The 230,686-nt window shown below is 47.1% G+C and carries 225 protein-coding genes and 2 riboswitches (2 of these 227 cut by a window edge); of the genes, 66 read left to right on the forward strand and 159 right to left on the reverse strand.

All coding sequences use genetic code 11. The annotated features are described in order from the left end of the window. Together ACY2IG_RS13800 and ACY2IG_RS13805 are read right to left on the reverse strand one after the other, a co-directional pair. A protein-coding gene (locus ACY2IG_RS13800) for a HAMP domain-containing sensor histidine kinase (protein WP_462618044.1) crosses the window boundary here: on the reverse strand, positions 1-169 show its 5' end (the start). The gene continues 1,097 nt to the left of window position 1, outside the view; 169 of the gene's 1,266 nt are visible here — the first part of the coding sequence; it begins with the start codon at positions 167-169; the stop codon falls past the left edge of the window. Continuing rightward, the gene (locus ACY2IG_RS13805) at positions 166-822 is read right to left on the reverse strand and encodes a response regulator transcription factor (RefSeq protein WP_462618045.1); all 657 of its coding nucleotides are present in this window, start codon (positions 820-822) and stop codon (positions 166-168) included. The genes ACY2IG_RS13800 and ACY2IG_RS13805 overlap by 4 nt, the downstream gene beginning before the upstream one ends. 130 nt (positions 823-952) lie before the next feature. Between ACY2IG_RS13805 and ACY2IG_RS13810 the strand changes: the two genes are divergently transcribed. The 5 genes from ACY2IG_RS13810 to ACY2IG_RS13830 all read left to right on the forward strand — a co-directional run bounded on the left by ACY2IG_RS13810 (position 953) and on the right by ACY2IG_RS13830 (position 7,201). After that, entirely contained in the window at positions 953-2,107 is a 1,155-nt protein-coding gene (locus ACY2IG_RS13810) for a hypothetical protein (RefSeq protein WP_462618046.1), read from the forward strand. A gap of 197 nt (positions 2,108-2,304) precedes the next feature. Further along, the gene (locus ACY2IG_RS13815; protein WP_462618047.1) at positions 2,305-5,130 is read left to right on the forward strand and encodes a sensor domain-containing protein; all 2,826 of its coding nucleotides are present in this window, start codon (positions 2,305-2,307) and stop codon (positions 5,128-5,130) included. 86 nt (positions 5,131-5,216) lie between these two features. Continuing rightward, positions 5,217-6,098, forward strand: a complete 882-nt coding sequence (locus ACY2IG_RS13820) for a YitT family protein (RefSeq protein ID WP_462618048.1) — start codon at positions 5,217-5,219, stop codon at positions 6,096-6,098. A 23-nt stretch (positions 6,099-6,121) separates the two neighbouring features. Then, positions 6,122-7,018 (forward strand): alpha/beta hydrolase, encoded by an 897-nt coding sequence (locus ACY2IG_RS13825; protein WP_462618049.1) that lies wholly within the window; start codon positions 6,122-6,124, stop codon positions 7,016-7,018. A gap of 15 nt (positions 7,019-7,033) precedes the next feature. After that, positions 7,034-7,201, forward strand: a complete 168-nt coding sequence (locus tag ACY2IG_RS13830) for a hypothetical protein (RefSeq protein ID WP_462618050.1) — start codon at positions 7,034-7,036, stop codon at positions 7,199-7,201. Between the two features lie 49 nt (positions 7,202-7,250). Here ACY2IG_RS13830 and ACY2IG_RS13835 read toward each other — a convergent pair whose 3' ends face one another. From ACY2IG_RS13835 to ACY2IG_RS13900, 14 genes are all read right to left on the reverse strand, one after another. Then, positions 7,251-8,075, reverse strand: coding sequence for a squalene/phytoene synthase family protein (locus tag ACY2IG_RS13835; protein ID WP_035410098.1), 825 nt, complete (start codon positions 8,073-8,075; stop codon positions 7,251-7,253). 194 nt (positions 8,076-8,269) lie between these two features. Continuing rightward, on the reverse strand, positions 8,270-8,494 hold the full coding sequence (gene csrA, locus ACY2IG_RS13840) for a carbon storage regulator CsrA (RefSeq protein WP_035410102.1): 225 nt from the start codon (positions 8,492-8,494) through the stop codon (positions 8,270-8,272). Continuing rightward, positions 8,494-8,934, reverse strand: coding sequence for a flagellar assembly protein FliW (gene fliW, locus ACY2IG_RS13845; protein ID WP_312193579.1), 441 nt, complete (start codon positions 8,932-8,934; stop codon positions 8,494-8,496). Before fliW ends, csrA begins: the two co-directional genes overlap by 1 nt. Positions 8,935-8,938: 4 nt before the next feature. Next, the gene (locus tag ACY2IG_RS13850) at positions 8,939-9,517 is read right to left on the reverse strand and encodes a DUF6470 family protein (RefSeq protein WP_312193578.1); all 579 of its coding nucleotides are present in this window, start codon (positions 9,515-9,517) and stop codon (positions 8,939-8,941) included. A 13-nt stretch (positions 9,518-9,530) separates the two neighbouring features. Then, positions 9,531-10,469: a flagellar hook-associated protein FlgL gene (gene flgL / locus ACY2IG_RS13855; protein ID WP_312193577.1), complete on the reverse strand. Its 939-nt coding sequence runs from the start codon at positions 10,467-10,469 to the stop codon at positions 9,531-9,533. A gap of 7 nt (positions 10,470-10,476) precedes the next feature. Next, the gene (flgK, locus tag ACY2IG_RS13860; RefSeq protein ID WP_312193576.1) at positions 10,477-12,003 is read right to left on the reverse strand and encodes a flagellar hook-associated protein FlgK; all 1,527 of its coding nucleotides are present in this window, start codon (positions 12,001-12,003) and stop codon (positions 10,477-10,479) included. A gap of 12 nt (positions 12,004-12,015) precedes the next feature. After that, the gene (locus ACY2IG_RS13865; RefSeq protein ID WP_462618051.1) at positions 12,016-12,423 is read right to left on the reverse strand and encodes a flagellar protein FlgN; all 408 of its coding nucleotides are present in this window, start codon (positions 12,421-12,423) and stop codon (positions 12,016-12,018) included. A gap of 97 nt (positions 12,424-12,520) precedes the next feature. Further along, positions 12,521-12,769, reverse strand: a complete 249-nt coding sequence (flgM, locus tag ACY2IG_RS13870; protein WP_035410118.1) for a flagellar biosynthesis anti-sigma factor FlgM — start codon at positions 12,767-12,769, stop codon at positions 12,521-12,523. Between the two features lie 36 nt (positions 12,770-12,805). Further along, the gene (locus tag ACY2IG_RS13875; protein WP_155960182.1) at positions 12,806-13,084 is read right to left on the reverse strand and encodes a hypothetical protein; all 279 of its coding nucleotides are present in this window, start codon (positions 13,082-13,084) and stop codon (positions 12,806-12,808) included. Positions 13,085-13,228: 144 nt separating this feature from the next. Continuing rightward, the gene (locus tag ACY2IG_RS13880; protein ID WP_231496900.1) at positions 13,229-13,633 is read right to left on the reverse strand and encodes a ComF family protein; all 405 of its coding nucleotides are present in this window, start codon (positions 13,631-13,633) and stop codon (positions 13,229-13,231) included. A gap of 233 nt (positions 13,634-13,866) precedes the next feature. Next, positions 13,867-15,078, reverse strand: coding sequence for a helicase-related protein (locus tag ACY2IG_RS13885; protein WP_462618052.1), 1,212 nt, complete (start codon positions 15,076-15,078; stop codon positions 13,867-13,869). Between the two features lie 243 nt (positions 15,079-15,321). Then, complete coding sequence (locus ACY2IG_RS13890; protein WP_290752500.1) at positions 15,322-16,170, reverse strand: DegV family protein; 849 nt, start codon at positions 16,168-16,170, stop codon at positions 15,322-15,324. A gap of 134 nt (positions 16,171-16,304) precedes the next feature. Beyond that, entirely contained in the window at positions 16,305-16,997 is a 693-nt protein-coding gene (locus tag ACY2IG_RS13895; protein WP_029342537.1) for a response regulator, read from the reverse strand. Next, positions 16,994-18,166, reverse strand: a complete 1,173-nt coding sequence (locus ACY2IG_RS13900; RefSeq protein ID WP_035410131.1) for a sensor histidine kinase — start codon at positions 18,164-18,166, stop codon at positions 16,994-16,996. The genes ACY2IG_RS13895 and ACY2IG_RS13900 overlap by 4 nt, the downstream gene beginning before the upstream one ends. Positions 18,167-18,265: 99 nt before the next feature. On the opposite strand from ACY2IG_RS13900, the gene ACY2IG_RS13905 reads away from it, so the two are divergent. The 3 genes from ACY2IG_RS13905 (at position 18,266) to ACY2IG_RS13915 (ending at position 20,399) form a co-directional block, all read left to right on the forward strand. Beyond that, positions 18,266-18,907, forward strand: coding sequence for a YigZ family protein (locus ACY2IG_RS13905; RefSeq protein ID WP_462618053.1), 642 nt, complete (start codon positions 18,266-18,268; stop codon positions 18,905-18,907). A gap of 135 nt (positions 18,908-19,042) precedes the next feature. After that, on the forward strand, positions 19,043-20,008 hold the full coding sequence (locus ACY2IG_RS13910) for an LCP family protein (protein ID WP_462618054.1): 966 nt from the start codon (positions 19,043-19,045) through the stop codon (positions 20,006-20,008). Beyond that, entirely contained in the window at positions 19,983-20,399 is a 417-nt protein-coding gene (locus ACY2IG_RS13915; protein ID WP_462618055.1) for a GNAT family N-acetyltransferase, read from the forward strand. The genes ACY2IG_RS13910 and ACY2IG_RS13915 overlap by 26 nt, the downstream gene beginning before the upstream one ends. 49 nt (positions 20,400-20,448) lie before the next feature. Here ACY2IG_RS13915 and chrA read toward each other — a convergent pair whose 3' ends face one another. From chrA to ACY2IG_RS13935, 4 genes are read right to left on the reverse strand one after another with little or no spacing between them, the layout of a single operon-like run. After that, positions 20,449-21,600: a chromate efflux transporter gene (gene chrA, locus ACY2IG_RS13920; RefSeq protein ID WP_426272316.1), complete on the reverse strand. Its 1,152-nt coding sequence runs from the start codon at positions 21,598-21,600 to the stop codon at positions 20,449-20,451. A gap of 52 nt (positions 21,601-21,652) precedes the next feature. Then, positions 21,653-22,756, reverse strand: a complete 1,104-nt coding sequence (locus ACY2IG_RS13925; protein WP_462618056.1) for a DUF418 domain-containing protein — start codon at positions 22,754-22,756, stop codon at positions 21,653-21,655. A 58-nt stretch (positions 22,757-22,814) separates the two neighbouring features. Next, a complete protein-coding gene (locus tag ACY2IG_RS13930) occupies positions 22,815-23,858 on the reverse strand; it encodes a glycosyltransferase family 4 protein (RefSeq protein WP_035410148.1) in 1,044 nt (347 codons plus the stop codon). A gap of 59 nt (positions 23,859-23,917) precedes the next feature. Then, a complete protein-coding gene (locus ACY2IG_RS13935) occupies positions 23,918-24,319 on the reverse strand; it encodes a Rok-like winged helix domain-containing protein (RefSeq protein WP_035410150.1) in 402 nt (133 codons plus the stop codon). A gap of 293 nt (positions 24,320-24,612) precedes the next feature. Here ACY2IG_RS13935 and ACY2IG_RS13940 point away from each other — a divergent pair, with 293 nt between their 5' ends. Then, the gene (locus ACY2IG_RS13940; RefSeq protein WP_312067635.1) at positions 24,613-26,097 is read left to right on the forward strand and encodes an N-acetylmuramoyl-L-alanine amidase; all 1,485 of its coding nucleotides are present in this window, start codon (positions 24,613-24,615) and stop codon (positions 26,095-26,097) included. Positions 26,098-26,188: 91 nt separating this feature from the next. On the opposite strand, the gene pgmB is transcribed toward ACY2IG_RS13940, so the two are convergent. Further along, on the reverse strand, positions 26,189-26,860 hold the full coding sequence (gene pgmB, locus ACY2IG_RS13945; protein ID WP_035410155.1) for a beta-phosphoglucomutase: 672 nt from the start codon (positions 26,858-26,860) through the stop codon (positions 26,189-26,191). Positions 26,861-27,138: 278 nt separating this feature from the next. Between pgmB and secA2 the strand changes: the two genes are divergently transcribed. Both secA2 and ACY2IG_RS13955 read left to right on the forward strand, forming a co-directional pair. Next, positions 27,139-29,502, forward strand: coding sequence for an accessory Sec system translocase SecA2 (gene secA2 / locus ACY2IG_RS13950; RefSeq protein WP_462618057.1), 2,364 nt, complete (start codon positions 27,139-27,141; stop codon positions 29,500-29,502). Beyond that, positions 29,486-30,247, forward strand: coding sequence for an SLAP domain-containing protein (locus tag ACY2IG_RS13955; protein ID WP_035410161.1), 762 nt, complete (start codon positions 29,486-29,488; stop codon positions 30,245-30,247). The genes secA2 and ACY2IG_RS13955 overlap by 17 nt, the downstream gene beginning before the upstream one ends. Positions 30,248-30,285: 38 nt before the next feature. Here ACY2IG_RS13955 and ACY2IG_RS13960 read toward each other — a convergent pair whose 3' ends face one another. Continuing rightward, complete coding sequence (locus ACY2IG_RS13960) at positions 30,286-30,618, reverse strand: Asp23/Gls24 family envelope stress response protein (protein WP_029342549.1); 333 nt, start codon at positions 30,616-30,618, stop codon at positions 30,286-30,288. Between the two features lie 56 nt (positions 30,619-30,674). Further along, positions 30,675-31,736 (reverse strand): acyltransferase family protein, encoded by a 1,062-nt coding sequence (locus ACY2IG_RS13965; protein WP_035410164.1) that lies wholly within the window; start codon positions 31,734-31,736, stop codon positions 30,675-30,677. Positions 31,737-31,778: 42 nt separating this feature from the next. Between ACY2IG_RS13965 and ACY2IG_RS13970 the strand changes: the two genes are divergently transcribed. Continuing rightward, positions 31,779-32,519: an SGNH/GDSL hydrolase family protein gene (locus tag ACY2IG_RS13970; protein WP_462618058.1), complete on the forward strand. Its 741-nt coding sequence runs from the start codon at positions 31,779-31,781 to the stop codon at positions 32,517-32,519. Between the two features lie 343 nt (positions 32,520-32,862). Then, on the forward strand, positions 32,863-33,330 hold the full coding sequence (locus ACY2IG_RS13975) for a hypothetical protein (RefSeq protein WP_035410169.1): 468 nt from the start codon (positions 32,863-32,865) through the stop codon (positions 33,328-33,330). A 59-nt stretch (positions 33,331-33,389) separates the two neighbouring features. Here the strand turns inward: ACY2IG_RS13975 and ACY2IG_RS13980 are convergent, their stop codons facing one another. Then, on the reverse strand, positions 33,390-33,986 hold the full coding sequence (locus ACY2IG_RS13980) for an alpha/beta hydrolase (RefSeq protein WP_426272324.1): 597 nt from the start codon (positions 33,984-33,986) through the stop codon (positions 33,390-33,392). Beyond that, the gene (locus ACY2IG_RS13985) at positions 33,983-34,921 is read right to left on the reverse strand and encodes a VOC family protein (protein ID WP_462618059.1); all 939 of its coding nucleotides are present in this window, start codon (positions 34,919-34,921) and stop codon (positions 33,983-33,985) included. The genes ACY2IG_RS13980 and ACY2IG_RS13985 overlap by 4 nt, the downstream gene beginning before the upstream one ends. 179 nt (positions 34,922-35,100) lie before the next feature. On the opposite strand from ACY2IG_RS13985, the gene ACY2IG_RS13990 reads away from it, so the two are divergent. From ACY2IG_RS13990 to ACY2IG_RS14000, 3 genes are all read left to right on the forward strand, one after another. Continuing rightward, positions 35,101-35,994, forward strand: coding sequence for an ABC transporter ATP-binding protein (locus ACY2IG_RS13990; protein ID WP_035410178.1), 894 nt, complete (start codon positions 35,101-35,103; stop codon positions 35,992-35,994). After that, the gene (locus ACY2IG_RS13995) at positions 35,984-37,183 is read left to right on the forward strand and encodes an ABC transporter permease (protein WP_035410182.1); all 1,200 of its coding nucleotides are present in this window, start codon (positions 35,984-35,986) and stop codon (positions 37,181-37,183) included. Before ACY2IG_RS13990 ends, ACY2IG_RS13995 begins: the two co-directional genes overlap by 11 nt. A gap of 66 nt (positions 37,184-37,249) precedes the next feature. After that, positions 37,250-37,681 carry a hypothetical protein gene (locus ACY2IG_RS14000; protein ID WP_035410184.1) on the forward strand — a complete coding sequence of 144 codons (432 nt, stop codon included), beginning with the start codon at positions 37,250-37,252 and terminating at the stop codon, positions 37,679-37,681. 47 nt (positions 37,682-37,728) lie between these two features. Here the strand turns inward: ACY2IG_RS14000 and ACY2IG_RS14005 are convergent, their stop codons facing one another. From ACY2IG_RS14005 to ACY2IG_RS14040, 8 genes are all read right to left on the reverse strand, one after another. Then, the gene (locus ACY2IG_RS14005; RefSeq protein ID WP_462618060.1) at positions 37,729-38,358 is read right to left on the reverse strand and encodes a helix-turn-helix domain-containing protein; all 630 of its coding nucleotides are present in this window, start codon (positions 38,356-38,358) and stop codon (positions 37,729-37,731) included. Between the two features lie 30 nt (positions 38,359-38,388). Next, entirely contained in the window at positions 38,389-40,320 is a 1,932-nt protein-coding gene (locus ACY2IG_RS14010; RefSeq protein ID WP_462618061.1) for an FtsX-like permease family protein, read from the reverse strand. Then, entirely contained in the window at positions 40,286-41,050 is a 765-nt protein-coding gene (locus ACY2IG_RS14015; protein ID WP_035410192.1) for an ABC transporter ATP-binding protein, read from the reverse strand. The genes ACY2IG_RS14010 and ACY2IG_RS14015 overlap by 35 nt, the downstream gene beginning before the upstream one ends. After that, entirely contained in the window at positions 41,043-42,035 is a 993-nt protein-coding gene (locus ACY2IG_RS14020) for a sensor histidine kinase (RefSeq protein ID WP_462618062.1), read from the reverse strand. The genes ACY2IG_RS14015 and ACY2IG_RS14020 overlap by 8 nt, the downstream gene beginning before the upstream one ends. Beyond that, entirely contained in the window at positions 42,032-42,718 is a 687-nt protein-coding gene (locus ACY2IG_RS14025) for a response regulator transcription factor (protein WP_290773087.1), read from the reverse strand. The genes ACY2IG_RS14020 and ACY2IG_RS14025 overlap by 4 nt, the downstream gene beginning before the upstream one ends. 94 nt (positions 42,719-42,812) lie before the next feature. Continuing rightward, positions 42,813-44,732: an ABC transporter permease gene (locus ACY2IG_RS14030; RefSeq protein ID WP_462618063.1), complete on the reverse strand. Its 1,920-nt coding sequence runs from the start codon at positions 44,730-44,732 to the stop codon at positions 42,813-42,815. Next, positions 44,719-45,480, reverse strand: a complete 762-nt coding sequence (locus ACY2IG_RS14035) for an ABC transporter ATP-binding protein (RefSeq protein WP_290773093.1) — start codon at positions 45,478-45,480, stop codon at positions 44,719-44,721. Before ACY2IG_RS14035 ends, ACY2IG_RS14030 begins: the two co-directional genes overlap by 14 nt. A 157-nt stretch (positions 45,481-45,637) precedes the next feature. Continuing rightward, the gene (locus ACY2IG_RS14040) at positions 45,638-46,141 is read right to left on the reverse strand and encodes a PTS sugar transporter subunit IIA (RefSeq protein WP_035410206.1); all 504 of its coding nucleotides are present in this window, start codon (positions 46,139-46,141) and stop codon (positions 45,638-45,640) included. Between the two features lie 178 nt (positions 46,142-46,319). Here ACY2IG_RS14040 and ACY2IG_RS14045 point away from each other — a divergent pair, with 178 nt between their 5' ends. Continuing rightward, a complete protein-coding gene (locus ACY2IG_RS14045; RefSeq protein ID WP_439954266.1) occupies positions 46,320-48,023 on the forward strand; it encodes a M3 family oligoendopeptidase in 1,704 nt (567 codons plus the stop codon). Between the two features lie 290 nt (positions 48,024-48,313). Here ACY2IG_RS14045 and ACY2IG_RS14050 read toward each other — a convergent pair whose 3' ends face one another. Continuing rightward, positions 48,314-51,100 carry a putative bifunctional diguanylate cyclase/phosphodiesterase gene (locus ACY2IG_RS14050; RefSeq protein ID WP_462618064.1) on the reverse strand — a complete coding sequence of 929 codons (2,787 nt, stop codon included), beginning with the start codon at positions 51,098-51,100 and terminating at the stop codon, positions 48,314-48,316. A 138-nt stretch (positions 51,101-51,238) separates the two neighbouring features. After that, positions 51,239-51,661, reverse strand: coding sequence for a CBS domain-containing protein (locus ACY2IG_RS14055; protein ID WP_035410212.1), 423 nt, complete (start codon positions 51,659-51,661; stop codon positions 51,239-51,241). 171 nt (positions 51,662-51,832) lie between these two features. Between ACY2IG_RS14055 and ACY2IG_RS14060 the strand changes: the two genes are divergently transcribed. The 3 genes from ACY2IG_RS14060 to ACY2IG_RS14070 all read left to right on the forward strand — a co-directional run bounded on the left by ACY2IG_RS14060 (position 51,833) and on the right by ACY2IG_RS14070 (position 57,557). Then, positions 51,833-54,040 carry a methyl-accepting chemotaxis protein gene (locus ACY2IG_RS14060; RefSeq protein ID WP_462618065.1) on the forward strand — a complete coding sequence of 736 codons (2,208 nt, stop codon included), beginning with the start codon at positions 51,833-51,835 and terminating at the stop codon, positions 54,038-54,040. Positions 54,041-54,155: 115 nt separating this feature from the next. Then, entirely contained in the window at positions 54,156-55,313 is a 1,158-nt protein-coding gene (locus tag ACY2IG_RS14065) for a helix-turn-helix domain-containing protein (RefSeq protein ID WP_035410218.1), read from the forward strand. Positions 55,314-55,415: 102 nt separating this feature from the next. Further along, positions 55,416-57,557 carry a bifunctional glycosyltransferase/CDP-glycerol:glycerophosphate glycerophosphotransferase gene (locus tag ACY2IG_RS14070; RefSeq protein ID WP_462618066.1) on the forward strand — a complete coding sequence of 714 codons (2,142 nt, stop codon included), beginning with the start codon at positions 55,416-55,418 and terminating at the stop codon, positions 57,555-57,557. A gap of 123 nt (positions 57,558-57,680) precedes the next feature. Here the strand turns inward: ACY2IG_RS14070 and rlmD are convergent, their stop codons facing one another. From rlmD to ACY2IG_RS14115, 9 genes are all read right to left on the reverse strand, one after another. Next, on the reverse strand, positions 57,681-59,039 hold the full coding sequence (gene rlmD, locus ACY2IG_RS14075) for a 23S rRNA (uracil(1939)-C(5))-methyltransferase RlmD (protein ID WP_462618067.1): 1,359 nt from the start codon (positions 59,037-59,039) through the stop codon (positions 57,681-57,683). 25 nt (positions 59,040-59,064) lie between these two features. Beyond that, the gene (locus ACY2IG_RS14080; RefSeq protein WP_035410224.1) at positions 59,065-60,027 is read right to left on the reverse strand and encodes a diacylglycerol kinase; all 963 of its coding nucleotides are present in this window, start codon (positions 60,025-60,027) and stop codon (positions 59,065-59,067) included. 147 nt (positions 60,028-60,174) lie between these two features. Continuing rightward, positions 60,175-61,608, reverse strand: a complete 1,434-nt coding sequence (gatB, locus tag ACY2IG_RS14085; protein ID WP_035410227.1) for an Asp-tRNA(Asn)/Glu-tRNA(Gln) amidotransferase subunit GatB — start codon at positions 61,606-61,608, stop codon at positions 60,175-60,177. A gap of 14 nt (positions 61,609-61,622) precedes the next feature. After that, positions 61,623-63,065, reverse strand: a complete 1,443-nt coding sequence (gene gatA, locus ACY2IG_RS14090; protein ID WP_462618068.1) for an Asp-tRNA(Asn)/Glu-tRNA(Gln) amidotransferase subunit GatA — start codon at positions 63,063-63,065, stop codon at positions 61,623-61,625. A gap of 15 nt (positions 63,066-63,080) precedes the next feature. After that, positions 63,081-63,371: an Asp-tRNA(Asn)/Glu-tRNA(Gln) amidotransferase subunit GatC gene (gene gatC / locus ACY2IG_RS14095; protein ID WP_023469336.1), complete on the reverse strand. Its 291-nt coding sequence runs from the start codon at positions 63,369-63,371 to the stop codon at positions 63,081-63,083. A gap of 200 nt (positions 63,372-63,571) precedes the next feature. Then, complete coding sequence (locus tag ACY2IG_RS14100) at positions 63,572-64,789, reverse strand: Nramp family divalent metal transporter (protein WP_462618069.1); 1,218 nt, start codon at positions 64,787-64,789, stop codon at positions 63,572-63,574. Positions 64,790-64,929: 140 nt separating this feature from the next. Next, on the reverse strand, positions 64,930-66,441 hold the full coding sequence (putP, locus tag ACY2IG_RS14105) for a sodium/proline symporter PutP (protein ID WP_462618070.1): 1,512 nt from the start codon (positions 66,439-66,441) through the stop codon (positions 64,930-64,932). 78 nt (positions 66,442-66,519) lie between these two features. Then, complete coding sequence (gene pruA / locus ACY2IG_RS14110; RefSeq protein ID WP_029342578.1) at positions 66,520-68,064, reverse strand: L-glutamate gamma-semialdehyde dehydrogenase; 1,545 nt, start codon at positions 68,062-68,064, stop codon at positions 66,520-66,522. A gap of 130 nt (positions 68,065-68,194) precedes the next feature. Then, positions 68,195-68,482, reverse strand: coding sequence for a HesB/YadR/YfhF family protein (locus ACY2IG_RS14115; protein ID WP_035410238.1), 288 nt, complete (start codon positions 68,480-68,482; stop codon positions 68,195-68,197). A 121-nt stretch (positions 68,483-68,603) separates the two neighbouring features. Between ACY2IG_RS14115 and ACY2IG_RS14120 the strand changes: the two genes are divergently transcribed. From ACY2IG_RS14120 to ACY2IG_RS14135, 4 genes are all read left to right on the forward strand, one after another. Then, positions 68,604-69,443, forward strand: coding sequence for a hypothetical protein (locus ACY2IG_RS14120; RefSeq protein WP_462618071.1), 840 nt, complete (start codon positions 68,604-68,606; stop codon positions 69,441-69,443). Between the two features lie 13 nt (positions 69,444-69,456). Then, entirely contained in the window at positions 69,457-69,906 is a 450-nt protein-coding gene (gene bcp / locus ACY2IG_RS14125; protein WP_329469129.1) for a thioredoxin-dependent thiol peroxidase, read from the forward strand. A 330-nt stretch (positions 69,907-70,236) separates the two neighbouring features. Further along, a complete protein-coding gene (locus ACY2IG_RS14130) occupies positions 70,237-71,886 on the forward strand; it encodes a peptide ABC transporter substrate-binding protein (protein ID WP_056063166.1) in 1,650 nt (549 codons plus the stop codon). Between the two features lie 269 nt (positions 71,887-72,155). Further along, the gene (locus tag ACY2IG_RS14135) at positions 72,156-72,806 is read left to right on the forward strand and encodes a homing endonuclease associated repeat-containing protein (protein WP_035410251.1); all 651 of its coding nucleotides are present in this window, start codon (positions 72,156-72,158) and stop codon (positions 72,804-72,806) included. Positions 72,807-72,903: 97 nt separating this feature from the next. On the opposite strand, the gene ACY2IG_RS14140 is transcribed toward ACY2IG_RS14135, so the two are convergent. Continuing rightward, positions 72,904-74,601, reverse strand: coding sequence for a GGDEF domain-containing protein (locus tag ACY2IG_RS14140; RefSeq protein WP_035410254.1), 1,698 nt, complete (start codon positions 74,599-74,601; stop codon positions 72,904-72,906). 134 nt (positions 74,602-74,735) lie between these two features. Between ACY2IG_RS14140 and ACY2IG_RS14145 the strand changes: the two genes are divergently transcribed. Continuing rightward, entirely contained in the window at positions 74,736-75,344 is a 609-nt protein-coding gene (locus ACY2IG_RS14145) for a YktB family protein (RefSeq protein WP_462618072.1), read from the forward strand. A 31-nt stretch (positions 75,345-75,375) separates the two neighbouring features. Here the strand turns inward: ACY2IG_RS14145 and ACY2IG_RS14150 are convergent, their stop codons facing one another. From ACY2IG_RS14150 to ACY2IG_RS14175, 6 genes are all read right to left on the reverse strand, one after another. Further along, positions 75,376-75,888 carry a hypothetical protein gene (locus ACY2IG_RS14150; RefSeq protein WP_035410262.1) on the reverse strand — a complete coding sequence of 171 codons (513 nt, stop codon included), beginning with the start codon at positions 75,886-75,888 and terminating at the stop codon, positions 75,376-75,378. 163 nt (positions 75,889-76,051) lie between these two features. Continuing rightward, on the reverse strand, positions 76,052-77,122 hold the full coding sequence (locus ACY2IG_RS14155; RefSeq protein WP_056063175.1) for an ABC transporter substrate-binding protein: 1,071 nt from the start codon (positions 77,120-77,122) through the stop codon (positions 76,052-76,054). A 3-nt stretch (positions 77,123-77,125) separates the two neighbouring features. Next, on the reverse strand, positions 77,126-77,926 hold the full coding sequence (locus tag ACY2IG_RS14160; RefSeq protein WP_035410268.1) for an ABC transporter permease: 801 nt from the start codon (positions 77,924-77,926) through the stop codon (positions 77,126-77,128). Then, a complete protein-coding gene (locus ACY2IG_RS14165; protein WP_081780411.1) occupies positions 77,926-78,732 on the reverse strand; it encodes an ABC transporter permease in 807 nt (268 codons plus the stop codon). The genes ACY2IG_RS14160 and ACY2IG_RS14165 overlap by 1 nt, the downstream gene beginning before the upstream one ends. Then, positions 78,732-79,826 (reverse strand): ABC transporter ATP-binding protein, encoded by a 1,095-nt coding sequence (locus tag ACY2IG_RS14170; protein WP_035410273.1) that lies wholly within the window; start codon positions 79,824-79,826, stop codon positions 78,732-78,734. Before ACY2IG_RS14170 ends, ACY2IG_RS14165 begins: the two co-directional genes overlap by 1 nt. A gap of 13 nt (positions 79,827-79,839) precedes the next feature. Continuing rightward, positions 79,840-80,385 (reverse strand): helix-turn-helix domain-containing protein, encoded by a 546-nt coding sequence (locus tag ACY2IG_RS14175; RefSeq protein ID WP_081780412.1) that lies wholly within the window; start codon positions 80,383-80,385, stop codon positions 79,840-79,842. A gap of 187 nt (positions 80,386-80,572) precedes the next feature. Between ACY2IG_RS14175 and ACY2IG_RS14180 the strand changes: the two genes are divergently transcribed. Genes ACY2IG_RS14180 through ACY2IG_RS14190 form a run of 3 tightly spaced genes read left to right on the forward strand, consistent with a single transcriptional unit; the run spans position 80,573 to position 82,605 of the window. Next, positions 80,573-81,418, forward strand: a complete 846-nt coding sequence (locus ACY2IG_RS14180) for a DegV family protein (RefSeq protein ID WP_368914521.1) — start codon at positions 80,573-80,575, stop codon at positions 81,416-81,418. A gap of 59 nt (positions 81,419-81,477) precedes the next feature. Continuing rightward, entirely contained in the window at positions 81,478-82,206 is a 729-nt protein-coding gene (locus tag ACY2IG_RS14185; RefSeq protein WP_214852355.1) for a tryptophan-rich sensory protein, read from the forward strand. 51 nt (positions 82,207-82,257) lie between these two features. Then, a complete protein-coding gene (locus tag ACY2IG_RS14190; protein ID WP_368914520.1) occupies positions 82,258-82,605 on the forward strand; it encodes an iron-sulfur cluster biosynthesis family protein in 348 nt (115 codons plus the stop codon). 233 nt (positions 82,606-82,838) lie between these two features. On the opposite strand, the gene ACY2IG_RS14195 is transcribed toward ACY2IG_RS14190, so the two are convergent. The 3 genes from ACY2IG_RS14195 to ACY2IG_RS14205 form a co-directional block, all read right to left on the reverse strand. Continuing rightward, positions 82,839-84,881, reverse strand: coding sequence for a bifunctional diguanylate cyclase/phosphodiesterase (locus ACY2IG_RS14195; protein ID WP_035410285.1), 2,043 nt, complete (start codon positions 84,879-84,881; stop codon positions 82,839-82,841). A gap of 180 nt (positions 84,882-85,061) precedes the next feature. Beyond that, positions 85,062-85,799 carry an anti-sigma factor gene (locus ACY2IG_RS14200; protein WP_035410288.1) on the reverse strand — a complete coding sequence of 246 codons (738 nt, stop codon included), beginning with the start codon at positions 85,797-85,799 and terminating at the stop codon, positions 85,062-85,064. Continuing rightward, positions 85,780-86,343 carry an RNA polymerase sigma factor gene (locus tag ACY2IG_RS14205; protein WP_029342596.1) on the reverse strand — a complete coding sequence of 188 codons (564 nt, stop codon included), beginning with the start codon at positions 86,341-86,343 and terminating at the stop codon, positions 85,780-85,782. The genes ACY2IG_RS14200 and ACY2IG_RS14205 overlap by 20 nt, the downstream gene beginning before the upstream one ends. Before the next feature lie 226 nt (positions 86,344-86,569). Between ACY2IG_RS14205 and ACY2IG_RS14210 the strand changes: the two genes are divergently transcribed. The 3 genes from ACY2IG_RS14210 to ACY2IG_RS14220 all read left to right on the forward strand — a co-directional run bounded on the left by ACY2IG_RS14210 (position 86,570) and on the right by ACY2IG_RS14220 (position 88,673). Continuing rightward, positions 86,570-86,833 carry a metal-sensitive transcriptional regulator gene (locus tag ACY2IG_RS14210; RefSeq protein WP_035410294.1) on the forward strand — a complete coding sequence of 88 codons (264 nt, stop codon included), beginning with the start codon at positions 86,570-86,572 and terminating at the stop codon, positions 86,831-86,833. A gap of 178 nt (positions 86,834-87,011) precedes the next feature. After that, positions 87,012-87,818, forward strand: coding sequence for an SMP-30/gluconolactonase/LRE family protein (locus ACY2IG_RS14215; RefSeq protein ID WP_056063188.1), 807 nt, complete (start codon positions 87,012-87,014; stop codon positions 87,816-87,818). Between the two features lie 126 nt (positions 87,819-87,944). Then, positions 87,945-88,673, forward strand: a complete 729-nt coding sequence (locus ACY2IG_RS14220) for an MBL fold metallo-hydrolase (RefSeq protein ID WP_035410300.1) — start codon at positions 87,945-87,947, stop codon at positions 88,671-88,673. 62 nt (positions 88,674-88,735) lie between these two features. Here ACY2IG_RS14220 and ACY2IG_RS14225 read toward each other — a convergent pair whose 3' ends face one another. After that, the gene (locus ACY2IG_RS14225) at positions 88,736-90,346 is read right to left on the reverse strand and encodes an alpha-glucosidase (protein ID WP_290752642.1); all 1,611 of its coding nucleotides are present in this window, start codon (positions 90,344-90,346) and stop codon (positions 88,736-88,738) included. A gap of 148 nt (positions 90,347-90,494) precedes the next feature. On the opposite strand from ACY2IG_RS14225, the gene ACY2IG_RS14230 reads away from it, so the two are divergent. From ACY2IG_RS14230 to ACY2IG_RS14245, 4 genes are all read left to right on the forward strand, one after another. Beyond that, a complete protein-coding gene (locus tag ACY2IG_RS14230) occupies positions 90,495-91,682 on the forward strand; it encodes an aminotransferase class I/II-fold pyridoxal phosphate-dependent enzyme (RefSeq protein WP_462618073.1) in 1,188 nt (395 codons plus the stop codon). A 62-nt stretch (positions 91,683-91,744) separates the two neighbouring features. Further along, positions 91,745-91,849, forward strand: a riboswitch (SAM riboswitch). 84 nt (positions 91,850-91,933) lie between these two features. Then, positions 91,934-92,947, forward strand: a complete 1,014-nt coding sequence (locus tag ACY2IG_RS14235; protein ID WP_035410309.1) for a methionine ABC transporter ATP-binding protein — start codon at positions 91,934-91,936, stop codon at positions 92,945-92,947. Continuing rightward, positions 92,937-93,602, forward strand: a complete 666-nt coding sequence (locus ACY2IG_RS14240; protein WP_056063199.1) for a methionine ABC transporter permease — start codon at positions 92,937-92,939, stop codon at positions 93,600-93,602. Before ACY2IG_RS14235 ends, ACY2IG_RS14240 begins: the two co-directional genes overlap by 11 nt. A gap of 27 nt (positions 93,603-93,629) precedes the next feature. Then, entirely contained in the window at positions 93,630-94,445 is an 816-nt protein-coding gene (locus ACY2IG_RS14245) for a MetQ/NlpA family ABC transporter substrate-binding protein (RefSeq protein ID WP_056063203.1), read from the forward strand. Positions 94,446-94,505: 60 nt separating this feature from the next. Here the strand turns inward: ACY2IG_RS14245 and ACY2IG_RS14250 are convergent, their stop codons facing one another. Next, on the reverse strand, positions 94,506-95,003 hold the full coding sequence (locus tag ACY2IG_RS14250; RefSeq protein ID WP_056063206.1) for a GNAT family N-acetyltransferase: 498 nt from the start codon (positions 95,001-95,003) through the stop codon (positions 94,506-94,508). An 88-nt stretch (positions 95,004-95,091) separates the two neighbouring features. Further along, complete coding sequence (locus tag ACY2IG_RS14255) at positions 95,092-95,970, reverse strand: CAP domain-containing protein (RefSeq protein ID WP_290785723.1); 879 nt, start codon at positions 95,968-95,970, stop codon at positions 95,092-95,094. A 350-nt stretch (positions 95,971-96,320) separates the two neighbouring features. Between ACY2IG_RS14255 and ACY2IG_RS14260 the strand changes: the two genes are divergently transcribed. After that, positions 96,321-96,677 carry a hypothetical protein gene (locus tag ACY2IG_RS14260; RefSeq protein ID WP_035410328.1) on the forward strand — a complete coding sequence of 119 codons (357 nt, stop codon included), beginning with the start codon at positions 96,321-96,323 and terminating at the stop codon, positions 96,675-96,677. 18 nt (positions 96,678-96,695) lie between these two features. On the opposite strand, the gene ACY2IG_RS14265 is transcribed toward ACY2IG_RS14260, so the two are convergent. Together ACY2IG_RS14265 and ACY2IG_RS14270 are read right to left on the reverse strand one after the other, a co-directional pair. Continuing rightward, a complete protein-coding gene (locus ACY2IG_RS14265) occupies positions 96,696-99,446 on the reverse strand; it encodes an FN3 associated domain-containing protein (protein ID WP_462618074.1) in 2,751 nt (916 codons plus the stop codon). Between the two features lie 129 nt (positions 99,447-99,575). After that, positions 99,576-99,755, reverse strand: a complete 180-nt coding sequence (locus ACY2IG_RS14270; RefSeq protein ID WP_035410333.1) for a DUF2188 domain-containing protein — start codon at positions 99,753-99,755, stop codon at positions 99,576-99,578. A gap of 600 nt (positions 99,756-100,355) precedes the next feature. On the opposite strand from ACY2IG_RS14270, the gene ACY2IG_RS14275 reads away from it, so the two are divergent. Together ACY2IG_RS14275 and ACY2IG_RS14280 are read left to right on the forward strand one after the other, a co-directional pair. Beyond that, a complete protein-coding gene (locus ACY2IG_RS14275; RefSeq protein WP_462618075.1) occupies positions 100,356-102,386 on the forward strand; it encodes a thioredoxin domain-containing protein in 2,031 nt (676 codons plus the stop codon). A 201-nt stretch (positions 102,387-102,587) separates the two neighbouring features. After that, complete coding sequence (locus tag ACY2IG_RS14280; RefSeq protein ID WP_462618076.1) at positions 102,588-106,184, forward strand: SH3 domain-containing protein; 3,597 nt, start codon at positions 102,588-102,590, stop codon at positions 106,182-106,184. A gap of 331 nt (positions 106,185-106,515) precedes the next feature. On the opposite strand, the gene ACY2IG_RS14285 is transcribed toward ACY2IG_RS14280, so the two are convergent. The 6 genes from ACY2IG_RS14285 to ACY2IG_RS14310 form a co-directional block, all read right to left on the reverse strand. After that, a complete protein-coding gene (locus tag ACY2IG_RS14285) occupies positions 106,516-107,604 on the reverse strand; it encodes a universal stress protein (protein WP_056063215.1) in 1,089 nt (362 codons plus the stop codon). After that, a complete protein-coding gene (kdpC, locus tag ACY2IG_RS14290; protein WP_462618077.1) occupies positions 107,601-108,122 on the reverse strand; it encodes a K(+)-transporting ATPase subunit C in 522 nt (173 codons plus the stop codon). The genes ACY2IG_RS14285 and kdpC overlap by 4 nt, the downstream gene beginning before the upstream one ends. Positions 108,123-108,136: 14 nt before the next feature. Continuing rightward, a complete protein-coding gene (kdpB, locus tag ACY2IG_RS14295; protein ID WP_462618724.1) occupies positions 108,137-110,203 on the reverse strand; it encodes a potassium-transporting ATPase subunit KdpB in 2,067 nt (688 codons plus the stop codon). 20 nt (positions 110,204-110,223) lie between these two features. Continuing rightward, positions 110,224-111,864 carry a potassium-transporting ATPase subunit KdpA gene (gene kdpA / locus ACY2IG_RS14300; RefSeq protein WP_462618078.1) on the reverse strand — a complete coding sequence of 547 codons (1,641 nt, stop codon included), beginning with the start codon at positions 111,862-111,864 and terminating at the stop codon, positions 110,224-110,226. Positions 111,865-111,887: 23 nt separating this feature from the next. Next, on the reverse strand, positions 111,888-111,968 hold the full coding sequence (locus ACY2IG_RS14305) for a potassium-transporting ATPase subunit F (RefSeq protein WP_081780413.1): 81 nt from the start codon (positions 111,966-111,968) through the stop codon (positions 111,888-111,890). A 221-nt stretch (positions 111,969-112,189) separates the two neighbouring features. After that, positions 112,190-112,343, reverse strand: a riboswitch (cyclic di-AMP (ydaO/yuaA leader). A 241-nt stretch (positions 112,344-112,584) separates the two neighbouring features. Next, positions 112,585-112,779, reverse strand: a complete 195-nt coding sequence (locus ACY2IG_RS14310; protein ID WP_023469379.1) for a hypothetical protein — start codon at positions 112,777-112,779, stop codon at positions 112,585-112,587. A gap of 170 nt (positions 112,780-112,949) precedes the next feature. On the opposite strand from ACY2IG_RS14310, the gene ACY2IG_RS14315 reads away from it, so the two are divergent. After that, entirely contained in the window at positions 112,950-113,429 is a 480-nt protein-coding gene (locus ACY2IG_RS14315) for a glutathione peroxidase (RefSeq protein WP_035410348.1), read from the forward strand. 46 nt (positions 113,430-113,475) lie between these two features. Here ACY2IG_RS14315 and ACY2IG_RS14320 read toward each other — a convergent pair whose 3' ends face one another. Together ACY2IG_RS14320 and ACY2IG_RS14325 are read right to left on the reverse strand one after the other, a co-directional pair. Then, positions 113,476-114,045 (reverse strand): hypothetical protein, encoded by a 570-nt coding sequence (locus ACY2IG_RS14320; protein WP_462618079.1) that lies wholly within the window; start codon positions 114,043-114,045, stop codon positions 113,476-113,478. 63 nt (positions 114,046-114,108) lie between these two features. Continuing rightward, entirely contained in the window at positions 114,109-115,182 is a 1,074-nt protein-coding gene (locus ACY2IG_RS14325) for a glycerate kinase (protein ID WP_462618080.1), read from the reverse strand. A 133-nt stretch (positions 115,183-115,315) separates the two neighbouring features. On the opposite strand from ACY2IG_RS14325, the gene ACY2IG_RS14330 reads away from it, so the two are divergent. Both ACY2IG_RS14330 and ACY2IG_RS14335 read left to right on the forward strand, forming a co-directional pair. Beyond that, positions 115,316-116,005 (forward strand): hypothetical protein, encoded by a 690-nt coding sequence (locus tag ACY2IG_RS14330; RefSeq protein WP_462618081.1) that lies wholly within the window; start codon positions 115,316-115,318, stop codon positions 116,003-116,005. Continuing rightward, positions 116,002-116,622 carry a hypothetical protein gene (locus ACY2IG_RS14335; protein ID WP_290752690.1) on the forward strand — a complete coding sequence of 207 codons (621 nt, stop codon included), beginning with the start codon at positions 116,002-116,004 and terminating at the stop codon, positions 116,620-116,622. Before ACY2IG_RS14330 ends, ACY2IG_RS14335 begins: the two co-directional genes overlap by 4 nt. A gap of 66 nt (positions 116,623-116,688) precedes the next feature. Here the strand turns inward: ACY2IG_RS14335 and ACY2IG_RS14340 are convergent, their stop codons facing one another. Next, positions 116,689-117,600, reverse strand: a complete 912-nt coding sequence (locus tag ACY2IG_RS14340) for a Gfo/Idh/MocA family protein (RefSeq protein WP_462618082.1) — start codon at positions 117,598-117,600, stop codon at positions 116,689-116,691. A 172-nt stretch (positions 117,601-117,772) separates the two neighbouring features. Between ACY2IG_RS14340 and ACY2IG_RS14345 the strand changes: the two genes are divergently transcribed. Together ACY2IG_RS14345 and ACY2IG_RS14350 are read left to right on the forward strand one after the other, a co-directional pair. Continuing rightward, positions 117,773-119,026: an SH3 domain-containing protein gene (locus ACY2IG_RS14345; RefSeq protein WP_329469177.1), complete on the forward strand. Its 1,254-nt coding sequence runs from the start codon at positions 117,773-117,775 to the stop codon at positions 119,024-119,026. Positions 119,027-119,171: 145 nt separating this feature from the next. Further along, positions 119,172-119,777, forward strand: coding sequence for an AmiS/UreI family transporter (locus tag ACY2IG_RS14350; protein ID WP_290752698.1), 606 nt, complete (start codon positions 119,172-119,174; stop codon positions 119,775-119,777). 275 nt (positions 119,778-120,052) lie between these two features. On the opposite strand, the gene ACY2IG_RS14355 is transcribed toward ACY2IG_RS14350, so the two are convergent. The 13 genes from ACY2IG_RS14355 to ACY2IG_RS14415 are packed head-to-tail and all read right to left on the reverse strand — an operon-like array spanning position 120,053 to position 134,488. Continuing rightward, positions 120,053-120,943 (reverse strand): LCP family glycopolymer transferase, encoded by an 891-nt coding sequence (locus ACY2IG_RS14355; RefSeq protein ID WP_462618083.1) that lies wholly within the window; start codon positions 120,941-120,943, stop codon positions 120,053-120,055. A gap of 29 nt (positions 120,944-120,972) precedes the next feature. Next, positions 120,973-121,743, reverse strand: a complete 771-nt coding sequence (locus tag ACY2IG_RS14360) for a hypothetical protein (RefSeq protein WP_462618084.1) — start codon at positions 121,741-121,743, stop codon at positions 120,973-120,975. Continuing rightward, positions 121,740-122,891 (reverse strand): aminotransferase class I/II-fold pyridoxal phosphate-dependent enzyme, encoded by a 1,152-nt coding sequence (locus tag ACY2IG_RS14365; protein ID WP_462618085.1) that lies wholly within the window; start codon positions 122,889-122,891, stop codon positions 121,740-121,742. The genes ACY2IG_RS14360 and ACY2IG_RS14365 overlap by 4 nt, the downstream gene beginning before the upstream one ends. Then, the gene (locus ACY2IG_RS14370; protein ID WP_462618086.1) at positions 122,888-123,958 is read right to left on the reverse strand and encodes a lipid II:glycine glycyltransferase FemX; all 1,071 of its coding nucleotides are present in this window, start codon (positions 123,956-123,958) and stop codon (positions 122,888-122,890) included. Before ACY2IG_RS14370 ends, ACY2IG_RS14365 begins: the two co-directional genes overlap by 4 nt. Beyond that, on the reverse strand, positions 123,939-124,559 hold the full coding sequence (locus ACY2IG_RS14375; RefSeq protein ID WP_462618087.1) for a sugar transferase: 621 nt from the start codon (positions 124,557-124,559) through the stop codon (positions 123,939-123,941). The genes ACY2IG_RS14370 and ACY2IG_RS14375 overlap by 20 nt, the downstream gene beginning before the upstream one ends. Before the next feature lie 15 nt (positions 124,560-124,574). Continuing rightward, a complete protein-coding gene (locus tag ACY2IG_RS14380) occupies positions 124,575-125,684 on the reverse strand; it encodes a glycosyltransferase family 4 protein (RefSeq protein WP_035410382.1) in 1,110 nt (369 codons plus the stop codon). After that, positions 125,672-127,015 (reverse strand): nucleotide sugar dehydrogenase, encoded by a 1,344-nt coding sequence (locus ACY2IG_RS14385; RefSeq protein ID WP_462618088.1) that lies wholly within the window; start codon positions 127,013-127,015, stop codon positions 125,672-125,674. The genes ACY2IG_RS14380 and ACY2IG_RS14385 overlap by 13 nt, the downstream gene beginning before the upstream one ends. A gap of 12 nt (positions 127,016-127,027) precedes the next feature. Beyond that, positions 127,028-128,377: a phenylacetate--CoA ligase family protein gene (locus ACY2IG_RS14390; protein ID WP_462618089.1), complete on the reverse strand. Its 1,350-nt coding sequence runs from the start codon at positions 128,375-128,377 to the stop codon at positions 127,028-127,030. Further along, positions 128,367-129,401, reverse strand: a complete 1,035-nt coding sequence (locus tag ACY2IG_RS14395; RefSeq protein WP_035410391.1) for an NAD-dependent epimerase — start codon at positions 129,399-129,401, stop codon at positions 128,367-128,369. Before ACY2IG_RS14395 ends, ACY2IG_RS14390 begins: the two co-directional genes overlap by 11 nt. Further along, positions 129,391-130,677, reverse strand: a complete 1,287-nt coding sequence (locus ACY2IG_RS14400) for a hypothetical protein (RefSeq protein WP_462618090.1) — start codon at positions 130,675-130,677, stop codon at positions 129,391-129,393. Before ACY2IG_RS14400 ends, ACY2IG_RS14395 begins: the two co-directional genes overlap by 11 nt. 12 nt (positions 130,678-130,689) lie before the next feature. Then, on the reverse strand, positions 130,690-131,949 hold the full coding sequence (locus tag ACY2IG_RS14405; RefSeq protein WP_462618091.1) for an oligosaccharide flippase family protein: 1,260 nt from the start codon (positions 131,947-131,949) through the stop codon (positions 130,690-130,692). Positions 131,950-131,965: 16 nt separating this feature from the next. Continuing rightward, positions 131,966-133,831, reverse strand: a complete 1,866-nt coding sequence (locus ACY2IG_RS14410) for a polysaccharide biosynthesis protein (protein WP_035410399.1) — start codon at positions 133,829-133,831, stop codon at positions 131,966-131,968. 21 nt (positions 133,832-133,852) lie between these two features. After that, positions 133,853-134,488 (reverse strand): YveK family protein, encoded by a 636-nt coding sequence (locus tag ACY2IG_RS14415; RefSeq protein WP_231496901.1) that lies wholly within the window; start codon positions 134,486-134,488, stop codon positions 133,853-133,855. Positions 134,489-134,826: 338 nt separating this feature from the next. Between ACY2IG_RS14415 and ACY2IG_RS14420 the strand changes: the two genes are divergently transcribed. Next, positions 134,827-136,095 (forward strand): O-antigen ligase family protein, encoded by a 1,269-nt coding sequence (locus ACY2IG_RS14420; RefSeq protein ID WP_329469195.1) that lies wholly within the window; start codon positions 134,827-134,829, stop codon positions 136,093-136,095. A gap of 29 nt (positions 136,096-136,124) precedes the next feature. Then, a complete protein-coding gene (locus ACY2IG_RS14425) occupies positions 136,125-136,883 on the forward strand; it encodes a homing endonuclease associated repeat-containing protein (RefSeq protein ID WP_290752739.1) in 759 nt (252 codons plus the stop codon). A 65-nt stretch (positions 136,884-136,948) separates the two neighbouring features. Here ACY2IG_RS14425 and ACY2IG_RS14430 read toward each other — a convergent pair whose 3' ends face one another. Next, complete coding sequence (locus ACY2IG_RS14430; protein WP_462618092.1) at positions 136,949-137,944, reverse strand: ATP-grasp domain-containing protein; 996 nt, start codon at positions 137,942-137,944, stop codon at positions 136,949-136,951. A 17-nt stretch (positions 137,945-137,961) separates the two neighbouring features. Beyond that, positions 137,962-138,486 (reverse strand): VanZ family protein, encoded by a 525-nt coding sequence (locus ACY2IG_RS14435; RefSeq protein WP_056063286.1) that lies wholly within the window; start codon positions 138,484-138,486, stop codon positions 137,962-137,964. Between the two features lie 207 nt (positions 138,487-138,693). Here ACY2IG_RS14435 and ACY2IG_RS14440 point away from each other — a divergent pair, with 207 nt between their 5' ends. Then, positions 138,694-139,113 (forward strand): helix-turn-helix domain-containing protein, encoded by a 420-nt coding sequence (locus ACY2IG_RS14440; protein WP_035410414.1) that lies wholly within the window; start codon positions 138,694-138,696, stop codon positions 139,111-139,113. A 37-nt stretch (positions 139,114-139,150) separates the two neighbouring features. Here the strand turns inward: ACY2IG_RS14440 and ACY2IG_RS14445 are convergent, their stop codons facing one another. The 4 genes from ACY2IG_RS14445 to ACY2IG_RS14460 form a co-directional block, all read right to left on the reverse strand. Further along, the gene (locus ACY2IG_RS14445) at positions 139,151-139,462 is read right to left on the reverse strand and encodes a hypothetical protein (protein WP_290752749.1); all 312 of its coding nucleotides are present in this window, start codon (positions 139,460-139,462) and stop codon (positions 139,151-139,153) included. A 141-nt stretch (positions 139,463-139,603) separates the two neighbouring features. Then, positions 139,604-140,341, reverse strand: coding sequence for a hypothetical protein (locus tag ACY2IG_RS14450; RefSeq protein WP_462618093.1), 738 nt, complete (start codon positions 140,339-140,341; stop codon positions 139,604-139,606). Next, on the reverse strand, positions 140,334-141,539 hold the full coding sequence (locus tag ACY2IG_RS14455) for a hypothetical protein (protein WP_462618094.1): 1,206 nt from the start codon (positions 141,537-141,539) through the stop codon (positions 140,334-140,336). Before ACY2IG_RS14455 ends, ACY2IG_RS14450 begins: the two co-directional genes overlap by 8 nt. Positions 141,540-141,618: 79 nt before the next feature. Then, entirely contained in the window at positions 141,619-141,765 is a 147-nt protein-coding gene (locus ACY2IG_RS14460) for a hypothetical protein (protein ID WP_368914487.1), read from the reverse strand. A gap of 147 nt (positions 141,766-141,912) precedes the next feature. Here ACY2IG_RS14460 and ACY2IG_RS14465 point away from each other — a divergent pair, with 147 nt between their 5' ends. Beyond that, complete coding sequence (locus tag ACY2IG_RS14465) at positions 141,913-142,776, forward strand: helix-turn-helix domain-containing protein (RefSeq protein ID WP_308101986.1); 864 nt, start codon at positions 141,913-141,915, stop codon at positions 142,774-142,776. A gap of 17 nt (positions 142,777-142,793) precedes the next feature. On the opposite strand, the gene ACY2IG_RS14470 is transcribed toward ACY2IG_RS14465, so the two are convergent. Together ACY2IG_RS14470 and ACY2IG_RS14475 are read right to left on the reverse strand one after the other, a co-directional pair. Next, the gene (locus ACY2IG_RS14470) at positions 142,794-143,144 is read right to left on the reverse strand and encodes a hypothetical protein (RefSeq protein WP_308101988.1); all 351 of its coding nucleotides are present in this window, start codon (positions 143,142-143,144) and stop codon (positions 142,794-142,796) included. 292 nt (positions 143,145-143,436) lie between these two features. After that, the gene (locus ACY2IG_RS14475; RefSeq protein ID WP_023469413.1) at positions 143,437-143,610 is read right to left on the reverse strand and encodes a hypothetical protein; all 174 of its coding nucleotides are present in this window, start codon (positions 143,608-143,610) and stop codon (positions 143,437-143,439) included. 78 nt (positions 143,611-143,688) lie between these two features. Between ACY2IG_RS14475 and ACY2IG_RS14480 the strand changes: the two genes are divergently transcribed. Continuing rightward, positions 143,689-144,270 (forward strand): LOG family protein, encoded by a 582-nt coding sequence (locus ACY2IG_RS14480; RefSeq protein WP_462618095.1) that lies wholly within the window; start codon positions 143,689-143,691, stop codon positions 144,268-144,270. A gap of 153 nt (positions 144,271-144,423) precedes the next feature. On the opposite strand, the gene ACY2IG_RS14485 is transcribed toward ACY2IG_RS14480, so the two are convergent. The 3 genes from ACY2IG_RS14485 to ACY2IG_RS14495 all read right to left on the reverse strand — a co-directional run bounded on the left by ACY2IG_RS14485 (position 144,424) and on the right by ACY2IG_RS14495 (position 146,647). Further along, positions 144,424-145,377, reverse strand: a complete 954-nt coding sequence (locus tag ACY2IG_RS14485; RefSeq protein ID WP_035410435.1) for an ABC transporter ATP-binding protein — start codon at positions 145,375-145,377, stop codon at positions 144,424-144,426. Between the two features lie 15 nt (positions 145,378-145,392). Next, positions 145,393-146,190, reverse strand: a complete 798-nt coding sequence (locus tag ACY2IG_RS14490; RefSeq protein ID WP_308101990.1) for an ABC transporter permease — start codon at positions 146,188-146,190, stop codon at positions 145,393-145,395. 334 nt (positions 146,191-146,524) lie between these two features. Beyond that, positions 146,525-146,647, reverse strand: a complete 123-nt coding sequence (locus ACY2IG_RS14495) for a hypothetical protein (protein WP_290752773.1) — start codon at positions 146,645-146,647, stop codon at positions 146,525-146,527. A 299-nt stretch (positions 146,648-146,946) separates the two neighbouring features. On the opposite strand from ACY2IG_RS14495, the gene ACY2IG_RS14500 reads away from it, so the two are divergent. Further along, the gene (locus ACY2IG_RS14500) at positions 146,947-148,632 is read left to right on the forward strand and encodes a bifunctional metallophosphatase/5'-nucleotidase (RefSeq protein ID WP_462618096.1); all 1,686 of its coding nucleotides are present in this window, start codon (positions 146,947-146,949) and stop codon (positions 148,630-148,632) included. A 256-nt stretch (positions 148,633-148,888) separates the two neighbouring features. Here ACY2IG_RS14500 and ACY2IG_RS14505 read toward each other — a convergent pair whose 3' ends face one another. Beyond that, the gene (locus ACY2IG_RS14505; protein WP_462618097.1) at positions 148,889-150,322 is read right to left on the reverse strand and encodes an ankyrin repeat domain-containing protein; all 1,434 of its coding nucleotides are present in this window, start codon (positions 150,320-150,322) and stop codon (positions 148,889-148,891) included. A 389-nt stretch (positions 150,323-150,711) separates the two neighbouring features. Between ACY2IG_RS14505 and ACY2IG_RS14510 the strand changes: the two genes are divergently transcribed. After that, complete coding sequence (locus ACY2IG_RS14510) at positions 150,712-150,846, forward strand: hypothetical protein (protein ID WP_462618098.1); 135 nt, start codon at positions 150,712-150,714, stop codon at positions 150,844-150,846. Positions 150,847-150,959: 113 nt separating this feature from the next. Here ACY2IG_RS14510 and ACY2IG_RS14515 read toward each other — a convergent pair whose 3' ends face one another. The 3 genes from ACY2IG_RS14515 to ACY2IG_RS14525 all read right to left on the reverse strand — a co-directional run bounded on the left by ACY2IG_RS14515 (position 150,960) and on the right by ACY2IG_RS14525 (position 154,408). Next, entirely contained in the window at positions 150,960-151,472 is a 513-nt protein-coding gene (locus ACY2IG_RS14515) for a VanZ family protein (RefSeq protein ID WP_462618099.1), read from the reverse strand. A gap of 155 nt (positions 151,473-151,627) precedes the next feature. Further along, entirely contained in the window at positions 151,628-152,647 is a 1,020-nt protein-coding gene (gene desA, locus ACY2IG_RS14520) for a Delta(5) desaturase DesA (protein ID WP_290784567.1), read from the reverse strand. A gap of 234 nt (positions 152,648-152,881) precedes the next feature. Beyond that, positions 152,882-154,408, reverse strand: a complete 1,527-nt coding sequence (locus tag ACY2IG_RS14525) for an FAD-dependent oxidoreductase (RefSeq protein WP_462618100.1) — start codon at positions 154,406-154,408, stop codon at positions 152,882-152,884. Between the two features lie 431 nt (positions 154,409-154,839). Here ACY2IG_RS14525 and ACY2IG_RS14530 point away from each other — a divergent pair, with 431 nt between their 5' ends. Together ACY2IG_RS14530 and ACY2IG_RS14535 are read left to right on the forward strand one after the other, a co-directional pair. Beyond that, positions 154,840-155,274: a sigma factor gene (locus ACY2IG_RS14530; RefSeq protein ID WP_462618101.1), complete on the forward strand. Its 435-nt coding sequence runs from the start codon at positions 154,840-154,842 to the stop codon at positions 155,272-155,274. Then, positions 155,274-156,104: a tyrosine-type recombinase/integrase gene (locus tag ACY2IG_RS14535; protein ID WP_462618102.1), complete on the forward strand. Its 831-nt coding sequence runs from the start codon at positions 155,274-155,276 to the stop codon at positions 156,102-156,104. The genes ACY2IG_RS14530 and ACY2IG_RS14535 overlap by 1 nt, the downstream gene beginning before the upstream one ends. Here the strand turns inward: ACY2IG_RS14535 and ACY2IG_RS14540 are convergent. Continuing rightward, entirely contained in the window at positions 156,085-156,903 is an 819-nt protein-coding gene (locus ACY2IG_RS14540; protein WP_462618103.1) for a tyrosine-type recombinase/integrase, read from the reverse strand. The genes ACY2IG_RS14535 and ACY2IG_RS14540 overlap by 20 nt on opposite strands. Before the next feature lie 240 nt (positions 156,904-157,143). Here ACY2IG_RS14540 and ACY2IG_RS14545 point away from each other — a divergent pair, with 240 nt between their 5' ends. From ACY2IG_RS14545 to ACY2IG_RS14555, 3 genes are all read left to right on the forward strand, one after another. After that, positions 157,144-157,587 (forward strand): hypothetical protein, encoded by a 444-nt coding sequence (locus ACY2IG_RS14545; RefSeq protein WP_462618104.1) that lies wholly within the window; start codon positions 157,144-157,146, stop codon positions 157,585-157,587. A 136-nt stretch (positions 157,588-157,723) separates the two neighbouring features. Beyond that, positions 157,724-159,997 (forward strand): bifunctional diguanylate cyclase/phosphodiesterase, encoded by a 2,274-nt coding sequence (locus tag ACY2IG_RS14550; protein ID WP_462618105.1) that lies wholly within the window; start codon positions 157,724-157,726, stop codon positions 159,995-159,997. A 432-nt stretch (positions 159,998-160,429) separates the two neighbouring features. Beyond that, the gene (locus ACY2IG_RS14555) at positions 160,430-161,368 is read left to right on the forward strand and encodes an IS30 family transposase (protein WP_462618106.1); all 939 of its coding nucleotides are present in this window, start codon (positions 160,430-160,432) and stop codon (positions 161,366-161,368) included. A gap of 308 nt (positions 161,369-161,676) precedes the next feature. Here ACY2IG_RS14555 and ACY2IG_RS14560 read toward each other — a convergent pair whose 3' ends face one another. Next, positions 161,677-162,522, reverse strand: coding sequence for a DUF4352 domain-containing protein (locus ACY2IG_RS14560; RefSeq protein ID WP_462618107.1), 846 nt, complete (start codon positions 162,520-162,522; stop codon positions 161,677-161,679). 378 nt (positions 162,523-162,900) lie between these two features. Between ACY2IG_RS14560 and ACY2IG_RS14565 the strand changes: the two genes are divergently transcribed. Further along, positions 162,901-164,265, forward strand: a complete 1,365-nt coding sequence (locus tag ACY2IG_RS14565) for a flagellin N-terminal helical domain-containing protein (protein ID WP_462618108.1) — start codon at positions 162,901-162,903, stop codon at positions 164,263-164,265. Positions 164,266-164,783: 518 nt separating this feature from the next. Here ACY2IG_RS14565 and galE read toward each other — a convergent pair. From galE to ACY2IG_RS14635, 14 genes are all read right to left on the reverse strand, one after another. Next, on the reverse strand, positions 164,784-165,770 hold the full coding sequence (gene galE, locus ACY2IG_RS14570; RefSeq protein ID WP_462618109.1) for a UDP-glucose 4-epimerase GalE: 987 nt from the start codon (positions 165,768-165,770) through the stop codon (positions 164,784-164,786). A 17-nt stretch (positions 165,771-165,787) separates the two neighbouring features. Beyond that, positions 165,788-166,492, reverse strand: a complete 705-nt coding sequence (locus ACY2IG_RS14575) for an acylneuraminate cytidylyltransferase family protein (RefSeq protein WP_462618110.1) — start codon at positions 166,490-166,492, stop codon at positions 165,788-165,790. 14 nt (positions 166,493-166,506) lie between these two features. Continuing rightward, positions 166,507-167,637, reverse strand: a complete 1,131-nt coding sequence (gene neuC, locus ACY2IG_RS14580) for a UDP-N-acetylglucosamine 2-epimerase (RefSeq protein ID WP_462618111.1) — start codon at positions 167,635-167,637, stop codon at positions 166,507-166,509. Continuing rightward, positions 167,634-169,025 (reverse strand): lipopolysaccharide biosynthesis protein, encoded by a 1,392-nt coding sequence (locus tag ACY2IG_RS14585; protein ID WP_462618112.1) that lies wholly within the window; start codon positions 169,023-169,025, stop codon positions 167,634-167,636. The genes neuC and ACY2IG_RS14585 overlap by 4 nt, the downstream gene beginning before the upstream one ends. Beyond that, entirely contained in the window at positions 169,025-170,065 is a 1,041-nt protein-coding gene (gene neuB, locus ACY2IG_RS14590) for an N-acetylneuraminate synthase (protein WP_462618113.1), read from the reverse strand. The genes ACY2IG_RS14585 and neuB overlap by 1 nt, the downstream gene beginning before the upstream one ends. 14 nt (positions 170,066-170,079) lie before the next feature. Beyond that, positions 170,080-171,063 (reverse strand): polysialyltransferase family glycosyltransferase, encoded by a 984-nt coding sequence (locus tag ACY2IG_RS14595; RefSeq protein ID WP_462618114.1) that lies wholly within the window; start codon positions 171,061-171,063, stop codon positions 170,080-170,082. Further along, the gene (locus tag ACY2IG_RS14600) at positions 171,056-172,435 is read right to left on the reverse strand and encodes a DUF6418 domain-containing protein (protein WP_462618115.1); all 1,380 of its coding nucleotides are present in this window, start codon (positions 172,433-172,435) and stop codon (positions 171,056-171,058) included. The genes ACY2IG_RS14595 and ACY2IG_RS14600 overlap by 8 nt, the downstream gene beginning before the upstream one ends. Positions 172,436-172,448: 13 nt before the next feature. Then, positions 172,449-173,195 (reverse strand): DUF4422 domain-containing protein, encoded by a 747-nt coding sequence (locus ACY2IG_RS14605; RefSeq protein ID WP_462618116.1) that lies wholly within the window; start codon positions 173,193-173,195, stop codon positions 172,449-172,451. A gap of 4 nt (positions 173,196-173,199) precedes the next feature. Beyond that, positions 173,200-174,324 (reverse strand): UDP-galactopyranose mutase, encoded by a 1,125-nt coding sequence (gene glf / locus ACY2IG_RS14610; RefSeq protein WP_462618117.1) that lies wholly within the window; start codon positions 174,322-174,324, stop codon positions 173,200-173,202. Positions 174,325-174,326: 2 nt separating this feature from the next. Beyond that, positions 174,327-174,995, reverse strand: coding sequence for a sugar transferase (locus ACY2IG_RS14615; RefSeq protein WP_462618725.1), 669 nt, complete (start codon positions 174,993-174,995; stop codon positions 174,327-174,329). Positions 174,996-175,052: 57 nt separating this feature from the next. Further along, complete coding sequence (gene galU, locus ACY2IG_RS14620) at positions 175,053-175,937, reverse strand: UTP--glucose-1-phosphate uridylyltransferase GalU (RefSeq protein WP_214853179.1); 885 nt, start codon at positions 175,935-175,937, stop codon at positions 175,053-175,055. 194 nt (positions 175,938-176,131) lie between these two features. Continuing rightward, positions 176,132-176,896 (reverse strand): tyrosine-protein phosphatase, encoded by a 765-nt coding sequence (locus tag ACY2IG_RS14625; protein WP_462618118.1) that lies wholly within the window; start codon positions 176,894-176,896, stop codon positions 176,132-176,134. Positions 176,897-176,907: 11 nt separating this feature from the next. Further along, entirely contained in the window at positions 176,908-177,606 is a 699-nt protein-coding gene (locus tag ACY2IG_RS14630; protein WP_214852170.1) for a CpsD/CapB family tyrosine-protein kinase, read from the reverse strand. Further along, positions 177,599-178,333 carry a YveK family protein gene (locus ACY2IG_RS14635; RefSeq protein ID WP_462618119.1) on the reverse strand — a complete coding sequence of 245 codons (735 nt, stop codon included), beginning with the start codon at positions 178,331-178,333 and terminating at the stop codon, positions 177,599-177,601. Before ACY2IG_RS14635 ends, ACY2IG_RS14630 begins: the two co-directional genes overlap by 8 nt. A gap of 196 nt (positions 178,334-178,529) precedes the next feature. Here ACY2IG_RS14635 and ACY2IG_RS14640 point away from each other — a divergent pair, with 196 nt between their 5' ends. After that, entirely contained in the window at positions 178,530-179,684 is a 1,155-nt protein-coding gene (locus ACY2IG_RS14640) for a hypothetical protein (RefSeq protein ID WP_462618120.1), read from the forward strand. A gap of 42 nt (positions 179,685-179,726) precedes the next feature. Here the strand turns inward: ACY2IG_RS14640 and ACY2IG_RS14645 are convergent, their stop codons facing one another. From ACY2IG_RS14645 to ACY2IG_RS14685, 9 genes are all read right to left on the reverse strand, one after another. Further along, positions 179,727-180,626 (reverse strand): LCP family glycopolymer transferase, encoded by a 900-nt coding sequence (locus ACY2IG_RS14645; RefSeq protein ID WP_462618121.1) that lies wholly within the window; start codon positions 180,624-180,626, stop codon positions 179,727-179,729. 183 nt (positions 180,627-180,809) lie between these two features. Then, positions 180,810-181,430 (reverse strand): hypothetical protein, encoded by a 621-nt coding sequence (locus ACY2IG_RS14650; RefSeq protein ID WP_462618122.1) that lies wholly within the window; start codon positions 181,428-181,430, stop codon positions 180,810-180,812. A gap of 76 nt (positions 181,431-181,506) precedes the next feature. Continuing rightward, the gene (locus ACY2IG_RS14655) at positions 181,507-182,199 is read right to left on the reverse strand and encodes a hypothetical protein (RefSeq protein WP_462618123.1); all 693 of its coding nucleotides are present in this window, start codon (positions 182,197-182,199) and stop codon (positions 181,507-181,509) included. Between the two features lie 30 nt (positions 182,200-182,229). Then, complete coding sequence (locus ACY2IG_RS14660; RefSeq protein ID WP_462618124.1) at positions 182,230-182,928, reverse strand: hypothetical protein; 699 nt, start codon at positions 182,926-182,928, stop codon at positions 182,230-182,232. A 44-nt stretch (positions 182,929-182,972) separates the two neighbouring features. Further along, positions 182,973-183,656 carry a hypothetical protein gene (locus tag ACY2IG_RS14665; RefSeq protein ID WP_462618125.1) on the reverse strand — a complete coding sequence of 228 codons (684 nt, stop codon included), beginning with the start codon at positions 183,654-183,656 and terminating at the stop codon, positions 182,973-182,975. Positions 183,657-183,673: 17 nt separating this feature from the next. Next, on the reverse strand, positions 183,674-185,233 hold the full coding sequence (locus ACY2IG_RS14670; RefSeq protein ID WP_462618126.1) for a S8 family peptidase: 1,560 nt from the start codon (positions 185,231-185,233) through the stop codon (positions 183,674-183,676). Between the two features lie 137 nt (positions 185,234-185,370). Beyond that, complete coding sequence (locus tag ACY2IG_RS14675; RefSeq protein WP_462618127.1) at positions 185,371-186,945, reverse strand: S8 family peptidase; 1,575 nt, start codon at positions 186,943-186,945, stop codon at positions 185,371-185,373. Positions 186,946-187,045: 100 nt separating this feature from the next. Continuing rightward, positions 187,046-187,456, reverse strand: a complete 411-nt coding sequence (locus ACY2IG_RS14680; protein ID WP_462618128.1) for a hypothetical protein — start codon at positions 187,454-187,456, stop codon at positions 187,046-187,048. Positions 187,457-187,519: 63 nt separating this feature from the next. Next, complete coding sequence (locus tag ACY2IG_RS14685) at positions 187,520-188,761, reverse strand: UDP-glucose dehydrogenase family protein (RefSeq protein WP_462618129.1); 1,242 nt, start codon at positions 188,759-188,761, stop codon at positions 187,520-187,522. Positions 188,762-188,872: 111 nt separating this feature from the next. Between ACY2IG_RS14685 and ACY2IG_RS14690 the strand changes: the two genes are divergently transcribed. Further along, the gene (locus ACY2IG_RS14690; protein WP_251137776.1) at positions 188,873-189,124 is read left to right on the forward strand and encodes a hypothetical protein; all 252 of its coding nucleotides are present in this window, start codon (positions 188,873-188,875) and stop codon (positions 189,122-189,124) included. Between the two features lie 68 nt (positions 189,125-189,192). Here the strand turns inward: ACY2IG_RS14690 and ACY2IG_RS14695 are convergent, their stop codons facing one another. From ACY2IG_RS14695 to ACY2IG_RS14720, 6 genes are all read right to left on the reverse strand, one after another. Continuing rightward, positions 189,193-189,618: a helix-turn-helix domain-containing protein gene (locus ACY2IG_RS14695; protein WP_462618130.1), complete on the reverse strand. Its 426-nt coding sequence runs from the start codon at positions 189,616-189,618 to the stop codon at positions 189,193-189,195. Positions 189,619-189,733: 115 nt separating this feature from the next. After that, positions 189,734-191,314: an SdrD B-like domain-containing protein gene (locus ACY2IG_RS14700; protein WP_462618131.1), complete on the reverse strand. Its 1,581-nt coding sequence runs from the start codon at positions 191,312-191,314 to the stop codon at positions 189,734-189,736. A gap of 354 nt (positions 191,315-191,668) precedes the next feature. Then, entirely contained in the window at positions 191,669-191,983 is a 315-nt protein-coding gene (locus ACY2IG_RS14705) for a four-helix bundle copper-binding protein (protein ID WP_462618132.1), read from the reverse strand. Positions 191,984-192,079: 96 nt separating this feature from the next. Continuing rightward, positions 192,080-192,502, reverse strand: a complete 423-nt coding sequence (locus tag ACY2IG_RS14710) for a hypothetical protein (RefSeq protein WP_035410579.1) — start codon at positions 192,500-192,502, stop codon at positions 192,080-192,082. A gap of 7 nt (positions 192,503-192,509) precedes the next feature. Then, the gene (gene fabZ / locus ACY2IG_RS14715; protein ID WP_029342716.1) at positions 192,510-192,932 is read right to left on the reverse strand and encodes a 3-hydroxyacyl-ACP dehydratase FabZ; all 423 of its coding nucleotides are present in this window, start codon (positions 192,930-192,932) and stop codon (positions 192,510-192,512) included. A gap of 28 nt (positions 192,933-192,960) precedes the next feature. Continuing rightward, positions 192,961-193,254, reverse strand: a complete 294-nt coding sequence (locus tag ACY2IG_RS14720; protein ID WP_462618133.1) for a DNA-directed RNA polymerase subunit beta — start codon at positions 193,252-193,254, stop codon at positions 192,961-192,963. 405 nt (positions 193,255-193,659) lie between these two features. Between ACY2IG_RS14720 and ACY2IG_RS14725 the strand changes: the two genes are divergently transcribed. From ACY2IG_RS14725 to ACY2IG_RS14735, 3 genes are all read left to right on the forward strand, one after another. Beyond that, positions 193,660-195,030, forward strand: coding sequence for a copper amine oxidase (locus ACY2IG_RS14725; protein WP_290788647.1), 1,371 nt, complete (start codon positions 193,660-193,662; stop codon positions 195,028-195,030). Between the two features lie 93 nt (positions 195,031-195,123). After that, positions 195,124-196,056: a class F sortase gene (locus tag ACY2IG_RS14730; protein ID WP_462618134.1), complete on the forward strand. Its 933-nt coding sequence runs from the start codon at positions 195,124-195,126 to the stop codon at positions 196,054-196,056. Further along, positions 196,053-196,175 carry a hypothetical protein gene (locus tag ACY2IG_RS14735; RefSeq protein WP_462618135.1) on the forward strand — a complete coding sequence of 41 codons (123 nt, stop codon included), beginning with the start codon at positions 196,053-196,055 and terminating at the stop codon, positions 196,173-196,175. The genes ACY2IG_RS14730 and ACY2IG_RS14735 overlap by 4 nt, the downstream gene beginning before the upstream one ends. Before the next feature lie 100 nt (positions 196,176-196,275). On the opposite strand, the gene ACY2IG_RS14740 is transcribed toward ACY2IG_RS14735, so the two are convergent. Then, complete coding sequence (locus tag ACY2IG_RS14740; RefSeq protein WP_035410591.1) at positions 196,276-196,599, reverse strand: winged helix-turn-helix transcriptional regulator; 324 nt, start codon at positions 196,597-196,599, stop codon at positions 196,276-196,278. 66 nt (positions 196,600-196,665) lie between these two features. Then, on the reverse strand, positions 196,666-197,823 hold the full coding sequence (locus ACY2IG_RS14745; protein ID WP_312450846.1) for an AI-2E family transporter: 1,158 nt from the start codon (positions 197,821-197,823) through the stop codon (positions 196,666-196,668). Positions 197,824-198,073: 250 nt separating this feature from the next. Between ACY2IG_RS14745 and ACY2IG_RS14750 the strand changes: the two genes are divergently transcribed. Next, on the forward strand, positions 198,074-200,614 hold the full coding sequence (locus tag ACY2IG_RS14750) for an ATP-binding protein (protein ID WP_462618136.1): 2,541 nt from the start codon (positions 198,074-198,076) through the stop codon (positions 200,612-200,614). A 99-nt stretch (positions 200,615-200,713) separates the two neighbouring features. After that, positions 200,714-201,562: an NAD(P)-dependent oxidoreductase gene (locus ACY2IG_RS14755; RefSeq protein WP_462618137.1), complete on the forward strand. Its 849-nt coding sequence runs from the start codon at positions 200,714-200,716 to the stop codon at positions 201,560-201,562. Between the two features lie 50 nt (positions 201,563-201,612). On the opposite strand, the gene ACY2IG_RS14760 is transcribed toward ACY2IG_RS14755, so the two are convergent. From ACY2IG_RS14760 to ACY2IG_RS14770, 3 genes are all read right to left on the reverse strand, one after another. Then, a complete protein-coding gene (locus ACY2IG_RS14760) occupies positions 201,613-202,395 on the reverse strand; it encodes a flagellar hook-basal body protein (RefSeq protein ID WP_462618138.1) in 783 nt (260 codons plus the stop codon). A 12-nt stretch (positions 202,396-202,407) separates the two neighbouring features. Next, complete coding sequence (locus ACY2IG_RS14765) at positions 202,408-203,196, reverse strand: flagellar hook-basal body protein (protein ID WP_214852125.1); 789 nt, start codon at positions 203,194-203,196, stop codon at positions 202,408-202,410. Positions 203,197-203,474: 278 nt separating this feature from the next. Continuing rightward, positions 203,475-204,674, reverse strand: coding sequence for a multidrug efflux MFS transporter (locus ACY2IG_RS14770; RefSeq protein ID WP_290752944.1), 1,200 nt, complete (start codon positions 204,672-204,674; stop codon positions 203,475-203,477). Positions 204,675-204,854: 180 nt separating this feature from the next. Between ACY2IG_RS14770 and ACY2IG_RS14775 the strand changes: the two genes are divergently transcribed. After that, positions 204,855-205,724, forward strand: a complete 870-nt coding sequence (locus ACY2IG_RS14775; protein WP_462618139.1) for a hypothetical protein — start codon at positions 204,855-204,857, stop codon at positions 205,722-205,724. Positions 205,725-206,141: 417 nt separating this feature from the next. On the opposite strand, the gene mreB is transcribed toward ACY2IG_RS14775, so the two are convergent. From mreB to prfA, 27 genes are all read right to left on the reverse strand, one after another. After that, the gene (mreB, locus tag ACY2IG_RS14780; protein ID WP_050676945.1) at positions 206,142-207,122 is read right to left on the reverse strand and encodes a rod shape-determining protein MreB; all 981 of its coding nucleotides are present in this window, start codon (positions 207,120-207,122) and stop codon (positions 206,142-206,144) included. Between the two features lie 217 nt (positions 207,123-207,339). Further along, positions 207,340-208,644, reverse strand: a complete 1,305-nt coding sequence (murA, locus tag ACY2IG_RS14785; RefSeq protein WP_290752951.1) for a UDP-N-acetylglucosamine 1-carboxyvinyltransferase — start codon at positions 208,642-208,644, stop codon at positions 207,340-207,342. Positions 208,645-208,895: 251 nt separating this feature from the next. After that, the gene (locus tag ACY2IG_RS14790; RefSeq protein WP_029342736.1) at positions 208,896-209,129 is read right to left on the reverse strand and encodes a DUF1146 domain-containing protein; all 234 of its coding nucleotides are present in this window, start codon (positions 209,127-209,129) and stop codon (positions 208,896-208,898) included. Between the two features lie 318 nt (positions 209,130-209,447). Continuing rightward, positions 209,448-209,861: a F0F1 ATP synthase subunit epsilon gene (locus ACY2IG_RS14795; RefSeq protein WP_023469493.1), complete on the reverse strand. Its 414-nt coding sequence runs from the start codon at positions 209,859-209,861 to the stop codon at positions 209,448-209,450. A 26-nt stretch (positions 209,862-209,887) separates the two neighbouring features. Beyond that, positions 209,888-211,306, reverse strand: coding sequence for a F0F1 ATP synthase subunit beta (gene atpD / locus ACY2IG_RS14800; RefSeq protein WP_023469494.1), 1,419 nt, complete (start codon positions 211,304-211,306; stop codon positions 209,888-209,890). 36 nt (positions 211,307-211,342) lie between these two features. Beyond that, positions 211,343-212,194, reverse strand: a complete 852-nt coding sequence (gene atpG, locus ACY2IG_RS14805) for an ATP synthase F1 subunit gamma (RefSeq protein ID WP_035410620.1) — start codon at positions 212,192-212,194, stop codon at positions 211,343-211,345. 42 nt (positions 212,195-212,236) lie between these two features. Beyond that, positions 212,237-213,745 carry a F0F1 ATP synthase subunit alpha gene (gene atpA, locus ACY2IG_RS14810; RefSeq protein ID WP_023469496.1) on the reverse strand — a complete coding sequence of 503 codons (1,509 nt, stop codon included), beginning with the start codon at positions 213,743-213,745 and terminating at the stop codon, positions 212,237-212,239. Between the two features lie 19 nt (positions 213,746-213,764). Continuing rightward, a complete protein-coding gene (locus ACY2IG_RS14815) occupies positions 213,765-214,298 on the reverse strand; it encodes a F0F1 ATP synthase subunit delta (protein ID WP_023469497.1) in 534 nt (177 codons plus the stop codon). After that, positions 214,298-214,831, reverse strand: coding sequence for a F0F1 ATP synthase subunit B (atpF, locus tag ACY2IG_RS14820; RefSeq protein WP_035410626.1), 534 nt, complete (start codon positions 214,829-214,831; stop codon positions 214,298-214,300). Before atpF ends, ACY2IG_RS14815 begins: the two co-directional genes overlap by 1 nt. Positions 214,832-214,958: 127 nt before the next feature. Continuing rightward, positions 214,959-215,171, reverse strand: coding sequence for a F0F1 ATP synthase subunit C (gene atpE / locus ACY2IG_RS14825; protein WP_023469499.1), 213 nt, complete (start codon positions 215,169-215,171; stop codon positions 214,959-214,961). Between the two features lie 75 nt (positions 215,172-215,246). Next, positions 215,247-215,990, reverse strand: coding sequence for a F0F1 ATP synthase subunit A (gene atpB, locus ACY2IG_RS14830; protein WP_035410629.1), 744 nt, complete (start codon positions 215,988-215,990; stop codon positions 215,247-215,249). A gap of 8 nt (positions 215,991-215,998) precedes the next feature. Continuing rightward, positions 215,999-216,385, reverse strand: a complete 387-nt coding sequence (locus ACY2IG_RS14835) for an ATP synthase subunit I (RefSeq protein WP_035410631.1) — start codon at positions 216,383-216,385, stop codon at positions 215,999-216,001. Further along, entirely contained in the window at positions 216,382-216,600 is a 219-nt protein-coding gene (locus tag ACY2IG_RS14840; RefSeq protein ID WP_023469502.1) for an AtpZ/AtpI family protein, read from the reverse strand. Before ACY2IG_RS14840 ends, ACY2IG_RS14835 begins: the two co-directional genes overlap by 4 nt. Positions 216,601-217,373: 773 nt before the next feature. Next, a complete protein-coding gene (wecB, locus tag ACY2IG_RS14845) occupies positions 217,374-218,507 on the reverse strand; it encodes a non-hydrolyzing UDP-N-acetylglucosamine 2-epimerase (protein ID WP_290752969.1) in 1,134 nt (377 codons plus the stop codon). A 125-nt stretch (positions 218,508-218,632) separates the two neighbouring features. Further along, positions 218,633-219,262, reverse strand: coding sequence for a uracil phosphoribosyltransferase (gene upp / locus ACY2IG_RS14850; protein WP_023469504.1), 630 nt, complete (start codon positions 219,260-219,262; stop codon positions 218,633-218,635). A gap of 72 nt (positions 219,263-219,334) precedes the next feature. Then, positions 219,335-220,291: a hypothetical protein gene (locus ACY2IG_RS14855; RefSeq protein WP_462618140.1), complete on the reverse strand. Its 957-nt coding sequence runs from the start codon at positions 220,289-220,291 to the stop codon at positions 219,335-219,337. A 155-nt stretch (positions 220,292-220,446) separates the two neighbouring features. Further along, complete coding sequence (locus tag ACY2IG_RS14860) at positions 220,447-221,115, reverse strand: ABC transporter ATP-binding protein (protein WP_462618141.1); 669 nt, start codon at positions 221,113-221,115, stop codon at positions 220,447-220,449. Continuing rightward, positions 221,112-222,140 carry an ABC transporter permease gene (locus ACY2IG_RS14865; RefSeq protein ID WP_329469337.1) on the reverse strand — a complete coding sequence of 343 codons (1,029 nt, stop codon included), beginning with the start codon at positions 222,138-222,140 and terminating at the stop codon, positions 221,112-221,114. The genes ACY2IG_RS14860 and ACY2IG_RS14865 overlap by 4 nt, the downstream gene beginning before the upstream one ends. Before the next feature lie 75 nt (positions 222,141-222,215). Continuing rightward, a complete protein-coding gene (locus ACY2IG_RS14870; RefSeq protein ID WP_462618142.1) occupies positions 222,216-223,571 on the reverse strand; it encodes a HAMP domain-containing sensor histidine kinase in 1,356 nt (451 codons plus the stop codon). Continuing rightward, positions 223,568-224,236 (reverse strand): response regulator transcription factor, encoded by a 669-nt coding sequence (locus ACY2IG_RS14875; protein WP_462618143.1) that lies wholly within the window; start codon positions 224,234-224,236, stop codon positions 223,568-223,570. The genes ACY2IG_RS14870 and ACY2IG_RS14875 overlap by 4 nt, the downstream gene beginning before the upstream one ends. A gap of 77 nt (positions 224,237-224,313) precedes the next feature. After that, positions 224,314-225,573 carry a serine hydroxymethyltransferase gene (gene glyA / locus ACY2IG_RS14880; RefSeq protein ID WP_035410645.1) on the reverse strand — a complete coding sequence of 420 codons (1,260 nt, stop codon included), beginning with the start codon at positions 225,571-225,573 and terminating at the stop codon, positions 224,314-224,316. A 111-nt stretch (positions 225,574-225,684) separates the two neighbouring features. Continuing rightward, entirely contained in the window at positions 225,685-226,224 is a 540-nt protein-coding gene (locus ACY2IG_RS14885) for a TIGR01440 family protein (RefSeq protein WP_035410650.1), read from the reverse strand. Continuing rightward, a complete protein-coding gene (gene rpiB / locus ACY2IG_RS14890; RefSeq protein ID WP_035410653.1) occupies positions 226,224-226,664 on the reverse strand; it encodes a ribose 5-phosphate isomerase B in 441 nt (146 codons plus the stop codon). The genes ACY2IG_RS14885 and rpiB overlap by 1 nt, the downstream gene beginning before the upstream one ends. A 5-nt stretch (positions 226,665-226,669) precedes the next feature. Continuing rightward, the gene (locus ACY2IG_RS14895; RefSeq protein WP_035410655.1) at positions 226,670-227,185 is read right to left on the reverse strand and encodes a low molecular weight protein arginine phosphatase; all 516 of its coding nucleotides are present in this window, start codon (positions 227,183-227,185) and stop codon (positions 226,670-226,672) included. 17 nt (positions 227,186-227,202) lie between these two features. Next, positions 227,203-228,201, reverse strand: a complete 999-nt coding sequence (locus ACY2IG_RS14900) for an L-threonylcarbamoyladenylate synthase (protein WP_462618144.1) — start codon at positions 228,199-228,201, stop codon at positions 227,203-227,205. Continuing rightward, positions 228,198-229,046: a peptide chain release factor N(5)-glutamine methyltransferase gene (gene prmC / locus ACY2IG_RS14905; RefSeq protein WP_290772839.1), complete on the reverse strand. Its 849-nt coding sequence runs from the start codon at positions 229,044-229,046 to the stop codon at positions 228,198-228,200. Before prmC ends, ACY2IG_RS14900 begins: the two co-directional genes overlap by 4 nt. Next, complete coding sequence (gene prfA / locus ACY2IG_RS14910; protein ID WP_056064179.1) at positions 229,046-230,104, reverse strand: peptide chain release factor 1; 1,059 nt, start codon at positions 230,102-230,104, stop codon at positions 229,046-229,048. Before prfA ends, prmC begins: the two co-directional genes overlap by 1 nt. Positions 230,105-230,260: 156 nt before the next feature. On the opposite strand from prfA, the gene ACY2IG_RS14915 reads away from it, so the two are divergent. Both ACY2IG_RS14915 and ACY2IG_RS14920 read left to right on the forward strand, forming a co-directional pair. After that, the gene (locus ACY2IG_RS14915) at positions 230,261-230,629 is read left to right on the forward strand and encodes a GntR family transcriptional regulator (RefSeq protein WP_035410669.1); all 369 of its coding nucleotides are present in this window, start codon (positions 230,261-230,263) and stop codon (positions 230,627-230,629) included. Next, a protein-coding gene (locus tag ACY2IG_RS14920; RefSeq protein WP_290772834.1) for an ABC transporter ATP-binding protein crosses the window boundary here: on the forward strand, positions 230,623-230,686 show its 5' end (the start). 803 nt of this gene lie beyond the right edge of the window; the window shows 64 of its 867 coding nt (coding positions 1-64); it begins with the start codon at positions 230,623-230,625; the stop codon falls past the right edge of the window. The genes ACY2IG_RS14915 and ACY2IG_RS14920 overlap by 7 nt, the downstream gene beginning before the upstream one ends.

A 230,686-nucleotide genomic window follows, 5' to 3' on the forward strand; every position in this document is an offset into this window, starting at 1 on the left:
CAAGCGCTTGTTTGATGATGTTCGCTTCCCGCGCGAGTTGATCGTACCGTTCGCCTTCTGCAAACCGATTGACAAGGAACGCCGTCAAGACGAAACTGAGGACCCCCATCACGAGCAGCGGACCGACGACAGCGTATAAGAACTTACGCATCAAAGGACGTCGTTTCATTCAATCGCCTCCAATCGATAGCCGACCCGGTGCACCGTCTTCAATTGTTGTCTAATGACGGGTAGCTTATCGCGCAATTGTTTGACGTGCGTGTCGACCGTCCGGGTATCGCCTCCAAATGCGTAACCCCAGACGTCGTCAAGAATCTGATCCCGGCTCAGTGCCTCCCCGAGATGTTCGATGAAGTAGAGCAACAGTTCGAATTCCATCTTTGCGAGACTGACTGCCTGTTCTCCCAATTTGACTTGGCGTCCCTTCTCATCGATCGTCAATTCACCGAACGCATGGCGGGCGACCGGCCGGACTTTCAATGCCCGTTCGAGCCGGATCGTCAGCTCCTTCAGGACGACCGGTTTGACGAGATAATCATCGGCACCGAGTTCGAGTCCGAAGACACGATCATCTGCCTCCCCACGCGAGGTCATCATGAAGACGACCGGCGGCTGAACTTGTGATTTGATACTTGGCACGAGCGACCAACCGTCACCGTCCGGCAAGCGGACGTCGATTAAGACAGCGTCAAACGTTGTCGTTAAGCACTGTTTCGCCTCTGCTAACGAACCAGCAATCGTTACCTCATACGCATGGTGACGGAGGAAACGTGCCGTCACCTGCGCTAATTTTTGTTCATCTTCAATCAATAGTACGTTCATGGCCATCCCTCCACTACTAGTGTAGCGTCTTTTTGCCCGCATTTGCCTTTCTTCGCAGTTTCTTTGCAACTTCCTCACAACTTCTCTTTCGTGACCCTCTACCATAAAAGGTGAAAGGAGTGATCATCCCATGACATTTAAAAAACAATGGATCACTGCATTGACAATTAGCGCATTAACCGTCGGAGGCGCATCAGCATATGCTGCGACGAACGACGACTCGAGCACGACAAAACAAGCGAAACACGGGCACCACTTCGAAGGTATGAAAAAACACGACATGACGTTACTCTTGAAAAAATTGAACCTGACACAAACTGAGGCAGATGCTGCCCGGGAGAAAGGACAATCAATCGCCGATCTCGCAAAAGCAAAAGGCATCTCGTTCGCTGATTATAAAAAGGCAGAACTCGCAGCAGCGAAGGAACAGCTCACTAGTCTCGTTAAATCCGGTGACTTAACACAAACGCAAGCAGACGACATGTTGAAGCGCCAAACGGAACGCTTCAGTGGCGTTAAAAGCTATGATGAGTTAAAAGAGAGGATGCCGATCGGTCGTCACGGTGGACCTAGTTTCTTCAACGAATCGTTGATTGCTGACGTCCTGAAAGCACTCGGACTGAGTCAGTCGAAATTCGATGCAGCGAATCAATCGCTCGCTGCTTATGCGAAGGCACAATCGATCAAGTTCGCTGACTACAAAAAAGCGTTGCTTGCAGCGCAGACGAGTGAACTCAATCAACTCGTCAAAGACGGGAAGATGACGAAAAAACAAGCAACAGAAATCAAGTCTCGTCTGACAGAGGAATACAAGGACGCGAAGAGCTATGATGATCTTCCGGATCGCGGTGAACACGATAAGCGCGGTGACCATGGACCAGGTGGTGTCTTCGGCGACGCGACATCAGCGATTCTAAAAGCACTCGGACTCGATGAGGCGAAATTCAAAGCAGCGGATCAATCATTGCCTGAATTTGCGGAAGCGAACAAGATTGCTTACGCCGATTTCGAGAAAGCCGTCCTGACAGCACAAACTGCTGCGATTGATCAACAAGTCAAAGATGGCAAGCTGACAGACAAACAAGCGAAACAAATCAAGGAACACATCCAGTCGCGCGCAGATGCGGTCTCAAGCTACGCTGATCTCAAGAAAGGACCAGCACGCGATGGTGGTCATGGTCGAGGACACGGACCTGGACCGGATGGTGACATGCCTGGCGCACCGGATCAAGGACCGGATGCGGATCCGAATGCGAGTGCTACATCCGTCGATTTAGCGATTTAAAGATTAGACCGAGGCTCTTTCATCAGAGCTTCGGCTTTTTTTGTTCACTTTAGGACAATTGTCTTTTAATCATGAATTTCATATACTGGTTCACTTTTTTGAAAAATAAGTCTATTCCTTGAACGAATGTTGCAATTTCCATTTCCTACACCCGATACTAGTAGAGAGAACGTTAGTATCGTAAGGAGGTGACGTGGATGGCTTTTCATGAAGCGATGAATCGGATTCGTCAATCCGACACAGCCCCACTCTATATCGGTGGACTTGAAGTATCCCGTCCGGAAACGGCGGAAGCCTTCTTTCAACAACAGACAGATGCAATTTTTTTATTTGATGCCTCTGGAACAATCATCTATTTCAACGAACAATTGCCGGACATGCTCGGCTATTCCGCTGAGACGCTCTATGAACACTTTGCCGTCTTCAATCCACCTGATCAAGTCGAAGCGGTGACATCCTTTTTCAATCGTGCGCTACATGGTGAGACCGTTCATTATACGGCACAAGGACTTCATGCCGATCAACACCGGGTTACCTTAAAAATTACGAACATGCCGATCGAACAAGACGAACAAGTCATCGGCGTTTACGGGATCGCACGTGATATCACACGTGAGAAACAACTCGAAGAAGATGTCTCGTCCATTCGCTCCCAACTTGAACTGACGGAACAGATTCCTGAACTCGTCATCTTCCACTTTGATATCCACACACAAATGATCGAGTTTTCTCCCGCTTTGTTGCATTTTTTAGGTCTTTCAGAAGTCGACGCGACGACGCTTGATCAAGAACAGTTATTTAGTCGGATTCATCCACGTGACTTCGATCCGCTCCGGTTCGAGATGGAACGTTTGATTGCGGGTGAAAAAGAACGTTTTGAAATGGAAGTCTCCCTGCTGACGGCTGACGATAACTATCAACTGTTACGCTTGAAGGCCTTTCATCGTCCGCATCATCCAAATCATCTGTCGGTCGTCCTCTATGACTTATCAGAAGTCGACGAGGCGCGGCGTCAACTCGTCACGGAACGGGCACAGGCACGTGAAATCTACGAAGCCGTCAATGCCGCGATCTCACAAATCGACTTGTTCTCGGGACGAATCCTGTTTCACTCACAAGGATTTCTGCATATCTTCGAAGAATTGCCAGAGAATTTAATCCTTAGTCGCGAGTGGTTGTACGAACGACTAGACGCGCGCGATCATGTTGCAATGAAACAATTCATCGGACGATTGGTGGACGGTCAGGCTGATACGATCCAGTACCGCCTTCACTTCCCGGATGGTCGCGTCAAATGGATTGAGGATCAACAGATCCCTGTCTTCCAACTGGACGGTACGATTGCCTATACGAATAGCATCATGCATGATATCACGCTTCAAAAAGCGTACGAGGAACGATTGCGGCAGCTCGCTTTGCGTGACGCTGTGACGCATCTGCCGAACCGGCAAGCGCTGATCGGGACAATCGACGCATGGCAAGAGAAGGACCAACCGTTCTTCGTCCTGACCGTCTCCTTCAACCGCATCGCTGAGATCAATAATGCCTTCGGACACGGCTCCGGTGATCAGTGGCTACAAGGAACGGCTGCCTTATTACAACAAACAAAGTCAGATGGAACGTTCCTCGGACATCTTGGTGGTGATGAGTATGCCCTGCTCGTACCGACAAGCGATAAACAGGATGTGACGGCATGCGCCGAGGCACTACTCGATCTATCGGAAACACCGATCTCGATCGAACCATATGCCTTGTTCGCTCGTATTTCCGTTGGGGTCAGTCGCTATCCGGAAGACAGTACGGACGCCGTCGAATTGTTAAAGCATTCCTATACCGCCTTACGACGATCGCGTCGTGAAAATCACAGTACGATACACCACTACGCATCGAATCTCGATATCGATTATTACCGGCGCTACCGGCTCGAGCAGGACTTACATTACGCGATCGAACATGATCAACTGTTCCTCGAATATCAACCGAAAGTCGACAGCTGGACAGGAAAGATTGTCGGTTTAGAAGCGTTGATTCGCTGGCAACACCCGGAATGGGGACGAATTCCACCGAACGATTTCATTCCGCTTGCCGAAGAGAGTGCCTTACATGTCGCAATCGGAGACTGGGTCGTCGAGACGGCGTGTCGTTCGATGCAAGACTGGAAGGCGACCGGAGCAGATCTTGTTCCAATTTCCGTCAACGTCTCACCGAAACGATTCTTGATCCCCGGCTTCGAACACCATATAGAGCGGATGCTGTCGACGTACGATCTCGCGCCTGAGTTACTCGAACTTGAAATCACGGAAGCGGCTTTAATCATGGATGATCCGATGACGAGTCGGACACTCGAATACGTCAGCCGGATGGGTGTTCGGATCGCACTCGACGACTTCGGGAAAGGCTATTCCTCAATGGTCTACCTGCAAAGGTATCCGATCGACGTCATCAAGATCGATCGGCAGTTCGCGACCCACATCACGGATGACGCTAAAGCCCAAGCAATCGTCAAAAGCATTCTCTATATGGCAGGTGAGTTCAATCTGACCGTCGTCGCAGAAGGCATCGAGACGCTCCGTCAGCTCGATACGTTCCGGACGCTCAATTGTCCGAGTATCCAAGGCTATCTATTCAGTCGCCCGGTTCCAGCGGACGTCCTGGAATTGTTCCTCCTGCGGGAGATTTTGTATCCGATCGAAGCCTGTTCCTTGTCGAGCGATACCATTCCCCGTTTTTCCGTTTCTGGGAAAGTTCGCATGCTGACACATCATGCCCAGTCGTTCGAACTGCCCTTCTCAGACATTGAAGCGCATCAAACGAGTACGCGGGCACTCTATTTTTCGTCAAAGACGTTGTTACCGTTGTCGGACGCAACGTTTGAGATTCGCTTGAGTGAAGGAGTTCAACTCGTCTCCTGTACGGTGACGATCACCGGACAACAAGATCATCAATACATCGGTGAATATACGAATCCGATCGAAGCAGAACAGATCATGCGTTTCTTCCAGTCGTTACGTTATCGCCCTTGACCTCTCCACGAAGACGTTCACACACGTCTTCGTGCTTTTTTGTTATAGTAATCCTAAAGCGTTTTACTATAGAAGGGAGGAATGGCATGCAGTCACCATTACCTACGAAACATCATCGTCGCTCTACGAAAGGTCAGCTTTTTCGACGATTACTGATGCTAACAATCGGTGCCATCATCTTCGCACTTGGACTGAAAGGATTCCTTGTTCCAAATAACATCATCGATGGCGGGATCGTCGGAATCTCGATCATCGGCTCAAAGCTGACAGATACGACGCTCGCTTTGTGGCTGTTCTTCTTGAACATCCCGTTCATCTTTTTCGGCTATAAGCAGATCGGAAAGACGTTTGCCCTGTCGACGTTATATGCGATCTTCGTCATGGCCATCGCAACGAAACTCCTCGAACACATCGGTCCCTTGACGAGCATTGATCTGCTCGCGACCGTTTTCGGTGGCTTAATTCTCGGAATCGGCGTCGGGATCGTCATCCGTTCGAGTGGATCACTCGACGGAACTGAGATTCTTGCTGTCTCTTTCAGCCGCTCGACACCGTTTTCAGTCGGTGAGATCGTCATGTTCTTCAACGTCTTCATTCTCGGTGCTGCTGGATTTGTTTTCGGTTGGGACCGAGCGATGTACTCGTTGATCACCTATTTCGTCGCCTTCAAGACGATTGACGTCGTCATCGACGGACTCGATCAATCGAAGAGTGTCTGGATCATTTCGGAGAATTACGAAGAGATCGGTCTTGCGATCATGGACCGACTTGGTCGAAGCATGACGTACTTAAACGGGGAAGGTGCCTTTACCGGTGACGGCAAAAAAGTCATTTTTTGTGTCATCAGTCGGCTCGAAGAATCTAAACTGAAGGACATCGTTCGTGACTTCGATGAACAAGCCTTTATTGCGATCGGCAACATCCATGATGTCCATGGCGGTCGCTTTAAGAAAAAAGATATCCATTAACCGAACGAAGGGAAGGAACGCGGGTGTGGAAAAAACATCGTAAGAAAATCATCGGCGGCGTGATCGTCATCGTGACGCTCGCTGTCATCGTTGTCATCGGGATTTCCGGTTATGTCGGATCATCGTTGACGCAACCGGAACGCGAAGCCTTGACGACGACACCCAAAAAAGCAGAAGGACTTGACTATGAAGATGTCACCTTCCGTTCTTATAAAGACCGGACACGTTTGTCTGGCTGGTGGATGCCAAGCGAAGATGCGAAGTTGACGATCGTTTTCGCTCACGGCTATGGCAAGAACCGGGAACAAGATGATGTTCCTGTCTTCTCGCTATTTAAGAAGTTTCACGATGCCGGATACAACGTCTTGACGTTCGATTTCCGAGGATCGGGTGAATCGGACGGGAAACGCGTTACGGTTGGTGCCAAGGAACAAGATGATCTACTGACAGCTGTTCGTTACGCGAAGTCACGTTCTTCAAAACCGGTCGTCCTCTATGGTATCTCGATGGGCGCAGCGACATCACTCGTAACGGCACCGAAAGCGGATGTCGTCGGTGTTATCGCCGACAGCCCGTTCAGCGATCTCGAGAATTATCTCGCAACGAACCTGCCCGTCTGGAGCGGGTTACCGAACTTCCCGTTCACACCGATCATCCTTGAAATCACGCCACCGTTGACAGGTCTTAATCCAGAACGAGTCAAACCGGTCGAAGCGGTCCGGCGCATCGAGTACCCGATTCTGTTGATTCACGGGAAGGATGATGATGCGATTCCCGTCACGGAAAGCATGAAGATCCAAAAAGCTGCTCCGCGCTCGGAACTCTACGTGACGGAAAACGGCGGACACGTCCAGTCATACGCGCATGACCGGAAGGCGTATGAAGATAAAGTGTTGACCTATCTGTCTGACTTGCATTGATGGAAGGAGAGACACATGCAACAGCTATCTGTGTTCTTGACCTGGTTTGTCGCGTTGACGGTGATGACGATCGGACTACTCGTCTCCCGTCGCGTCGGTTATCGTTTTCCCTATGGACGGACGGTCGCTTTGATTTGGACGGGTTCTGCCTTGATTGGACTCGCTTTTTATCTATTACGTTAAAAACAGCCGCCCACTTCCTTGATGGAAACGGGCGGCTGTTCGTTTGTGCTTATCGTTTTAGTACGGCGGCGCCGACGATCTTCAAGACTTCCGGACGACTCAGTTTTTCTTTCCCTTTTGCAAGGGCATCCAGCGTTCCATGTGCGAGTGCAAGTGGAATGTGACAGAATTCATAAATCGTCGTCTCCTTCGGAATGGACGCAAGGTACGCATCGGCTTCTGCAAGGTTCTCACGCGCATAGGCGAACATCGTATCCGTCGTCCAACCAGGTGGGAAGTAGCCGACACCACGCTCCGCATCTTCCTGTTGGTTACGAAGGATGTTGACGGCTTGCAAACCACGACCGAATCCGATCGCTTGCTGTTTATCGGTGACGATACCAGCCTTCCAGTACCAGATGTCGGATAACATGACACCGACGAGTCCAGCGACATAATACGTGTACTCATCGAGATCCGCTTCCGTCTCGACCGTCCAGTCACGCTCAGCCCAGACCGCCATGCCTTCTGCCATCTCAGCCGTCGAATCGAGCACTTTCGGACGAATCGCAGCCGGACAATAGGCGATCCACTCCGGTAAACGGAGCGTCACTTCTGGTAGATGTGCCGTATACGGCGCAATCAATTCAAGATAGGCGGTAGCAGAAAATGTGCCCCGCATCAACAATGCCGTCTCCCGGAGCAACATCGTCTTGACGTCCGTCGCCAAGTCTTCATGATCTTCAATCTCATCGATGGCGCGCATGCATAGATAAGCAGCACCGACCGCTTCCTGTAAGTCTTGCGATAGTCGACTAATCGGGATATAGAAGGTGCGACTCGTCGCTTTCAATACTCGGTTCGCGTCTTTTTTCAGCTGCTTCGTCTCATTCATTCCTGACAACTCCCTCTTTGGCTCAAAAGGTTTCTTTTCTCTCCATTACTATACACGATTCAACGCGTTTCAGCATTCGTTTCATGATAAGAAAGACTCCCTTTGCGATAGATTCAGGCAAAGGGAGTCTTTTCATCCTCGTTTGAAGCGTATCGTTCACAAGAAAAATACGTTCCGATGACATTCAAATGGAATCATTTTTCCTGTTGTTTCAAAAGTTGTCCGATCAACCCTGTGCTACGGGAGGCTTCCGTGTTCTCTTCTTGGATCGACAAGTAGACTTCCTTCCGGTGGATGTCGACCTGTCGCGGTGCCTTGATACCGAGCTTGATTTGATCGCCTTCAATCGCAAGAATTGTCAGTTCAATGTCGTCACCAATTTGAATCGCTTCTCCCGTCTTTCGTTTGAGTACGAGCATCAGCGACCACCTACTTCCGTCAGGCTGCCGATCAGATGACGATTCGTATAGGTATCGTCTAAGATGATTTGTTTCGCGAGTCGTTGTTTCGTCTCCATGACGAAGGGTGCCCGTAAGTTCGTCGTCGACGCCGTGAACGGATCTCGTAACGTGACCGTCGTATAGACAGCGACTTGCGCCGTATCCTCAATCCCGAGCTGTTCTTTTGCTGCGTCCGGTAACTCGAAGACGTATTCCGGATCAATCCAGAACGGGTTCGTCACGACGAACGCACACTCCGGCTGATCAATCGATTGAAACGACCAGAACGGTACGCCCTCTCCGAACGGGAGCAGGATGAAGCGCTTCGCGTCCGGAAAACCCGGTAATTCGGACGCGAAAGTAATGATTTCCGTCTCGTCAATCGTGATAGTTCCAAAAAAATCGGTTTCGATTTGCATGTCGTTATCCTTCCCCGTCGAATATGCCACCAACCGGCCACATATTCAATTGATTTTGTTCTTGTAAGAAAATCTCGACCTGTCCGTCTTTTACGGTCAGCTCCGGTTGATGCGTTTCGACATCGATCTTCGGACGATTCGCGGTGTAGCTCAATCGGACTTCCGCTGGTGTAAAAGTCGTCTTGACCCGATCAAGACTCCGCGGGATGAATCCGAGTGTCGTCACTTCGGCAGGCGGTGTGTCGTTAGTTTTTGCAATCCGCGCGACCGTTCCCCCACCTTGCTCGATCCGCATCAGTTGATCCCCTTCCGATGCTCTCTGCGCGACCGCTTCCTGTCCCTTTTGTCGACCGTAGGCAGCGTACTGCCGAACGGACTCGAGCGCAGGAACACGCCCCATCTCGATCCAGGCTTGTGTCGAATCGATCTCAAGACGTGCCGCGACGGTTTCAATCGACAGTTCCCCGCGGGGCTGTTCAATCGAAAGGGAGGCAGGTGTCTGCTTCTGCTCGATTTGCGGACGTGTGATATTCATCCCGATTCGTGCTGCCGTCTGACGCATTTCAAGATGTGGAAGATTCATCTGCCTTCACCCCTTATCGTAGAAAATCGAGTAACGTCGGTTGAATGATTCGTGCTCCGGCGCTTAGAGCCGCTCGGTGTAACGTTTCGTACGACTTCAGTTCCATGATGACTTTTTCCGCCTCGATGTCTTCGTTATCCGACATGACCGTCTTTGCGATGATTTCCTGATCCTCGAGCCGTGATGTGTTCAAATCCATCCGGTTAACCCGTGCCCCGAGATCCGCACGCGTCTCGACCGTGCCGTTCACCATCTCATCGATATCCTTCAACATACCGGATAAAGCAGCTCCATTATTGTCAGCATTCGTCCCTAGGGCATCGTAGACTTTTTTCAATGTCTGGAACGTTCCCGGTCCAAAGACGCTAAGTGGCGAGATGTTGACTTGGACTTCGATACCGGAAGAGATTTCATATTGAATTGATTCCGTCTCCTTGCCCGTCGGATCCCCATCCGTGAAGACACCGTCAACAGGACCTGAAGCACTTGCTAAGTAATCACGCAATCCGTCCATCGAGACGAATTCCGTATCCGTCTTCGTCCCGTTGAAGATCCCTTTTTCATTGTATTTCGTATTCGCGAGCGTCCCGATGTGTTCGATCAATTGACCGACCTCGCTCTGGATCGCTTTACGCTGTGTCGCATCATACGTATCCGTCGCCGCCTGTGTCGTCAACTCACGAATCCGGCTCATCGCCGACGTGACTTCGTTAAGGGCCGAATCCGTCAAGTCCATCCAGCCCGTTGCTTCACTGGCATTTTTCTTGAACTGTTCGACTTCTCGTACTTCCGTCCGGTAACGCACGCCCTGCATCGCGACGACCGGATCATCGGATGGACGCTGAATTTTCTTCCCGCTGATCAATTGCTCTTGAAGCGTGCTCAAGCGCTGATAGCTAGAGGATAAGTGCCCGATATTCGTTTTCGTCAACATCGTTTGTGTTACTCTCATCTATTCATCACCGTCCTACGAGTCCCATACCGTTGATGATTTTATCGAGCATCTCATCGACGGTCGTAATATTTCGTGCTGCCGCATTATAAGCGTGTTGATACTGAATCATCATCGTCATCTCTTCATCGATCGAGACGGCAGACATCGACATACGGCGTTGATCCGCACTCTCCATCAAGACAGCGGCACTCTTCCCGAGGCGCGCGACTTGTTCGGTCGAAACTGCCATGTTGCCGATGACGTTTTGATAGAACGAGCCGATCGTCGTCGTCGTGTCCGACTTCGTAAACGTAATGCTTGCCGTCTTCATTTTCGCTAGTTTCAGCGCTCCTTGACTGTCCCCGATGTTTCCATCCGTCGACGTCGCAATGTTATCGAGACTCGCTTTGATCTCCTTACCGACAGAAATCGTTGCTGCCGTGATGTCGCCACTTGTCGAAGCAAAGAACGCATTCGATCCCGCTGTCCCGTCTTTTTTCAAGTTCGTCGCGTGCGCGGCGTTGAACGCATCGGCGAAGGTCTTCGCCATCTCATCAAGTTGACTCTCCATCTTGACGTATTCCCCGACAGCTTGACCGTTTCGTTCTTGCCCGTACATCTCGATCAATCCTGTCAAACGACCTGTTGAGAAACCGCCTAGCTGATCGAACGTGTAGGTTTGTGTCTCCGATTTGAAGCCTGTGTATAGTCCTTGATCGTTCGTCGTGAAGGTTAGTGTCCCTGCTTTCGGTAAGTCGGAGTCGACCGCAAGCAGCTTGTCCCCATTCGGAAACTTGATGTTGACGTCAATACGTCCTTCTGCATTGCGTAACGCATTCCCCATCTTCCCTGTTTCGATCGCCTGAGCGTCTACCGTCACTTTTTCGAAATCGACATATTGAGCAAGTTCATCAAAGTAGCGATCACGTTCATCATAGAGCGCGTTCGGCAAGGTACCGAGCGGTTCGACGACATGGATTTCCGTATTGATGTTATGGATTTTTTGCAAGAGATCATTGACTTTTTTCGTCGAGACATCGATTTCACTTTTTAAGTCTGATTTGACCTGATTGATTGCCTTCGACATGTAATTGAAGGTCTGTGCGAGCGTCTCTGCTTTTTGCCGGACGACACTGCGCGCACCCGAGTCCTGCGGATTCGTCGACAAAGTCTGAAGTGATTCCCAGAATCCGTCGAATGCCTTCGCAAGACCCGTATCCGACGGTTCATTGATGATATCTTCCATCCGTCCGAAAGCCGCTTCCTTCGTGCCGTAATAGGAAACTTTCGTCACTTCATCCCGGTATTGCTTATCGAGCATGATGTCACGAATCCGCTCGATCATTTCTCCGCGGACACCCGTTCCGACTTGACCATTTCGGCCAGATCCAAGCGATATCGAAAGCTGTTCTGTTGTTCCCATGACGAGACGCTGACGAGAGAATCCTTCCGTACCGGCGTTCGCAATGTTATTTCCAGTCGATTGCAGGGCCCACTGGTTCGTCGTTAATGCCCGACGTCCTGTCTCAAGCCCCATGAAAGTCGATCCCATCCGTATTCCTCCTTACGCGTTTCGGTTAAAGTGTGTCTGGTTCAGTGCGGACTGACCATATGTGAAGTCGTCTGCTTCTGGAATCAAGAGTTGGAGATGCCAATCCAAATAGTGCAACGATTGCTCGAGCAGCTCTGCGTTCTGTGCATTCAGCTGCCGCAACTGACCGATCGTCTGCAACAATGTCCGGAGTGAGTCGATATCTTCCGGATGCGTCGCGATCCATTCCGTCATCGTCACGCTCCCCATCAGTGCAAGTCGCTCTTGCTCTAATGCTTCAATCCGCTTGATATGTACCGGTTCTTCTTTAACGATTTCAGACAAACGACGCATGTCGTTTGCAATCAAGACGTGCTTCTTTTCTTCTGCGAGCGCAAGTAAATGAGCATGCGCCTCGTTGAGTTGATTGATGAGTTGCATTCGGTTTCTCCTTCCGAATTAAAAAAGGTTCTATTCATATAAAAAACGACCCGCGCATCCGTGCCCCGAGTCGCCTCCATTTTCTACGATGTTCCGCTTACAGGTTCAAGAAACGTTCCGCGATTTTTTTCGCGTCCGGTTTATAGGTTCCATCCTGGATCGCCTGCTTGAGGGATTCAATCTTTTCAGTCCGTGACGTCTGTGTCTCATTAAAACGCGCGCGCGCTTCTGTTGAGATACTGACTTCGTCCGGACGGTTCGTGCGTTGGTTTTTTGTTCCTTCTACTGATTGAGTTCTTTCGTACGTTTTGGGCATGTTCACCCATTTCGTAGAATCAATTCGCATGTGAACACCTGCTTTCTAGACTACAAGATTCTTAGTTCAAGTCCGATACGTCCTTGGTTTCGAAGAGTCAGAAGAGTCAAGCATCGCCTGGGCGAGGTCACGTCGTAAACGATCACGACATGCGGCACAAATCGTGCCTTCACGGGAGGGCTTCCCGCAATTCTCACACATGATTTCCATTTGGGAAATCTCGGAGATCAATAAGCGCCCTTCCTTGATGTAACGGAAGACGGTATCTCGACTGACACCCGTTCCGATCTCGACATCTTTAGGTGAAGTCCGGATTTTTCGTCGTTCTCGCAGAAATTCGCGCACCTTCTCAAAATCCGTATGATCCTTTCGTATGCAATCAATACACAGTTCTGAAGATTGACGCACGACTAACTTTCCGCAAGATTTACAATTGATGACATCCATTTCTTTCACCTCATATAGAGTATCGGCAGGATTGTCGCTTTCTTAAACACTTCGAAATAAAGTTACAGCAGAAATTTCTTTTGCGCCTGCCTCCTTCAGTCGAAACATTGCCTGCCGAAGAGTCACACCTGTCGTGTAGACGTCATCGACGAGCACAATGTTCTTCCCTTTGACGTCATTTGTCACGCAAAACGGATTACTTCGCGCAAGCCGAGCCTGTCGTCCTGCCTTACTTTGGGCAGGACCCTCCAAACGACTCAAATACGGCGCGATCTTCCCACGCATCTGGCGTGCGATCAACTCCGCTTGATTGAAACGACGGTCTGCGAGACGCTCGGTGCTTAACGGTATCGGAACAAGAACAGCTTGTTTGATTTTTACCTTCTTCAAGTCATCGGTAAACATCTCAAGCAACGCAGTATCTCCGAGAAACTTGAACCGACGCATGAATTCCTTGGCTGCATCATTGTACAGATAAAGAGGTGTCGTCTGGAGGGGCAGCCCTTGCTGCCGCCACGCCGTACAATCTGAACAGCATGGCGAACCCGGCTTTCCACAATCGACGCATTCCCCTCTTTTTACAAACTTTATTTTACAGGTCGGACAGGTCACTTGCCTAGTCCAGAGATTTCCGAGTTCCCAACTAGGTAGATAGACCTCTTGACAGAATAAACATCGATTCATGGTTGCACGGCATTCGCTTTTTTAATGTGATGGATCGCTTCATACATCGCATCACTTCGGTCATTGGCGCAAAATAAAATGTCACCATCCGGATACGCCGACGATCGTCCGACACGTCCGCTGATTTGAATCAAGGCTGCCGTACTGAATCCTTGATCGGCATCAAGAATCGCAACCTGGACGTTTTCGATCGTCACACCCCGCTCTAGAATCGTCGTTGTCAGTAAGATTCCTGTCGACTGTCGAAAGTGTCGGACCTTCTCGACTCGTTCTGAATCCGCGGCATGGACCGTCTCGACGGTATAGCCTGCATCTGCGAATCGGCTCTGCCATCGCTCAAGCTCCGCAATACGCGAGACGAACACGAGCCGTGGTACAGCAGCATGACGCGCCAACCAATCGAATACGATCTGTTCGGTATAAGGTACGACGAGCTTTGGTACCGGTAACGGATACCCGTGATAGCGCCGCATCAGTCGGACTATCGGAAAGCGTCGATGCCAAAACGAAGGGGTGGCGCTTAATAAAATCAAGGCAGCGTCTTTCGTCATCGCTCGTTTGACGTACCGGTGCAACGTCCGGTCCATCCGGTAAGGGAAGGCATCGACCTCATCCAAGAAGACGACATCGAAACAATGCCGGTAATGAATCAATTGGTGTGTCGTACTGACCGTGATGTCACCTAACTCGAGACGCTCCGACGAACCACCGTATAAAGAGACAATGGACGTATTTGCGAATGCTCGCTTCAAATGCCCTGTCAATTCCCGGACGACATCTGCCCGAGGTGCTGCGACAAGAACACGTCGTCCGTTTGTAAGGGCGTCGGCGATTCCTGGAAAGAGCATCGGCGTTTTTCCGGCACCACACACGGCATGGACAAGAAGTCGTTTCGGACGCAAGACGGTCTGCTGGATTGCTTGTGCGATGCGCAGTTGCGCCGGCGTCAACAACAATGGTCCGTGTTGCGACGGGATCACTGGATCAAGCGCCTCCAAATCCGTCACGAGCCTCCCGCAGCTTCGCAATTTGCCATAAGCGAGACATTTTCGACAATAATAACAGGCTGTTCCACATGTACAGGCACCTCGTACTGGTAGTGCGCCACACCGTTGACAACGCCATGTCACGGCTGGCATGTATCGATATGTTTCGTTTGGTGTATCTATCCATTCAGCAGGTACGAGTCGTCCTCGAAGATCCATCATCATGACCTCTCCTTTCTGTGACGTTCCTTTCTCGCATATGCCTGGTATCTCCTTGTCCGCATACGTTCCTGCTCCATCGCTTTTTTCCTCAGTCAATTTAAGAGAATAGCGTACATTATGCCTCTAAAAGTCCTCGTAAGTAGAATCATTCATGAAAATCGAGGATTTTGACAAAACAAAAGCAACAGGTATTCTCAATGTAAGAGAATTCCTGTTGCTCATCTGTTTTATCGGTTATGTTGTTCATTCCGCTGCATGATACCACGTGATCCCAATTGCACCAGGTCCGAGGTGTGTCCCGATGACGGGTCCGAAGAAGCTCATCTCGATGCGCGCCTGCGGGAAAAGTGCCGTTAGTTCGGCAATTTCTGCTTCTGCTTTCATAGAATCCTCCGCATGGATGACACCGATGACATATCCTGCTCCGTCCCCTTTGATGTCTTCCTTCATCATTTCCTCGATTCGATTGACCGCTCGCTTGAACGTCCGGATTTTTTCGAACGGAACGATTTTCCCGTCGATGAAGTGAAGGACCGGTTTTATCTTCAGAAACGAGCCGACGAATGCCTGTGTGACACTCAAACGTCCACCACGCTGAAGGTGGGCTAGATCGTCGACGACGAAGTAGGCTCGAATCTGTTTTTTTAATGTCTCCAGACGATTAACGATCGTCTCTGCCGTCGCTCCTGCATCTCGCAAACGAACGGCTTCTTGGACGAGAAACGCTTGCGGCATACAGGAAATACGTGAATCGATTGGATGAACGTTGACATGCTCCACCATCATGTTGATCGTATGTAACGCTTGATACGTTCCACTGATCCCACTCGATAGTGTGATACCGATGATATCCGTTCCTTCCGGCAATTGCTCGAACGACGCAACGAGATCACCGATGTTCGGTTGTGATGTCGTCGGGAGGCTGCCCGTCTGGATGCGTTTATAAAATTCAGCTACTGAGATGTCAAACCCTTCTCGATAGGCGTCACCGTCGAAGATGACACTAAGTGGTGCGACGTGCACTTGATGTTCTTCACAATAGGTAGTTGGCAGATAGGCTGTGCTATCCGTTAAGATCACAATCTGGCTCATCCGTGAATTTCCTCGCTTTTATAGTTCCGTCGTGACGCTGCCGAATGTGACACGCCACAATCGTTTTTAAGTGTAGCATTTTTCCTTGGATAAAAAAAGAAAGACGGGAGCCCCGGCTCCTGTCTTTCGAGATGTTAGACGACGACCCATCCACGGCGGATTGATTCGACGACGGCACCAGTACGGTCCGGTACATTCATCTTCCGAAGGATCGATGAGACGTGGTTCTTAACCGTCTTTTCACTGATGTATAATGTATCGCTGATCGCGCGGTTTGAGAAGCCGTCCGCCAGTAACTGTAAGACTTCGCATTCGCGACGTGTTAGAACGTGGAGCGGTGCTTCCGCGACTCGTTTTTCAACAGGCTGTGATGCCATCGTTTGTTTCATCTTCATCAAACGACGATATTCCTGTAACAAGTTCGGTGTGACCTTCGGATGGACGTAGCCACCTTCGCGGTATACGGAACGAATCGCATTGACGAGCTCATCGGTTGCCATTTCTTTTAAGAGATAACCGACCGCGCCTGCACCAAGTGCATGCATGACATATGTCTCATCATCATGAATCGATAAGATGATGACACGGACGTCCGGATAGACTTCCATCAGACGTTTTGTTGCTTCGACACCATTGACTTGCGGCATGTTGATATCCATTAAGACGATATCCGGTTGGTGGGTTTCGACGAGCGAGATGACTTCCGCTCCACTTTCCCCCTCCGCTACGACGACGAACTCTTCTTCGAAATCAAGAATTCGTTTAACGCCTTCGCGGAATAACTGATGATCGTCGACGATGACTACTTTCACTTGCTCGTTGTTCACAGTGTTTCCCCTCTCGCTTCGGATTCCTCGATCGGAATCTTTACCTTGATGACCGTACCTTTTCCGGGTTGCGTCTCGATTTCGAATTCACCATCGATCAATTCGATCCGTTCACGCATACCGACGAGTCCGAATGACTCGTCACACGACGCGACGATGGAATCAAAATCAAATCCAACGCCATTATCCTTTACATGGATTCGTACGGAATGTTGATATTGTTCTATGATAATACGAATGTCACTCGCTTTGGAATGCTTAACTGCATTTTGAACGGCTTCTTGCACGATCCGGAAAACGGCGACTTCATACGTCGAATCGATTCGTTCACCGCCTCCGAGATAGTTAAAGTGAACCGGAATATTCGAAATTTCTTGAATATGACGAAGATAGCGTTCGAGCGTCGGAACGAATCCGAGATCGTCAAGCGTCATCGGACGTAAATCATAAATGATACGACGGATATCAGCAAGCCCATCCCGAATCAACGTCCGTAAACGGTGAATCTCTTCAAAAGCTGCCTCTGCCCCATTGTGCTGGTGAATCTTTTCAATCAAATCTGCCCGGATCAAGACATGGGCAAGCGTCTGTGCCGGACCATCATGCATATCGCGCGACAGCCGGCGGCGTTCATTTTCGGCGGACTGGAAGACTTTTAGACCCATCTCCTGCTTTTGCATCGCCTTTTCATATTTTTCATTCATCATCTGCATATCGTCCGTCAAGAAGTTCAAGACGACCGAGACACGTCCAATCAATTGATCTGCTCGTTCTATCGTCTCATCGAGCTGAATCAGTCGGCGCTCGAGCTCATCACGTCGTTTTCGGCAATTCATCTCGTCTCGTTGATTGATGAACGATTCGAGCTGCAACGCGTTTGCAGTCTCATAGGCCGACCGGACATCCTGTTCCGAGTAGCTGTCGAAGTTCTTACTGACGACGACGAGTCGCGCCTTCGCATCCTTGATGTGCCGTTCAAGTCGTTCTGCTTCTTTTATATAGTCGTGCACCCGAATCTTCAGGTCGCGTAGTTCTTGCTGAATTTCGGCATACTGTTCGCGAGAACTTTCCGTAATCCGGACGATTTCTTCCCGACTCTCTTCTACGACGCCGATGATGTTCTGTACGATATCATTCAAGGATAGCCGCTCCCTCATCTCATTCGTCATGGTACTCCCTCCATTCCTTGCCAGTCGTCTACGGTTGTCTCTCTCTTGGAACGTCGTTATGCTAGAAAGAACTAGTTAACGAGGAGGACATTTTTGATTATGACATTATCTAATTATTATACAGTAAAAGAAAACGGTTTCCACGAAATCATTATCCAAAAGTCACGATTCATTACCTATTTAGCGCGTGCAACGACGGAAGAACAAGCCCAGGCGTTCATTTCCGAGCTGAAAAAAAAACACCACGATGCGAACCATAATTGTTCCGCCTACGTCATCGGTGAACGCAATGAGATCCAAAAAGCGAATGATGACGGTGAACCGAGCGGAACGGCCGGTGTTCCAATGCTTGAAGTATTGAAAAAGCGAGACTTACGCGATACGGTCGTTGTCGTGACACGATATTTCGGCGGTATCAAGCTGGGTGGCGGTGGATTGATCCGCGCTTATGGTTCGAGCGTTTCTGAAGCACTGAACGCAGTCGGCGTCGTCGAACGGATCGAACATACTGTCGTCTCCGTCACCGTCGATTATACATGGCTTGGAAAACTCGAGAACGAACTGCGGGCAAGCGTCCATCCAATTGATCAGATCCATTACCTCGATCAAGTCCAGATCGACGTCCTCGTCAAGACAGCCGATGTTCTGGATTTTCTCGACTGGATGACGAATATGACGAATGGTCAAGCTGAGTTGTCAAGCGGCTCTACACGCTACCTCGAACGTGACATTATTTCTTGAACTGCTATACTGATTGTAAAGAATTTTAAAGTTTTTCAAAAATTCAGATAAAGTTAGGGGTTAATGAACGTGGAAGAGCGAACCCGAAGCAATAAAAAAAAGATAAAGAAAAAACGTTCTTGGTTCAAAGTGTTCGTGATCAGTTTTCTTATCGTGCTTATTGGCGGAGGGGCGACCTTCGCGTATGTCGCGTACAAGACATTTCAGACCGCAAACGACTCAAAAGTCGATTTAGCTCGTGGGGACAAGTCTGAGAAACGAAAAGCTGCGATTGATTTGACGAAAGACCACTTTTCTGTCTTGCTTGTCGGAACGGATGAACGACCTGGCGATACCTCCTCACGTGCTGACACGATGATCGTCGCGACATTCAACAAGAATGATCAGACGGTCGATATGGTCAGTATTCCTCGTGATTCACTTGTCCAGATTCCTTCGGTTGGTTATGAAGATAAGATCAACCATTCCTATGCCTTCGGTGGCATCGATTCAACGATTGAAACCGTCGAGACATTACTTGATATCCCCATCGACTATTATGCCTCGATCAACTTCAACGGTGTCGTCGCGATCGTTGACGCCTTAGGTGGCATCGATGTCGACGTCAAATTACCAATCGATACGCTCGACTCATCCGATAAGCGCAATGGCGTCAAATTGGAGCCGGGGAAACAAACGTTGAACGGGGAGGAAGCACTCGCTTATGCCCGAATGCGTTATCAAGATCCTGAAGGTGATATCGGTCGAACAAAACGCCAACAACAAATCGTCGAAGCGATCGTCGATCAATCTACCTCATTCGGTTCCATCACGAAATTGAACAGTCTGATGGATGCGACCGGTGATAACTTCAAAACGAACATGTCGTTGACGGAAGCATTCCAATTGCAACCATTCATCAAAAAAATCGGTTCGATCAACCGGATTGATTTAAAAGGAACGGATACGAAAATCAACGGCGTCTACTACTACCAACTTGATCCGACTTCACTTGCGGATGCAAAAACGACGTTGAAGGAACAGCTCAATCTACCGACTGATGAGACAACGGACAGCACGACGACGGAGGCTGCAGATGATTCGGTCACTTCAACCAACTGATCATACGTCACTATTAGATGTTCAGCGCCGCGCTTATCAGATTGAAGCACGATTACTCGAAACTGCTGATTTCCCGCCATTACGCGAAACGATTAATGACATCAACATAGAGGCACCGACTGGTTTTGTTTATATTATCGACGATAACATCACTGGTGCCGTCACGGTTGACAATTTGACAATCACCCGTCTCGTCGTTGATCCGGCATACTTTCGGCAAGGGATTGCACAATCCTTGTTGCAACATCTATTCGAACACAGTCACGCAAAACATGTCATGACTGGCGCGCGTAATCTTCCCGCGCTCGCTCTTTATGCTCGCTTCGGCTTCACAGAAGTTCAACGCGTATTCCGCGATGAGATTGAACTCGTCTTCTTGACGCGCATGTGACGTCTAATAACAAAGCAGCAGTGGACAAATGTCCGCTGCTGCTTTGTTATTAGAAGAAAAGAAACCCGAGCACTGCACCGATCAGAACAATACGAAGCGGTGACTGCTTGTAAAAACGTAACAGACAAAATAATCCGAAAGCCATCAAGAAGTCGAGTCCACTTTTAATACTCGATGTAAAAATCGGATCGTACAATGCCGCGAGTAAGATACCGACGACGGCAGCGTTGACCCCGATCAACATCCGACCAACCGACTGATTTTTTCGGATGCGATCCCAGTACGGCAAAACACCGATGACGAGTAAGAAACCGGGTAAGAAAATCGCAAGCGTCGCAAGGATGCCTCCAGAAATACCAGAGATGATCGTACCGAGATACGTCGCGAATGTGAAGAGAGGTCCTGGTACCGCTTGTGCCGCTGCATATCCGGCAAGGAACGTATCCGTATTCATGAGTCCAGGTACGAGCGATTGCTCAAGAAACGGCAAGACGACGTGCCCGCCACCAAAGACGAGAGCTCCGGCACTGTACATGATACTCGTCAGCTGGATGGTTCCAGTTGTCGCTTGAGCGAGAAACGGTGTGATGGTGAGTAAGACGAAAAACAAGACGAGTGCGATGACGCTAAACATTCGTGGTACGCGAATTGACAACGAACCACCTGTCTTCGTTCCTTCTTTGAACCAGAAGAAGGCAATAAGACCTGCGAGTAGTAAAACTCCGACTTGCACCAATGGATGGGCAATCAAGAGCACGCCTGCGAGCGCCAGTAACATCAAGGTCAGGCGTTTGGCACCTGTCGCAAGCTTCATTCCCATACCCAGAACGGCGTCAGCGACAATCGCAACTGCCACGAGCTTCAAACCATGAATGAATCCAGCTTCTGCAACGTCGAACCGTGTCGCAAGAAGCGCGAACAGAATCAAGGCGATACTCGACGGCAACGTGAAGCCGATGAAGGAAATAATTGCTCCTGCTACCCCACCACGGATCAGTCCGATGCCCATTCCAACCTGACTCGAGGCTGGACCGGGTAAGAATTGACAGAGCGCGACTAAGTCAGCATAGGCTTTCTCGTCGATCCATTTTTTCCGTTTGACATATTCTTCATAAAAATACCCGAGATGGGCGACCGGACCACCGAACGACGTCCATCCGAGCTTAAACGACACTAGAAAGATTTCGATTAAACGATGCATGTTTCACCTCCATCTTTCATTTTACATAAAAATTGTTAAGTTCTCGTGAACTTCAATGATTTTTCTTCCCGTATGTTCCCTTTCGCCACAATTTCTCCATGGGACCTTGTGCATGATGCTTTAGATATCTGTTTGATGCGATACCTTGCGTAATCAAAATCAGGAATACAAGTAACAGACCTTGCCATAAAGGCGTCGTTTCAAACTGACCGCTCAGGAAGATGAAACATGTAAAGACGAGTGTGTGCATTAAATAGTTCGTCAATGCCATCCGTCCCAGTCCAGCAAACCACCGCATTCGTCCAGCACGGACGAGTAATGCGACAGCACAAGCATAGGTGATAGCAAGCGTCCGACCTGATAACCAGACATAAAAGAGATTAGATGAACCGTCTGGTACGTCCATATGTGAATGAATGATTCCTACGAATGATGGCACCGTCAGCAACAGGCTGATTCCGAACGTCCACCAGAGAAAACGATTCGTCGGCGGTCGTGTGCTGAAACGTTCCATCAACAACGCCCCGATTAAGAACAGCGACAGAATTTGCGGCCATATGATACCGGTGTTCAGAAAGGATTGCGGTAGTTGAACGGTTATCTCATCGTGAATGAAGCCGACAATATCCCGGGAAGCGACCAACGATTGCAGGAAATCATTCTCTTCGATACTCGATTCATCTCCGAATTCGTTAGCATATTGGTAAATCGATATGTAAATCAGGAAAGTATACACTTGACCGACGACTGCAACTAACATTTTCGTAATCGGCTTCGCTTTCGTAAATAATAACAAGATGAAACCAGTCAACGCATACGTATGTAAAATATCGCCCTGCCACAAGCATAAATGTACTGATCCAATGAGAAAAAGAATCCCTAGACGACGCGCAAAAATCATCTTCGATAATCCTTTTTGTCGCAAACGCTGGATGAACAAATAGAATCCTGCTCCGAACAAGACACTAAACAGCGTATAGAATTTCGTCTGGATGAAAAGGTCAAAAAACAGACGAATCCATTGGTCCGCTTCTCCCATCATCGCATGTGATCGATCTCCAAGAAAACTTGGCATATTGACGAATAGGATTCCGCATAATGCAAAACCCCGTAACACATCTAAATAAACGATGCGTTGATTCAACTGTTGTTCCAACCTAACACTTCCTTCCTAAAAAAAGACCGCTCATTTTCTGAGCGGTCTTTATCATACGCTATCTCGATGTAAAACGTTCCAACAAATTCAATAATGGACGATAGCGTTCACCGAGCAAACCAAGCGACTCGACTAAAATATCGAGGACAAGCAGTAACATGACGAGGGAGACAAGTGCCCCAAGTGAGTTCGTCTGAGAAAAGAGAACTGCCGTCATCCCAAAAATTGCACAGAGTCCATAGATGACAAGGACCGCTTGTCGCATTGTAAAGCCAAGATCAAGTAACCGGTGATGCAAATGAGCTTTGTCCGGTGCGAATGGCGGTTTTCCTTGCAACACCCGGCGGACGATCGCAAATAACGTATCGGAAATCGGGATACCAAGCAAAATGACCGGGACGGCAAGTGAGAACAGCGTCACGTTCTTGAATCCAAGTAACGACAACACACCGAGCATATACCCGAGGAACAAAGCACCCGTATCGCCCATGAAAATCTTCGCTGGGTAAAAGTTATGGAACAAGAAGCCGAACGTACTCATCAATAAGAGAATCGCGACGATCGTCACGTAGACGTTTCCTTGGATGACGGCAAGACTGATCAATGTCAACAAGACGATACTTGAGACACCGGCTGCTAAACCATCTAATCCATCAATCAAGTTGACGGCGTTCGTGATCCCGATGACCCAAAGGAACGTCAACGGAACACTCCACCACCCGAGATATAATTGTTGGTCGAACGGTAGATTGATGAACTCGATCCGAATCCCACCGTTGAGGACAATGACGGCGGCAACGATTTGCCCCATCAGCTTTAAACGGGCATTGAGCTGGAATCGATCATCAAAGGCACCTGTCAAAATAATAACGAATCCGCCGACTAGAATATGCGTCGCATACGGACTCGAAGGTTGTAAGATAAAATAACCGATCATGAACGCGATATAGATCGCAAGTCCGCCAAGTCGCGGCATGATTCGGACATGTACTTTTCGCGCGTCTGGACTGTCAACGGCACCGACTGCAATCGCAAAGCGTTTCACGACGGGTGTGATCAGTAAGGCGGCGATAAAACAGACGATGGACGCAGTCCATAACATAGTAACATCACGCTCCTGCGCGAATTATATCATAAAAAAAAAGAGCCGACGAGCGGCTCTTACATGAAGATCGGTACTTCAGCAGCTGGATCATATGTATAGATACCGCGTCCGACTTTCTTAATGGCAGGGTTTGCCTGTTCGACTTTCGCCATCAATTGATAGATATTGCTGATTTGGTGACGATAACGTAACTCGAGTTCCATTTGAATATCACGTGCTGTCATCGATTCACGCTCGCGCATTAAATCACTGATTTGGTGCACGTAGACTTCTAGTGGATACCGTTGATTGACGCGACGTTGCTTTAACGGACGCTCATGCGTAACGGCGATTTCTTGCGAATGTTCTCCCGTTCCACGGCTTAATTCCGAGATCAAATACTCGGCGCGTCGTTGCAGACGACGGTATTCCTCTTCGATTTCCATTAGTTCGCGGTAGATGTGTTCACTGTTCCCCATTCCTTGCCCCTCTTTCCTATTTTATACATTAATGTTTCAGTTGTGTTTCAATTGTATGTATTTTGAAATATGTTAAACTATAATTTGCCTCGATAATATATAATTTCTTTAATTATTTAATTATCCTGTAATATTTTCATATCCTTACCGATAAATTGGCTACACTTCATATTAACAGAAAGGAATGAAAACGGAACATATAATTTCGAGATTTAACTATTTTAATAATACTTAAGTTCTATTAATACAAGATATATCTTTCTTATTTTAACGAAAAGGAGACTGGAAATTTAATGGGCAAATTACCTAAAACATTTCAGACCGCTTTAGTACTTTCGTTGGTATCCGGTTGCTTCGCTTCTACTTCTACTGTATCGGCTGCGACCGGCACAACCTTTACGAAAACTTCGTATCAGACGACGGATGCTTTGAATTTACGTAGTTCGAATTCGACCTCTTCGAAGAAACTACTGACGATCCCGAAGACGACGAACGTCACGTCAAACTACCGTAAAGGCTCTTGGTATAAGTTGTCATATAAAGGAAAGACGGGTTATGTGACGGGATCTTACCTGAAAAAGATTGAGAGTGGTACGTCCTTTACGAAGACGTCCTATAAGACGACCGATGCGTTGTCCTTACGTAGTGCGGCAACGACGTCTTCTAATCGCTTGTTGACGATTCCTAAAGGGACAGGCGTACAATCGAGTTTTAAAAGCGGAAATTGGTATAAAGTGACCTATGCGAACAAGATTGGTTATGTTTCGGGTTCTTATTTGAAGAAAGTAGCTGCACCAGCTAAGACCACGGTCTATACGACGACCGATCGCTTGAACTTCCGTTCGTCCCCTTCGACGTCCGGGAAAGTACTTACAACGATTCCGAGTGGAACAGCAGTCAGCTCCCTCGCCGTTAAATCGAACTGGCATACGGTGCAGTACCAAGGGAAGACAGGTTATGTCATGGGGACATACTTGAAGAAAGGGGCTTCCGTCCCTGCCTCGACGACTGGAAACGTTGACTACAGTGGTTCGAAGATGTATGTCTTGATCTCGTCCGGTAACAGTGTCGCTCTTCGTGCGAATACTTCAACGCTCAGTGGTCAAATCGCCCGTCTCGGTCGGGGGACCCCTGTCGTCGTCACGAATCCGCGGCATCAAACGAAAGGCTTCGTCGCCGTCCGGACAGCAAGTGGTCAAAGCGGTTATGTCGATGCGACGTATCTGACACTGTTCCAACCGGCACCATCAAACCGTCCATTGCTTGTCCTTGACCCAGGTCATGGTGGACATGACGCAGGCGCGGTTCGTTACGGCGTTACGGAACGTGACATCGTTCTTGCAGTCACGAAACAAGTCGCTGAACGTCTTGCCGGAAAAGTCGATGTGACGATGTCACGTTATACAAACGATTACTACCCGTCACTTGGAGAACGGAGCGCCCTTGCGAACAGTCATGCGACGACTGCTTTCGTCAGTGTTCATATCAATGCTTCAACGAGTGAACAGGCATATGGAGCAGAGACCTTCTACTATAAGGGTGCTTCTTCGATCAACCTCGCTCAGAACGTTCAGCAACGTCTCGTCTCGTATGCTGGCATGCGTAACCGAAGCGTTCACTATGCGAACTATGCTGTCATTCGCGGCACACAAGCGCCATCGATTCTAGCAGAACTCGGTTTCCTCTCGAACAGTTCGGATCGTGCGAAACTTACGAATCCGACATATCAATCCCGCTACGCGCAAGCAATCGCGGACGGAATCCTCGCTTCGCTTTAAATCAACCACATATTAAAAAGGATCGCTCAGGGAAGCGATCCTTTTTAAATACATAACTTTCAAGGAATGTCCTTCACCATCAGGGAATGGTTCAGACAAGGGAGCGACTAGCGAGGATTTGCTCAAGGGAAAGCAAATCTGTCGAATCGACACGATAGTCTGCCTCATGGAGTGCCGACTCCGGTCCGACTCCGACGGCATACATGCCGGCAGCGTGGATAGCAGTAATGCCAGCCGTCGCATCTTCTACACCGATGCAACGACTCGGTTCGACGTCGAGTGCTTCTGCAGCACGGAGAAACACTTCAGGGTGTGGTTTCGATTGTGCAACAGTCGCAGCGTCTACGATGTCATCGAAATAGTGTCGAACCTTTAATGCCTCAACGACCATCAGCGCATTTTTAGAGGCGGACGCCATTCCGATTTTCAGCCCAGCGTTTCGGATTTCATCGAGGAATGCAGTGATTCCAGGAAGAAGATCCTGTTCAGAGATGTGCTGGATCAATGTGACATAGTGTTCATTTTTCTTAGCGGCGAGTGCTAGCTTCTCGTCCTCTGAAAAAGCGTTTTGTTTTCCGCCGAGCGCAAGGATACGCTCGAGTGAATCCATCCGGCTGACACCCTTTAATGTCTCATTAAATTCCCGGTCGAACGGGATATCCAAATCCTCTCCTAATTGTTTCCACGCTAAGTAGTGATACTCTGCTGTATCGGTAATTACGCCGTCTAAATCAAAAATGACCGCTTCGATCGTTGGTGCCATCCGACATCCATCCTTTCTTCCATCGTCCATGCAAGGCAAGAAATCGAATGACTTTGCGCAAACGATTGCACTTGCCTCATGAATAATTTTACTGGTTCTCTCGACTCTTTGCAAGCGTTATCAAATATTTCTGATTCTTTGTTTTTAAAGCTGAGATACCTTCTTTTTGATAACGCTTTCAATTTTAAGGGAATGTTTTACTTATTTCTTTTTTTACTATTCGTTTTACAATTTTTAACTGCTATAATGACTTCATAGCATATGAGGGAGTGACGAAGATGTTTCAACGTGTTAAACAGTTGTTGAATGATCAAAGTCGAAGAGTTCATCGTTATGAAAAAATCGTAACGACGATCAATAGCTTAGAACGAGAAATGGAGCAAACATCTGATGAAGCGTTACGGGAGTTGACGATTTCGTTGCGGGAACGGCTACGAAACGGAGAACGGATTGATGCAATCTCACCAATGGCGTTTGCGCTTGTTCGAGAAGCGAGTAAACGGACGCTCGGCTTACGACACTACGATGTGCAGCTCATGGGCGGACTCGCACTACTGGAAGGACAAATCGCCGAAATGGCGACAGGTGAAGGAAAGACGCTCGTCGCTTCACTCGCGAGCTTCACCCAAGCGTTATATGGAAAAGGCGTTCACGTCATTACCGTCAATGAGTATCTAGCACGACGCGATGCTGAACAAATCGGTCAGATCCACCGTTTTTTAGGATTGCAGGTCGGAATCAATTCCGCTGAAGCAACGTTTGAGGAAAAACGGATTGCCTACGCAGCAGATATTACATACGGTGTCGGGACTGAATTCGGATTCGATTACCTGCGGGATCATCTGATCATGGAGCCGACGGAACGTCTGCAACGTCCCCTGCACTTCGCCTTAATCGACGAAGTCGATAGCATTTTAATCGATGAAGCGAAAACGCCACTCATCATGGCGGAACGAGACAGTGTCCACGAAGGATTACAACAACTCGTCCGTCATGTCGTCCAGACGTTTGAAGACGAGCGGGATTATACGTTTGATGAAGAAATCAAAGCCGTCGCCTTGACCGATCATGGCATCGAAACAATCGAAGAGGCGTTTGCGATTGATCATCTGTTTGCCGCCGAGCATTCCGTCCTCTTCCATTACGTCATTCAAGCCTTACGTGCCCATGTCGTTCTCAAACGAGATGTCGATTATATCATCAAGGATCAAAAAATCGCGCTCGTCGACCTCTTCACAGGTCGTCTGATGGAAGGACGCAGTCTATCCGATGGTTTACACCAAGCCCTCGAAGCAAAAGAAGAGGTTCCGGTCACGGAAGAGAACCGGACGACCGCCCAAATTACGATCCAACATTACTTCCGTCTCTATCATCAGGTAGCTGGAATGACCGGTACGGCGGCGACGTCACGGGAAGAATTTCAAAAGACATACGGCATGGACGTCGTGACGATTCCATCGAACCGCCCGAAAATTCGGATCGATGCAGAGGACGTCGTCTTTGCAACACGCGACGAAAAGCTAGAAGCCATCGCGCTAGCAACAAAATCGGCACACGTCACGGAACGACCGGTTTTGATCGGGACTTCATCGATTGAACAGTCCTTGCGCGTCGCGAAGACACTTGATGCGCACGGACTCACCTACGAGATCCTGAACGCTAAAACCGTCGATCAGGAAGTCCGGATCATTGCGGCTGCCGGACAAGCTGGTCGAATCACGATCGCGACCAATATGGCAGGTCGCGGAACGGATATTTTACTCGATGAAGCGGCACGACAACAAGGCGGCTTGTTCGTCATCGGTACCGAACGCCATGAATCGATCCGGATCGACAACCAGTTGCGTGGTCGGGCAGGTCGCCAGGGTGATCCTGGATTGACGCAGTTTTATCTTTCGCTCGAAGATGAACTGCCACGCCGTTTCGCGCGCGATCGCCTCGAGCGTGTGCAACAAAAAGTACGAAATACTGCCGGTCCGCTCACTTCGCGTGACGTCCGGGATCTATTGCAGTTCGCTCAGTCGACATGTGAATCTGTCAACCGAAGTGTTCGGGATGAACTCGTTCAGCTCGAAGAAGTCATCAGTGAACAACGGCAAGCGATCTATCATCTCCGGAACAGAATCGTTGATGCGACGTCACTCGAGGATATCGTTCAGCCATTTGCAGGACGTGTCTTGCCGTCGATCCTCGACCAAACACTCTCTGACGATCTCGTTCCAGAAGAATGGCCACTGGCTCTCGTCATGACAGAACTCGAGCAACTGTTACATCAACCAGTCACGTTAAAACGACTGGAGACGATCGACGAGATGAAACGACAACTCGAGCCGCTGATTGCTGAAACCGAAGCCCTACTTGTTGCCCATGTCACAGCTGAAAAAGAGACCGTCAAACGTTTCATCCTCCTTGCACTGGACGAGCAATGGACGCGCCACCTGACGGCGATGAACACTTTAAAAGAAGGGATTCATCTCCGCAGTTACGGACAAGAACAACCGGTCCGCATCTTCGAACGGGAAGGCATGGATTATTTTGAATATGCCATTGCAAGTTTCGAGAAACAGGTCCTTTCAGGCATCTGCCGCGCCGAACAGACACACGATAGCGAAGGAGAACTGCACCATGCACACGTCGAATGAAGTGTTCCGTCCCCCGCTCTACTTCACGGAGGACATGCCGATCGTCAAGGAAGATGAATACGTCTTTCGTCACGTCGTGAAACAACTGCCTGATCTAGAAGCCAATCAGATGGCAATCCATCTGTTTCAAGTCTTATCACACCGTCCGCTTCATGTCATCGCCTTGTTCCAAAACACGTTGTCTCGGTCGTTCCACCTGAATGACCTCGTCGTCCTTGCTTTATCCGGTGATGAACTTGTTGCTCGTAAAGTTCTCAGTATCGAGGAGGTCCCGGTCATCCTTCCGATGGCGACGTTACCGCTCTGGTTGACGTTTGAAGAAGACGAATGTTTCGTCGACCTCGAACAGTTGACGGAGCCGCTACAACTCGTCTTCTCAAGCGAGACTCTGACGGAGCTCTTCATCGAAGACGACTCCACGGAACTCGAGCAACGGATGATCCGCCAAGTCGCTTATTCGCATCCGACACCACCCGCAGACGGTTGGTCCCTCTTACCAGTTTCAATCACGCGCGAGCTAGACACTGTGACAGCAATCGTTCTCGTCCGTAATGCGAGCGATCAGACGCTGACACTCGAGGCGCTAACACTTGAACTAATGGATGACGAAACGCCAATCGCAGATGTCACCCATCCCGGACTCTCCTTACCCGCTTATAGTCAACAAGCGATCCGTCTCCGTTTTTCCTGCACTGCCCCGCACGTCGATGCTCTCGGACTTCGCTATCTCCCACCTTCTTCCTAAAAAAACGTCTCGGCACACAAGATGCCGAGACGTTTTGCTTATCCTTTTAAGAGTCCGATGACGCGGACGTTGATTGCTTTGGGTTGGAACGCGAGCATGTTTTCCATGTCTTGTGCGATCCGTTCTTGGACTTTTCCAGCTGTCTTGATGATCGACATGCCGTATTTGATATGCACGGACAGACTGACCGTGATGTCGCCACCGACATCTTCGACTTTTACGAGTTTGACCATCTGTTTTTCCTGCAGTTTCGAATCATCTGCTGTAAAGGCGATGCCTTCCGTTTCTTGAACGGCTACACCTGCGATGACCTCGATGACTTGTTGCGAGACGTTCACGACACCATCCGCATTATTTAAATTATATGACATACCTTCCACGCCCTTCGTCTAGTAATCCATCTATCTAAAGTGTAATGCATTCCGCTTTATTTTGAAAGGTCTTCCCGCTTCTCGACGATCGGACGAATGTCGATCTCAATCAAAGGACGGAGGACACGGACGACGAGCGGGTGTATGATGATGCCAACGATTAGTAAGGCGACGCCAATCATGATCAGTAAGGCAAGCCATGCTTGCGGAACGAACGCATCCGTTACGTATTGGCGCCACGCCATGACGAAGAAGACGTGAAGCAAGTAGACATAGAGACTGAGTTCCCCAGCTCGCGTGATGAGCGGCAAACGACGCATTGGAATTAACATCATGAAACCGAGCGAAGCCGCAATCGATAAGAGGTAGATGACGCTATGCTTGAGTACACCAACCCACGCGTCACTATCATATTGTTCGACATATGGGAAACGATGCTTGAACGCATTTGCAAAGTCAACGATTTCTTTCGGCGTATCACGCCATGCTTCGAATAACAGGAAGCCCATGACGGCTGCGAACGTGATACCACCAATCAAACGGACGTTCATCCGCCGCTTGAAATTCTTCGGCATCTCGAAAATCCGGATGAACTCGTGCTCCGATAGATAGTTCCCGAGTAAGAAATACGGATAGAACATGATCAACTTGCGAAGTGCTAAGAAGCCCGTGTTCTCAAGCTCGAACCCATATAACAAAGCGAACGCGAGACCAAACCAGACATATCCTCGCAAGCGGACGACATACGGCGTTACGATATACCAGACGACCATAACGAACAGATACCAAAGTGCCCAATACGGACGTAGTAGATGTGTTCCGATATTTTCCCCGGACAACAGTGGTAGTCCTTCTCCAAGTGTCGCCCAAGAACCAATTAAAATTTGCCAGACACAATAGACGGCAAATAATTGGATGACGCGTAAGTATTTATTTTCGCGGAAGAAATAACCGCTTAAGATAATGAATAATGGCATATGAAACGAGTAAATTAATAGATAGACCGTCTCGAGCAACTTTCCGTCATAATCAAACCGTAAATCCGTCAGCATGTGACCGATGACGACGAAAATGACAAGAAAACCTTTGATATTATCAAACCAAGGATTCCGATTCATGTTACACTACCCCTTATACTCCCTCGAAAGGAACGAATGTTTATGAAAAAGACACTCCTGATTCTATCCATCGTCTTGAACGTCGTTCTCCTTGCATTGTTACTGGGACGTAAACCGCTCGAAACCTTCGGAAGCGTCTTACCTGCAAAGAGTACGACTCCAGTCACGACATTCCAATACGATAAGAACCCGAACTATGTCCGTTTGAATAGTCTATTCCATACTTATCAATACCCAAAATCAGCGAACGCTGTCATGTTAGGTGACTCGATGACGAATTTTGCCGATTGGCGCATCTTGATGGAGGATCCGACAATCATTAATTTCGGGATTCCTGGCGATACGACAGAAGGCTTTTTGACTCGCCTCGACCTGATTCTCGAGATGAAACCAAAACGCGTCTTCTTGATGGGTGGCATCAATGACATCCGTCACTATACGCCGATTCCACAAATTACCGAGAACATGACGACGATCGTGACGACACTTCGAAAAAATAACATCGACGTCATCCTCCAGTCAACCGTTCCTGTGGCTCCAAAATATTCGGACTCTGTCCGAATCAATCGTGATGTCGAAGCGTTGAACCGAAATTTACAAAATCTCGCTCAATCGCTTAAAATCCCATTCGTCGACTTGAGACCTGTTTTGACGAACAAACAAGGGTATCTTCAGAATCGCTTGACGTATGATGGATTACACCTCGTCGGTGGGGGTTACCTGCGCTGGAGTGATGCCTTAAAACCTTATGCGTTGCAAACAAACATAACAGCAAACAAATAAGCGATGGCGCATTAAAAAACGGCTCATCCCGGCAATCGGGATGCGCCGTTTTTCGATTCTTAGTCTTCTTGGTTTTTAACACCCATATAAGCTGCAACGCTTGATGCTGAGAAAACAGCAACAGCAACGATTCCGACAGCGATCCAGATAACCTGATCCATCATTTCTTCATATCCTCCTTTATGTAACCGCTCACTTCTACATTTAGCGTACACGAATTTCGTCAAGAAAGAAACACATTTTCCATGTCTAATGACTAGACGATTCGGGAAAAAGTAACTATAGTAGAAGGACAACTATAAATTGTCAGAAAATTCGATTATTTAACAAGGAGGTGTTTCTGATGGCCACTTCATTGCTTACGCCGAAAGTGACGTTACGACATCGAAGTACTCTCAACTTTGGATATTGGCTTGTCATCGGATGCATAGGATGGGTGATGCTTGCCCTCGTCACGAATGTTGGTACCGTTCTTGGTCGTCTTCCCTTATATGAAAGCATTCCCCTCGCGATCCTTGTACTTGGGCTCACAGGTATCGTACTAAAAATGGCGCGTGACGAGTGGTGGATTCATTATCTTGAACGTCAGACCCAGTATTATATCGGACATGAGACCGTGACCAGTTGGTGCACGACGATCGATAGCATGTGGCTGATCCGTAAGACGATGCGTCGTGAACTTCGCCTACTTTACCGGCAGCTCGCTCAGACGAAGGCATCGGAAGAAGTGAAACAGATCCTTGCCCTTCAGCTTGTCGAGCGTGGCGTGCTCATCGTCTACTCCCGTCCAAAAAGTGATCATCCCGCTTGAAGCGAAAAGAGGACTGCCCCATTACCTTCTAGAAGAGAAGCAGATGGGACAGTCCTTTTTTAGTGTTTTAACCAATCGGTTGCTGCTTCGATCGTCGGCATGACAAGTTGGTGTCCGTAGTTCGACCATGTGACATCGACTGATGCACCAGCCTCCTTCAAGAGTGCTGACAACTCTTCTGTTTCCTGAGCGGGACAGATTGGATCATTACTACCGGCGCCGATGAACACACGAACATTTGATAAGTCCGGTAACGTCACACCGCGACGTGGTACCATCGGATGCAGTAAGATGGCTTGTTTAAATAGTGCTTCTTCAAACAACATGTTCGCTGCGATGTTGGCCCCGTTCGAATAACCGACTGGAATCAGGCGATCGAGTGCGAAGTCACGTTCCGCTGCTTGTTCCTGTAAAAATTGAATCAATCGTGCTGTCCGTAAAGCGAGATCTTCTTCATCGAAGACGCCTTCTGCGAGCCGTTTGAAGAAACGTGGCATCCCGTTTTCCGAGACTTCTCCACGGACGGACAAGTAACCGGCTTCCGGATCAAGCAGCGAGACGAGTCCAATGAGGTCTTGTTCCGTTCCGCCTGTGCCGTGTAAGAGTAAAAAGATCGGTGCATCCATTGTTTTTGGCGCTTGATATAAATGAATCATATGAGTCTCCCCTTCGGTACTGTAATAGGTGTTACGTGATTCGTGATCGCGGTGCGATGCGCTTCAAATTGTTCCGGCAACTTCAAGCCTTCTCCAAGCATCTCGAAGTCTTCATCGATCGCGAACCCTGGATTGTCAGTTGCGATTTCATGGAGGATGCGTCCACGGTCATGGAAATAGATCGACGTAAAGTAATTGCGATCTTTTACTTCAGTCGTCTGCAAACCGAACGCGTTGATCGCCTTCATCCAGTCGAGTTGTTCCTCTTGATCGGTTGCGCGCCAGGCGATGTGGTGAACGGTTCCCGTACCCGGACGACCAACCGGCATCTGACCATGGACGACATCAATGACATTTCCAAACTCCCCTTCCGCAATGTACCGGTCAACGGTCTCCGTCCGTTTACTGAGGGTGAGCCCCAATGTATCGGTCAGTAATTTGGCTGTGTCTGATGGATCTCGCGACAGTAATGTCGCTCCCGCAAATCCTTTGATGGCGACGTCACGCGTGACACCGTCGATTTCATAGTGACTGCCTCGTCCCGCCTTGCGTTCGACGAGCTCGATTTGAAGACCATGTGGATCTTCGAACGCGATCTGTTGCTCTCCGAAACGAACTGTTTCTTCAAACGAGACGTTCTTTTGCGTCAGCCGTGCTTTCCAGAAATCCGATGCACCGACCGGAATCGCGTAAGCTGTCGTTCCGACCTGTCCGGCACCGACCTGTCCTCTCGCCATGCCTTTAAATGGGAAGAACGTGATGATCGTTCCGGGTGCACCAGACTCGTTTCCAAAGTAAAAATGGTACGTCCCTGGATCATCGAAGTTGACCGTTTTTTTGACGAACCGTAGTCCGAGAATCGTCCCGTAAAAATCAAGATTTTCTTGAGGATCGCCGACCATTGCTGAGATGTGATGGATACCTTGCGTTTTCATAGAATAGGTCCCTCCTTCAATCGTTACTGTTAACACAATAATAGTAACTAATGAACAAAAAGTAAACTAATTAGACTTGTTTCCATTTTCCCTGGAACCTTTACCCAATTTTGACCGTAGGACACTATGTAACAATGGTACACTTGTCGTGCAACAGACATCTTTATAAGGAGGTTCTTATGTTAGAAATCAAACACATCACGAAGCGTTTCGGCGATTTCACTGCCGTTGATGCGTTGACGATCGAAGTGCCACGCGGACAAATCTTTGGTTTGCTTGGTGCGAACGGTGCCGGCAAGACAACGACGTTCCGGATGCTACTCGGTCTACTCCAACCGACCGAAGGTTCGATCACATGGAACGGAGAACGCATTCCGACTTCAAAGATTGGATATCTTCCGGAAGAACGCGGATTGTATCCGAAAGTCCGAGTCGACGAACAACTCTTATTTCTTGCTGAACTCCGAGATATGAAACGGAAGGATGCAAAACGAGCACTGACCGAATGGCTCGAGTATTTCCAAATTCCTCAATATGAAAAAATGCGTGTCGAACAACTCTCAAAAGGAAACCAACAAAAAATCCAGTTGATCTCCGCCGTCCTACATAAACCTGAACTGCTGATTTTAGATGAACCATTTAGCGGACTCGATCCAGTCAATGCGGAACAATTAAAACGTGCCGTTAAAAAATTGACCGTCGATGGAACGACGATCGTCTTCTCGAGTCACCGAATGGATCATGTCGAAGAACTCTGCGAGCATGTTGCGATTCTCGATCATGGTAAGCCCGTCGTCGCTGGTTATCTTCCTGATATCAAGGCGAGCTATGGGAAGACCCGTGTCCTCTTGACGACGGATGCCCCACCACTCCTATGGGATAGCTTACCGGGTGTCCTTCAAGTTGAGTCGGACAATAATGGACATGTCGTCCAAGTTTCTTCAAAAGAAACCGCTGACCAACTTCTCCAACATATCGTCAGTGAAGGACACCATGTTGATCGTTTCGTCTGGGATCAATTATCCTTGCAGGATATCTTCATCGAGGAGGTCGGAAAACGTTATGAACCGTAAATTCCTGACTTTATATCGCTTCAATCTATTACAGAAACTACGTGCCAAAAGCTTTTTGATCTCAACTGTTCTGATGGTCCTGTTTCTCGTCGGCTTCGGCAATATCGAACGGATTCTCGACTGGTTCTCGGGTGACGATCCGAAAGTCGCCCTCGTCAGTGAATTATCGACAGACCTTCGCCCTGCCTTGAAAAAGGCTGGTGTCACCTCAGACATCACACCGAAGGAGTATACGGTCGCAGAAGCACGTAAAGCGGTCGATCGAGGCACGTTTGACGTCGTAGCGATTGTCCAAGATTCTTATGACGTGACGCTCGTTAGTGCTAGTCCTGAATCCGAGTTACAGACACAAGTCGCGACGGTCGTCAAACAAGTCCGTGATCAAGCGGTCATCACGGATGCGAAGATTGACCCGAACGTTCTTGCGTCACTCGCTAAACCCGTTCCCGTCAAACAAGAGTTGACGTCGACAGGTGGAAAAAGTGAAGACGAACTCTTTGCTGCCTCCGCGCTCGTTTATGTATTGTTGTTTTTGATGTACTTCACGATCGCGATCTACGGTGGAATGATCGTCACGGAAATCGCGAATGAAAAATCATCACGGGTCATGGAGTTGCTGATCTCTGCGGCGAGTCCGATCCAGCACATGCTCGCGAAGATTCTTTCAATCGCTACCGTCAGTCTCGTACAATTGTCGATTCTCGTCGGTGTCGGCTACTACAGTGCTCAAAGTAGCAGTTTATTCAATCAGTTATCACTCGATTCCTTAAGTGCCCGAACAATCATTTATCTGTTCGTCTTCTTCTTGCTTGGATACTTCCTATATGCCACGTTACTTGCAGCACTCGGTTCGCTCGTCAGTCGGGTCGAGGATGCGCAGCAAGTGACGTTACCGGTCATCTTGTTAATCGTCGCTGCCTTCATGATTTCAATGTTCAGTCTGAACGCACCAACGAATCAAGCCGTCGTCGTCTTGTCATTCGTTCCGTTCTTTACACCGATGGTCATGTTCTTGCGTGTCATGTTGACCGATGTACCGCTATGGCAAGTTTCGATTTCCCTCATTTTAATGCTGATCAGCATTTCGCTCGCCTTATTTGTCGGAACGAAATTCTACCGTGGTGGTGTTCTGTTCTACGGATCGAATCCGCTTAAACAATTACGCCGGATCTTAAGCGGACGCCGGTAACAGTTTACAAGACGAATCGTTTCCGCTATCGTTAGGTGAGAAAAAGCCTTTAGGAGGAACTACGTTATGCGGTCTCGTTTTTGGGCAGCGATCCTTTTCACAGCTGCTGCCATGGTCTCGTCACTTGTCATGTTCACGAAATTCCCGCAAGCGAGTGCGACATGGGAACTCGTCATTGCCTACGGAGGCATGGCGTTCGTCTCTAGCCTCTTTTGCTGGTCCTTCGTCGCGGTGCGCCGCCAGTCTTCCCGTTTATACGGTAGCTGGGTTGGTGTCTTCATCGCCGGATTGACTGTCTTACTTGTCTGTCTCGCGCGATTCGTCTTGCGTGGTGATGTGATGATGATTTTCAAGTGGCAAGCGATGCTCGGTAGCTTAACTCTCAATTTCGGCTATGTCGGTTGGGTACTCGTCATTGCGAATGCGATCATCGGTTTCATCATCGGTCGGACACGTCAAAAGACGCGTCGTCCACGTCCGATGCCACAACGTCAATAAAAAAGTCGCTGTCTTCTGAACGTCAATCAGAAGATAGCGACTTTTTTTCATTTTCGGTGATAACGAGAGCGGCTTTTCCGGTCGCTATAATCCGCATAATAAGTCGAACTGGACAAAGAAATCCCGTCCGTCATACGATCGAGGTATTCATCCAGTTGCATCATCGATGGTAATTTATCCTCAAATAACTCATACGTCTCTTCAGCTTGATCGCGTTGCAACTCTCCTGCTTCCATGACGGCTTCGACGAGCTCATGAAAGATCCGTTGCTCAGTGGCACTCATCGTCTGCTCGATCCGTTTGACATCCTCATCATACATTAAATCAAATAGACGCATTCGCTCCTCGAGCTGTTCCTCGACCCACGTTCCGTCTTGTCCGAGCGTCTGTTCATAAGCAAGCTTCATCTCTTCGAGCGGTGTGTTCTGTTGCATGATGAACTTTAACGACTCTCCCGTCCAGATATGCCGTGCCAAATAACTGGCATCGATGTTCAAGACGTCCGCTAATGCTTCGATGTAGGGTTTAGTTGGATAGACTTCGCTGAGTTCCGTCCGACGGATGAAATACGGTGCGACACCGAGGCGGTCAGCCAATTGTTCGATCGTAATCCCGGCACGCTCTCGTAAGATACGGATCCGGTCACCGTAACCCCGATATGGTGAATGGTTTAGCATACGATTCCCTCCCTTGTTCCTATGGTATCATCATACCCTTGAATCCGATGTCGGATACATCGAACTTTTGGATGAATTCCGGAACAGATGGCGTGGGTAGCGTAACCAAATCGGTAGGACACTTAAAAAGTATCCGATCGTGACGATACTGATCCAAAATGCGGCTAAGTTGAGGAATGATCCGACCTGTAGTCCGGCTCGGGTCACGACGACTTGGAACAATAAGAAAGCATGAAAAACCGAGATCAGGTACGGAATGAGTAAGACCGCACCATACTTCATGAGCAAGTAACGGCGGATATTCCCGGAATCGAACCCTAACGCAAACAATGTCTTCATTCGTTTTTGTTCTTGTTCCGCTGTCATCTGCATCCACACATGCAGGAAACTTGCATTGATGACGAACAACCAGATCGTCAGGAGGATGACGACGAACGTGACGAGGCGCACGATCCGGATGCCGTCGATCTCATCCTCCGTCTCATTGATCAACTGATAAGGAACCGACTGTTTTCCATCTAGCTTTGCTGCAGACTGGATGTTGCGGACAATCTTCATCCACTGTTCCCAGTCCTTTGTTCCGTAATCATGATAGGCTGGCGTATCAAAGACGACGATTTGACGGACAGGTTGCTTCAGTGTTTGAAAGACGGCATCACTGACGACAAACATCGTCTCGATCCGGTAGTTGTAACCGAAGACTAAATCATGGGAAGCAGCGGGAAGCAATTCAAAGTCGGCTTTTTCCATCGCCTGTTTCGCTTTTTTCATCGTCGGCGTGTTCTCTTCCAGTTGTACTGGACGTGCCGGTACGAAGAAACTCTGTCGACCGGTCGCTGTCCGCTCCTGAAAATGCAGTTGACGCATCATCTTGTTGTACGCTGAAATCGGCAAGAGCACCCGTGTTCCATCTGCCTTCACTTGAATATCTTGCTGGTAGCGATCCGGGAACGCCTTGGTCATCGTCTGCTTGATATCCTTCAATCGTTTCGTCGGCTGAGCGGACTCTTCATAATAGACGAGACCGAATTGGTTTTGTGACGATAAATCGAGTCCGACCAATTGAAATAAGAAAACGAGACCGACTGCTGTCAGCGCACACGACGTCAAAATCGTTCCGAGAGCAATCAACGTACTATTCGTACGAAGTTGATTGGCGATTTCCGAGACGATCAGCTTCCGAAGCGACAGACGACGAGGACGGTATAATTGGGTCAACCACGGTAAGACATACCGGCAAATGAAGAACGATCCGATGAAGATGACGAGGGGAAATACGATGTAAAATTCGTACATCCGAATGAATGCGAGCGTATACCCGTAGATCAGAGTCAACAAAGCAATGACTTGTATCAGAATCCAGATCCGTCGTCGAAACGGAGACCGTAATCGAACCGGTCGGTCGGGACGAAAGCGATAGATTGCGAGAACGGTTGCCGTCAGTAAGACGATGAGGGCACCACCAATCAAGGCGAGGATTGCATAAAATGATAACTCGAATTCAATCGGTGGCAAGAACATGACCTTAACGACAGAAAGTAATAACATCTTCGTCAAGACGTTTCCAAGCACCAGTCCAGCCGTAATCGCAAATCCACCGACGATCAAGACTTCAATCAAAAAGTACTTCAAGAAATGGGACAGTCCACTGCCGAGTGTTCGCATCGTCCGCAAATCATTCTTACGGTGCTCAAGCATCGTGTACGTCGTCGAATAAATGAACAGGATACTAAAGAGTAAGATGATCAGCTCCGCGGTGAAAACGAAGAAAATCGTCAGCTCGATGACCTGGTTCAATTGACTCAATACCTTGGCGACATTTTGGAACGATCTATTCGTCAACAAGTTCCAATAACTCGTCACGATTGTCATCGCGATAATAATTGTCAAGGCGTAACCGTAGTACAACCGCTGATAGCGGCGGATGTTACGTAGGGCGTATTGCAGATAATTGATGCTCATCCCCTCCTAATAACGATAATGATTCGATGACCCGTTGGAAAAAGATACGTCGTGGCTCATCACGGAATAATTCCGTCTGAATGCTACCGTCTTTGAGAAACAAGACATGATTACAGTACGACGCGACTTGCGGATCATGCGTCACGATGACCATCGTCATCCCGGTCGCATTCAACTCGGCTAGGACGTCCATGACATGTTTCGTCGATTGGAAATCGAGTGCTCCGGTTGGTTCATCCGCGAGTATCAGACGCGGGGTATGGATCAAGGCACGACCGATTGCCGTTCGTTGTCGTTGTCCGCCACTTACCTCATCGACCTGTTTATCGAGCAGATCGTCAATCTGTAGACGACGTGCCAACTCTTCCATCTCTTCCCGCGCGAGCTTCGCCTTTTTCCCCGACAGCATCAACGGAACGAGCATGTTTTCACCGAGTGTCAACGAGTCGAGTAGATTGAATTCCTGAAAGATGATCCCGAGCGTCTCGCGCCGGAAACGTGTCATCTCTTTTCGCTTGAACGTCGCTGTATCGACGCCATCGATCAGAATCGATCCCCAGCTCGGTTCGTCAAGTGTCGCAAGCAAGTTGATCAGTGTCGATTTGCCACTACCGGACGGTCCCATGACGGCAACCATCTCACCTTCCTCCACCCGAAAGTTCAAATCGGTCAACGGTTGCTCCGTCACCTTTCCAGGATAGACCTTCCCCAATTGTTTGACTTCAATCATGTGCGCGACCTCCTACTAATCGAATCCGGCATGTCGTGCCGACACCTTCTTCACTCTCGAGTTCGATCTCGTGCCCGAGCTTCAAGCAAACTTGTTGGACGAAATACAAGCCCATCCCGGTCGATTCCCCGTAGCGGCGCCCATTCTCACCCGTGAAGAACGCATTAAAGACACGCGGAACATCTCGTTTCGGAATTCCGACACCATCGTCTTGAATCGACAAGACGACCTGCCCCTTTGTCACCTCTGCCGTCAGAACGACTTCTCGACCATGCCCCGTTGTATACTTGATCGCGTTCGTCACGAGCTGTAAGACGAGGAAACGAAACCACTTTGCATCCGTATAGACATACACGTCCTCGGCGATGTCGAGTTTCGGGTAGACCTGGTTTTTGACGAACAATCGTTTTTCTTGATTGATGATGCTCGTCACGAGCGGCTTCAATACCAGTCGTTCCGCCTTCAAATCTGTCTCGATTGCTTCTAAGCGTGACGAATAGAGCATCTGATCGAGTCCACTGCGTAACCGATCAACCTCTTGACGTAAATCCGCTTGATAGTGTTCCCCTGGATGTTCGAGGATCAGTTCGATGACAGATAATGGTGTCTTCATCTGATGAATCCATTGATCGACATACCGATGTCGTTCCTTTTCTTTTCGTCGCTCAGCAAACAGGCTATTGCGAAACAATGTCTGTTGCCGCTCTAAAAATTGTTCGACGGCAACGGAAATCGGTTCTTCGCTATCACTACGAATCGGTTCTGCGACTGACTGGACCGGTTGTTGCATCCGTCGTAACAGCGGAAGCATGCTGAAGAAACGATAGCTGAGATAAATCAAGAGACCGATGCTGTTCAAGAGGACGATGTAAAAAAATGCTGACGGACGATAGAGGTCGTAGAGCCATAAAATAGCGTATAAAATGAGCATCTGTCCGGTAAAGAAGATGGTACCCGGTATCACGTGCCGTAAAAAAAGCTTCATGGCTCAAGAACCAGTTTATAGCCGACACCTCGAACCGTCTCTAGACCAGCAACTCCGATTTCTGCAAGTCGCTTACGGACACGGGTGATATTTACATTCAATGTATTCTCATCGACAAACGCTTCGTCATCCCAAATCCGTTCGAGTAAGTCACCCCGACTAACGATTCGTGGACTTGCCGTCAGCAGCATCTCAAGGATCAGCCCTTCTTTTTTCGACAGCTCGATCGACTGTTCCCCGTACTCGACGATATAACGGTCTAAGTACAGTGTGACACCCTCTTTCGTCACCGTCCGCTCATCCGCCTCGTTCGACAACGTGCCATACGCCCGGCGAATCTGACTTTTAATCTTCGCGATGACGACCGCTCCTTGGAACGGTTTGACGATATAGTCATCAGCACCATATTCGAGCGCCATGACTTGATCCATCTCGCCGACACGTGCCGAGATAAAGAGAATCGGTGCCCGTGTCTTCATCCGTAATTGCCGACACCAATAGAAACCGTCGAACTTCGGTAAATTAACGTCTAATAAAATGACATCAGGATTCGTTTCCTCGTAGATCGCGATGACATCCCCTCGTCCATCTTCGACGACGACCTTAAAATCATAACGTTCGAGTAGTTCCTTTAATAATGTCGCGATCTTCACATCATCTTCGACTAATAAAATCGTATGCATCGTTCACGTCAACTCCTTCTGTTTCTATCATAACGAACTCAAAAAGGACTGGAAACGATTATTCCGTTTCCAGTTCTGTGTATCCGTATTTAGTTCATCCCGTCACGATGCGGCGGTAAGCCCGAACCGTGACGATATAGTAGATCAGATAGACGATCGTATAGCAAACAATCGCAAGTAATGTCGGACGGACGATATTGTAGTTCAACAGTTTCTGCAGGACTTGCATCGCAACTAGACTATGAACGAGTCCGAGTACATACGGTAAAGAGAAGACGAATCCGACGAGGCGACGGATGATACCCGTTTGTTCCTTTTCATCGACACCAATCTTTTGAATGATCGCAAACCGTTGTTTCGATTCTTCTGCTTCCGCGAGCATCTTAAAGTAGATGATTGAACCTGTCGCAAGCAAGAAGACGAGACCGAGGAAGCCGGCAGCAAACGCAAGCAAACCGGTCGTTGCCGTCGTCATCGTATAGACCGGATAGTACGCTGCCATCTCTGTATCCGCTTGTTTTCCATACAGTTGCGTTAATTGCTTTATCAGTCCATCGTCATGACGTTCATCCGAAAACTGATAATTCGTCAGCGTAAAACCTTTTTCCGGCATCTTTGCAAACGCATCGTCGTTTACGACGAGGGCAAGCCGCTGTTTCTCATAAAGTTGAGCGATCGGTAGATTCGTCGCAGCGGTGATGCGAAAGGACTCATGGACATCCTTGATTTTGACACCGACCGGCGATTTGACTTTCATCTTCAACAAATCGTTTCCTTTAAATGTTTCAAGGACGATTGCTTCGCCTCGTTTTGGTTCTTTAATGACCGTTTGACCGTTTGCTTTCGCAAGCTTCACGTAATCCGAGTAATTGACGTAACTGAATTGCCCTGGCTGATCTTCGTAAGCATAGGTTTGATAATAGCGTGTGAACGTCAGCGGGTTCGGAAGCTCAGTCATCTTGTGATCGACGTTCTTGACGTTGACCATCGTCCGGCTGTCGATCTTCTGGTCGGACTTTGCAATCAGCTGTTCCGCTTCCGCTTGTTTACTCGCAATCGACAGACTGTACGGGACTTGCTCCTCGACAGTCTGATCGATGAAGTAATAGATCGATGTCGCTGTACCGACTGTCGTCAATGTCACGGCAGTAATGACCGTGATCGTCGACAGCATGACAGCGTTCGATTTGATTCGTGACAGCAATTGTCCGTGCAGAATCAAATTCGTTCCTTTGAAATGTCGCGCTTGATTACTTAAGAGGCGTAATAAGAAGATCGTGAAGTAACTCATCGTTCCAAATGTCCCGAGGATCACACACAGCATCAAGAGCGGTGCGACAATCGTAAAGTGATCCATCAACGGTTGTCCCGTCAAATAGTAACCGATACCAATCAAAACGACCGAAAGCACGGCTAGGATCGGATGGACTTTCGGAAGGGATTCCGCTTGTTGCTCTGCCTTGAACAATTCAATCAATGTAAAACGATAGATCGTCCGGGCTGAACGTAAGGCAATGATCAGGAAAATCAAAAGGAAGACGCCGATCGTCTGCACGACGGAAGCTCCGCTGATCGTAAAGGTCGCATCGACTTGCATCGCCATGACGGAAGCCAGCAACTGTACGAAATATTTCGATGCGACTGTTCCGATCGCAATCCCGAGGATCAGGCCAATCACTCCATACCCCATCGTCTCAAGGAAGATCAGTCGGGCGATCTGTCCCCGCTCTAAACCGAGCAACGCGTAGAGACCGATTTCCCGCTTACGGCGGCGTAAGAAGAAGTCACTTGAATACCAGATGAAGATAGCAGAGAAAAGTGCTAGAATAACACTCGCTCCAGTAAAGACCGTTCCTAATTTTCCGTACAATTCATTCGCCTGAAGCATCGCTTCGTTTGATCGAATCGCGAGGAACGTGTAGTAAATGAGAATCGCGAACGTGACCGCACCGAGGTACATCACGTTTTGACGGATGTTTTTTAGATTTTGAAACGCCAGTTTAGACAAACTCACGGACGGCACCTCCGAGTTCGCGTTGGACTTCCATGATCTGCTCGAAAAAATCCTTCTGTGAACCGAAGCGATGGACTTCCTTGAACAGCTCTCCATCCTTGACGAACAGAATTCGTTCTGCATAAGACGCCGTCATCGGGTCGTGTGTCACCATTAAAATCGTCGCGCCTTCGTCGTTTAGTGACTGCATCGCTTCAAGCAATCCTGTCGCTGACTTTGAATCAAGCGCACCGGTCGGTTCATCCGCTAAGATGAGTGACGGATCATGAATGATCGCACGGGCGGCAGCCGTCCGTTGTTTTTGTCCTCCCGATAGTTCGACCGGACGTTTATCGAGTAGGTCCTGGATACCGAGTTGATGCGCCACACGATCGACACGCTCTAAGATCATCTTTTTATCGACGTTCGCGAGTGAGAGTGGTAAGGCAATGTTTTCCCGGACCGTCATTGTATCGAGGAGATTGAAATCCTGGAAGATGAAGCCAAGTTGTTCCCGGCGGAAACGTGCCAATTGTTTTTCCTTCATCGCCGTCACGTCTGCTCCATTGATTAAAATCGATCCGTCCGTCGGCTGATCGATCGTCGACAGCAGATTAAGCAACGTCGATTTCCCGGCACCGGACGGTCCCATGATACTGACGAATTCCCCTTCATGGACACTGAGCGTCGTCGGACGTAGTGCTTCGTGGCGTGCCGTTTTCGTTTGATAGGTTTTTGTGATCTGTTCTGCTCGTAAGATTGCTTTCATCTGTAATGCCTCCTGTGTTTGATTCGTTACACTCAGTCTAGTCCTTCCATGCTTTTCTCAAAATGGACTTTACTTTCACTTCTCTTACAAAACGGTAAGACAAGGGAGGAGACATCAAAAAAGCCCCCATCCGTGAGGGATGGAGGCGTGTCGTACCTTATTTATGTGTTGCTTTGAAGAGCTCTGTGTCGCCTGCGACAACAGAAGTTCCTTCAGCTGGTACAGCTGAAAGCGTGAATTGATCGTGATTCGTCACGATGATCGGTGTGATCGTCGATGGTGCGTTTGCACGGATGTACTCGAGATCGAACTCGACGAGTACGTCTCCTGCTTTGACTTTATCACCTGACTGGACGTGAGCCGTGAAGCCTTCGCCTTTGAGGTTAACTGTATCAAGACCAACGTGGATCAAGAGTTCAAGACCATCTTCACCTTTTAGACCGATTGCGTGTTTTGTCGGGAAAATCGTTTCAACCGTTGCGTTGATCGGCGAGACGACTTTACCTTCTGTTGGCTCGATCGCGACACCGTCGCCCATCATTTTTTGAGAGAAAACTTGATCGGGTACGTTCTCGATGTTGACGATTTTACCTGTAAGTGCAGAAGCAATTTTCGTGTTTCCTGCGTCGTTACCACCAAACAATTTTTTTAAGAATCCCATGATACTATCCCTCTACTTTCTCGATCGTTTTTCTTCCGAATGGAAGTTTCGATTTTTTATAGGAGTAAGCTGTTAGACAGCTCGCTCACGTTCTCACAAAAAGCATACGTTTGTCCCTCTGGTTTTGCAAGTATTTTTGTGTGATAATAGTTAGAAATCAAAAGGAGGCGCTTACATGTTGCCATTTTCAGAAATTACATATGTCCGTCCTGATCTTGCTTTGCTTGAAACATCGATGAATCAAGCAATCGCTCGACTAACGGAAGCCACACAGGTAGATGAAGCAAACGCAGCCATCACTGAGATTAATACCCTCAGAAATCAATTTGAAACGGCAAGCCAGCTCGTCGAAATCCGTCATACGATTGATACACGCGATACGTTCTATGAGATGGAACAAGGGTTCTTTGATGAAGCAAGCGCGATCTATCAGGGATATGTCTCAAGCTATTATCAAGCGTTGACGACGCATCCGCTTCGCAATGAACTCGAACGGACGCAAGGCAAACAGTTATTCCTAATCGCGGAAGCGAGCTTAAAGACGTTTTCGGAAGAGATCATTCCAAAGCTCCAAGAAGAGAACCGTCTCTCAAGCGAATATACGAAACTGATGTCTTCTGCTCAAATCGAGTTTGACGGGAAGACGCTTAACTTATCGCAGTTCGGTCCTTACCTCCAATCACCAGACCGGGCTGTTCGTAAAGCAGCTTCAGAAGCCCGCTATGGCTACTTAAAAGAGCAAGGGGAAACGATCGATACAATTTACGATAAACTCGTTCGTATCCGGACAGACATCGCAAAGACACTCGGTTTCCCATCGTTCGTCGAACTCGGATACGCACGGATGCTTCGCGTCGATTACAATCAATCGATGGTTGAACAATATCGCGAACAGATCCTTGAAACGATCGTCCCGCTCGCGACACAACTTAAAGAACGCCAGCAACGACGCATCGGTGTCGATCACTTATACTACTACGATGAAGGATTCGCCTTCAAGTCTGGGAACGCGACACCTAAAGGCGAAGAGTCATTCATCATCGAAGGCGGCAAAAAGATGTATGCGGAGATGTCACCGGAGACGAACGAGTTCTTCAACTACATGCTCGACCGGGAAGCACTCGATTTAACGGCGAAGCCTGGAAAAGCGGGCGGTGGGTATTGTACCTACATCGCAGACGAAAAACTCCCGTTCATCTTCTCGAACTTCAATGGAACGGCAGGCGACATCGATGTCCTGACACACGAAGTCGGACATGCGTTCCAAGTCTATGAGAGCCGTCACCTGACTGCTCCAGAGAGTGCCTTCCCGACGTATGAAGCGTGCGAGATTCACTCCATGTCGATGGAGTTCTTTGCTTATCCATGGATGGAAGAATTCTTCGGTGAAGAGACGGCGAAATACAAATTCAATCACCTCGCAGGAAGCGTCACGTTCCTTCCATACGGCGTTGCGATTGATGAGTTCCAGCACGTCATCTACAACCAACCGGAATTGACACCAGCTGAGCGTCGCGAAGCATGGCGGACGATCGAGAAGAAATATTTGCCGCATCGTGATTACGAAGCGAATGATTATCTCGATTCAGGTGCCTGGTGGCATCAGCAAGGGCACGTCTTCGGAAGTCCCTTCTACTACATCGATTACACGCTCGCTCAAGTCTGTGCCTTCCAGTTCTATGCTTGGATGGAACAGGACCGGGAAGCGGCTTGGACATCATATCTCGATCTCTGTCGTGCCGGTGGATCGGAAAGCTTCCTCACGCTCGTCGAGCGCGCTGGATTAAAGTCTCCGTTTGCACCAGGTACGGTTGAAGCAGCGGTCGCACCGGTCAAAGCGTATCTCGAACAAGCAGACGACCTCGTACTCGATCGCGTTTAATAATTATTTTCATCAATATAAAGTTCACGCTTACAACGAACGTTTCTGTCATCCCCGCTTTCCACAGGCGGGTGATAAGCCGCGCCACCTCGCATTTCATGCGGTCTGTCGGGTCTTATCTAGCCCTGACGAAAGCGAAAATCGTGCTTTCTTTTCCTGTAGGAGTCGAGGGTGAACATTCACGTTCTCTATTTATCGAATGAAAAAAGGTGACTTTCCGGACTGGAAACTCACCTTTTTTCATTTTAAGACACATACATATTAAACTCATGAATCATAATAGACTAATTTCATTCAGATAGAAACTTTTGATGGTACTTCACGTACCAGACTCGAAACTCGTCGGCTGGAATCGGTCTTGAATAATAGAATCCTTGCGCATACTCACAGTCAAGCACTCGCAAATGATCAGCTTGTTCAAGTTCTTCGATTCCTTCAGCGACGACGTCATACTTCAGCGTATGTGCGAGCTTGATGATCGTCTCGATGAGCGGTGCGTTCGAGCATGCATCCGGACCACTGATGAACGAACGGTCAATTTTCAGTCGCTGAATTGGCAAGCGACTCAAGTACGACAAGGAAGAATACCCCGTACCAAAGTCATCAATCGCAAGACGATACCCCATCTGATGCAACTTCTGTAACGCATCAAACACGCGTGTGTCTGAAAAGACACCGAATGATTCCGTAATTTCAAGTTCCATCCGTTGTTCGATTCCCGGATGAACTTCTCGGACATCAGTCAGATAATCGACGATCCGACCGGAGACGAGTTCTTTGACGGATAAGTTCGCTGAGACGCGTAGTACTCCGAGTTCCGTATCCTTCCACTCTTCGACTTGTCGGACCGTTTCGGCAACGACCCACATCCCGATCTCTTCAATCAACATCGATCGTTCGGCAATCGGAATGAAGATCGCCGGACTGATCATCCCCCGTTCAGGGTGGAACCAGCGCAGGAGCGCTTCACAACCATCGACCTGACCGGTCGCGAGATTGATTTGTGGTTGATAGAACAATTGTAGCTCGTTCTTTTCGATCGCGTCCCGCAGTTCTCCTTCGAGGACGACGGATTCGAGATACTCGGCACTCATCCAGGATTCGAACCAGACCGGTCCGCCTTCTGTCTGTTGCTTCGCATGCTGCATCGCGATATCAACCGAAGATAATAAGGACGTGACGGCTACTGCATCATCGGGGTACCGCACCATACTCATACTGATGCTGACATTGACATACTCTCCATCGATCTCATAGACGTGTTCGATGACTTGCTTCAATTTCTCGTAATCAACGATATCCTGTTGTGCAACCAACACGGCGAATTCGTCTCCCCCGATTCGTGCGGCTTGTCCCGTTCCGATGAAATGATGTTTGAGTCGATTGGCGAGATCTTTCAAAATCTGATCGCCTGCACCATGTCCGTAAATATCGTTGATCCGCCGGAATTGTCGAACGCTGATGGTGACGAGTTCTCCCGGCTGAGGTGCTTTCAACGCATCTGCCATCTTTTGTTCAAAGCCATTTCGGTTCAACAGTCCCGTCAACATGTCAAAGAGTGCGAGTTGTGTGATCCGTTCTTCGCGCCGGAACTGATCCGTTTCATCATGACAGGATAAGTAAAGTGCAACGCCTGTATCGTCTTCTTTGTTTGCGACATGGACGATGTTGACGAACATGTTTAAGATTTCTTCATCGAACAACATCTTGCAACGAATCGTTTGACTATGGCCTTCCAATGATTGCTTCAACGCTCGCCGCATCCGATTCAAATCAGCCGGATGGATCAGTTCTTCGATCGTCCATCCGGCCGTCGCTTTCGTCAATTGTCGAAAGCGTTCGTTTCCGTTCACAATCGTATAGTCAGATGACATCGCAAGAATCGGATCTGTATTTTGTGAAAAGAGCGACTCGATTTCCGCTTTTTTCTGCTTGATTTCTTTTGTTTTGGCATCATTATGATCGAGCAACCCGGCGATGATGGCCGTCATCGTCCGAAACGCTTGGACGACAGGTTGAAAATCATTTCGCTCCGGTACGTCATAACCGGATTGCCGGCGGTCTTCTGCAAAGGTATTCGCTTCTCCTTTCAGTAAGGATAGATCTTGGCGAAAGGCGCGTAATAACGATAAGGTCAAAATCAACAGTCCAAGAATTAAGACACTGGTTGCACCAAAGAGAAGCCAGGCATTGCGAATGATGTGATGGCCTCGATCCTGCATTTCTTGTGCGACTTGGTTGAGTTCTTGATCGTACAGACGATACATACTCGATTCATATTCTTCCGCTTGTCCTGCCAAAGCAGCGTAGGTCTCGACTTTTGGAGCACGTAATAGATCATCGAGCGTTTGTGTATAGGCAGCCATCTGTTCCCGCATTGTTGCGACATCTTGCCGTCCCGTATCGTCCTGAAGAGGAATCACATCATACAATGATTTGATGAGTGATGCCTGGCGTATCGGTAAATCAATCCGCATCTGCTGAATCCGTAATCGATCAATCGAGCTCGGTTCTTCCTTTTGACGGGCATCTTTTAAGATTTCAGCTGATTTCCCAAGTTGTTCCTCCATCAGAATCAAATTGGAGAAGACATTATAATAAGATCCTGTCTCTTTGCTCAGTACGAGTTGATTGAAGATGATTTCACTCTTGAAATTCGTCATCGTCGTGAAGAAGCGATGGTTCGATTCATATCCTTGCCGTTGAAGCTTCTTGACTTCCGCCAAGACTTCTCCCTGTGCCGACCCAGTCGCTTTCATGTTCGGTAGACGATCGGTTAGTTGTTCCAATGCACGATCGGATTGTTTGGACGCTTGTAGAACATCCGTGTCCTCATTCAATGATGAAAAATAATAGCGTGTCACTTCTTGTTCAGCATGATTAAATGGTGTCACTTCAGCAATCGTTTTTCCTGATGCTTTGAAGCGATAACCTTCTTCGAGTGTTTTCATCAAATGTTGACATGCGACGATCAATGCTAATAACCCGATGATCGCAATCATCCATGAGAACGTTTTATAGTAGGAGCGTCTTCGAAAAGCTTCTACGATGAAGACTGGTGATAAACGTCGCAACACATCGTCCTCCCTAAATTGTCATTATGTTTCTATATCGTCGTCTCATACTGATTCCTGAAGTCGTTTTGGGTCAATAAAAAGCACGTCTTCCCACATTTCTGCGAAAATAAGTGCTTTTTTTACTAGTTTTATTCTTTTTTAATAACTGACGTTCTCACGCGCTACTTTTTTAGCAAAATAATCGATGATGTCACGTCGTCGGATAATCCCGATGAAATGTCTTCCGTCATCGATGACGGGTACGAAATTTTGATCCGTGATGACTTCAATCATCTCTTCCATTTGCGCTGTGATCGAGACCGGTTTATAACGGACGCGTTGTTTGATATCGGTTAAACGTGTCTGCAAGACATGGTCATAATCGGCATGCTCGAGATTTGCTTCGAGCGCCCACAAGACATCGCCTTCTGTCAGCGTTCCTGCGTATTTCCCTTTATTATCAACGAGTGGGACTGACGTAAAACGATGATGTTTCATCTTTTCTAGTGCTTGTCTGACCGTTGACTCAGGATCTAAATATTTCACCTCATCTTTAGGTAATAAGAAAAAAGCAATATTCATTTCTGTTCCTCCCTAGCCACTCTGTGACACCCTTTTCATTTTATCATGAACCCTGCTCCGATTCATTTCTCAAATGATGAAAATCTCTACATAATTCCTTCATATTTGGTCATACTATTCCGATATTCCAAGTAGACAGAATTTAAAGACTATTTAGTTAGGAGAATACATATGCGCCTCCCGATCACGCGTCGCCTGTTCATCGGGCTTATTTTATTGCCCGCTCTCACTCTCGGTGCCTCGACCTGGTTTTCTTATGATCAGACGAGCCAAACCGTCGATCAGCTTGTAGACTCGACGTCACAAACCGCTTTGAAGCAACTCGAACAATCCTTTACACGAATCATTGATGATACGAAAAAGGATACGACCTTACTCGCAGGTCTTCCGTTCAACCGAGCGGACGGCGCTTTACCGAACTACACGGATCAAACGAAACAACCCGATCCGGCTACTCCTCCGACGCAAAAAGCGAGCGATATCTATAGCGTCCTAGAAAAGTACGGTTCATCGAAAATCGAAAACTCCTTCATTCAGTATGCGGATACCGCTGGTGGTTATCTCAACTGGCCAAAACAAGCGGCAGCACCTGGGTACGATCCACGCAAGGAAGACTGGTACAAACAAGCACTCGATAACTCTAGCACCGTCATCATGAGTGAACCGCATTATGATGCGGCAACGAAACTATCCATCATCGGCTTCTCAAAAGCAACACTAGATGCACAGGCGAATATCAAAGGTGTCTTATCCATCTATAAAAGTATCGATCGCCTAGCAGAAGACATGAAGCGGATTGAAATCGGACAAAAAGGATTCGTCTTCAGCTATACCCAAAATGGGAAGATTGTCACCCATCCGAATAAAAATTATTTCTTCAAAAACGTAACGCAGATGAAAGAAGACGGAAAACCTTATTTCTCTGCTCCTAAAGCAATGATGGAACAAGAGTCGGGTTCGAACATCATGGACGTCGCCGGTACAAAATCCGTCGTCATCTGGCAGACCTCGTCAAAAACAGGCTTTAAGTTAGCTGTCGTTCTTGACTATGCTTCCTTGTATGCACCGAAAGAAGAAATGCTCAGTCAATCGTTGATCAACTTCGTCGTCGCGATCGCCTTAGCCACGTTGATTGCTTGGTTGATTGGTCGATCAATCAATCGTCCTTTATCAACACTCCGTCAAGAAGCACTTGCCATCGCCTCTGGTGATTTACGGACGCCAAAGCGTCCGACACGTTTCATCCAAGACGAGTTGACGGATCTCACCGAGAACTTTGACGCGATGCGGGCTCGACTACGTCAAACAATTCTCGCTTTGACGACTTCAGCGACGACCGTCCGGGATGCATCTGCCGAACTCTCCACGAATGCAACGCACGTCCAAACAGCTTCTCTGCAAATCGGACGAACGATGGAAGAGATCGCGGCGGCTGGTGAAACACAGACGAAACAAGCAGAGCGCTCGTCCCATGCCGTTCATGGCGTCAAGGAACGGTCGACGGCCATGCAACACGTCGCGTCAACGACATTATCGGAAGTCTCGACCGTCGCTTCCGCAGCCGTTCGCGGAAGTGATGTAACGAAACAGACGATCGCCGATTTACTTGATCATTCCGTCTCACTCGAACAGGAAATCCAAAATACGTCCGACTTCCTCGGTAAACGATCGGATGAGATTGCCAAAGTCCTTGGCACACTACAAGCAATCTCGAGTCAGACGAACTTGCTCGCCTTGAATGCCGCCATTGAAGCAGCACGCGTTGGCGAACAAGGACGCGGATTCGCTGTCGTTGCGAGTGAAGTCCGAAAGCTTGCGGAAGAGAGTGACGCTTCTGCGAAGCAAATCAAACAACTCCTCGATCATATCCAAGACGAGACACAGACCGCGATGGGTGCGATGCACCATGTCATGGATGATTTGAAACGATCGCTTGATTCCGTCAAGACGACCGGTGACGATTTCGAGCAAATCGCGGGTTCCGTCCAACATGTCTCACGCCGGACAGAAGAACTGACCGGTGACATCCATACGTTGACGCAAGCGACGGAAGAAGTCTCAGACGCCATGGGGACGATTCTCGCTTTGACGGAAGAGAATGCCGCAGGTCTTGAGACGAGTAGTGCGAGCATTCAAGAAACGAACGCAACACTCGAATCCGTGACGTCTGCCGCTACGCATCTTGCAAAGATTGCTGGTAATCTCCATCAACTGACGCTTGATTTCCAACTCGACGATACGGAAACATTGGTTCACGACTCCGTTGAAGAGGTCATACATTCGGAAGAATCCGTCTTGTATGAGGAAGCAGCTGTCGCATCACTTGACGAGGAACGACATGATTCGGATTTAAAGGTTCCTTCGTCTTCATCCGAATGATTTTTCAGCGAAGTCTTTTTTGAAAGGCTTCGTTTTTCATTGTTTCGTTCTCGACTATCCGCGAAAGAGGACATACACTAGAAGCAATCCACTATATTTCGAAAGGAGTCGTGTCATGAATCGCTTGTCGACGTCTGACTTGACGCAAATCGCAGAGCACCTCTACGGGATGACTGGTTTTTTCGTCACGTACCGAGATCATCACGGTACTCCGCTGTCGTTACGTCCAGAAGCTCCATCTCATCCGGGAACCTTACTGATTGAGAACGAATGGCCAGTACTAAAAAAGACTCCTCTACTCTATACCCTGAAAGATGGTACAGCTTACCTCTTTTTAGATGTTCCGGAACAAGGAATGTACCGAATCGGTCCGGTTTTACTACAATCGGCTCTTTTTCGGGCACACATCCAAGATGAAGCCTACCATCAGTTCTATAAAGCCTTACCACGTACGACGGAGAATCGACTGATTGACTGTGCTCACTTGATGTATCGCTTGTTACACGGGGAAGCTCTACCGAAGCGCGAGATCGAACAACAGTCTGATATTCAGGAAGCCGAAATCCCTCTCGTCGCAGACGCCCCTTCCCATACAGGCGTCACGGCGTATCGAAAAGCCTGGCAACGGGAACAACAAATCATTGATTGGATCGCGACCGGTCAAAGTGAGCGCCTCGCTACGACCTATTCCCTGCCGGCCTATGGCGAGTTCGGAACACTCGCCCGTCATCAGCCCTTACGTGCAGAAAAGAATCTGTTGCTCGGGACTGTCCTCTTAAGCGCGCGTGCTGCGATTCGCGGCGGACTGGAACCGGATGAGGCATTCTCACTCAGCGACCGGATGATTGAGACGATTGAAGCGGCGACGAGTATCGCTGAGCTCCGGAATCGGCATGTCCGGATTACCGTTTCGTTTGCCGAAGCCGTCAAGGAGCTCCAAGCATTACGTCATTCGCCACATGTGTTGGCAGCCATTCGTTATATTCAGCAACACCTCTATGAACCTTTGTCCGTCTCGTCGATCAGTCAAGCCATCCATGTCTCGTCTAACTATCTGTCCGTCCTATTCAAAGATGAGACCGGTCTACCGCTCGCCCGCTACGTTATCCGGGAACGGATCCGGGAAGCGAAGCGCCTCTTGCGTTCTTCGGACGATTCCTTGCTGACGATCTCGAACAAGTTACACTTCTCGAGTCAAAGCCACTTCAGTCAAGCCTTCAAGCAGACGACCGGTGAGACCCCGACACATTATCGACAACGAAGTGAATTTTAAGAGAATCGTGCCTTTTTTTCGTTTTGTGATATCCTATTCAACAGGAACTATTTTCGTGAATCCGTCTTGAGCGGATTCTTTCAACAAAAAAGGAGAATCAACATGAACTCAATTAGTGTCATCATTCCTGTCTATCAAACCGAATCACAAACGAAGACAGCCATTCAATCCGTTCTTGATCAGAAGGTGTCTATTCCGGTAGAAATCATCGTCGTCTTTGATGGACCAAGCCCATACATCGATGAGCTTCGCTCCCTCTATCCGACTTGTACGATCTTGGAACAAGCACATCAAGGAACATATGCTGCACGCCGTCGCGGTCTTGAAGTCGCGACAGGTGACTACGTCACATTCCTCGACAGTGATGATATCCTCGCACCACGTGCGCTCTATACGTATATCAAAGCCTATGAGAAATCACGCGGTGAAGTCATCATCGGTAAAGTCTCACCTGTCTACAACAAGAAAAAATGGCTTATGCCGATCGATGATGATCGTTATTTCTTCTACACTCGCACGAAATTCAATTCGCGTCATTTGACGACGATTCACGGCTGGATGATCAAAAAGGACTTGCTGAGCGATTTGCCGGTTCTTGAGACACGATGGTTTGCTGATACGATCATCGCGCATACGATTATCGCGAAACTGACGAACCTGACATCGGTCAGTTATGTCGTCTACGGTCGAAACTCACGCAGTACACCACTCGAGGGACAATCACTCTATCAAGCACGCGATATCACGACATTGACTGATATCTCACGGATCTATGGTATGTTATCTGCGCATACGATGGATAACACTGTTCAAAAGTTCTTGAATACATGGTACAAACGATTCATCTCAAAACGTGGTCGTGCGTTGCTTGAACGAAGCACGTCAAAAAGTCAGCAGGCAGATGTATTCCGTCACGTCGCTTACGATTTAAGACGGACGAAGACACGAAGTAAGTATCTACAAGCATGGTCGACGGGTTCCTACTTCATGTTCCGTTCATACATCACTGCCGTGAAGACAAAACGAACGCTACGGACGGCACGACGTAAAAAGATCAAGAACGGTCTGATGCTCTATCGCCTGTTCCAAAAGATGCCGGTCAAAGAGAACCTCGTCTTATTTGAGAGTTTCCTCGGTCGGAGCTATTCTGATAATCCAAAGGCGCTTTACCTGAAATTAAAAGAACAACGCCCAGAACTTGAACTCGTCTGGATTTTCTCGAAAGAACCTTCAGATGACGTCAAGGAAGCTTGTCCGAACTGGGTGCTCAAAAACAGCTTCGCGTACTACCAAGCAATGGCACGTGCCAAGTACTGGGTCTTCAACACGCGTCAGCCACTGAGCTTGAAAAAACGCGAAGAAACAATCTATCTCCAGACATGGCACGGTACTCCTTTAAAACGATTAGGTCTCGACATGGAAGAAGTCCATATGGCGGGAACGAATGCGACACGCTATAAGCGGAACTTCTACAATCAAGCACAGGAGTGGAACTACTTGATTTCTCCGAATGCTTATTCGAGCGAAATCTTCAAGAGTGCGTTCGGTTTCCAAAATACGATGCTTGAGACAGGTTATCCGCGAAACGATCTCTTGTATGCGGACGATCAAGCTGGTTTGATCAGCGAAATCAAAGCGCGTCTGGATATTCCAGCCGACAAGAAAGTCGTTTTGTACGCACCGACATGGCGGGATGACGAGTTCATTGCGCGTGGAAAATACCGCTTTGATCTCCAACTCGACTTGAACGAGATGCAAGCCCGACTCGGTGACGACTACGTCGTCTTACTCCGGATGCATTACTTGATTGCACAAAACATGGACATCAGTGGACATGAAGGATTTGCCTATGACGTGTCGTCATACGGTGATATCGCAGAGTTGTATTTAGTCAGTGACGTGCTAATCACCGACTATTCGTCTGTCTTCTTCGATTATGCGCACTTACAACGTCCGATGATCTTCTTTACGTATGACTTAGAGAAATATGCATCGACGTTACGTGGATTCTACTTCGATTTCGAAGCAGTCGTTCCGGGACCACTCCTAAAAGAAACGGATCAAGTCATCGATTATATCGAACAGATTGATACGAAGTCTGTCGCTTACCAAGAAAAATATGATCGCTTCCTCGAACGGTTCTGTAGCTTGGATGACGGCACGGCAAGTGAACGTGTTCTTGCTGAATTGTTCCCGAACACAGCACGGTCAACGATTGAGGATGAAACAACAGAAACAGAATGACGATTATCAAAATGAGAAATGGCTTAATAAAGCCGTTTCTCATTTTTTGTTCCTACCCATTGATTGCTAAGCGTAAAGACAAAAAAGCCTCCTTCCTTAATGGAAAGAGGCATTCAAAGCGATTTAGTTACGGACGAACAAGGCAACGCTCTCAACGTGTGTCGTATGCGGGAACATATCGACCGGTGTCACTTCAACGAGTGTATAACCGAGCTCCGCCAACAACTTCGCGTCACGTGCTTGTGTCGACGCATTACATGAGACGTAGACGATCCGCTTCGGTGCGACATCTGCTGCAGCACGTAAGAACTCTTCGTCACAGCCTTTACGTGGTGGGTCGACGACGATGACGTCCGGTTGGATACCGGCTTTGACGAGTGCTGGCATGACCTTCTCAGCTGCACCGTACTCGAATGTCACGTTCTCGATACCGTTCGCTTGTGCGTTCCGGCGTGCGTCATCGATTGCTTGCGGTACGATTTCGATACCGTAGACGTGCTTCGCTTGTTTTGCGAGTGACAATGAAATCGAACCGATTCCACAGTATGCATCAACGACTGTCTCCTCTCCTGTCAACTGAGCATACTCGAGCGCTTTCGCGTAGAGTTTCTCTGTTTGCAACGGGTTGACTTGGAAGAACGAATGCGGTGAGATCTCATATGTCAAACCAGCGATTTGATCGCGAATGACGGACGGTCCGTACAAGACGACGTTCTTTTTCCCAAGAATGACGTTCGTATCATCCGGGTTGATGTTGTGCTGGATCGAAGTGACGTTCGGTAACGCCTTTAAGATCCCTTCGACGATTTTATCGATACCGCGAAGTTGTTTGACCTTCGTGACGAGAACGACCATCAACTCGTTCGTATGGTAGCCATGACGTGCCATGATATGACGAATGACACCTGCTTTTTTCTTCTCGTCGTATGCTGGGACTTTTAAGTCAGCGAGGACTTTACGAACCGCTTGGACAGCTTCATCGTTTTCTTTGTTTTGGATCAAGCAGTAGTCCATATCGATGATCCGGTGGCTCCGTTTTTGATAGAAGCCAGCCATCAATTTGTTCGATTGGAACGCGACCGGTACTTGTGCCTTGTTGCGGTAACCCCATGGATCTTCCATACCCATCGTCTCGTGGACCGGAATCTCGAGGCCTGCTAGGCGCGCGAAAGCGTCACGAACGCGGTTGTGCTTGAACTTGAGTTCTGCGTCGTATGACAAATGTTGCAATTGGCAACCGCCACACTGGTTGTAAACTGGGCAAGGTGGCTCGACACGATCGGCACTCTTCGTCTTTTGACGGATGATGCGACCGAATCCGTAAGACTTCGTCGTTTTCGTGATCTTGATCTTGACCTGCTCCGTCGGCAATGCGCCTGGGATGAAGACCGTATATCCATCGATGCGCGCGACCCCTGATCCTTCATGTGTCAGGTCGACGATCTCGACGACGTGTTCATCGTTCTTTTGTACTGGAATCATGAATATCCTCCTTAAAAACCTCGCTTCACGCGAGGTTCATTTCTGCTTCTTGTAGTTGTGTATTAATCTGTTCCATTTCTTCGATCCGGAACTTTGGTGTCATGACTTCGAAATGAGAGCGAAGATTCGTCATCTCGCCTTCGCAGATGCCGCCAAACTCACCATCAATGTTCAAACTCATCTCTGATGTGTTCTTCATACGGACGAATGAGGTCGTGACATGCTCGATGCAAGGGTCCGAGAAATGATCCCCTTTCAAGGCAAGACGCATGACACGAATTAATTCGACGAGGTTACATTTCTTCAGGATGAAGAGATCAAACCGACCATCGTTAAGTGACGCGTTCGGTGACAACTTCTCGAATCCACCGACAGAGTTCGTATTGGATGTCAAGAACAACATGACTTCTCCTTTGAATATACCCTTTTCATGCTCCAGTTCGACATATGTTGGCCGGATTTGCGGAAGTTTCTCCATCCCTTTGACATAGTACGCGAGCTGTCCAAGTGCCGTCTTCAGCTTTGAAGGCACTTCGTACGACAGTTCTGTCATGATGCCGCCACCAGCGATGTTGATGAAGTAATGGACGCCTGTCGACCCTTCGATCTTACCGATATCGACCGGCATCGTATGTCCTGTGCAGATGACATCCATCGCCCCTTCGATCGTCAACGGAATACGCATCGCTCGACCAAAGTCATTCGTCGTTCCAACAGGTAGTACACCAAGCTTTGGACGTTTGCTATAAGCTGCCATTCCGCTGATCACTTCATTCAACGTACCATCGCCGCCTGCAGCGACGACAAGATCAAAGTCTGCTTCGCATGCTCGTGCTGCTTCATACGTCGCATCGCCGACCGCTTTCGTCGAGTAAACAGATGTCTCATAACCCGCTGCTTCGAGTCGGTCGAGGATATACGGTAAGTTTCGTTTAACCATCTCTTTCCCGGAAGTCGGGTTATAAATCACGCGCGCTCTAGGTCTCATAAGATTTTCTCCTTTTTGACTCAACCGTTCATTTGATACATAACTGTTTTATTCTACATGAACTCTCGAGACATTACAAAGCCAAAAAAGACAGCGTCCGTTTCTTCACCTCAGCGAGGGAGAGACAGACGCCATCTTAAGTGGAACTTATTTCAGTTTTTCGAGCTCTTCGTAGAAGAGTTGATCAAGGAGAGCAGGGTTTGCCATTCCTTTTGTTTTCTTCATGATCTGACCGATGACGAAGCCTTTCTTCCGATCACGTCCACCGAGTAACTCCTCGACGACGGCTGGGTTCGCTTCGAACATCTCGACGATGAGACCACGCAACAATCCTTCATCCGAAATTTGTGCAAGACCGTTTGCTTCAACGTATGCACGCGGCTCGACACCTTCTTCGATGACTGCCGTGAAGACTTGTTTGGCGATTTTCGAAGAAATCGTGCCGCTTGCGATCAAGTCGATCATCTCTGCCAAACGCGCTGGTGTCATCTTGACTGTTTCGAACGTTTCCGTCGATTTATTCAAGTGACCTTGGATCTCACCGACTGTCCAGTTGGCTGCTGCTTTTGGCTCTGCACCAGCTGCAAGTGTCGCTTCGAAGTACTCTGCCATTTCACGTGTGACCGTCAATTGTTTCGCGTCATACGCTGAAAGACCGAGTTCTTCTTGGTAACGAACACGGCGTGCATCTGGAAGTTCCGGGATACCGGCACGAATCGCTTCTTTCCAATCATGATCCAGTACGAGCTTGACGAGGTCAGGCTCTGGGAAGTAACGATAGTCCGACGCCCCTTCCTTGACACGCATGAGGACGGTTTGTTTTTTCGTCTCATCGAAACGGAGTGTTTCTTGACGCATCACACCACCCGCAAGCAATAGTTTACGGTGACGATCTTCTTCAAACTCAAGCCCTTTTAAGACGTTTCCGAATGAGTTTAAGTTCTTGAGCTCTGTTTTCGTACCGAACTTCTCTTGTCCGTATGGACGCACCGAGATGTTACAGTCGCAACGGAGTGACCCCTCTTCCATCTTGACGTCTGAGACGCCTGCATATTGCAAGACTTCTTTGAGACGTTCGAGGTAGGCGACCGCGTCTTTCGGTGAACGCATATCCGCTTCACTGACGATCTCAATTAGCGGTGCGCCTGTCCGGTTGAAGTCGACGACCGAGTGGTTGGCACCCGTGTGGTTCATCTTACCGGCATCTTCTTCCAGATGGACACGTTCGATTCGGAAGCGTTTCGTTTCGCCATCGACTTCCGCATCGATGTAGCCATCAAAGCCGATTGGTTGATCAAACTGCGAGATTTGATACGCTTTTGGCGTATCCGGATAGAAATAGTTCTTCCGGTCGAATTTTGTTTGATCAGCTACTTGGCAGTTGAGTGCCATCGCTGCACGAACGGCGAGTTCGACGGCTTTTTCGTTGATTTTCGGCAAGACGCCCGGGTGTCCAAGACAAATCGGACACGTTTTCGTGTTCGTCTCTGCGCCATATTCCCGCGCACAACCACAGAACATCTTCGTGTTCGTGCTCAGTTCGGCGTGGACCTCGATCCCGATGATCGTTTCAAAGTTCATGATACATTCGCTCCTTATAACTTCGGAAGCGCGAATCCACCTGTCGCAAGCTCAAACGCATGCGCAGCGCGATAGATCGTCGCCTCATCGAAATGTTTTCCAATGATTTGTAAGCCGACCGGAAGACCGTCGACGAATCCAGCTGGAACCGAGATCGCTGGGACACCTGCTAAGTTAATCGGAATCGTCAAGATGTCATTCGCATACATCGTGACCGGGTCATCGAGCTGTGCACCGAGTTCGAATGCTGGTGTCGGTGCTGTTGGTCCGATGATGACGTCATAGTTCGCAAGGACATCTTCGAAATCTTTTTTGATTAACGTCCGAGCTTGTTGTGCTTTTTTATAGTAGGCATCGTAGTAACCAGAGCTGAGTGCATACGTTCCGAGCATGATCCGGCGTTTGACTTCGTCTCCGAATCCTTGTGAACGGGAATACTTGAAGACATCTTCAAGTGCGTCCGCTTCCGCGCGGACACCGTAACGAATGCCGTCAAAGCGTGCGAGGTTCGAAGATGCTTCTGATGAAGCGAGTAAGTAGTACGTCGCAAGCGCATATTTCGAGTTCGGAAGTGAGACTTCGTCAACCGTTGCACCGAGTGCTTCGAGTTTTTGGATCGCTTCACGGATGTTGGCTTTGACGCCTTCACTGACACCCTCGCCGAAGTATTCTTTCGGAACAGCGATCTTCAAACCTTTGATATCACCAGTCAACGCTTGTGTATAATCCATTGCTGCAACGTTCGCAGACGTCGAATCCATCTCACAGTGTCCTGCGATCGCGCTCAAAAGATACGCGTTATCTTCGACTGTTCGTGTCAACGGACCAATTTGGTCAAGGGACGACGCGAACGCAACGAGACCAAAACGTGAGACGAGACCGTAAGTCGGTTTCAACCCAACGACACCACAATAGGCAGCCGGTTGACGAATCGAACCACCTGTATCCGAACCGAGGCTGAACAAGACTTCGCCTGCTGCGACAGCAGCTGCTGAACCACCCGAAGAACCGCCTGGAACGTGTTTTGTATTCCATGGATTGCGAACCGGTTTGTACGCTGAGTTCTCGTTTGAAGAACCCATTGCGAACTCATCCATGTTCAACTTCCCGATTGTGATTGCCCCTGCTTCATGCAGACGCTCGACGACCGTCGCATCATGTGCTGGTACGAAGTTCTCAAGGAATTTCGAACCACATGTCGTCGTCATTCCTTTCGTGACGATGTTATCCTTGACGCCGATTGGAAGACCAAACAGTGGGTTCGCTTCGTGTTTCGCGACATCATCCATTCGTTTCGCTTGCTCGAACGCTTCTTCATTCAATGAGAGAAACGCACCGATTTTTCCGTCGACGCGGTCGATTTGATCAAAGGATTCCTTGACGAGTTCAGAAGCTTTGACTTCGCCATCCTGAATGAGTGTGTGTAATGTTTTGACACCATGTTCAAAAAGTGACATCGGGTCATTTCCTCCTTATTCGAACACCGCTGGGACGCGGACTTGTCCGTCTTCCCAATCGGGTGCGAGTCGTTCTACTTCCGTACGCGGAAGTGATGGACGTACTTCGTCCTTACGTAGGACGTTCTTTAAATCGAGGACATGAGTCGTCGGTTCGACGCCTGTCGTATCGAGTTCATTTAATTGTTCAGCGAACCCAAGAATCTTCTCGAGTTGTCCTGTGAATTGTGCTACTTCTTCATCTGTCACGGCAAGGCGTGCCAAATGCGCCACGTGGCGGACTTGCTCCTCATTAATCTTTGCCATGTCATTCCACCTCCGGAACTTTTGCGATATATTTTACACTATTTCTAATCATAGCACTTTTTGTCCAGACAAAAAAGACGATGGTGCATCGGGGGGAGGTCCGCACCATCGTCCTTATAGGGGTAGCAAAGCTTCCGGGCGGAAAGCTTCTAGTTATGAAATACCCGGTTTAAATCAGACGAAACAAAAATACTGAATATTCATACTAAGACATCAAAGAGTAAATAGATATTGAAGACGATGACGATCGAGACGATGATCCATGCCAACGCGTTCATGAAATGACTGTTTCGATATTCCCCCATGTACCGTTCACTCGCTGTCGCCCGAATCAAAGGGATTAGCGCGAACGGAATCCCGAACGATAAAGCGACCTGACTCAGGACAAGTGCTCGTGTCGGATCAAAACCGGAGAAGAGCAACAAAATCGCCGGTAACATCGTCACAGTCCGTCGAACGAACAACGGCAATTGAAGATGGAGGAATCCGCGCATGATCGCGTCACCTGACATCGTACCGACACTCGATGATGCAAGACCTGAAACGAGTAAGGCAATTGCAAACAGATACGGCGCGATGCCACCAAGCGTGACATGAAGTCCCTCATAGATCGCTTCAAGTGAACCAGCTTGATATTTCGTACCGTAAAATACACTGGCCGCGATGACGAGCATTGCTCCGTTGACCGCTCCGGCGATCAGCATCGCTCCCCAAATATCGAAGCGTTGGATTCGTAACAGCGGTATTTTGTTTGCAACATGTCCCATCCGTCGCTTCGTTAAATCGGAATGGAGATAGATCGCATGTGGCATGACAGTTGCTCCGAGCATCCCGGCAGCAAGCACGATGCTCGACGTACCCTCAAATCCCGGTACCAATCCTGCCGATAGATCGCGAAAGACCGGATGGACTTCAAACACTTCAATTGCAAAAGCGGCAGCGATGATTAAAACAAGCACCGCGATGACGGCTTCGAAATGTCGAAGTCCCTTTTGCTCGAATCCGAGGATGACGAATGATAAGACTGCCGTCAACAGCGCCGCCATGCGTAAGTCGATCGCAAACAGTAAATGAAATCCGAGTGCGGCTCCGACGAACTCCGCGAGATCGGTCGCCATTGCGACGAGTTCCGCTTGTACCCAGTAAAAGAAGCGATAGACCGGCGATAACTCTTCTCGAATCACCTCCGCTAAACTAAGATTGCTGACGATTCCAAGTTTGGCTGATAGGAACTGAATGACGACGGCCATCAAGTTCGAGGCAACGATGACCCAGAGCAGTAAATAGCCATATTGAGCACCTGCTGTCATGTTCGTTGCAAAGTTTCCCGGATCGAGGTACGCGACGGCAGCAACGAACGCCGGTCCGATATATGTCCGTTTTTTGGGTACGTCTTGTGTAAGTGGCTGTGTCACCATCTCATTCACCTCACTTTTTTGTTTTTATTATACGCTCATTTTGCGTAAGCGCAACAAATATGTTTATGGTAAATAATAACGTATCAAGTAAACAAAAAAAGGAGTGTCTCCTTTACTCAGGAAACACCCCTTTCCGTTATTTAGACGATTTTCCGCTCAGGCTCTGCACCTTTTAGTTGCGCTTGTACTTGATCGAACTCATCATAGATCGCTTGACTCGGTTCCTTCGTCACGAGACTACCGATAACGAGCGCGATCGTCGAAGCGATGAATGCTGGAATCATCTCATACATTTCCGAAATGTACGATGGTAATCCCTCAACATTCTGGTTAATGAGAATCCAAGCAATGACAACGACGGATCCCGTGATCATTGAAGCGAGTGCTCCCGTCTTGTTCATCCGGCGCCACAGTAAGCTGAACAGCACGACCGGACCGAATGCTGAACCAAAACCAGCCCACGCGTATCCGACGAGTGTTAAGATCGACTTCTGTGCTCCGAACGATAAGAGAATCGCAAGAAGCGCTACGACAAGAACCATAGCACGCCCCATCAACATCAATTCACGGTCTGAAGCATCACGTTTAAAGAAACGGTGATAGAAATCATTCGTTGCCGCACTTGAAGAAACGAGCAGCTGCGTCGAAATCGTCGACATGATCGCAGCAAGTAAGGCTGCAAGCAACAACCCTGTAATGAACCCTGGGAAAAGGTCACGTGATAATTGAATGAAGACATTCTCTGGATTTTTTAATCCCGCACTTTGTTGCGTGTAATAGGCATATCCGATCAAGCCCGTCACCATTGCACCAACGATCGAGAACGTCATCCAAATCATCCCGACACGACGCGCCGACTTCATCTCATGTAAGTTACGAATCGCCATGAAACGAACGATGATATGCGGCTGTCCAAAATAGCCGAGTCCCCACGCGAGAAGCGAGATGATACCGATCGTCGTCGTCCCTTTGAACAGTTCCAGTTTCGAGCCGCCTGTCGACCGGATCGTCTCCAGTGTATCATTAATCCCACCACTTAAAGTCAGCGCGACAGCTGGTACGATCAGCAATGCGATGACCATGATCATCCCTTGCACGACGTCCGTCCAACTGACGGCAAGGAAACCACCGAGGAAGACATACGCAATGACGACGCCTGCGAGAATCCAAAGACCTGTTGTATATTCAAGACCAAAGACAGCTTCGAATAAACGACCACCTGCGACAAAACCACTTGATGCATACATTATAAAGAATATTAAAATAACTCCAGCTGAAACGGTACGCAAAACACCACTTTTATCGTGGAATCGTTTTTCAAAGTAATCGGGAATCGTGATTGCATCCCCTGCATGTGCCGTATACGCACGCAGACGAGGCGCGACGAGTAACCAGTTGGCATAAGCGCCAAGTAATAATCCGACGACAATCCATCCACTGGACAGACCAGTTGCATACATCGCACCCGGTAAACCCATCAACAGCCACCCACTCATGTCACTTGCTCCTGCAGAGAGCGCCGTGACGACGGGACCGATCGTACGTCCTCCAAGCATATAGTCATTCATGTTCTTCGTCCGATAATACGCAATGACGCCAAGTGCGACCATCAGGCCGAGATATAGCAAAATCGCGAACCACATTCCGTTCATCCTTGCTCCCCCTTTTTCCGTGATATAAGAAAAACGGGTGTGCAGGTCGCACACCCGTTTCATCTATTAAACACCATTTCAGAACATTTCTGAAGTAGTTTTTGCTTGAAGATGTAAAGTCAAGTAATCCGGTCCGCCCGCTTTCGAATCCGTACCTGACATGTTGAACCCACCAAATGGTTGGTAGCCAACGATTGCGCCTGTGCAACCCCGGTTGAAGTAGAGGTTACCGACGTGGAAGTTCGCACGTGCGTACTCTTGATTCGTCCGGTCTTGCGTGATGACAGCACCTGTCAATCCGTATTCCGTGTTGTTTGCGATATCGATTGCTTCTTTGAAATCTTTCGCTTTCGTGAAGGCGACAACTGGTCCGAAGATTTCTTCTTGCATCAAACGATCCGTTGGTTGAACGTCCGCGACGACTGTCGGTGAGACGAAGAATCCTGTTGAATCGTCAGCCGTACCACCTGCGACGATGCGTCCTTCTTCTTTTGCGACGTCGAAGTACGACGTGATTTTCTTGAAGGCTGCTGCATCGATGACTGGTCCGACATTGTTTGAGACATCCGTCGGGTTACCGATGCTGAGTTTGTTTGTGTTCGCGACGACTTTTTCGAGCAACTCGTCATAGACAGAGTCGAGTGCGACGACACGTGAACAAGCTGAACATTTTTGACCTGAGAATCCGAATGCCGCTTTCGTGATCATGTCCGCTGCGTAATCGAGGTCAGCCGACTCATCGATGACCATCGTATCTTTTCCGCCCATTTCCGCGATGACACGTTTGAGCCAGATTTGACCTTCGTTCAGTTTTGATGCTCGCTCATTGATGCGAAGACCGACATCACGTGATCCCGTGAAGCTGATGAAACGTGTTTTTGGGTGATCGACGAGGTAGTCGCCGACTTCTGCTCCTGAACCGGGTACGAAGTTCAAGACGCCTGCCGGAAGACCAGCTTGCTCCATCACTTCAACGAATTTCGCTGCGACGACCGGTGTCGTCGATGCTGGTTTCAAGAGGATCGGGTTCCCTGCCACGATTGCTGCGACGGCTGTTCCAGCCATGATCGCGAGTGGGAAGTTCCATGGTGAGATGATGACACCGACACCGAGTGGAATGTAATCGTAACGGTTGTATTCGCCTGGACGACTCTCGACTTTCTTACCGTCTTTTAAGACGAGCATCTGACGTGCGTAGTATTCGAGGAAGTCGATTGCTTCTGCTGTATCCGCATCCGCTTCATTCCAAGGCTTCCCTGCTTCTTTGACGAGGTAGGCAGAGAACTCATGCTTCCGCTTACGGATGATGTTCGCTGCTTTGAATAGGACGTCCGCACGTACAGACGGATTGACGAATTTCCATGTTTCGAAGGCTGTGACTGCTGCTTGCATCGCTTCTTCTGCATGTTCCTGTGTCGCTTTTGAGACACGTCCGACGATCTCTTCTTTGTTGGCCGGATTGACGGAGACGATTTTATCTTCCGTCGTCACATGTTTTCCACCGATGACGAGCGGATAATCTTTGCCGAGTTCTTGCGTGACGAGTGCAAGTGCCTCTTCGAACGCTTTCTTGTTTGCTTCTTGTGAGAAGTCCGTGAATGGTTCGTGTTTGTACGGAATCATCTCTATTCCCCCTTTAATCTCTACTTTAAATCGCTTACATTCTCCATTGTACAGAAGCATGAGTCCGCTTACAATTATTCTAGTCAAAAAAATAAAGGAGCGACCGATTCGGTCTCTCCTCGTTCCTCTATCATTCCTTCGCTTGTGAAAAAACAATCTCTTCGTTTTCGATCGAGACTTTGACGTCTTGTCCTTGGAATAACCAGTCATCTTGGTCAGATACGACGAAATGAATACCGTCGACGACTTCCTCGACCGCTGCCCGTTCGACTTCTTCCATATGAACGCCGACGGAGAAACCTTGCGTTAAATCCGTTGATCCACCATATTTTGCGAAAAAGCGAATCGTATCGCCCGATTGTGCTTCCATCTCATTTTTAAAGTATTGCAATGCCTCGTCTGTAATATGAATTTTCATATCTATCACTCCCCTTTCGTTTAGTGTACCGATATCCTACTCAAAAAAGCGAATTTCCTGTATGGTAGAGACAAGATTAGCTATGAAATCATCAAGGAACACCCATCTAGGAGGAATTCGAATGAAACGATCGCTCGTAGTGCTGCTTGCGACCAGTCTCGTACTCGTCGGTTGCGGAAACGATTCCCCGTCTTCTACAAATACCAAATCCCCGAAGACGACGGAAACGAAACAACAGAAGGCTGAACAAGCCGTTCTCGATATCTATCAAACCTATGAAAAAACGCTCGGTCAATCGGGACGAGCAGATGCGAAAGACCTCGCATCGATTGAATATACAGGTGACGCAAAACAACTTGAACCCCTCGCCGTTGGTGCGAAGAACTTGAACGTCATTCCTGGTAAAATCGTCAGGTCGTTCCAAAAGGGTGACGTCGCTTATATCATCCATGAATTCAAGGATGCGAAGGGATCCATTCTCCCGAACCGCGGATCGAAGCTGTTATTGAAGAAAGACGATGAGTGGAAGATCGTCCTGACACCGACGACGTTCGACCCGGCCGTCTTCTCGACGCTTGGTGATCTGTTCACTGGGTTTAACGCCGATGAGTATGGTGTCAATGCGAAAGCAGCAGACGAAATCGGGAAAACGGATGAAAAAGAACAGGATGCCGTCTTCTCTCGCGTCAATGCGCAAACGGATTATATGGCGCTTGAGATGAACAGTAACATTCTGATGATTTACGGTGAGGCGCTGAAGAATGAAGGAAACCCTGAGACGCTTGTTGATTACTATCAAGACTATGCGGATTGGTATGAGGAAGAACAGCCTCTCCTCATGAAGACAGCGAAAGCCGGTACGGATTATGAGAAGTACTTGATCGCACTCGATCCGTTAAAAGAAAGCCTTCAAAAGAAGCTTGAAAAATATGCGGATCAATTAAACATGGAATTAGGATAAGGAGGAGTTTTTCATGCAAGCACCAACATTCACCCTTCCAAATGCACAAGGAGAACCAATCTCCCTTGAGGATTATCGCGGAAAAAAAGTCGTACTTTATTTCTATCCAAAGGATTCAACGCCGGGTTGTACGACCGAGGCATGTGATTTCCGAGATGCGACGCAAGCTTTTGAAGAGAACAACACCGTCATTCTCGGCGTCTCCGCCGATAGCCAGAAGCGTCATCAGAACTTTATCGCGAAATACGAATTACCGTTTCAATTGTTATCAGATGTCGATCACGAAGTCTGTGAACAATATGGCGTCTGGCAATTAAAGAAGAACTACGGTAAGGAATATTATGGAATCGTACGCTCGACTTTCTTAATCGATGAATCCGGTGAAATCGTCAAGGAATGGCGTAGTGTGAAAGTAAAAGATCACGTCGCAGAAGCACTTCAATACGTACAAGAACAGAAATAATTCGAAGAACCAGTTGAATCATTCAACTGGTTCTTTTTGTATGTGCAGATTATTAATATTCCTAATTTTATCCTTACATAAAAATAATTTCATGTAAGAAAACGTTGGTATCACACACAAATTTAATGATTTTGAAATAATCTGAAAATATTCTATTGATTTTTCTGAATATTGTATTTATTATTGATAACAAGTTGATCCGGTGCTTTCCATAGCTTAAGAATAAAAGGCGATGACCCCTCTTATTTTTAGTCGGACACCGGATCGCTATCCTATCGGTTCTTTTCGTTTCACCATATATATCTATTTCTTTTGGGAGGGATTTACTTTATGAAGAAGAAAAAGGCACTCGCACTCGTCGGAGCACTGACAATCGCTGGATCAAGTCTTGCGGCATGTTCGACGACAGATGAAGGTAAAAAAGAAGGCGGCTCGACATCAGGCGACAAAACTTCAGACAAACAAGTCTTGAACTTAACGAGCGGTTCAGACATTCCGGCTCTTAGCCCGACAGTCGCAACGGACTCTGTATCCTTCACGGTATTGAACAACGTTCAAGAAGGTCTGTTCCGTCTTGACGACAAACAAGAAGCAACACCAGGTGTTGCTGAGAGTGTGGATGTTTCGGAAGATGGACTTACATACACGTTCAAACTTCGTGATTCAAAATGGTCGGATGGCAGCGATGTCACAGCAAAAGACTTCGAATATGCGTGGAAACGCGTCCTCGATCCGAAGAGCGGTTCGCAATATGCGTATATCATGTATATCATCGACGGTGCGGAAGCGTACAACACGGGTAAAGGGAAAGCAGATGACGTTGCAGTTAAAGCGGTCGACGACAAAACACTCGAAGTCAAGTTGACGCAACCGGCTGAATACTTCAAATCATTGACTGGTTTTGGTTCATTCATGCCGCTCAAGCAAGAATTCGTCGAAAAACAAGGGAAAAACTTTGCGACGAAGCCGGATACATTCCTCTACAACGGACCATTCACCCTCTCGGATTGGAAGACGGAAGTCGGCTGGAGCTTTAAGAAGAACGACCAGTACTGGGATAAAGACAACGTCAAGCTCGATGACATCAACTTCAAGATCGTTAAGGAAGTCTCAACGAGCGTCAACCTTTACGAAAAAGGTGATGTCGACCAAGTCGGTCTGACGAGTGAGTTCGTTGATCAGTACAAAGATAGCAAAGAGTTCGATACGCGTCTTGATGCGTCAATGTACTACATCCAAATGAACTTCAAGAATGAACTCTTGAAAAACAAGGATATCCGTAAAGCGATCGATTCGGGATACGATAAAGCGCAGATGGCGAAAGTCCTCTTGAACAACGGTTCGATCCCTGCGTACTACTATGTACCAAAAGACTTCGCAAAAGGTCCAGACGGTAAAGACTTCCGTGACGGCAACGAAGGCTTCGGGTCATACGACGCTTCTTCAGCCAAAGCATCGTTCGAAAAAGGTCTCAAAGAAGTCGGTAAGAAATCAGTGAAACTCGAGCTTCTTTCGTACGATGATGACAACTCGAAGAAAATCTCTGAGTACCTCAAAGGCGAGTGGGAGAAAAACCTTCCAGGTCTTGAAGTCACGATCAAACAACAACCGTTCAAGAACAAATTGGATCTTGAATCAAAAGGTGAGTTCGAACTGTCATTCGCAGGATGGGGACCTGACTATCAGGATCCGATGACGTTCCTCGATATGTGGGTAACAGGTGGACCATACAACCGTGGTAAGTACACAAGCGATAAGTATGATTCACTCATCAAATCGGCTCAAAAAGAAGTCGATGCAGCAAAACGTTGGCAGTCACTGAAAGATGCTGAGAAAACACTCCTTGAGGATGATCAAGCCATCTCAGTCATGTACCAACGTGGAGCATCCTTCCTACGTAAACCGTATGTCAAAGGAGTCGTCAACCACAAAGTTGGTGCGGATACTTCGTACAAATGGGCTTCCATTGAAGGAAAATAAGTTATATCCGAAGACCAGATTCGCTGACGAGCGTGTCTGGTCTTTTTTTCCATATGAGCCGTTTGTCCTATTTTTCTGAATAGAATTAAAATTTCGTGTCATTCTGTTTTCATTTCCATGACTTCCATTTATACTAAGCAAAGAATCCGATTCACTTTATTTACAATATTTTGCGGGAATTATTCATAATTAATGGAAATGTACCGATATATCTAATACAGAGGACTTTTGCCTCAATATTACATCGAACTAGGAAGGAGGACTCACTCATGAAGCAACGTGTACTTACGAGTCAACAGAGTTATACAGAAGAGCAACTTGAGATGATTGAAGCCATCCGCGCGGTCGGTGAACTCATCCAGGATCGTCCACGCCGCACTGTCTATCGCCGTTATGCTCTCGTGAATGACTGGCCTCAGCCAGAAAACATCATTCGTCAATTCGGTTCATGGCCAGAAGCCTTATCTGCTGCTGGATACGAGTGGAATGTCGATCAACAGCCGGAGGAACTTGAGCGTGCACCTAAATACACGAAAGACGAGATCTTAAAGTCATTCGAACGGTATGCACAAGACGTCGGCTCGACGATCACGCTCAAAAAGTATCAAATGTGGCGTAAATCCGTCCATCATGCCCCGAGTCACTATCATATCGTCAAGATGTTCGGTTCATGGCATGACGCCTGTACCGCAGCAGGACTTGAAGCAAGTGTCACCTATTCAAAAGCTGAACTTGCTGCTTCCCTGCGTCAAGCAATCGAAGAAGTTGGCTTCTCCCTCTCCTTTGAAGCATATCGAGAATGGGCAAAGCGAAACAACAAACCATCGACGAAAGCCTTACTTCATCGCTATGGGTCTTGGTCAGCCGCGATCCATGCGATCGAAAACGAGATTCGCCTTAGTAAACAACAAGCCCAATGAACTTATACCTTCTTCAATCCTTCTCGTTCATTTGAACTGGAAGGATTTTTTACATCAAAAAAGAAGGTGACGCATCCGCCACCTTCTATTCGCTTCTTTAAATGACCTTCTCTTTCCACTCCTGATACGATGCGACACGATCGCGTCCTTGGAACTTGGCACCGACGTACATCGCCCGGTCCGCATTTCGAATCAGACTCGCGAGATCCCCAAGTTCCTTTAACGTATCGATTCCGATACTTGCTGTGATCTGAAGGGTGTGACCTTCAACTAAAATAGGATGCGCATGTAACGTCTCACGAATCCGTTCTGCAACGATTTGTGCGGAATCAAGATCCGTATTTGGTAGCAAGATGACGAATTCCTCTCCCCCGTAACGCGCAACGAGATCCGTGATACGTGTTGCTTGCATCAATAACTTCGCGACTTCAAATAAAACGACATCTCCGACTTCATGACCATACGTATCATTGATTTGTTTAAAGTGATCCAAATCAATCATCAATGCAGAGAACGGATACAGATCGCGTTGTTTAATACGACGATCCCCCCACTCTTGTAGCGCACGATAGTTTGGCAATTTTGTCATCGCATCTGTTCGACTATCCGTCAATAACCGCTCTCGCTCGTGCGCTCGTTCAACGGCCCATGATAGAACACGTAAAGCGCGGTATAACTCGTATCCGAAATCCTTCGTGAACTCTCCACTCGCATGGGACGCAAGGAATAAGGAGCAGTTAATCGTCTCCGTCGCCTCCGGTTGGATGAAGAGGACAGATTGTGTTTCTTCTGGCAGACAATCGTACAGACGAATATCCCATTCCTGTTGCATGCCGTAAAGAAGGACTTCTTCTTTTTCGATGATATCTTCAATGATTCGTCCTTCGACATGATCTGCTTTTAACTTTCGTCCATCCTTCAACGAATAGTAGACAGTCTGCTTGCCTTCTTCAAAATCAAACTTAATCCAAGCGATATCCGGTTTGACGAATTGATTGAGCTGTCGCAGATATCGCTCGATGATGAACTGTGCATCGCCGTCCTTCCAAGCTGCTTCTTTCAATCGCTCGATCTGCTCCCAATGTTCGATACGATCAGACGCTTCGACCGAACTCCCGAGTGCTCGTTTGATGATGAACAATGCAAATGCTGCCATGACGAGTCCACTATTCCCATTCCCTTGGACTACGAGTGTACTGAAGATCCCATATAACAGTTCTGCCGTGATGACGACTGCTTCAAAACGTAAGAGCTGGAACATGACGTCACTCGGAATGTTTTCTCCGAGAAGAAATCGAGATAACTGGTATTGTAACAAGAGTACGATCCAAAGGATCGCGACCATCGCTAGTAACGGAACGATGTTTTCTGTCAACAGGAATGCGTCTCCGTGTGTTCCACCTAGGGCATTATAGGCAAGACCTGCTGGCACGATCAGAAACAACTCGAGCGCGACATTAAACGGATAGTTGTGCAACATCCGACGACGTCCGATCGGCGTATGGATCGTCCGCAACTGATAGATGAGCATCGTCAGTTGACCGACGAAAATCGCTGATAACAAACCGTATGATAAAAACGTAAAGAGAACAAATCCAAAATGAAAGGTAAAACTCATATGACGACGACGGACAGGATCGATGACGAAAATCGTCGACAAGACGGCAATCAATAAGAACGTAAACAAATCGATGCTGAGATTATAATCCTTTGACTTCGCAAAAAGATCGATGCCAATGACGATTACGAAAAAAACGACCCAGCTTCGGAGGAGATATTGTTGAAAACGACGCACAAAACATTCCCCTTCCTCTTAAGTATGTAGTTGTATATTACTGGAAATCGACATGTCCATTATTCTACTTTTCAAGCAAAATGTCGAACTTCGATAGTATCCTTTGATACAATTAATGTGAGGTGATATTTTTCATGACAAACACATTCACGCAACATGCATTTGATACATTTCAGATTGATGGATTAGAACCCCGGATGAAGGCGATTCGTGAACGGATTCAGCCTATCTTCCGCGACATCGGTCAAGAAGTCGCACCTGACTTGACGGTCGCAACAGCAGAAGATGTCCATGTCCACATCGCGCAACATGCTCGGCGGAAGGTCAATCCTCCGAAAGATACATGGATGGCATTCTCACCCGATAAACGTGGATATAAAAAACATCCGCACTTTCAAATCGGTCTATTTGATGATCACTTGTTCATTTGGCTCGCTTATATTTATGAGTTACCGAACAAACAACAATATGCATCAAAACTGTTACAGCATACGGAACTGCTGACGACTCTTCCGGATGATTTCGTTGTTTCTTATGACCATATGAAAAAAGACGCGGTTCCTGTTCACACGACGGATCTTCAAAAAGGGTTACAACGTTTCCACGACGTCAAAAAAGCAGAGTTCCTTGTCGGTCGCCATATTCCGGCAGAACAAGTTCATCAACTGTCACGCGAAGAATTACTCGAAATGATTCGAAATACCTATTCGCATCTCGTACCACTCTATAAAACGATTAAATAAAAAGGATGGCCGAATCGGTCATCCTTTTTCGTTAGTTATATTTTACTAGAATTGACATGACTTGTGTACGGTCGGAATTTAAATTTAGATAAATGTTGACCTGTTTCGAGGAAACAGTCATGACGTTGAATGTTTTATCGAGTTTCGCTGTCGGATATGCTTTTTTAGCTTCTTTGACCGTCACCGTCCGTTTGATTTGCTTTGGATCATAGACGATGGCGCTAACTTTAGCTTTTGTGTCCTTCACGCCATACGTTGAACAGTAATGAAGGGAGCGATCTGCTGAAGCAAGACCATTTCCACTTTGACACCAATTGGAGTTCTTTTCCCCTTTGTACGCTTTATGTACTTGTGCAAGTGTCGTTTTTTCAAGTACGACTTTTCCATCGAGTGAGCGCGCTTGTTTCGCTTGTGTTTGAATTTCTTGAAGCCATTTGACGTCTGATTGTTTTGATGCCTCGACCGGTTGCTGTTTATATGAAGTGCCTGACACGATGCTGACAGTGAGAGCGGCAGTTAAGATGATTCCTAGAACTTGTTTCATGATGATGTCCTCCCCGGTGCCTGTAAAAAGGCGTTGATAATAAACTGATTCCCCTATTTCAAAAAATTATTCAGTTTTTACAGTTTTTTTTTGGGAACTTATATTTATTTTTATGAAGAGAAATAAAAAAAGAACCTAGTGCCCCCTAGCACTAGGTTTTTCCTCATTTCTTATGCATCTTAAACTCTAAGAACAACTCATTGTAATGCGCGAGCATCTTCTTCCCGAGGTTCTCATAGACTTCAAGCGTATCAGTGACTTGTTTATCAGGATAGAATCGTTTATCTGTCCGAACCGACTTGTCGAGTAACTTTAAGCCTTCTTTGTTCGGTGTCGAATAACCGACGTAGTCCGCATTTTTCGCTGAAATATCTGGGCGTAACATGAAGTTGATGAACTGATGTGCTCCCTTGACGTTTTTAGCTGTCTTTGGAATGACGATATTATCGAACCAGACGTTCGAGCCTTCTTTTGGAATGACATAGTCAAGTTTGTCGTTTTCACTCATGATCTCGTTCGCATCTCCAGACCAGACGACACCAAGTCCTGCTTCTTCGTTCGCAAGCAATAACTTGATTTCGTCCCCGACAATCGCTTTGACATTTGGCGTCAAACGCATCAGGTTCGCTTTTGCTTCCTGTAGCTTCGACTCATCCGTCTCATTCAAGGAATAACCGAGACTGTTCAAACTCATACCTATTACTTCACGCGCACCATCGGCAAGTAGAATCTGGTTCTTCAGCTTCGGATCCCATAGATCCTTCCAGCTCGTTGGTTTTTTTCCGATCAAGTCTTTGTTGTAGACGATACCGACCGTTCCCCAGAAATACGGAATCGAATATTTATTTTTCGGATCAAAGGATAGATCCAAGAAACGTGAATCGATATTTTTGAGATTCGGGATTTTTTGATGATCAATCGGCAGGACGAGCTTCTCATCGATCATCTTTGCGATCGCATAGTCGGATGGGACGGCGATATCATACGTCGTTCCTCCCTGTTCGATTTTCGTCAACATCGCTTCGTTCGAGTCGAATGTCTGATAGACGACCTTGATGCCACTCTCTTTTTCAAACTGTTTGATCAGTGCCGGATCGATATAATCGCCCCAGTTATAAATGTTCAAGACATTCTTACCTGAATACCCTTGTGTCTCGTTTAACTGATTCAAGGTGAATAGGATGACACCCGAGATCAAGAAAATCGCGACGAATAATTGAATCAATTTTTTCAACGGTCATTTCACCTCCGGTCGCGAAAGCTTCGTAGCAGCTCGTTGGTTCAAGAAGTAGTAGCCGATGACGAGCAGGAATGTAAACAAGAAGATGACGGTCGACAACGCATTGATCTTCATCGAAATCCCTTGGCGGGCAAGTGAGTAGATTTCGACAGATAATGTCGTAAAGCCGTTTCCTGTTACGAAAAATGTCACCGCAAAATCGTCAAGTGAATACGTCAATGCTGTAAAGAATCCAGCAAAGATACCGGGTGTGATGTACGGCAGGACGACCTTCGTTAAGACATCCCAGCGACTCGCGCCTAAGTCACGCGCCGCATCGACGAGCGTTGGACTCATCTCCTGTAATTTCGGCAAGACGAGAATGACGACGATCGGTACCGAAAATGCGATATGAGAGAGTAAGACTGACGTAAAGCCAAGCTGGATTCCAAGCATCGTAAAGAAGATCAAAAACGATGCTCCGATGATGACATCGGGGCTGACGATCAAGATACTGTTGAGCGTCAACAACGACGTCTCGACACGTTTCTTGCGGACCGCCTGGATCCCGATCGCTCCGAATACTCCGAGAATCGTCGAGATTGCAGCTGACAACAACGCGATGACGAGTGTGTTCAAGACGATGATCAACAAGCGTGAATCTTGGAAGACTTCCTTATACCAATCCCACGTGAACGAATCGAAGTTCGTCATGTTATCAGCGCTGTTGAACGAATAGAATGCGAGATAAAAAATCGGAGCATACAAAATGATGAAGACACCGATCAAATAAAGATTTGCTAGTTTCAGACGTTTCATCAAGTCGTCGCTCCTTTCTTCCGTTTCGTACTTGTCAAGGCAAGGATGATTGCCATCGCGATGATGAGGAAGACGGCAATCGTAGCGCCCATGCCCCAGTTCTGTGTCACGAGGAATTGCTGTTCAATCGCCGTACCGAGCGTAATGACGCGGTTCCCGGCAATCAAACGCGTGATCATGAACAGTGACAATGCCGGAATGAAGACAAGCTGACAGCCTGATTTCACACCGTCAAGTGTCAACGGAAAGACGACACGACGGAATGTCGTGAAATTTGAAGCTCCGAGATCACGTGCCGCGAAGACGAGCGATGGACTCAGTTTTTCTATCGCGTTAAAGATCGGTAGGATCATGAACGGAATGAAAATGTAAACCGAGACGAAGACAAAACTGAAATCGGTAAACAAGATTTGCTTCCGTCCGATTCCGATCGCTTCAAGCGTTTGATTTGCGAGACCATACGTACTGAATAATCCGATGAAGGCGTAGGTTTTCAACAATAAGTTGATCCACGTCGGCAAGATGACGAGCAACAGCCAAAGTTGTTTATGTTTCGTCTTCGTCAGCAAATAAGCCGTCGGATAACCGATCAAGAGTGAAAACAAGGTGATCAAAAAGGCATACCAGAACGAACTAAGCGTCATCGTTAGATACGTCGATGTGAAGAAGTTCCGGTAGTTCTCAAATGAGAAATTGCCATCAAGATCAAGGAACGAATAATAGACGACGAGCACAATTGGTGCGATGACGAATAAGGCGATCCAGAATAGATACGGGATGAGATACCAGTTACGTGATTTCTGCATCATAACACCCCGTCGTAGGATTCCAGACGCTTATCAAATTCTTCTTCCGTCTCGTTCAATCGCATGACGTGAATCGCTTCCGGATCAAACGTCAGACCGATTTGTTCACCAACCGTCGCTTTTTTCGTACTGTGGACGAGCCATTCGTTTCCGACTTCATCCATACAGGCGATCTCATAGTGCACCCCACGGAACAACTGTGAGTCGACCGTAACCTTTAGTTTTCCTTGTGTCACATTCGTAATTTCAAGATCCTCGGGACGAATGACGATTTCGACCGGTTCGTTCAGCTCAAGACCGCGGTCAACACATTCGAATTCTTTTTCTGCGAACCAAACTCGATAATCTTCGATCATACGTCCAGGAATGATATTCGACTCGCCGATGAAGTCCGCAACGAAGCGGTTGATCGGTTCATCATAAATATCTGTCGGCGTTCCCGATTGTTGAATGACGCCGTGATTGAGAACGAAGATTTCATCTGACATCGCGAGTGCCTCTTCTTGGTCGTGTGTGACGAAGATGAACGTGATCCCAAGACGACGTTGTAAGTCGCGGAGCTCATATTGCATCTCTGTCCGCAATTTCAAGTCGAGTGCTGATAGCGGCTCATCGAGCAAGATGACTTCCGGTTCATTGACGATTGCCCGGGCAATCGCGACACGCTGCCGTTGTCCACCCGACATCTCGGTGATTTCCCGTTTCTCATAACCTGACAAGTTGACGAACTTCAATGCATCGGTCACACGTTGTGCAATTTCCGCTTCCTTCACCTTCTTGATCCGAAGACCAAAAGCAATGTTTTCGAAGACATTTAAGTGTGGGAACAGTGCGTAATCTTGGAAAACGGTATTAACTTGACGTTTATTCGCCGGCACATCATTGATCCGTTTCCCGTCGAAGATAATGTCTCCCTCTGTCGCTTCCGAAAAACCGGCGATAAGTCGTAAGATCGTCGTTTTCCCGCAACCCGATGGTCCGAGTAACGTATAGAACTTTCCGCGTTCGATTTCAAAGCTGACTTGATCAAGAACGGTCTGATCGTCATAACGTTTCGTGACGTCCTTGAATTGAATGATCGTAGTATCTGCCAATCTAGTTCCTCCTTTATAGGTATGAGTCGGTTGCGGTCACAAGGACCTTTGTCTCTTGCATTGACTCATTGCGTAATTGATGAATTTCTGAAGCCTTATAGTAAAGTGTCTCCCCTTGCTTCGCTAAAAAAGACTGACGTCCGAGCGTCAACGTGACGTTCCCCGCGAGCACATAGACAAATGTCTCCGCTCCCGACGGTTCATACGTCTTGAAGGCTCCCCCTGGCGCAAGTGTCAGCAGGACCGGTTCCATCTCTTTTTCATTTGATTCCGGGATGAGCCATGTGACATGATACCCTTGTTCTTCGTCCGCATATGTTGTGACATCTTCTTCTCCATAGACGACTTTTTGATTGAGTGCGTCCTCATCAAAGAAATCCTTCGGTGAGATGCCAAGGACTTCAAGGAGATGAAACAATGTCTCGATCGATGGGGAACTGATTTCCCGTTCGAGTTGCGAGATGTACCCTTTACTCAGGTCTGTTCTTTCCCCGAGTTCCTCTTGCGTCAATCCCTTTTGAAGACGGAGGTTCTTGATTTTTTGTCCGATTGAGTACAATCGACGTCCTCCTCTCATCGGCTTAGTTTAGTATAAGATGACTAAAAGTTTACTAATCACGTACCGATTATAGCGTATTTCATTATTTAATCAACTAAAACGTTTGATATTTTTTAATGTTCATTTGACAGCGAGAACGCTTACACCTACAATTATTATCAGGTACTAATTTGAGGAGGAACTTGTAATGCGGATTGCTTGGATCACTGATAGTACGACGATTTTACCGGATACGATCGCAAAGCGCGACGATCTCTCGGTTGTCCCTTTACTCGTCATGAAGGATGGCGAAAGTTTCATCGATGGGGTCGATGTAAATGCGGAAACCGTCTATAGCTGGATTGATGCAAAACATAAAGTGACGACGAGTCAACCTTCCATCGGTAGTTTTACCGAACACTACGAACGACTAAAAGAAGATTACGACATCGGTTTTGCTATCCACCTGTCGAGTGAACTGAGCGGAACGTATAACGCGTCCGTCCAAGGCGCAGAAATTGCCGGCTTCCGCTTGATCGCGATTGATTCTCGTTGTGGGATTTATCCGGCTGGTCAGCTCTTAGCAGAGGCAATCGAGCTCGTCGAAGCGGGACATTCGATTGAATCCGTCGAACAGATCATTCTGGAGCGTCGTTTCGACCACCATATCGAATTCACTGTCGCGAACCTCGATCAATTGCAAGCCGGTGGACGGATCTCCTCGACGAAGGCATTCGTCGGTAACTTGTTGCAACTGCGTCCGTTGTTCCACTTCGAAGAAGGAAAGATCGTTCCATACCAAACCGTTCGGACGTTCAAGAAAGCCCATTCAAAGATTTTTGATCACCTTGTTTTGATTCTCGAGCGCGGTCAAGTGACGGACATCTCGTTGTTCCACGCGACAGCGTATGAACTGGCGCTCGATTGGAAAAATCGACTCGAAGCACAGTTCGACGTCCGGGTCCGAATCGATGATTTAACGCCGGTTCTCGGTTCACATACCGGAAACCCCGCCATCGGCATGTCCTTTTTGAACCCGACGCGTCGACCATGATGACTAATGAAAATGATTTTTGGGTAAACCTTCTTTAGAGAATAAAGGAGGTTTTTTGTTTGAAAAATAAATGGATTTGGCTTAACTGGGTCGGCTTCATCTTTACGATTGCTGTGAACGCCCTCGATGGTGGAAAGACAGGACGGATTTCTGACTCCATCTTTACGTTATTCAAACCGGCTGGTTATGCGTTCTCGATTTGGGGATTGATCTATACGATTTTACTCATTTGGTTGATTCTCCAAACGATCCCAAAATTCAAGGAACATGAACTGGCGAAAAAAATCGGACCATGGTTCCTGATCAGCTGTTTATTCAATGCTGGCTGGATTGTCTCATTCACCTTCGAATTGTTCGTCGTCTCTGTCGTCGTCATCGTTGGTCTCTTGCTGTCATTGATCGTCATCTACTCGAAAATCGACCGCGAGACGAAAGGCTTACGCTTCAAGCTACCTTTCTCGCTTTATCTCGGCTGGGTATCGGTCGCAACGATCGCCGACATCTTCCTAACGATCAACGCAGAGGGCGTGACGTCGTGGCTTGGAATCGGAGATGCCGGTTGGACGATGATTATGCTGGTCGTCGGTGTCATCGTCGCCCTTCTCTTCATGTTCGCAAACCGCGATCCGATTTATCCGCTCGTCTTCGTCTGGGCGTACATCGCAATCAATTTCGAGTCGGATAACGGTCTCGTCGATACGGCGGTTCTCGGTAGCGTCGTCTTATTGTTAGCCGGGTATATCTTCCTTCTTGTACGGATGCGCCGTCGAGTCAGCGTGAGCAAGTGACGTTCCTTTCTCATTCGAACGGCGTATACTAGAGAAAAGGAGTGAATGACCATGAACATCACATTTACATCATCTGCTCAGGAACGAATCAATCAATTACGCGGTGAAGTATCCGGTCAACTACACCTCTACTACGATACAGAAGGTTGCGGTTGCGGAAACTCTGGTATTTTCAGTATTCGTCTCGTCGATGAAGCGACACCGGAAGACATGACGATCGACTCGAATGTCGGACCCGTTCTTGTCAAACGATGGTCGAGTCATTTCCTCGATCAAGACATGACGCTCGATTACAACGCGGAGAAAAAAGCGTTAATCCTTAAAAGCGATGGACAATACTTCAATACGAACGTGCTCGTTACGGATCAAACAGGCTGTGTCCTGACAGTTCGTTCATAAGCACAGACGAAAAAGGCAACTTCCGCGATGGAAGTTGCCTTTGTTTGTGTTCGAACAGACAGGTGCTACGTTAAAAGCTTGGATGGTCTGAGTATGATTGAATGTACTAGATGTCTGTCTGCGTCGTGCACAAGCTGGTGAGAAAATCCAGCGCTTTGCGTCCCCCCAGACGTCGCATGCATCATCCTCGCATGCTTATCTAGTATACGAACGAAAGTCGTGTTTGGATTGCTTTATCCGACATTTAGAACGGTCTCTTCAATCGTCCGCTGATTCAGATCCTTCACATGCATCGGCTTACTGTAATAATAACCTTGTCCATAATCACAACCGAGACGTTTCAGGAAAAGATGCTGTTCGAGTGTCTCGACGCCTTCCGCGACGACTTCGATCCCGAGACTCTTCGCAAGCTGGATGATCATTTCCGTGATTGCCGTTCCGCGTTCGTCATGCGGGACTTCATCGATGAACGATTTATCGATCTTCAGGATATCAATCGGGAGATGCTTCAGGTGTGTCAATGATGATAGACCCGTTCCGAAATCATCAAGTGCAATCGTCAGACTGAGTTGTTTCAGTTCACCGAGCATCATCATTGCCCGGTCGAGGTTCTCCATGACGGATGTTTCCGTGATTTCAAGCTGTAGCTGTAGTTCGCTCCCATTCTTCAATGAATGGTGGACGATTTCCTTAATCATTAAGTTGTGTGACTCGGACCGGAAATGCATCGCCGATAAGTTCACCGAGACTTGGCGAATGAAATAATCTTCCTTCTTCCAAATCTCCATCTGGGCGACGGTCTCTTTGAGTACCCACTCAGTTAAACGGTGAATCAAACTGTATTTTTCTGCAAGCGGGATGAACTCCGCCGGTGAGATGAAACCAAACTTCGGATGATTCCAGCGGATCAAGACTTCCGCTTGATCAACTTTTCCCGTCGCAAGGGCGATCTTCGGTTGATAGACGAGGGCGAACTCCTTGAAATCCGTCATCGCCCGGCGTAAGGATCCGACAATCAATTGCTCTCTACGATCCGAGTGTAGTGAGTCATCATACACGATGAAGCGATCACGTCCCTCATTTTTGCCAGCCCGAAGCGCACTCTCCATCTGACCGATTCGCATCTCAAGTGATTCCTTCGCATTCGGGAGGATGACGCCCATCGTTGCTGTCAAATGAACCGGTTGATCTTCGAGATCAATCGGAAGACGTACATCGTCTAAAATTTGTTCGAAGACATCTGTCATGTCTTCTTGTGAGACACGTTTGATGAGGAAGAACTGCGTCCCGTTATAACGAATACACGCTTCATCTTCCTTCAACGTCTGTAACATCCGTTCTGCGAATTGGCGGATGACCGCATCTCCCTTATCGAATCCGAATGTGTCATTGACCCATTTGTATCCATCAAGATCAAGTAACGCCATCGCCATCTCCTGCTTAGCACGACCATACTGGGCATCGACTTTTGTCATGTGATGATCGAGCCATCGTCGGTTGTGTAATCCCGTCAGATGATCGGTATACGCCATCATCTGCAGTGCACGACGTTCGAGGTGAATGTAGAGACCTGCAATCAACACGAGAATCAAGAAGACCGGTATCGCGACTTCATTCAAGATGTTCGACGTGATTGGAGCATCACCGATAAGTCCGGCATCTGAGGCTGGAATACAGAACGATGTGCCGAGCATTCCGACATAATGCATCGAAGAGATGGCAAACCCCATCACGACTGCGATGGGAATCAAGATCCGTTTCTTAGCGACATGTCTCAAGCGATGAAGCAGTAGCAAGGCGATATAGGCGACAGTGACTGCAATCAGGACGGATAAAAAAAATAAACTCTTCTCATACCGAACGGCTCCACCGAACTCCATCGCCATCATGCCAAGGTAATGCATCGTAGCGATTCCGCTCCCCATCAGGGATCCTGCTAAAATGACCTTCTTTCGCGTAATCGTCGACGAGTACAACAAATGAAAGGCAATGAAAGCAGCCAAAATAGCGGGAATGACGGATAAGAACATTAAAAACCAATCATAGCGAACCGTGACGGACAGAGCGAATGCCCCCATCCCGACGAAATGCATTCCCCAGATCGATAACCCCATCGTCAACGACGAGAGGAACAAGGCACGCTTCTTTAAGGAAGTCGCTTTCGCTAGACGACGATTTAACTCCAGTGAACCATATGAGCCGAGGATGGCAACGAGCACCGATACCACGACTAATGTCACTTCGTAGTGTTTCGTTAAGATGATCCATTCATTCATTGTATGAGGTCTCTCCTTATGAAATGTCATTCTCCTAACTATCGTCTGCTCTGACTCTTTTTTTCAGTGAAATTTAGAAATTCGTTTGATTTCTTATCATTCCATCACTTTTTTACCTAATCCACTCGACATCTTACACAAAAACGGATCCGCTCGAGACGGATCCGTTAAACATCATTTTTAGAGTGCTACCGATGCGACGATTTCACCCGTCGGTTTTTCTAAATCCGGTTCGGGTTCGACCGTGATGGCGACGGCATCAACTTTTCCGTCTCCTTTAAGCGGGAAGACAGCTGCTGCCTCTCCATCTTTTTCGATGACACCGTTCGCAGTAGGTGTCTCTCCTTCGAGCGTCCACAATTGATAGAGCTGACCTTTTTGAAGCGGTGGTAAATCTTTCAGTTGAACGAGCATATACGATTTATCGTTTTGCGTGAAAATCATGCTCGATCCTTTAATGGACTCGGTACTTTCAAAGTTCCCCATCCCTTTGATCTCATCCATGGCTAACGTCTCTGGTGTATCTGTGCTCTCTTCCTGTGACAGGAAGTAGGCATTCGCACCAAGCGAGAGAATCAAGGCAGCGGCGATACTCATCAACCAACCGAGTGGCACACTCTTCTTCTTCGTTTGTTGCTGACGTGCTTGTTTAATGTCTACCGGAGTAGTCATCGGTGCTTCCTTCGGAGACGCTGCCTCTGCTGAACCAAGGACTTCTCCAAGAATTCGTGCTTTCATACCTGCAGGAACGGGTCGCTCCGGAAGCGATTCAGCGATGGGAAGCATGAGTTCTTCCATTTCTAAAAGCGCTTCACGACATTCTTCGCACGTCGCAAGATGCGCTTCGAACGCGTCGCGATCAGCTGCGGATAATGTTCCATTAAAATAATCGATTAAGTCATGACAACGTTCTTCCATCTCGTTCCCTCCCATCCATTCGTTTTCGTAATGCTTGAATCGCGCTCCTGATTCGCGTCTTGACCGTTCCAAGAGGTAAATCGAGCTGCTCTGAAATCTGTTGTTGCGTCATCCCCTGGAAGTAAACGAGTTCGATCAGCTCTTGCTGTTCTGGCTTCAATTCACTGACCGCGCCGCGTACTTCAGCAGCCGTTTCCCGCTGCATGACCGTCCGCTCGACCGGCTCGTCGTATCCACCATCCCGCTCTTCGACTTCGATCGTCGGTTGTCGTTTTTCACGACGGAGACAATCGAGTGCCGCGTTACGTGTAATCGTTAAAATCCACGATGAAAACTTTCCTTTTTGTGTATCAAAATCAACACGACCATTCCAAATCTTCATCCATACTTCCTGTATGACTTCTTCGGACAACCGGTCATTATTCGTAAAGCGATGGGCGAATGAAAACAATAACCTCTCGTACTTATCGTATAATGTCTCGAGAGCTTGCTCGTCACCGCTACGCATCAGATGATAAAGCGATTCATCGGATTGAGTGTGCATCCTTCTCCTCCTTCTGACGTCAGCCCTATCATATAGTATACGCAAGCTGACACCAAATCGTTTTCGATTTCATCCATTTTCTAAGTAAAAAACTTCACCACATCCATATTCCCTCATTCTATTAAAAGTATAGCTTAAAATTCTGCTGAATTGACAGCGATACCGTAATGGGCATAGCATAAAGATACTACATGACATCAGGTCAACGGGAATCGGAGGAATAAAGATGGATTATGATCGGAAGATGAAAAACCGTGTTAGTCGGATTGAAGGACAGCTACGAGGTATTTTACGGATGATGGAAGAAGGGCAAGATTGCCGCGATGTCATCACCCAGCTCTCCGCTGCCCGTTCTGCGATTGACCGGACGATCGGCGTCGTCGTTAGCTCGAATTTGATCGAGTGTGTCAAGGAAGCAGAACAAAACGGCGATGGACAAACAGAAGAACTCGTGAAGGAAGCGGTCAACCTACTGGTGAAAAGCCGCTGACGTCACGTTCATACCGATAGTCTGCTTTGGAAGCAGGCTATTTTTTTAACGTTTCTTTTCCCAAAGTCGTTGCGAGTGTACACCTTGACTTAGGTTTGATTGCGTATCAAAACAGGTATACTAAATTGTTATTACTTGGACAGCATGTAGAGCCGTCCGCTTAGGAGGAAGAGTACTCATGACCGTTTCCCTATTCATTGATATCACCTGCAAGACAGGTGAATCCCCTGTTTACGACGCAAAAACAAAACGCTTTTATTTCGTCGATATTCCGAATCAACTGCTCTTTTCATATGATCTTGTTACAGAAGCACTTAAACCATATACGTTGCCAAGCGCTATTACATCGATTGCCTTGACGGACGCTCCGGACTTATTGCGTGTCACATCAGCACATGGCTTTGGCACGTTCGATCTTAAGGAAGGACATCTGTCTCTCGAACATCAATTGTCATTACCGGATTCTGATCGGATGAACGATGGTAAGCTCGATCCGACCGGACAATATGTCGCTGGTAGCATTAATGAAGAAGACGGTAAAACAGCTGGACTGTTCCGTCTGCGTCATGACGGTTCCATCGATGTTTTACACGAAGACTTGACGAACTCCAATGGACTCGTCTGGTCAGAAGATGGCAAGACGCTCTATCATATCGATACACCAACGAAAAAAGTCTATGCCTTCGACTACGCTCCCGATGCCCCACTTTCGAATAAACGCGTCGCCGTTGATCTCGAAGAGGAAGAAGGATTCCCGGATGGTATGACGAAGGATGCTGAAGGTCATGCTTGGATTGCACATTACGCCGGATCATGTATCACACGTTGGAATCTTACGACGGGCGAAAAACTGGATCATGTCGACTTCCCTGTCTCGAATCCGACATGTCCGATTTTTTACGAAGATCGCTTACTCGTTACGACAGCTGCCAACGGAGATGATGCACCACATGCCGGTGCTGTCTTCGCTGTGACATTTGAATAATTAGCAAGGGAGGGATCATCTAGTAATAGATGGTGCCTCTTTTTACACATAATCCGTCTAGACGCCTATTCAAAAACAGACGATACTAAAGAAGAAGTCTATTTACTTTTTGAAGGAGTGAAGCCGATGCGTGTCACGATCATCGAACGTTTACACCAATTGCAGACGACCCCATCCTTTTTCCCGGTCAATTGCTACCTGTTTGAAGAAGCAGACAGTTTGACATTGATTGACGCCGGACTCGGAATCAACGCAAAGGCGCTTTATCACTATATTCGAAAGCAAGAAAAACCGCTCGGCGCAATTATCCTGACACACGCACATGCCGATCATGTCGGCTCGCTCGACTTCCTTGCGAATGCCTTTCCTCTCGCTCAAGTCTGCATCAGTTACCGTGATGCCGCATTGCTCAGTGGGGACGAGACGCTACGCGAAGGCGAAACGACCCCCTTAAAAGGCGGTATTCCGAAAAACATCAAAACACGTCCAGATCGATTGCTCGAAAGTGGTCAACAAGTCGGTAGCCTCAGCGTCATCGCCTCGCCAGGTCATACACCTGGTTCGATTTCTCTTTGGCATGAAGGTAGTCGGATGCTAATCGCCGGAGATGCCTTTCAGACACAAGGGGGACTCGCTGTCTCCGGTGACGTCCGTTGGCAATTTCCGTTCCCAGCACTTGCGACATGGGATCCGGACGTTGCTCTTCGCTCCGCCGATCAATTAACGGAACTGTCTCCGGATATTCTTGCCGTCGGACATGGTCCCCTCATCCTTGGACCAAGTTACGAGATGCGCCAAGCCGTCGATCGATTCACGCAAGTCTTACAGACGAAAAAATCGTCACCTTTCAAATAACACACGAAAAAACATCCGCGACGCGTTCCTGACACGTCGCGGATGTTTTTTCGTCCAGCAATTCAATTCTGTTCTGTAACAGTATATCGATATACACGTGCTTCATAAGGACGTAGTTCATCCGAGATATCTGGATAGTTCGACACAAGCAACTTATCTTGTGATAAAACGAAGGCAGTTTGCATCGGTTCGTCATGCACGTTGAGAACGATCCGCCACACTTCTCCTTCTAGTTCCCGCTCATAGATGTAGAGATACGGATCATGAAGAGCTAAGTCGCGATACGTACCATAGACCATAATTGGATGATCCTTTCGCATCTGAATCAATGCTCGGTAGAAGGCAAGTACGGATGATGGATCGGCTTCTGCTTGTGCGACGTTGATGTCCGTGTAATTCGGATTGACCGCTAACCACGGTTTCCCACTCGTAAAGCCTGCCGCGTGCGTACCGTCCCACTGCATCGGCGTGCGGGAGTTATCGCGTGCGAGTAACTGCATTGACGAGAGTACGACCTCCGGATCCTCGCCGCCAGCGACGCGCTCTTCATATCGATTGCGAAAGGCGACGTCTTGATAGAGCGACGGATCCGAGAAGCGAATCCCCGTCATCCCAATCTCTTCTCCTTGATACACGTATGGAATGCCAGGTAATGTATGCAACATCAAACCGAGTAGTTTCGCACTCTCGACTCGGTATCGTTCACTGCCGAAGCGGGTCACTTGTCGCGTATGATCGTGGTTGTTGAGAAACTGTGAATTGACGCCTAACGGATACAAGACGTCATACCATCGTTTCTGAATTTCCTTGAAACGTAAAAGATCCATCGCCTCCATGTCGTCCGCGATTTCGAAGTGAAACAGCGTTCGAAGTTCTTCACGTTCTTCACTGACATATAACAGACCGTCTTCTGGACCGACGAACGGAATCTCACCGACCGTGAACAAGTCTTTCCCGGCAAGGACGTTCGCATGCATTTCCTGAAGGAAGTCGTGCACACCTGGTTGATTCCCGAGATACGATAGATCAAACGGATTGACGACATCCTCAAGCGAACGTTTTTTGATCAAGTTGATGACGTCCATCCGGAAACCGTCAATCCCTTGAGCGATCCACCAGTTCATCATGTCGTAGATCGCTTGCCGGACAGCCGGTTGTTCCCAGTTTAAGTCCGGTTGCTCTTTCGCAAAGGAATGGAAATAATATTGTTCGCGCTCTTCACTCCACGTCCACGGGCTCGGCGCAAAGTACGACCGCCAATTGTTCGGAGGCGTCTCTTTCGTTCCATCTTTCCAGATGTACCAATCATCCTTGTCGTGGATTCGGTCCCGCGACTGACGGAACCAGTCATGCTGGTCACTCGTATGATTGACGACCAAATCAAGAATTATCTTTAAGCCGCGTGCGTGAGCCGCTGTGATCAACTCTTGTAGATCGCCCATCGTCCCCGCCTTGTCCATGATCGTGTAATAATCGGCAATATCATAGCCATTATCGATGTCTGGAGAACGGTAACATGGATTTAACCAGACGATATCGACACCAAGCGATGCGATGTAATCTAGCTTGTCGATGACACCTCGCAAATCACCGATGCCGTCCCCATTCGAATCCTTAAAACTGCGCCAATAGACTTGATAGACGACTGCTTCTTTCCAGCTAGCTCGCTTCATCTCCTCACTCCTCTCCCTACTCTCTATTCCCGCTCCACATATCTGTACCTGTTTATTGGACGATTTTTTTGAATCTCAAAAAAGTTCTTTTCTTTTGACTGAATATTCGTTATCCTTGACGACAATACTACTAAGGAGGCACACATCCATGAAACATTTCGCTCCATCCATCGCCATCGATCGGCTTCCTGCTCCCGTTTTCGCAGAACTTGCGAACCGAATCGGTGCTGTGAAAGCTGCCGGACATGATGTCATTACCCTTGGTCAAGGAACACCCGATCAAACGACGCCCGTACATATTCTCGACGCCTTGAAACAGGCGATCGATGAGCCAACAAACCTTCAATATCCACCATTTCGTGGACATGATTTTTTAAAGCAAGCCGTCGCGAGCTTTTATGCGAACGAATTCGGCGTCACGATCGATCCGGCAACCGAGGTCGCAATTCTTCTCGGTAGTAAAGCCGGAATCGTCGCCTTACCACAAACGATCGTCAATCCTGGAGAAGGTGTCATCGTCCCGGATCCGGGGTACCCGGATTACCTGTCTGGAGCAGCACTTGCTGGTGCTTACCCGATTACGCTTCCATTGCTTGAGAAAAATAACTTCCTGCCGGATTACGATTTACTTGATACGACAGATGTCGAGCGCGCCCGGATGTTGTTCCTCAATTACCCGAGTAATCCGACAGGTGCGACAGCGACAGCAGAAGCCTTCGAACAGACAGTTGCCTTCGCGGATGCCCATGATATTTGTGTCGTCCATGATTTAGCCTACGGTGGCATCAGCTTTGATGGTCCCACACGAAGCTTCTTGCAGACGGAAGGGGCGAAAGATGTCGGAATCGAGTTGTTCTCACTCTCGAAACGCTTCAACATGTCTGGCTTCCGAATCGCTTTCGCGATCGGAAATCCGTCCGTCATCTCAAGCATCGAGACGTATCAGGAACATCTCTACGTCAGTGCCTTCACACCGATCCAACATGCAGCGACCGTTGCCCTGACGAGTGACCAAACATGTGTCCGTGAGTTAAGTAGCTTATACGAAACACGACGCGATGCATTGTTCGCGAAACTCGATGCAATCGGTTGGAGCGGACCACGACCGGGCGGTTCCTTCTTCGTCTGGCTCCCCGTGCCGGAAGGATACACGTCCCAAAGCTTCACGGATCATCTGCTTGACGAAGCACACGTCGCCGTTACCCCTGGATCATTCTTCGGCGAATACGGCGAAGGCTACGTGCGGATCAGCTTAATTGCTGACGTCGAACGGCTAGAGGAGGCCGTCGACCGAATCGGAACGCTCAACCTGTTCCGGACACCCGTTGCGGAATAATTCTGAAAAAATATTTGACAGATGGGAATCATTTCCGTTAAAGTAAATCCCAACAGCATAACTACTTATCGAGAGCGACCGAGGGATTAGGCCCAACGACGTCCGGCAACCACCTATCAGGAACGGTGCCACATCCTACAGAATGGATTCATTCTGAGAGATAAGTTACGAAATCTTACACTTTCGTCGCTTTTTTCTGGTTGCTCTGCTACTAGGAAAAAGCGACTTTTTTTGTACAAGGAGATGAGCAAATGATTGAATTCAAACAGATTACGAAACGGTTCGTCCGAGACCGGACCCCGATTTTCGCATTACGGGATGTCGATTTGACGATTCAAAAAGGAGAAATCTTTGGGATCATCGGTGAATCCGGTGCCGGTAAGAGTACGTTACTTCGTCTGATCAACGGTCTCGAGCATCCGACACAAGGAACGGTCAAGGTCGACGGTGTCTCGCTCGGTGGGATGTCAAAAGCAGATTTGCGTCAACTTCGTTTGCGGACAGGAATGATCTTTCAGCATTTCCAATTGATCCAGTCGCGTAATGTCGCAGATAACATTGCTTTCGCACTGAAGGCTGCTGGCGTCAAACGAGCAGATTTTCCGGAACGGATCCGTGAACTCGTCTCACTCGTCGGACTCGAAGGATTCGAAACGAACTTCCCGAGTCAGTTGAGCGGCGGACAAAAACAGCGCGTTGGGATTGCCCGGGCACTCGCGAATGATCCAACCGTCTTGTTATGTGACGAAGCGACCTCTGCCCTTGATCCGGTCACGACGCTGCAGATTTTAGATTTGTTGAAAGATTTGAATGAACGACTCGGATTGACGATAGTCCTCATCACGCATGAGATCGATGTCGTCAAACAGATTTGCCATCGTGTCGCGGTCATGTCGCAAGGGGAAGTCGTCGAAGTCGCCTCTACATACGATTTGTTCAGTCAAGCCAAACATCCGGTGACACAACATTACGTCGACACGGCACTCCAGATCGAGCTACCGGAACGCATCTTGCAAGCGACACCGGGAAAGATCATCCGCCTGCAGTTCACGGGCGAGAAGACCGGTGAAAGTACGTTATCGGAAGCCATCCGTCGATACGATATCTCGGTCAGCATCCTGCACGGAAAAGTCGATTACATCCAAGACGTCGCTTTTGGTGTCTTAATCGTCAGCTTGACGGGATCCTCCGATCAAATCGCACCTGCCCTCGACTGGCTTGCGGCGGAACTTCATACACTCGAGGTGATTCAGGATGTGGCTTGATCGTATACAAACGATGTTACCCGAGTTGTTGAAGGCACTTGGTGAGACGGCGTGGATGGTTGGCATTTCGCTTGCCTTCGCATTGGTCGTCGGGATTCCACTCGGGATTCTCCTGTTCGTCACCGACCGCGGTTTATTCTTTCAAAACATTGCCATCCGACGTGTCCTTGACTTCGTCGTCAACATCGTCCGGTCCTTGCCGTTCATCATCTTGCTTGTTGCCCTCATTCCATTAACGAAGTTCTTGCTTGATAATACGATTGGTCCGACGGCAGCGTCCGTCAGCCTTAGTGTCGCAGCGATTCCGTTTCTCGCGCGCCTCGTCGAAACATCACTCCGTGAAATTCCACCTGGTCTGATCGAAGCAGCGGAAGCCTGCGGAGCGAAACCATTACGGATCATCGTCAGTGTCCTCTTACCGGAAGCACTCCCTGGCATCATTCAGGGCATCACATTAACGACGATCAGCTTAATCGGCTTCTCGGCGATGGCTGGTATCGTCGGCGGTGGAGGTGTCGGTGACCTCGCGATCCGTTTCGGTTACTATCGCTACGATAATCTCATCATGATCGTGACGATCGTCGTCCTCATCGTCATCGTCCAGAGCATTCAAGCACTCGGCAATCAACTAGCGCGAAAAACAGACAAGCGCTAATCATACATATAAAGGGAGAGTTGAATCATGAAAAAACGATATGCCTTTTTAGCGACAGCCTTACTCGGTGCAGGAATCCTCGCAGGATGCGGAGACAGCAGCGCTGATGAAAAAGACAAGACGATCAAGATTGGGGCGACAAGCGGTCCTTATAGCGACATGGTCAAACAAGCGATTCAACCGCAACTCGAAAAGAAAGGCTATAAAGTCGAAATCGTCGAATTCAGCGATTATATCCAACCAAACATCGCACTCGGTAGTGGCAATATCGATGCTAACTTATTCCAACACTCGATTTACCTGAAGACGTTCTCTAAAGAAAAGAAGCTCGACCTTAAAGGACTCATCACAGTCCCGACGGCACCGATGGGACTGTATAGTAAAACGGCGAAGACACTTGACGACGTCAAGACAGGCGCTGAAGTCGCGACACCGAACGATCCAACGAACCAGGCACGCGCGCTGAACCTCTTGGCAGAACAAGGCTGGATCGAACTGAAGCCAGATGTCGATCCACTGACCGTCTCAGAGAAAGATATCGTCAAAAATCCGAAGAAACTCGTCATCAAGCCGCTTGAAGCAGCGCAACTGCCACGTGCCATCGAAAGCGTTGATGTCTCAGCAGTTCCAGGGAACTTCGCGCTTGCTGCGAAATTCGATTTACTCGATGCGTTAGCACTTGAGACGATGGACGAGCAATACCGGAACCTCATTGCTGTCCAAACGAAAGATGCAGACTCACAAGTCGCAAAAGACCTGAAGACAGCTGTCGAATCCGATGCATTCAACACAGTCATCGAAAAATCATTCAAAGGTTTCAGCAAACCAAATTGGGCAAACTGATTTTAAAAAAGACCGGAATTCAAAAGAGATCATCTCTCATTGAATTTCGGTCGTTTTGTGTTAGAACCGATACCACATGAGTTCTTCATCATGATAGGTACCATCGATTTTCAACGCCCGCGGTTCAATCGCGTACGATTCGAAGCCAAGCGACCGATACAAGGCTTTAGCGGCTTCATTCGTCCGAACGACCGAGAGATGAACCTGCTCGATCCAAGGACGTTCCTCTAATGCCCGTAATGCCTCTTGTACCAATTGCTGTCCGACCTGCTGTTTTCTGATGCTTGGAGTGACGTACATCGCAAATAAATTGGCTCGATGTCGCATCTTGTCTAGCTCGGAGCAGACAACGGTGACGACCCCAACGAGTTGCGCTTCATGAAAGGCACCGAACGTCGCTGCCTGTTCGCTCTGAAATCGCGTAGCATACTGGTCGACCGGTCGATCTTTTTCCGCTTCATAATCGGAGCCGAACGCTTCCGGATGATTCTGTAATGCTTCTAATCGCAATGCTTTATAGAGTACTGCATCTTCTGGATTCAATCGACGGATTTCCAATCGCCCCACCTCCTGCCTTTAGTATAAAACAAACAATCTCATGAAAAAGAGAACGACATCGTGAAATGTCATCCTCTTTTTTACATACTTAAGGTGTTCGGAAATTAATCGTGAAGTACGGTGCATTGTCTCGGAATGCCACACCGACATCGGCTTGCTTGTACTCTTTTTTCAAAATATTTTCTCGGTGTCCTTGTGAATTCATTAGACCCCAATGCGCGGCAAAGACGTTCGGATACCCCATCGAGAGGTTTTCACCAGCATAGCTGAACGTGATTCCCCCGCGTTTCATCCGGTCGAACGGATCACGACCTTGTGGATCTGTATGCGAGAAGAAATTATGTTTCGCCATGTTTTCGCTGTGACCACGGGTGACCGGCTTCAATGCTGTGTACGGTGCTAACGGATTCAACTTATAGTCAGCGCGTTCCCAGTTCATCAAGCGAAGCATCAATTTCTCATCCGTCGTCCGTAGCGCATTTGACGATGTACCGTAGAAGCCTTTTTTCTTCGCTTCGACGTCTTTCGGAATCGCAAGTGTCGCTTTGACTTTATTGCCGTCATGTTGATCGAAGAAGTACGTCACATAGTTGCCTTTCTTCTCATAAACGGCGGCATGGTCCAGATTCAGCATGTAGTTTGTGTTGCCTTTACGATAGGATTTCACTGCGGTCCAACCCTTTTTCTTCAAAGAGGATTCCGTATCCTTATTCAATACTGCACCTTGTGTCGTCACACCGTTTTTGAAACGATATTTTCCGTAGTCCTTACCATCCTTCGTTAAGGCGACGAATTCTTCCGTTGAAGTCCGTCTGACTTCCCAGTCATATCCGGGATACTCACTGCTATATCGATCAATCAGCTTGCCGCCACTTTTCGGGTAATCGGCTTCTGCCTGTTCCATTGGAATGTTTTCGTAGCTGAAAAAGGCTATCGCTGCTACTCCGATGATCAACCATTTTTTCATGTCGTCGTTTCGCCTCCTTTAATCTCATTACCTTTATTTTAAAAGAAATTGTTTCCCCCGAACAGTCATTGACTCTCATTTGTCTAAATCACATCTTCTGTCCACAAACCTGACACATTTCATGAGAACGCTCTTCCTTTAGTGAAATGCTTTCTTTTAAACGATTCTTGAAAACATTTAGTACAGAGACTAAAGTATATTCCCCTTTTCTTAAAATGTGTGAACATTCTTTTATTTCATTCTCAGCGAATTTTAGTTGCTCTCCGAATCTTGACTCGGTATTATTAAAATTCGCAAGCCAAACTTTCAATGCATTTCCAAATAACATAATGATATGAAGGAGCTGACCTATGGTTTTACTGTATTTCATTTATGAATCCATTGCCTTTTTACCCATTCAACAATACTTATTCTCCGGCTGGATGATTCTTGTCGCCTTGACTGTATCCTTTAGCTTAGCCAATGCCCACGAAGATGTTCGTCTCAATCAACGACTTGGATTTGAAATACTCGTTCCAGGTTCCGGTATGTTGCTCTCAAAACAATTCATTCCTGGTCTCGCTATTATTCTATTATTGATCATCATTCACTTCACGTATATGTTCCGTGCCATCCCGTTACCCGTTGCCTTAATTTCCACACTCTCGATCAGTACACTCTCACTTCTTTTACTCTTTATCCCAGCACGCAAAAAAGCGGACCGCTAAGTCCGCTTTTTTTTGATTTTATTGGTATTTCGTTGTTTCAGCTAGTTTGTATTTGTTCGACAATTCAAGCCAGATCGTTTTGCCTTTGATTGTCTTCACTTGAATGTATGGACGCCCTTGTGACACGCGAAGTGCGAGCAATTCACCTTGTTGATCGGCGTGTGTTTCACTGGCTTTATCCCAGTTGCGACCCAATTTACGTTCAATGAAGATGTGTTTTCCTTTTTGAACAGCACGCCAGATACCGACTTCTGCCGTTCCTTTGACCGGTACTGCCGTTTGTGCACCTTGAATCGAGATGATCGCTGGATCGTGGTCACTCGCGCTACCGTCTGCTTCCATGTAATCCGAGTTGATGTTGACGATATCCGACGATGTATACGACTTCAAGTTATTCGAAATTAAGATATGGTCGAGTACTTGCGCATTTCCGTTGTAGACGTACGAGTAACGCTCAGATTTTGGAAGATCATCGACTGTGTTCCAGAGATTTTTCCCTTTCAGGATGTCTAACGTTTCTGAGAACTGGAAGTCGTTGAGGTCACCAAGAACGACGACATTCGAATCTTTGACTTCCGTCTTCAATTCAGAAACGAAGTTTTGGACGATGTTCGCAATCGCATGACGCTGGACTTCACTCTTACGAACGACCGGTTGGTTTTTACCGAAGTCAGCTCCATCGCCACCTTTTGAGTTGAAGTGGTTGACGATGACATGATATGAATCACCATTGAAGAGGAATTCCGCGACGAGCGGTTTCCGCGAACTCGCGAAGTTCGGATCCGTCGGCTGAATGCGACCCGGGTTTTTCGTCAGCTTGCCATTTTCAACTGCCACGGCTTCCGTCGCTCCACCTTTTTCTCCTGGTGCGAGTGATACACGCGCTGGATTGTAGAGGAACCCGACACGGATGTTTCCGCCTGGTTGCCCGCCGTCCTTTTTATCTTCTGGTGCGATGTCCGTATACGCATACCGGACACCTGTTTTTGCTTCGATCGCTGCGATCAATGTCTCAAATGATTTCGAAGCGTCGACTGTGCCGCTATCTGTTGCGCCGTCGTTATCCTGCATCTCTGTCAAACCAACGATGTCTGGTGTCTTCAGGAATGTCGCGATGCCTTCCGAGACACGATCAACTTTTCCAGCATCCGCTGTCGACGCGAAGTTCTCGACGTTGTATGAAGCGACAGTCAGGCGTGATTCACCCGTTTCGATGTTCGTCGGTTGACGTTCCGCTTCGCTCGTAACGAGTTTCGGAAGGTCTGCTGCTTTTGCGAGTACTTTGTAAGCCGAATAGTTGTAGCTCATGACACCCTCAATCGTTCCATCGAATATGTCTCCGGCTTTCGCACGATACGATGAACTTCCCATCTCCACGAACAAGCGCTCCGGATTGACGTTGTCCTTCGTCAGAATCGGTGTGCCACGTTTCGTGTAGACCTTGTTTGTGTCTGTTTGTGTACGAACTGGGATCGTCCGGTTCGCTTGTGGTCCTGTGACGATCGCGTTCGGTAAAGCAACACGCATGCCTTCTAAGCTTTCGTATAAATCGATCGCATCTTCTTTCGGGTCAAACTGAGCGAAAGAATCGTTATCAACGACTTGAGTCGGAATCAAGACGCCTTTATCACCAAGGACGATACTCGCTGGTAACCCTTCGTTGAGCGCACCCTTTACGAGATTGACCGTACTGATTTCCGTAACGGCTAGATCCGTATCGAATTTATCGCTGTATCCGCCAAGGATCCATTCCTTGACGTAACCTGTCGTCGCGACCTTTTGTCCAACGGCAGCACCGTGGTTTTTCGCGTAGACGAGAATACCTTCTGATGTCCGGCTGTCGTTATCCGGATTTGGATCCTGCATGTAGAAGTTGTTCGCATCAACGACATACGTGACGACACCCGTCGTCCGGACGAGTTGATCTGCGTATGATGATGTGTGCGCGACGCCTTGGATACTGCTGATTTTAGTGATTGGTGGTGCAATATAGTACTTGAATGTCGAGACAGCTGACGTTTTCCCGTCCTTGACAGCAACCGCTTGAATCGTCACTTCGTCATTGATCGTAATCGGTGATGTGTAAACCGGACTGTCAACAGTCGGTGTCGTACCATCAACTGTATAATGGATCGTTCCTTCACCTGACAGTGTCACTTGATCCCCACGCTCGACCTCACCGACTGGAGTAGCCGTTGGTGCAACGAGAATATCGCCGGCTTCCGTCTGATGGCTACCGAGATTCGTCAGTGTATCGACAGGAAAGCTCGTCCACTGTGATGGTTCATACGTCTTAACACCTGATGTAACACCTGATTTCCGAACAAGTGTCGTGTCTTTTGCGAAATCAACGGATGAACCGATCGGTCCGATGATATCAAGGACAACGTCGCCCTTTTTTAATGCAACCGGATCATTTCCGTTGAAGTTCAACGAACCCGTCGTCATTTGCGCTTTTGCTTTGATGTCTGCATTCGCACTTGAATTCGCGATAACGAATGTTTTACCTGGATCTACTTTCCCCGATAATGTGATTTTGGACTCAGATGGTCCACCGTTCGTGTATTGAACGAGTGTATAGTCTGCTAAATCAATGATTTGCCCCGATCCATTGTATAGCTCGATTGCTTTGTTGTTACTTGTTCCTTCTATGTATTCAGACAAGATGACGCCTTCGCCTTCTGCCCCGACAAGACCCGCTTGTGGAAGGATTCCTGCAGTCAATACTCCGGCCAATGCCCACTTTCCAAACGTACTGCCGTATTTCATGATGTGACCCCCTATTGAATTTTCTGACACTTCTTTATAATATCAGATTATATTCAAAAGAGTGTATATTTTCCGTAAAAAAAGATACCATCCTTCGTAAATGAAAGAAATGGTATCGCTTACAATATTTTATTGTTCGTCTTTGTGACTTTCGTACCATTTTTCAGCTTGTGATGTCGCAATCGGAATAGCGCGTCCCTCTTCATACCCTTCTTCTAACAAAGCGTTCGCGATCTCAATCGCTTTTTTTCGAAGCGGTGGATCAAAGTTCTTGAATGAATCCGGATAGTTGTTCTCATTCCATGGCATGTCGTCACCCCCTTCTTTCCGCTTTACCCGAAAAAAGGCATAAAAAAAACGCCTCATCAGCGTGTCGTTGTTTTTGGTTGTCATGAGAATCGAGGATTACAGGTGATCAAAACACCTGAAACGACGAAAGCCCTACCTCTCTTTCGTTGTTACGGCTCCTTGGCCGCGCCAGCTGAATCAAGCATTTTAGCAAGAATCGTGATGCGTCTGCAACGGACGCATGATACTGGGATTTTTAGAAATAGCTCGGGAATGAGCGGAAAAGTATCGATTGGAAGGTTTATCTTGCTGGGTCGACTTCTTCCCGTAGTATGAAGAAGGACAAAATAAAAGCGATGACTTATGTCTGACTCATTTGTCAGTAGCGGTCTAAAAATCCTGACCTGTCGATTTAATTGTATGATATGGATTGAAGATTCTCACATGAGTGATCATCCCCGATTCATGACTTATATTAATTTATCATACTTTCTTTTATAAAGTCAATCTTTCTTTTAGAAAATCGTTTTCCCTCGTCTTGGAACCAGAGTTGCACCTGCTACAAAAGCCGAGTATCGTGAAGAGGACTCATTACTATAGAAGAAACGAGGGAAATCCATCATGTCGAATCGACTTATCCATGAAACGAGTCCCTATCTATTGCAACATGCCCACCACCCTGTCGATTGGTACCCCTGGGGTGAGGATGCCTTCACTGCCGCGCGTGAGACTGGCAAGCCAATCTTTTTATCAATCGGGTATTCGACGTGCCACTGGTGCCATGTGCTGGCACACGAAAGTTTCGAAGATGAAGAAACGGCACGACTCTTAAATGAACGCTATATCTCGATCAAAGTCGACCGAGAAGAACGTCCCGACATCGATCATTTGTACATGACGGCTGCTCAAGTCATGAACGGACAAGGCGGCTGGCCGCTGAGCGTCTTCATGACAGCGGATCAACAGCCATTTTATATCGGCACGTATTTTCCAAAAACGCCTCAGTTCAATCGTCCGAGTTTTCGTCAAGTGACACTCCAGCTCAGCGAACAATTCCGCCGTTCACCAGAGAAAATCGCACAAGTCGGTCAGAATATGTCGCAGACGCTTCGCGACGTATTGCAGCCTGCGACGTCTACCCGTACTTGGGATGAATCGATCATTCATGACACTTTCGATCAAGCGATGCGACAATTTGATCGTCAACATGGCGGATTCGGAGAGGCGCCGAAGTTCCCGTCGCCTGCCCTGCTCCGTTTCTTGCTCGATTATTATCAGTTCGCGGAAGACGAGACGGCACTTCATATGGTCATGCGATCGCTGATCGCGATGCGTGACGGCGGGATGACGGATCAAGTCGGCTACGGTCTATTCCGCTACACGGTCAATGCCAAGTGGGAAATTCCTCATTTCGAGAAGATGCTCTATGACAATGCCTGGTTTGCGACCCTATGCATCGAAACGTATCAAGCATCGGGTCAAACTCGCTTCCGTCGCTATGCAGAAGAAGTGCTGACGTTTGTAGAACAGGAATTGACCGCACCGGACGGCACCTTTTATGCTGCACTGGATGCAGATAGCGAAGGGGGCGAAGGACATTTTTATACGTTCACGGAGCGTGAGCTGACCGACTTGCTCGGACCAAACGCGCTGTTCCCCCGCTTCTATCATGCTTCATCATCGGGAAACTTTGAGGGACGGAACGTCTTTTACCGGACAGGACGAACACTCGAGGCATTCGCACGTTCTATTCACTTATCGCTTGCTGAAACAGCGTCGCAACTCGAACACGAGCGCCAAATTCTTCTTCGTGCGCGAAATGAACGCATGCGTCCATTCCGTGATGATAAACGGTTGACATCGTGGAATGCGATGATGATTTCGACGTTCGCTAAAGCCGGCCGTGTCCTTGGCGAACCGCATTATACGCATGTCGCAACGCGTGCAATGACGTCCCTCGAACGATTCGTTCGTACTGAACAGCATCTTGCAGTCCATTACCGCGATGGACAAGCAACCGGTCACGGTTTCCTCGATGACTATGCGTACATGATTGATGCACATCTTGAACTATTCCAGTCTACACACCATGCTCTCCATCTAAAGGAAGCTTTAGCATTTGCAGATGTGCTGCAGGACCAGTTCCAGACAGCAGATGGTTATTTTTATCTGACGTCGTCACGCTCCGACAAACTACTTGTTCGTCCACTCGATCTGTATGATGCCGTCACACCTGCCGGAAATAGCGTTGCCTTGAACGCCCTTTTCACGCTCAGTCGTCTTACTGGTCGTCTCGTTTATCAAGAGAGTGCTGAACGGGCTCTCGCAACCTTAATAGAGGAAGTCGAGCAACAACCGACCGGATTCGCCTCACTTGTCAGTACCTTCACCTACCGGCAGATGGAACCGAAGGAATTGATTATCTTGCTTCCGGAAGAAGTAGACATCCCGCTCGAAATCAAGCAACTGCAACAGTTACGCTTACCGGAAGTTGCTTTGTTGATCGGTACGAAGCGCGACCTTCTTCCGCACGTCCCACTGCTTGCGGAGTATCCAGAACCAGACGCACCAACGGCTTATCTCTGTCATGATTTTTCCTGCGAACGTCCGACGACGCGTTTAACGGAAATCCTCGCACGTCTCAATATCTAACCATATCCCCTCTTGTTTAAAAAAACAGGAGGGTTTTTCAAAAAACCAGACCCCTTTTTTCAAAATTATTCAATCTTTTGTTCATAAAAATCCGATATTGTCGATAGTAAGGATAGGCAATAGATTTTACAACTTAGACTTAGACATCCTAGAAGCCGATTCCGTCCATCCGGACGAATATCTACTAGGAGGAAAGATACTTTGAACACGACATCATTCTCGAAGACCTTGAAGGTGTTCGCAAGCTTTCTCATCGTTTTTAGCATCGTTTTGACATCTCTTCCGATGGCTGAAGCAGCAACGACGAAAGCGACGACCTACCGTCTGTCTACCGATAGTTATCTGTACGATAAGACGGCATCTTCTCGGAAACGCTTGTTAACGATCAAGACCGGAACTGTCGTTTCATCCACGTATGCTTCTGGCTCGTTCAAAAGGGTCACATATGCTGGAAAAACGGGATATGTCGCGTCGAAATACCTCACGCTGTATGAAAAGAAACAAACCGTTTCAGGACAGCGCTACCTCGTCCTCAAAAAGACACCGATCAAAAAGACAGCAGTGGATACTGCAACGACGATCGGCACGTTGAACGAAGAGGATGTGTACTACACGTCACAACGTGTGACGAATCCATATGGCGAGACATGGTACCGCGTCAAATATGACGGCAAGACAGGCTATGTCGCAGCTGGCGCAAAAGCGGTCGCGTATAAAAAGGTGACGAACACGACGTTAAATACGATCGATGCTTACATCTTGCGTCAGTACGCTGGAACAGGTTATCCCAAAGTTCAGACCATTCCATCTGGAAAAGACGTCAAAGTCGTCGGTCGGATCGAAAAATGGGTCAGTATCCAGTACGACGGGAAGACAGGCTACATGCATCAAGATGCGTTCGCCTCTTCTGAAAAGCAAAATGTGACATTAATTCCACAAACACGGTATCAGACAAAAAGTGTGACACCACTTTACAGTCAAGCCGAGGCAAAACAAAGTCTAGCGAGTCTACCAAAAGGTACGGTCGTCACCTCGAATGCTAAGACGGCAATCTATCATCAAGTCACATATGCCGGAAAGACAGGGTATGTCTTATCCGCTACGTTGGCAGAATACACAGAAAAAACAAAGCTTCCGTCTTCACGCTTCTTGTTGACATCACCACTCGTCATCAAAACGACACCTACTGCGAATGGAGAAGCACTTGCGACACTGAGTGCTGGAAACGTCTACTACACGAAAACACGTGTGACGAATCCGCTCGGCGAAACATGGCATCAAGTATCGAAGGAAGGCAAAATCGGCTTCGTATTAGCGAATCAAGCAACACCGATTACGTACGAAACTGAATCGAACCTCTCTTTAAAAACGACAGCATCGACGGCGATTCGTTCCTATGCGGGTTCATCGTATGCTGCAGTACAAACAATCCCGAGCAATACGGTCATCAAAATTTCCGGACGGATCGGAAACTGGTACCGTGTCAGTTATAACGGTAAAACCGGCTATGCCGCATCGAATACGTTTACGACGCTTGCAACGAAGCTAAAAATTGCAGCGGCACGCTTCGAACTAAAAAAAGCGGTTTCCATCAAATCTTCACCGGATGCAAAAGCCTCGACACTTGCAACTTTGCAGAGCGGTGATATCTATTACACGACACAGCTCATCACGTCAAACGGACAGCAATGGCATCGTGTCAGCAAAGATGGAAAGACAGGCTACATCCCAGTCAACCAAGGCAAGAGCGTGCAGTACCAATCGGACCGGATCGTCATGCAGACGACGACTTCGACTCCACTTCGCTCGTATGCCGGAAACACTTACGCAACCGTTAAAACGATCCCTTCCGGTACAAGCATCACCGTCACTGGAATGATTGATGACTGGTATCGTGTGACGTACAGCGGGAAGACGGGTTATATCGCTTCACGTTACGCCAAGGAAAAAGTCATGACGCAATCGATTCCTTCTTCTTATTATCGCCTTGGACGTACCGTCGAAGTAAAAGCATCACATCAAGCGACAGCAGAAACTGTCGTTCGCCTTTCTTCTGGAGACGTTTATACGACGAATCAAGTCATTACGACTGGTCGTTCGGAGCAATGGCATCGCCTGACAGTCGATGGGAAGACCGGCTACGTTCAAATCAATCAAGGTTCACCGGTCACCTATGAGAGCGTTAATAATCACCGTTATCAAGCAACGACGGATACGACACTCCAGTCGGATGCCGGTTCAGCCTATGCGACAGTGACGAAGCTGCCAAAAGCAGCCGTCGTTCAAGTAACAGGCAGTCTCGATCAGTGGTTAAAGATCAGCTACGCTGGGAAAAACGGCTATGTCTTGAAATCAACACTGACACCGTACACGGAAACAAAAAAAATTACGGGTGCGCGTTTCTTGGCGAATCAATCGCTCGTCGTCAAACAAGCACCGGACGATCAAACATCGAATATCACGACACTCGCGCTCGGGAATGTCTATTACACCTCTGCTTTGATCACGTCCTACACGAACACGTCATGGCACAAAGTGACGATTGATGGCAAAACGGGTTATATCCGTACCGGACAAAATACATCATCGATCAAGTACGAAGCAAAAAATAAATTGTATATGAAAGCCACGTCGGATGTAGCGCTCCGTTCTTATGTTGGTAGTTCCTACAACGTCATCAAGACGATTCCGAAAAATATCGTCGTTACCGTCTCCGGTCAAATCGGTGCCTGGTATAAGATTTCATATGACGGGAAAAGTGGATATGCGTATAAAGGAGGATTTATTCCAGCTTCTACGAAACTGAACGTCTATAATTCTATTGCGACACCATATACGTTTGATAGCTTCATCAACGCCCAGATGAAGTTGAACCCACCACCACAAACAGACATATACAAGGATAAATTGATGTATGTCAGTACCGGATATGTACGTCTCGGTGGTTCACTCGATCCGGTCAACGGAACACTCGCTACAGTCACAGCGACGACACCACTTAACATCCGCTCTGGCGCTTCGACGGCAACGCACATCTACGGTCAGTTTAAACCTAGTCAGATGATTAAAGTTTATCAATCAGTCAGCGGCTTCTATACGACGTATCCACGTGTCTATAGTAAAGACAAATACGGTGTAGTAAGATATTCGACGATCCAATGGTTGAATGCACTGGAAACAGACGTCCGTGATGCAGCTGATCCGTTGAAAGTCGACCGCAACTCTTCTGCGTTCTATCAGTTTCTCGATCTCTCGAAAACAACAGGCGCAACAGCTGCTACACTCGATAAGTTATTAGCAAATGTGACCAAAGGGGTAGGGATTTTCAATACATGTAGCAAGGGCAGTTGTGGGCAAGCGTTCATCGATGCCGGTCAAAAATATGGTGTCAACGAAGCTTACTTAATCTCACACGCTTTACTTGAGACAGGTAATGGTCAATCAAAACTGGCAATGGGTGTGACATGGAATGGACGTAAAGTCTACAACATGTATGGTATCGGGGCTGTCGATGGTGATGCAGTCAATAAAGGTGCCAAATATGCCTATGAAATGGGATGGTTCACACCGGAAGCGGCAATCGTCGGTGGTGCTGAATTCATCAGCACGAAGTACATTCATAATGTCTACGGACAGAACACGCTCTACAAGATGCGTTGGAGCCCGATGCGTCCTGGGAGCCATCAGTACGCATCGGACATGGGATGGACTGTCAAACAGACGTCTCGGATCTATTCACTCTATCAACAGATGGATAGCTACACAGCTGTCTTTGATATTCCAGTCTTCGCTCGTTAAGGAGACGATGAACCAACGTCTTTAAATCAATGAATGTGTTCCAACATCAAAAAAAGGAAAGACCGTTCTGGTGATCCCACCGGAACGGTCTTTCCTTTTTCATTAGTAGCGAACGAGCAGGATCATCCTCAACTCCTGCAGGAAAAGAAAGCGCGCTCGACGCTTTCGACAGGGATAGGTAAGACCCGGTAGACCGCATGAAATGCGAGGATGTCGCAGCTTACCTCCCGCCTGCGGAAAGGGAGGATGACCAACTGACTCGTTCGTCTTATGAAACGATAGACTGATGATATTGCGAAGAAAACCCCTGCATTTACGCGGAAGGGCTCCCCTAGCGTTCCATGTCATCGGCGACGATTTGGATATCGATTCCGCGGACATGACGCATGATTTCATTGATGATCGATCCGCGTCGGATTTCCTGCCAGCGGGTCCGCGCGGATTGACCGAGGACGATTTGCGTGATGCGATGATGTTTGGCAGCGGCGGTAATCGCTTGAGCAATCGAACGTTCGCCTTGAATCCGGATCAGCACTTCTGCTCCGAACAAGGCACCACTCTCCCGCACCATCGCAAGCACTTCCTTCTGTTTCGCATTCAATTGATTTTCCGCTGCCGGTAAAATCGTCAGAACATACAGTTCCGCCTTTAATCGACTTGCCATGCGAAATCCGCGATAGATCAACTTTCGCGCGTTATCATTAAGCTGGATGCAGACGAGAATCCGTTCTTGTAATGTCGCCGGGTCTTTTTCAATCAACAAACGTGATTGATAGACTTGATCGTCGACTTCGTCCGCGACTTGTCGTAACGATAACTCCCGTAAGCTCGCGAGATTCTGAAGCGAGAAAAACGAATTCAGACTCTGTTCAATCTTTTCTTTCTTGTAGATTTTCCCTTGCTCGAGTCTCTCCCGTAACGTTTGCGGCGTCACGTCGACGAGTAAGATCTCATCAGCCTCTCCGAGAAATGGATCCGGGATTCGCTCCCGGACCTCGACACCCGTCACTTCTTTGACTTTAAAGAGTAAGCTTTCGAAGTGCTGGATGTTGACGGCCGAGTAAACGTTGATCCCGGCGTCAAGGAGTGCCGCGACATCTTGATAGCGTTTTTTCCGTTCTGATCCGGGAGCATTCGTATGCGCCAGTTCATCGATCAGGACAATATCCGGGTGACGGGCAATGATCGCGTCCACGTTCACCTCAGGAAACACTTTCTCTTTATAGACGACTTCAAGTAACGGGACTTGTTCGAGCTGTCCGACCATCTCCGCCGTCTCTTTTCGACCGTGCGTCTCGATCAAACCGATGACGACATCCTTGCCTTCAAGCGTCAAGGTTCGTGCATCGGCAAGCATCTTATACGTTTTTCCGACACCAGGAGCTGAGCCGATATAAAGCTTCAGCTTTCCCCGTGTCATGACTTGCTCCGATCAAGTGCTAGGTTCAAAAGGAGGACATTGACGTAATCATGCGTCCCGGCTTCTTTCGTGATTAGCTTGTGTACCTCGTCACGCGATAGGTCGCGTGCGGTTGCGATACGCTTCGCTTGATCCAAAGCATAAGCGACTGAGATGTGCGGATCGAAACCAGAACCGGATGTCACGAGGGCATCGTCCGGAAGCGAAGCGCCGTCCTCTCGATTCTGTTTCTGCAATGCCGCTATCTTCGTACCAAGCTCCGGGTTCGATGCTGCCAAGTTATCCCCAGCAGATGATCCCGCTAATTGATCGACCGCTGATGGACGTCCGTGAAAATACTGTTTCGACGTGAACGGTTGGGCAATCAATTCCGATCCAATGAATTTTCCGTTTTCCTGTACGAGTGAACCGGCTGCTTTATCCGGTACGAGAATCTGACCAAACAGCGTCAACAAGGCGGGAAAGACGATCCCGCATAATGCTGTGATGAAGATCGTCACACGAATGGCTTGTTTCATGATTCGTTTTCTCCTTAAAGGATGCTTGCAAGCAAGACATCGATGATTTTAATCCCGATGAACGGTACGATGACACCACCAAGACCGTAGATGAGTAAGTTACGCCCGAGCAATTGATCGGCTGTCATCGGTTTATACGAGACACCTTTCATCGCGAGCGGGATCAGCATCGGAATGATGATCGCGTTGAAGATTAGAGCCGACAAAATCGCTGTCGTCGGGGAATCGAGTCGCATGATGTTGAGTACTTCCATTTGCGGAATCGCGACCATGAACATCGCCGGGATGATCGCAAAATATTTTGCGACATCGTTTGCAATCGAGAACGTCGTCAACGCTCCCCGTGTCATCAAGAGCTGCTTTCCGATTTCGACGACTTCGATGATCTTCGTTGGGTTCGAATCAAGATCGATCATGTTCGCTGCTTCTTTCGCGGCTTGTGTCCCACTGTTCATCGCTAGACCCACGTCCGCTTGAGCGAGCGCTGGTGCATCATTCGTACCGTCTCCTGTCATCGCGACGAGGTGACCGGCTGCTTGTTCTTGCTGGATGACACGGATTTTATCTTCCGGTTTACATTCGGCGACGAAGTCATCAACGCCTGCTTCGCGAGCGATCGTTGCTGCCGTCAACGGGTTGTCGCCGGTACACATGATCGTTTTGATCCCCATCTCACGCAACCGATCAAACCGTTCCCGCATTCCTGGTTTGACGGTGTCTTTCAAGTAGATGACTCCAAGAATCGTCGCATCCATCGCAACGACAAGTGGGGTTCCACCTAAGCGTGAGACGGAATCGATCGTTTCTTGCAAATCATTCGGAATCGTTCCACTTTGTTCTGTCACCCATTCTTGGATCGCTTGTCCCGCTCCTTTACGCACCCGGCGACCATCCGTCAAATCAAGACCTGACATCCGTGTTTCCGCACGAAACGGAATGATTTCTGCGCCATCTAACCACTGGCGCTCGACTGGCATGTCTCGTAGTTCTGCGAGTTCTAAGACGGATCGTCCTTCCGGTGTCTCATCGGCTAAAGAAGCGATGATCGCCCCTTCGAATGCTTGCTCGACAGAGCGTCCACCGACCGGCGTGATCTCTGACGCCATCCGGTTCCCGAACGTGATCGTTCCCGTTTTATCTAAGATGATCGTTTGGATATCCCCTGCTGCTTCGACCGCCTTCCCGCTCATCGCGATGACGTTAAAACGGGTGACACGGTCCATCCCGGCGATGCCGATCGCGGACAGCAAACCACCGATCGTCGTCGGAATCAAACAGACGAGTAACGCGATCAAGATTGGACCAGAAAGATTGAATCCAAGATAGTTCGTAAAGACTGGTAACGTCATGACGACGAGTAAGAAAATCAATGTCAAGCTCGTCAACAGTGTTGATAAAGCGAGCTCGTTCGGTGTCTTTTGACGGCTTGCGCCTTCGACAAGCGCAATCATCTGATCGAGGAACGATTCCCCTGGATTACTCGTGATTCGGACTTCAATCTCATCACTAACGACGAGTGTTCCACCGATGACCGACGAGAAATCACCCCCCGCTTCCTTGATGACTGGTGCCGATTCCCCTGTGATCGCCGATTCATCAATTGAAGCAAGACCTTTGATGATTTCACCGTCACCTGGTACATATTCACCGGCCCGGACGAAGACGATGTCGCCTTTCCGGAGTGTCGCGGACGAGACACTCTCAATCAATTGTCCGACACGTTTACGAGCCATGACGTCCGCTTTCGACGCTTTTAGCGAGTCTGCTTGTGCTTTCCCGCGTCCTTCGGCGATCGATTCTGCGAAGTTCGCGAACAAGACCGTCAAGAAGAGTATGATGCTGACCGTCAAGTTAAAACCACGCATCTCATCAATGAAGATCGTATAGCCGATTGCGAGCAAACAACCGATCCAGACGACGAACATGATTGGTTGTTTGATCATGTTGACGGGATTCATTTTTTTAAAGGCGTCCATTGTCGCCTGGCGGACAATCGAGCCGTTGATTGCTGATTTGGATTGGTGTTCCGGCTGCCCATTCGGTTGGTGTTCGTCGGACGTCGGATGCATGATACGTTCCATCATATGCTTTTATCTCCTGTTCACATCGTCAGCCAGTCCGCGACCGGTCCAAGTACGAGCACTGGCAAGAATGTCAATGCACCGACGAGTACGACCGTACCGAGGAAGACTGTTCCGAAGAGTGGTGTGTCTGTTTTGAATGAAAACTCATCTTGCGGCACGGATGGCTTCGCCTTCAGCGAACCAACGATCGCAAGCATTAAAATCAATGGGATGTAACGTCCGAAAAATAACGCAAACGATGTCGAGACGTTCCAGTAGACATTCGCGTCCCCGAGCCCTTCAAATCCAGAACCATTATTGGCTGTCGCCGACGTGAATTCGTACAAGACTTGTGATAGCCCGTGATAGCCTGGATTCGAGATGCCAGCGACGCCTGGTGCAACGTACATGGAGATTGCCGTTCCGACGAGAATCAAGAATGGTGGCACAAGAAGTGCGATAGCGATCATCTTCACTTCGAACGTCTCGATTTTCTTACCAAGGTACGTTGGTGTCCGACCGATCAAGAGACCTGTCAGGAAGACTGCGACGAAAGCATAAAGCAAGACATTCAAGAATCCAGCGCCGGCACCGCCGTACACGACGTTCAGCATCATGTTGCCGAGCTGAATCAAACCAGCAAGCGGATGAAGCGAGTCATGCATCGCGTTGACGGCACCCGTCTCGGCTGCTGTCGTAATCGAGCTATAGAGCGCTGTACCGACTTGACCGAAGCGTAATTCCTGACCGTGCGCGGTCGGGTTCGCAAATAAGCTACCTGCCATGCCGAATGTCATCATGACGAACAAAATCGTCATGACGCCAAGGAAAAGACGTCCTTGTTTCGCAGAACCGATGATTTTTCCATACGCGACAGGAAGTGACATCGGAATCAATAACATTAAGAACATCTGGATGAAGTTAACGAACTGGTTCGGGTTCTCAAACGGATGGGCACCGTTTGCTCCGAAGAAACCACCGCCGTTGTTACCAAGCTGTTTGATGACCTCAAACGCTGCGACCGGTCCACGGTAAATCAACTGCTTCGCCCCTTCAAGCGTCGTGACGCTGATTGCGCCACTAAACGTCTGTGGTACGCCGAGTAAAATCATCAACATCCCGAAGAACAATGAAATCGGAAGCAGGATGCGGAAGATGAAGCGAACGAAGTCGGCGTAGAAGTTACCGAGCGGTTTATTCGCAAGACCACGGATGACAGCGATACAGACCGTGAATGCCATCGTCGGTGCAACGAATAACATCGTTCCGAGGACGAACGTTTGTGAGAGATACGATAAAGCTTCACCCGAATAGTGTTGTTGATCGGTGTTCGTCATGAAGCTGATCGTCGTATGGAGCGCTGTCGACCAGTCAAGATTAGCGGCGCCGTTCGGATTGAGCGGTAGACTTCCTTGAAAGCGAAGCAACAAATACCCACCGATGAAAAACAGTAGATTGACGACTAATAGACTTTTTGAATAGCCGACCCACGATTGATCTTGTTTCTTTTCATCGACACCGAGTAACGATAGAAGGCGTCGTTCGACCTTACCGATTGTATCGACCCGACGATCTGCGATTGGTGCAAAGTACATCCCGATGTAGCGACCGAGCAAGACCGCTGCACAAAGTGCAATGACGAGTAGGATCCAAAATTGGATCAGGAATTGAGTCCACATGTTTTTCTTTTCTCCCTATGCGATTAGAATTTTTCCGGATAGATCAGACAATAACCGAGATACAAAAAGACGAGACATCCCATTGCTAGTAAAAACCACGTCATTTCCGGTCACCTGCTCTCCACTGGACACGTTCGATCAGTCGAATCATTCCGAACGTCGTACCGAAGAAGAAGACGAGCAGTACGATACTCCATAGTTCTCCCATTATGAAATTACCCCCATATTATTCAATATTTTTACAATTAAGCACGACAAAAAGACGATGTGAGGCGAAAAACGGCCCCAGCATCGCCTTTATAACTTGGCATACTGAAAAAGAGTCGTTCCCTCCTAAAAACGCCTGCGAGGTTAGCTGTCGGATTCGGGCATACCTAGGATTTTGCCCTACCTTTCCCGTTCGGAAAGGATTCACCCCGTGTCACGTGTCGTGACGATTGGGTCCCCCGCTTCAATCATGAATTCGGCGTACTTTGAGATCGAAGCATTAACATGTTAGTGTTCGTTGATGAGATGGATATTACTCCGATTTTTTAAGGTTGTAAATAGAAAAAATGAAAAAAAAATAGTCTGATTTTTTAATGACTTACTTTCGAAAAATAGTGTTTTTTGACTCTATGCTATAGAAGAAAAAAAACCACAGAAATCGATTCTTTCATCTAAAATGGAGGAGCTCCTTTTTAGATCGAATCGCTCTGCGGTTTCATAAGCAAATCAGAATTATGATTGCTGATTCATTTTGGCATGGACCGTCAAAGGAGCTAGCATCGTCACCCATAGGGCAACCACTCCAGAAACAAGAATCACAATATCGCGTTCGAATCCAAGCGTCAATAAGGTAATACAACTTCCGACGAGGACGAGACAAAGCGTCGCGATCATGACGAACCGCGATTGTTTCAACATTTTTCTCATGTGGCATCTCTCCTTTCCTTCCATATTCCTTTTCATCGTAACAAAGATTGACATCAAATGCGTCGTTGATACTTGATTGTGATGTTTCTGTCATCACGCAAGTAATGATAGCAGACGACAGGAAAACGGATTTGTTACACTAGAGAAGTACTTAAAAAGGGGGAATTGATATGTTACAAGATCATTCATTTCAACGCGTCGACGGAACGTCGGCATCCTTAAGTGACTACCCAGCTCAAGCATGGCTGATCGTCAATACAGCCAGTAAATGCGGCTTGACGCCACAGTTCGAAGGACTCGAGCAATTGCATCAAGACTATCGTTCGCAAGGATTGACCGTACTTGGTTTCCCATGTAATCAGTTCGCGAACCAAGACCCCGGAACGGACGAGGAGATTCAGTCGTTCTGCCAAGTCAACTACGGCGTGACGTTCCCCGTCTTCTCAAAAATCGATGTCAACGGTGAGCAAGCACATCCGTTATTCGAAGAACTGAAAGCACAAGCACCGACGACGGACGGTACAACAGACATCGAGTGGAATTTCACGAAATTCCTCGTGACTCGTGATGGAGAAGTGACGCGGTTCTCTCCAAAAACGAATCCAACGGATTTGACGGCAGCGATCGAACGATTGCTCGTTCAAGTCTAAAAGGTAAGCTTCCCTCCTTCTCCCTTGAAGGAACGGAAGCTTATTTTTATGTTGTTCCTGGCTCAAGATGACGACTGATCATCTCTTCCGCCAATCGTTTGACATCATCGATATCGCGCATTTCCGTGAACGGATGCCCCCAGACGATCAGCTCTTCGATTTCTTCAATCGGTTGCGTCGTGTATCGTGTACCATCGGCGACGAACTCTTGCGCAATCGTCGATTCAAAGGCAGCATACTTCAGGAGCCACGGTTTCTCACTCAAGATTTTGTGGGCATGCTTCACCTGCTTGAATGTCACATCGCCGACGAGGACGATGGGATCGAATCGTTCATGGAGAGGATGCGTATATTGAACAGAGATCAGCAATCCATGTTGGTTCGTTTTTTCCTGTTGTCGGACATACGTCCGCGTCAGGAAATGTGGAACGAGTGACTCCGCACTCTCTTTCGTCTGATGGATGCTCAAACCATGTTCCGTTTGAACGACATCCGGTAGGACTGGTTCGTATCCACGATTCGCTAATTGTTGATCGAGCTCTTTGAATAACAGCAAAGTATGTTCGACAAGCGCTCGGACTTGGCGAAACGATAATTGGATCGATTGATTGATCATAGGATGACCTACTTTCTCTAAAAGTATGGCAATATACAGTTATTTACCCAAACTTTTCCGACTTCATCCCTGTTTCAGTGAAAGTTCCTCGAGCCATTTACGTGTTTGCTCCTGTATACGCGTTTTCGTCTGTTCCGGGTCGAGGGTGATCTTCTGATCGACATGAATCGATCGACAATCAAGTGCCTGCGGGATGTTTTCTTCGACGATTCCTGCAAGGATCAGACAAGGAACGCCAGCTGTTCTCGCCATCCGCGTGACCTCACCTGGCAATTTACCGATTTGACTTTGACGGTCGACCCGTCCTTCCCCTGTCCAGACATAATCCGCTTGTTGCATCCGCTCTGCTACACGAAGGTGTCGCAAGATCATCGATGCGCCCGGAACTATCTGTCCACCAAGCGCATACACGGCTCCACCGAGTCCGCCGGCTGCCCCTGCTCCTTTGACGCCCTCTAATCCAAGTAACTTTCCAATCTGTTTGAGTTGTTGATCGAGTTTTATGATGTCATCCGGAAGCAGTCCTTTTTGTGGACCAAACAGATAAGCCGGACCATCTAGACCATGATAGGGAGCTGTCACATCTACGAGGGCTTCCAGCTGAACCGGATACGTTGAACAATGAATGGCTTGCGTCTCAAGTAACGGATTTGTACAAAACAAAATCGGCTTACCCGAGGCATCTTGAAGACGACAACCGACTTCCGCGAGTAAACCAAGTCCCCCATCCGTCGTACCTGTCCCCCCTAACGCCAGTCGAATACGTGTTATTCCTTGATTGCGTAACTGTTCCATCAAACGCCCGACGCCACGCGTATTCACTCGAACAGGATTATCTCCGCTTTGTCGCATCGGCAGTCCACAAATACGCGCGACTTCGATGACGGCGTCTGAATCTTTTACGGCATACTGTACTTCACACGGACGACCTGCTAGATCAATCGTCATGGTCGTCTTTTCCTCATATCCAAGCGCGAGATAGACTTCAAGCGTTCCTTCCCCACCGTCCGCGACAGGTGAGGAATCGATGATCGCGGTTGGATCATGTGCCAGTATTCCAGACGTGACGGCTTCTGCTGCCTCCTTCGAAGAAATACTACCTTTGAACGCATCCATTAAAATCAAGTGACGTTCCATCTGTAAGCTCTCCCTTCAAAAATCTCATATCAAGTTTTGATTGCGTTTCCAATTAATGTTACGATGATACTAATTTCAAATTACCATTCCCTTATCTGACATTTCATTTTACATACACAGGAGGTCTTATCCCATGGAACGCTGTTCGTTATGTGGAACACCACTTCGTCAACACGATACGACTTGTTCGCATTGCCAACATCCTGTTATCAAGAAAGAACAACTCGCCGAACCACCCACTTCGTCCACTTCACGGACTTGGCTCATCAGTACCTGCCTTTTGCTCTTTCTCGTCGGAGGAGCCGGTTTCCTGTGGTATTCGCTACAAGATCCCGTTTCCCCTGAAGCGGGTCCGACATCTAGTGTCGAAGCACTCGCGCTTTCGGAATGGTCCGATGAACAAACAGCGTACAATCAAACGTACTCGAAAGACCGTCCTCCAACGTCCTATGATGTCCTTCGCTTCGTCCGTCAATATACTCGGACGATTCCGGAGCTTGCGACATTCTCGAAGAAATACGATTCCATCGAGACGTTTTCTGCGATCCAGTTCACGACTTTGAACGTCTTTGAATCAGAGTTCAAGCATCTCCATCGTATAACGAATGCCGTTGATGCCCCTGTCGCTCCAAGTGTTCTCGCCGTGACATTCCAAAAATTCACGTCAAAGGGAGTTACGTATCATTTACGTACACAAGAAACGTACCAAATTGCGACAGCAAACGGTTCAGAACCTGTGACGTATCGCGTCCATTATCGTCTGAAAGTGCATACGGATCATCTTCAAATCATTGATGTTAATCGAACGGAGGTGACTTCATGAAACGAGTGCTCCTTTGTCTGCCTCTTTGTCTTCTGATGGCGTGTTCGCCAGAAACATCTAGGATTCAAGAACAGCTCGAGCAGCAAACCTACACCCGTGCCGTCGAACGATCGGAACAAGATATCGATGAACCGGCTGCTCAGCTGATGGTTCAGCTTGAACGACAGCTTGCTGGTTATCAACTGCGTGATGTCTTAAAAACAGCGGAAGCAATCGAACGTCTTCAACTCACAACAGATCATCCTGTTCGAAAAAGGGCAGAAGCCATTGCCCTCAGTGCAAAAGAGATGTTGAAGCAAGTCAAACAGTTCGAAGGTACGTATGAAGTCGAACGAAGTATACTCGAAGACGAGCCGTTCGACGGAACCGGACGTATTCATGTGTCTTTTGACGAGCAGGACACATTCATCGCGATGATTCGCTTTGAGCAGTTCGGTCTCCCGGACGCACTGCGAAACGACGAAGAGATCATTCGTTTTGAACCGGATTTCTCTGCTCGTATTAACTTATCCGAAGGACAAGTCAGTTACCGCTTCGCCCGCTCGACACTTCGTGTGACGTTCGAAGGACCGAGCGGTAAGCGGATTTATCAACTCAAACAACTATCAAAGAAGTAAACGCTAAAATGCCGCTCCACTTGAGAGAATATCCTCGAGTGAAGCGGCATTTTTGACGATTCCTACTCAGCGCGCAGCTTGAACGTGTTCATACACCTGTTGGCATAATTCATGTGTCGCGAGGCTATCAGACGCTACGACCGATTCGGACGATTCCCCCTTGATCGTTCGAAGGAACGCGTCTAACATATCGACGAACCCGCGTCGCTTTAATGTCGCTTCCCAGTTATCGAGCGGATACCGGAGCGTTCCTTGCTTCGTCAATTGATCGAGTGTCGTCACGTCGGTTGCGACCCGTTTTTCCTCCGGTCCCATCACTTCGACGCGTTCTTCCGTCATACCGTTATCGCGGTTCATGACACCGATTGCCGTGATGCCGTTTGAGACGAATTGAATCGTCACGTGATGTAGCCCGCTTTCGTCTTGCTTACTCTTGACGTGTAAGTCTTCAATCTCACCACGTCCCGTCAAAAAGCGAAGCGTGTCCGCGACATGGATGAAATCATCGAACAGAAATGGCTTGGCGTCTTCGATGAACGACGTCCGATTCTTTTGCATGAGGACGAGATTCGGATCATTTACTTCAAGTAAGCGCTGATGCGCTGAAGCGAAGCGTCGATTGAATCCCGTGATGAACGGTAACTGTTTCTCCTCTGACAGACGAGTCAGTTCACGAATCTCTTCGATTTCCATCGAGACTGGTTTATCAACGTAGACGGCGATTCCTGCTTCTAGCGCTTGTCGCGCTTGCTCGGCATGGACGACGGTCGCTGAATGGATCATGACCGCGTCGATTCCTTCCTGTACAGCATCAGTAAACGTCGCGTATGTCCCCGCAAAGCGATAGTCTGCTTGCAATCGTTTTGCTTTCTCTTCATCTCGTGAAATCAAATATACCTCGATATCAGATCGTTCAGCATAGACCGGTAAATAGGCTTTTTGAGCGATATCCCCTAAGCCAATGACGGCTAATTTCATATGAACTCCTCCTTTTCGACTGTTGCTTATATTCCCTATGATACGTTAATTGACACGAAAAGATGAGAAACAGCCCTTTACAGGCATCAAATTCCTTTTTTTGAAAAGAAGTGAATTTCCTTTTTTTGTTTTATGATAAAACCATATTTGAACAAGGAGGGAATGAGTTTTTATGAAGCGCTTGCTCCGTACTAGTCTTACGCTCTTATTATTGTTCGCTTTGTGTCTTCCCGCCATTCCGGCTCAGGCAGCCAGTTACCAAGTCGTCGTCACTTCGACAATTGGAGCGAACATCCGCTCGAAGCCGAGTACCGCCTCGTCCGCAACGATTGTAAGACGTGCTGCGTACAAGGCAAAATTCACAGCCGTCTCGTATACGAATGGCTGGTACAAGATCAAGGACGGAGGTACATATCGTTATCTATCGAACCAGGTCGCTCAAAAAGTATCAAGTAGTTCAGTGAAGACGTACAAAATCGTCGTCTACTCGAAAGCTGGAGCGAACGTCCGAACATCCCCAAGCACGGCATCGTCAAAGAATATCAAGCGACTCGCACCTTACAACTCGAAGTTCAATGCGGTTTCGTATTCGAACGGTTGGTATAAGGTCAAAGGTACGACCAATTACTACTATGTGTCGAACCAAGTCGCTAGAAAAGTGACGACGAGCAGTCCAAAACCATCGAGTGGTAGTTATCCTGTTGCGTCGATGCGGTATTTTAAGCTTGGATCGTCAAGTTATCAATTGACGAAAGAAAGTTTCGTTCGCCGTTACCCAGCGAGTACAACGAAACTATTGACGGGGATCGTCGCTTATGACGAAGCAGTGCGTAAAGGCACACTCGATCAAACGTTCACCCTGACGTCTGCGATGTTATCTGTCCCTGCTGGCAGTAGCGTAGCGGGTTTCCGTGTTGGCGACAAAGTGACGATGCGCCAACTCTTGAACGGGATGCTGATCCGCTCTGGCAACGATGCAGCAAAAGCGATCGCCGTCCGGACAGCTGGTTCTGAATCGAAGTTCGTCTCGTACATGAATAACCGCGCCCGTTCAATCGGAATGAGTGCGAGCCATTTCATGAACCCACACGGTTTCTATCATCCAAGTCATTACACGACAGCTGCTGATATGCAAAAACTCGCGAATACATATGCGAAGTACAGCACGCTCATGACGATCAGTGGACGCAAGTCGTATCAGACGACCGTTAAAGGACCGTATGCACGGACATTGACGTGGTATCATACGAATACGTCGCTTCCAGGAGATACACGTGTTTATGCGAGCAAGACTGGTTACACACCGGAATCTGGTTACACACGTGTCTTCTTCATCAAAAAAGGATCGACACGATATGGTCTCGTCACACTGAAAGGAACGTTGTCCCAAACCGAGACGACACTTCGCTCCGTCTTAAATCAATAATCGACTCATCAACAGTCTGGTTTTCCGTTTCGGGAGCCAGACTGTTTTCTTTTTCCTTCAAATTATACTTGCGCTGAAAACGAATTCATCTTAGAGTTGAAATTAGAATCAGACGTCTGACGTCTTAATGAAGGAGAGTTTTTACGTGGGAAATGTCAGTTTATTATTTGGGGGCGTTGCGCTCTTTTTAAATAGTTTGACCTTGTTTGGAAAAGTCGATCTCCGTAGCGCTGGTGTCTTCAGTCTCATCACGGGTCTACTGCAAACGTTCATCGCAACGTATCTTGTCATCGGTGCTGCAGGTGATCCAGCGTTGACGTTCGGGTACGCGAGTATTTATTTGTTTGCCTTTACGTATGTTTATGTCGGGATCACGTTCTTATTTAACCTCGACGGAAGCGGTGTCGGTTGGTTTTCCTTGTTCGTTGCGATCGCCGCTTTATTTTATGCATTTGTCAGCTTCACGACAGCAGACATCATCGGCGGGGTGACATGGTTGTTCTGGGTATTGCTCTGGAGCCTGTTTTTCCTCGGGATGGGAATGAATCGCCCGATTGATGCGATCACTGCCCGCGTTGCCCTCGTATTAAGCTGGTTGACGTTGATCGTACCGGCATTGATCGGTCTTCGATTCGGCTACTTTAGTTCCGCATATCAATGGTTATGGAGTGGGGCTGCCGTTCTGACTGTTGTCTATTTCCTCTATACGATGATGAAATTCTCGATGCTTCGGACGATCCGCTCGTCGTGACATGCTAATCGATTCATCAAAAAAGATGTCTATTTCCAGTTATGAATCGGAGATGGGCATCTTTTTTGATTGATGGAGAACGCTATCGTTCATCCGCGACTCCTACAGGAAAAGAAAGTGCCATTGGTACTTTCGTCAGGGATGAATCAGACCCGGCAAACAGCATGAAATGTTGGTTGCCGCGGCTGATTTCCCGCCTGAGGAAAGCGCGGATGAGAGTAGCGTTCGTTTCGTTATCAATCAGTCCTGATATCGCAATTTCCTCTCCATTCCAATCATTTGAGCGCTTCCTGCAGTTGAGCTTGAACTTCTTTTAACGACTTATCCGTCGGATGCCAGTAATAGATGCCGTCCGATTCGATGCCTCCTGATCCGTCAAACGACAAGGTCTTGACGTTGCGTAAGGCATCCCGGTAGTCCGTCGCGACCGTCCGGGCAACGGAAAATGGTACGTTCGTCTTGACGTTTTTCCCGAGGGCATCGAGGATAGCGTTGAAACGACGAATCGAGAAGTCTTCTGTCATCTTATCGGCGACTGCCTGAACGACTTGCCGTTGGCGGATTTGTCGTCCGAAGTCCCCACGTGGATCATCGTGCCGCATACGGGCATAGGCGAGTGCTTCCTTCCCGTTCAATGATAGTTCTCCTTTTGGGAACTGCATCTCATAGTACGAAAAATTGATATCGTTCTTGACTCTGACCCCATCCACCGCATTGACGAGATCCGTAAAACCCGCTAGATTGATCTCAGCGAAATAGTCGATTCGAATCTTTAACAGATGACTGACCGTATCAAGCGCCATCTGTGGACCACCGAAGGCATAGGCATGGTTGATTTTATCATTCGAACCATTGCCGATGATGTCTGTCTTTAAGTCGCGCGGGATGCTGATCATCTGACTGGTATTCGTTTTCGGATCAATCGTCACGACGATGATCGTATCACTCCGTCCTGTCTCATTTTTTCGTTGATCGACGCCGAGTAAGAGAAACGAGAGTCCTTTTTTCTGCTCAACGGCTTTTTCCGTCTCAACGCTTGCTTTGACCGGTACCTGGACTTCTTTGAGCGTCTGACTCGCTTTATGATACACATATCCGCCTGAACTAAAGAGAAGGAGCAGGCAAATCCCCGTAAGTGTCAGTACGATCCATTTCCATTTCTTCATCACCCATTCTCCTTTTCTTCAATTTCAATTCAGGACGGTCGTTGTGCTTCGAGTACCAGTAAAGCATTGCGCCAGCTACCGAACAAGGCAGTGATGACTCCGATGCTTGGCGCATCACGTCCGATACTGAACCGTTGATAACTTGCGATCGTCAGATGCTCCGTCTCTTGTGCGGCTTCAGCAAGTACTTCGAGCACTTCTTCTTCCCGCCAGCGTTTACGCGGGAATTCGATCCCAATGATTTCAAGTGCGTTTGACCAAGAGCCGTACCGGCGGGCAATCGTTGCGACAGTCGGACGATTTTGACCAGCCGCCCACTTCGTGTAGGTCTGACTCGTCAAGACCGGCAAGACCCCTTGCGCTTCCAGTAATGACTCGATGATCCGTTGTTCCATTTCCTGGACGCGTTCCTTTAAGATATCCGCTTCTGACAATGCCTGCTGCCACGAGTTGAATTGATGGACGATATCCGTCAGGCTTGGTGCTTGTTTCTGTTGTGCCCATTCGCGGTACGTCGCACTCGTGAAAGGATGGAGTTCCTCCCGTGCCTGACGCAAGGCGTCAATGATTTCCGATTTCGTGAACGTCAAGCGGGCATGCCCGATGCCTGCTCGTTCCAAGGCGATTTGCCACGATCCAAACAGCATCAGGATTTCCGCGACGCTTGGATGAGTGGTGTGGAGTTGCCAGCGGAAATAGGTATTGGCCGTCAATTCATTCTTCCCGTTCGCAGCGAGACGGAGTGCGTGGATCGCTTCCTCCATATCGCGCATGACGATGTCCCCTTCCCATATATTCATGACTGGACGTTCCGGCGTACGGTCGTCTGTAAAGCATGACGAACGTTTCGGATGACGACGGCTTGTTCAGTGAACGTCATTTGTGAAGCAGACGGAAGACAGATACCGTCTTCAAACAAGCGACGGCTGACGTCAACCCCTTCTGCTGTGACGAATGGTACGTCGCGATAGACGGGTTGTAAGTGCATCGGTTTCCAGACCGGGCGAGACTCGACATTCGCTTGTTGCAGTGTCTGAATCATCGCATCGCGTTGCGCTTGACCACCCGGTAAAAGAAAGGCACTGAGCCAGCGGTTGGCGAACGTTCCAGGCTGTTCGACTTGCGACGTGACGCTGTCCGGGGCAAAGGCACGGTCGTAGCGATCAAAAATTTTCCGCCGTGCATCGACGCGTTGATCGAGAACCTCAAGCTGTCCCCGTCCGATCCCAGCAGCGACATTACTCATCCGGTAATTGTAGCCGACTTCCGTATGTTCATAATGCAAGACCTGCTGTCGCGCCTGTGTTCCGAGATAAAAGGCACGTTCGATCAGAGCCGGATCATTTGCGACGAGCATTCCGCCGCCTGACGTCGTGATGATTTTGTTGCCATTGAACGAATAGATACCGAACGTTCCGAACGTTCCGGTCATCCGCCCGTTGACACGAGTCCCGAGTGATTCTGCAGCATCCTCGATCAACGGAACATCGTACTCTTCACAGATCGCAGCAATCTCCTCGATTTGCGCGGCGACACCGTACAGATGAACGACGATGACAGCCTTCGGAAGTCGACCACGCGTTGCCGCCTGGATCAAGGCCCGACGGAGTGCGACGGGCGACATGTTCCAGGTCTCTTCTTCCGAGTCGATCAATACAGGTCGCGCTCCGACATACCGAATCGGATTCGTCGAGGCAATGAACGTCAAGGACTGACAGAAGACATCATCCCCCGTCGTGACACCAAGTGTCGCGAGCGCCAGATGAATCGCTGCTGTCCCACTGCTCGTCGCAAGCGTTGCACTAGCACCCGTGTACGCTTGCATATCTCGTTCAAAGGCATCGACATTTGGTCCAAGAGGGGCGACCCAGTTCGTCTCGAGTGCCTCGGTGACATAACGGGCTTCTTGACCACTTAAATGCGGGATGGAGAGTGGGATGTGTTTCATGATGTTTCCTCCCTTCGAGATGACAGATGACGAATCGGTGTTCGGTAGAGCGGGAACCAGTGACCCATTTGAGTTTCCGGATGTTGTCGTTCGAATTGTCGCGTTAGACGCTCATAGATCGTGGCATCAAGAATCGACGTACCGAGTCCAAAAAACGTTTGATTCGCACTAAAGGATCGTTTGTAGGCAAGCAAGCTATCCGTATTCGATCGTGTCGTGCCTCCACCGAGATGAAGCGCTTGAAAACCGGCTTGTTTTGCCCAACGAATCATCTCCGCGAATAATAGATGGTTGGGTCGAAGTGCTAACGACGTGGGATCGGAAGCACCGAGATGATAATGCGCGAACTGGCGACCAGTCAAGACGATACATCCGGCGATGATCCGTCCGTCATGTTCAGCAAGCAACAGGACATTTTTGATTCGTCCGTCCGCGAAGTGATCGAAGTAGGTCTGATCAAAGTAATACCGGGCATCGGCTTGATGTTTGTCCATCGTCATCTGATAGAGACGCGCGAAGTCCCGGTATTCTTCCGGGCGTCCCAGACGAATCGTCACGCCTTCGCGACGTGCCTTCCGGATGTTGCGTCGCGTCATTTGCGAAAAGTCGTTTTCGATCATCTCGAACGGGTCCGTTAGTTCGAGTGTCACGGTCGGCTGTAGGATCTCCGTTTGATGACACCAGTATTGACCCAGTTCTTGATTGTGCAAGAGTGGATGGAAGCGAACCGTCTCTGTGACGATTCCCGTCTCATTGCAATAGCGTTCGAATCGCTCGCGCGCTTCGCGAATCTGATCGAGTGACCAGATGCCTTTGAAGGAAGGACCACCGTAGCCGTAAGGTGTCGTGATATCTTCAAAGAGTGTGCCTGGAATCCGTCGCCGCAAGTACGGATAGATCAACGTCCCAAACTCCGTCGGATAATAAAATAACTCAGGAATCTCGTCGTGTTCCTTCGCGAGTTCGAAGTAAGCATGTTCGTAGTAACAATCGAGCTGATAGGTCGCAACGAGTGCATCCCATTCGCGCGGATCCCGGATTAACCGTTCATCGCTTAACGACATCATGGGGAACACCTCCGTCGAGACCCTTGAACTCACCCATCCCAGTCTGATGAGCCGTCGAGTTCCCTTCTGACGAGATGACCATTTTGAACGTCTTGATCAAAATGTAGAGATCGAGTCGGAATGTCTGATTCGCTGCGTACCATTGATCTTGCTCGAGTCGTTGTTGCCACGTCGTCGCGTTCCGTCCATGAATCTGCGCCCAGCCCGTCAGACCAGGAAGGACATCATGCCGTGTCATCTGCTCCTTCGTATAGTGGTTCAGGTAGCTGACGAGCAACGGACGCGGCCCGACGAAGCTCATCTGTCCGCGAAGGATGTTAAAGAACTGCGGAATCTCATCAAGGCTTAAGCGACGAATCCACTCGAGTGATGCGGGAATCCGGTCTGCATCCGGGAGAAGTTTTCCCTCAGCATCCATTTCGTTCGTCATCGTGCGGAATTTGTAGATTTTGAACAACTCCCCCTTGTAACCTGGGCGGACTTGATTGAAGAAAATCGGACGACCGAGCTTCGTATAGATGACTAAGGCGACGAGGGCGTAGACGGGAATCAGGATCAAGATAGCGATAAGACTAACCGTGAAGTCGAATGTGCGTTTCATGATGACGTCCTCCTTTTACATAGCTGAAAAGAGATCAAGTTGTCGTTTGATGACGTCGGCTTCGTTGAAATGTTTCATGGCACGGTCAAATCCGTTCCGTCCCATCTCGTTGGCACGGTCAGGATGTTCGACGAGTGTGTTCATCCGTTTGGCAAGCTTCGTGATATCGCGGACTTCGATGAGATAGCCTGTCTTCCCCTCGACGACTTCCTCACGACAGCCGCGGATGTTTGTCGCGATGACCGGTTTTGCGCTCGCCATCGCTTCGATGATTGATCGTGGTACGCCTTCACGATGCGACGGTAAGACGAAGGCATCGACTTGTTGGAACAAACCCGGTACGTCTTCGACGAATCCAAGGTAGTCGACGTTTGGAATCTCGCGGATCCGCCGTAAGAATAAGTGTTTCGTCGTCTGATCGCGCTCGCTTGCCATCATCTCACCGGCAATGACGAGACGGGCTTCCGGGTGACGATAGACGACATCCTCGAATGCATCGAGCAGTTCGAGAATTCCTTTCTCTTCGACGATCCGACCGATGAATAAGAACGTAAACGGCGCTCCGGCTTCACGTGGTCGTGGGTAGAAGCGGGTCAAGTCGATTCCATTTCCGAGATGCATCAGCCGGGTATTCGCTTTAAAGCGTTTGCGCTGGGCGAGTTGATAATCTTCCTCGCTTTGAAGGAGCAGATAATCGGTCGCGAGACGTGCCAACCACTTTTCGACCGAATACGTTAGCTGATACGTCATCCGCCCCATCTTCTCGTGGAAGTAAAAACCGTGTGCCGTATAGACGATATGCTTCGTCCCGGCACGTTTGGCGGCGACCCGTCCAAGGGCAGCGGCGACTGGTGTGTGGACATGGACGGCGTCGTAACCATCCTCTTTCAAGATTCGCGTGATTTCACGGATCGTCCGCCAGTTACTCGTCCAGTCGATTCGCCGCTCGATCGGAATGTCATGCATCCGGAATCCCTTTGCTGCCAGTTTCACCGAGGCACCCGTGTCGGCACAGGCGATGCCGACGTCGTGCCCCGCATTTTGCAAAGCGAGTAAGAGCGGCTGCAACATCGTCTCTGCCGTCGTATCGAGAGCACAGACTTGAAGGATTTTTAGAGGCGCCATACGCGGACCCCCTCCGGTTGTTCTGCTCGTGGCAACATGCCTTTGATGTCGACGACGATGCCGCGACCGACCTTTAGTAAGTGTTGTGCCAGATTCCAACCACCTTCAACGTATTCTTCGTGTGAGACGGCAAAGATGACGACGTCGGCTGGTTTGAGTTCACTCATCTCGAGTAAGTCGATCCCGTACTCACGTTTTGCCTCACTCTTTTCGACGAGTCGGTCCGTCACTTGGACGTCGATTCCGAACTCTTCGATTTCATGAACGAGGTTCGCAACTTTCGAGTTGCGGATGTCGCTGACGTTTTCTTTGAACGATAATCCAAGAATGGTGACCCGGGCACCGAGCACCGGCATGTTCTGTTTGATCAAGTTCTTAACGAGCGCTGTGGCGATGAAACGCCCCATCGTATCGTTGATCCGGCGACCGGCAAGGATGACTTCCGGATGGTAGCCAAGTGACTCCGCCTTCATCGTCAGATAGAACGGATCGACACCGATACAGTGACCGCCGACGAGACCCGGACGGAACGGGAGGAAGTTCCATTTCGTACCGGCTGCTTCGAGGACTTCGAGCGTATCGATGTTCATCCGGTCGAAGATGATTGCGAGTTCGTTCATCAAGGCGATGTTGAGGTCGCGTTGTGTGTTTTCAATGATTTTTGCTGCTTCCGCGACCTTGATCGATGAGGCACGGTGGACACCGGCTTCGACGACGGCTTCATAAACTTCCGCGACGATATCCAGTGTCTGTTCATCTTGGGCGGAGACGATTTTTTTAATCGTTTTAAACGTGTGCTCATGGTCACCCGGGTTGATTCGCTCCGGTGAGTAGCCGACGAAGAAGTCGACACCAGCGCATAAGCCGGACGCTTCTTCAAGAACCGGGATACAATCTTCTTCCGTAGCTCCAGGGTAGACGGTCGACTCGTAGACGACGATGTCGCCTCTATTGAGTTGGCGACCCACGAGGTGCGACGCCCGTAAGAGTGGTGTCAGGTCCGGCTGGTTCTGTGCATTGATCGGGGTCGGAACGGCGATGATGATGAAGTCGCTCGCCTGCAGTGCCGATGGATCTGAGACATAATCGACGGTTGCGTTCTTCAACGTGAAGGGACTCAGTTCGAGTGTCGCGTCGATGCCTTCTTGAAGTTCTTGGATTCGTTGTTCCTTGATGTCAAAGCCGATCACGCCCGTCTTTTCACCGAACGCAACGGCAACGGGAAGTCCGACGTAGCCGAGTCCGACGACGGCAATCGAACGGTTGGCAATGGGAAGTGCACCAGTATGGGCTGCTGTCGTATCTACGATGTGTTTGACTGCCTTGTTCATGTTGGGTTCCTCCTATTTCATCGACTGTTTGACGATCAACGTTTTTCCGTTTGGCTCTTGTTTGACGTGTTCGACTGGTTCGAGGACGATTTTCATGTCGGAGCCGAGTAACTTGCGCATCTCGTTCAAGAGAATCTGTTCGTGCTTCGGTTGGAAACGTTTCGCATCCGGAATATAGCGGAGTGTCACATAATTAAGCGCATGCTGTTCGACTTGGAGTCGTAGAACTGAGTTCGGTAGCTCCCGGGCAATCGTCGTGATGTCTCCTTCGAAGACTTTGCCACGCTTCTCGCTGACGATGTAGCTCGTTCCCCGACCATCGATCGAGGCGATGACGGGACCATTTAATCCGCAGCCGCATGTCTCGTCACTGAGTGTCATCCGGTCACCGATCCGGTAACGAATCAGCGGTGTGCCGCGTGTCGTAAAACAGGTGACGACGACTTCTCCGTCCTCTCCATACGGTTCGATGATGCCAGTTTCGTGGTGCAGATGCAGTTTATGATGGCGGCACTCCGAGATGATTGGTGCTCCTTCCGAGGAACCGTATTGATCAAAGACCGGGACACCGAATGCTTCCTCGAGGATGGAGCGCATCTCCTCCGTCACCGTTTCGGATGTCGGGAAGATGGCGATCAGCGGGATATCCAGTTGAATGTGGTGCTTCAGCATATAACGGGCGATTTCGACCATCGCCGTCGGTGTTCCGTCGAGTGCGCGTGGTTGAAAACGATTCAGCTCTTCAATATAGGCTGGGAAGTTCTCTTCTTTCATATGAAAAATCGAGAGTAACAATTGATTGAGTGGTCGATTCATCCGCCAGAAGATCGGTTTCGTTTGATCGACGGCTGTCAGCGTCCGACCGGTGAAGCTTGCCCGGCGCATTCCGGCCTTGAAACCGTGGAGTTCCTTGAAGTAATCAAGATGGGCCATCCGTTCCTGTACATCTTCTCGCATGAAGGCGACTTGGAGTGACTTTCCGCTCGTCCCTCCCGTCCGTCCGCGAACCGGCGCATCGACACGGGACATGAACGCATCATTGTTTTGGCGAAGCGTCTCTTTTTCAAGGATCGGAATCGTCTTCAGCTGCTCGAGTGACGTAAACGGTAACTGGATGTCATGTTCGTGAAAGAGTTGTCTGTAATACGGTGTATGCGCCACGGCGAAGGCAAGGAACGCATTCAGACGGTCGAGTTGTTCCGCTTGGTAATCCCGCGTCCGGTCCTTCATCCGGAGCTCCTTCATCTTTTGCTCATAGAAGCGACCGTAGCGTTCTTGCATCAACTTCCGACCGTATAACGAGGTCAGCCAATTTTGGATGAAGATTGGAGAGCGATAGTAGATATTCTCTTTAAGCGCCATCTTGGATTTCCTCCTTCATCAAGTAATGGCTCTCGTACCAGTCGATGAATGCATGGACACCAGCTTCGACCGTCGTCTGTGGTCGGTAGCCGATTGTCTCGAATAGTGAGGAGACATCGGCGAAACTTTCCGGGACGTCACCCGGCTGTAACGGCATCCCGTTCTTGATCGCCGTCTTACCGAGGCGTCGTTCAATCAAGGCGACGAATTCACTTAAGCGAATCGGGCTATGACTACCGATGTTGTAGACGCGATACGGGACGTTGCTACGATCCGGTAAGGGATTTGACGCGTCAAACGTCGCGTCGACTTCCGGTTCAGTCTGGAACAGACGATAGATGCTTTCGATGATATCGTCGACGTAGGTGAAGTCTCGTCCCATCTCGCCGTAGTTGTAGAGATCGATTGGTTCGCCCTTCGCAATTGCCTCTGTGAACTTGAACAGTGCCATATCCGGGCGCCCCCATGGACCGTAGACGCTAAAGAAGCGAAGCCCTGTCGTCTTGATGCCGTAAAGGCTGCTATAGGTGTGTGCCATCAATTCGTTTGCTTTTTTCGAGGCGGCGTAAAGACTTAGCGGATGATCGACGGCGTCCGTCGTCGCGAACGGCATCTTCGTATTCGATCCATAGACGGAACTCGATGAAGCGTAGATCAACTGCTCGACGGGATGATGGCGACAGGCTTCTAGAATCGAGAGAAAACCGACGATGTTTGATGTCATGTAGACATCGGGTCGGTCGATGCTATAGCGTACGCCTGCCTGCGCTGCCAGGTGGAGAACGAGATCAATTGATTCTTGTTCAAAGATTCGCGCGACGACTTCCGTCTCTTCGAGTGAGACCCGGTAAAATGTATAATTCGTGCCGAGTTCAGCGAGCCGGGCTTCTTTTAACGTCGGGTCGTAATAGTCGTTCACTTCATCGAGTCCGATGACCCGGTAACCCTCCCGGATGAAACGGCGTGCGGCATGAAATCCAATGAAGCCTGCGATACCAGTGATTAAGATCGTTTTATTCGGCACGGTGTTCGACCTCCTCGAAGTAGTGGCGCGCTTGCAGGCGCATGTAGTGAACGGTTGTGTAGACGATGAGTAACATCGGGAACAACTTATACCGGTGTCGGATGGCCGTTCCGACGTTGCCGGTTCCAAGACCGAAGATCAACGCGTTGAGTGCAAAAAGAAGGAAAAAGAAGAAGAGGACGCTGCCGAACGGATGCTGACGAATCAGTTTGAACGACCGAACGATGGCAAAACAACCGATGAAATAGAAGACGGCGTCGAGGAAGAAAATCAGGATGTTCATGACACTCGACCACTGCCACGGGAATGGTGAGAACAGGAAGTAGATCATCCGGATCGGTGAGTAGAGAATCATGTCGCCTGGACCTGTCACCGTCAATCCATTCAAGTAAGCGGAGCCGCCGCGATCGTAGCTCATCCCGCTGAACAACTGTCCGTTTTCCGAGACGTGGGTGAACTTCGCGAACAAGACGTCCTGGAAGCTGTAGACGATAAAGCCGACGACGAGCACTTGGAAGATCAGTCGCTGTACCTTCGTCGGTTCAAAGTCCATGTGTCGTGTCTCATGGCTATAAAACGAGAAGTAGACGAGTAAGACGACGATTCCAACGGCAAGACCGGAGTGGAACATCGTACTGACGAAGTAGCCGAGATACGCGAGAACCATATGTCTGCTGGACTTCTCTTCCGTCCAGCGGACCATGTAATAAAGCGTATAGACGATACCAAGAGCGACGATCTGATCCCGTAAGAGAATCGGTGAGAGCAACAATCCTTGCGGGAAGAACGCGAAGATGAGTGTTGCACCGAAGACGTATCGTTCTGGTAAACGTAACCGCTGTAACGTCTTTGCTAGAATGACGACGGCGACGACGCCGAGGATGACGTTGAAGAACTGAGCTAGGATTCGTTCCGGTCCGAACATCAGATAGAAGATTCCGAGAAACTTGGAATAGGTGCCGCGGACGACATCATTGAAGGTCGACGGGTCGGTGAAGATTTGGACACCTTCGAGATGAAAGGCTTCCGTATCGTCCCCACTGTGCGGTGGTAAGCGGAACAGTTCGAGATCGATGAACATCAAAACCAATCGGACGAAGAAAGCGGTGATGAAGACAAGATAGAGCGGCGTCGTCTCGGCTTGGCGGAGTAGGTAATAGAGAAACAACACCGAGTTGATGAGCAGCAAGGCGGTCACGTACGTGTCCGGGAAGAGCGACCGGGCGAATTGACAAACGAGCGCTTCAATGACGATGAGTAAGAGAATTGGTCGCATCTTCTTCCCTCCTTAACTGCTTTGTTCGACGACGAGGGCGACGTTTCGTGGATACAAGGAGCGATAGAGCGCGGGTAACAGTAGGACGATCTGAGTGACTGCGCAAAGTGTGTATGCAATCGTCGCTCCGTATAGTCCGTACAACGGAATCAAGAGGCTACAAGCGACGAGATTGACGACGACACTGCCGAAGATCGAGAGTGTCTGGATTCGAAACTGCTGGAAGCCGGTCAGTAGTGCTTGAATGACGGTCGAATTATAGAAGAACAACGACGCGACCATCATCAAGACGAAAATCAGATGATATTTGACGAACGACGCATTGTAGAAAATCGTCAAACCCCACTTTCCGAAGAAGATTGCTCCAAGAATCAGGAGGATCCCGACGACGTTCGTCATCAGTAACATCGACCATGTCAGCTTGCGCAGTTCCGGTAAACTTTGGCGTTCTCCAGTCTCTGACGAGAAGTTCGGCAATAAGACAGCAATCAAAGAGTGGATGAACAGACTACCGAGTACGAGTAGATAGGCAATGCTTGCATAATATCCGAGCTCTTCCGTTCCAATCGCATGTCCAACGAATAATCGTGGGATGTTTGCGTTCAAGGCGATCAGGAGAGCGACGAACCCGAGTGGCATTGCTTTAAGGAACAGCTCCTTACCGGATCGATATCGTAAGTCGAGCGCTTGATTGTCAAAACCACGACCGACCCGGCGAATCGTCGGGAGATCGTAGACGAGTAACATGATCAAGTTCCCAGTGATCAAGGCGATGACGAATCCCTGGATCGAATGGGTCGTAAAGAGGACGAGTGCTGCGCCTGAGACGTTCAAGAGACTGCGGCAAATCTTCGAAATGGCGACTTCCTTGAAGGCAGTGTGTCCCTGTAAGAAGCCGTATCCGAGATCAGCGAACGACTCCATGTATTTATTGAGATAGACGAGTAACGTCAGCAGTAAGATGTTCGCTTCACCGAAGAAATAATAGACACCAAGGAGGACGAACACACCTGCCGAGAGGAGCGAAAAACGGGTCTTGATGAAGAGCCAGAAGTTCGTCAGTCCAGCCCGTTCTGCCGTCAGGATCGTACTGGCATTCAGCCAACAGAACATGACGATTGGTGCGGTGATGGCAAGGGCGTAATTGAAGTAGCCGATATTGAGCGGCGTACTCCATTTGATCAGGAGCGTCAAAATCATCCATTGATGTAACGAATATGCTGTATCTGCAATGAAGATGAGATTGAAGCGAGACAGCCGAACCGTTTTCATCGTTCTCCCCCCCTCTCTATTTACGAGCGATCCGCATCGTCGGTGCGACTGGATCGGCATCGGTTTCGTTCGTCGCTTCTAATAAATACTGGCGAAGTGTATCGTCCCGATCGAGCGCTTGGGCGATCTCACGCAAGTACGGATCGACGGAGCCGAAGGGGCGTGTCTTTCCGACGAGGATCTTATCGAAGACGAGTTCGTCATGCACCTCATCACGAGCGAGCAGTTCCTCGTAGAGTTTCTCCCCTTTTCGAATCCCGCTGTAGACGATCGGGATCTGTTCTTCCGTAAATCCACTCAAGTGAATCAAGTTTTTCGCAAGTGTCGTGATGTGGACCGGTTCACCCATATCGAGGACGAACACTTCGCCACCTTTTGCGAGGACACTCGCTTGAATGACGAGACGACTCGCTTCCGGAATCGTCATGAAGTAACGTGTCATCCGGGGATCGGTGATCGTGATCGGTCCACCTTTCGCGATTTGTTCCTTGAAAAGTGGGATGACGGAACCGCGGCTTCCGAGGACGTTGCCGAACCGGACGACGGCGAACGTCGTTTCGCTATTTCTTGCCATCTGTTGGATGACCATCTCAGCGATTCGTTTCGTCGCGCCCATCACGCTCGTCGGGTTGACTGCCTTATCGGTCGAGATCATGACGAAGCGTTTGACTCCAGCCGCTTCTGCTGCTCGGGCGACGTTACGTGTTCCGTAGATATTATTCTTGACGGCTTCGCTCGGATTATCCTCCATCAGCGGGACGTGCTTATGGGCTGCCGCATGATAGACGAGGTCCGGTTCGAAGCGTCGCATGACTTCAAGCATCCGGTCACTGTCCTGTACATCGGCGATGACGGATTCGAACTGGATATCCTGACTGAGACACTCGAGTTCCCGGCGAATCAGGTAGATACTGTTTTCACCGTGTCCAAGAAGAACAAGTCGTTCAGGACGAAAACGAATCAGTTGCCGGCAAATCTCGGAACCGATTGATCCACCGGCACCGGTGACAAGGACCGTCGCTCCATGCACGCTTCGTTCGATTTCCGTGATATCAAGCTCGACTGGTTCCCGTCCGAGTAAATCAGCGATTGAGACTTCACGGATTTGTTGAATCGAGACCTTACCGGAAGCGAGCTCGACGAGCATCGGTAACGTATGCGCCTCGACTTGCGTCTGTTTAATTCGATTCAACAGTTCGATTCGTCGCGGATACGATAAGGACGGGATCGCGAGGACGACCGCTTCAATCTTTTGTTCCTCGATGATGCATTCAAGTTGCTCGATCGCTCCGATGACAGGAACACCGTGAATTCGCATCCCGCGTAGTTCAAGCGAGTCATCGAGTAATCCGACGACGTTTAAGATATGCGATTTCTTTTGTTTCAGTTCTTTCGTGATCATCTGTCCGGAAGCTCCGGCACCGATGATTAGCGTCCGTTTGCCGAGCGTCTTATGCTCCGGAACGAGTCTGAGACTACGGCCACGAATCAACAACCGGACGAATAAGACACCGTTCAAGACGAGTCCTGTCTGCAAGAAGATCGCCCGTTCGACCGCAAAGTCGAACAACGCATATTCAAGACCAAGTAAAACGAAACTGCTGGCAAGGACGACGACGAGGAGAACGGCGAGATCACGTAAACTCGCGTAGCGCCAGATGATTTGATAGAAACGCATCCAATGAGCGACGAAGGTGAGGGCAATCCACTGGATGAGTGCGATTTCGAGCGCATCCTGTAACTCGAAATTGACGGTGAGATGGAGCGGATTAAAGAAGTAGAACGTTACTACGGTTGCGAGTGCGATGACTCCGGCGTCGATCAGGCGAAGGAGTCCAATCTTCAACTGCCGACGATACGGGGTAAGCGGGGAATGCTGCATGATGGTGTCTCCTCTCCTCTCTCATGAGTGCGTCCGGGGAATGACTTTCGGATAACTGTCGGTCGCTTCACGTGTCACTTCTTTTTTGCTTAACGAGCGCGAATAGACGATCAGGAGTCCGAGCATTAAACCAAGGACACCACCGATTCCCGTATTCATCAAAATGTTCGGGGATACGGGCTTTGTTGGAATTCGTGCACTGGAGAAGACTTCCGTCTTACTCGTGTTAATCAGTTGCGGGAGATAATCCTGGAAGACTTCCGTCATCGTATTTGCCTGAATGGCTGCCTGCTCCGCTGAACGATCCGTGATGGATAAGGCGATGACTTGCGAATCGAGATTGCTCGAGACCGTCAGACGATCCGTCAAATCGAATAATCGCTTGTCGGTGACGTTCATCTTTTGGGCGACCTGATCGACGACCTCTGGGCTTCGCAAGATATCTTGATAGGTACTGACGAGTGTCGGCGTCGATGTCGCCTCTGCGTTTGCTTGAGGAACGACGAGGATGTAGGCCGTCGCTTCATATGTCTTCGGAATGACATACGTGCTGAGTGCATATCCGGCACCTGCGAAGAGCATCGTGAAGAGTGCCAGTAGCCACCAGCCGCGTCGGAGTGTCGTCAGATGATCTCCAAAGGTTTTTCTTTGATGCATCGAGCTCACTGTTGTTCACCTCTTTCTAGCTTGACCGAATGGATGGACATTGGTTATGTCTACACCTTATTTCCAATCGAATTCCAAAACAATTAGAGCTTGGTGAAAATGATTATATTTTTTTCGGTAGCTATCTCGTTTGCGTGACGCGAGTTCACAGCAGGAATTCATGTCACAAAAAAAACGCGATTCACGAAAAAATGATTGCGTTTTTCTTAATATTTTTTCATTGGTATGCATGATTTTTTAAAATATGAGGGTAAATACAAATTTGACGATTAAAAAGTATTTGAATCGGTAATAAGTCCTATATGAAGGGTGGATAGTCTTTAGAAATCATGTTAAAATCAGTCAATATACCCACATCGTTTGCCTTATCCATCCTAGTCATTTGGATCATGCTCGATGCTTGGATTCGTCCTCTATCCTTTACGGACGAAGTGTTACCTAAACAGTGGTCACTTTGGTTGCTTCCTGCCTACATCGTTCTGTTCAGCGTCTGTTGGTTCATCTTACGACCGTTCTATCGCGTCAATCGCACAACTGGACATCAAATCGGATTTATTTTTCTGATTTATCTGACATTTCATATTGTATTTTTCTTTTTTAACGCGAATACGGATCGTGTCCTTGCTTCGCTTTACCTCATTTCGACTTGGCTTTTCGTCGGCATCGTCTCTTCGCTCTCACGTACATCGATCGATCAATGGCATCGTCTTCTGTATTACTTCCTTTACGGACAAGCCGTCTTTCTCGCTTCCTACGCACTCATCGTCTCGTTTGGCACAGAGTATGTTCCGGTCGAAAACCTACAATGGCTTCGAATCGGTCCTTTGTCGTTTCCTCAGCTGTATGTCGGAGAGCAAGGTTCATTCCTTCGCCTTGCTGGACTGATGAACAATCCGAATACGTTCGCAGCGTGGCTCGTTCCGGGAGGACTGCTTGCTTGGGTCTATCTACTGCGACAGTTTCCACGTTGGCAAAGTCTTCTGCACGCTGTTTTCTTACTCCTGATCGTCATTGCTTTGCTAAGGAGCGGTTCGCAGACAGGAATCTACTCCTTCGTCCTCCTGGCACTCTTGACGAGTATTCGAATGGTTCCGGGAACGAGACGCCGGATGCAGGTAGCTGCCTGTTATGTGACAGGAAGCCTGATCTTATGTGCCGTCTTCGCATTTCAAGGTCTGCTTCCCCGTCTGCTCAGTCTTAACGGACGATTTACGCTTTGGCAAGCAGGATGGCACGCTTCCGCTGACGCGCTCTGGTTCGGTCACGGGATTGGAAGTGCCCCGCGTGGACTGCAGGAACAACTCGGGGAACGGATTCTTTATACATTTCACAGCACACCGATCACGTTTCTCTACGAATTCGGTCTCATTGGTTGTCTGCTGTACGGTGCAGTCTTTCTGTATCTGTTTTATCGACTGCTTCGCATTCAGACGACGGATCTCGCTTTCCTCGCGCTCTTGCTAGCCAGCTGGCTCGGGTTACTCCAATTCACGGAAAGTGTTCTCGTCAGACCGAGTGGATTTTATTTCATTTGGCTCAGCCTTCTTGCTTATGCGTCGCTTCGTCGACTTCCACCTCACGACAGTACCCACACCTAGACGCACCTACACGAAAGGGGTATGACATCATGAAGAAATGGACAGAACAACAAGTCATCGATAGCCTGATCGAAGCTAGTATCGAATATCCCTCTCTCGACGCAAAGACATATGCGCGCTGGTCGGTCGGAAAAGACATTCCATCGATCACGACGATCATCAATGTATTCGGCTCTTGGCGTGAAGCACTCCAAGCTGCTGGTCTCTCATCAATTCGTCCGTATTTTTCAGATGAAGAGATTCTTACTTTCATCAAGGAAGCATCGACACGTTTACATCCCTTCCATAGTAATAGCTACCGGGAGTGGGCAAAAGCCAAACACGGACCATCCTTGACGCTGATCAACTTACGTTTCGGTTCTTGGTCACGTGCGCTTGAAGAAGCACAGATCGAGATGACACGCTCCATCTCGATGACGGAAGAACGGATCATCACTGCTTTACTTGAAGCTTCCGATGTCCTTTCGCGTCTGACAACACAGACGTATGCGATTTGGGCACAGGAAAATGGACATCCGACAGTCGCGACGATTGCCCGTAAATATGGTTCGTGGGCAGATGCTCTCGCTTGCCTTGACATCGCTCCACCTCGCCGGAAATGGGTCGAAGAAGACGTCCTTGAAGCACTGCGGCAGGCACAAGAAGAATTACCTTCTCTCAGCATCATCCATTACCGAAAATGGGCAGAAGGTCGCTCGGTTCCGAGCACCTCGACGATCAACGCCCTCTTCGGCAGCTGGACCTCCGCCGTGCAATGCCTCAAGCGTGCACGCGTTTCTCTTTCCTAATCCTTTTCTTCCATCTAAAAAAGAGTGACCCGGTATGTTACCGGATCACTCCTTTTTCGTGCGTATCATGATTTTTCGATCTGCTCAAGTAGAGATGCCGGCAATAGTGTCACCGTATCGTGCTTCAACAAATAGATGTCTTCCGTATACGCCCCGATTCGTCGAGGATTGCGTTGCCCGTGGAGATTGTTTCGGATCGCTTTCGGAAAATTGACCCCACATTCATAGGCATGAAGATACCCCCCACCAAATCGTGGATTGATTTCCGATAAGTAGAGCGTTCCGTCAACATCGAACAGATCAAAATCTAGTGGACCGACGAGACGAGTTCCCGCTAATACCTGCTCAATCAATTCAAAGACGTCGTCGCGTTTGACGGAGCGACTCTTATCCGTTTCTCCTGCGCGCATGACGAGTTTCTCCTTAATGAAGATATCCGTCACTTCATGCGTCAGCCAATCGACATACACATCAACGCCAAGTTCTTGTCCTCTTAAGTATTCCTGAATCAATAAATTCGGATGGACAGCGAACAATCCTTCGACGACCTGAAGGGAGGAGACAACCTGGACATGAAGACTAGCACTGCCGTTACGTGGTTTTACGAAGACTGGAAATGCGACTTCCCCTTGCGCGAGCGCATTTTTAAATGCGTCGAGTGTCGTATATGTTCGTGCATGGGCAATCCCTTCCGTGACACAATACGTATACATAGCGTATTTATCAAAGCATAACTGGCACGCATCCATCGGTGAGACAAGGACCGTGACACCGATCGCTTCAAATCGTTCTGTTGCCGCTGCGAGCAACTCCAATTCGGGATCGATCAATGACAACAGCACCGTTACGCCTTCCCGCTGACACAACTTCAGTAGATGATCGATATACCCCGGTGCGTCGATGCGCGGAACAAGATGATGACGTTCCGTCATATAAAGACCCGGTGCAAGTGGATTACAATCCGCAGTACTGACGCGACCGTCCGACATCTCACGGACGAAGTACTCGACCAGTTTCGTCCGGCGACCGACGCTTGTCATCAACAAATGGGAAGTCTTCATAGTGGCAATCTCCTTCGTTAAAAGTGATGCCTTTTCTTTTCGTGCCAGAAAGAAAGACTTCCTGCTTGGCGCTGTACTTTTTTCCTACGAACGAGCAGATAACATCCGATTCCGATCAATGCTCCGGTTCCATCGAGTAGCACATCTTGGACGAGACCAGTCCGGTCACCCGTTAAAATTTGATGAAACTCATCAAACACAGCGATGGTGATTGCTAATGAGTAAGCGAACAAGACGGCAAGACCCGGTGTCAAACGACGACGCGTCAAATCAATCAAGCCGATACCTAATACGAGAAACGTCGAGACGTGCGCTGCTTTACGAATGAAAAATTCAATGAATCCACTGCGTCCGAGCGCCGCTACACTGACTTCTCCATGATACGAGAAGGAGATGAATCGCAGATGATCGACGAATCCTAATGGGATATAGCGAGATAGACCAGGTTTGATCGATTGCTCCTGATAGGGCATCGAACTTGAGATGAAGAGGATCAATAGGACGGCAAAGACGACATAGCCGGACCAGGTGATTTTTTTCATGAAGACACTCCCTTATGTGATATCACTTTAGAATAGCACGGACAGAAACGATAGGCGATTTTCTCCGAAAATCAATTTCTATTTTAACCCAGTTCATTTTTTTAGTTTCCTTGAAAAACGATATTTTACATTTATCAGGTTTCTTTTATAATGAAAGTGGTTAATTAGTACTATAAAGAATGAGCTGAAGAATAGGAGTGGAGTGCCATGAATCGTGCACTAGGTAAAAAAATCATGCAATTGCGCAAACAACACAAGTATACTCAAAAATTTTTAGGTGAACGGTGTGGTGAATCAGCAACGGACATTTCCGCTTACGAACGTGGTCAGCGCATTCCTTCTGCTCAAGTTTTGGAACGATTGGCTCTTGCTTTAGACACGACGATCATTGATCTCATCGATCCGAAGTATGTTCAGCATCCTTCATTGAGTGAATTCATGCAACAAGCGCTTGAACCATCGCAACCGCTTGATCTAAAGCTCATTCTTGAAGATTTACTGGTTCATCTCAGTCTATCGAAGGAAATCTATTTTGATGGTCGACTCGTCTCATCACCTGTCCGGGATGAGATGGCAACGTCCATTGATCAAGCATTAAAGCGGGGTCTTTCTTCTATCGAAGCGTAAAAAAGAGATCAAAATCAGCTGATTTTGATCTCTTTTTTTATTCTGTTTGGACGATATGATCGATGTATAATTGATTGTCGTCATATGTTGCTTCTAATAACTGACGAAAAAACGTATTTTCGCTTGTTTTCTCGGATACGAATACACGTGCGTAATGCTTATGCGCCTGCTCGAGTACAGTGAATTTCAAAGTACGGGCAGATGAAGAGAAAAACAATTGACGACCGGGATAACCAAAGGCGTCCATCGCTTTCGATTCTTCTAAGAAATGAAAAGGTTCGTCTGGAAACAAGGTCTCAATGAACGATAGACAACTTTGTTGAAAGGTACTTCCGCTCTGATTTTCCATGATACATCCGGCTCCTCTTTCTTATGATGTACTTTGAATCGTGCAAAGGAAACTACTGTATCTCATTACCCAGTCTTTAGACCTATTCAAACCAATATATTACATATATTTTTTATTTTATTATTACATTATATTTTGTACTTATTGTTTTTCGAACTCCAATACCATCATTGTCTTTCCTTCATATAGAAATTGTCCATGATAACGCGATAACGTCGCAAATTCAAACAGCGTTTTTGGTTCGTATAGATATTCGACCGCATAACTGACTTTTTCCTCTTGTCCGGATTTGAGATAAGCGTTGAACAAAAGACGCTCCCCATCGATGTGATAGCCATAGAAAAGTAATGTCTTTTGAAAGCGTCGTGTCGCAATCGGATGGACAATTGATTTCAGATGATCGATGTGATACAAGGACACAAGCAAGCGTCCGCTCGGTCGTAGCAACTGACGGATGTTGCGGAAGAACAACAGCAGTTCCCCACGCGTATAACGTAAAATCGTCGTTCCCGGTAAGATGATCCGGTCAAAATACTCAGGTCCGACGACGTCCGTCACGTCATGACTCCATCCATAAACCTTATGCTGATACTTCTCCGCGATCTGTTTCGTCCGCGAAGCTTCCGGTTCAATCAGATAAAGGTCATACCCCTCGTCCGACAAAAGATTAAACAGGGATGGATCAAACGTTCCGTAAAATAGGATCTGCTCTCCTTTTTGTAGATAACGTCGATAGAGCATCAACTCATCGACTTCATTTAACTGTTGTGCTTCTTGGTACAATCGACCAAATCGTTCATCTCGCTGTACATGATCGAGCACTTGGACGCGGGAGTAGCTACCTTTACGCAAAAACGGACCAAATAAGATCTCACCCATGATACATCAACTCCTTGTAATGCTGAATCGCTTCCGCATAGTTTGCGCCGAGTCGCTCTGGCAACACGTCGAATTGTTCCTTTTGATCCGCTTCTAAAATCCAGAGGAATGCTTCGTTCGTCTCGAACAGGCGTAACGTCGTTCGATCGAACGCAAAACACCCTTCCTCATTTTGAATGCCGATTAGTGTTAACGGTCCAATCCGTCCAGACGTCCGGGGTAATTCAAGATCCGAGTAAGGGGTGATGAAACGGCTCGTCCCTTGAAACGATCCTGCCAGTTGATACAACAACGGAAACAACTCCAGTTCCGTTTGCGACGCGAGCGCCTCCGGTTGAAGTTGCTGTTCTCGAAGACATTCAATATCGCTTGAAATATCCGCACTCAACTGAATCGTTTTTTGTCGATCAGCGTAAATCCCGTCCGCAAAAAAGAACAGGCGATGCGAGACGCATAATCCGCTTACTGTCGCATAATCGAGAATCCCCATCGTTTGATCGTTTTGAATGCGCCCCGTTTGCTGCCAGTCTTGTAACCGCTCGGCAAGTGCGTCGCGAGATAAGACCGTCAGCTGTGACGCAAGTGACGGAGATAAACGATCTGAGAATGTCAACAAAATCGGGGTCCGACTCATCAGCTCGATGATCGGCAGATCGTGCCGCATCGGATGATCAAAATAGATGACACTATTGATCGTCATCACTTGAAAACTGTCTACTGGAATCCGGTCCAACAATGAGCTGTCCTCGATGTAGACATGACGCAGCGGTTGCGGATGGTGTGGCACGGATGCCGGATAGACACCCGTCATCAACGAAAGGAGAGCATGATGAACAGCCGGAACGGATGCCGGAACCGGTATCTCTTCCTGCGGTAAGAAGAGACCGTTCAGGAAATCCGGTTGACCAAACAGAACCTCCCCGTTCTGCCGGATCAAATGAAACTGGACGTGTAGCATCTCGTGTTGCAAATAGGCAACGAGACGCAACGTACGCTCTCCTTCTCCTTGGAGGACGAAGACATAGTGCTCATATTCCTGAAAATCCATGTAATCGAGTAAATCATGAAACGTATGCGTATCATAATCAAAGGCATCGATTGAAATACGGTGTGTCTCACAAAAAGTCTGCATCGCGATGGATGGCAAGGAACGTTGCAACCAACCGTCTTGTTCCGATAAAAGTGATAATCCGATCATGTCCTCTCTCCTTTCACGTCAAGTGATTGAAAAAAGGGCTTCATTCTCTACGATCCGAATGAAGTCCTTTTTGTGTGTATTAAGCCGATTTGATAGTTGCTTTTGGTTTCGTATTAGTCCGGTCCATTTCCCGATGAGCGAGGGGGGCGACGGCGACGGTAGCAGGATTAAGACACCAAGCGCATGAAGTCATGTTACGTCGCGTTTCTTTTAAAATGAGTGTCATGGTTGTACCCCTTTCTGAATCAAGTGAGATGGTCGTTGAAACATTGATACGAAATCAAGTAAATCAGTGGTATCCCGTTCCATTCGCTTCTATAATAGAAATTGGTACCCTGTACCAGTTCAATCTTCACGAAAGGACGAGGAGCCGATGGATCAATTCATGTCACCGCAAATCGGCTTAGCATTACGCCGACTGCGAAAGAAACATAATCTGACACAAAAAGATTTAGCAAACGGAATTTGCAGTCAAGCTGAGATCAGTAAGATCGAGAGTGGCACCCATTCGCCAACGGTCGAGTTGCTTTATGCGTTATCACGTCGATTACAAGTGCCTATGACGATTTTCCTTAGCGAACATAGCTCTGTAGAGTCTCTTCGGATTATCGACGATGAACTCTTAACAAAATTTCAAAATAATGATCACACGGAAATATACAAATTATCTAAGAAGCAAATGGAATTAATTAATCCTAACAGTGAGCTAGCGGCATTATATTCTTACTACATGCACTTGAGCGCTGTTAAAATAGGAAAAATTGATTATCGAACGTGTGTAGTTGAACTTCAAAGGTTGTCCGAAAAATGTATTAAGTTTTTCTATTCACCGAGAATGATTTTTCGTATAAAGTCTGCGATTGCTACGATGTATTATGAAAACGATAATCTAAACCACGGTTTTAAAGCATATGAAGATTTACTTTCTTTAAGCTACGATAGTGATGAATTGCTTGTTGAAAAAATACGACTCCTTTACAACGTCTCCAAAGTATTAGTTGCTATGAAAAAAAATAAAGAAGCTTTAAAGTACATTGAAGATGGAATTTACTTAAGTCTTCGTTTTAAAGACATGTCTCTTTTAGGGCAATTATATTATCAAAAGGCTTATGCTTTAGAAATGCTCGATCCTTTAAACCCATCTTGTAAAGAAGCCTATTCAAAGGCATATACATTATTTGATATTTTAGGAATGAGTGAATACAAACAAATATTAATCACGAATAATAAAGTATAGCCTTTTTAAAGTTATTCTTAGCGTGCTTGAACATACTCTCCTGGGAGAAGGTCTTTATTACCAGCGACGTTCTTTACTGAATACTCTCCTGGAAGAAGGTCTTTCGCAAGATTCTTCACTGAATACTCTCCTGGAAGAAGGTCTTTCGCGAGATTTTTCACTGAATATTCTCCTGGAAGAAGGTCTTTCGCGAGATTTTTCACTGAATATTCTCCTGGAAGAAGGTCTTTCGCGAGATTTTTCACTGAGTACTCTCCTGGGAGAAGATCCTTCGCAACTTGTGTAGTGTTATTTGATACCGTTACACCAAGTCCTAATACTAATAAAGCACTTGTGCTTGCTACGACTAATTTCTTTTTCAAGTTCATTTAAATAACCTCCTATTATTTTTCGTATGGCTTCGTAACAACATCATATAACCTTAGACCCCCTCTGAATATTCGAATACGAATAATTATGGTATTTTACACATTATTTTCTCTTTCCATTACTTTTGACACGAGTCATATGTCCTGATTCCTGTGTGTTTTTTACAATTCATCCATCAATATGTCGAATTTGTGTATGAAAATAGATTTTTCTGAATATTTAACTATGATAAAATTTCGTGACAGATAAAAAGAGAGCTCGTCCAACTCACACGAGTCGAACCAGCTCTTTTTATTTTGAGGATTGTCGTAACGCGATGACATAAAATATACCGAGTACGACAATCACACCTAGTAGTATCGAACTAATTGTCGTCCGAGTCGACGTATCCGGCATCCATATCCCAAGTCCTAAATTGATTGCTGCGATAATTAGGACGAGCCAAACGATCGTACGTGGTCGCATACCGATCTCCTTCCTGGTCTCCTCTGCCGTCCGCTCACCGAATATGCTATGGTGACAATAACAAAGGAGGTTCTGTTCATGAATAGACTTGCAGTATTTTGTGGTTCTAAAGATGGTGCGCATTCCGTCTTTCGCGAGGCAGCGGGCATGCTTGGTCAAGCGCTCGCCGCACGCGACATCGGACTCGTATACGGCGGTTCCCGCGTTGGAACGATGGGAGCTGTCGCGGACGCTACGCTTGCAGCTCAAGGTCAAGCGATCGGTGTCCTCCCCCACTTTCTACAAGAAAAGGAATTAGCACACCCAGGACTGACTGAATTGCATCTCGTCCACTCGATGCACGAGCGGAAAGCAAAGATGTCAGAGCTTGCCGATGGCTTCATTATTCTTCCTGGCGGACCCGGAACGATGGAAGAGTTTTTCGAAGTCTTCACGTGGGCCCAACTCGGTCTGCATGAAAAACCGTGCGGTGTACTCAACATTGACGGGTACTATGACCCCTTGATTGCCCTGTTCGACACGATGGAACGTCAAGGATTCTTGATTCCCGAACACCGAGCGATGCTGATCGTCGAATCGGATCCGGATCGTCTCTTAGAACGCTTCGCCACATATGAAGCACCACGCGTCAAAACGTATATGGATCGCTCACAAACCTGATGAAAGCGGAGTCTTCGACTCCGTTTTTTTTTGATGAATTCGCATACTCTTCCGATATTTCTTCTCTCACTTACTAGTTTTCTCCACTCCGTTTCAGGATTCCTACTCTTTGGGCACAAAAAAACCAGATGCACAGAGGCATCTGGTAAAACGTTAGAAGAACTTCATGATTGCGTCGCTAAGATTCGTCAAAGACGGTGTCTCGTCGATGACCATCAAACTACCTGCTGCAATCGCGAGCAACCCGAGACCAGATAAAATCCAGCCAGGATGTTTCACGTTGACGTCGGCATCGACGTTTTCTTTACCGGACCGCGCATTCGCTGCTTGTTCCTTCAAGCGATCGCGGCGGTATTGATGTTGTTCCTCTTTTGACCATTTCTTATACTCCGCGAGGAACTTCTTGTATTCCGGTAAAACGTCTTTTGTCGTGCCGTCGAGGCGGACTTGACCGTATTCGAGCCAGACGACCCGCTCACAGAAACTCTTGATTTGTGAGAGCGAGTGACTGACGAAGATGATCGTCTTGCCTTCGTCCTTGAACTCGTTCATCTTATCGATACAACGGTTATAGAAGGTTTGGTCACCGACTGATAAGGCTTCATCGACGATCAGGATGTCTGCGTCGACATTAACGGCAATCGCGAAGCCAAGTCGTGACTTCATCCCACTCGAGTATTTCTTGATTGGCTGATCAATGAAGTCCCCGATATCCGCGAAATCAATGATCCCGGGCATCCGACGTTCGATTTCAGCGTCGTCCATCCCAAGCAAGAGACACTTCAGACGAATGTTCTCACGTCCTGTCAGCACGTTTTTTAATCCTTGGGAGACGGCGATGATCGCGACTTCTCCGTTGATCGCGACGTTACCCTCGTTCGCGTAGATAATCCCTGAAATCAGGTTCGAGAGCGTCGATTTACCCGAACCGTTGATTCCGACGAGACCGACGACTTCTCCTTTTCCGATTTCAAGTGAGATATCGCGTAAAGCTGTAAATGTTTTAACGCTCTTGCTTTGATTTTTGAACAAGAGCTTGAATTTTTCTTTCGTAGTCGTGACCATGTCGAAGCGTTTCGTGACATGGTCGAGTTTAATCATAGACATGGCGATTTCCTTCCCTTAAACGAGCTCAGTGAATGATTTACGGAACTTGATGTGCAAAAACGTTCCGGCTGAGAATAAGAGGAGCGTGATACTCCAGAAGTACAGACCCGTTGGCCATTCTTGCCAGACCCAATGTCCGCCAAGCAAGCTCGCCCGGTATCCCTCGACGAGATAGTAGACTGGATTCAAGCGGAGGACACCATGCAAGACGTCCGGGAACCGCTCGATGTTCCAAAGGATCGGTGTCATATAAAAGAGCATCCGCATCATCGATTGCAAGAAGAGCTGGATGTCCTTGACGAGTGTGACGAGTGTCGAAAAACAAAGCGAAAAGGCATAGACGAAAATGTATGTGGCAATCATATAATACGGCAATTGAAGCAGTTTCCATGTGATCGGGATGCCGTTTGCAATGATGACGACGATGACGATGGCAAGCATCGCAAAATGTTGATACATCCGTGACAAGATGACATACGATGGAATCGCACTCATCGGGAAACGCATCTTCGTTACCATCGCGAGACGGCTGTTGATCGAATTCGACCCCCGAAGCAACGCATCGTTGATGAAGAACCAGACGACGATCCCGCAAAGGAGCCAGACGATGAATGGAATGTTTCCATCGACGTCTTTATTTCCGCGCAGACCAACTCCGAAGACGAACCAGTAGATGAAAATTTGGAGACCGGGATTGAGGAGCTCCCATAAAAGACCAAGGCGTTGCTCTGCATGCGCTGATTTGATTTCATATCGCGCCAACCGGCGAATCAGGGGGAAATTATCGACCTGTTCCCGGATGATACTTCTCATTTCTTTCAGCATAAGTGTAAGTTCCTTCCGATTCATGATACATGTATTTTATTTTCATATTCGTTGATTCCACTCAAAAAAGACGGATGCCGTCCGCGATTGCTCAAACGAACGCTCCCTCCGCGTGAACGGGACCTTGCCCGGTCGATTCTGACTCGCCTCCTTCTTCGTTTACTCGTGCATGATAGAAGCAATACTTCCTATATACACTTAATCAATTCTAGCCATCGGGAAAAAGCGTGTCAATGTATTGGACGAACCGACACCAAACTGTAGTTTTTCAGACACGAAAAAACCGGCGGGTAACCACCGGTCATCTCCTAGTTTGTTTCCTTTAAGCATGATTAAAATGTGGAAATTCGATCGTCGTCGGTGGAGAAGCGAGTCCCCATACGAGGAGAACCGTAATCACAAAAATAATGCCGACAAGAACGCCTCCTCGAACCTTATCATTCATCCAGCGATGCCCCTTTTCATTCGAACTTTATCATTAATCAAATTATACAATTTTTAGTAATTATAAACCACTAATAAATCGGAATTTATCGTAATAAATTACCTGTTATTCATATTTTAAGATGTATATTTAAAAATAAAAATCAATTTTGTAAGCGTTATTATATATTCGATTTGTTTTTAAAATTTTTACCTTAATTTTAAACCAAAATACTAAAAAAAGATTTATAGTATTAAATAGGGGTCGCTGATTGCACGTTGACTTCTACACTAATCATCATATTTCATAGGGGGTCTATCATGAAGAATTCAAAAGTTTTATTCTCAAATGCAGTTGTCTTATCTTTAGTCTCGTCCACAATTTTAATCAATCAACCGATTAATGTGTTTGCCTCTCCAAAAGAAAAAGAAGAAAAGCAAAAACCTTCTTTTTCGCTTCATTTAATGCATACAAATGATACACATGCGAATCTAGACAAGGCACCAAAACGAGCAACTGTCATTAACGAATTGCGTTTGGATTCTCAAAAGAAAGGAATTCCATCTTTATTATTAGATGCAGGCGATGTCTTTTCGGGCTCCCTTTACTTTAATAAATTTAAAGGTCAAGCTGATTTAGAACTTATGAATTACATGCAGTATGATCTTATGACTTTTGGTAATCACGAATTCGATCTTGGTAGCCAAGATAATCATCAAGCTCTACGAGATTTCGTTACCAAAGCTAACTTCCCTTTCATAACATCAAATGTTGATTTTAGTAAAAACGAATTACTTTCAAACCTTCAATCAGATTCCTACAAGTCTAACCCAAAAAATGGACAAATCTATCCTGGTATCATTAAACAATATAAAAATGAGAAAATCGGTTTCTTTGGATTGACGACTGAAGAGACAGCAGAAATCTCAAGTGCTGGAACAGTCACATTTGCGAATTATATTGCTAGCGCTAAAAAAGCTGTAAGAGATTTAGAAAAACGAGGCGCAAATAAAATTATCGCTTTGACTCACATCGGATTCGATGATAATGAAGCGGTCGATAATGATCAATTGCTTGCTCGTAACGTCGATGGTATCGACGTCATCATCGGTGGTCATTCTCATACGAAACTTGAAAAGCCTGTAGTTGTCGACGAGACAGTTGTTCCCGGAAAGACTGAGCCTACTATCATTACTCAGGCCTACCAGTATGGTGATTTCCTAGGAAATCTCGATGTCACTTTTGATTATCAAGGAAAACTGACAGCATATAACGGTTCATTGATTGATGTGTCAAAAGCAGTAGAAGATGCGCGCGCTGCTGAAATCCTCAAACCGTATGCTGATCAGATTGCGGAACTAAAAAATGAAGAAGTCGGTGCGAACATCGTAAATGCCTTACCAAATCCTCGCGGAACAGTTAGTGTTCGAAATAGCGAGACAGCACTCGGTAACTTCATTACTGACGGTATGCTAAAAAAAGCAAAAGAATACAATAACCATACAGTGATCGCAATGCAAAATGGTGGTGGCATTCGTGCTGCTATCGATGCAGGTCCATTGACAGTCGGAGAAGTATTGACAACGCTCCCATTCGGGAACACTTTGGCGATAGCAAAAATGACTGGACAAGAAATTAAGGATCTTCTTGAAATCAGTGTTGGAGTCGCACCAATTGAGAATGGTGGATTCCTTCAAGTAGCAGGAATGAAGTTCGAATATGATGCTACAAAAGCAAAGGGTTCACGCGTTACGAAAATGCAGGTCAATAACAATGGAACATTCGAAACGATTGACCTCGCTAAGTCTTACATGATTGCAACGAATGCTTTCACAGCAAAAGGTGGAGATGGTCTTACACCGTTCGCAACAGCATATAAAGAAGGACGTGTTACTGATCTTGGTTTATCAGACTGGGAAAACCTTCGAGATTACGCAGCATCACTCAAAGAAGTTAATTACAAGATTGAAGGACGAATCGTTAACATTTCAACAACTACAAAATAAGTAGAAACTTTTGTCATGTTAATATACTTCCTCATAGAAAAAGATTCGATAATGAATCCTGCTGTTCTTTAAGACAGTTTTTGAGATGTCCAGTAACTCAAATAGTAATGAATATTTCAACTTACGGCTTTTAAGCTTACTAAAATAAAACCCGATATACGTGAAAACGGCTTGATCCTGTCATTGAGAGGATTAAGCCGTTTTTGCATTCGTTAGTATTAATCTTCAATTTAGTATAAGATTCCAACATTTCGTTTCATAACGTCTGCGCTGAGTGTTGTTTCAACAGATCAACGAGTTCATCGAGTTCATATTCCTGCGCCATCATCAGTGGTGTGAAGCCATCCGCATTTTTGATTGACGGATCGGCACCGCGTTCGAGTAACAGCTTGACCGTCTGTTTTCCCTCACCCTCGACAGCATGATGAAGCGGCGTGAACTTGTCGTCATCTTGCTGATTGATTTTCTCGCCTCGCTTCAAATACAAATCGACGAGTTCATCGTTATTGCTGAAGACGGCCGTAATGAACGGTCGCTCTCCAAATTCATTGACAGCATCGACATCGCTTCCTGCTGCAAGCAGTTCCTTGAAGATCGATTCGAGCCCTTTGCTCGACTTTCGGTAACCGAGATAATGCAACGCTGTATCTCCATCGGCATCGACCGCTTTCATATCACTTTCCGGAATCAGACGATGAATATCCTCTAGCTTCCCTTTTTGAATTGCTGCCATTAACTCCGTCTCGTTTAAATCCTGATCGTTCGTCTTTGCCGTCGCTGTGTCATTACTGGCTGCTTTTTGTGTTCCGTCTTCGTTAAGCAGAACATCTGCCCCTGCACCGACGAAGAACATAGCCGTCAGAATGCTCATGCCAATGACGATTCCTTGACTATAACGCAGGACAGGACGAGTTTGCTCGAGCGGGTCACCTGTCAAATGAAGCCGTTCCAGCATCGATAGATTGGTCCTTAGCTTCTCATACAATAAGACGGAAAACGTTCGTTGCTGGTGCTTTTCTGCCATATAGACCTCGATATCCGTCGTCGCGAGAAGTGTTGGTCCGAGCACATTCTCAAATATGGCTTGTCGCGCATGTTCGGTCGAAACAAATGGTAGGACCATCTGATACCGGGTTCGTTCACATGCGCGTGTATACGCTGGACGTAAAAACGGAACCCAGCTCCCGACCCAAAGCAAAATTTGCTTTTCCTGATGATTTCGTTTGATCCGTGCGAGTTCTAGCAGTATTTGAAACCGCCGTGCCTCTGTCAATTCCAAATACGACGTCGGAAGGACAATCAGATACTTTTGGAATAAACCGATGACGTGTGGTCGTTCTATATCGTTCTGGAAGTAGACTTCTGGAACCCGCCACAACTGCAATTGTTCTGTATGTAGACCGATTTTTATGAACAACTCTGGAAACTGCTCCGCACTCAAGCGAACCCCTTCACTTCGAATTCGGGATACCCGTCGCCACTGACGTATCCAAAGCATTAACAATAGGATGACTAGCGCGAACATGGCATAAATACCTCTCTCGCCTGTTTCAAACACTAACCCAATGATGCCGCCCACTGTCAAAATGGCGATTCCTAATAACAAACTGAAATAAGCAGTTTCTTTATGTGTCACCGCTTGCCTGATCCGGTGCGCGGAATCGATTCGTTCATTCGTTCCTTGTTCCATATGTCATCTCCCTCATCTATCACTTGATTCATTCTTTTTTTCATTCTTATTAATCTTACTGGTTATTCCATTGAAGTTCCAAGGGAATTCTTTCCTTACTCAACAAAATAATTTTAAAAAAATTATATTTTTCATTTATCTTTTTACTAACAAATTTTTTTCATGTTCTTTTTTATACGATTAAAAATTTTTTAGAATTCTATTTTAATCGTTTTCCATTAATTTATCAGCATATACATATCTAAACATTTTAATAATATATATTTCAGCCAACTAAATACTCTTGACTAGGTATGACAGGTACGAAGAAAGCCACTTTTAAAAATTGCATAAATGATTTTAATACCATATAATGACCAAAATAAAGAATATTATAGGAGGTAATTTCCTTGTCGGTATTCACTTTAAAGAAAAAGGATTATACAGTCCAGTATCATGTATTACGCGGAGATGAAATCATTAATACGGATCGACTCAACATCCGAGCAGGCGATCACACGGCAGCTCGAAAAAAAAGCCGATAACCTGTTATGAAAAAAATTCGGACGGACTCAGTATAAGATTGAATGGATACAACGATTCTAATCACTAAAATACCCCATCGCTTCAGTCATATGATTGAGACGATGGGGTATTTTCATGCACGCTGTTGTTCTTGTTCTCGCACAATCCAATCAGCTTTTAAATAAAGACGTATCCCGGTATACAGGACGATTCCAATCAAGGCACCACTTCCATCGATCAGTACATCTCCAACGAGTGGCGTTCGTCCGCCCGTCAACAATTGATGGAACTCATCCAAGACACCAACCGTCATCGCCGTCGTGAAGGCAAAGAAGGCAGCTGGTAATGCCGCATAGCCTCGCCCACGCAAGAAATGAACGATACTGATCCCAAAAATGAAGAATAAGCCGGCGTGCATTCCCTTTCGAATGAAAAATTCGAGGAACGCTGCAGGTCCAAGCGACGCGACGCTGATCGGCACTTCGTAATGGAACGATACGAAGGAGAACACATAAACCCAATCGAGCGGGATATGTCGCGTCAAAAACGGAATCAAGGATTGTTGCTGGTACGTCATCGAACTGAAGACGAATAAGGAAAGTAAGATGGCTCCTCCTACATAAGCAGCAATGGGTATCCGGCGCATCATGCACTCTCCTTTCTATTTGTACATCCTATCATGGATGATCGTCGTGAACATACGCCAAAAGACGGACATACGATGCTTTCATTTTCTGTTCATTCCCTCTTTTACAACTCATACAACAAAAACACCCCATCCGCATGGATAAGGTGCACTACTTACAACGATGACGTCTTTGGTTCACGTAAGAGATGTTTGATGTCTTGGAACGTCACGAACGTTCTGTTCTTCGCGTCGTATAGCTTATAACGAAGCGACTTCAGACTCGAGAAGAGACCGATCTTCGTCGCCTTCTGAAGCGGTGGCGTCGAGACATGCGCTTTTTCGAGATGATAGTTCGGAACGCGTGGGCTGAGATGGTGAACATGATGGAAGCCGATGTTTCCCGTCACCCATTGCAAGACCTTCGGCAACTCGTAATACGAACTGCCTTCGATCGCTGCCTTGACGTAATCCCATTCACTCTCATCCTCGAAGTACGAGTCTTCGAACGTATGTTGAACATAGAATAACCAGATTCCAAGGACGCCTGCTGTGAACATTGTCGTGCCTTGGATGATCAGGAAGGCTTGCCAGCCGATGAAGTAGATCAAGATACCGTACAAGACGACGAGCGACGCATTGATGACATGTGTGTTGATGCGTTCTTTTTTGCGAGCATCCTTCCGGTTGAAGCGGCTCGAGACAAGAATCAACAAGAGTGGTCCAAGACCAAACATGACAAGTGGATTCCGGTACAGACGATACTTGAGACGTGTGAAACGTGATGCTTCGATATACTCTTCAATCGTCATGACCCAGATGTCACCGACACCGCGTTTGTCGAGATTCCCACTCGATGCGTGGTGGATCGAGTGCTCCCGTTTCCATTTCTCATACGGGAATAACGTCAAAATCCCCGTTATCGTCCCGACGATAGCGTTCGCCTTCTTATTTTTGAAGAATGATCCATGGGTACAATCATGGAAGATGATGAACATTCGGACGACGAATCCTGCAGCGAGGATCGCCAACGGGATCGCGAGAAACACAGATAGTTTCAGGGCCTCATATGCCAGAAACCATAGGACGAGAAATGGCAGGATCGTGTTAATCATCTGCCGGACGCTGGCTTTGATGTCTGCCTTCTCAAACGGCGATACATGTTTGCGCAGCTGGGCAATCTTTTCTTTACTCATAGTGGTGCTTCCTCCTCGGGTTGTTTCAGCGTTCACGACGCTAAGTAAAATAGTGAAACTAAAATATGAAACCAGTGAGCGGTGGTCGTGACGGTGCCTCTACAACACGATTCAAAAGCGGCACTCTAATTGTTTAGCGCTAAAATATTTTTGTTACCAGGTAATTATATCACATATCATAAATCGTCCACGGTTTATTTTTAAAATTAAAAAAGCAGAGACAGGCGTCTCTGCTTACTCGATCGATTTGAGTGGGTTGACGGCTGGTCCTTCTAGCACCTCTCCTGTCGGACCAAATCGTGAACCATGACACGGGCAATCCCACGATCGTTCCGCCTCATTCCATTTCGTATCACACCCCATGTGGGTACAGGTCGTCGAGACGAGATGAAGCTTTCCTTCCGGATCCCGGTAACCGCCGACCGTCTTGCCGTGATGGTTGACGAGTCCACCTTCGTCCGGTTGTAACTCGTCGGCACTGCGACGCGCTTTCGTCAGCTTTCCTTTAACCAGTTCGATCGCGACGTCCGCATTGTTCTTGACGAACTGCGTCGCATCCTTCGTTTTTAGCTTTGAACGGTTCGGATCGAACAGATGCCGAAAACGGTTTGGTGTTCCCGTCAATAAGTCGCTGAGCAACAGTCCGGCCGCGATACCGTTCGTCATCCCCCACTTCGCAAAACCGGTCGCGACGAACACGTTCGGATCATTTGGCGTCATCTGTCCGATGTAGGGGATTTTGTCGAGCGTGATTAAGTCTTGTGCTGACCAGAACTGTCCGAACGATTCGACGTGGAATTCATGCTTTGCAAAATCCGCAAGATGCTGATACCGCTGCATCGTCTCTGTCTCGTGACCAGATAGATGATTCTCGCCTCCGAACAGTCCAAGCAGACGACCGTCTTCTGTCCGTGTGTGACGCAGAGAACGACTCGGTTGATCGGCACTCATGAACATCCCGTCCGGAAACGTCTCATCGACCTGACCCGATACGATATACGAGCGATGGACTTCAAGTTTTGAGAAGTACAAGCCTTTGAAGTCATGAAACGGAAAATGGGTCGCGATGACGACCTTCTTCGCCTCAATCCGGTGACCGTTCTCTAGGATGACTGTCGGCGTCCGGTTCGATTCGAGCGATACAGCACGTGTCCGTTCGTATAAGGCACCCCCTTGGTGGACGATTTGTCGGGCGAGTCCTTGAAGATATTTGACGGGATGGAACTGCGCTTGATCGCGCAAGACGACAGCACGTTTGACATCGTACGGCAACTTACTTCGAACCTCTTCCGTCGCCTCGCCACCGTTCAATCCTAAACGTTCATAAGCACGGATTTCTCGTTCCATCGCTTGCTCTTTTGATGTCGCAGCGTAGAGATACGCGTCCTGCGTTTCAAGTTCACACCCAATGTCGAGTCGTTCCACCTGATGACGTAAAAACGTGATTGCTTCTTCATTTGCTTCATAATACAGTCGCGCTGATTCTTCACCGACCGTTTTGATTAACGTGTCGTAAATTAAACCGTGCTGCGAGGAAACTTTTGCCGTCGTATAACCCGTCGTGCCAGCAGCGACGTCACCTGCTTCGATCACGGCGACATCATATCCTCGTTCAGTCAGTTGCATAGCCGTGACAAGTCCAGCAATACCAGCCCCGATGATGACGACATCATGCTTCGCATCTTGATCCAAAGGGGGATAAGAAGTGGCAGGTGTACTTTCCTTCCAATAAGATGACGGAAATCCGGATAAGTCAGACATCATAAAACTCCTTTCGGAAAACACGATAGGTCGACATGTTAAAAGTTCCCTAAACGATGCGAAAACATGCGTGAATCGTATAGTTTTAAAAAGAAGCTCTAATTAATTAGTAGGTACCTTCTTGCTTGAAGTTGAGATACTTCTCTTTTTAATCAAGAAAATCATTTTCGCTGGAACTTTGACGCTGGATTATTCCGAACACCCTAGCGGATAAGTAGAGTTATCCTGAAGACATTCGCTTTAGAATGCGGGTTTAACTGAAGAGAACTAGTAGATTGGCGAGGAATTGCATCACTTACGCTACTTAAAAGTTAAAGAAACCGTTGGCATGATTGAAGAAATGGAGCGTTGCGCCCAGCGGATAACTCTACTTATACTAAAACTACCGCGGAATACATAACAGATATGCATATCTGAAGAAACGGATACCCATGAACGACTTACTACGTAACTGGATGCCCCTCGTCAACTCCCTCCTGTCCCGCCTCTCGATCCACCCGAACGAACATGATGAATGCCGGCAAGCTGCCCTACTCCGACTTTGGAAATCAATCGAAGAAGGAAAGGTCATGACCGTCACCTTCGCCCGGATCCGGGCGAAAGGCGCGATGCTCGACTACTTAGCGACCCGTAACCGGACGCTTGCGACTGAAGTCGCGGTCGAGACGATGCCAGAACTCCCTCGGACCTCGAACGTCTCCTTTCATTATCTCCTCAGTGAACTCAAACGGGATTTGTCGAATAAAGAGTACACGTTTCTCGAAGCCTTGATGCACGGCACGGAAGAGACGCTCGGTTATTCCCCGGCGCGACTCCGTTCATTAAAGTCGGAACTCCGGCAGAAAGTCCAGTTCCTCCTCGGATGATGACCTATTATCAAGAACGCTTACTCGCGATCATCGAACAGGCGGACTATCGTCCCTTGACGAAAAAAGCCTATCGCTCCGACGTACGACATCTCTGTCGCCATGTCGAACGGATTGATGTTCCGTCGCTGCAACGCTATAGTAAGCTCCTACGCGACACGTATGCTCCAGCAACTGCCGCACGACGACTACATGCGCTCTCCATCCTGTTCGATCAACTCGTCGCTGAACGTTCGCTTCAGACGAATCCGTTGGCTCGCGTCAAAAAACCGGTTCCCGCACCCTACCGGCGACTAGCCTTCACGTACGACGACGTCCATCGTGTCCTCGAGACGATTCGTGACGAGACTGTCTATGCCTTTAGCTTTCTTCTCTTACACACGGGTCTGCGGTTTTCGGAAGCCCGTGACTTACAGCTCGCAGATGTCGACTTTGCGCGCGATCAGTTGTTCGTCCGGAGCGGTAAAGGTGATCAATCACGTCAGGTCCCGTTGCATCATGCATTACGTGATGTCCTGACGCGTTACATCGAGACGATTCGTCCTGATTCCCTGCCGCTGTTTTGTGAAGACAGCGGACGACCGGTTAATCCAGCAAAGTTTCGCCGTGTCCTAAAAGAAGCAAGTGAACGATGTCTTGGACGGATCCTGCGGCCGCATGATATCCGGGTCACGTTTGCGACGACGCTTTATCACGTACATCAGACGGATATTCTAACGATCATGCGCTTACTCGTTCATAGCGATGTCCGGACAACCCAGCACTACGTCCTACCGTCGCACGACATTGCCCATACGTCAGTCAATCGACTCAAGCGGACAGACGATTAAGAACGTCCCGGACGTGATTCGTCTGGCTGCGGATGTATCCTTCCGTCGTTGAGATGCTGGCGTGACCAAGCAGACGCTTTATATCGAGCAACTTCAATCCTGCCCGCTGATAGAGATACGTCGCATAGGCGATCCGTAACATATGCGGACGGACGTGACGCTTTAAGGACGTAAATCCGATCTCGCGAAGTGCTTTTCTCACCGCATGTTCATTGATCTTCCGTCCCGTGACGGACTGAAACAAATAGCCGGTTGTGCGCCCTACTAGAAACAGACTAATCTTTTCGCAAAGAGTCTCTCCGATTGGAACGGTCCGTGTCCGCCCGCCTTTTCCGTGACGAATGTACAGTTCATTCGTCACCACATTAAAATCCTGTACCGTCAACAAACGGGCCTCCATGAAGCGGAGGCCCGTTTGACTGAGCACCTCGAAGAAGAGGCGATAAGTTGGATTTTGAATCTGCCGGATTACCGGAATCAACTCTTCACTATCGTGATACGTCTCATCATGCAAACGTTGGTGGACAATCGGACGGATCTCGATCATCGGATTCTTTTTGATGCGTTTCTGCTCGACGAGAACATTACCAAGCCGACGCAAGACATGGTAGCGTCGCAAAATCGTCGATGGTTTATAGCATGCCTTCATCCAGTGAAAATAACGCTGTAAGGATGCAACCGACCAATAGACGCGATGACTTCTCATTTGCCGAAGGTCGCTCCGGTACGCCTTAATCGTATGCGCCGCATATTTCGAATGCGTCAACAGATACTGATCGAGATAGTCATAGTGTGTCATGGATGGTTCCTCCTTTTTTGTAGGGAATGACGTGACAGCTGACGGAGTACACGATTGATTTTCGATGAAATATCAAGAATCGCTTTCCCTAAACAATCAATGAACGAAAAACAAAAATAAGGAAAAAAGTTACAATCGTATTGAGTCTACTTTCTGTAGAGCAGGAGAACAGACATACCTTTCTTTACCCTGAACGACAGCACATTGATTCCATCCACTAATCGATAAAGGAGCTTACATATGAATACGGACAACGACTATCTTGGCAATCCGTCAGATATTCTCGTCACGATGTATGTGACGGAAGAAGACTTACGCGACATCATCGCTATCGAATTCAAAGACTTCTGGCACCCGAAACTACGCATCACCCCGCATGAGCTCGTGATTAAAGGATCGACCGTCTCGACAGAACAGCGATTCGCCCACCATAAACCGTTCACCCTCACGATTGCCCCATTTCGCATCCGTCATAACATCATCTCGTTTCATATCTATGACATCAGCCCAGCGTCCCAAGAACAGACAATTTTGAATCTGCTAAAGGCAAACCCAAACTTGTCTTACAGTTATCACATGATTCATGTCCATCTTCAACCATGCGACTTCGGAAATCCATTTTTCCATACGCTCCAGTATACGAAATTAATGGATCATAAAATCCTCGTCGGTCTCCACCTATAATCAATATGCTTTGATTTTTCCTCACCTGCAGATGTTATTTGAAAAAAATGTATATGATTGAATGAAAAAGGATATCTAGATTACACCTTTACCATTCGATCAAACATTCCACTCTGCCGAGGTGACTCCATCCATCATGCCAAACCATACGATGCATGCTCATACTGATTTTTTACTCGTCACGTTATCTTATCTGATTGCCGCAACATCCGCCTATATCGCAATTGAACTCGCGGGACGCGTCAAGATGGCGACCGATCGTTCGAAACATCTTTGGTTGATTGCTGGTGGATCGATTTTGGGTCTCGGTATCTGGTCGATGCATTTCGTCGCGATGCTTGGGCGCGGTACCTTGAAGGATGCGACCTACTCGTTCCCGCTCGTCTTTCTGTCGGTCCTCATCGCGATGACGGGATGTATTCTCGGCTTTTATCTCGTCGCCCGTCGCATGTCCCGTGAATCATTCGTTCTCGGCGGCTTCTTGATGGGCAGTGCGATTGCTGGCATGCATTATGTCGAGATTTCTGCTTTACAGGGGATGACTCTGCAGTATCATACAGGATATGTGTTGCTCTCGATCTTGATTGCGATTGCTGCTTCCTGGACCGCACTCTGGATCGGTTTCTTTTCGCGTTACGCAAAGCAACAGATGCTGGTGCAAACGAAAGTCTTCTTTGCTCTCATCATGGGTATTGCGATCTCCGGGATGCATCACGTCGGTATGCTCGGTTTAGAGTTTCAGATGATTCCATCGTTCACGAGTGATCAAATCATCGAACCGGCGATGCTGTTGACACTTGTGTCAATCGTCACGCTCATTTTGTTCATCGTCTTCTTCGCTTCCGTCTTGTTTGACCTCCAGTTACGTAAACGTGACTTCATCCAAGCGACGATTCTTGAATCAACTGAAGATGGTGTCGTGACAACGAATTCTGATGGTTTAATCCAATATGCAAATTCGCTGTTCCATGATTTTTTCCCGGAACGCCATCCCTACTTAACGGAACATGACGCGACGTTACGTCTTGATGTGCCCGATCATACGAAACAGATGCTACACGTCGACGAACGTATCCTTGAAGTCGTCAATCATCCGCTAAAAGGCGAGAACTTGAATCAGACATTGTGGTTCTTCCGCAACGTCACCGATCAAGTCTCGTCCCAGCAGCAACTCGAACACCTTGCCTTTCATGACCGATTGACGGATTTACCGAATCGAGACAAAATCACGCTCTTCATCGAAGAACAGATTAGACAAGGAATTCCGATTTCGTGTCTTGCGCTCAGTATGGATCGTTGGCGTTCGCTGAGTGATATGCTCGGACATAAAGGCGTTGAGAGTCTGTTGCTACAGATCGCAGAACGTCTACAAGCGACGATTCACGCGCGTGATGTCCTAGCACGCCTTGATTCGTCTGAGTTCCTCGTCCTTCTTAGTGATGAACGGAGTCAGCTGGCGAAACAAAAAGCCGAGAAGTGCTACACTGCCTTATCGCAACCATTCGATATCGATGGAACGGTCATTACGCTGGCGATGCGAGCAGGGATTAGTCATTACCCGGAAGACGCCACAACAGCGGAAGAACTGATCGAGTATGCAAAACTGGCACTACACGCTTCGTTTACTGAAGCGCAAAACACGATCAAGGAATTCAAGGTCGAGAATCGAAACGATATCTTACGAACCGTCCAGATTGAAAAATTCATGACGGAGGCACTCGAAGCAGAATCCTTCGAACTCGTCTATCAACCAAAGATCGAAGTAGTTACGGAACGAATGACCGGTGTTGAAGTGTTGGCACGCTGGACACATGATGAGCTTGGTTTCGTCTCACCGGCCGAATTCATTCCCGTTGCTGAAAATACCGGGGCGATTCACGCCTTAGGTGACTGGGTGCTACGTACCGCTTGTCTACGCTGGGTCGCGTGGCAAGACCAAACACCGGGACCATTCTCGATTGCTGTTAACGTCTCGCCACTTCAGTTCGCAAGTCAAAAGTTCTTACGTCGCGTCGAAACGATTCTCGCAGAGACAAGAATGAATCCCGCATACCTGGAGCTCGAAATCACAGAGTCTGCCGCTTTATCCTATGAGACAGCGACCTATGAAAAATTAGCGCGACTGCAAGAACTCGGTATTCGTGTTTCCCTCGACGACTTCGGTACCGGTTACTCATCCTTTAAACAACTTCGTTCATTACCGATTCAGTTATTGAAGATTGACCGTTCATTTATCAGTTCGTTATTTGACGGTAAGAATCAACAGGCGATCGTCCAATCGATGATTCAACTTGGACATAATCTCGAGATGGATGTGTTAATTGAAGGAGTAGAAATGTCGGAGCAGGCAGATTGGCTCGCGCAAGAAGGTGTGATTATTTCCAGGGCTATTATTTTAGTCGACCGTTAAAAGAAGAGGATCTGTTTGGATATTTAAATTTATTACGATCGAGCGGAAGCGCCTAATTTTTTAGTCATAGCCTCGCAGCGAAGCAATTTTGATAATCACTAAATCGCTCATCTCTCTGAGAATAAGTAAAGCACCTGAATCAATCGATTCAGGTGCTTTACTATGTGTGCAGATAAATTAATCAAGCATCAACAACGATTTTATGTCTTGGTTCATCCCTACGTATAAATTATTAATTGCTTGTTGAATATCTTTTTTACTCGAAAAAGAATCTTCAATGATTTGATTGGTATTATATGAATTCGCTTCAAGATGTTTTTTTAATTGACGAATTGTAATATTAAGTGCAACACCTAACTGAAAACACAAAAAAACCTATAACGGCCTCGTGTAGAATAGAGTTACCACACAAAATTCAACGGAGAATTCGTTATGAGCTATGTTCATCTTACCACATCAGAAAGAGTCAAAATAGAGACATATCTCGAGCTAGGTTTTTCTATCCGAAAGATTGCTGGACGCCTAGGGCGTCAACCTTCTACGATTTCACGAGAATTGAAACGAAATCCTCACTATGATTCTTCCCATGCCGACAAGCGTTATGTGGAGCGGAAAAAGAAGTGCGGTGCATGGACAAAGTTTACGATCGAAAAAGGAATTCGCATCCTCGAAAAATTACGAGAGACCTGGTCCCCTGAACAGATTGCCGGACGATTATTCCAAGACGAAGGACTCTCGTTCAAGACCATTTATCGTTGGATTTATATGGGCCTCGTCGAGGCCGATTCTGGACTCCTCCGACAAAAAGGAAAGCGTCAGAAACCACGTGAGACGCATGGTCGCTTCAACGTCGGACTCCCGATAAGTAAACGTCCGGCTGACGTCAAAGCGCGCCAAACGTTCGGACATTGGGAGCTGGATACTGTTGTCTCGGGTAGAGGGAAATCTAAAGCCTGTGTCGCAACGTTCGTCGAGCGAAAGAGCCGCTTCTATCTCGCTGTACCGATGGAAGATCGGTCCGCTCAATCGATGGAGTCTGCGATTCAAGCATTGCACCTTTACTTCCCGTTGGGAACGTTCCAAACTGCGACGACAGATCGTGGAAAAGAGTTTAGTTGTCATGGACGAATTTGTGACACGTTAGGCGTACCGATGTATTTTGCGGATCCGTATTCTTCTTGGCAGCGCGGGAGTAACGAGGACGCCAATGGTCTTCTCCGTGAATTTTTCCCGAAGGGGACAGATTTCGGAAAGGTCAGTCGTACTGAACTCGCTCAAGCGCTCGCCTGGATCAATGGGAGATCGCGAAAATGTCTCAACTGGAAAACTGCATACGAGGTCTTCACAGAAGAAGTGTTGCACTTAATTTGACAAACCGTCCCACAAAAATTAACCGTTTCCTTTTATTACAAAACAAATTAATTGAAGTGTTTTTTTTGTTTATTTCGAAACGTTTGAATGCAGTCCTTCAATAGAATAAGCTTTTAAAATTAGATAGTTCCCATTGTCATTACTAAAAGATATTTGTCATTGAATAATGTACTAATGCATTAACTAACTCTTACTTTTAATACATTACAAATCTACGTACATTTATACAAAATTAAACCTCGAACATGAACACTATTTTGTCTAGTGTCTCTAGTTCGAGGCTTAAAATATTAATACCTAATATTATTTCACTTTAGTGTTACATCAAATGTATAAGGTTGAAATTCTACATCATAGTCTTCTGTTGATGCATCAATTGATAACTTAACTTGTTTCGCATCAATTGGAAGCGCAGGATAAATCAGAACACCTTCGTTCTCAATATTCGGTAGCATTTCAGATTGAACTTCTTGAAGACCTGATTCTTCACTATCTAAATATTCTGTTTCTAATTGCTTATTGTTAACAATTAATTTTGATTCAGATGAATAAAATGAGGCATCCATCTTTGAATTATTTGTAATTTTAACAAATACTCTAGTTTGGTTTTTAGCTAATTCAACCTTTTGAACTTGAACAACTAATCCTTGCTGATCAATTGTCTTGCCCACATCAATTGTTTTTTGGGTAGGAGATGTTGCTGTAATGAAGTCGATAACTTTTACTTTGCTAGCTTTTACTGCAGCAGCTGTCACCTCTCCCCCAAAAGCATTTTCACCTTCGAACTCATCTACAATAATTCCTTCTACCTCAACGTATTGATCACCTTTTAGTTTTAAAGAAGTGTCTTTACTGGCTACCATTGTATTTTTTTCTGAGTTTTCAGGATCCCCAAACATTTGGAAATAGACCCCTTCGTCGTCTTTTTCTGGCTCTGAGAAGACCTGTCCAGTTAGCTTAACTTTGTACCCTTTATATTTTTCAGGGTCTGTGTAGATTTTGTCATAATCTTCTTTTTTCAATACACCTTTTTCTTTAACCTCACTGTTGATACTGCTTCCCGATGAATCTGAGTCGCTACATGCTACTAAAAGAATTAGCAAAACAATAAATACTAAAACAGAAATCAACACAATCTTTAAGAATTTTTTCATTTCTTCATCTCTTTCTATATTATATTTTTACATTAACTCATCCGATTATAACATTATTATTAACATTTTAATACATTTTTTACATTAATTATAACCTTTTCAACTTAATTATTCTTTATTTTAATCATTTCATACGCATTAATTTCTTTAATTAACAATGAATAAACAGTTTTAATCAAATTAAGAGCTTATTAGATTATTTAGAATTAAGTTAAAATTAACCAAAACAAATAAATACATTAATGTTATTATTTATACATAATGAATTTACTTTGAAAGGGTGTGGAGGTACTTTTAGTACCCGCTAATTTGAACATAAACAATTCTATTAAAATCTATAATAATCTGACTCATTCGAACACCAAAGTTCGCACTTCAATGGAAAGACTGGCGTCCGGTCTTAAAATAAATCGAGCATCAGACAATGCTGCAGGAAAAGCAATCTCTGAAATGATGAAAGCTCAAATCCGTGGTCTTGAAACCGTCAAGCGAAATATTCAAGACGGACTGTCCTTACTAGATACAGCTGAGTCAGGAATGGGATTAATCATTGATCCTAATTTAGCTCGTATGCGTGAATTGACGTTACAAGCATCGACGGGTACCTTGACTGCAGATGATCGACGAATGATTCAAAACGAACTCGATGCCATCAAGTCATCGATCGACGACATCGCAAATAATACCGAGTTCAACACAAAAAAAGTTCTGAGTCCTCCTACAGAATTCACTCCTGGAGAGAGTCAATCAACAGCAATTGATATCGTGTTCTTCATCGATGACTCTGGAACGATGGCAGAAGAAATTTCACTCGTCAATGCTGGTATTTCTTCGTTCGCAGAAAATTTATCACAGTATGGAAACGTCAACATCGGAACAGTTAGTGTCAACATGAGCAAACCAGGAACCTACTCTGCTCTTAATCACGATTCAAAACAAGTCACTTCATACATCGAGACGCATCATCAAAGTCGTGGGGGATCAATCAATGTGTATGATCAATTAGTCGATTTCGCACCAACTGGTGAGAAAGCAAAGGATTTGGGATACCGCTCGAACAGTAAAAAAATCTTCGTCATTCTGACAGATACATACGATGAAGCTTCGAGTCGTGCGACACGAGATACCGTTACCCAAACACTCGCTTCAAATAATATTCAATCGTACTTATTCGGAGTTGATTTTTATGGCGGAGATCCCTCTGCAGAAAATCAGTTTCAAGCAGATGATGCCTACTCATTCGTCAATCAAATCTACAAACCACAAACAGCTGCAGACGTCGCTGAAAACATTTCACCTGGTCTGACAGATGCTATCGTTAAAGATGCAGAACTGATCGAAAAAGCACTCGAACCGATTGATTTACAAATCGGACCAAATGCGGGTCAGTTACTACGTGTTGATTTATATGATTGCCGCTCCGATGCAATTGGTCTGAACGAAATCCAAGTAGAAGACCACGCCTCTGCAATGAAGACATTAGAGCAGATTGATCAGGCAAGGGAGTTGATATCTCGCCGTCGTACGATATACGGTGCTTACACGAACAGGCTAGAACATGCGTTACGTTATTCTGAGAATTATCACCTTAACTTAACGATGTCTGAATCGCGAATCGGGGATGCCGACATTCCAAAGGAAGCCATGTCATTATCACAAAATCAGGTTCTTCTTCAAAGCGCACAAGCGATGCTAAGCCAATCCATGAAACAGAGTGAAGCAGTGCTTACGCTATTGAAATAGAATAAAATATCAAACTACCTTTTTGTAATTTTTTTAAAAGTATTTTTTCTCTTTGTCGATATTAAGTAGAATTCGACGTCGACAACGGACCTTTCAAATCCATATGTACATAAAATCTCGTTTACTTTTTGTTGACTCGTAGATTTTTTTCCATTAACGAATATTCCTTTAAAAAGTTCTCCATTATTTCATCCCGACAGATGACATACATCATGCTCCATTATGAAGTACTACTTTCTAAAGATTCATCATCATATTTTTTAGTAGTACGCTAGTTCAGATAACTCTTTCGCAATCTTATCAATGAAATACGATTTATGATTGCTTCAAAAGTGTATATAATCGATTTCGAGTTTTATTAGTATTTCTTCTCTTCAATGTTCTTGTTTACAACTTAAATTCTAGGATGAATTTAAGAGTGCTGATATTCTTTCACAAAAGGAGTGCAAAACTATGTACGTTTACGTCGCACAAGTTTGCACTCCTATTCTGCCCTAAGCAACTGCTTAATATTTACCTTACTGTTTTATCATTTCTTGATTTTGAGAATGATAATTCCAAGCATGTTCAATTATCTTTTCTAAATTAAACACAGGTTTCCAGTTCAGTTCTTTTTTGATTATGGTAGCATCGGCAACTAATTTAGAAGGATCACCGCTTCTTCTATCCCCTATCAATACATTAGCTTTCCTAGAAGAAACTCTTTCACACATATCTACAATTTCTTTGACTGAATATCCGTTTCCATTTCCTAAATTATACACTTTTGATTTAAAACGGTTTGCTAAAAGTGCTTCTAAAGATAATATATGTGCTTCAGCTAAATCATTAACGTGAATATAATCTCTGATACAAGTACCGTCGAAAGTATCATAATCTTCTCCAAATATTGTAATACTCTCTCTTTCACCTAATAGATTTTTCAGCACCAGTGGAATTAAGTGGGTTTCTGGATCATGATTTTCACCAATTATTCCAGAAGGATCAGCACCTGCAGCATTGAAATATCTCAATATCACATAATTTAATTGATAGGCCACATGAAAATCTTGAACGATTTGTTCTATCATTAATTTTGAACGCCCATAAGGATTGATTGGATTTAATGTTGTTTCCTCTGTAATCAGTTCATCTTCTGTTAATCCATAAGTAGCGGCTGTCGATGAAAAAATAAAATTCTTTACATTATACTCCATCATTTTAGTCAATAGAGTTAGAGTATTGGAAACATTGTTCTCATAATATTTAGCAGGATTTTTTACCGATTCTCCTACTAGACTACTTGCAGCAAAGTGCATGACAGATTCAATGTCGTATTTCAAGAATAATTCATCTAAATTCTTTTTAGAACCAATATCACCTTCAAAAAAATCTGCTCTAGCATCAATTGATTTCCGATGTCCAGTTGTTAAATTATCTAACACAACTACATCTTTTCCGTTATCCAACAGTTTTTTTACAACATGACTTCCGATGTAACCTGCTCCACCCACAACTAAAATCAAAAAAACGCCTCCCTATTTTAATTTTTTTTACAATTTGTTAATGCGAAATCAAATAGTTCTAAGTCTTTTATCTCATCAATATCGATATCCTCATAATCACTCATTATGTAGGCATATTTATTATCATTAAGACTTGTATTAAGATTGAAATCATCATCAATCTTATTAATATAAATAGCACCGTTCACTTTAAAATATGCTTTAAAATCCTGCCTTCTTATAGTGCTCGTTTGCTGGATTAAAGGCTCGACGATTTCATTGGAAATACTTCTAATAAGTGAAGGGTGGTCTTTCACTGGAGATACTCCTATTAGAGAATCCCAATTTTTATCTATAATCAATTCAATAGATTCATTAATATGCCGATCTGTTCTTAATGGCTGTGTAGGTTGCAGAAGGATAACATAATCAAATTGCTCATTTTTATTAGTATCAAGATATTCAAGTGTATGAATTATCGTATCAATCGTTTTAGATTTATCGGTTGCTAGGTGCGCAGGTCTTAGCTCAGGAACATTGATTCCATTAGAGGCGGCAACTTCAGCGATTTCTCTATCATCAGTAGATACAAAAATATGATCAACATACTTTGAGGCGATAACAGCGTCTAATGTATATTCAATAAGTTTTTTCCCTTGAACAATTTTTAGATTTTTTTTAGGAATTCCTTTGCTGCCACCTCTAGCAGGAATGACAGCTAAAATCCGTTTTCCTTGATACATTTAAATCCCTCCTTTTATAGGTCTATCGTGACAAATTTTTTCTGTTGTTCTGATTCCCAAATATGACCGTTCTCTAAAATTTCAATAAATATATCTGCACTATTTCCACTTCCATAGTGTGAAATCGGCAATCTTTCAATTATCGATGTTTTGTTAATTGAATTGAGTAACATATCTTTTTCTTCATGCGTAGAAATTATGGTATTGATATTTTCGTATCTACCACTTTGACGAGTTCCTACGTCAATAGATGGAACTCCATATGCGCTCGCTTCACGAATTCCTGCACTAGAATTTCCAATAATGAACTCTGCGTTTTTTAACAATGTCAAAAATGACTCAAAACGTATAGAAGGGAATATCTTAAACTGATCATTACAATTTAATCGAGCATACTCATTTAAAATAATCGAACTACCTTCATCATTGTTTGGATAGATAACAATATAGTTCTTATTAGATTCGACTAGTGCGTCTACAAACTCTTTGATCTTATTACTCAGCAAATCAACTTCAGTTGTGACGGAATGGTACATTACGACAGCATATTCTTCAAAAGGTATGTCATAATGATTTTTTACGTCTTTCAATTCAGGTAGATTATTCGAGAACATAACATCTAAATCTGGAGAACCAAAAATATGAATAGATTCCTCTGGTTCTCCTAATTGAATTACTCGATTTTTAGCCTGTTCATTAGACACAAGGTGAAGATGAGAAAATTTAGTGACTGCATGACGAATAGACTCATCAATCGTCCCTGACACTTCCCCACCTTCAATATGCAATACTTTTACATTATTCAATGCACCAACCGTTGCACCAGCTAATGCTTCTACGCGATCCCCGTGAATGATGATTAAATCCGGTTTTACTTCCTTTATATAATTACCGAAACCCATGATTGTATTGCTTAAAACAGTGTCCATCCCAACACCCTCATGTTGATTAATGAATTTATAGATACTTTCTGAAAAGCCATCTTTTTCGATTTCTATATGAGTTGATCCATATTTTGAGAGCATATGCATTCCTGTCACGAAAATACTAAGCTCATAGCCGTTATGTTGTTTTATTTTTTTCATAAGGGATTTTAGTTTTCCATAATCTGCTCGTGTACCTGTTAAAAAGACTATCTTTTTCAATTAAATATCCCCTTAGTTTTAATTTTTTTATACCAAATTGCTGCTACTAGAAAATATAGTAAAAGTAGAATATATCTCATTAAAATATTTTCGATTAAATAAACGCACAAAATCGTATTGAAAATGATAAATATAAAGCTTCCTCCTAAAATCCCAATATGTATATCATTATATTTGTAAATAATCTTTACTAATACATAGTGAAATACAAATAAAAGAATGTATGAGAACAAGGTGGCAAGTGCTGCTCCCATAATACCGTAAACAGGAATCATGAATAAATTCAAAAAATAATTACTTACTCCTGCTAATAAAGTTCCAATAGGAATTAATTTAGTATTTTTCTTTAAAAATTCGACGTTAACTGGAAAACTGTAGAGAAATACCAAAAAATAGGAAGATATTATCCAAGGTACAAAGTTTTTACTTTTCTCATATATTTCATTCCCCATTAATTGAACTACTTCAGGTGAGACAAATAAAAACATTATAGTAATGAACGTAAATATATAGGTATAGTTCTTAGCAAATTCTTTTATTTTTTCAAAATTCCCTAAACGATCTTGTTCGAAATACCATGGTACCCAAGCGCTATTTAAACTAGACCAGATTACATTTAATATTAATGCTACGTTGTAACCAAAACTATAAAGGGCATTCGCCTTTAAACCTAAAAAATCTGAAATCATAATCCGATCTAATTGCATTAGAATTTGATTGCCCAATCCATGCAAAATAATTGGAAATGACAAAATAAAAATTTCTGCTGCAAATTTTCTTTCTAACAAAACTCTTGTTTTACTATATATAGTGAAGTAAAACATCACTGTCAGTATAGCAGAAGGGATAAACATTCCATAAATTCTAGCAATAATTTGATCATTTTCGAAATTCAATACTAAAATTAATGAAAGCAACACATTAAAAAGTGTGTATACAAATGCGACTATAGAATAAGATTTTGGTTTCTCTTCAAATACAAAATAAGAATTGATAAAAACAAAGATATATGACAAATAACTTTGAATAAATAACACTAAGATTATATTAGGAGAAAAATTCAATATATTTGCTAAATAATTTTTAAAAATAAAAATTAACCAAAACACTACGAAGAAAAATATAGTAGATATGGATAGGGCGGTATTTAAATAATGCTTATACTCATTCGGATAATCGCGCTTTCCTATGTTTAATACACTATTTGTCTGAAGTCCTATAACTATTGAAAAAATTGCAACCCAAGAAGCATAAAGAGAAAATCCTCCAAATGCTTCTTGAGTCATAATCGCTGCAAAAATAGGTATTGTCAAAAAATTAATACCTTTGACAAAAATATTGCTAACCGTATATATAGCTCCAGACGCTAAAAGCTTTTTGGAATTCATTATTTTAAATCATTCCAGTTAATATGATCCTCTTTCGAAATTTTACGAGTTGCTATTTTTCCAAGGATATCATTATAGTGTTCCGCTTTAATTTCACCTGTTCCAGGACGTTTTACCCAAATATTATCTTTTGTGAAAGCCTCCCCTTCTTCAATATCAGAGATAGCCACAACCGTGGAAAAAGCAAAGTCGATTGTTACTTGCTCTTCAGCTGCTGCTTCTTTTTTCCCACCACGCATTTGGAAGATTTCACGGCTTCCTTCAATTAATTCGGTTAAGCTTTTTGGATCCATTGAACAAACGATATCAGGACCAGGACGATCCATCGAATCTGTAAAGTGTCGTTCTAAAATCGAAGCACCCAGTGCTACTGCTGCTAAACACGCATTGTTATTGACAGTGTGATCTGAGAGACCGATGACTGCATTCGGGAATTTCTCTTGAAGTTCCTGCATTCCACCTAATCGAACTAAATGTGGTGGTGTAGGATACACATTCGTACAGTGTAATAATGCATATTCGACGTTGTATTTTTCTAAAATGGCTACTGTTTTTTTAATACTTTCAATATCATTCATTCCTGTTGATACAATCATCGGTTTACCGAATGAAGCCACATGTTCAATTAACGGATAGTTATTACACTCACCTGAGCCAATTTTATAAGCTTGTACATTCATACGTTCTAAACGATCAGCTGCCGCACGAGAAAACGGTGTACTGATGAAAATCATTCCCTTTTCTTCTACATAGCGTTTGAGTTCAGTTTCATCTTCTTCATTTAATGCGCAACGTTCCATTACTTCATAAATGGATACATCTGTGTTGCCTGGAATCACGTTTTTAGCAGCTGCGCTCATTTCATCTTCTACAACATGAGTTTGGTGTTTTACGATTTCAGCACCTGCTTTGTATGCTGCATCAACCATTTGTTTAGCTACATTTAAGTCGCCTTCGTGATTGATACCAATTTCAGCGATTACTACTGGAGCATGTTTGATTCCAATTGTCAAGTTATTTAAATTTATTGTATTCTTCATAAAAATACTCCTCTTTACCGACCATAAAAATAATTCGGTTTTAAATTTATTTTTCTATTTGCATTTATGTTATCGATTGCGCTTGTGCATATACCTAATGCAATGTCAAATTCTATACCGCTTACAGCTAATAGTTCAGATGGAAGAAATTTATTTAGTATAATTACTCTTTCATCCTTTTCAATATCATATTCACTTAAATCTCTAGGATGTTTTTTGAAATATACTAAATAATCCATTTCAATATATTCATTAGCGATTTGATCATACATTTCTTTTTTACTATCTTCTTTCTCGTATCCATCTTCAGAAAGTGGCTGTGTTAGTATAATTATACTTTTCTTAATAAATTCTTTTTTTATATCTTTTTCATAAGTAATTTCTTTACTAAAAAAGCTTAAAATCATTCTTTTGTCTTCATTCGAAATTGAATTAAAAATATCTTCGAAAGACTCCTCATATATTTTACAAAGTCCAAATGTTTTTTCATCATATTTAGTAATATCATTAACAACTAATTTATTAACTTTTTTATAATTTTTATAATCGGAGATTCGATAAATATACTTTTTCAAAATAGAAAAATAGAGATTTTTAGGTTGTATTTGATGAGCTGTAATTCCATCCTCAATAAAACTTATATTGCTATTCTTTTTAAAAAAATAGTTAACATGAATGTATAAAGTATTTATATTCCAAGGAAATATAACTAATTCATCTATTGAATTCTTACGGAATAACTTTTTGTATTCAAACCTATCTTTTATGAATCCTAAAAATAGATAATCCTCTATTTTTTTTCTTCGTCTTGTAAAAAAAGTAATTTTTTTAAACGATGAATTAGTCAACACATTCTCATAGTAATCCATAATTTTATGGTCATATGATGACAAATAAATACATACTTCATCTTCCTCATTAATTTCTTTTACAAGAGCGTATAATAAATGATAAGGTGTCGAACACATATATACTTTTCTCTTTGAAGCCTTAGACATTCACAATACCCCAGATCATTTTTTTTCTTAGATTTATTAAATACTTTATAGAAAAGAAAAATATTATAAAAAGTACTTCTATTGAAAATAATTTGTTGAAATCAGATTGCATTAAAACAAAATGACTTATAAATAACATTCTTCCGCTTACTATCATTGTAAATAATTGACGATTTAAAACAGCATTCATTAAAGTTTTTACTATGACGAAATAAACTAATGCTGATAGAGCTGAAAATATTAAAGCTCCAATAGCCCCAAAGTAAAAGTATAGAGATGCTGGAGTTGAATAAGCGTACCTACTTTTTTTAATGAAAACTTTTTGCAAAAAAATATTTTCGGGCGTTACTTCTCTCATTATTTTGTACATCCCAGAATTTATTAAATCATTTTCATTATCTTCTATTCTGTAAAACGTTCTTGTCTCGTCACTCAAATCTTTAGTTAATGTTTTTTGTTGATTCTCTTTTCCATAAAGAGCCCACCAAAGTTGTCCTTGTTGCGCTAAACGAGCATTTAAATAATCTAAATTTTCTTCTTTATTTCTATCGTATACTACGTTGCTTTGAACCATTACTAGTATTAGCAAACTTGTTATGACTAAAAAAAATCGTCCTAAGTATTTATTTATGGCTTTATCATTAATTAAAAAATTTAATCCTAGAAGTACAAAATACCCTATAATCAATAACATAGAAAATTTATGACCAATCCAAATTAAGTACAGAGAAAAAATTCCAATAGTACTATATCCAATCCATAAATCGTATTTATTTCTTTTATAAAGAATTAAACAAGTTATTACAGGAAGAAAATAAAAAATGAGGTTATTTATTTTTACTATATAACTATTCAAATAATATTCTTCATAAAAAAATCTATCTAACCCTAATAAAAAATATGGTCTTTGAACTACGTTAATGTATAAAATCATTACAACTATAAAAACAAATATTGAAACTATTCTTATAAGTTTCATCGAATTAATTTTATTTTTTAAATCTATCTTGGTGTGTTTAAATTCGTATTTTAAATATAAAAATCTTAAAACTTCAGAAAATATAACATGATAAATAATAAGTAAGAATATTGAATTATTGTTTGAAGAGAACTTAGCAAGTTCATTTAAATACATATTTTTATTAATTTCAATTACATATACACCAAATATATTTGATGTCATATACAAAATCATAAAAATAAATATCAAAAAAAATTTTTTATAGTTACTAAACAACCAAAGCAAGTAAAACACGTACACAAATAAAAACAATGTATGGAATAAGTAACTTGTTTTTAATGTCACATATGCAAACATTACAATTGTAAAAAAGATTAATACTAGGTCAATTATTTTTACTTTTTTCAACATTTAAAAATTCCTTTTATTTGACTTTAGTAGTTTTGTACTTTCTTAAAACTAAGTTAAACCCTTTTTTGATTTTATTTTCTTTTTCAAGATTAGTTACTTTATTTTCAATAATATCAATTGATTCAGATTTTTTCATAAGCCATATATTTAATAATCTTTCTGCTAAAAAACCGATTACTCTTTTTTGATACGAGTCATAAGCTGTTGTATCTATTCTTACCTCTAGTTTTTCTAAAATAGGAAATAGCCATTCGCAATATTCATTTAATAAATCTTTTTTACAAATAAACATATTGTATAGATGTAACTTTCTTTCTTTCATAAGTTTATCAAAGTAAACTTGATCTTTTTCTTCTAAAGTTCCTCTCAGTAAAATTAAATCATTTTTAAAATGTGCATTTGAATAATGACTTTCCACTGTTTCTATATAATAGTTTCTTTTTTTCGCAACAATCATATCGAATTTATTCAAAATAGTTTTAATTTCTAATCCATTCAAAATATTATCTTTTTTGTCTGTGAAAAGTCTTCTATAATGCACTAAGCCTACCACATCTGCATTACTATTTTTCCAAAGCCAGTACAATGCAGTAAGCTCGCAATATGTACTGTTTTTCTCGGAAATATTTTCACCAATATCATCACCAATATATCCAAAATCTTTTTGACTATTTTTTTTCCCTACATGAATCGGAATATATATGCTACTATTCGGCATTTTATATTCTTTATGAGTTGCTACATAAATTTCTGTTTTCATAATTTTAGTTCTTAAACTCCTTGTTTACTTTATTAAGTGCTGCTGCAATCACTTGATGCATGTCATAATATTTATATTCTGCTAGTCTACCACCAAAAATAACGGTCTCTTCTTGATCAGCAAGCTCTTTATATTTTCGATATAGCTCATTGTTTTTATTATTATTGATAGGATAATATGGCTCGTCACCTTTAGCCCATGATGCTGGATATTCTTTTGTGATTACAGTATGTTCTTGTTCACCGTACTCAAAGTGTTTATGTTCAATAATTCTTGTATATGGAATTTCTCGTTCTGTATAGTTAACGACAGCATTTCCTTGATAGTTCGAAACATTTAATTCTTCATGTTCAAATTTCAAACTACGATAATCTAAAACACCATATTTGTATTCGTAATACTCATCAATCATTCCAGTGAATACAATTTTTTCTGCGATATTATCGTAATGTTCACGATGATCAAAATAGTCGACATTTAATTCTACTTCAACATCTAGTAACATTTTCTCTATAATTTGTGTATAACCGCCAATAGGAATACCTTGGTATTTATCATTGAAGTAGTTGTTATCGTAGGTAAATCTCACAGGTAATCGATTAATAATAAATGATGGTAAGTCTTTTGCGTCTCTACCCCACTGTTTCTCAGTATATCCTTTGATCAATTTCTCATAGATGTCTTTCCCTACCAAAGAAATAGCTTGTTCTTCTAAATTATTTGGTTTTTCAATGTTTGATTTTTTTCTTTCTTGTTCGATTTTTTCTTTTGCTTGCGCTGGGGTTGTTACGCCCCACATCTTATTGAATGTGTTCATATTGAATGGTAAATTATACAGTTCATTTTTATAAATCGCTACCGGCGCATTTGTGTATCTGTTAAATTCAGCAAATTGATTGATATAATCCCATACATCTTTAGAATTTGTGTGAAAAATATGAGCGCCATATCTATGTACATTTATTCCTTCAATATTTTCTGTATACATGTTTCCTGCAACATGATTTCGCTTATCAATTACGAGGCTTTTTTTTCCTCTTTTTTTAGCTTCATATGCAAAAATTGATCCAAATATTCCTGCACCTACTACTAAATAGTCATATTTTTTTGGTTGTGCTTCTTTACACATTTTTAATATGCTCCTTCTTTTAACAAAATACTCTTTATTGTTTTGAAAATAATTAAGATATCCATTTTCATAGATTTATTTCTAATATAAAACAATTCCATTGCTTTTCTTTCTGGATAACCAACGTTGCTTCTTCCGTTAGCCTGCCAATAACCAGTGATACCAGGTTTTACAGACAAAAATAATGAACTATCTTTCCCATATTCTTTAAATAATTCTTCATCGACAATTGGTCTTGGTCCTACAATTGACATTTCTCCCTTAAGTACATTAAAAAACTGTGGAATTTCATCAATACTATATTTACGTAAGAACCTGCCCATTTTTGTCATTCTAGGGTCTTCTTCTGGATCCAGTTTATAGTTATTCATAAGATATTTTTCATATAATTCTGTGTTGCTTTTTAATTTAAGTTCAGCATCAGAAACCATAGAACGAAACTTAAACATTTTAAATCTTTTGCTGTTAAGACCGAACCTTTTTTGAGAAAAAAACACTTTTCCTTTTGGATCACTTGATTTTAGTAATAAATATATTATAACGATAGCGATTCCTAATAACACTATTGCAAAAATAGAAAACATAATATCAAATATTCTTTTAGATATTAAATATCGTAAGTTATCTTTATTATGGGATAAGTCATTTCTGATATGTTGCTCATTTTCTATATCAGTAATCAAAGTTACGCTAGTCTCATCAACTTGATTCAATTACGAACCCTCCTATTACTTGGCTTCTACAATTTGTTTTTGTAATAATTCTTCCATAATCAACTTAACATCTTCTCCTAAATCTTTTCTGGCTAAAGCAAATTCTAGAGTAGTACGTATAAATCCTAATTTTTCTCCTACATCATAGCGTTTTCCATCGAATTCATAAGCAAATACTCGTTGCATTTCATTCAAACGCGTGATCGCATCCGTCAATTGAATCTCCCCACCCGAACCTTCTTCCTGCGTTTCTAAGTACTTAAAGATTTCAGGAGTCAACAAGTAACGTCCGAGAATTGCTAGATTAGATGGCGCTGTACCTGGTGCAGGTTTTTCAACAAACGACTTCACCTTATGTAGTTTATTTGTGATACTCGTGCTCGGATCGACAATACCGTAACGTTGCGTATCCTCATCCGCGACAGGCTGTACTCCGATGATTGAACTATTCGTGATTTCATATTGTTCAATTAATTGACGTGTACATGGAATATCGGCTTGGACGATATCATCACCAAGCATGACAACGAACGGTTCGTTACCGATGAATGCTTTCGCTTGAAGGATTGCGTCTCCGAGACCTTTTGGCTTGGATTGTCGAATGAAATGGATATTGATGTTCGTCGTTGCTTCGACCAGATATAATAATTCTGATTTATTTTTAGAAATTAGATTCGCCTCAAGCTCAGGAACAGAATCAAAATGATCTTCAATTGCTCGTTTTCCTTTACCTGTAATAATCAAGATATCTTCAATACCGGATTCAATTGCTTCTTCGATAATATATTGAATCGTCGGTTTATCAACGATTGGTAACATCTCTTTTGGCATTGCTTTCGTTGCAGGTAAAAATCGCGTTCCTAGTCCTGCCGCTGGAATAACTGCCTTTTTTACTTTAATCATGAAAAAAACTCCCATCTATCGAATAATTCGATACCAATTTATTATTAGTATTCCAATCTTTATGTAATTTAAGATACCATATACCTATTGAAAATTTCCATAAACTTTTCCATTTATTCATAATGTAAACGTTAACATAAAAAAAGAGAGTGTTATTTCACTCTCTTCTCTGTTCTTCATCACTCTTAGTTTCACTTCCACTGTCCCTTCCAATTTTTTTCGATTGGACTGGGTGGATTGATGGTAACCATCTGATTCAGGAATACCGCTTCATTGTTTTCATAGATTTCCTCAAATAGCCACTCATCCAGCATCTTCTCGAGATATGTTTGACATTGTTTCCAGTAAAACGGGCGCTTCTCAATATGATGGGCATCTGAAGCAACAAGATGAGCGAGTCCGTTTTCGAGCAGCGCAACAGCAAAACGTTGGACGTCTTTCCCATACTTTCCGACTAAGCTCGCACATGTCACTTGGCTGATTGCGCCGTTAGAAACAAGTTCAAATAATAAAGATGGGTTTTGAATGATTGCTTTGTTTTTCTCCGGGTGCGCAACGATCGGCACAAAACCATCTGAAATTAATTCTGCGAATACTTGTCGAGCATACGACGGGATACCGGTCGATGGAAACTCAATCAACAAGTAGCGGGAACCTGAGAGAGGTAATGCTTTCCCCGCCTCGAGCTCCTCCATTAATTCACCAATCAATCGAATCTCATGACCAGGATAAACCGTTAACGGAATATTACGTTGATTCAACAACACATTGAACTCGTTGACAGTCAACTTGACATCGACCTCTTCTGTCTCGAATTGAGGATGATATAGATGCGGCGTGGCGATGATTCGCGTAATCCCCTCTTCGACTGCTTGCTCTGCGAGTTGAAGTGCGTGTTCAATGCTGGCAGGACCATCGTCGACAAGAGGTAGTATATGACAATGTACGTCAATCATGATCAGTTCCCTCACTCATAGGAATAATAGTATTGATATGCCGAGTCATCCGTCAGTTCGCGACGGTTCAACACGACGCCAAGAATTTTCGCTTCGGCCAGTTCCAGTTGTTCTTTTGCTTTCAGGACACGTTGGCGATCCGACGTCGTACATCCGACGACCAGGACGACGCCATCCGTCAGCTTCGATGTGATCCGGCTATCGGCAACCTGTAATAATGGTGGTGCATCGAAGATGATGACTTCGAACTCTTCCCGAAGCTGTGAAACGAGATGTTCCATCGCTCGTGACGATAATAATTCAGCTGGGTTTGGCGGAATCGGTCCTGCTGTCAAAATGGACAGGTTTTCGATTTTCGTTGGTAGGATTGCCTTGTCTTTTTCTGCCTGTCGCGTCAATAGACTGGAAAGTCCTAATCCGTTCGCCACCTTGAAAGTGTAATGAACGGTCGGACGTCGCATATCGGTATCGATGATCAGAACTTTTTTACCTTGCTGGGCATAAGCGACCGCTAAGTTCGAAGCAGTCGTTGACTTCCCTTCACTTTGCGTCGCAGATGTGACAAGAATCGCTTGAATTTCCTGGTCGACGGCCATGAACTCGATGTTCGTCCGGATTGTCCGGTATTGTTCGGCTACAGGTGACTTCGGCTGTGTAACGGTGATCAGCTTTCGTGCATCTTTGTTCATCTTGTTGTTTTTCTTAGCCATATTGTTTGACCACCTCTCGCTTACTTGCCTTTTTTGTCGAAGACTTGAAAATTTTACTGTCGATATCCGGGATACTTCCTAGAACCGGAAGATCAAGAATTTGTTGCACCTGCTCTTCGGTCCGGATGCGACGATCGAGTACTTCACGCAGGAACGCAAGACCTACTCCAAGTAAAAATCCGACGACCGCAGCAATTGCCGTGTTCAACAGAATATTCGGGCTGACCGGTGTCGTTGGAATACCAGATGCCGAGAGGACTTTAACGTTGTCGACGTTCATCAACTCAGGAATGTCCTCACTGAAGACGTTCGCAATCGAGTTGGCGATATTCGATGCCAATGCCGCATCCGTACTTTGAACGGAGACATTGATGACCTGAGAGTTTTGTTCACTTTCGACCGTAATCATATTATTCAATGCCTTTAAGTTAGTCGGAGCATTTGTTACTTCTTTTTGAACCTTTTCTAAGATAGCAGGACTTTTAATGATAACTCGATAAGTATTGACTAAAGTGACAGATGACTGGACTTGTGAAGCATCGATGACTTGATTTTCCTGTTTCTTCGGCGTAACAAGGATTTGGATATCTGCTTGATACGTCGGAGCGATCAAAAAACTACTGACTGCAAACGAGATGAGTGCAGCAACGATCGTTAGCGTAAGGATACGCCAAAACGATTTTCGTAAAACCGAAAACAACTCTTGTAAACTAATCGTTTCATTCATGGCTTGATAATTCTCCTTTATTCTTCTAATTCACTGGCGATTTTCATCAACTAGAAATTAGTATAACAAATAAATGGGAATTGGTTGATTTTTTTTAAAAAATTCCATATGTTTTTTTATAAGTTTGCGTATAATGAAAAGTGGATTGTCATTATTTTCATTCATTTCCGCATCCACACACAGGAGGAATCGCTTTATGCATCGTTCACTACAAGTACTCCAGTACTATACTTCTCATTCGCAAGAAGACATCTCCCGCTTGCATCAACGGGTTCAATCAAGTCTTTCTTCAACCGAATCGTTAACTGATACACTAATCCGATTAACAGGTAATCCACCTTTGGTTCCATTCAAGGAAGATACTGTCACAGTCGCGGAATGGAATGCTTTTTTACAAGGGAAGCATCATGACGAACTCGCTGACTTTTTAGCACTTCTTGTCTCTCGACCACTGCTTGATGAAGATGGACCTTTACCGGTCGAAGAGGAAGAAACACTACCTGTGCTATCAAGAAGTTATCGCGAAACATCCTCTCGGCGAAAGCTTGATGAATCAAGTGCACCTCATTCAAAAAAGAAGCTTCCTTGGGGATGGCTCGCCTTACTACTACTTTGCTTCTTACTGGGCGCTGTCGGTACATACGTGTATTCGAATTATTTCGTAGCGTCGAAGTCGACTCCCGAATCAACTTTCGAAAAACCCGTTACCGTCAATAAATCCGAGACGAAACAGAAGAAAAAAGAAAAAACGACTCCAGAAGAAGAAGAAGAAGAAGCAACAACACTATATATCAACCAACGAAACAGTAACATTTATACAGACGAGAGCATGACGACAGTCTTGTATGAAGCAGATTTTGGGGATCAGTATTCTATTGTGAAGAAACTAGATGGTAAAACTCAAGTCGACGTTACGGATCAACTATCCGGTTATGTCAAAACAGCAGAAACGACAACGAAGTTAACGGGTGATCCGATTACCGATGAAGCTTTGCTTTCATGGGTAACGGATAACGTAAATACTCAATTCGTCGAAGGAGATGTCACGGATCTAATGGGAAAATCAAGTGAAGATCTTACGGCTTCTTTTGGTCCACCGAACCGCACATATCGGGATGACGTACATTCTTACCTTTTCTACGATACACATTTTTTCATTCTTGAACAAAATCAGGTTGTTGCAATCGATTGGACAGACACATCGATCACAAATGATCAGTTGGCCACTCTCGCACCCTTGCAACTCGAGACGGATACGACAGGTCTCATCACGAGTAATTCATATTACCTACAGCGATTCGAAAAAGATGGTACAGTCAGTCGCATCCGCCTTACAGAACAATCATTCTAATCAAAAATGCACCGGACCCTTCACGGATTCGGTGCATTTTTATTATTCTAGATCAAGCGAATAGCGTAATGCCGTTTGTGTTTCTTTCAGTGAATCGTCCGTCGGGTGCCAGTAATAAATCCCGTCGCCTTCTTTGCCGCCCGTTCCTTCAAGCTTCAAGTTCTTCTGGTTCCGGAAGGCATCCATGTAATCAAAGGCAAGCGTCCGCATCGGTTTGAACGAAACGTTCGTCTGGGCATTTTTGCCGACGACGTCCATGATCGCATTAAAGTTGCTGATAGATACGTCTTCTGATAACTTGCTTGCGACTTGTTCAATTACTTGACGTTGACGCATTTGTCTACCGAAATCACCACGTGGATCATCATAACGCATACGAGTGTATTTTAAGGCAGTATCTCCATCTAAGTTTACTTTACCGACACTAAACTTGTGACCTTCGTAATCAAAATTTAAATCATTATATACCGTCACACCACCAACTGCATCAACTAACGACGTGAACCCTTCCATATTGATTTCCGCGTAGTAGTTAATCGGGATATCAAGGAACTTCTCGACCGTCTTGATCGCCATTTCCGGTCCACCGAATGAGTAGGCATGGTTGATTTTATCATTCGTCCCATGACCGACGATATCGACCTTCGTGTCCCGGGGAATACTGATCAAGCGGCTTTCGTTTCGTGTCGGGTTTAGTGTCATGATCATGATCGAGTCACTGCGTCCCCGCTCGCCCGGTCGTTGATCAACACCGAGTAACAAAACCGAGACCGGTTTTTGCTCTTCGACGATTTTATCTCCCGTATTCTTGACCGGTGCCTGAATTTTTTTGATTGTCTGGTCGACTTGGTAATATGTATAGCCGATGAATCCGCCGATACCGACGACGAGGACTAATGCAATCAATAGCATAATCTTTAACGGTGTCCAGCGTTTTTTCACCTTACGTTTTTTCTTTACTCGTTCCAACTGTATCCATTCCCTTCTTTACTTTGCTTCTTCGTACAAACTATCGGATTTATTATACAAACTTATAACCCATTATAACGATTTTTTTTCGTAATTTGTCAAAAACGGGAAAAGATGAAAAAAAGAGCTTACCCAAATGATAAGCTCTTGCGTTATTTAAAGAGAGGTTTGGCTCGCAACTTTATACGTTTTCTTTTCATAGTCATAGTTTAAGATGACGAGCTTACGCTGTTTTGTCGAAGTCGGGAAGACATACGTTTTAGAGAGTGACTTGATTCCGAGCCCATAGTCGAGTTCCTGCTTCGATTGGATGGATGTCCAGTCGATCGCATCGATTCCTGTCCACTCGCCAAGACCCGAACCTGAAAGTACACCATCGAGTTGTTTCTCCGTCATTCCCGTCTTGATTTTAGATCCTGCGTTTAATTTCCGTGTACTCTCGCGGTATTCGGAATATGTATTCCGCCCCATTTCGACTTGTTTCGAGATTAGACGATAAACCGAGTCGTTCTTTTTCGTCATAAAACCGAGCGACATCAAGGTCGGAGGAATCTTTGCCTTCTGATCGTAGATTTCGTAATAGATTTCCTTGCGTTTATCTTCAACGTCCTTAAACTCTTCTTTTGCCTTCAATACTTGTGATCCGCTTTTTGTTGTCAGTTGCTTTTTGTAGCCCTTGCCGTATAAGACTTTCGCGACTTGCTCCATCGTCATACCCACTTTTAATGCCGTGTATTGATTCGTAGCCGCTGTTTCGACTTTCGTCGCAGCTTCCACTAAAGAGTGTTGATCCCGCGATGATTGTCGCCACCGTGATTTTCATGAATGTCGTGTTCATATTCCAAGCTCCTTTTTAATACCGATCGTGACTTTCGACACGATACGTTTTCTTTTTGGCGTCATAGATGAAAAAGACATACTGCCATTGATTCGTTGCTGTCGGAAAAACGTATGATTTCGTATGAATAATCGTCGCTTTCCCTGCTTTGACTTCATTTTTCCGAAGAACGGATGTCGTATCGACTTGACCAAGTGTCCCGAATGCTCCGAGTCCTTTCCCCGTCAGTAGTCGATCGACTTGTTGTTCCGTCATCCCATTCTTGATTTTCGCACCTTTGATCAGTTTGCGATCACTCGTCCGGAATCCGGCTGCTGAGTCACGCTTGAACTCCATTTGTTTCATCGTCAGTCGATACTTTGTCCCACCAGTCTCCGTCATGAACATCAGGACACCGATTGCTGACGGGAATTCCACTTTTCGATTCACGAGATCATAGAGAAGGACGTTCCGATCCCATTCCTCCATCTCGATTTCTGTGTTCAATCGTAAGACTTGTGAACCGTTTTTCATCTTCAACTGCTTTTTGTACGCCTTGCCATAGAGGATTTTGGCGACTTGCTCCACTGTCATCCCCGGTTTTAAAGCACGATATTGTTTTGTCGCGATCGTCTCAGCTTTCGTTGCCGCACCCGCCGTTACTGGATTGAGGCAAACTATTGCGATCAGTACCATGAGAAGCCATCGTTTGACGTTCCACTTCTGCATCCATTTCACTCACTTTCTGTTGCACGTGCTTTAGTTCTTCGCCTTAATCGTCCGCATGTCACTGATTTCGTAGGTTTTCGCTTGTTCGTTATACGTCAACTCGACATGTTTCCACTTGTTCGTCGTCGATTTAAAGACGTATTCCTTGATCCGAGACACTTCAGCAAATCCTCGTTTTTGTTCATCTAGCGTATAAGCAGACGCCGTATCCATGTGACCGAGCATCGTCCAGTTGCCAAGACCCTTCCCCGTCAATTTCGCATCGAGCTCTTTTTCCGTCATCCCGTTCTGAAGCGCGGCACCTTTGACGAGCGATCGTGTACTTTCGCGATACCCTGTCTTCGTCTTCCGTTCGATGAACAAGCCTTTCGTCACTAAGCGATACTTTGTACTCTTCTGTTTCGTCATAAATTGTAAGACCAGTTCAGTCGGGGGATGTGTTGTTGTCGAATCGGAGAGGACATGGATCAATTGCTTATGTCCTTCTTCATCCCCTTCGAAGTTGATTGGAAGTTTAAGAACAGTCGATCCGTTTCTTTTCTTCAGGTGTCTCTGATACGACTTGCCATACAGGACTTGCGCGACTTGTTGCATCGTCATTCCATTTTTCAAGTCCTTGTACTGTGACGTCGCAAGCGTTTCTGCTTTTGTTGCTGCGGATACTGTTCCTGGAACAAACAGACCAAGCAACAGTACTAAACAGAGTGACACTATCATAATGCGTTTCATACCTGTTTCCTACTCTCCTCGATGACTCCATGAATCATCCTTATTCATTTTTCGTATTTCAATGAAATCCCGATTTCTGTATCCACCTCATATCGCTTTTTCTGTGTGTTATAGGACAAGGTAACGACTTCGATCTTTTTCGAATGTGGTCGATGAAATTGATAGATTTTATAGCGCCCATTTTTCATCGGACTTTCTTTAATGACGGACGAAACGTTCCAACTCCAATACATCGATACCTGTCCGAGCTTTTTGCCGGATACGATTTGATCGAGTTGTTTCTCCGTCATCCCTTGGCGTAATGATGCCGGCTTCATAAGTGTCCGGCTATTTTCATACAACCCACTTTCCGTATCGGCTTGGTAGTACAGCGCTTTTTGTGTCAGGTAATACGTCTTCTGGTGCTGTTTCGTACTAAATTCAAGTAGTGTTGTCGTCGGAAGGTTTTTGGAGGGGCGATCAAGTACGTATCCGAGGGACCGATACCCTTGTTCGTTATCGGTCGTTCCCGGTTTTTTCGTAAAGATGACTCTACCATTTTGTTTCTTGATGTATTTCCGGTACTCTTTTCCGTATATCGTCTTTGCGACTTCCGTCAGCGTCATACCGAACTTGAGTGGTTTGTACTCTTGTTTGATCTGCAGTGCTTCCTTTGATGCTGCCTGTCCTTCGAGTGTCCCGCTTATACAGAGGACACCAATCAGAAGGACACATAAAATTCGTTTCATCGTTCGACCTACTTTCTTTATTTCACGAGCTGAACGGCACGTTCAGCATTCAAGCGACCGTATCCGTACTTCGTATCACGGCCTTTTTTGCCGAGGTCCTTCGCTGACTTACGAAGAATCGATTCGACGTCCGTCACTTTGATACTCGGCTTCAAGCTATAGAGGACACTCGCGACGCCTGCGACATGCGGTGTCGCCATCGATGTGCCGCTCCAGAAGATGGATTCGCCGTCTTGTAAGTAACTCGCGATGTCTTGCCCTGGTGCGACGAGATCCAGTCCTTCGCCGTAGTTCGAGAACGATGCTCGTTTATCGAATCGATTCGTCGCCCCGACTGAGAAAGCATATTTCGAGCGTGCCGGATAGGACAGTTTTGGTGCGCCTTCATTGCCAGTTGCTGCTGCGACGAAGATTCCTTTCTTACGTGCTTCCGCTAAAGCATCTTCAATCGCTAAGGAAACACCGCCACCGCCAAGACTTAAGTTGATGACTTTCGCCTTTTGTTTTACGGCAAACAGAATGCCTTTCGCGATATTCGAGTTCGAAGCGTAGTTATTGCGTGAGATGACTTTAATCGGAATGATGCTCGCCCGATCATTGATTCCCGTCATCCCGTAACCATTGTTCGATGCTGCGGCAATGACACCGGCGACGTGTGTACCGTGTCCATGATCGTCATAAGCGAGCTGGCGCTTATGAACGAAATCGTATCCGAGATCCATCCGGACGCGTCCAGCGAAATCTGCATAGGTTGGATTGATGCCCGTATCGACGACCGCTACACGGACAGTCGAACGTGACTTATTCGCAATCCGCTTGACCATCGCTTGATAACCGATGTCTGCTCCCTTAACACCACCACGTTGTCCGGTATTTTTTAACGCCCACTGGACGGACTGGAAGGGATCCGTACTGAGTAACTTCATCGATTGATCGAGTTCGACGTACCGGACACCCTTCGTTTGTTCGAGTTGTCGTTTCGCAGCTACGGCTTGAATGAAGCTGTTGTAGGAGAACTTCTCAAGTCGTAAGGTATTGTCGATCGTTTCGTGATGACTCGCGCGCGACGTCTGTGATAACGTACTCGCTTTCGTCGCCCCGTTCAGACGAACGACGAGACTCGTCGCTTGTCCGGTCGTCGTTGATTTTGTGGCGTATTCCCGAATGGGTTCGAGCCGTTCAAGTTTATAGGGAATCGTAAACGCTTTGTTCTTCGTCCCTGTCACTTCGATGTATTGTCGCCCACTCCACGTCAGTGGGAAAAAGAGTGTCTTTTTACTATTCGCGTAGCGTGCATACGGGTCTTTTTGTTTGTATTCGGTCTGCGACGTATAGACCGTCGCTTTTTTTGAAGCATCGAAGGCGAACTTCAAGTGTGTTCCGCCGGCAAGATAGGTTTTGGTATCGAAATAGAACAACGCTTTCCCACTTGCATCGAACTTCCCTTTGATATAGCCTTTTTTCGTTTTCGCTTCGATGGCTGGTACTTTTTTAGCCGTTGTCGCCGCTTCCGTTGTATCCAACGTATATGTACTAAATGCACTCACGAGGAGAGCGCTGACGATGATCTTTTTCATATGATTTCACTCCTTCATTCATGTATCCTTTTTCATTATAATGGAAAAAATTGATTTTTATAGTTCTTTTTACCTCCATCAATCAATGAATGGACCGAAAAAAAGAAGCCCTGTCAGCACAGGACTTCTTTAATGATTTAAGGAATCAGTTTGACGGCGCTATCGGCGTTCAACCGACCAGCACCATAGCTCGTATCATAGCCTTTTTTCCCAAGATCTTTTGCCGATTTCTTAAGGATGCTTTCGACACTGCTTGCCTTCAAAGACGGCTTCAAACTGATCAAGAGACTCGCGACACCAGCGACGTGTGGCGTCGCCATTGAGGTTCCGCTTCCATATAACAACTCCCCATCCGCGAAGTAGCTTGGAATCGAGACACTCGGTGCGACAAGGTCGAGTCCCGTTCCGTAGTTCGAAAACGAGGCTTTCGTATCTTTTCGTCCTGTCGCCCCGACCGACAAGACATATTTCGAACGAGCCGGATAAGCAATCGTTCCACGTCCTTCGTTCCCGGATGCCGCAACGATCAAGATGTTCTTTTTCACCGCTGCTGCTAATGCCGATTCGATTGATTTCGAAGAGGAATTGCCACCGAGACTCATGTTGATGACCCGGGCACCTTGTTTCGTCGCATGCTGAATGCCTTTGACGAGTCCTGACACTGAACCAGCGCCTGAGTCATCGAGGACCTTGATCGGAATCAACGTCGCCATCGGATTGATGCCTGTCATCCCGTATGTGTTATTTCCACCCGCCGCAATGATTCCCGCCACATGTGAACCATGTCCGTTATCATCCCAGGCGCTCTTATCGCCATTGATGAAATCATAGCCGAGATCCATCCGGATTTTGCCCGCGAAGTCGGCGTAACTCGGATTGATACCAGAATCAAGGACTGCGACTTTGGTTGCAGATAACTTTTTACCTTTGATCCGTTTTTGCATGGCGACGAAACCGATATCCGCCCCTTTGAGACCTTTCTTTTGCCCCGTATTCTGCAGCGACCATTGATATTTCTGATAGGCATCGACGCCGAATGCTTGAATTGGTGCATCGAACTCCGCGAACGCGACAGCTGATGAGCGTTCGAATTTCTGTTGCGCTGCTTTCGCTTCCGCATAGGAAGCATAGACGAGTCGCTCGATTCGAAGCTCTGACGCGACCGACTCTACTTTTAAGGCGCCGAAGGCTTGCGCTCGCATCGCACCAGGGCGCGTCTGCACGAGCAGTGCCGGTTTAACCGATTGAACGGCTGCCGTCATCGATTCCTCGATGGGTTCGTAACGTGAGATATAGGCAGGAACGGAGTAGCGGTCGCCCGGGTATCCTTCGAGCACTAAGTACTGTCGTCCACTCCAACTGAGCGGGAAGTAGAGCGTATCATCCGTGACTTGGTAATAGCGATTGTAGACCCGTCCCGCTTCAGCGTCCGCTTTGCTCGCGAACATCGTCCCGTACGTGTTGTAATCAAGCTCGAACTCGAAGTGTGTACCTTTCGCGACAAAATCCTTCGCGTCAAAATACCAGACTGCTAATCCTTTTGAATCAAATCGTCCTGTTAAGGCGCTCCCCGCTTGTTTCGAGAAGGCTGGTATTTCTTTTGCTTTCGCCAATGTCGCAGGACGAATCGCCTCTTTTTTCTCGATCGCATTGACCGGTACTGTACTAAAGATCAAACCAAGTGCTAGGCTTCCCGCTATCCATGTTCGCATCATCGTTCCTCCCTCTAGGTCTTTCTTACTAATACCCGGATTAGATGGAATTATGTGGAATATAGAGGAAAATTGATGTGAATCAAAAAACTATTTATTTTTAAGAAATAAAATGATGTGCTTTTTCAATTGCTCGAAGAAATGATTCACGATGCAAGCGATGCACATCATCGGCCCACATCTCGATTTTTGATCCACGTCGTTTGAGTTCAATCGGTAATCCACGACCAATCCAATCAAGTTGACGTTGCAAGACATGACGCTTTCGTCCGTCCTGTCGCTCCGCTTCCGTAAACTGGCGCAAGTACTGGAGGACATAACCGAATCCAAACTCAATCGGAATCCGCAGCTCCGCTCCCTTATCTCGTATCCGGATGATGCCCGCTCCGTAATGAATCGCCCGGAACAACTCCTCATTGATACGCTGATACCAGGTACCTTGCGTCAGACAGTGCGGCTCTAGCGCTCCTTTTTTACCACTCGGTAAGACTGCGAAATAATCAATGACCATTCGTCTGCTCCTTTTCATCAAAAAAATAGGTGAGTCCGCGTGGGTCTCACCTATCATGACAGGTCAAATGGTACGATTGTTCGAAAATGATTTAGAAGGGCGTCCAATACTTTCGTATTGAACACCACCCGGATGATCCATAAACGACCAACAGTTACGTCCATCGACGACACGTGGCTGACGCATCTGACGAATGAACTGCTCTGGTGTGATAAGACGGAGTTCTTCCCACTCCGTCATGATGACGGCAACATCTGCGTCCTGTAACGCCTCTTCGACCGTTTGCTTTTGGTCGAGTAGCGTCCGGGCAACAGGGTCATATCCGGTTACGATGACACCGAATTGCTCAAGACGTGTCGCTAGTCGTAATGCCGGCGCATCACGTAAGTCATCCGTTCCTGGTTTAAAGGCGAGACCGAGTAGCGCCACGCGCATTCCTGTCCGCGGTTGGATTTTTTGTAACACATAGTCCAGTTGTGCTTCATTTGTCTTATCAGCTGCTTCGATGACGTGAAGTTGCTGATCATGCTGACGAGCGAGCGTCGTGAGTGCTGCGATGTCTTTCGGGAAACAAGATCCGCCATATCCAGCTCCAGCCCGTAAGAACGAGGAGCCAATCCGTGGATCAAGACCGATGCCTTTTGCGACATCAGAGACATCAGCACCAACTACATCTGCTAGTCGCGCGATTTCATTGATAAAACTGATTTTCACTGCTAAAAAACTATTCGCTGCATACTTCGTCAACTCTGCCGTCGTCGGATCGACTGCGACAAGAGGAGCGGTCGTCGCAAATAGTGTCGCAAGTTCGTTTGATAAGTCTTCATCATTCGTTCCAATGACGACACGGTGAGGCTTTCGCATATCAGCGAGTGCTGTGCCCTCCCGTAAAAATTCAGGCACCATTGCAAAGCGTAACGTCGGATACTGCATCGCTAGTTGCATCGTCGTACCAGGTGGCACTGTCGATTTAATGACGACAGCTGCACTTGGCGCGATTCGTTCAATATGGGCGACAACAGCTTCTACCGCCGATAAGTCGCAACTGCCGTCCGCTTTCTCTGGTGTTCCGACAGCGACAAGATATGTCTTTGCGACTGGATATTCCGTCGTGAACGTCATTCGATGTTGATTCGCGATTAACGCTTCTTCGATTCCCTCTTCCTTAATCGGTGGGATTCCTCGTGTCAGTTGGGCCATCCGATCAACGTTCAAGTCGACACATGTCACGTTATGTCCATTTTCAGCTAGTCCAATGGCCGTCACAAGACCGACATATCCTGTTCCAATCACTGTCAGTTGCATTCCATCACGCCCTTCGATAGTTTCTCTGTCTCCACTATACGGGAGAGGAGAAGATTTGTGCATCGAAAAAGCTTTCCGAATACGCTATACTGGATTACGGGAATGGGAGGAATGCTCGTGGCTATCATTATCTTTTGCCTCGTCTGTCTCATTGCGTATCGGATCCGCAAGCTTCCCGAAGCACTACGGACGATTTTACTCATCCTCGGTTTACTCAGTGGATGGTTCGCGCTCTTTGAGATGATCGGCTTCATCGAAGCCAATCCGTACCTGGTCGCAATCCCGATTGGACTGGGACTTGCCTACTGGTACTGGAAACGTAAAAAGAAACACGCAAACGACAAAACCCCTTCCGCCTCGTGAAGTGGGTTTTTCTTGTAGCGAAACGAAAAAAGCGATGTCTCCTATATAGGGGACATCACTTTTTGTCTTTACGACTGGAATTTCCGTTCAATCGCTGCGATTTTTTCTTCAATCTCTAGTAACTTCAGTTCATGCTCGAGTTCAAGACGACGTTTTTTCCGTTTCAGGCGATCGAGTTCTTCCGCAAGTGACTCTGTCGACGCTTCCGGTTTCGGGGGTGCCTGTTCCATCGATTGACGGAGCGGATCGAACAGGTTCGATTTCGCAAACTGTGCTGCTTCCGGTCCGAACATGTCTTGGATGAGCGGGAGAATCTTATTCATCGCTGTGCCTGGAATTTGTGACTTCTGATCAACGAGACGTTTCAGCGCTAACTCATCGACGAGATACCCTTTTCCGTCCTGTTCGGCATGTAATTCACCTGTCCGGATCCAACGACGAACCGTTTCTTCTGAGACGCGTAACAATTCACTAATTTGTTTTGTCGTTAACATCGTCATCCCTCTTTCCTTTTAGTAATACCTTTACTATACACACATGTGTGCGTGTGTGTCAAAGAATACACACATCAAAAAAGAGACCTCCTTGGAGAAGGTCCCCCTGTAATGATTAAGCTCCACGACGAACGAGTAACCAAAGACCTACGACAGCAAGACCTGCTCCTGTTGCTGCATATGGGAATGGCTTGTCTTCCCCAGCTTGTGGTAATGTTCCCGTTGCTGTTGTCGTCGACTGTTTTGCCGCAGCATCGACTGCTTTGACTGGCGTTTTTGTTGACGTTGGTGTTGGTGTTGGCGTCGGCTTCGCGACCGGTTCTACTTTCGCAATTTCTGCGAGCAAGATCGTACCGAAGCTACCTTCTTCGATCGTCACACCCGCTTCCGGTGATTTCCGCTCAAAGTACTTTAACAACTCATCCACCATTTCTTGTTCTTCTGGCGTCAAGGCTTCTTCATCGTTCGCCATCAATTTCATCGCTTTTGCTTGCTGAGCGAATGACTCATATTCTTCATACATCTCTTCATCCATATCCATCATTAAGTCATCCATGTCAAGATGGTGTATCGCTTTGACCGTATAGCCTTCTGCGACTTCCGTCTTGACTGTGTATGTACCTGGATCGAGCTGGATCATCATTAAGTCATCTTTCGAAATCTTCTCTTGATAGACGTCTTTTCCTGTGATTGAATCCGTCACCGTATATGTCGCAGGAACTGTTCCTTCGTCATAATCTGGCTTTTGGTTGCCGTTCGCATCAAAGAAGTTGACGACAGCTAACCAATGCTCGAACATACCGTCAAGCTCTTCGTCGCCGTAGAGACCAGCATCGATCACTTCCGTTTGTCCTGCGACGAGACGGACTTTTTTCGTTCCCATGTCTTCGTCGACATCGGAATCGATCGTCCGATCGTCACCGACGTTTTGCTTGGAATAGAAGTAGTAACCCATATCATATCCGTCGACTTCCACTTCATACGTTCCTGGCTTCAAATTCTTGAAGCTGTATGTGCCGTTCTTCGTGTAGGCTTCATCGATGACATCTTCGTTCCGATTCATCAAAGAGACGAGGATATCATCGAGACGTGTTTCCTTCTCTTGACGGATCCCGTCCTCGTTCTCATCGTACCAGATCGTTCCTTCGATCGTTGCCGTCGTCGGTGTTTCGACTGGTGTCGGTGTCGCGTCATCACCTGTCTCCGGTTTTTCGGTCGTTGGTTCTTCCGATGTCGGCTCTTCCTTGACCGGGTCTTCTTTCACAGGCTCTTCCGGTGTTGGTTCTTCCTTGACGGGTTCGTCTGTCGCTGGATTTTCTGTGACTGGCTCATCCGTCTTTGGTGTCTCTGTCGTCCGTTCGTCTGTCGTCGGCTCATCTGGTGTAACGACTTTACCGAACTGGACGAGAACCGTCCGCTGTCCATCTGCTGAGACGACCTTGACGACAGGTGCCGTCTCTGCCGTAAACGTCACGACCGGTGTCTCTTCGATGTTGACGTCTTTTCCTGTTACGCCGTCTTCAAAGACAAGTGCCGTCTCAGACGTGATATCGACGATGCCTGTGCCTTCAAACGTCAACGTATACGGACCTGTGCCCGTTCCTGTGACGTCCCACTCGACTGTTTCCGCATAGACCGGTAACTTCAGACCAAATGCAACAACGAGTGCCATCAAAAGTAAGCTAAGTTTTTTCATAAGTGTATGTATACTCCTATCGTGATTTAATATTACCTCCCTAAATAGTAAACAAATCCGCCAAAAATAACCATAAAAAATCTTTAATTTATTCTATTTTTTTATATTAAAAAAGGGGCTGACTCATATGTCGTCCTCTACAAAGATAAGGGTGGCAGAATGATGATCCGCCACCCTTATCACGTAAAAAAAGAATGACGCGTCACACGCTACTCTACAGGAAAAAGCGCATTATACGCTGTCAGAGACAAATAAGACCCGCTTTCATGCTTGAATGAAGCAGGAAAACGGGTTTGTGTCTCTCCTGAGGAAAGGGCGTGAAAAGACGCGTCATTCTTTTTTGAGTCGACCTCTTTACACAAGCTGACTACATGCTTGCGCGCATTCCGTACACGCTTTCGCACAAGCTTGGCAATGGTCATGATCATGTTTACTACACTCAGCGGCACATGCTTCGCATATCTCCTGACATGCTTTTGCAAGGACTGCGACATTTGCGCTGTTTCGAGCGATCGCTTGTAGTAATAAGCTACAAATATCGGCACAATCGCGGTCGAGTCGAATACAATCTGCCATATGTCCGACATGTTCTTCATTCAGGCAGGCATCAAAACAATGATTACAAGCGAGAATACAATCCGTCAGTCGTTGCTGTACTGCGTGATCCATATCGATTCCTCCTTTGTATAGGTTTTGATTACCCTGATGACTTGAAACAAAACAAAAATAAGACAGCATCTGGAGCAAAACGCTCACCCTGCTGTCTTATTTAACGATCTCAAGCGGAATCTCGATCCCACGTCCTGCTCCTGCATCAATGATGAGGACCGGAAGACGCTGGTCATCGAAGACTTCTTTTTCAATCGTCGTATCGGACGTATAGGTCCGGATTTCCCCCATCTTCTTCGCTTGGAAGGAGACGAACGGAAACGGAATTGATTGATTGGCGACATCGAGGCGGATATCGACCTGTTGGTCATCGAGCCGAATATCATTCGCTGTCCGGATGACGAGACGCATCCGGTCATTTTCCGTCAGCGTGACTTGAGCGGAAATGTTCTCGGTCTGTCCGGCACGCTTGACGGGATCCACGATGACCGTCGGGGAAGCGGTCTTCGCTTGTTCCGCGCGCTGACAACCCGGAATGACAAGTAAGGAAATCGCGAGAGGGATCAGCCAGCGTTTCATGTTGGCTTCACTTCATAGCAAACGTCAGTTCAGCGACACAGGCGACTTCCCCATCGACTGTGGCTGTGGCACGACCTTTACCGATTGGTCCACGGACCTTCGTCAATTCGACTTCGAGGCGGAGCTGATCCCCGGGAACGACTTGACGTTTGAAGCGGCATCCTTCAATTCCTGCGAAGAAGGCGAGCTTCCCTTGGTTTTCTTCCATCTTCAGCACAGCGAAGGCACCGACTTGTGCGAGTGCTTCGACGATCAAGACGCCAGGCATGACATTGTATTCTGGGAAATGGCCATTGAAGAATTCTTCGTTCGCCGTCACGTTCTTGATTCCAACGGCACGTTTGCCCTCTTCGACTTCTAAAATGCGGTCAACGAGTAAAAACGGATACCGGTGCGGAATGACTTCCTTGATTTGTTCGATTGTATACATATTCGACAGCTCCCATCACTGATTAAAATTAAGATTTCATCCAAAAATCGGTGATGCGGGTCCATGTGTCGAGCTTTAACACATCCATTGCCTCGCCACCACCAAACGTCGCATAACCCACCATTGCGCCGACGATCAGTGCTACGACGATGAGAACGAGAACGATCAGTACGCGTACGATGATCGGAACTCGGCGTGTCGAGTACGCACGAAGACGTCGCTCTGATTCGTGCTCTGGATTGCCGGTTTCCTGGTTCGAAGGCTGTTGCTTCTTCAGGCGTTCACGCGTTGGCTGATCCGTGCCTGTTTGGTTTTGTACCATCTTGATCACCTTTCATTGATTCAGTCTGAGAACAGTATAGCATATTAGTACCTGGTATTAAATAGTTCCAAATTCGCTACAAAACGTGTTCCGCAATTAGTGTAACACGACCAGACAGGCAATTTCTCTAAAAAATTTTAGTTTGTGTATATAAGGAAGCAGAAAAACAGTTTCCCACGATCTGCGGGTTTTTACGATTTTTTTAAATCCAAAATGAACGGCTCAGCGTAAGCTTTCCAGAACGACGCAGCAACGGTCCACCGGATGGCATGAAACATCACTTCAACAGTCTTTTGAAAAAAATAAAACTTCATGCAATCCAAATCGACCAGTGATGCGTAAGCTATTCAGAACAGGCAAGAAACACCTACCAAATAAACCAAAAAATGAGAGGAATGATTTCAGATGAAACACACGAAAAAATTCGCAGCATCAGCAATGGCAGCAGCACTCGTACTACCAGGAACGGCAGCATTCGCTTCCGGTGGCGGAGAAGACATGAAACAAGATGCACCGAAAAACGTCACGGTCAAAACGAAAGCCGCTGACCTTCGTGCCACACTCGATCAATTACTCTCTGAGCACTTCGTTCTTGCCGTCATGGACATGAAGAAACAATATGACGGTTCAAAAGACGCACAGTACTACGAAGCAGCACTTAAACAAAACGCACTCGACATGACACCAGCAATCGCTTCTGTCTATGGTGATGAAGGCGCGAAACAATTCGAGAAGATCTTCGTTGCTCACAACAAATATACGACTGACCTCGTAAAAGCCGTAAAAGCGGACGACCAAGACGGTATCAACGCTTCGAAGAAAGAAACAGAAGAGTTCGTACAAGATCTCTCAAGCTTCCTCGATACAGCAACGGAAGGTAAACTCCCGAAAGCAGCAGCTGAAGAAGTCCTTCGTGCTCATGAGGCAGACGTCTACAAGACTTTCCAACAATACGCAGCGGGTGACTACGAAGGATCGTACAACACGTTCCGAGAAGGATACAGCCGTATGTATGACATCTCAAAAGCACTCTCTGTTGCGATCACAACACAGATGCCTGAGAAATTCGACAACACGAAAGCTGACTCAAAAGCAGCAGATCTCCGTTCAACACTCAACAGCCTCGCCGCTGAACACGTTGCTCTTGCAAACCTCAGCATGACTGCTGGCGTTGACCAAGCGAAAGACTACGATGCAGCAAACTGGGCTGAAGACATGCACACAGCTGACTTCAAAGCAGCCATCAAATCAATCTACGGTCAAGCCGGTGCCGATCAATTCGAACAAGTTTGGACGAAAAATCACATCGAAGCCCAAGCGAACCTTGTCACAGCAGCCGTCAACGACGACAAGAAATTGATGGGTGACGCGCAAGATATGCTCAAAATGTTCTCGAACGACTTCGGTGCATTCCTTGGTGCGGCTACAGAAGAAAACCTTCCAACAAAAGCAGCACAAGAAGCCGTATCCGGTCACGAGACGTACGTCCAAGATACATTCATGCAGTATGTGGAAGGCGACTACAAAGGTTCTGTCGACACATTCCGTGAGTCTTACGCTTACATGTACGGCGTAGGAGCTAACCTCGGTGATGCCATCGTCAAACAATCACCAGAGAAGTTCATGGATGGTACTCCAGGATCAATGCCGAACACAGGTAACGGTGGTATGAGCGATAGCAACAACACAGCTGCAACAACTGGTGCGATCGCAGTATTCGGTCTTGCACTTGGAGCAGTTGGTCTTGTCCTCGCACGTAAACGTCAAAACGCCTAAGAAATTGGGTATACTCCATAACAGGATAGCGATCCGCTATCCTGTTTTTTTACATAGAGGGAACACCTTCTCTCGGAAAGGAGCTACGCGCACATGAAACGTTGGTTATTACCGGCGAGCATCCTCTTGATGGTCGCATCGGTCGGAACATTGCTGTTCCTCTTGTTCGGTCAATCAAAGCCGGACACATCGAACATCACGCAAGGTGATCCCAAAACAGAATCCGCGGCCTCTTCCGAGACGAAGGAAGATCCGCTCAAGCCGTCAGAAATCTTTAAGAAGGAGTTCAAAGATCTCTCGACCACAGAGGTCGAGCTCCCAAAACAACTCTTCATTCCGAAACACGACATCAAGACGAAGGTCGAACAAGTCGGACTCGATCAAGACGGCGCCATGGCAACACCTAAAAATGAACAACAAGCCGGCTGGTATAAGTTCGGTCCCCGTCCAGGTGATGTCGGGAACGCCGTCATTGACGGGCATACCGATACGAAGACCGGTCCAGCTATCTTCTATAAACTGCATGAACTAAAAAAGGGCGATCCGGTCGAAGTGACGGACGCTTCCGGGCGTATGCTCGTCTTTCGTGTCAAAGAGCTCATCCAGTACGATCACTTAAAAGCACCACTGAAGAAAATCTTTGGTCCAGCTGATACGCGGAATTTGAACTTAATCACGTGTATCGGAACATACGATCAGAATCAAGGAACGTATGATAACCGCCTCGTCGTTTTCACGGAATTAGACGAAAAGGCATCAGATCCCGTCAAGACACCACCAAAACCTGTGACGAATATTCGGGTTAGCGGTGGATTCATCAACTGGTATGCCTCAACAGATGAGGATGTCGTCAAATACAACATCTATCAAGAGAAGGACGGAAAACGCAAAAAACTCGGTACAACGGAATCAATCGAGCGTAAAGCATTCCCGCTCCCTAAAGATGCAACAGGTCGTTTCGTCATCACGGCAGTCAGTAAAGCCGGAATCGAATCAGAGGATGCGTTCAGCGCCGTCCAAAAATGATAGCAGAGCAGGAACCAACGGATGATTTGGTTCCTGCTTTACTTTTATCTACTACTCTTCAAGTTCGTTCGCTCGTTCGTTCAGAAGCATTGAAGAAGACATGCATCGCCTTGTTTTGATCTGGTTCTTTACTCGTATGTCATTTTTATAGGAGTATCGCTTCAAAAAACGTAAAAAAAGACCTCTGAGCAGCTGCTCGGAGGTCTAGAATCCTGCTGTTTAATATCGGATGTGCTGTTTACTCCACCGGATCGATTCCGTGAATTGTCGAACGAGGTCTTCTGCCGGTGCCGTCAAATAATAGGCCAGTCCATGCACTTTTTCAGACATCTGCTGGATGACGAGTCCGTCTTCAATCAGCTCCTGCAGTTGCTCGAGGATTTGCCCGTGTGACTGATCAATTCGTTGCTCGAGTTCCCCGATCGTCAACGCTCCATCACGCAAGAGATAAATGATGCTCGACTTCAAACTGTTCTCGAAGTTGTGTTGAAATTTTTGTAACGCCAGTAGATCGGCTTGTTCTTCGGTATGACGTGAATCCATCTGATTCTTGCCCCCTTCTCTTAGCTACCTCTTCAGTATGACGCACTTTTACATGAATTTCAAAACTCAATCGCGCTCAGTGATGATCGTATCGAACGTCTTTTCTTCCTCCGTGATGACCATCTTCTTCTGCGATCGGAGGTGATAGAGACGACGGATGTTTAGAATGACGACCTTCATGACAGCGTAGAACGGTACACCTAGCAAGACTCCGAAGAAACCAGCGATGTTCCCCGCGACAAGCAAGACGATGATGATCGTCAACGGATGGACATCGAGTGTCTTCCCTTGCACGAGTGGTGACATGATGTGCGAATCGATCTGTTGCGCGACCGTCATGACGATGATCGCATAAATCGCAAGGATCGGATCCTGGATGAACCCGACGATCAGTGCTGGAATGACACCGAGGACCGGACCGAGAAACGGAATAATATTCGTCAGCGTCGCAAATAAGGCGAGTAACAACGCATAATCGATTCCGATGATGAGATATCCGATATAGGCGATGATCCCGACACCAATACTGACGATGACTTGCCCGCGGATGTAGCTCATGATCGTCACGTGGACGTCCCCGAGGATTTTTTGCGTTTCCTTATGGTACTCATACGGCATCAGCTTAACGAGATTGCCTTTAAGCTTATCACCGTCAAGCAGCATATAGATCAACATGATTGGAATGATGATGATCGTCACGACCGCTGTCGTCAGGACACTGACGAACCCACCGACACCCGTACCGATGTTCTTCAGGAACGTCGATGCGTATTCCGAGATGTTCCCTGAGAACTTATTGAACAAGTTATCTGGTCCTGATAGGAAGCGTGAAAAGGCTGCACTGTTTTCGAGTTGATCCCGGACGTCAATCAATTGGCGCTGGAACTGTGTCGCGAGCGTCGGTATCGAATTGACGAACTGCGTGACCTGCTCCGACAACATCGGACCAAAGATGAAGCCGAGTGTCGTTAAAATACCGATTAAACCGACGAGCACGATTAAGACAGCAGGTCGCCGCTTCATCTTTTTCTCGAGCAACTCGACGATTGGCAACAGGACATAGTAGAGAATCCCAGCGATTGCAAGGGGTGGTACGACCATTTGAAGCAGAATTGCGATCGGTCGGAACAGGAACGTAACATGATCGCCAATCCAGACGATGATGAGCAATGTCATGACCCACCATGCGAATCGATACCATTTATTTTCAAACATTTTTTGCATCTGACCACTTCCCTACTTAAAATGATGAAGTTCAATATCTTCTATGGTTTTTCCTTAAAACATTGCTTCTTAATCCTTATTCTTAAAAAATGTATCATTTAATATCAATTAACAAATATATGATATATTTGTTTTAGTGGTTTTTGCAGATTCAAATTTGCCGAGACCTTTAAAACTACGTAAGATGAATATATTCGGCATTTAAGCAATCTTTTTCATACATGTAAAACAGAATACGGAGGATACCCCAGTGAAATGGATTAATCGTACCATCGGTCGTCAATTGATGTTCGCCTTCTATATGGTGTTCGTCGCTCTTAGCATCACGTCTGCGATCGTCTATTTCTATACGGAACAGAAGATCGATCAAGCCAATGCAACATTTGATGATTTACGTGAACGGCGGACGAATGCGAATGCACTCGCGAACGAATGGACCGTCGCGCAAAGTAACGTCAAATCTTACTTATTGACTGGTTCACAGGAAACACTTGATCAGGTGAAGACGAATCAGCAGGAAATCAATCGTCTGACGACGTGGTTCGAAAAGTATGCAATTTATGAGCAAGGGAAAGAATATGCGACAGCGACTCGTCGCATTTATGACGATTATTTCGGCACATCGCTTCCACTTCTCAACGAATACGTCGAAGGAAAAAAGGACGGGAAGATCAATGAAGACTTTGTGACTCCTGACACGCTCGCTGCTCTTTCCAACGGGAAAGACTTGTTCACCAAAAATGGGACGTTACGCGGATCGGTCAGCTTATCAGAAGCAGACGTCGACATGACACGGATTGATACGTTGCTTTCAGATTATCTGACGTTGATCGAAAAGAAGGAAGTGGACGCGAAAAACGATCTCTTAAGCGAGATGCGTGTCGCGCAGTTCATCTGGCTGTCGAATCTCGTCGTCTTGATTCTCGTCCTCTTATCTCTCGTGCGTCCGTTCATCAGTCGCGTCACGAAACAGGTTAATACGCTATCCCACGACAGTGCTCTACTTGCATCAGGGGAAGACATTCAAGCAATTCCGTTACCGAAACGTAAGGACGAATTGCATACGCTAACGGCATCGTTCAATCAGATGGCAGCGTCGATTGCGGATAACAAGGTCCATATGCTTGCGAAGAACGAAGAACTCCAAGCGCAACAGGAAGAACTCGTCGCGCAGCAAGAAGAATTGCAAGCGCAGCAGGAAGAACTCGAAGAAGCACTTGATATCACGCTTCGTAGTGAACAACACCTCAAGTATCGTAACGAACTGACTGAGACGCTTGCTTCTCGTGAGACGTTGACGGCTTATCCGGAAATCATCGAGAAACTCGTCTCGATCACGCATTCTGAAATCGGCGCCCTCTTGTTCCTCGATCAACAGGAAGTCCGCTCGACGATCGATTACGGGATGACAGAAGAGATGGTCGGTCGCCTCGTCTCTGATGATCAGTCACTCCTGCACCGGGCACGTCTTCTGAAGCGTCCTGTGCACTCATCGAAACAGGTAGCGCACGAAAGCCCGCTTCCGTACCCGTACTATATGTATGAAGTCGCGGTTCCGGTCCTTGATCCGTCAAAAGAGCATATGATCGCCTGCATCTATCTCGTTCGTTATCGTGATGCCTTCACGACCGAGCAGATGAGCGACATCTTGTCGTTCTCGCATCAATTGTCGCTCTCCCTCCTACGGATGGGGATCTATGAAGAAATGATTCGCGAGAAGAACAAGACGACGCAACTATTGAACTCGATTCGGGAAGCTGTCGTCTACATCGAACATGAGACGGATGAGTTGCTCGTCAACGAACCCCTCATGACGTTGTTTCCGGAAGTCCCGACAACGTTCGAAGACGAAGAACGCTCTGCCTTCGAACAAGCGATGCAGGCACTCGCTGACATCATTGACGAACCGGCAGCGTTCGAACGTTACATTGAACAGATCGTCGAACTCGATTTACCGAAAGACAGCTTGATCGTCTCGATCCGCAAGCATAGTACTTACATCCAGATCTACGCTGAGAAAATCGAGGTCGATGGCCTGTGGGTCGGTACGATGCTCGTTCTCCGCGACGTGACGAAAGAAACGGAAGCCGAGCGGATGAAGGAAGAGTTCGTCTCGACCGTCTCGCATGAGTTACGGACACCGCTCTCTTCGATCTATGGCTTCACGGAGCTGATGCTCAACAAACGGTTCGAGGAGGAACGGCAACGGAAGTACCTCCAAACGATCCACTCCGAGACCGGTCGCCTGACGACACTCGTCAACGACTTCCTCGACGTCCAGCGCATGGAGTCGAGTGAACACCGGTATGAGATGACGACGTTTGATGTCGTCGAACTTGCTCAGGACTTGATCGAGTTCTATGATGTCTCGCATGAGACGCATACGATTGATTTTGAGGCCCGTGGACCGATCATGATTGACGGGGATGCGGAAAAGATGAAACAGTTGCTGAACAACCTGCTCAGCAACGCCGTCAAGTACTCGCCGAGCGGTGGTACAGTCTTGATACGGATTACAAATGAACTTGGTTTCGCTCAAATCCGTATCCAAGATGAAGGCATCGGGATTCCGCAAGATGCCCTTCCAAAATTGTTCGATAAGTTCTATCGTGTCGATAACTCCGAGACACGCAAAATTGGCGGAACCGGTCTTGGTCTATCAATCTGTAAGGAGATCGTCAAGCACCACAACGGAACGATTGATGTCGAATCTGTCGTTGGTGTCGGATCGACCTTTACGATTCGTTTCCCGATCGCCGTCATCTCGACCATCCTCACGTATGAAGATTAATCACGCGACCGTTCACATCATGTGGACGGTCTTTTTTTCGTTAGATTTGGCGAAGCGCGGGGTATAGTCAAAAGCGCATCATGATAAGGAGGAATCGACATGCAACTCGGATGGATTGGCTTAGGACATATGGGTGTACCGATGGCAAAACGTTTAATTGATGGCGGTCATGATTTGCTCGTCTATAATCGGACGTATGAAAAGACTGCTCCGTTGACAGAATTAGGAGCAACAGCTGTCAAAGAAGTACAGGACGTAGTACGTCAGAGCGACATTCTCTTCGTCATGTTAGCGGACGGACCTGCCGTCGCGTCCGTTCTCGAAAGTATCCAAGAGAACCTCACCGGTAAGACGATCGTTAACTTAAGTACAATCTCCCCAGAAGAAACGAAGGAGATGGCTCGTCTCGTCGAAAAGAATGACGGAACGTATCTAGAATCGCCTGTCTCGGGCTCCGTTCCGGTCGCAGAAAACGGTCAGCTCGTCCTGCTTGCCGGTGGTGACGTGAACGTCGTCGCGACTTGTCAGCCGTATCTTGACCTACTTGGTAAGGAAACGATTCATTTTGGACCACATGGCTCAGGCAGTGCGGCGAAACTCGCCGTCAATTTATTGCTCGCTGTCGTCGGTCAAGGGGTCGCGGAGACATTACTGCTCGGAGAAGGTGCCGGGCTCGAAAAAGAGAAGCTGATCCAGATGATCAGTGCTTCCGGGATGAACACTCCCCTCTTCAGCGGTAAACGTGACATGTACCGGAAGAACGACTTCCCGTCTGCTTTCCCGCTCCGTCTGATGGCAAAGGATCTTGGACTCATCACGGCAGAAGCGAGACGACAAAAGCTTGAGCTACCCCTTGCGCAAGCAACGGACGCTAGCTACACTGATGCGAAACCCGCTTACGGCGACGCGGACATGGCTGCGATCTATCTTGCGTTACAGGAAAAATAATGAAAAGGGTGATACCTCTCTTGCGAGAAGCATCACCCTTTTGTGATGTTTTATTTCAGTGACGTGACGATCCCCATCATCTGATCACTCGTCATCAACGCTTTCGAGTTAAACTGATACGCCCGCTGGAGTTGCGTCAAGTTCGTCATCTCAAGCGCCATATCGACGTTCGATGTCTCAAGCCGACCGACCGTCAACGGATTCCCTGTCGCATTCTGGTATTGTCCGGTTGCTGTGAACAAGCCACCCCCGACTTCCGTCAGCTCTCCGTAGTTCGGGATGTTCGCGACACCCACTCGAGCGAGGACACGACGATCCCCGTTTAAGATGCCGGTGATGTTGCCGTCCTTGTTCAGTTCAATCTCGGTCGCGTTCGCCGGTAAGACGATTGGATCATTCGCCTGGTTGATGACGGAGCGCCCGGCATCGTCCGTCAACAGAACTTGTCCGTTCGCTTGCGGCGACAACTGGAAGTTTCCTTCCCGCGTAAACTTCGTCACGCCATCCGTATCGATGACACCGAAGAAATGGTGCGGGTTTCCGAGTGCCGCATCGAGTTTTCGATCCGTCGTCCGGAATGTTCCGACGCCAAAACGTGTCGCTTCGTTCGCGACATAACCACCAACGCCGAGTCGAAGACCCTCTGGCGTCGTCAAGGGACCTGGTGTGAAGCCTGTCGCTTGGTTATTGATGTTACGGACGAGCAGTTCATTGAACTGAGCATCCCGCCGTTTATAGCCGTTCGTATCCACATTGGCAAGGTTTTGCCCGGTCGTATCAAGCTGTTTTTGCAATTGTCCCATCGTACTTGCGGATGTATAGATTGATTGCATCATATCCTCCTATTAGCGAACGCGTCCGATTTCGGAAACAGCTTTTTCCGCTGTCCGGTCGTACGCTTGAATGACTTTTTGATTGGCTTCGAACTGACGCAGACCAGCATTCATCTCCGCCATCGTCTGTTCAATCTCGACATTTCCGAGTTCGAGTACACCTTGATCGACTCGGACGTTTCCGGCATTCAATGGATTGGTTGACCGGAATAGACCATTTCCTGTCCGTTCGAGCGTCTCCGGTTGATCTGTTACGACGAGACCAAGGTTTCCGATCGCTTGACCATTTCCATCCGTGACGGCTCCGTCCGCGTCGACTTTGAAGTCCTCGTTAACGACGTCGAGTGGTTGTCCGTTCGTATCAAGAACGAGATCATTTTCTGTCGTCCGGAGTAGCCCGTCTTGTCCGACGGCGAACTGTCCGTTCGTCGTATAAAGCGTCTCTTCCTCTCCTGTCAACGGATCCCGGTGACGAATCGTGAACAGCGGTGCTCCTTCAAGTGAACTGATTTGTAGATCGGTCGCATTGCCTGTCTCCGTGATCGAACCTTGCGTGAAGTTCGGGGTCGCTGCCTGCATGAAGACACCGGTCGCGAGTTTCCCGACCGTCGCGACTCCTCGCACACCCGTCCGTTCATTGTTTGCTGTCTGCTGGATCAGCATCTCCGGAAACGTCCGGAGTGACGCTTGATCAGCGCGGAAGCCCGGCGTCCGCGCATTCGCCAAGTTGTTACTGAGCATTTCCTGTTGACGTTGTAATGCCTGCATCGCATTCGACGCCGTGTACATTCCTCGTAGCATGCGTTCATCTCCTCATTGACTTCATGTTCAATTCTTTCCTTTCAGTATATCGGTCGACCGAAGAGGAATTATGAGCTTTTTTGAACAAAACGGTAATATTCAGCAGAGATGCATCGAAAGACCTACCTAAATTCCATAAGCCACTTTTTAATAGCTTGTATATTAAAAATTTACAAATTTTGTTATACTTTAGATAATAATTTAAAGATACTTAAGGTGAATCCTATGAAAAAAAGCTTCCGTTCCCCAAACACAGTCTAGGAAATGGAAGCTTCTCATTAGTTATTCGGATTTTTCTTTAAAACAGCCGTTTGTGTTCGCTCTAGCACCGCATTCGTGATGACGATCAAGCCAGTAAAGAGGAACAGCGCTTCAAAACCAAAGTGACCGGCAATCTGTCCACCTGCGAGTGGTCCGAGGAAGTTCCCCATGAACTGCGCGGACTGGTTATACCCAAAGATCCGTCCCGATGCGTTCGCTGGCGTATTCTTCCGTAACAAGGTTTGGACAGATGGCAGTAGTGCTGCTGTCGCAAAACCGATTCCCATCCGTAAGACGATCAATTGACTTGTATCCGTGACGAATGCTTGCGGAATCAAGAAAGCTGCAAAGACGAGTAACGCAAAGAATAAGACACGCTCAGCGCCAATCTTATCGGATAGACGACCGAGTCGTTGCGCCGCAATCAAGGCTGCAATCCCAGGTGCTGACGCGACAATACCGGATAGTAACGCAAGACGTTCTGTACCGGGACTGAGTTCCCGAACATACAGCGACAGAATCGGACTAATCGATTGTGCCGCGAACTGAATCAGGAACGTCGTCAAGAAAAGGCTTAAAATGAGTTCCGGATGGCGAAGTGACTGGATGATTTCTTTCGCAGACGCCATCTTTTTGACTTCCAGTGGGACAAATTCTTCTTTGACGAAGAAGTAGGTCACGAGGAAGGTGATGAAGAGCGGAACGCTCGTAAAGAGAAAAACGGGTCGAAGCCCAACAACGTCGGCGAGGAATCCTCCAATGAGAGGTCCTAGCAATCCACCGGCAATCCCACCGGTCGACAGGGTGCCGAGCGCCCAGCCACTTTTCTCTTTTGGGGTTTGGGAAGCAACCATTGTAATTCCGGCTGAGATGAATCCGGAGACGGCTCCCATGACAAGACGTAAGAACACAAGTTGATACACATCTTGGACGAAACTGATCAAGAACATGACGATCGACATACCAAGACTTGCTCGGAGTAGCATGAGCTTACGCCCTTTTCGATCGGCAAGACGTCCCCAAATCGGTGAGACGATCGCAGCGACGAGGAAGGTAGCACCAAAGGCGATCCCGGACCACGTCGTAATATCTTGTCGGCCGTCGACACCGAGCTCTTCAATGAATAAGGGCAAAAACGGTAAAACGAGACTAAGAGCGGCGGCAGTCAAAAAACTACCGAACCAGACGACTACTAAATTTCTTTTCCACAATGGCATTGTGGCATCACTTCCTTTTATTTGACAATTCGTTTCAATATAACAACTTTCAATATACACTTCACAATGTGAAATGTCTAGGATTTGAACTGTCAAAGTGTAGAACAGGACCTTTGATGCATATAAGTGAATGCGCAACGACCGATAGTAAGGTAATCCACACGAAGGAGTGAAATTGAAATGAAACGCTTTTTGATTAGCGTAGTCTGCCTATCGTTGCTTCAATTCGGACTACCACTCAAGAGTTCAGCTGCCGTTTCCGTCACTCGTCACACGGTCATCTGGTCCATCCCAGAGGCCAACTCCATTTCAACGAAGATCAATCAGCTGGCAAACAGACAGATGAAACGTGTCTATCTGCATGTCGCTGTCGAGGGTGACCGTACTCTCTACCGAACATTCGTTGAAAAAGCGCATGCTGTCGGAATCGAAGTCTACTTTCTGTTCGGACAGCCGCGCTGGATTACAAACGAAGGAACGACAGCTCGACCGAACGTCGAGGATCCGTTAGCCTGGATCTCGACCTATCAGCAGGAGACGATCAGTCATCCGGACGGTATCAGTGTCGATCTCGAACCGTACGCCTTACCGGAATGGGAGACGGACCAGCCAGGAGTCATCGCCTCCTACGAACGCATCTTACTCGCCTTCCGCGAAAAAGCATCTGCTGAAGGATTACCGCTGCAACTGTTCCTCCCGTTCTGGTTCCACACCGTACAGGATGCAGGCGGGCGTTCCCTCAGCGAGTGGGCAATGGATCTCGCTGACGAAGTCACATTGATGAGTTACCGGACCGCTTACGGTGGCGGTAACGGACTTGGCGCCATCACGATGACGGATGCACTGTATGCGGCGAGTAACGGATATCGTTTATCGTATGCCATCGAATTCACGGAGCTTCCGGAAACACCAGACATTACGTTCTACGGCAAAACACGGACGCAGCTGAATCAGCTCGTTAATCAGACGATGGCAAGTTCGTTGCCACCAAGTGCCATTGTCTATCACGATTTTGAAGCGTACCAGGCTTTCATGCGTAGTACGCAGTAAGTCATCTTTATGCCCCTTTGCTTTTTATCCGCTTTCCTCAGGCGAGACACAAGCCAGTCTTCACTGTTCGTATAACAGTGAACCTGGGTCTTGTTTGTCTCTGACAGCGCAAAAATTTGCACTTTTTCCTGTAGGAGTCGGATGAAGCACAAGGAGGCACATAATCATTTAGTACCATGACATTATGGACTAAGCATTATGTTTAAAACAAGGGGAGTCCAGTTTCCGATACGTACTTCGGAAACTGGACTCCCTATTGGTTTGATTCATATCGAACGAACGTGTCCATTCCCGACTCCTGCAGGAAAAGAAAGTGCAAGTAGCACTTTCGTCAGGGATAGGTAAGCGAGAAGGACAAGACGGTCGTTATAGGAATGAATTTTTACGAAAAATCATATCTTTTACGCTGACACGCTCTTACTTCCCAAGATTGTCGAGCATGATCCCTGTACCGCGTGCGACACATAACATCGGATCTTCTGCAATCAGAACCGGTAGGCCGAGTTCTTTTGCAAGTAACTGGTCGATTCCGTCAAGAAGTGCGCCCCCACCCGTCAGGATGATGCCACGGTCGATGATGTCCGCTGCAAGCTCTGGTGGTGTCTTCTCGAGCACACGCTTCGTTGCTTCGACGATCTCCATTGCTGCTTCTGCAAGTGCATCGTGCATCTCTTCTGATGTCACCGTAATGTTGTGCGGTAAGCCTGTCACGAGATTACGTCCGCGAATATCCATCTGTTCACGACGTCCGTCTTCTGAGACCGTCGCGACCGTCGTCTTGACAGCTTGCGCTGTTCGTTCCCCGATGATCAACTTATGCGTATCCTTGATCGAGCGGATGATGTCGTGATCAAACCGGTCACCTGCGACTTTAATCGTTTCACCACAAACGATATCACCCATTGAAAGGACGGCAACATCCGTCGTTCCGCCACCGATATCAATGACCATGTGCCCTGCTGGCATCCAAATGTCCATACCGGCACCGACTGCTGCGACCTTCGGCTCGACTTCGAGGAAGACCGTCTTCGCGCCTGATTTTTCACCAGCTTGGCGAATCGCTTTTGCTTCGACCGTCGTGATGCTTGCTGGTGTACAAATCAACATGCGGACTCCACCGAACATCTTACGGACCTCAATCTTATCGATGAAATGGCGTAGCATCGCTTCTGTCATTTCGAAATCAGCAATGACGCCGTCTTGAAGCGGTCGAATGGCCACAATGTTTCCCGGTGTTCGGCCCACCATCAAGTGTGCTTCTGTCCCTACCGCATGAATCTTGCCTGTCGCCTTATCGATCGCGACGACCGATGGCTCATCGAGGACAATGCCTCTACCTTTTACATGAATGACGACATTCGCCGTCCCTAAGTCGATTCCGATATCTCTTGAAAACATCTCGTGTGCTCTCCTTTACCCACTGGCTATTCTTCCAAAATATAGAACGTCGTTTGGACGTCTAACCCATTTATGTATACATACCTTTCAATTCTAGCATATGCCCCATCGTGAAACGACTTTCTTTTTCGGCTTTTCTGATTTCATTGTCATCTTTTTAAAAAGAAGACAAAAAGAGCATTCCCCCGAAAACGAGAGAATGCTCTTGAATGAGTGCTTAAAGTTTTGTTGCAGCTGTTTCTTCAACGACTGCCGCTTCTTCTGTCACACGTTCTACGTCTGCACCAAGTGCTTGTAACTTCAAGTGGAAGTCGACGTATCCACGGTCGATGTGGTGAAGTGCGCCAACGCGTGTTTCGCCTTCAGCAATCAATCCTGCTGTGACGAGTGCCGCACCTGAGCGAAGATCTGTTGAAAGCACTTCTGCGCCTTGTAATTGAACGCCGCCATTGATGATCGATGAACGACCTTCGATTTTGATATCCGCGTTCATGCGACGGAATTCTTCGACGTGCATGAAGCGGTTCTCGAAGACTGTTTCCGTAATGACCGATGTGCCACCTGCTTTGAGAACAAGTGCCATCATTTGTGCTTGAACATCTGTCGGGAACCCTGGGTGTGGCATTGTCTTGACGTCGACTGCTTCGAGTTTCGCTGGACCGACGACACGGAGACCTTCTTCTGTATCCGTGATCTTAACGCCCATCTCTTCCATCTTCGAGATGAGTGGACGAAGGTGTTCACGTTCTGCACCGATGACTTCGACGTCACCTTCTGTGATTGCTGCTGCGATCATGAACGTACCTGCTTCAATCCGGTCCGGAATGACGTAGTGTGTTGCACCATGTAACTTCTCGACGCCTTCGATGCGGATCGTTTCTGTACCTGCACCGCGGACTTTTGCGCCCATTGCGTTCAAGAAGTTCGCAAGATCAACGATTTCTGGTTCTTTTGCGACGTTCTCAATCACTGTCGTTCCTTCTGCGAGTGTCGCAGCCATCATGATGTTTTCTGTCGCACCGACTGATGGGAAGTCGAGGTAGATTTTCGCACCTTTGAGACGACCGTCAACATGTGCTTCAACGAATCCATTTCCGATGATCGTCTTCGCGCCCATCGCTTCGAAGCCTTTTAGGTGAAGATCGATTGGACGTGAACCAATCGCACAGCCACCTGGCATCGCAACACGTGCGCGACCGAGACGTGCAAGTAATGGACCCATGACGAGGATCGAAGCCCGCATCTTACGGACGTATTCGAGTGGCGCTTCATCTTTAAGATTCGGTTCGGCATTGACCGTCACCGTATTTGCTTCAGCGTCGAACTCGACTTCCGCATTCAAGTTGCGTAAGACGTTATTGATTGTATAGACGTCTGCTAGACGTGGTACGTTTTGAAGAACCGATTGGCCCTCTGATGCAAGCAATGTCGCGACGAGTGTTTTTAAGACCGCGTTCTTTGCACCTTCTACTTTGACTGTTCCAGCTAATTTACGTCCGCCACGGACAACGATTTTTTCCATTCTCCCTACTCCTCTGCTTCGTTTCTGTTCTAGTATGTTCAATTCGTGATTGGTGAGGATCATAGTTGGAATTCAACGAATGTTAGAAAAGAAACTTCCCTATAGTTGATCTCTTACTCCAAAGCCAATACGACGTTTCGATTGTAATGTTAGATGATTGCTAAATGACTGTGTTCCTTCATTGAAAGAGCAGTGTCCTGTTCCATGTTAAAACAAATTACCATTTCAGGGTTTACAATGCAGTTACAAGTTCACCCAATTAAAAACTGAAGACGCTGTGCAAAACCGGCATAATCCAATAAAAAGCGAGCGACGATCGATCCGAGTGCAATGGCTAGAATCGTTCGCAAGGCTACCGCATGCGGTCCTTTAGGATGTTGCAGGATTTTCTCCCATTTGACTGGTAATAAGGACCACCAAGCGAGTAGAATCGCTACGATGTAGACCAGCATACTAACTAACGCACTCACACCAATAGATGTCACTTTCGTTGCACCTCTTCTTCATAGTTTCTCCAACTTTACTATGATTTCATAAAATGAATGATTGCGCAAACAAAAAAGAACACGCTGAATTAATTTTAGCGTATAAAATATATTTATTGAAGATAAATTTAGTCTTCCAAAGAAAAAATGTTGAAGAAATTGTGAAGACGAGGCATATAATGTACTTTTACATTTTTACGGCGTTTTAAACCTGTATCGTTCTCCCTCTTGCGAAAACGTTTGTCTTTAGAAAAATCATTGACGTATCGTACAAAAAAAAGACCCGATTCCGCAAAGGAATTCGGGTCTTTGGTCGAATCAATCGCGACCGTAGTCTTTCAAGCTGAGACGGTTAACTGCTCGTTTCAGTGAAAGTTCAGCACGTTTGAATTCGAGTTCTGATAATTTCGTGTCCTGGAGACGACGTTCTGCACGAACCTTCGCAGCTGCAGCACGGTCATAGTCGACCTTGTCTGCTTGCTCCGCAGTTTCCGCAAGAACCGTTACAGTATCCTGGCGCACTTCCATAAAGCCACCGCTGATAGCGATCAACGTGCGTCCGCCATCTTCGTGGCGCAACTTCAAGATGCTGATATCGAGTGGTGTCACGAGTGGGACGTGGTGCGGGAGAACCCCGATCTCACCAGAAATCGTCTTCGCAACGACCATACGGATATCGCCATCATACACTTCGCCATCCGGGGTGACGATATTGACATGAAGTGTGTTCATCTCAAGTCCCCCTTATGCTTTGTCACTTAGACAAGCGCCTTCGCTTTTTCAATCGCATCTTCGATCGGACCGACGAGACGGAATGCTTCTTCCGTTAGATCATCGTGTTTACCTTCGAGGATTTCTTTGAAGCCGCGGATCGTGTCCTTAACTGGGACGTACGATCCTTTTTGTCCTGTGAACTGCTCAGCTACGTGGAAGTTCTGCGACAAGAAGAACTGGATACGACGCGCACGGTGTACAGTCAATTTGTCGTCTTCTGACAACTCGTCCATACCGAGGATCGCGATGATATCTTGAAGTTCTTTATAACGCTGAAGTGTTTCCTGAACTTGACGTGCAACACCGTAGTGCTCTTCGCCGACGATTTCCGGTGAAAGGGCGCGTGATGTCGATGCAAGTGGATCCACGGCAGGATAGATCCCCATCTCAGAGAGACGGCGCTCAAGGTTCGTCGTTGCATCTAAGTGAGCAAACGTCGTTGCAGGAGCCGGGTCAGTATAGTCATCGGCTGGTACATAAACCGCTTGGATCGATGTAACCGAACCTTTGTTTGTTGATGTGATTCGCTCTTGGAGCATACCCATCTCTGTTGCGAGTGTCGGCTGGTAACCAACGGCAGATGGCATACGACCGAGAAGGGCCGATACCTCAGAACCCGCTTGTGTGTAACGGAAGATGTTATCAACGAAGAGAAGAACGTCTTGTCCTTGCTCATCACGGAAGTATTCTGCCATCGTCAAACCAGTCAAGGCAACACGGAGACGTGCACCCGGTGGTTCGTTCATCTGACCGAAGACCATCGCTGTTTGTTTGATAACGCCTGAATCCGTCATCTCGTGGAATAAGTCATTTCCTTCACGCGTCCGCTCACCAACACCTGCGAATACCGAGATACCGCTGTGCTCTTGCGCGATGTTGTTGATCAATTCCTGGATGAGGACGGTCTTACCTACACCGGCACCACCGAAGAGACCGATCTTACCACCCTTGATGTAAGGAGCGAGCAAGTCGACGACTTTGATTCCAGTCTCGAGGATTTCAACTTTCGTTGAAAGGTTATCGAAAGTCGGTGCTTTTTTGTGGATCGGAAGACGTTCCACGTCAGCAGCGATTTCTTTTTCATCAATTGGGTTACCGAGTACGTTGAAGACGCGACCAAGTGTCGCTTCTCCGACGGGTACCGAGATTGGAGCATTCGTATCGAGTACTTCCATTCCACGGCGTACTCCATCCGTAGAGTCCATCGCAATGGTACGGACGACGTCGTCACCAAGGTGCAGGGCGACCTCAAGCGTCAAGTCGATAGCCACTTCTTCTACAGTTTGCGGCGTATATTGAATACGAAGCGCGTTGTAGATGTTCGGTAAGTGTCCTTCGAACTTAACGTCGATGACAGGTCCCATGACCGCGACGACGCGGCCTTTTAAACCGAGTTCGTTCATCGTGTTTCCTCCTACCTATCGTTACGCCAGTCGGGATTACTGCTGCGCAGCAGCCCCACTGACGATCTCTGTGATTTCTTGCGTGATCGCAGCTTGTCGAGCTCGGTTGTAGACGAGAGTCAATCGACCGATCAAGTCATCTGCGTTATCTGTCGCACTTTGCATTGCTGTCATACGTGACGCATGTTCTGCTACTTTCGCGTCAAGAAGCGCACCGAAGATCAAGCTCTCCGCATAACGCGGGAGGAGTTCAGCAAGGATTTGTTCCTCGCTTGGCTCGTACTCATAAGTCGTCGAAGATGAAGCTTCGATTTCTCCGAGTGGGAGAAGGGTTTCGACTTTCACTTCCTGGCTGATGACAGATAGGAAGTGGTTGTAGCACAGCTTGAGCTCGTCGATTTCGCCGACCGTGAACGCACTCACTGTACGCTTCACGATCTCAGCGACGTCGACATACGAAGGAGAATCGTTCAAACCTGTGATCGCATCCGTGACCGTGATTCCGCGCGAACGGAAGAACTGGACACCGACTTTACCGACCACGAAGAGAACGTAACTGTCCGTAGTATGCTTTTCTTTGATTTCCCGGTAGACTTCACGCAGCACGTTGGCGTTATATGCACCAGCTAAGCCGCGATCCGATGTGATGACGATATATCCTGTCTTTTTGACGGGACGTTTCTCGAGCATCGGATGGCTCGCACCTGTCGTGCCATTCGCAATGGTTCCGAGTACCTCTTGCATTTTCAGCATGTAAGGTTGGAACTTCGCGCTATGTGCTTGAGCGCGGTTCAGTTTCGACGCCGAAACCATGTTCATCGCTTTCGTGATCTGTTTCGTACTTTTCGTCGAGTTGATCCGCGTTTGTATCTCGCGCAACGATGCCATTTCGATTCACCACCTTGTTAGTATCAAGAGCGTTCCGCCGGATTAGACCGTCGCTTGGAACGTTTTCTTAAATTCTGAGATTGCTGCTACGATCTCTTCGTCTGCTGGAAGGTTACCTGTCTTACGGATCTCATCGCAAAGTTGTTTGCGGTTTTGATCGAGCCAGAGGTTGAGTTCCTTTTCAAAACGACGAATATCCGTTACAGCAACATCATCAAGGTGACCACGAGTCAAGGCATAGATGATGATGACTTGCTTATCGACAGTAAGGGGTTGGTTCAAGTCTTGTTTCAAGACTTCAACTGTCCGCTCACCACGGTTAAGCTTCGACTGAGTCGCTTTATCAAGGTCAGATCCGAACTGAGCGAATGCTTCAAGCTCACGGTAAGATGCGAGGTCAAGACGGAGCGTACCCGCTACCTTCTTCATCGCTTTTACTTGAGCCGAACCACCTACACGCGATACCGAGAGACCCGGGTTGATCGCGGGACGGACACCTGAGAAGAAGAGATCCGATTGAAGGAAGATTTGACCATCCGTGATCGAGATAACGTTCGTCGGGATATAAGCTGAGATATCCGACGCTTGTGTCTCGATGAACGGAAGGGCAGTCAAGCTACCTGCGCCAAGCTCGTCGTTCAACTTCGCCGCACGCTCAAGAAGGCGTGAGTGGAGGTAGAAGACATCCCCTGGGTAAGCTTCGCGGCCTGGTGGGCGTTTCAAGAGAAGTGAAAGCTCACGGTAAGCAGCTGCTTGTTTTGAAAGATCATCATAGATGACAAGAACGTGTTTGCCTTGGTCCATGAAGTGTTCACCCATCGCGACACCTGCGAATGGTGCGAGGTAAAGAAGTGGAGCCGGCTGTGAAGCCGCTGCCGAAACGACGATCGTGTAATCGAGGGCACCGTTTTTACGGAGCGTCTCGACGACGCCACGGACTGTTGATTCTTTTTGTCCGATTGCGACGTAGATACAGATCATGTTTTCTTCTTTTTGGTTGATGATCGTATCGATTGCGATCGACGTCTTACCCGTCTGACGGTCACCGATGATCAACTCACGCTGTCCACGACCGATTGGAACGAGGGCATCGATCGCCTTGATTCCTGTCTGAAGTGGTTCGTGTACCGATTTACGCGCCATGACGCCAGACGCCTTACGCTCGATCGGGTTGTAGTGTTCTGTTTCGATTGGACCAAGACCATCGATTGGCATACCGAGCGGGTTGACGACACGTCCGAGGAGTGCGTCTCCAGTTGGTACTTCCATGATGCGGCCCGTACGGCGAACAGAGTCGCCTTCTTTGATTTCAAGGTAGTCACCGAGGATGATGATACCGACGTTGCCTTCTTCTAAGTTTTGCGCCAAGCCCATTGTGCCGTTAGCGAATTCTACGAGCTCTCCCGACATGACGTTGTCGAGTCCGTGTGCACGAGCGATACCATCACCGATTTGGATGACCGTACCTGTCTCGTTCACTTCCATCGTAGAACCGTACTGCGCGATACGCGCTTTAAGCAGGGCGCTGATTTCTTCAGCTCTAATGCTCATGCGTTTCACCCCTATTTTCTTACGCTTTTAACAGCTCACGCTCAAGGCGCGTTAGTTTAGTTTCGATCGTACCGTCATATGTCGTGTAACCGATTTGAACGCGAAGTCCTCCGATGACACTCGTGTCGACGACGTTCTCGACTTCAAGCGTTTTACCTGATTTTTGGCCAAACGTCTCTTTCACTTTCGTGAGTTCCTCGTCTGACAATTTGTATGCACTCGTGACGATTGCCGTCGCGACATTGCGGTGTTCATTCAACAATGCAATGAAGTGTTCCGGTAACGTGACGATTTCTGCTGCCCGGTCGTTTTCGACCATGACGAGCAACGTGTTCAAGACGATCGAGTTGAAGCCAGTGAAGCTTGTTTGAAGAACTTGCTTGAGCTCTTCAGCAGAAATCGATGGGTTATCTAAAACCGAAGCGAGCTCTGGTGTTGCGTGGAGCACTTCGCCGAGCGTCCGCACATCAGCTTCTGCTTGCTCGAGCACATGGTGCTCAAGCGCAAGATCGAAGAGCGCTTTTGCGTAGCGTCCCGCTACGTGATCACGCATTAGTTCGTGCCCTTAGTATCAGCAAGGAATTGATCGACGAGTGCCTTTTGAGCGGCCTCGTCCGTCGCAAGCTGTGTTTTCATGACGTGGCGTGCTGCAGCGATTGCTTGAAGAGCGACATCGTTCTTCAAAGCAGCTTGTGCTTCAGCGCGTTCACGTTCGATCGCACGGCGAGCTTCTTCCTTACTCATTTCGGATTCAAGACGTGCCTGCTCCATCGCACGTGCTTGCTCTGCTTCTGCCTGACGGCGTGATGCTTCTAAAAGGTCGCGTGCTTCCGTACGCGCCTTGTTTAATTCTTCGCGTTGTTGTTCTACGTAGACTTCAGCGTCTTTACGGCTCTTTTCAGCCGAGTTGATCTCGCTAGCCACATGCTCTTCCCGCGCTTTCATCATGTTGACGAGCGGGCCCCATGCGAATTTCTTCAAGAGGATGAGGAGCAAGAGGAAAACGACGATCGTGACGATCATGTTGGCGATAAGAGGCTTACTTGCTTCCGCAACGCCCTCTGCCGCAAGATACGTTAGATTCATTCGATTACACTCCCCTCGTGGTTGGTTCAACTTCAATATCTACATAAGGGAGCCTAAGCTCCCGTGACGGTTCACTCAAACGTTGAACGAATAGCGCCCTATGTAGTCCGTTCTCGTTAATCGTGGATTAAGAGTTGAGAAGAAGGAAACCGACCGCTACACCGATGATTGGAAGTGCCTCAACAAGACCGATACCGATGAACATTGTTTGACGAAGTTCGTTTTTGAGTTCTGGCTGACGTGCTTGACCTAATACTGTACCGTTTACGATAAGACCGTTACCGATACCTGCGCCGAGTGCGCCGAGTCCGATGATGATCGCTGTTGCAATAAGATTCATGATAAATTGCCTCCCTAGAGTATGTTCATTGATTTGTCGTGCTGTTATCGGAAAAGCGGATGCTTTACCTTCGAATTAATGGTCGTGCGCTGCCTTATGTCCGATGTAAACCATCGTCAGGATAAGGAAGATGTACGCTTGGATACCACCGATGAAGAGTGAGAATCCTTGCCAGATCAACATCGGGATACCCGAGATGATCGCGCCGATTGGTCCGAGGAATTGGAAATCGTTCGTACCAGAGACGATACCGATCGAAAGAATGATTCCGATCATGATCTCACCAGCGAAGATGTTTCCGTAAAGACGAAGACCGAGCGTCAACGTGTTTGCAAACTCCTCGATGATGGTAATGATAAACATCGGCGTCATGAATGTTTTCGCATAAGCACCGAAGCCGCGCATCTTCACACCGTAGTAATGGCTCATGACCACTACCATAGATGAAAGTGCCAGTGTCACGTAAGGATCTGCAGTTGGTGAGTTGAACCAAATGTAGTGTCCCGTCACGACGTTGAATGGAAGACCCATGATGTTGGACACAAGGATGAACAGGAATAATGTCATTCCGAACGTAAGGAAGCGACCCCCTGTTTTCCAGTCCATCGTGCTGCTGATGATACCGCGAACGAATTCGAGGAACATCTCCATCACGTTTTGAGCACCGGTTGGCTTCATCACAAGACGTCGCGTACCGGCCACGGCAATCAAGAAGACGAGAGCAGCAGCAATCAATACTGTGATCAAGTTCGTCCAGCTACCGTACAGAACGAAGTCACCCCAGAGTGGGATTTCGTAAAGTGGCATTTCGTGGTTCATTTGACTATTCACCTCTTTTCCCGCTTGAGTTCGTGAGTCAAGAACTCACAAAATTGTATGACGTGGCCGGCGAGAAGGCCTATTACCACCGCAGTTAATGACAATTCAGTTTGATATTTCAAACCGATCATCACACAAAGTACCGCGACCGCCATGCGTGAAACGGTCCCACGAGACATCGGCTTACGCCCCGTCTCGATTACACGATACATCCGATCGACGCTGAGTCGTTGAAGCGTCAAGATCAGAAAGCTGCCAGTTCCACCAAGCGCCAGTCCATAAATGACCGATTCACTCGGGCGTCCGATGAGCAGCAGGACAGCCAGGATCCCGTAAAAGAGTCCAAACCATCGTAAGTACGCACGATACAACGCATCTTGAAGGATGATGTTCATGTCTTCTCCCCTAACAAGTGCCTGATCATGGCGATCATGCAAAGAATGCCGATGAAAATCCCGATGAACACGGCGAACGTCGCACCCATTTTTTCCCACCATTGTTGTTGTTCCCCATAGTTCCCAACCAAAAAGCCAATGACGATCGGTGCAGCCAGTGCCGTCGAAATTTGCGAGGCCATGACCATACTCTTCGCGAGCCCACTTTGGCGCACTAGAGACGACCCCCTTTTTTCCCAATTGTGAGTTCTTTTTCTTTCCCACAATTTGCGGATTTTCATACTAGTCAAGAATACAATGAAGCAGCTTTCATAGTCAAATGAATTCACAATAAAAACAGAGCCGAAAAACCTATACATATCAACGATTGATAAGGTTTTCACAGATGTCTTACATGCAAGTCATTTCACGAAGATGTGAAGAAAATATGTAGTGCTATCAACGGTTAAAGAGATTGTTCATATGGTGAACAAAACCGTTGAACAGTAACGTTATATCGTGTCCGTTAAACCGAAACAAGACCTCTAAAATTGATTTGTGTCGATTTTGTGAAAAAACATTTTTCGTTCACAATTGAAAACGCTTCCTAATCAGGACATAAAAACAGCTCTGACATCTGTTTGTAACAATACATTTCAGCGATTTCCATTTTTTTAATCGTGCGCTACGTCACAGCTTGAATCGTCATCGCTTCCCTTCCAGTTTCAAGGTCATCTGGTTTTACATTTTCTAAACAAATGGGCTGATTTTAGTGGAAATGGTAAGATTTAAAGATATTATCCTCCTAAATCAACTATTGCGATTACACGAAATTCAAGACATAACAAAGAATCGCTCACATCACGCGACTCCTACAGGAAAAAGCACGAGTTTTCGTGCTGTCAGAGACAAGTGAGATCCGACTCCTCGTCTAAAGACGAAGGAGGCGCGGCTCACGTCTCGCTTGAGGAAAGCAAGTGAATGCAAGCGATTCGAGGATGATCGTTTTTTATTGCGTGAGTAACGGTGCCGGTGCTTCTCCTTGACCGAAGTGATGCAGAATCGCTTGGACGATGCGTTCGGACGCGTGACCGTCTCCATACGGGTTTGAAGCATGCGCCATCTCCTGATAAAGTGTTTTGTTCGTCAAGAGTTCTGTTGCCATCTGATAGATCGTCTCTTCTTCCGTTCCGGCAAGCTTCAACGTTCCGGCAGTAATCCCTTCCGGACGTTCCGTCGTATCGCGTAAGACAAGAACAGGAACACCGAGTGATGGTGCTTCTTCTTGTACGCCACCCGAGTCAGTTAAGATCAAATGGGCACGGCTCGCGAAGTTATGAAAATCGAAGACGTCGAGTGGAGCAATCAACGAAATCCGATCATGCCCTTCAAAAACCTTCTTCGCTGCTTCTTGAACGACTGGATTGAGGTGGACCGGATAGACGACGTGCGTCTCCGGGAACGCATCGACGAGGCGACGAATCGCCCGGAACATTTGGTGCATTTTCTCGCCTTGGTTCTCACGACGGTGCGCTGTCATCAAGATCAACTTCCGGTCCCCGACCGTCTCGAGCATCGGGTGGACGTAATCCGATTGGACGGTCGTTTGCAGGGCATCGATCGCCGTGTTTCCTGTGACGTAGACACCAGCGTGACGATTTTCGGATGCGAGATTCGCTGCCGCTTGCGCTGTCGGAGCGAAATGTAAGTCCGCGAGCGTCGACGTCAACTGACGATTGACCTCTTCCGGGAACGGAGAGTACTTATTATAGGTCCGCAGTCCCGCCTCGACGTGACCGACCGCGATCTGATTGTAATAAGCAGCAAGGCTTCCAACGAACGTCGTCGTCGTGTCCCCATGGACGAGGACGAGATCCGGTTTGATGTCCTTCATGATGGCATCAAGTCCTTCAAGACCACGCGTCGTAATGTCGACGAGTGTTTGACGTTGCTTCATGATATTCAAATCATGATCCGGTTCGATCTCAAACAGATCGAGCACTTGATCGAGCATCTCGCGGTGTTGGGCAGTGATCGTAACATGAACATCAAAAGCAGGGTGTTGCTTTAGGGCGTTGACGAGCGGTGCCATCTTGATGGCTTCCGGTCGTGTCCCGAAAATCGGCATGACTGTAATCGGCATGGTGACTTCCTCCTTTTTTCCTTTTTTCATTAAAGCATATTTCAGCAATCTTGCGCAGTTTACGAAATAGCAACGAAAAGACCGCAGATCATCGTCTGCGGTCTTTTCGTATATCTTGCTGTTTTTTACTTCGTTCCGAAGAGACGGTCTCCTGCATCACCGAGTCCTGGGACGATGTATCCGTGGTCGTTCAACTTCTCGTCGAGTGCCGCGAGATAGATGTCGACGTCTGGGTGTTCTTCTTGAACGCGTTTAACGCCTTCAGGTGCTGCACAGAGACATGCGAGCTTGATGCTCTTCGCCCCTTGTTTCTTTAAGGAGGAGATGGCGTCTGCCGCCGAACCACCTGTCGCAAGCATCGGGTCAACGACGACGAAATCACGTTCTGCGACGTCTGTTGGGAGCTTGAGGTAGTATTCCGTTGGCTCGAGTGTCTCCGGATCACGGTACAAACCGATGTGACCGACTTTGACGTTCGGCATCATGCGGAGCATGCCGTCGACCATACCGAGACCGGCGCGGAGAATCGGGACGATCCCGAGTTTCTTGCCTTCGATCATCTTCTGCGTCGTCTTCGTGACCGGTGTCTCGATCGCGACATCTGTGAGTGGAAGGTCACGTGTGATTTCATATGCCATCAATGAAGCCACCTCGTCGACAAGTTCCCGGAATTGTTTCGTTCCTGTTTCGACTTTACGCATGATCGTCATCTTGTGCTGAATCAATGGGTGATCAAATACATGTACTTTACTCATTGTTTGCATCTCCTCTCCATTCTCTTTTCGCATTGTACTCTATAAGCGTACTGCTTGGGAACTGTTTTTTCGTCAATTCCCGAGCGTACTCTTACCCGACAGAATCGCTTTTGCCGCATAAGACCATTCATTTTCCGGTTGTTTCGCGAGTTCTTGTAAGGTCGCTCGATAGTCGCCTTTTTTATATTTTTGTTCATAGACGGCTTGCATCCAAAGGACATCACTTATGTAACCGGACTTCGGAAAATCTTCCCGATAGGCGATGTAATCCGCTTGTGTCGTGTTCTTCAACTTTCCGGCCGCAATCAACTTATAAAAGCGTGCCATGCCTGCTGTCTCTTTGTTCGTCAAGACGGATCCGTTCAAGACACTGTCTGCTCGTTTGTAGTCCTTCGCCTGAACGGCAGCGACCCCTTGCTCGAGCGCTTCTTTCGCAGACACTTTCGGCTTCTGCGTTTCCGTTTTTGTTTCCTTCTTCTCTGGCTTGATCGCTTTCGCTCTCTCTTGCTCATTTGCCAACTGTTCGTTTTTTTCTTTTAACTGTTCGACTTCTGTTTGCAGCGCTGCGAGTTGTTGCTCGACCTCTGTCTGTTTCGTCGCGACGGGTGTCGCCGATTCGTCGTCCAACTGTGTCCAGATTAGACCGAGACAAACGACAGCTACAGCTCCACCGAGCCACCAGGGGGTTAGTTTTCCGAGTCGCTTCCAGTTTTTCAGCTGTGGATGATTCTGAACGGTCATAGGAAACGATGCTAGCCGTTTCTGAACAAGACGTTTCCCGCCTGCTTTTCCTGCGATCGCTAGGCGGTAACGATAAACCTCTGCCGGCATCGGTAACGTCTTCCACTGTTCAAAACGAGCATCCGCTTGTTCATAAAATCCGGCCTGTTGCATGATGACGATTGCTTTGAAATCTTCGAGCATCCGTTGATATTCCCGGCGCTCGTGGCTTTTATGTGTAAACCATTCCGTTAGTCGTTCAGTCTGAATGGCTTGTAATTCGCTTTGAATCAAGGTTGTTAAATTCACATTTATTTCCACCCTTATCTTTTTTTACTACGGTTAAGTATATCAAAGATAACGCTTCCGCAAATGGTCCGTTTCCCCTATCTTCTTGATGAATCAGCAAAAAAACCCTTTTGTTTTCACATGCACTGAGGCACGAAAACAAAAGGGAAACTCGTTCAACTATGAGAATAGGACCGGGATGCTGTCGCTTCCGTAATCCGTCCGTCTTCAATTCGCCAAATCCGGTCACAGACATCTAGCATCCGTTCGTCATGGGTGATGACGATGACGGTCTTGTTCGCATCATGCGCTTGCTGTTGCAATAACTCCATCACCCGGCGTCCATTTGGGTAATCGAGACTCGCCGTCGGTTCATCCGCGAGTACAAGTCGTGGGTCATTGACGAAAGCCCGGGCAATTGCGACACGTTGACGTTCCCCACCCGATAAGGCGTGCGGCAGATGGTCTTTCCGGTGCTCGAGTCCGAACACAGCGAGTGCCGCCGTCGCGTCAACCGATCGACCGGCTTCCTTCGCGACTAGCTCCAGTTGCTCACCTGCCGTCAAAAACGGCACGAGATGCGATTCTTGAAAGATGAATCCGACTTCTTCGAGACGTAAGCGACGGCGTTCTTCGTCCACTGCTTCACTAACACACGTATGATCAAAGTAGACGGCACCATTCGTTGGTGTCTGTAACAATCCAAGCAACTGGAGCAGTGTACTTTTCCCACTACCGCTCGGTCCGACGAGAACAATCAACTCCCCCGCTTCTGCTTGTAAGTTAATGTCATGTAGCACCGTCATCTCACCATAACTTTGCTCAATCTGTTCTAATCGAATCATCCGTTCATTCCTCCCATCGCATCTGCCGCCTCGAGTTTCTTGACCATCCGTAACGGAACGAGCGCACCGAGGATCGCCGTTACGAGAAGAATACCGCCGTACATCAGACTCGTCGACCATTCAAATCGGAAGGGAAGATCCGGCGGCAGGAAACGACTCGTCAGATAGGTGATGGCGACGCTGACACCAAAGGCAAGACTCGTCAGTATGACGACTTGAACGAGCAGACTCGCACCCATCGTTCGTGTCCGGATACCGATGGCCTTTAAGACACCAAGCTGTTTCATCTTCTGCATCGTTAAAATATAGAAGAAGGCTGTCAGGATCAATGCTCCGATGACGACGAGCGCGACCCGCATCATCTGAAAGGAGTTTTGTTCTGCCGCATAACCCGGAACGTTCTCGACAACCGTTTGTTTCGAAAAGAGCGCTTGATCCGTTTGCAACGACTGACCGATGTACGCCGATACGTATGACGTGCCCATTTTCGATTGCCACGCTTGCCACGATTCATCCGTCATCCAGAGAACGGGTGCATGACTATAACGACCGTCCGTCACTGTACCGGCAATCTGGAACGTCTCCTTCGTTCGAAAATCCGTGATCGTATCGCCGACGCGCGTTCCGCGTTGCTCCGCATACGCAGCATCAACAAGTACCTCCCCTTTTTGCAACGATTGCAGCTGTTTGGGACCATATTTCGTAGTCTGTGGTAACGCAAAGACCGTTACGTCGTCCTTCGTTTTATTCTTCTTCTCAAGCACCATGTTCTGGACACCGAGTGCTTCCGCGCCCTTTGGTGTCTCATCCGCCTGTAAGAATGAACGGGTCAGCTGCCCTTCTGCATCTTTACTTAGCGCAAACTGTTCGACCGGCAGATTACGGACGGCTGCCCCATTGTCATAAGCTAGTCCATCTGCAAGACCGGTGATCATCAAGATCAATAAGACGAGCAACATCGTCACAATCGTCATCCAACTGAATCGCCCTTTCATCCGGACGAGTTCTTTCCATCCTAGTTTCATTATGTGATCCCTCCTGTATGTTCGCTACAGGATTGATGATACAGCCGCAATATGAACGGAACATGAACGCAGGTGTCACGCGCGTAAAAAAGTTAACGTTACGGTTAGACCCGATGAAGCGGACGACAAGCTCGCATCCCCGCCGAGTTGACGCATCGTCTCTTTGACAATCGCTAAACCAAGACCCGTTCCGCGCGTCGTCCGGGATGCATCGCCTTGATAAAAGCGTTCGAAGGCATGTTTCATCTGTTCATCAGTCATGCCTGGTCCTTCATCCTTGATTCGGATGATGATCTGATCCGCTTGTTCCTCTGCTTGAATCTGGATCGTCGCTCCGTCTTTTGAGACCGAGACAGCGTTTCGGATGACATTTTGGAAGACATGTTCCAACGCACTGACATCCGCTTGTATTTGTATCACCGTCGGAACATCGAGTGCGACAGCGATTCCTTGCTCATCCAGCTGGAAGGCAAGTGTCGTGAGTGTCGCCTCAAGATTCGTCCGCAGATTAAGTGCTTGTCGTTTGAAGCGTCGTCCTTCATCGAGCTTCGCTAAGATCAACAGTTGACGCGTCAGCTCCGACATTCGCTCCGCCTCTTGACGGATGACCGTCCGTTTCCTGACGTCTTCTCCCGTCACATCGAGTTGTCCCGCGTAACCAGCAATCGTCGTCAGCGGCGACTGGAATTCATGCGAGACGTTCGCAATGAATCGGCGCCGTTCCGTATCAGACGCTTCGACTGCCGTTGCCATTTCGTCAAACCGCCGGGACAGCTCACCAATTTCATCGCGTGCCTTCGTTCCGACGCGGATTCCGTAGTCACCGTCTGCCATCTGTTCCGTCGCTTTTGTCAGGCGCCGGATCGGACGAACGAGATAGCGGATTGAAAAGACAAGCAAAAGGAAACTGATCACGACAAGCAGTCCAAGGAACAGACCGACGAACAGATGCAACTCACGGATCTGACGACTCAAGTCCGGTCGGACGAAGATCGCGTCCGTGCCTTGCACCGTCTTGACCGACGTGCCGTACGTATTGATGACTTCGTTATCGAACAGACCGAGCAAGAAGAGATGGAACGGATATTCACGCATTCCGTAATACGGTTGACCACTCTTCACTTGCTCGACGACCCGATTCGAGAGCGCTTCATCACGAAACGGGTTTCCGTAACGCTTGATTGCGTCGTCCGTGCGCACATAAAGTTGAAAGCCGGTCGCTTGTAACATCCGGTAAAACGACTCCGTCTTGCCGTCCCCGTGCGTTTCATAATAATCGATCGCCGTCTCGACCGCTTCCTCGACTTTTTGGCTGTAGCTGTCCTGCCAAAAGGAATAATAGGCAATATTACTAATCAGGAGCGCCAGTAGTGCCGACACGAGTAAGACAACGCAGACGAGTCCGACGATTTTCGTATAGAGGGATCTCATGCGTCGACCTCCAACCGGTATCCGAGTCCGCGGACCGTCTCAATCTTCACCTGATTCGTTTCCTTTAAGCGTCCACGGAGGCGTTTAATGTGAACATCAATCGTCCGGTCATCCCCCATGAAATCGAGTCCCCAGACGTGTTCGATCAATTCCTCGCGGCTGAAGACCCGTCCCGGGAAACTCGCCAACTGATGCAACAATTCGAATTCACGTCGCGGGAGTGTCCACTCGGTCGACTGAATCGTCACGAGCTGACTACGTTTATCGATCGTGACATCTCCAAGATGCAAAACAGGTTGCGCCGCTTTTTGATAGCGCCGAGCCACAGCGTGGAGGCGAAATACTAATTCTTCCGGATCAAACGGTTTTGTGATGTAATCATCGGCACCTGCTGCGAAACCGTCCCGTTTATCTGTCAGCTCCCCGAGTGCCGTCAGCATCAAGATCGGGATGTCCCCGTGTTGCCGTAATTGCTCGCATAAGACGAGACCGGTCTGTCCGGGGAGCAGGACATCAAGTACGGCTGCTTCGAACGTCATCTTCTCGATCCAAGCAAGCGCTTCGTTTCCGTCTGCTGTCGCTCGGATGGAATGCCCGTCGGCTTGTAACGTCGACACGACAAGGGCTTGGATATGAGGATCATCTTCTGCGACTAGAATATACATCGTACTCCTCCTTTTTTAGACAAACAAAAAAATCCCCTTCCCCCTTCTCAAAATGAAAAGGATGAAGGGGATGACGATCATCCGCGCTCTGGGTAGAGTGGGAAACGACCTGTCAAAGCAACGACACGCTCACGTGCTTGTGCGAGAACGTCTGCTTCTTCTGGGTGGTTCAACACGAGTTCGATCAACTCTGCGATTTCTTTCATCTCAGCTTCCTTGAATCCGCGAGATGTCATCGCTGCCGTTCCGATCCGGATACCGCTCGTGACGAACGGGCTCGCTGGGTCGAACGGAATCGTGTTCTTGTTGACCGTAATGCCAGCTTCGTCAAGCGCATGCTCGGCGAGTTTACCTGTGATACCGAGTGGTTGCAAGTCAACGAGGAGCAAGTGATTGTCTGTTCCGCCTGAAACGATCCGGAGTCCACGATTCGTCAATTCCTCACCGAGTACTTTGGCGTTCGTGACGACTTGACCGATGTAGTCCTTGAACTCTGGTGCAAGGGCTTCACCAAATGCAACAGCTTTCGCGGCGATGACATGCATGAGTGGACCACCTTGGATCCCTGGGAAGATTGCTTTATCAATCGCTTTCGCATGCTCTTCTTTACAGAGAATCATCCCACCACGTGGACCACGCAACGTCTTATGCGTCGTCGTCGTGACGAAGTGTGCATGCTCGACTGGGTTCGGATGTTGACCTGCTGCGACGAGTCCAGCGATGTGTGCCATGTCGACCATCAAGTAAGCACCGACGCTGTCTGCGATTTCACGGAACCGCTTGAAGTCGATGACGCGCGGATACGCCGATGCGCCCGCTACGATTAATTTTGGTTTGTGCTCTTCTGCTAATTTCGCGACGACGTCGTAATCAATCATCTCTGTCTCTTGATCGACACCGTATTCCACGAAGTTGTACTGGACACCGGAGAAATTGACGGGACTACCGTGCGTCAGATGGCCACCGTGCGATAGGTTCATCCCGAGGACCGTATCGCCCTGTTCGAGAATCGTGAAGTAGACCGCCATGTTCGCTTGTGCACCGGAGTGCGGCTGCACGTTCGCGTGCTCTGCCCCGAAGATTTCCTTTGCGCGGTCGCGTGCGAGATTCTCAGCGAGATCGACATACTCACAGCCACCATAATAACGACGACCCGGGTAACCTTCTGCGTACTTGTTCGTTAAGACGCTGCCTTGTGCTTCCATGACAGCTTGCGAGACGAAGTTCTCGGATGCGATCAATTCGATGTTATCCCGTTGACGACCTAGTTCCTGGCGCATTGCCGAAAAGAGTGCTTCATCTTGTTGTTTCAGATACGTAAGCGGTGTTTGTTCCATCTGAATTCCCCCATTTCATTTCGATAAACCTATCTTAACACGAATGTTTCCTTCCCGGCATCCCCCAAAACAACATCAAAAAAGCAAGGGGTGCGCAACCCCTTGCATGAATTATTCGTATTTAGCACGTGCCCCACCGATTAATTTTGGTCGTGTCACGGCTGCCGTCACGTGTGCCTCACCGATTTCCTTATGCGGCAAGCGCACTGGAATCGCAACAGCTTTCAAGTGCATCCCGATGAATGTATCACCGATATCGATTCCGGCATCAGCCTGAATCGCTTCGACGACGACAGGTGCCGAGAAGCGCTGGTACGCAGCACTCGCCATCGATCCACCCGCTTCTGGAACGGGAACGACCGTCACCGGATCAAGCCCGAGACGTTCGGCCGTTTGCCGCTCAAGTGTCAGCGCTCGGTTGATATGCTCACAGCCTTGGAAGGCGAGATCGACTTGATGCGATCGACGAAAGGCATCGAAGACATCGAACAAGGCGTCCGCCACTTCTGGTGAACCTGCCTTGCCGATTTGTTTGCCAATCACTTCACTCGTCGAACAGCCGATCACGAGCAATTTTCCTTTTAAGGAAAATCGTTCATCCAGAGCGTTCAGTGTTTCTTCTAAATCGTGCTGGATGCGTGTCACGTCCATTACTTCACCTCATAATCCGAGATTTTGCAAACGCGGTTCTCATGACGTCCACCTTCGAATTCCGTCTCAAGCCAAAGCTGTGCGATCTCACGAGCTAGTCCTGGACCGATAACGCGTTCGCCCATCGTCAAGATGTTCGAGTTGTTGTGCTGCCGCGTCGCTTTCGCGCTGAACGTATCATGGACGAGCGCTGCTCGGATGCCCTTGACCTTGTTCGCTGCGATACCGATCCCAATACCTGTGCCACAAATCAAGATGCCACGGTCAAACTCTCCGTTCGCGACTGCCTCCGCGACTGGAATCGCGACATCCGGATAATCGATCGAGTCGGACGAATGCGTACCGAAGTCCGTATAGTCGATGCCGAGCTCTTGTAAGAGATCGTTGATTTCTGCCTTTAACTTAAAACCGCCATGATCCGCGCCGATTGCTACTTTCATCTTTACTATTCCCCCGTTTGTTTAGGTTGTTTTTTCGGAAGCTTCCGTGTGTCCGGAGTTTTTCTTCCGTTTCCGTTCTGCGTTAATTTTAACACAAGACGATTGACGAGGGGTTCGAGTTCATTACGTACTTGGCGATAGACGTTCATCGATCCGCCGTACGGATCGTTGATATCCCGTTCAAGCCCAGTCACATATTCGTACAAGGTGAACGTCCGTTCCTTCAGTTCCGGATAGCGTTCACCGACTTCCTGCTTGTGCTGACGCGTCATCGTCAAGATGATGTCAGACCAGCGTCCGAGTACATCATCAAAGACTTGCGTATAGTGCTCGAGTTCGATGCCGCGTTCGCGTAACACTTGTAGTGCGTTCTCGGACGCATCGAATCCTTGCATCGAACGTAGTCCTGCTGAACGGACATCGAATTCCTGATCAGCGACTTTCGAGCGTAGTAACGCCATCGCCATCGGGCTACGGCATGTATTTCCTGTACAGATGAATAAAACGCGACGTGTGCTCATCTCCGTATCCTCCTTCTTCAAGGGCGAATGACCCGACCACCTGCTGCTTTATGGAGGCGGTTGCGGACCGCAAGCCCCACCCCTTCTTCTGATAGGTCTCGTACAAAAATCTGATCCACCGTCGTCTGATCAAATCGCCGTAAACAATCGTAAAGACGTTGTGCCGCCGTCTCCATCGAATTACCAAGGGAGCAGCAAACATCTGCGTCGACATCCTCTCCATCGAACAGGAGAACGCCCGTCTTGTGTCCGGTTTGTCGTGCATCATCGATGAGTTGCTGTAAGAATGAAAGATCCCCTTCGACGACGGACAGTGTCGCTTCCGGCGCATAATGGGTATATTTCATCCCGGGTGCCTTCGGTGTAACATCTTTCATCGATAAGGCAGGATCGAGTGTGACAGGACCGATGATTGCCTCGACTTGTTCGCGTGTCACGCCACCCGGTCGTAAAATCGCCGGTGGCGTCATCGTACAATCGATGACAGTCGATTCGACCCCGATGCCCGTCTCCCCTCCATCGACGATCGCAGCGATGCGTCCCGAGAGGTCATGTGCGACATGCGCAGATGACGTAGGTGAAGGTTTTCCAGAACGGTTGGCACTCGGTGCTGCGAGACCCAGCCCTGTCGCTTCAATCAATTGAAGCGCGAGCGGATGATCTGGCATCCGTAATCCGATCGTATCTAGTCCTGCTGTGACGAGTGTGGATGCGGTGCCGTTCGATTCGAGGATGATCGTCAAGGCTCCTGGCCAAAACGCCTCCATCAAACGTGTTGCAACATCGGGAATATGCGTGACGAACTGATGTGCCTGTTCTACGGATGCGACATGGACAATCAGCGGATTGTCGGAAGGTCGACCCTTCGCGGCGAAGATTCGCCGAACAGCCGCTTCGTTCGTTGCGTCCCCTGCGAGACCATAGACGGTCTCGGTCGGCATCGCCACGACCTCTCCTTCCTGCAATAACCGAACTGCTTCATCCATTGTCTGTAAATCAATCATTTCCGTCTTCACGCTGTACAATCCTTTCGTTCCGCATACACGATACGGTCTTTACCGTTTATATCTTTTAAAATACCCGTTTCCGCACTTGGATAACGTTCTTTTAACATCATTTGCACTTCTGGTCCTTGATTGTGTCCAATTTCAAACGCAATCAGTCGGAAATCGTCGCGTAGAACCCGTCCGCTCTCCTCGACGAGACGTCGGTAAAAGACGAGACCGTCTTTTCCACCAAACAGAGCGAGATGCGGTTCATGGTCGAATACGACCTCACTGAGCAATTCTTTTTCCTCAATATAAGGAGGGTTCGAGACGAGCACCCGCACGGAATCGTCCGCAAGTGGTGCCAGTAGATCCCCTTCGAGAAACGTCACGTCCCCACCAAGCGTCGCTTGATTCTGCTTCGCGACCGCAATCGCGGCTGGTGAAATATCGACGGTCGTGACCGGTTGCTCGAGTTCGAGCGCGAGTGTGATTCCGATCGCCCCACTACCAGTTCCGATGTCGACGATCTGTCCCGCGGTGAACGACTCACGTTTGAGGCGCTCCGTCACGAAGACGATCAACTCTTCCGTTTCTGGTCGCGGAATCAAGACATCTGGTGTGACGCTGAAGTTCCGTCCATAAAACGGCTGATAGCCGATTAAATGTTGCACGGGCACACCGTGAACATGGGCGAGCAAGTATTCACTGAATCGTAAATCCTGCTCCGGTGTCAATTCATCTGACAGACGGACGAGGAGTCCCGTCCGGTCGACTTCTAAGACGTGCATGAGTAACCATTCGGCACTCGAACCCTCGCGTCCTGCTTGTTCCATCATCGTTTTTGCTTCATTTAGACGTTTTGCGATCCGCATCAGTTTGCCGCCTCCGATGCCCGTGCTTGATACTCCATGACGAGCGTATCGATGACCTCATCCATCTCTCCTTGGAGGATCCGGTCGAGCTTCTGGATCGTCAAACCGATTCGGTGGTCCGTCACTCGGTTTTGTGCGAAATTATACGTCCGGATCCGTTCTGAACGGTCACCTGTACCGACAGCCGACTTCCGTTTTTCATCATACTCCGCCTGCTGCTCGCGTTGAATCTTATCGTAGACACGTGCGCGCAAGACCTTCATCGCTTTTTCCTTGTTCTTGATCTGCGACTTCTCGTCCTGACAACTGGCGACGATTCCCGTCGGCACGTGTGTGACACGGACAGCGGACTGTGTCGTATTGACGGACTGCCCGCCCGGTCCACTCGATGTGAACGTATCGACCCTGACATCCTTATCGTGGATTTCGACTTCAACGTCTTCTGCTTCCGGTAACACGGCGACCGTTGCGGTCGATGTATGGATCCGTCCGCCGGATTCCGTTGACGGAACACGTTGGACACGATGTGCTCCGTTCTCGTATTTTAACTTCGAGTAGGCACCCGTTCCTTTGACGATGAAGATAATTTCCTTATAACCGCCAAGCTCCGTATAGCTCGCGTCGATGATTTCGATCTTCCAGTTCTGTTTCTCAGCGAACTTCGAGTACATCTTAAAGAGATCACCAGCAAATAAGGCTGCCTCGTCTCCTCCCGCTGCGCCGCGGATTTCGACGATGACGTTCTTGTCGTCATTCGGGTCCTTCGGTAGCAGTAAGGCTTTCAGTTTCGCTTCGAGCTCTTTGATCTCCGGCTCAAGCATCGCGACTTCTTCCTTCGCAAGGTCGCGCATCTCCGGATCCGTCAACATTTGGCGTGCCTCTTGATAGGCTTCCATCTTCTCGCGGTAGACGCGATAGGTCTCGACGGTCGGTGCAAGTTGCGACTGCTCTTTTGAGACCTCGCGCAATTGATTCGTATCATTAATGATGGCTGGATCAGCCAACATATCATTCAGTTTTTCATAACGGTCCTCTAAGGCACTCAATCGATCCAACATCTCGGGTCATCCTTCCTGCGATTCTTCTGACGTCAGTATAGCAAATATTGCGATCGATGGCGTCATCGTCTTCTTGAAAAGAGGCATTGACAGACAGGTTTTGAATTCCTATAATTGGTGTATTAATTGAATTAGTACACTTAAGGAGGTGAAGAAATGTTCACCGTCGATCCAAAAAGTCCGTTACCGATCTATGAGCAACTGGTCGCTCAAATCATCCGCTCGATTGCCCGTGGTCTACTCCGCTCTGGCGAACAGATGCCATCCGTCCGTGAACTTGCTGGTACACTCCTTGTCAATCCGAACACTGTCTCCCGCGCCTATCAGGAACTCGAGAGCCGCAACTTCATCGTCACGATGCGCGGCAAAGGCTCCTTCATCTCAGATATTCCACTTCATGAAGTCAAGAAAGCCGCCATTCAAGATCCACTCATTCGTCTTTGTTCCGTCGCCGACGAACTCTCCATTTCAAACGAAGAACTCTATCAACTCATCTTACACATTAGGGAGGATTCCTCATGTTGACCGTTTCTCATCTAACGAAACAAATTGACCGTACCATGATTTATGAAAATGCATCCT

The sequence above is a fragment of the Exiguobacterium sp. EF_C8 genome, from assembly GCF_054956715.1.

Excerpts from the sequence above, each read along its gene's own strand:
- ACY2IG_RS13805 (WP_462618045.1), bottom strand. The coding sequence starts at position 822 with ATGAACGTACTATTGATTGAAGATGAACAAAAATTAGCGCAGGTGACG.
- ACY2IG_RS13810 (WP_462618046.1), top strand. The coding sequence starts at position 953 with ATGACATTTAAAAAACAATGGATCACTGCATTGACAATTAGCGCATTA.
- ACY2IG_RS13815 (WP_462618047.1), top strand. The coding sequence starts at position 2,305 with ATGGCTTTTCATGAAGCGATGAATCGGATTCGTCAATCCGACACAGCC.
- ACY2IG_RS13820 (WP_462618048.1), top strand. The coding sequence starts at position 5,217 with ATGCAGTCACCATTACCTACGAAACATCATCGTCGCTCTACGAAAGGT.
- ACY2IG_RS13830 (WP_462618050.1), top strand. The coding sequence starts at position 7,034 with ATGCAACAGCTATCTGTGTTCTTGACCTGGTTTGTCGCGTTGACGGTG.
- ACY2IG_RS13835 (WP_035410098.1), bottom strand. The coding sequence starts at position 8,075 with ATGAATGAGACGAAGCAGCTGAAAAAAGACGCGAACCGAGTATTGAAA.
- csrA (WP_035410102.1), bottom strand. The coding sequence starts at position 8,494 with ATGCTCGTACTCAAACGAAAGACGGGAGAAGCGATTCAAATTGGTGAC.
- fliW (WP_312193579.1), bottom strand. The coding sequence starts at position 8,934 with ATGCAAATCGAAACCGATTTTTTTGGAACTATCACGATTGACGAGACG.
- ACY2IG_RS13850 (WP_312193578.1), bottom strand. The coding sequence starts at position 9,517 with ATGAATCTTCCACATCTTGAAATGCGTCAGACGGCAGCACGAATCGGG.
- flgL (WP_312193577.1), bottom strand. The coding sequence starts at position 10,469 with ATGAGAGTAACACAAACGATGTTGACGAAAACGAATATCGGGCACTTA.
- flgK (WP_312193576.1), bottom strand. The coding sequence starts at position 12,003 with ATGGGATCGACTTTCATGGGGCTTGAGACAGGACGTCGGGCATTAACG.
- ACY2IG_RS13865 (WP_462618051.1), bottom strand. The coding sequence starts at position 12,423 with ATGCAACTCATCAATCAACTCAACGAGGCGCATGCTCATTTACTTGCG.
- flgM (WP_035410118.1), bottom strand. The coding sequence starts at position 12,769 with ATGCGAATTGATTCTACGAAATGGGTGAACATGCCCAAAACGTACGAA.
- ACY2IG_RS13880 (WP_231496900.1), bottom strand. The coding sequence starts at position 13,633 with ATGCGTCGGTTCAAGTTTCTCGGAGATACTGCGTTGCTTGAGATGTTT.
- ACY2IG_RS13885 (WP_462618052.1), bottom strand. The coding sequence starts at position 15,078 with ATGATGGATCTTCGAGGACGACTCGTACCTGCTGAATGGATAGATACA.
- ACY2IG_RS13890 (WP_290752500.1), bottom strand. The coding sequence starts at position 16,170 with ATGAGCCAGATTGTGATCTTAACGGATAGCACAGCCTATCTGCCAACT.
- ACY2IG_RS13900 (WP_035410131.1), bottom strand. The coding sequence starts at position 18,166 with ATGACGAATGAGATGAGGGAGCGGCTATCCTTGAATGATATCGTACAG.
- ACY2IG_RS13905 (WP_462618053.1), top strand. The coding sequence starts at position 18,266 with ATGACATTATCTAATTATTATACAGTAAAAGAAAACGGTTTCCACGAA.
- ACY2IG_RS13915 (WP_462618055.1), top strand. The coding sequence starts at position 19,983 with ATGATTCGGTCACTTCAACCAACTGATCATACGTCACTATTAGATGTT.
- chrA (WP_426272316.1), bottom strand. The coding sequence starts at position 21,600 with ATGCATCGTTTAATCGAAATCTTTCTAGTGTCGTTTAAGCTCGGATGG.
- ACY2IG_RS13930 (WP_035410148.1), bottom strand. The coding sequence starts at position 23,858 with ATGTTATGGACTGCGTCCATCGTCTGTTTTATCGCCGCCTTACTGATC.
- ACY2IG_RS13935 (WP_035410150.1), bottom strand. The coding sequence starts at position 24,319 with ATGGGGAACAGTGAACACATCTACCGCGAACTAATGGAAATCGAAGAG.
- ACY2IG_RS13940 (WP_312067635.1), top strand. The coding sequence starts at position 24,613 with ATGGGCAAATTACCTAAAACATTTCAGACCGCTTTAGTACTTTCGTTG.
- pgmB (WP_035410155.1), bottom strand. The coding sequence starts at position 26,860 with ATGGCACCAACGATCGAAGCGGTCATTTTTGATTTAGACGGCGTAATT.
- secA2 (WP_462618057.1), top strand. The coding sequence starts at position 27,139 with ATGTTTCAACGTGTTAAACAGTTGTTGAATGATCAAAGTCGAAGAGTT.
- ACY2IG_RS13955 (WP_035410161.1), top strand. The coding sequence starts at position 29,486 with ATGCACACGTCGAATGAAGTGTTCCGTCCCCCGCTCTACTTCACGGAG.
- ACY2IG_RS13960 (WP_029342549.1), bottom strand. The coding sequence starts at position 30,618 with ATGTCATATAATTTAAATAATGCGGATGGTGTCGTGAACGTCTCGCAA.
- ACY2IG_RS13965 (WP_035410164.1), bottom strand. The coding sequence starts at position 31,736 with ATGAATCGGAATCCTTGGTTTGATAATATCAAAGGTTTTCTTGTCATT.
- ACY2IG_RS13970 (WP_462618058.1), top strand. The coding sequence starts at position 31,779 with ATGAAAAAGACACTCCTGATTCTATCCATCGTCTTGAACGTCGTTCTC.
- ACY2IG_RS13975 (WP_035410169.1), top strand. The coding sequence starts at position 32,863 with ATGGCCACTTCATTGCTTACGCCGAAAGTGACGTTACGACATCGAAGT.
- ACY2IG_RS13980 (WP_426272324.1), bottom strand. The coding sequence starts at position 33,986 with ATGATTCATTTATATCAAGCGCCAAAAACAATGGATGCACCGATCTTT.
- ACY2IG_RS13985 (WP_462618059.1), bottom strand. The coding sequence starts at position 34,921 with ATGAAAACGCAAGGTATCCATCACATCTCAGCAATGGTCGGCGATCCT.
- ACY2IG_RS13990 (WP_035410178.1), top strand. The coding sequence starts at position 35,101 with ATGTTAGAAATCAAACACATCACGAAGCGTTTCGGCGATTTCACTGCC.
- ACY2IG_RS13995 (WP_035410182.1), top strand. The coding sequence starts at position 35,984 with ATGAACCGTAAATTCCTGACTTTATATCGCTTCAATCTATTACAGAAA.
- ACY2IG_RS14000 (WP_035410184.1), top strand. The coding sequence starts at position 37,250 with ATGCGGTCTCGTTTTTGGGCAGCGATCCTTTTCACAGCTGCTGCCATG.
- ACY2IG_RS14005 (WP_462618060.1), bottom strand. The coding sequence starts at position 38,358 with ATGCTAAACCATTCACCATATCGGGGTTACGGTGACCGGATCCGTATC.
- ACY2IG_RS14010 (WP_462618061.1), bottom strand. The coding sequence starts at position 40,320 with ATGAGCATCAATTATCTGCAATACGCCCTACGTAACATCCGCCGCTAT.
- ACY2IG_RS14015 (WP_035410192.1), bottom strand. The coding sequence starts at position 41,050 with ATGATTGAAGTCAAACAATTGGGGAAGGTCTATCCTGGAAAGGTGACG.
- ACY2IG_RS14020 (WP_462618062.1), bottom strand. The coding sequence starts at position 42,035 with ATGAAGCTTTTTTTACGGCACGTGATACCGGGTACCATCTTCTTTACC.
- ACY2IG_RS14025 (WP_290773087.1), bottom strand. The coding sequence starts at position 42,718 with ATGCATACGATTTTATTAGTCGAAGATGATGTGAAGATCGCGACATTA.
- ACY2IG_RS14035 (WP_290773093.1), bottom strand. The coding sequence starts at position 45,480 with ATGAAAGCAATCTTACGAGCAGAACAGATCACAAAAACCTATCAAACG.
- ACY2IG_RS14040 (WP_035410206.1), bottom strand. The coding sequence starts at position 46,141 with ATGGGATTCTTAAAAAAATTGTTTGGTGGTAACGACGCAGGAAACACG.
- ACY2IG_RS14055 (WP_035410212.1), bottom strand. The coding sequence starts at position 51,661 with ATGAATATTGCTTTTTTCTTATTACCTAAAGATGAGGTGAAATATTTA.
- ACY2IG_RS14060 (WP_462618065.1), top strand. The coding sequence starts at position 51,833 with ATGCGCCTCCCGATCACGCGTCGCCTGTTCATCGGGCTTATTTTATTG.
- ACY2IG_RS14065 (WP_035410218.1), top strand. The coding sequence starts at position 54,156 with ATGAATCGCTTGTCGACGTCTGACTTGACGCAAATCGCAGAGCACCTC.
- ACY2IG_RS14070 (WP_462618066.1), top strand. The coding sequence starts at position 55,416 with ATGAACTCAATTAGTGTCATCATTCCTGTCTATCAAACCGAATCACAA.
- rlmD (WP_462618067.1), bottom strand. The coding sequence starts at position 59,039 with ATGATTCCAGTACAAAAGAACGATGAACACGTCGTCGAGATCGTCGAC.
- ACY2IG_RS14080 (WP_035410224.1), bottom strand. The coding sequence starts at position 60,027 with ATGAGACCTAGAGCGCGCGTGATTTATAACCCGACTTCCGGGAAAGAG.
- gatB (WP_035410227.1), bottom strand. The coding sequence starts at position 61,608 with ATGAACTTTGAAACGATCATCGGGATCGAGGTCCACGCCGAACTGAGC.
- gatA (WP_462618068.1), bottom strand. The coding sequence starts at position 63,065 with ATGTCACTTTTTGAACATGGTGTCAAAACATTACACACACTCATTCAG.
- gatC (WP_023469336.1), bottom strand. The coding sequence starts at position 63,371 with ATGGCAAAGATTAATGAGGAGCAAGTCCGCCACGTGGCGCATTTGGCA.
- ACY2IG_RS14100 (WP_462618069.1), bottom strand. The coding sequence starts at position 64,789 with ATGGTGACACAGCCACTTACACAAGACGTACCCAAAAAACGGACATAT.
- putP (WP_462618070.1), bottom strand. The coding sequence starts at position 66,441 with ATGAACGGAATGTGGTTCGCGATTTTGCTATATCTCGGCCTGATGGTC.
- pruA (WP_029342578.1), bottom strand. The coding sequence starts at position 68,064 with ATGATTCCGTACAAACACGAACCATTCACGGACTTCTCACAAGAAGCA.
- ACY2IG_RS14115 (WP_035410238.1), bottom strand. The coding sequence starts at position 68,482 with ATGAAAATTCATATTACAGACGAGGCATTGCAATACTTTAAAAATGAG.
- ACY2IG_RS14120 (WP_462618071.1), top strand. The coding sequence starts at position 68,604 with ATGAAACGATCGCTCGTAGTGCTGCTTGCGACCAGTCTCGTACTCGTC.
- bcp (WP_329469129.1), top strand. The coding sequence starts at position 69,457 with ATGCAAGCACCAACATTCACCCTTCCAAATGCACAAGGAGAACCAATC.
- ACY2IG_RS14130 (WP_056063166.1), top strand. The coding sequence starts at position 70,237 with ATGAAGAAGAAAAAGGCACTCGCACTCGTCGGAGCACTGACAATCGCT.
- ACY2IG_RS14135 (WP_035410251.1), top strand. The coding sequence starts at position 72,156 with ATGAAGCAACGTGTACTTACGAGTCAACAGAGTTATACAGAAGAGCAA.
- ACY2IG_RS14145 (WP_462618072.1), top strand. The coding sequence starts at position 74,736 with ATGACAAACACATTCACGCAACATGCATTTGATACATTTCAGATTGAT.
- ACY2IG_RS14150 (WP_035410262.1), bottom strand. The coding sequence starts at position 75,888 with ATGAAACAAGTTCTAGGAATCATCTTAACTGCCGCTCTCACTGTCAGC.
- ACY2IG_RS14160 (WP_035410268.1), bottom strand. The coding sequence starts at position 77,926 with ATGAAACGTCTGAAACTAGCAAATCTTTATTTGATCGGTGTCTTCATC.
- ACY2IG_RS14165 (WP_081780411.1), bottom strand. The coding sequence starts at position 78,732 with ATGCAGAAATCACGTAACTGGTATCTCATCCCGTATCTATTCTGGATC.
- ACY2IG_RS14180 (WP_368914521.1), top strand. The coding sequence starts at position 80,573 with ATGCGGATTGCTTGGATCACTGATAGTACGACGATTTTACCGGATACG.
- ACY2IG_RS14190 (WP_368914520.1), top strand. The coding sequence starts at position 82,258 with ATGAACATCACATTTACATCATCTGCTCAGGAACGAATCAATCAATTA.
- ACY2IG_RS14195 (WP_035410285.1), bottom strand. The coding sequence starts at position 84,881 with ATGAATGAATGGATCATCTTAACGAAACACTACGAAGTGACATTAGTC.
- ACY2IG_RS14200 (WP_035410288.1), bottom strand. The coding sequence starts at position 85,799 with ATGGAAGAACGTTGTCATGACTTAATCGATTATTTTAATGGAACATTA.
- ACY2IG_RS14205 (WP_029342596.1), bottom strand. The coding sequence starts at position 86,343 with ATGCACACTCAATCCGATGAATCGCTTTATCATCTGATGCGTAGCGGT.
- ACY2IG_RS14210 (WP_035410294.1), top strand. The coding sequence starts at position 86,570 with ATGGATTATGATCGGAAGATGAAAAACCGTGTTAGTCGGATTGAAGGA.
- ACY2IG_RS14215 (WP_056063188.1), top strand. The coding sequence starts at position 87,012 with ATGACCGTTTCCCTATTCATTGATATCACCTGCAAGACAGGTGAATCC.
- ACY2IG_RS14220 (WP_035410300.1), top strand. The coding sequence starts at position 87,945 with ATGCGTGTCACGATCATCGAACGTTTACACCAATTGCAGACGACCCCA.
- ACY2IG_RS14225 (WP_290752642.1), bottom strand. The coding sequence starts at position 90,346 with ATGAAGCGAGCTAGCTGGAAAGAAGCAGTCGTCTATCAAGTCTATTGG.
- ACY2IG_RS14230 (WP_462618073.1), top strand. The coding sequence starts at position 90,495 with ATGAAACATTTCGCTCCATCCATCGCCATCGATCGGCTTCCTGCTCCC.
- ACY2IG_RS14235 (WP_035410309.1), top strand. The coding sequence starts at position 91,934 with ATGATTGAATTCAAACAGATTACGAAACGGTTCGTCCGAGACCGGACC.
- ACY2IG_RS14240 (WP_056063199.1), top strand. The coding sequence starts at position 92,937 with ATGTGGCTTGATCGTATACAAACGATGTTACCCGAGTTGTTGAAGGCA.
- ACY2IG_RS14245 (WP_056063203.1), top strand. The coding sequence starts at position 93,630 with ATGAAAAAACGATATGCCTTTTTAGCGACAGCCTTACTCGGTGCAGGA.
- ACY2IG_RS14255 (WP_290785723.1), bottom strand. The coding sequence starts at position 95,970 with ATGAAAAAATGGTTGATCATCGGAGTAGCAGCGATAGCCTTTTTCAGC.
- ACY2IG_RS14260 (WP_035410328.1), top strand. The coding sequence starts at position 96,321 with ATGGTTTTACTGTATTTCATTTATGAATCCATTGCCTTTTTACCCATT.
- ACY2IG_RS14265 (WP_462618074.1), bottom strand. The coding sequence starts at position 99,446 with ATGAAATACGGCAGTACGTTTGGAAAGTGGGCATTGGCCGGAGTATTG.
- ACY2IG_RS14270 (WP_035410333.1), bottom strand. The coding sequence starts at position 99,755 with ATGCCATGGAATGAGAACAACTATCCGGATTCATTCAAGAACTTTGAT.
- ACY2IG_RS14275 (WP_462618075.1), top strand. The coding sequence starts at position 100,356 with ATGTCGAATCGACTTATCCATGAAACGAGTCCCTATCTATTGCAACAT.
- ACY2IG_RS14285 (WP_056063215.1), bottom strand. The coding sequence starts at position 107,604 with ATGACACGGGGAAAGCTGAAGCTTTATATCGGCTCAGCTCCTGGTGTC.
- kdpC (WP_462618077.1), bottom strand. The coding sequence starts at position 108,122 with ATGAAACAAGCCATTCGTGTGACGATCTTCATCACAGCATTATGCGGG.
- kdpB (WP_462618724.1), bottom strand. The coding sequence starts at position 110,203 with ATGGAACGTATCATGCATCCGACGTCCGACGAACACCAACCGAATGGG.
- kdpA (WP_462618078.1), bottom strand. The coding sequence starts at position 111,864 with ATGTGGACTCAATTCCTGATCCAATTTTGGATCCTACTCGTCATTGCA.
- ACY2IG_RS14305 (WP_081780413.1), bottom strand. The coding sequence starts at position 111,968 with ATGACGTGGTTTTTACTAGCAATGGGATGTCTCGTCTTTTTGTATCTC.
- ACY2IG_RS14310 (WP_023469379.1), bottom strand. The coding sequence starts at position 112,779 with ATGAGAAAAATGTTGAAACAATCGCGGTTCGTCATGATCGCGACGCTT.
- ACY2IG_RS14315 (WP_035410348.1), top strand. The coding sequence starts at position 112,950 with ATGTTACAAGATCATTCATTTCAACGCGTCGACGGAACGTCGGCATCC.
- ACY2IG_RS14320 (WP_462618079.1), bottom strand. The coding sequence starts at position 114,045 with ATGATCAATCAATCGATCCAATTATCGTTTCGCCAAGTCCGAGCGCTT.
- ACY2IG_RS14325 (WP_462618080.1), bottom strand. The coding sequence starts at position 115,182 with ATGGAACGTCACTTGATTTTAATGGATGCGTTCAAAGGTAGTATTTCT.
- ACY2IG_RS14330 (WP_462618081.1), top strand. The coding sequence starts at position 115,316 with ATGGAACGCTGTTCGTTATGTGGAACACCACTTCGTCAACACGATACG.
- ACY2IG_RS14335 (WP_290752690.1), top strand. The coding sequence starts at position 116,002 with ATGAAACGAGTGCTCCTTTGTCTGCCTCTTTGTCTTCTGATGGCGTGT.
- ACY2IG_RS14340 (WP_462618082.1), bottom strand. The coding sequence starts at position 117,600 with ATGAAATTAGCCGTCATTGGCTTAGGGGATATCGCTCAAAAAGCCTAT.
- ACY2IG_RS14345 (WP_329469177.1), top strand. The coding sequence starts at position 117,773 with ATGAAGCGCTTGCTCCGTACTAGTCTTACGCTCTTATTATTGTTCGCT.
- ACY2IG_RS14355 (WP_462618083.1), bottom strand. The coding sequence starts at position 120,943 with ATGAAGAAATGGAAATGGATCGTACTGACACTTACGGGGATTTGCCTG.
- ACY2IG_RS14360 (WP_462618084.1), bottom strand. The coding sequence starts at position 121,743 with ATGAATATATGGGAAGGGGACATCGTCATGCGCGATATGGAGGAAGCG.
- ACY2IG_RS14365 (WP_462618085.1), bottom strand. The coding sequence starts at position 122,891 with ATGAAACACATCCCACTCTCCATCCCGCATTTAAGTGGTCAAGAAGCC.
- ACY2IG_RS14370 (WP_462618086.1), bottom strand. The coding sequence starts at position 123,958 with ATGATGTCGTTAAGCGATGAACGGTTAATCCGGGATCCGCGCGAATGG.
- ACY2IG_RS14375 (WP_462618087.1), bottom strand. The coding sequence starts at position 124,559 with ATGAAACGCACATTCGACTTCACGGTTAGTCTTATCGCTATCTTGATC.
- ACY2IG_RS14380 (WP_035410382.1), bottom strand. The coding sequence starts at position 125,684 with ATGGCGCCTCTAAAAATCCTTCAAGTCTGTGCTCTCGATACGACGGCA.
- ACY2IG_RS14385 (WP_462618088.1), bottom strand. The coding sequence starts at position 127,015 with ATGAACAAGGCAGTCAAACACATCGTAGATACGACAGCAGCCCATACT.
- ACY2IG_RS14390 (WP_462618089.1), bottom strand. The coding sequence starts at position 128,377 with ATGGCGCTTAAAGAGAATATCTACTATCGCTCTCCAATCTTCATCCAA.
- ACY2IG_RS14400 (WP_462618090.1), bottom strand. The coding sequence starts at position 130,677 with ATGCGACCAATTCTCTTACTCATCGTCATTGAAGCGCTCGTTTGTCAA.
- ACY2IG_RS14405 (WP_462618091.1), bottom strand. The coding sequence starts at position 131,949 with ATGAAAACGGTTCGGCTGTCTCGCTTCAATCTCATCTTCATTGCAGAT.
- ACY2IG_RS14410 (WP_035410399.1), bottom strand. The coding sequence starts at position 133,831 with ATGCAGCATTCCCCGCTTACCCCGTATCGTCGGCAGTTGAAGATTGGA.
- ACY2IG_RS14415 (WP_231496901.1), bottom strand. The coding sequence starts at position 134,488 with ATGCATCAAAGAAAAACCTTTGGAGATCATCTGACGACACTCCGACGC.
- ACY2IG_RS14420 (WP_329469195.1), top strand. The coding sequence starts at position 134,827 with ATGTTAAAATCAGTCAATATACCCACATCGTTTGCCTTATCCATCCTA.
- ACY2IG_RS14425 (WP_290752739.1), top strand. The coding sequence starts at position 136,125 with ATGAAGAAATGGACAGAACAACAAGTCATCGATAGCCTGATCGAAGCT.
- ACY2IG_RS14430 (WP_462618092.1), bottom strand. The coding sequence starts at position 137,944 with ATGAAGACTTCCCATTTGTTGATGACAAGCGTCGGTCGCCGGACGAAA.
- ACY2IG_RS14435 (WP_056063286.1), bottom strand. The coding sequence starts at position 138,486 with ATGAAAAAAATCACCTGGTCCGGCTATGTCGTCTTTGCCGTCCTATTG.
- ACY2IG_RS14440 (WP_035410414.1), top strand. The coding sequence starts at position 138,694 with ATGAATCGTGCACTAGGTAAAAAAATCATGCAATTGCGCAAACAACAC.
- ACY2IG_RS14445 (WP_290752749.1), bottom strand. The coding sequence starts at position 139,462 with ATGGAAAATCAGAGCGGAAGTACCTTTCAACAAAGTTGTCTATCGTTC.
- ACY2IG_RS14450 (WP_462618093.1), bottom strand. The coding sequence starts at position 140,341 with ATGGGTGAGATCTTATTTGGTCCGTTTTTGCGTAAAGGTAGCTACTCC.
- ACY2IG_RS14455 (WP_462618094.1), bottom strand. The coding sequence starts at position 141,539 with ATGATCGGATTATCACTTTTATCGGAACAAGACGGTTGGTTGCAACGT.
- ACY2IG_RS14460 (WP_368914487.1), bottom strand. The coding sequence starts at position 141,765 with ATGACACTCATTTTAAAAGAAACGCGACGTAACATGACTTCATGCGCT.
- ACY2IG_RS14465 (WP_308101986.1), top strand. The coding sequence starts at position 141,913 with ATGGATCAATTCATGTCACCGCAAATCGGCTTAGCATTACGCCGACTG.
- ACY2IG_RS14470 (WP_308101988.1), bottom strand. The coding sequence starts at position 143,144 with ATGAACTTGAAAAAGAAATTAGTCGTAGCAAGCACAAGTGCTTTATTA.
- ACY2IG_RS14475 (WP_023469413.1), bottom strand. The coding sequence starts at position 143,610 with ATGCGACCACGTACGATCGTTTGGCTCGTCCTAATTATCGCAGCAATC.
- ACY2IG_RS14480 (WP_462618095.1), top strand. The coding sequence starts at position 143,689 with ATGAATAGACTTGCAGTATTTTGTGGTTCTAAAGATGGTGCGCATTCC.
- ACY2IG_RS14485 (WP_035410435.1), bottom strand. The coding sequence starts at position 145,377 with ATGTCTATGATTAAACTCGACCATGTCACGAAACGCTTCGACATGGTC.
- ACY2IG_RS14490 (WP_308101990.1), bottom strand. The coding sequence starts at position 146,190 with ATGAGAAGTATCATCCGGGAACAGGTCGATAATTTCCCCCTGATTCGC.
- ACY2IG_RS14495 (WP_290752773.1), bottom strand. The coding sequence starts at position 146,647 with ATGAATGATAAGGTTCGAGGAGGCGTTCTTGTCGGCATTATTTTTGTG.
- ACY2IG_RS14500 (WP_462618096.1), top strand. The coding sequence starts at position 146,947 with ATGAAGAATTCAAAAGTTTTATTCTCAAATGCAGTTGTCTTATCTTTA.
- ACY2IG_RS14505 (WP_462618097.1), bottom strand. The coding sequence starts at position 150,322 with ATGGAACAAGGAACGAATGAACGAATCGATTCCGCGCACCGGATCAGG.
- ACY2IG_RS14515 (WP_462618099.1), bottom strand. The coding sequence starts at position 151,472 with ATGCGCCGGATACCCATTGCTGCTTATGTAGGAGGAGCCATCTTACTT.
- desA (WP_290784567.1), bottom strand. The coding sequence starts at position 152,647 with ATGAGTAAAGAAAAGATTGCCCAGCTGCGCAAACATGTATCGCCGTTT.
- ACY2IG_RS14525 (WP_462618100.1), bottom strand. The coding sequence starts at position 154,408 with ATGTCTGACTTATCCGGATTTCCGTCATCTTATTGGAAGGAAAGTACA.
- ACY2IG_RS14530 (WP_462618101.1), top strand. The coding sequence starts at position 154,840 with ATGAACGACTTACTACGTAACTGGATGCCCCTCGTCAACTCCCTCCTG.
- ACY2IG_RS14535 (WP_462618102.1), top strand. The coding sequence starts at position 155,274 with ATGACCTATTATCAAGAACGCTTACTCGCGATCATCGAACAGGCGGAC.
- ACY2IG_RS14540 (WP_462618103.1), bottom strand. The coding sequence starts at position 156,903 with ATGACACACTATGACTATCTCGATCAGTATCTGTTGACGCATTCGAAA.
- ACY2IG_RS14545 (WP_462618104.1), top strand. The coding sequence starts at position 157,144 with ATGAATACGGACAACGACTATCTTGGCAATCCGTCAGATATTCTCGTC.
- ACY2IG_RS14550 (WP_462618105.1), top strand. The coding sequence starts at position 157,724 with ATGCCAAACCATACGATGCATGCTCATACTGATTTTTTACTCGTCACG.
- ACY2IG_RS14555 (WP_462618106.1), top strand. The coding sequence starts at position 160,430 with ATGAGCTATGTTCATCTTACCACATCAGAAAGAGTCAAAATAGAGACA.
- ACY2IG_RS14560 (WP_462618107.1), bottom strand. The coding sequence starts at position 162,522 with ATGAAAAAATTCTTAAAGATTGTGTTGATTTCTGTTTTAGTATTTATT.
- ACY2IG_RS14565 (WP_462618108.1), top strand. The coding sequence starts at position 162,901 with ATGGAAAGACTGGCGTCCGGTCTTAAAATAAATCGAGCATCAGACAAT.
- ACY2IG_RS14575 (WP_462618110.1), bottom strand. The coding sequence starts at position 166,492 with ATGTATCAAGGAAAACGGATTTTAGCTGTCATTCCTGCTAGAGGTGGC.
- ACY2IG_RS14585 (WP_462618112.1), bottom strand. The coding sequence starts at position 169,025 with ATGAATTCCAAAAAGCTTTTAGCGTCTGGAGCTATATATACGGTTAGC.
- neuB (WP_462618113.1), bottom strand. The coding sequence starts at position 170,065 with ATGAAGAATACAATAAATTTAAATAACTTGACAATTGGAATCAAACAT.
- ACY2IG_RS14595 (WP_462618114.1), bottom strand. The coding sequence starts at position 171,063 with ATGTCTAAGGCTTCAAAGAGAAAAGTATATATGTGTTCGACACCTTAT.
- ACY2IG_RS14600 (WP_462618115.1), bottom strand. The coding sequence starts at position 172,435 with ATGTTGAAAAAAGTAAAAATAATTGACCTAGTATTAATCTTTTTTACA.
- ACY2IG_RS14605 (WP_462618116.1), bottom strand. The coding sequence starts at position 173,195 with ATGAAAACAGAAATTTATGTAGCAACTCATAAAGAATATAAAATGCCG.
- glf (WP_462618117.1), bottom strand. The coding sequence starts at position 174,324 with ATGTGTAAAGAAGCACAACCAAAAAAATATGACTATTTAGTAGTAGGT.
- ACY2IG_RS14625 (WP_462618118.1), bottom strand. The coding sequence starts at position 176,896 with ATGATTGACGTACATTGTCATATACTACCTCTTGTCGACGATGGTCCT.
- ACY2IG_RS14630 (WP_214852170.1), bottom strand. The coding sequence starts at position 177,606 with ATGGCTAAGAAAAACAACAAGATGAACAAAGATGCACGAAAGCTGATC.
- ACY2IG_RS14635 (WP_462618119.1), bottom strand. The coding sequence starts at position 178,333 with ATGAATGAAACGATTAGTTTACAAGAGTTGTTTTCGGTTTTACGAAAA.
- ACY2IG_RS14640 (WP_462618120.1), top strand. The coding sequence starts at position 178,530 with ATGCATCGTTCACTACAAGTACTCCAGTACTATACTTCTCATTCGCAA.
- ACY2IG_RS14655 (WP_462618123.1), bottom strand. The coding sequence starts at position 182,199 with ATGCAGAAGTGGAACGTCAAACGATGGCTTCTCATGGTACTGATCGCA.
- ACY2IG_RS14660 (WP_462618124.1), bottom strand. The coding sequence starts at position 182,928 with ATGAAACGCATTATGATAGTGTCACTCTGTTTAGTACTGTTGCTTGGT.
- ACY2IG_RS14665 (WP_462618125.1), bottom strand. The coding sequence starts at position 183,656 with ATGAAACGAATTTTATGTGTCCTTCTGATTGGTGTCCTCTGTATAAGC.
- ACY2IG_RS14670 (WP_462618126.1), bottom strand. The coding sequence starts at position 185,233 with ATGAAAAAGATCATCGTCAGCGCTCTCCTCGTGAGTGCATTTAGTACA.
- ACY2IG_RS14675 (WP_462618127.1), bottom strand. The coding sequence starts at position 186,945 with ATGCGAACATGGATAGCGGGAAGCCTAGCACTTGGTTTGATCTTTAGT.
- ACY2IG_RS14680 (WP_462618128.1), bottom strand. The coding sequence starts at position 187,456 with ATGGTCATTGATTATTTCGCAGTCTTACCGAGTGGTAAAAAAGGAGCG.
- ACY2IG_RS14685 (WP_462618129.1), bottom strand. The coding sequence starts at position 188,761 with ATGCAACTGACAGTGATTGGAACAGGATATGTCGGTCTTGTGACGGCC.
- ACY2IG_RS14690 (WP_251137776.1), top strand. The coding sequence starts at position 188,873 with ATGCTCGTGGCTATCATTATCTTTTGCCTCGTCTGTCTCATTGCGTAT.
- ACY2IG_RS14695 (WP_462618130.1), bottom strand. The coding sequence starts at position 189,618 with ATGTTAACGACAAAACAAATTAGTGAATTGTTACGCGTCTCAGAAGAA.
- ACY2IG_RS14700 (WP_462618131.1), bottom strand. The coding sequence starts at position 191,314 with ATGAAAAAACTTAGCTTACTTTTGATGGCACTCGTTGTTGCATTTGGT.
- ACY2IG_RS14705 (WP_462618132.1), bottom strand. The coding sequence starts at position 191,983 with ATGGATCACGCAGTACAGCAACGACTGACGGATTGTATTCTCGCTTGT.
- ACY2IG_RS14710 (WP_035410579.1), bottom strand. The coding sequence starts at position 192,502 with ATGAAACGCTGGCTGATCCCTCTCGCGATTTCCTTACTTGTCATTCCG.
- fabZ (WP_029342716.1), bottom strand. The coding sequence starts at position 192,932 with ATGTATACAATCGAACAAATCAAGGAAGTCATTCCGCACCGGTATCCG.
- ACY2IG_RS14720 (WP_462618133.1), bottom strand. The coding sequence starts at position 193,254 with ATGGTACAAAACCAAACAGGCACGGATCAGCCAACGCGTGAACGCCTG.
- ACY2IG_RS14725 (WP_290788647.1), top strand. The coding sequence starts at position 193,660 with ATGAAACACACGAAAAAATTCGCAGCATCAGCAATGGCAGCAGCACTC.
- ACY2IG_RS14730 (WP_462618134.1), top strand. The coding sequence starts at position 195,124 with ATGAAACGTTGGTTATTACCGGCGAGCATCCTCTTGATGGTCGCATCG.
- ACY2IG_RS14735 (WP_462618135.1), top strand. The coding sequence starts at position 196,053 with ATGATAGCAGAGCAGGAACCAACGGATGATTTGGTTCCTGCTTTACTT.
- ACY2IG_RS14740 (WP_035410591.1), bottom strand. The coding sequence starts at position 196,599 with ATGGATTCACGTCATACCGAAGAACAAGCCGATCTACTGGCGTTACAA.
- ACY2IG_RS14745 (WP_312450846.1), bottom strand. The coding sequence starts at position 197,823 with ATGCAAAAAATGTTTGAAAATAAATGGTATCGATTCGCATGGTGGGTC.
- ACY2IG_RS14755 (WP_462618137.1), top strand. The coding sequence starts at position 200,714 with ATGCAACTCGGATGGATTGGCTTAGGACATATGGGTGTACCGATGGCA.
- ACY2IG_RS14760 (WP_462618138.1), bottom strand. The coding sequence starts at position 202,395 with ATGCAATCAATCTATACATCCGCAAGTACGATGGGACAATTGCAAAAA.
- ACY2IG_RS14765 (WP_214852125.1), bottom strand. The coding sequence starts at position 203,196 with ATGCTACGAGGAATGTACACGGCGTCGAATGCGATGCAGGCATTACAA.
- ACY2IG_RS14770 (WP_290752944.1), bottom strand. The coding sequence starts at position 204,674 with ATGCCATTGTGGAAAAGAAATTTAGTAGTCGTCTGGTTCGGTAGTTTT.
- ACY2IG_RS14775 (WP_462618139.1), top strand. The coding sequence starts at position 204,855 with ATGAAACGCTTTTTGATTAGCGTAGTCTGCCTATCGTTGCTTCAATTC.
- mreB (WP_050676945.1), bottom strand. The coding sequence starts at position 207,122 with ATGTTTTCAAGAGATATCGGAATCGACTTAGGGACGGCGAATGTCGTC.
- murA (WP_290752951.1), bottom strand. The coding sequence starts at position 208,644 with ATGGAAAAAATCGTTGTCCGTGGCGGACGTAAATTAGCTGGAACAGTC.
- ACY2IG_RS14795 (WP_023469493.1), bottom strand. The coding sequence starts at position 209,861 with ATGAACACACTTCATGTCAATATCGTCACCCCGGATGGCGAAGTGTAT.
- atpD (WP_023469494.1), bottom strand. The coding sequence starts at position 211,306 with ATGAACGAACTCGGTTTAAAAGGCCGCGTCGTCGCGGTCATGGGACCT.
- atpG (WP_035410620.1), bottom strand. The coding sequence starts at position 212,194 with ATGGCATCGTTGCGCGAGATACAAACGCGGATCAACTCGACGAAAAGT.
- atpA (WP_023469496.1), bottom strand. The coding sequence starts at position 213,745 with ATGAGCATTAGAGCTGAAGAAATCAGCGCCCTGCTTAAAGCGCGTATC.
- ACY2IG_RS14815 (WP_023469497.1), bottom strand. The coding sequence starts at position 214,298 with ATGCGTGATCACGTAGCGGGACGCTACGCAAAAGCGCTCTTCGATCTT.
- atpF (WP_035410626.1), bottom strand. The coding sequence starts at position 214,831 with ATGAATCTAACGTATCTTGCGGCAGAGGGCGTTGCGGAAGCAAGTAAG.
- atpE (WP_023469499.1), bottom strand. The coding sequence starts at position 215,171 with ATGAATCTTATTGCAACAGCGATCATCATCGGACTCGGCGCACTCGGC.
- atpB (WP_035410629.1), bottom strand. The coding sequence starts at position 215,990 with ATGAACCACGAAATGCCACTTTACGAAATCCCACTCTGGGGTGACTTC.
- ACY2IG_RS14835 (WP_035410631.1), bottom strand. The coding sequence starts at position 216,385 with ATGAACATCATCCTTCAAGATGCGTTGTATCGTGCGTACTTACGATGG.
- wecB (WP_290752969.1), bottom strand. The coding sequence starts at position 218,507 with ATGCCGATTACAGTCATGCCGATTTTCGGGACACGACCGGAAGCCATC.
- upp (WP_023469504.1), bottom strand. The coding sequence starts at position 219,262 with ATGAGTAAAGTACATGTATTTGATCACCCATTGATTCAGCACAAGATG.
- ACY2IG_RS14860 (WP_462618141.1), bottom strand. The coding sequence starts at position 221,115 with ATGATTCGATTAGAACAGATTGAGCAAAGTTATGGTGAGATGACGGTG.
- ACY2IG_RS14865 (WP_329469337.1), bottom strand. The coding sequence starts at position 222,140 with ATGAAACTAGGATGGAAAGAACTCGTCCGGATGAAAGGGCGATTCAGT.
- ACY2IG_RS14870 (WP_462618142.1), bottom strand. The coding sequence starts at position 223,571 with ATGAGATCCCTCTATACGAAAATCGTCGGACTCGTCTGCGTTGTCTTA.
- ACY2IG_RS14875 (WP_462618143.1), bottom strand. The coding sequence starts at position 224,236 with ATGTATATTCTAGTCGCAGAAGATGATCCTCATATCCAAGCCCTTGTC.
- glyA (WP_035410645.1), bottom strand. The coding sequence starts at position 225,573 with ATGGAACAAACACCGCTTACGTATCTGAAACAACAAGATGAAGCACTC.
- ACY2IG_RS14885 (WP_035410650.1), bottom strand. The coding sequence starts at position 226,224 with ATGGACGTGACACGCATCCAGCACGATTTAGAAGAAACACTGAACGCT.
- rpiB (WP_035410653.1), bottom strand. The coding sequence starts at position 226,664 with ATGAAAGTAGCAATCGGCGCGGATCATGGCGGTTTTAAGTTAAAGGCA.
- ACY2IG_RS14895 (WP_035410655.1), bottom strand. The coding sequence starts at position 227,185 with ATGAGCACACGTCGCGTTTTATTCATCTGTACAGGAAATACATGCCGT.
- prmC (WP_290772839.1), bottom strand. The coding sequence starts at position 229,046 with ATGCGGATCGCAAAACGTCTAAATGAAGCAAAAACGATGATGGAACAA.
- prfA (WP_056064179.1), bottom strand. The coding sequence starts at position 230,104 with ATGTTGGATCGATTGAGTGCCTTAGAGGACCGTTATGAAAAACTGAAT.
- ACY2IG_RS14915 (WP_035410669.1), top strand. The coding sequence starts at position 230,261 with ATGTTCACCGTCGATCCAAAAAGTCCGTTACCGATCTATGAGCAACTG.